189 protein-coding genes, 4 tRNA genes, 3 rRNA genes, 2 other RNA genes and 2 pseudogenes (1 of these 200 cut by a window edge) are annotated in these 230,686 nt (G+C 31.6%); 62 read left to right on the forward strand and 138 right to left on the reverse strand.

Features of this window, described 5'->3' with window-relative positions:
- Positions 1 to 112: 112 nt before the first annotated feature.
- Positions 113 to 1,039, reverse strand: coding sequence for a proline dehydrogenase family protein (locus VS182_RS01315; protein ID WP_479484741.1), 927 nt, complete (start codon positions 1,037 to 1,039; stop codon positions 113 to 115).
- Positions 1,040 to 1,335: 296 nt separating this feature from the next.
- Here VS182_RS01315 and pruA point away from each other — a divergent pair, with 296 nt between their 5' ends.
- The 3 genes from pruA to VS182_RS01330 all read left to right on the forward strand — a co-directional run bounded on the left by pruA (position 1,336) and on the right by VS182_RS01330 (position 4,059).
- Entirely contained in the window at positions 1,336 to 2,889 is a 1,554-nt protein-coding gene (gene pruA / locus VS182_RS01320) for an L-glutamate gamma-semialdehyde dehydrogenase (protein ID WP_479488772.1), read from the forward strand.
- Positions 2,890 to 3,062: 173 nt separating this feature from the next.
- Positions 3,063 to 3,740, forward strand: a complete 678-nt coding sequence (gene uptA / locus VS182_RS01325) for an undecaprenyl phosphate transporter UptA (protein WP_479484743.1) — start codon at positions 3,063 to 3,065, stop codon at positions 3,738 to 3,740.
- A gap of 67 nt (positions 3,741 to 3,807) precedes the next feature.
- Positions 3,808 to 4,059, forward strand: a complete 252-nt coding sequence (locus tag VS182_RS01330; protein WP_479484744.1) for a twin-arginine translocase TatA/TatE family subunit — start codon at positions 3,808 to 3,810, stop codon at positions 4,057 to 4,059.
- A 1,824-nt stretch (positions 4,060 to 5,883) separates the two neighbouring features.
- Here the strand turns inward: VS182_RS01330 and VS182_RS01335 are convergent.
- The 6 genes from VS182_RS01335 to VS182_RS01360 all read right to left on the reverse strand — a co-directional run bounded on the left by VS182_RS01335 (position 5,884) and on the right by VS182_RS01360 (position 8,960).
- A complete protein-coding gene (locus tag VS182_RS01335; protein ID WP_479492659.1) occupies positions 5,884 to 6,159 on the reverse strand; it encodes a transposase in 276 nt (91 codons plus the stop codon).
- A gap of 13 nt (positions 6,160 to 6,172) precedes the next feature.
- Complete coding sequence (locus VS182_RS01340) at positions 6,173 to 6,307, reverse strand: hypothetical protein (protein ID WP_479484749.1); 135 nt, start codon at positions 6,305 to 6,307, stop codon at positions 6,173 to 6,175.
- A gap of 320 nt (positions 6,308 to 6,627) precedes the next feature.
- Entirely contained in the window at positions 6,628 to 6,885 is a 258-nt protein-coding gene (locus VS182_RS01345) for a transposase family protein (protein ID WP_479492660.1), read from the reverse strand.
- A gap of 75 nt (positions 6,886 to 6,960) precedes the next feature.
- Positions 6,961 to 7,152, reverse strand: coding sequence for a hypothetical protein (locus VS182_RS01350; protein ID WP_479484748.1), 192 nt, complete (start codon positions 7,150 to 7,152; stop codon positions 6,961 to 6,963).
- 134 nt (positions 7,153 to 7,286) lie between these two features.
- Entirely contained in the window at positions 7,287 to 7,454 is a 168-nt protein-coding gene (locus VS182_RS01355) for a hypothetical protein (RefSeq protein ID WP_479484747.1), read from the reverse strand.
- Positions 7,455 to 7,928: 474 nt separating this feature from the next.
- Complete coding sequence (locus tag VS182_RS01360; RefSeq protein ID WP_479492661.1) at positions 7,929 to 8,960, reverse strand: hypothetical protein; 1,032 nt, start codon at positions 8,958 to 8,960, stop codon at positions 7,929 to 7,931.
- 407 nt (positions 8,961 to 9,367) lie between these two features.
- Here VS182_RS01360 and VS182_RS01365 point away from each other — a divergent pair, with 407 nt between their 5' ends.
- A complete protein-coding gene (locus VS182_RS01365; RefSeq protein WP_479492662.1) occupies positions 9,368 to 10,342 on the forward strand; it encodes a transposase in 975 nt (324 codons plus the stop codon).
- A 921-nt stretch (positions 10,343 to 11,263) separates the two neighbouring features.
- Here VS182_RS01365 and VS182_RS01370 read toward each other — a convergent pair.
- The 27 genes from VS182_RS01370 to gap all read right to left on the reverse strand — a co-directional run bounded on the left by VS182_RS01370 (position 11,264) and on the right by gap (position 45,163).
- Positions 11,264 to 12,136 carry a hypothetical protein gene (locus tag VS182_RS01370; protein ID WP_479492663.1) on the reverse strand — a complete coding sequence of 291 codons (873 nt, stop codon included), beginning with the start codon at positions 12,134 to 12,136 and terminating at the stop codon, positions 11,264 to 11,266.
- Positions 12,137 to 12,495: 359 nt separating this feature from the next.
- Positions 12,496 to 14,049 (reverse strand): glutamine-hydrolyzing GMP synthase, encoded by a 1,554-nt coding sequence (guaA, locus tag VS182_RS01375; RefSeq protein WP_479484752.1) that lies wholly within the window; start codon positions 14,047 to 14,049, stop codon positions 12,496 to 12,498.
- Between the two features lie 19 nt (positions 14,050 to 14,068).
- Positions 14,069 to 15,001 (reverse strand): cation diffusion facilitator family transporter, encoded by a 933-nt coding sequence (locus VS182_RS01380; RefSeq protein WP_479484753.1) that lies wholly within the window; start codon positions 14,999 to 15,001, stop codon positions 14,069 to 14,071.
- 254 nt (positions 15,002 to 15,255) lie between these two features.
- Positions 15,256 to 15,972 (reverse strand): hypothetical protein, encoded by a 717-nt coding sequence (locus tag VS182_RS01385; RefSeq protein WP_479488774.1) that lies wholly within the window; start codon positions 15,970 to 15,972, stop codon positions 15,256 to 15,258.
- Between the two features lie 1,682 nt (positions 15,973 to 17,654).
- Positions 17,655 to 18,416, reverse strand: a complete 762-nt coding sequence (locus tag VS182_RS01390; RefSeq protein WP_479492664.1) for a hypothetical protein — start codon at positions 18,414 to 18,416, stop codon at positions 17,655 to 17,657.
- A 439-nt stretch (positions 18,417 to 18,855) separates the two neighbouring features.
- Positions 18,856 to 19,728 (reverse strand): hypothetical protein, encoded by an 873-nt coding sequence (locus VS182_RS01395; RefSeq protein WP_479492665.1) that lies wholly within the window; start codon positions 19,726 to 19,728, stop codon positions 18,856 to 18,858.
- 417 nt (positions 19,729 to 20,145) lie between these two features.
- Positions 20,146 to 20,784 (reverse strand): hypothetical protein, encoded by a 639-nt coding sequence (locus VS182_RS01400; RefSeq protein ID WP_479492666.1) that lies wholly within the window; start codon positions 20,782 to 20,784, stop codon positions 20,146 to 20,148.
- Between the two features lie 312 nt (positions 20,785 to 21,096).
- On the reverse strand, positions 21,097 to 21,975 hold the full coding sequence (locus VS182_RS01405) for a hypothetical protein (RefSeq protein ID WP_479492667.1): 879 nt from the start codon (positions 21,973 to 21,975) through the stop codon (positions 21,097 to 21,099).
- Positions 21,976 to 22,745: 770 nt separating this feature from the next.
- Positions 22,746 to 24,419: a chaperonin GroEL gene (gene groL / locus VS182_RS01410; protein ID WP_479484760.1), complete on the reverse strand. Its 1,674-nt coding sequence runs from the start codon at positions 24,417 to 24,419 to the stop codon at positions 22,746 to 22,748.
- A 142-nt stretch (positions 24,420 to 24,561) separates the two neighbouring features.
- Positions 24,562 to 24,846, reverse strand: coding sequence for a co-chaperone GroES (gene groES / locus VS182_RS01415; RefSeq protein WP_479484761.1), 285 nt, complete (start codon positions 24,844 to 24,846; stop codon positions 24,562 to 24,564).
- Positions 24,847 to 25,120: 274 nt separating this feature from the next.
- Positions 25,121 to 25,825, reverse strand: coding sequence for a 7-cyano-7-deazaguanine synthase QueC (queC, locus tag VS182_RS01420; protein ID WP_479488778.1), 705 nt, complete (start codon positions 25,823 to 25,825; stop codon positions 25,121 to 25,123).
- Positions 25,826 to 26,774: 949 nt separating this feature from the next.
- Positions 26,775 to 30,305, reverse strand: coding sequence for a transcription-repair coupling factor (gene mfd, locus VS182_RS01425; RefSeq protein ID WP_479484763.1), 3,531 nt, complete (start codon positions 30,303 to 30,305; stop codon positions 26,775 to 26,777).
- A 274-nt stretch (positions 30,306 to 30,579) separates the two neighbouring features.
- Positions 30,580 to 30,810, reverse strand: a complete 231-nt coding sequence (locus VS182_RS01430) for an anti-sigma-F factor Fin (RefSeq protein WP_479484764.1) — start codon at positions 30,808 to 30,810, stop codon at positions 30,580 to 30,582.
- A gap of 96 nt (positions 30,811 to 30,906) precedes the next feature.
- Positions 30,907 to 31,557 (reverse strand): aminoacyl-tRNA hydrolase, encoded by a 651-nt coding sequence (gene pth, locus VS182_RS01435; RefSeq protein WP_479484765.1) that lies wholly within the window; start codon positions 31,555 to 31,557, stop codon positions 30,907 to 30,909.
- Positions 31,532 to 32,128 (reverse strand): 50S ribosomal protein L25, encoded by a 597-nt coding sequence (locus VS182_RS01440; RefSeq protein WP_479484766.1) that lies wholly within the window; start codon positions 32,126 to 32,128, stop codon positions 31,532 to 31,534. Before VS182_RS01440 ends, pth begins: the two co-directional genes overlap by 26 nt.
- 85 nt (positions 32,129 to 32,213) lie before the next feature.
- Positions 32,214 to 33,155, reverse strand: coding sequence for a ribose-phosphate diphosphokinase (locus VS182_RS01445; RefSeq protein ID WP_479484767.1), 942 nt, complete (start codon positions 33,153 to 33,155; stop codon positions 32,214 to 32,216).
- A gap of 17 nt (positions 33,156 to 33,172) precedes the next feature.
- Complete coding sequence (glmU, locus tag VS182_RS01450; RefSeq protein ID WP_479484768.1) at positions 33,173 to 34,564, reverse strand: bifunctional UDP-N-acetylglucosamine diphosphorylase/glucosamine-1-phosphate N-acetyltransferase GlmU; 1,392 nt, start codon at positions 34,562 to 34,564, stop codon at positions 33,173 to 33,175.
- Positions 34,565 to 34,764: 200 nt separating this feature from the next.
- Positions 34,765 to 34,840 (reverse strand) — tRNA-Thr (locus tag VS182_RS01455).
- 26 nt (positions 34,841 to 34,866) lie between these two features.
- Positions 34,867 to 35,266, reverse strand: a transfer-messenger RNA (tmRNA) gene (gene ssrA, locus VS182_RS01460).
- A gap of 227 nt (positions 35,267 to 35,493) precedes the next feature.
- Complete coding sequence (smpB, locus tag VS182_RS01465; protein WP_479484769.1) at positions 35,494 to 35,958, reverse strand: SsrA-binding protein SmpB; 465 nt, start codon at positions 35,956 to 35,958, stop codon at positions 35,494 to 35,496.
- 61 nt (positions 35,959 to 36,019) lie between these two features.
- A complete protein-coding gene (gene rnr, locus VS182_RS01470; RefSeq protein WP_479484770.1) occupies positions 36,020 to 38,368 on the reverse strand; it encodes a ribonuclease R in 2,349 nt (782 codons plus the stop codon).
- A gap of 121 nt (positions 38,369 to 38,489) precedes the next feature.
- Positions 38,490 to 38,711: a preprotein translocase subunit SecG gene (secG, locus tag VS182_RS01475; RefSeq protein WP_479484771.1), complete on the reverse strand. Its 222-nt coding sequence runs from the start codon at positions 38,709 to 38,711 to the stop codon at positions 38,490 to 38,492.
- A gap of 228 nt (positions 38,712 to 38,939) precedes the next feature.
- The gene (gene eno / locus VS182_RS01480) at positions 38,940 to 40,217 is read right to left on the reverse strand and encodes a phosphopyruvate hydratase (protein ID WP_479484772.1); all 1,278 of its coding nucleotides are present in this window, start codon (positions 40,215 to 40,217) and stop codon (positions 38,940 to 38,942) included.
- A gap of 137 nt (positions 40,218 to 40,354) precedes the next feature.
- Positions 40,355 to 41,875, reverse strand: a complete 1,521-nt coding sequence (gene gpmI / locus VS182_RS01485) for a 2,3-bisphosphoglycerate-independent phosphoglycerate mutase (RefSeq protein ID WP_479489054.1) — start codon at positions 41,873 to 41,875, stop codon at positions 40,355 to 40,357.
- A complete protein-coding gene (tpiA, locus tag VS182_RS01490; protein ID WP_479484773.1) occupies positions 41,875 to 42,639 on the reverse strand; it encodes a triose-phosphate isomerase in 765 nt (254 codons plus the stop codon). The genes gpmI and tpiA overlap by 1 nt, the downstream gene beginning before the upstream one ends.
- 20 nt (positions 42,640 to 42,659) lie before the next feature.
- The gene (locus VS182_RS01495) at positions 42,660 to 43,802 is read right to left on the reverse strand and encodes a phosphoglycerate kinase (protein WP_479492668.1); all 1,143 of its coding nucleotides are present in this window, start codon (positions 43,800 to 43,802) and stop codon (positions 42,660 to 42,662) included.
- 335 nt (positions 43,803 to 44,137) lie between these two features.
- Positions 44,138 to 45,163: a type I glyceraldehyde-3-phosphate dehydrogenase gene (gap, locus tag VS182_RS01500; RefSeq protein WP_479484775.1), complete on the reverse strand. Its 1,026-nt coding sequence runs from the start codon at positions 45,161 to 45,163 to the stop codon at positions 44,138 to 44,140.
- Positions 45,164 to 45,589: 426 nt separating this feature from the next.
- Here gap and VS182_RS01505 point away from each other — a divergent pair.
- Positions 45,590 to 45,661, forward strand: a tRNA-Arg gene (locus VS182_RS01505).
- Between the two features lie 265 nt (positions 45,662 to 45,926).
- Here VS182_RS01505 and spoVG read toward each other — a convergent pair.
- From spoVG to metK, 20 genes are all read right to left on the reverse strand, one after another.
- Complete coding sequence (gene spoVG, locus VS182_RS01510) at positions 45,927 to 46,226, reverse strand: septation regulator SpoVG (RefSeq protein ID WP_479484776.1); 300 nt, start codon at positions 46,224 to 46,226, stop codon at positions 45,927 to 45,929.
- Positions 46,227 to 46,392: 166 nt separating this feature from the next.
- Positions 46,393 to 47,286 (reverse strand): 4-(cytidine 5'-diphospho)-2-C-methyl-D-erythritol kinase, encoded by an 894-nt coding sequence (ispE, locus tag VS182_RS01515; RefSeq protein WP_479484777.1) that lies wholly within the window; start codon positions 47,284 to 47,286, stop codon positions 46,393 to 46,395.
- A 152-nt stretch (positions 47,287 to 47,438) separates the two neighbouring features.
- A complete protein-coding gene (locus VS182_RS01520; RefSeq protein WP_479488780.1) occupies positions 47,439 to 47,798 on the reverse strand; it encodes a TlpA family protein disulfide reductase in 360 nt (119 codons plus the stop codon).
- An 83-nt stretch (positions 47,799 to 47,881) separates the two neighbouring features.
- Entirely contained in the window at positions 47,882 to 48,427 is a 546-nt protein-coding gene (locus VS182_RS01525) for a peroxiredoxin (protein ID WP_479484779.1), read from the reverse strand.
- 294 nt (positions 48,428 to 48,721) lie between these two features.
- Positions 48,722 to 49,138, reverse strand: coding sequence for a hypothetical protein (locus VS182_RS01530; protein ID WP_479484780.1), 417 nt, complete (start codon positions 49,136 to 49,138; stop codon positions 48,722 to 48,724).
- A gap of 155 nt (positions 49,139 to 49,293) precedes the next feature.
- Positions 49,294 to 49,419: a hypothetical protein gene (locus VS182_RS01535; protein ID WP_479492669.1), complete on the reverse strand. Its 126-nt coding sequence runs from the start codon at positions 49,417 to 49,419 to the stop codon at positions 49,294 to 49,296.
- Between the two features lie 447 nt (positions 49,420 to 49,866).
- Complete coding sequence (locus VS182_RS01540) at positions 49,867 to 50,169, reverse strand: hypothetical protein (RefSeq protein WP_479488782.1); 303 nt, start codon at positions 50,167 to 50,169, stop codon at positions 49,867 to 49,869.
- Between the two features lie 402 nt (positions 50,170 to 50,571).
- Positions 50,572 to 51,114: a cob(I)yrinic acid a,c-diamide adenosyltransferase gene (locus VS182_RS01545; protein ID WP_479484783.1), complete on the reverse strand. Its 543-nt coding sequence runs from the start codon at positions 51,112 to 51,114 to the stop codon at positions 50,572 to 50,574.
- Between the two features lie 149 nt (positions 51,115 to 51,263).
- Entirely contained in the window at positions 51,264 to 52,037 is a 774-nt protein-coding gene (locus VS182_RS01550; protein WP_479492777.1) for an ABC transporter ATP-binding protein, read from the reverse strand.
- Positions 52,038 to 52,046: 9 nt separating this feature from the next.
- Complete coding sequence (locus tag VS182_RS01555; RefSeq protein WP_479492670.1) at positions 52,047 to 53,000, reverse strand: FecCD family ABC transporter permease; 954 nt, start codon at positions 52,998 to 53,000, stop codon at positions 52,047 to 52,049.
- A gap of 88 nt (positions 53,001 to 53,088) precedes the next feature.
- Positions 53,089 to 53,988 carry an ABC transporter substrate-binding protein gene (locus tag VS182_RS01560; RefSeq protein WP_479488783.1) on the reverse strand — a complete coding sequence of 300 codons (900 nt, stop codon included), beginning with the start codon at positions 53,986 to 53,988 and terminating at the stop codon, positions 53,089 to 53,091.
- Between the two features lie 164 nt (positions 53,989 to 54,152).
- The gene (locus tag VS182_RS01565; RefSeq protein WP_479484786.1) at positions 54,153 to 55,259 is read right to left on the reverse strand and encodes a YkvI family membrane protein; all 1,107 of its coding nucleotides are present in this window, start codon (positions 55,257 to 55,259) and stop codon (positions 54,153 to 54,155) included.
- A 178-nt stretch (positions 55,260 to 55,437) separates the two neighbouring features.
- Complete coding sequence (locus tag VS182_RS01570) at positions 55,438 to 57,612, reverse strand: transglycosylase domain-containing protein (protein WP_479492671.1); 2,175 nt, start codon at positions 57,610 to 57,612, stop codon at positions 55,438 to 55,440.
- Between the two features lie 472 nt (positions 57,613 to 58,084).
- The gene (locus VS182_RS01575; RefSeq protein ID WP_479489056.1) at positions 58,085 to 60,613 is read right to left on the reverse strand and encodes a transglycosylase domain-containing protein; all 2,529 of its coding nucleotides are present in this window, start codon (positions 60,611 to 60,613) and stop codon (positions 58,085 to 58,087) included.
- A 338-nt stretch (positions 60,614 to 60,951) separates the two neighbouring features.
- Complete coding sequence (locus VS182_RS01580) at positions 60,952 to 61,296, reverse strand: c-type cytochrome (RefSeq protein ID WP_479484788.1); 345 nt, start codon at positions 61,294 to 61,296, stop codon at positions 60,952 to 60,954.
- A gap of 20 nt (positions 61,297 to 61,316) precedes the next feature.
- Complete coding sequence (locus tag VS182_RS01585; protein ID WP_479484789.1) at positions 61,317 to 62,006, reverse strand: hypothetical protein; 690 nt, start codon at positions 62,004 to 62,006, stop codon at positions 61,317 to 61,319.
- A 149-nt stretch (positions 62,007 to 62,155) separates the two neighbouring features.
- A protein-coding gene (gene prfB / locus VS182_RS01590) for a peptide chain release factor 2 (RefSeq protein ID WP_479488785.1) occupies positions 62,156 to 63,266 on the reverse strand; the annotation gives its coding sequence in 2 pieces (ribosomal slippage) (positions 62,156 to 63,193 and positions 63,195 to 63,266; 1,110 coding nt in all).
- Between the two features lie 18 nt (positions 63,267 to 63,284).
- Positions 63,285 to 65,720, reverse strand: coding sequence for a preprotein translocase subunit SecA (secA, locus tag VS182_RS01595; protein WP_479488786.1), 2,436 nt, complete (start codon positions 65,718 to 65,720; stop codon positions 63,285 to 63,287).
- Between the two features lie 1,544 nt (positions 65,721 to 67,264).
- Entirely contained in the window at positions 67,265 to 67,711 is a 447-nt protein-coding gene (locus VS182_RS01600) for a hypothetical protein (RefSeq protein WP_479484791.1), read from the reverse strand.
- 240 nt (positions 67,712 to 67,951) lie between these two features.
- Positions 67,952 to 69,130: a methionine adenosyltransferase gene (gene metK / locus VS182_RS01605; protein WP_479489057.1), complete on the reverse strand. Its 1,179-nt coding sequence runs from the start codon at positions 69,128 to 69,130 to the stop codon at positions 67,952 to 67,954.
- A 365-nt stretch (positions 69,131 to 69,495) separates the two neighbouring features.
- Here metK and VS182_RS01610 point away from each other — a divergent pair, with 365 nt between their 5' ends.
- The 3 genes from VS182_RS01610 (at position 69,496) to VS182_RS01620 (ending at position 72,560) form a co-directional block, all read left to right on the forward strand.
- On the forward strand, positions 69,496 to 70,134 hold the full coding sequence (locus VS182_RS01610) for an IMPACT family protein (protein WP_479484792.1): 639 nt from the start codon (positions 69,496 to 69,498) through the stop codon (positions 70,132 to 70,134).
- A gap of 240 nt (positions 70,135 to 70,374) precedes the next feature.
- Positions 70,375 to 71,292: an LCP family protein gene (locus VS182_RS01615; RefSeq protein WP_479484793.1), complete on the forward strand. Its 918-nt coding sequence runs from the start codon at positions 70,375 to 70,377 to the stop codon at positions 71,290 to 71,292.
- 356 nt (positions 71,293 to 71,648) lie between these two features.
- Positions 71,649 to 72,560: an LCP family protein gene (locus VS182_RS01620; protein ID WP_479488787.1), complete on the forward strand. Its 912-nt coding sequence runs from the start codon at positions 71,649 to 71,651 to the stop codon at positions 72,558 to 72,560.
- 139 nt (positions 72,561 to 72,699) lie between these two features.
- Here the strand turns inward: VS182_RS01620 and VS182_RS01625 are convergent, their stop codons facing one another.
- From VS182_RS01625 to VS182_RS01660, 8 genes are all read right to left on the reverse strand, one after another.
- Positions 72,700 to 73,374: a DapH/DapD/GlmU-related protein gene (locus tag VS182_RS01625; protein ID WP_479484795.1), complete on the reverse strand. Its 675-nt coding sequence runs from the start codon at positions 73,372 to 73,374 to the stop codon at positions 72,700 to 72,702.
- A 149-nt stretch (positions 73,375 to 73,523) separates the two neighbouring features.
- Positions 73,524 to 73,973, reverse strand: coding sequence for a 3-hydroxyacyl-ACP dehydratase FabZ (gene fabZ, locus VS182_RS01630; protein ID WP_479492672.1), 450 nt, complete (start codon positions 73,971 to 73,973; stop codon positions 73,524 to 73,526).
- 277 nt (positions 73,974 to 74,250) lie between these two features.
- Positions 74,251 to 74,526 carry a sporulation transcriptional regulator SpoIIID gene (spoIIID, locus tag VS182_RS01635; RefSeq protein ID WP_479484797.1) on the reverse strand — a complete coding sequence of 92 codons (276 nt, stop codon included), beginning with the start codon at positions 74,524 to 74,526 and terminating at the stop codon, positions 74,251 to 74,253.
- 194 nt (positions 74,527 to 74,720) lie between these two features.
- Positions 74,721 to 75,422, reverse strand: a complete 702-nt coding sequence (locus VS182_RS01640) for a peptidoglycan DD-metalloendopeptidase family protein (RefSeq protein WP_479492673.1) — start codon at positions 75,420 to 75,422, stop codon at positions 74,721 to 74,723.
- A gap of 166 nt (positions 75,423 to 75,588) precedes the next feature.
- The gene (locus tag VS182_RS01645) at positions 75,589 to 76,674 is read right to left on the reverse strand and encodes a SpoIID/LytB domain-containing protein (protein ID WP_479488790.1); all 1,086 of its coding nucleotides are present in this window, start codon (positions 76,672 to 76,674) and stop codon (positions 75,589 to 75,591) included.
- 173 nt (positions 76,675 to 76,847) lie between these two features.
- Positions 76,848 to 78,149 carry a UDP-N-acetylglucosamine 1-carboxyvinyltransferase gene (murA, locus tag VS182_RS01650; protein ID WP_479484800.1) on the reverse strand — a complete coding sequence of 434 codons (1,302 nt, stop codon included), beginning with the start codon at positions 78,147 to 78,149 and terminating at the stop codon, positions 76,848 to 76,850.
- A gap of 492 nt (positions 78,150 to 78,641) precedes the next feature.
- Positions 78,642 to 78,878, reverse strand: a complete 237-nt coding sequence (locus VS182_RS01655) for a DUF1146 family protein (RefSeq protein WP_479488791.1) — start codon at positions 78,876 to 78,878, stop codon at positions 78,642 to 78,644.
- Between the two features lie 711 nt (positions 78,879 to 79,589).
- Positions 79,590 to 80,291: a peptidoglycan DD-metalloendopeptidase family protein gene (locus VS182_RS01660; RefSeq protein ID WP_479492673.1), complete on the reverse strand. Its 702-nt coding sequence runs from the start codon at positions 80,289 to 80,291 to the stop codon at positions 79,590 to 79,592.
- Between the two features lie 192 nt (positions 80,292 to 80,483).
- On the opposite strand from VS182_RS01660, the gene VS182_RS01665 reads away from it, so the two are divergent.
- A complete protein-coding gene (locus VS182_RS01665) occupies positions 80,484 to 80,918 on the forward strand; it encodes a YugN family protein (RefSeq protein ID WP_479484802.1) in 435 nt (144 codons plus the stop codon).
- 73 nt (positions 80,919 to 80,991) lie between these two features.
- Here the strand turns inward: VS182_RS01665 and VS182_RS01670 are convergent, their stop codons facing one another.
- From VS182_RS01670 to VS182_RS01900, 47 genes are all read right to left on the reverse strand, one after another.
- Entirely contained in the window at positions 80,992 to 82,491 is a 1,500-nt protein-coding gene (locus VS182_RS01670; protein ID WP_479488792.1) for an NADH-quinone oxidoreductase subunit N, read from the reverse strand.
- Positions 82,492 to 82,647: 156 nt separating this feature from the next.
- Positions 82,648 to 84,147: a complex I subunit 4 family protein gene (locus VS182_RS01675; RefSeq protein WP_479484804.1), complete on the reverse strand. Its 1,500-nt coding sequence runs from the start codon at positions 84,145 to 84,147 to the stop codon at positions 82,648 to 82,650.
- 8 nt (positions 84,148 to 84,155) lie between these two features.
- Positions 84,156 to 85,976, reverse strand: a complete 1,821-nt coding sequence (locus VS182_RS01680) for an NADH-quinone oxidoreductase subunit 5 family protein (protein WP_479488793.1) — start codon at positions 85,974 to 85,976, stop codon at positions 84,156 to 84,158.
- Between the two features lie 15 nt (positions 85,977 to 85,991).
- Positions 85,992 to 86,315, reverse strand: a complete 324-nt coding sequence (gene nuoK, locus VS182_RS01685) for an NADH-quinone oxidoreductase subunit NuoK (protein ID WP_479484806.1) — start codon at positions 86,313 to 86,315, stop codon at positions 85,992 to 85,994.
- Positions 86,316 to 86,322: 7 nt separating this feature from the next.
- On the reverse strand, positions 86,323 to 86,838 hold the full coding sequence (locus VS182_RS01690; protein ID WP_479484807.1) for an NADH-quinone oxidoreductase subunit J family protein: 516 nt from the start codon (positions 86,836 to 86,838) through the stop codon (positions 86,323 to 86,325).
- A 67-nt stretch (positions 86,839 to 86,905) separates the two neighbouring features.
- The gene (gene nuoI, locus VS182_RS01695; protein ID WP_479484808.1) at positions 86,906 to 87,388 is read right to left on the reverse strand and encodes an NADH-quinone oxidoreductase subunit NuoI; all 483 of its coding nucleotides are present in this window, start codon (positions 87,386 to 87,388) and stop codon (positions 86,906 to 86,908) included.
- Positions 87,389 to 87,425: 37 nt separating this feature from the next.
- Positions 87,426 to 88,409, reverse strand: a complete 984-nt coding sequence (gene nuoH, locus VS182_RS01700; protein WP_479484809.1) for an NADH-quinone oxidoreductase subunit NuoH — start codon at positions 88,407 to 88,409, stop codon at positions 87,426 to 87,428.
- Complete coding sequence (locus tag VS182_RS01705; protein WP_479485115.1) at positions 88,409 to 89,491, reverse strand: NADH-quinone oxidoreductase subunit D; 1,083 nt, start codon at positions 89,489 to 89,491, stop codon at positions 88,409 to 88,411. The genes nuoH and VS182_RS01705 overlap by 1 nt, the downstream gene beginning before the upstream one ends.
- A gap of 19 nt (positions 89,492 to 89,510) precedes the next feature.
- Entirely contained in the window at positions 89,511 to 90,119 is a 609-nt protein-coding gene (locus VS182_RS01710) for an NADH-quinone oxidoreductase subunit C (protein ID WP_479488794.1), read from the reverse strand.
- On the reverse strand, positions 90,116 to 90,634 hold the full coding sequence (locus VS182_RS01715) for a NuoB/complex I 20 kDa subunit family protein (RefSeq protein ID WP_479492674.1): 519 nt from the start codon (positions 90,632 to 90,634) through the stop codon (positions 90,116 to 90,118). The genes VS182_RS01710 and VS182_RS01715 overlap by 4 nt, the downstream gene beginning before the upstream one ends.
- Entirely contained in the window at positions 90,619 to 90,945 is a 327-nt protein-coding gene (gene ndhC / locus VS182_RS01720) for an NADH-quinone oxidoreductase subunit A (protein WP_479484812.1), read from the reverse strand. The genes VS182_RS01715 and ndhC overlap by 16 nt, the downstream gene beginning before the upstream one ends.
- Positions 90,946 to 91,397: 452 nt before the next feature.
- Positions 91,398 to 91,808, reverse strand: a complete 411-nt coding sequence (gene atpC / locus VS182_RS01725; RefSeq protein ID WP_479488795.1) for an ATP synthase F1 subunit epsilon — start codon at positions 91,806 to 91,808, stop codon at positions 91,398 to 91,400.
- A 24-nt stretch (positions 91,809 to 91,832) separates the two neighbouring features.
- Positions 91,833 to 93,233: a F0F1 ATP synthase subunit beta gene (atpD, locus tag VS182_RS01730; RefSeq protein ID WP_479484814.1), complete on the reverse strand. Its 1,401-nt coding sequence runs from the start codon at positions 93,231 to 93,233 to the stop codon at positions 91,833 to 91,835.
- A 17-nt stretch (positions 93,234 to 93,250) separates the two neighbouring features.
- Positions 93,251 to 94,123 (reverse strand): ATP synthase F1 subunit gamma, encoded by an 873-nt coding sequence (atpG, locus tag VS182_RS01735; RefSeq protein WP_479488796.1) that lies wholly within the window; start codon positions 94,121 to 94,123, stop codon positions 93,251 to 93,253.
- Between the two features lie 37 nt (positions 94,124 to 94,160).
- Positions 94,161 to 95,669, reverse strand: a complete 1,509-nt coding sequence (gene atpA / locus VS182_RS01740) for a F0F1 ATP synthase subunit alpha (protein WP_479484816.1) — start codon at positions 95,667 to 95,669, stop codon at positions 94,161 to 94,163.
- A 41-nt stretch (positions 95,670 to 95,710) separates the two neighbouring features.
- Complete coding sequence (gene atpH / locus VS182_RS01745) at positions 95,711 to 96,244, reverse strand: ATP synthase F1 subunit delta (RefSeq protein WP_479484817.1); 534 nt, start codon at positions 96,242 to 96,244, stop codon at positions 95,711 to 95,713.
- On the reverse strand, positions 96,241 to 96,660 hold the full coding sequence (gene atpF, locus VS182_RS01750; RefSeq protein WP_479492675.1) for a F0F1 ATP synthase subunit B: 420 nt from the start codon (positions 96,658 to 96,660) through the stop codon (positions 96,241 to 96,243). The genes atpH and atpF overlap by 4 nt, the downstream gene beginning before the upstream one ends.
- 203 nt (positions 96,661 to 96,863) lie before the next feature.
- Positions 96,864 to 97,088: an ATP synthase F0 subunit C gene (gene atpE, locus VS182_RS01755; protein WP_479484818.1), complete on the reverse strand. Its 225-nt coding sequence runs from the start codon at positions 97,086 to 97,088 to the stop codon at positions 96,864 to 96,866.
- A 36-nt stretch (positions 97,089 to 97,124) separates the two neighbouring features.
- Complete coding sequence (atpB, locus tag VS182_RS01760; protein WP_479484819.1) at positions 97,125 to 97,805, reverse strand: F0F1 ATP synthase subunit A; 681 nt, start codon at positions 97,803 to 97,805, stop codon at positions 97,125 to 97,127.
- 173 nt (positions 97,806 to 97,978) lie between these two features.
- A complete protein-coding gene (locus VS182_RS01765) occupies positions 97,979 to 98,188 on the reverse strand; it encodes an AtpZ/AtpI family protein (protein WP_479484820.1) in 210 nt (69 codons plus the stop codon).
- Between the two features lie 168 nt (positions 98,189 to 98,356).
- Positions 98,357 to 98,995: a uracil phosphoribosyltransferase gene (upp, locus tag VS182_RS01770; protein ID WP_479484821.1), complete on the reverse strand. Its 639-nt coding sequence runs from the start codon at positions 98,993 to 98,995 to the stop codon at positions 98,357 to 98,359.
- Positions 98,996 to 99,372: 377 nt separating this feature from the next.
- Positions 99,373 to 100,599: a serine hydroxymethyltransferase gene (locus tag VS182_RS01775; RefSeq protein WP_479492778.1), complete on the reverse strand. Its 1,227-nt coding sequence runs from the start codon at positions 100,597 to 100,599 to the stop codon at positions 99,373 to 99,375.
- A 56-nt stretch (positions 100,600 to 100,655) separates the two neighbouring features.
- Positions 100,656 to 101,210 (reverse strand): TIGR01440 family protein, encoded by a 555-nt coding sequence (locus tag VS182_RS01780; RefSeq protein WP_479484823.1) that lies wholly within the window; start codon positions 101,208 to 101,210, stop codon positions 100,656 to 100,658.
- Complete coding sequence (gene rpiB, locus VS182_RS01785; protein WP_479484824.1) at positions 101,210 to 101,665, reverse strand: ribose 5-phosphate isomerase B; 456 nt, start codon at positions 101,663 to 101,665, stop codon at positions 101,210 to 101,212. Before rpiB ends, VS182_RS01780 begins: the two co-directional genes overlap by 1 nt.
- A 41-nt stretch (positions 101,666 to 101,706) precedes the next feature.
- Complete coding sequence (locus VS182_RS01790; protein ID WP_479484825.1) at positions 101,707 to 102,156, reverse strand: low molecular weight protein arginine phosphatase; 450 nt, start codon at positions 102,154 to 102,156, stop codon at positions 101,707 to 101,709.
- A gap of 128 nt (positions 102,157 to 102,284) precedes the next feature.
- Positions 102,285 to 103,349 (reverse strand): L-threonylcarbamoyladenylate synthase, encoded by a 1,065-nt coding sequence (locus VS182_RS01795; RefSeq protein ID WP_479492676.1) that lies wholly within the window; start codon positions 103,347 to 103,349, stop codon positions 102,285 to 102,287.
- Positions 103,350 to 103,481: 132 nt separating this feature from the next.
- Positions 103,482 to 103,952 carry a hypothetical protein gene (locus VS182_RS01800; protein WP_479484827.1) on the reverse strand — a complete coding sequence of 157 codons (471 nt, stop codon included), beginning with the start codon at positions 103,950 to 103,952 and terminating at the stop codon, positions 103,482 to 103,484.
- 140 nt (positions 103,953 to 104,092) lie between these two features.
- The gene (locus VS182_RS01805; RefSeq protein WP_479492677.1) at positions 104,093 to 104,710 is read right to left on the reverse strand and encodes a stage II sporulation protein R; all 618 of its coding nucleotides are present in this window, start codon (positions 104,708 to 104,710) and stop codon (positions 104,093 to 104,095) included.
- Between the two features lie 163 nt (positions 104,711 to 104,873).
- Positions 104,874 to 105,803 (reverse strand): peptide chain release factor N(5)-glutamine methyltransferase, encoded by a 930-nt coding sequence (gene prmC, locus VS182_RS01810; protein WP_479488797.1) that lies wholly within the window; start codon positions 105,801 to 105,803, stop codon positions 104,874 to 104,876.
- 743 nt (positions 105,804 to 106,546) lie between these two features.
- Complete coding sequence (gene prfA / locus VS182_RS01815; protein ID WP_479492678.1) at positions 106,547 to 107,620, reverse strand: peptide chain release factor 1; 1,074 nt, start codon at positions 107,618 to 107,620, stop codon at positions 106,547 to 106,549.
- Between the two features lie 266 nt (positions 107,621 to 107,886).
- Positions 107,887 to 108,414 (reverse strand): hypothetical protein, encoded by a 528-nt coding sequence (locus VS182_RS01820; RefSeq protein ID WP_479484831.1) that lies wholly within the window; start codon positions 108,412 to 108,414, stop codon positions 107,887 to 107,889.
- Between the two features lie 528 nt (positions 108,415 to 108,942).
- Positions 108,943 to 109,944, reverse strand: coding sequence for an alpha-helical endospore appendage domain-containing protein (locus tag VS182_RS01825; protein WP_479488799.1), 1,002 nt, complete (start codon positions 109,942 to 109,944; stop codon positions 108,943 to 108,945).
- A 1,620-nt stretch (positions 109,945 to 111,564) separates the two neighbouring features.
- Positions 111,565 to 112,437 (reverse strand): 16S rRNA (cytidine(1402)-2'-O)-methyltransferase, encoded by an 873-nt coding sequence (gene rsmI, locus VS182_RS01830; protein ID WP_479488800.1) that lies wholly within the window; start codon positions 112,435 to 112,437, stop codon positions 111,565 to 111,567.
- A gap of 162 nt (positions 112,438 to 112,599) precedes the next feature.
- On the reverse strand, positions 112,600 to 112,932 hold the full coding sequence (locus VS182_RS01835) for an initiation control protein YabA (protein ID WP_479484834.1): 333 nt from the start codon (positions 112,930 to 112,932) through the stop codon (positions 112,600 to 112,602).
- 51 nt (positions 112,933 to 112,983) lie between these two features.
- On the reverse strand, positions 112,984 to 113,943 hold the full coding sequence (locus VS182_RS01840) for an AAA family ATPase (RefSeq protein ID WP_479492679.1): 960 nt from the start codon (positions 113,941 to 113,943) through the stop codon (positions 112,984 to 112,986).
- A 6-nt stretch (positions 113,944 to 113,949) separates the two neighbouring features.
- Positions 113,950 to 114,636 carry a dTMP kinase gene (tmk, locus tag VS182_RS01845; protein WP_479484836.1) on the reverse strand — a complete coding sequence of 229 codons (687 nt, stop codon included), beginning with the start codon at positions 114,634 to 114,636 and terminating at the stop codon, positions 113,950 to 113,952.
- Positions 114,605 to 116,026 carry an aminotransferase class I/II-fold pyridoxal phosphate-dependent enzyme gene (locus VS182_RS01850; protein ID WP_479488802.1) on the reverse strand — a complete coding sequence of 474 codons (1,422 nt, stop codon included), beginning with the start codon at positions 116,024 to 116,026 and terminating at the stop codon, positions 114,605 to 114,607. Before VS182_RS01850 ends, tmk begins: the two co-directional genes overlap by 32 nt.
- 93 nt (positions 116,027 to 116,119) lie before the next feature.
- Positions 116,120 to 116,237, reverse strand: a 5S ribosomal RNA gene (gene rrf, locus VS182_RS01855).
- Between the two features lie 74 nt (positions 116,238 to 116,311).
- Positions 116,312 to 119,251: ribosomal RNA gene (locus tag VS182_RS01860) — 23S ribosomal RNA — on the reverse strand.
- Between the two features lie 161 nt (positions 119,252 to 119,412).
- Positions 119,413 to 120,936: ribosomal RNA gene (locus tag VS182_RS01865) — 16S ribosomal RNA — on the reverse strand.
- Together the 16S, 23S and 5S rRNA genes form the textbook arrangement of a ribosomal RNA operon.
- Positions 120,937 to 121,240: 304 nt before the next feature.
- Complete coding sequence (locus tag VS182_RS01870; protein WP_479484838.1) at positions 121,241 to 121,510, reverse strand: pro-sigmaK processing inhibitor BofA family protein; 270 nt, start codon at positions 121,508 to 121,510, stop codon at positions 121,241 to 121,243.
- A 155-nt stretch (positions 121,511 to 121,665) separates the two neighbouring features.
- Positions 121,666 to 122,292 (reverse strand): recombination mediator RecR, encoded by a 627-nt coding sequence (gene recR, locus VS182_RS01875; protein ID WP_479492779.1) that lies wholly within the window; start codon positions 122,290 to 122,292, stop codon positions 121,666 to 121,668.
- Positions 122,293 to 122,418: 126 nt separating this feature from the next.
- Positions 122,419 to 122,754 carry a YbaB/EbfC family nucleoid-associated protein gene (locus VS182_RS01880; RefSeq protein ID WP_479492680.1) on the reverse strand — a complete coding sequence of 112 codons (336 nt, stop codon included), beginning with the start codon at positions 122,752 to 122,754 and terminating at the stop codon, positions 122,419 to 122,421.
- Between the two features lie 40 nt (positions 122,755 to 122,794).
- Positions 122,795 to 124,432, reverse strand: coding sequence for a DNA polymerase III subunit gamma/tau (dnaX, locus tag VS182_RS01885; RefSeq protein WP_479492681.1), 1,638 nt, complete (start codon positions 124,430 to 124,432; stop codon positions 122,795 to 122,797).
- Between the two features lie 158 nt (positions 124,433 to 124,590).
- An RNA gene (ffs, locus tag VS182_RS01890) (signal recognition particle sRNA large type) lies at positions 124,591 to 124,859 on the reverse strand.
- 85 nt (positions 124,860 to 124,944) lie between these two features.
- A tRNA-Ser gene (locus tag VS182_RS01895) sits at positions 124,945 to 125,033 on the reverse strand.
- A 351-nt stretch (positions 125,034 to 125,384) separates the two neighbouring features.
- Positions 125,385 to 126,731, reverse strand: a complete 1,347-nt coding sequence (locus tag VS182_RS01900; RefSeq protein WP_479484841.1) for a hemolysin family protein — start codon at positions 126,729 to 126,731, stop codon at positions 125,385 to 125,387.
- Positions 126,732 to 127,131: 400 nt separating this feature from the next.
- Between VS182_RS01900 and gltX the strand changes: the two genes are divergently transcribed.
- From gltX to VS182_RS01915, 3 genes are all read left to right on the forward strand, one after another.
- The gene (gltX, locus tag VS182_RS01905; protein WP_479488803.1) at positions 127,132 to 128,598 is read left to right on the forward strand and encodes a glutamate--tRNA ligase; all 1,467 of its coding nucleotides are present in this window, start codon (positions 127,132 to 127,134) and stop codon (positions 128,596 to 128,598) included.
- 135 nt (positions 128,599 to 128,733) lie between these two features.
- Positions 128,734 to 130,593 (forward strand): asparagine synthase (glutamine-hydrolyzing), encoded by a 1,860-nt coding sequence (gene asnB, locus VS182_RS01910; protein ID WP_479484843.1) that lies wholly within the window; start codon positions 128,734 to 128,736, stop codon positions 130,591 to 130,593.
- Positions 130,594 to 132,490: 1,897 nt separating this feature from the next.
- Complete coding sequence (locus tag VS182_RS01915; protein ID WP_479484844.1) at positions 132,491 to 133,090, forward strand: TetR/AcrR family transcriptional regulator; 600 nt, start codon at positions 132,491 to 132,493, stop codon at positions 133,088 to 133,090.
- Between the two features lie 250 nt (positions 133,091 to 133,340).
- On the opposite strand, the gene VS182_RS01920 is transcribed toward VS182_RS01915, so the two are convergent.
- From VS182_RS01920 to guaB, 12 genes are all read right to left on the reverse strand, one after another.
- A tRNA-Ser gene (locus tag VS182_RS01920) sits at positions 133,341 to 133,430 on the reverse strand.
- 214 nt (positions 133,431 to 133,644) lie between these two features.
- Positions 133,645 to 134,082, reverse strand: a complete 438-nt coding sequence (locus VS182_RS01925) for a nucleoside deaminase (RefSeq protein WP_479484845.1) — start codon at positions 134,080 to 134,082, stop codon at positions 133,645 to 133,647.
- Positions 134,083 to 135,163: 1,081 nt separating this feature from the next.
- Positions 135,164 to 135,574 (reverse strand): hypothetical protein, encoded by a 411-nt coding sequence (locus VS182_RS01930; protein ID WP_479488804.1) that lies wholly within the window; start codon positions 135,572 to 135,574, stop codon positions 135,164 to 135,166.
- Complete coding sequence (locus VS182_RS01935) at positions 135,571 to 135,933, reverse strand: hypothetical protein (RefSeq protein ID WP_479492682.1); 363 nt, start codon at positions 135,931 to 135,933, stop codon at positions 135,571 to 135,573. The genes VS182_RS01930 and VS182_RS01935 overlap by 4 nt, the downstream gene beginning before the upstream one ends.
- A 3,149-nt stretch (positions 135,934 to 139,082) precedes the next feature.
- Entirely contained in the window at positions 139,083 to 139,970 is an 888-nt protein-coding gene (locus VS182_RS01940; RefSeq protein WP_479484848.1) for a metal ABC transporter permease, read from the reverse strand.
- A 5-nt stretch (positions 139,971 to 139,975) separates the two neighbouring features.
- Positions 139,976 to 140,788, reverse strand: a complete 813-nt coding sequence (locus VS182_RS01945) for a metal ABC transporter ATP-binding protein (protein ID WP_479484849.1) — start codon at positions 140,786 to 140,788, stop codon at positions 139,976 to 139,978.
- Positions 140,785 to 141,786: a metal ABC transporter substrate-binding protein gene (locus VS182_RS01950; protein ID WP_479484850.1), complete on the reverse strand. Its 1,002-nt coding sequence runs from the start codon at positions 141,784 to 141,786 to the stop codon at positions 140,785 to 140,787. The genes VS182_RS01945 and VS182_RS01950 overlap by 4 nt, the downstream gene beginning before the upstream one ends.
- A gap of 61 nt (positions 141,787 to 141,847) precedes the next feature.
- Positions 141,848 to 143,119 (reverse strand): serine--tRNA ligase, encoded by a 1,272-nt coding sequence (serS, locus tag VS182_RS01955; protein WP_479488806.1) that lies wholly within the window; start codon positions 143,117 to 143,119, stop codon positions 141,848 to 141,850.
- Between the two features lie 131 nt (positions 143,120 to 143,250).
- Positions 143,251 to 143,826, reverse strand: coding sequence for a pyridoxal 5'-phosphate synthase glutaminase subunit PdxT (pdxT, locus tag VS182_RS01960; protein WP_479485118.1), 576 nt, complete (start codon positions 143,824 to 143,826; stop codon positions 143,251 to 143,253).
- Between the two features lie 46 nt (positions 143,827 to 143,872).
- The gene (pdxS, locus tag VS182_RS01965) at positions 143,873 to 144,688 is read right to left on the reverse strand and encodes a pyridoxal 5'-phosphate synthase lyase subunit PdxS (RefSeq protein WP_479485119.1); all 816 of its coding nucleotides are present in this window, start codon (positions 144,686 to 144,688) and stop codon (positions 143,873 to 143,875) included.
- Between the two features lie 410 nt (positions 144,689 to 145,098).
- Positions 145,099 to 146,310 carry a D-alanyl-D-alanine carboxypeptidase family protein gene (locus tag VS182_RS01970; RefSeq protein WP_479492683.1) on the reverse strand — a complete coding sequence of 404 codons (1,212 nt, stop codon included), beginning with the start codon at positions 146,308 to 146,310 and terminating at the stop codon, positions 145,099 to 145,101.
- Between the two features lie 216 nt (positions 146,311 to 146,526).
- Positions 146,527 to 147,984 carry an IMP dehydrogenase gene (gene guaB, locus VS182_RS01975; protein WP_479484853.1) on the reverse strand — a complete coding sequence of 486 codons (1,458 nt, stop codon included), beginning with the start codon at positions 147,982 to 147,984 and terminating at the stop codon, positions 146,527 to 146,529.
- A gap of 203 nt (positions 147,985 to 148,187) precedes the next feature.
- Here guaB and VS182_RS01980 point away from each other — a divergent pair, with 203 nt between their 5' ends.
- Positions 148,188 to 149,018, forward strand: coding sequence for an alpha/beta fold hydrolase (locus VS182_RS01980; RefSeq protein ID WP_479492684.1), 831 nt, complete (start codon positions 148,188 to 148,190; stop codon positions 149,016 to 149,018).
- A gap of 124 nt (positions 149,019 to 149,142) precedes the next feature.
- Here VS182_RS01980 and gyrA read toward each other — a convergent pair whose 3' ends face one another.
- From gyrA to dnaA, 5 genes are all read right to left on the reverse strand, one after another.
- Positions 149,143 to 151,554 carry a DNA gyrase subunit A gene (gene gyrA / locus VS182_RS01985; protein WP_479492780.1) on the reverse strand — a complete coding sequence of 804 codons (2,412 nt, stop codon included), beginning with the start codon at positions 151,552 to 151,554 and terminating at the stop codon, positions 149,143 to 149,145.
- A gap of 188 nt (positions 151,555 to 151,742) precedes the next feature.
- Positions 151,743 to 153,656, reverse strand: a complete 1,914-nt coding sequence (gene gyrB / locus VS182_RS01990; protein WP_479484856.1) for a DNA topoisomerase (ATP-hydrolyzing) subunit B — start codon at positions 153,654 to 153,656, stop codon at positions 151,743 to 151,745.
- Positions 153,657 to 153,659: 3 nt separating this feature from the next.
- Positions 153,660 to 154,826 (reverse strand): DNA replication/repair protein RecF, encoded by a 1,167-nt coding sequence (gene recF / locus VS182_RS01995; RefSeq protein WP_479484857.1) that lies wholly within the window; start codon positions 154,824 to 154,826, stop codon positions 153,660 to 153,662.
- 52 nt (positions 154,827 to 154,878) lie between these two features.
- Complete coding sequence (gene dnaN / locus VS182_RS02000; RefSeq protein ID WP_479484858.1) at positions 154,879 to 156,066, reverse strand: DNA polymerase III subunit beta; 1,188 nt, start codon at positions 156,064 to 156,066, stop codon at positions 154,879 to 154,881.
- Positions 156,067 to 159,410: 3,344 nt separating this feature from the next.
- On the reverse strand, positions 159,411 to 161,057 hold the full coding sequence (dnaA, locus tag VS182_RS02005; protein ID WP_479484859.1) for a chromosomal replication initiator protein DnaA: 1,647 nt from the start codon (positions 161,055 to 161,057) through the stop codon (positions 159,411 to 159,413).
- Between the two features lie 983 nt (positions 161,058 to 162,040).
- On the opposite strand from dnaA, the gene rpmH reads away from it, so the two are divergent.
- From rpmH to rsmG, 8 genes are all read left to right on the forward strand, one after another.
- Entirely contained in the window at positions 162,041 to 162,175 is a 135-nt protein-coding gene (rpmH, locus tag VS182_RS02010) for a 50S ribosomal protein L34 (RefSeq protein ID WP_479485120.1), read from the forward strand.
- A 37-nt stretch (positions 162,176 to 162,212) separates the two neighbouring features.
- On the forward strand, positions 162,213 to 162,572 hold the full coding sequence (gene rnpA / locus VS182_RS02015) for a ribonuclease P protein component (RefSeq protein WP_479484860.1): 360 nt from the start codon (positions 162,213 to 162,215) through the stop codon (positions 162,570 to 162,572).
- A gap of 66 nt (positions 162,573 to 162,638) precedes the next feature.
- Positions 162,639 to 162,872, forward strand: coding sequence for a membrane protein insertion efficiency factor YidD (gene yidD / locus VS182_RS02020; RefSeq protein WP_479492685.1), 234 nt, complete (start codon positions 162,639 to 162,641; stop codon positions 162,870 to 162,872).
- A gap of 101 nt (positions 162,873 to 162,973) precedes the next feature.
- Positions 162,974 to 164,029 (forward strand): YidC/Oxa1 family membrane protein insertase, encoded by a 1,056-nt coding sequence (locus VS182_RS02025; RefSeq protein ID WP_479484862.1) that lies wholly within the window; start codon positions 162,974 to 162,976, stop codon positions 164,027 to 164,029.
- Positions 164,030 to 164,178: 149 nt separating this feature from the next.
- Positions 164,179 to 164,928, forward strand: coding sequence for a YidC/Oxa1 family membrane protein insertase (locus VS182_RS02030; protein WP_479484863.1), 750 nt, complete (start codon positions 164,179 to 164,181; stop codon positions 164,926 to 164,928).
- Positions 164,925 to 166,379, forward strand: a complete 1,455-nt coding sequence (gene mnmE / locus VS182_RS02035) for a tRNA uridine-5-carboxymethylaminomethyl(34) synthesis GTPase MnmE (protein ID WP_479484864.1) — start codon at positions 164,925 to 164,927, stop codon at positions 166,377 to 166,379. The genes VS182_RS02030 and mnmE overlap by 4 nt, the downstream gene beginning before the upstream one ends.
- Positions 166,380 to 166,560: 181 nt before the next feature.
- Positions 166,561 to 168,435: a tRNA uridine-5-carboxymethylaminomethyl(34) synthesis enzyme MnmG gene (gene mnmG, locus VS182_RS02040; RefSeq protein WP_479484865.1), complete on the forward strand. Its 1,875-nt coding sequence runs from the start codon at positions 166,561 to 166,563 to the stop codon at positions 168,433 to 168,435.
- A gap of 101 nt (positions 168,436 to 168,536) precedes the next feature.
- On the forward strand, positions 168,537 to 169,268 hold the full coding sequence (rsmG, locus tag VS182_RS02045) for a 16S rRNA (guanine(527)-N(7))-methyltransferase RsmG (protein ID WP_479488090.1): 732 nt from the start codon (positions 168,537 to 168,539) through the stop codon (positions 169,266 to 169,268).
- Between the two features lie 4 nt (positions 169,269 to 169,272).
- Here the strand turns inward: rsmG and VS182_RS02050 are convergent, their stop codons facing one another.
- From VS182_RS02050 to VS182_RS02060, 3 genes are all read right to left on the reverse strand, one after another.
- The gene (locus tag VS182_RS02050; RefSeq protein ID WP_479492686.1) at positions 169,273 to 170,382 is read right to left on the reverse strand and encodes a hypothetical protein; all 1,110 of its coding nucleotides are present in this window, start codon (positions 170,380 to 170,382) and stop codon (positions 169,273 to 169,275) included.
- Positions 170,383 to 170,451: 69 nt separating this feature from the next.
- On the reverse strand, positions 170,452 to 171,642 hold the full coding sequence (locus VS182_RS02055) for a ParM/StbA family protein (protein WP_479484868.1): 1,191 nt from the start codon (positions 171,640 to 171,642) through the stop codon (positions 170,452 to 170,454).
- 1,014 nt (positions 171,643 to 172,656) lie between these two features.
- The gene (locus VS182_RS02060) at positions 172,657 to 173,493 is read right to left on the reverse strand and encodes a ParB/RepB/Spo0J family partition protein (protein ID WP_479484869.1); all 837 of its coding nucleotides are present in this window, start codon (positions 173,491 to 173,493) and stop codon (positions 172,657 to 172,659) included.
- 866 nt (positions 173,494 to 174,359) lie between these two features.
- On the opposite strand from VS182_RS02060, the gene VS182_RS02065 reads away from it, so the two are divergent.
- From VS182_RS02065 to VS182_RS02075, 3 genes are all read left to right on the forward strand, one after another.
- Positions 174,360 to 174,515 (forward strand): hypothetical protein, encoded by a 156-nt coding sequence (locus tag VS182_RS02065; RefSeq protein ID WP_479492687.1) that lies wholly within the window; start codon positions 174,360 to 174,362, stop codon positions 174,513 to 174,515.
- 515 nt (positions 174,516 to 175,030) lie between these two features.
- Entirely contained in the window at positions 175,031 to 175,801 is a 771-nt protein-coding gene (locus tag VS182_RS02070; protein ID WP_479484870.1) for a ParA family protein, read from the forward strand.
- The gene (locus tag VS182_RS02075; protein ID WP_479484871.1) at positions 175,791 to 176,666 is read left to right on the forward strand and encodes a ParB/RepB/Spo0J family partition protein; all 876 of its coding nucleotides are present in this window, start codon (positions 175,791 to 175,793) and stop codon (positions 176,664 to 176,666) included. Before VS182_RS02070 ends, VS182_RS02075 begins: the two co-directional genes overlap by 11 nt.
- A gap of 689 nt (positions 176,667 to 177,355) precedes the next feature.
- Here VS182_RS02075 and yyaC read toward each other — a convergent pair.
- Positions 177,356 to 177,991 carry a spore protease YyaC gene (gene yyaC, locus VS182_RS02080; protein WP_479484872.1) on the reverse strand — a complete coding sequence of 212 codons (636 nt, stop codon included), beginning with the start codon at positions 177,989 to 177,991 and terminating at the stop codon, positions 177,356 to 177,358.
- 336 nt (positions 177,992 to 178,327) lie between these two features.
- Here yyaC and ychF point away from each other — a divergent pair, with 336 nt between their 5' ends.
- From ychF to VS182_RS02130, 10 genes and pseudogenes are all read left to right on the forward strand, one after another.
- Positions 178,328 to 179,431: a redox-regulated ATPase YchF gene (gene ychF / locus VS182_RS02085; RefSeq protein WP_479485121.1), complete on the forward strand. Its 1,104-nt coding sequence runs from the start codon at positions 178,328 to 178,330 to the stop codon at positions 179,429 to 179,431.
- Positions 179,432 to 179,656: 225 nt separating this feature from the next.
- Positions 179,657 to 179,926, forward strand: a complete 270-nt coding sequence (rpsF, locus tag VS182_RS02090; protein ID WP_479492688.1) for a 30S ribosomal protein S6 — start codon at positions 179,657 to 179,659, stop codon at positions 179,924 to 179,926.
- Between the two features lie 51 nt (positions 179,927 to 179,977).
- Positions 179,978 to 180,175: pseudogene (locus VS182_RS02095) on the forward strand (single-stranded DNA-binding protein); the annotation flags it as partial.
- Between the two features lie 752 nt (positions 180,176 to 180,927).
- Positions 180,928 to 181,206, forward strand: a pseudogene (gene ssb, locus VS182_RS02100) (single-stranded DNA-binding protein); the annotation flags it as partial.
- A 34-nt stretch (positions 181,207 to 181,240) separates the two neighbouring features.
- A complete protein-coding gene (rpsR, locus tag VS182_RS02105) occupies positions 181,241 to 181,468 on the forward strand; it encodes a 30S ribosomal protein S18 (protein WP_479484873.1) in 228 nt (75 codons plus the stop codon).
- 168 nt (positions 181,469 to 181,636) lie between these two features.
- Positions 181,637 to 182,545 (forward strand): DUF2232 domain-containing protein, encoded by a 909-nt coding sequence (locus VS182_RS02110; protein ID WP_479492689.1) that lies wholly within the window; start codon positions 181,637 to 181,639, stop codon positions 182,543 to 182,545.
- A gap of 169 nt (positions 182,546 to 182,714) precedes the next feature.
- Positions 182,715 to 184,661 carry a DHH family phosphoesterase gene (locus VS182_RS02115; RefSeq protein ID WP_479484875.1) on the forward strand — a complete coding sequence of 649 codons (1,947 nt, stop codon included), beginning with the start codon at positions 182,715 to 182,717 and terminating at the stop codon, positions 184,659 to 184,661.
- Between the two features lie 22 nt (positions 184,662 to 184,683).
- Positions 184,684 to 185,151, forward strand: coding sequence for a 50S ribosomal protein L9 (gene rplI, locus VS182_RS02120; RefSeq protein WP_479484876.1), 468 nt, complete (start codon positions 184,684 to 184,686; stop codon positions 185,149 to 185,151).
- A 135-nt stretch (positions 185,152 to 185,286) separates the two neighbouring features.
- Positions 185,287 to 186,621 (forward strand): replicative DNA helicase, encoded by a 1,335-nt coding sequence (dnaB, locus tag VS182_RS02125; RefSeq protein WP_479484877.1) that lies wholly within the window; start codon positions 185,287 to 185,289, stop codon positions 186,619 to 186,621.
- Between the two features lie 118 nt (positions 186,622 to 186,739).
- Complete coding sequence (locus tag VS182_RS02130) at positions 186,740 to 188,029, forward strand: adenylosuccinate synthase (RefSeq protein ID WP_479484878.1); 1,290 nt, start codon at positions 186,740 to 186,742, stop codon at positions 188,027 to 188,029.
- A 118-nt stretch (positions 188,030 to 188,147) separates the two neighbouring features.
- On the opposite strand, the gene VS182_RS02135 is transcribed toward VS182_RS02130, so the two are convergent.
- Positions 188,148 to 189,110, reverse strand: a complete 963-nt coding sequence (locus VS182_RS02135; RefSeq protein WP_479484879.1) for a S1C family serine protease — start codon at positions 189,108 to 189,110, stop codon at positions 188,148 to 188,150.
- Positions 189,111 to 189,360: 250 nt separating this feature from the next.
- Between VS182_RS02135 and VS182_RS02140 the strand changes: the two genes are divergently transcribed.
- The 13 genes from VS182_RS02140 to VS182_RS02200 all read left to right on the forward strand — a co-directional run bounded on the left by VS182_RS02140 (position 189,361) and on the right by VS182_RS02200 (position 206,822).
- The gene (locus VS182_RS02140; RefSeq protein WP_479492690.1) at positions 189,361 to 190,203 is read left to right on the forward strand and encodes an MBL fold metallo-hydrolase; all 843 of its coding nucleotides are present in this window, start codon (positions 189,361 to 189,363) and stop codon (positions 190,201 to 190,203) included.
- A gap of 86 nt (positions 190,204 to 190,289) precedes the next feature.
- Positions 190,290 to 191,510 (forward strand): trypsin-like peptidase domain-containing protein, encoded by a 1,221-nt coding sequence (locus tag VS182_RS02145; protein ID WP_479484881.1) that lies wholly within the window; start codon positions 190,290 to 190,292, stop codon positions 191,508 to 191,510.
- A 319-nt stretch (positions 191,511 to 191,829) separates the two neighbouring features.
- The gene (locus VS182_RS02150) at positions 191,830 to 191,955 is read left to right on the forward strand and encodes a YheC/YheD family protein (RefSeq protein WP_479492781.1); all 126 of its coding nucleotides are present in this window, start codon (positions 191,830 to 191,832) and stop codon (positions 191,953 to 191,955) included.
- A 403-nt stretch (positions 191,956 to 192,358) separates the two neighbouring features.
- On the forward strand, positions 192,359 to 192,490 hold the full coding sequence (locus VS182_RS02155; RefSeq protein ID WP_479488813.1) for a hypothetical protein: 132 nt from the start codon (positions 192,359 to 192,361) through the stop codon (positions 192,488 to 192,490).
- A 1,183-nt stretch (positions 192,491 to 193,673) separates the two neighbouring features.
- Positions 193,674 to 194,378 carry a hypothetical protein gene (locus tag VS182_RS02160; protein WP_479484882.1) on the forward strand — a complete coding sequence of 235 codons (705 nt, stop codon included), beginning with the start codon at positions 193,674 to 193,676 and terminating at the stop codon, positions 194,376 to 194,378.
- Positions 194,379 to 194,823: 445 nt separating this feature from the next.
- Complete coding sequence (locus VS182_RS02165; protein WP_479484883.1) at positions 194,824 to 196,530, forward strand: two-component system sensor histidine kinase NtrB; 1,707 nt, start codon at positions 194,824 to 194,826, stop codon at positions 196,528 to 196,530.
- 268 nt (positions 196,531 to 196,798) lie between these two features.
- Complete coding sequence (locus tag VS182_RS02170; RefSeq protein WP_479488814.1) at positions 196,799 to 197,293, forward strand: YwhD family protein; 495 nt, start codon at positions 196,799 to 196,801, stop codon at positions 197,291 to 197,293.
- 598 nt (positions 197,294 to 197,891) lie between these two features.
- Positions 197,892 to 198,965: a hypothetical protein gene (locus VS182_RS02175; protein ID WP_479492691.1), complete on the forward strand. Its 1,074-nt coding sequence runs from the start codon at positions 197,892 to 197,894 to the stop codon at positions 198,963 to 198,965.
- Between the two features lie 1,032 nt (positions 198,966 to 199,997).
- Positions 199,998 to 200,492, forward strand: coding sequence for a YwhD family protein (locus VS182_RS02180; RefSeq protein WP_479484884.1), 495 nt, complete (start codon positions 199,998 to 200,000; stop codon positions 200,490 to 200,492).
- Positions 200,493 to 200,964: 472 nt separating this feature from the next.
- Positions 200,965 to 201,885, forward strand: a complete 921-nt coding sequence (locus VS182_RS02185) for a hypothetical protein (RefSeq protein ID WP_479492692.1) — start codon at positions 200,965 to 200,967, stop codon at positions 201,883 to 201,885.
- 451 nt (positions 201,886 to 202,336) lie between these two features.
- Complete coding sequence (locus tag VS182_RS02190) at positions 202,337 to 204,361, forward strand: (Fe-S)-binding protein (protein ID WP_479492693.1); 2,025 nt, start codon at positions 202,337 to 202,339, stop codon at positions 204,359 to 204,361.
- A 194-nt stretch (positions 204,362 to 204,555) separates the two neighbouring features.
- On the forward strand, positions 204,556 to 206,076 hold the full coding sequence (locus tag VS182_RS02195; protein WP_479488819.1) for a DNA-directed RNA polymerase subunit beta: 1,521 nt from the start codon (positions 204,556 to 204,558) through the stop codon (positions 206,074 to 206,076).
- Positions 206,077 to 206,282: 206 nt separating this feature from the next.
- Positions 206,283 to 206,822, forward strand: a complete 540-nt coding sequence (locus VS182_RS02200; RefSeq protein WP_479484889.1) for a CDP-alcohol phosphatidyltransferase family protein — start codon at positions 206,283 to 206,285, stop codon at positions 206,820 to 206,822.
- A gap of 24 nt (positions 206,823 to 206,846) precedes the next feature.
- Here the strand turns inward: VS182_RS02200 and VS182_RS02205 are convergent, their stop codons facing one another.
- Both VS182_RS02205 and VS182_RS02210 read right to left on the reverse strand, forming a co-directional pair.
- Positions 206,847 to 207,782: an ABC transporter permease subunit gene (locus tag VS182_RS02205; protein ID WP_479488820.1), complete on the reverse strand. Its 936-nt coding sequence runs from the start codon at positions 207,780 to 207,782 to the stop codon at positions 206,847 to 206,849.
- A 78-nt stretch (positions 207,783 to 207,860) separates the two neighbouring features.
- The gene (locus VS182_RS02210; protein ID WP_479484891.1) at positions 207,861 to 208,835 is read right to left on the reverse strand and encodes an ABC transporter ATP-binding protein; all 975 of its coding nucleotides are present in this window, start codon (positions 208,833 to 208,835) and stop codon (positions 207,861 to 207,863) included.
- A gap of 752 nt (positions 208,836 to 209,587) precedes the next feature.
- Here VS182_RS02210 and VS182_RS02215 point away from each other — a divergent pair.
- From VS182_RS02215 to glpX, 5 genes are all read left to right on the forward strand, one after another.
- Positions 209,588 to 209,995 carry a response regulator gene (locus VS182_RS02215; RefSeq protein WP_479484892.1) on the forward strand — a complete coding sequence of 136 codons (408 nt, stop codon included), beginning with the start codon at positions 209,588 to 209,590 and terminating at the stop codon, positions 209,993 to 209,995.
- A 211-nt stretch (positions 209,996 to 210,206) separates the two neighbouring features.
- On the forward strand, positions 210,207 to 211,052 hold the full coding sequence (gene fba, locus VS182_RS02220; RefSeq protein WP_479485123.1) for a class II fructose-1,6-bisphosphate aldolase: 846 nt from the start codon (positions 210,207 to 210,209) through the stop codon (positions 211,050 to 211,052).
- A gap of 350 nt (positions 211,053 to 211,402) precedes the next feature.
- Positions 211,403 to 212,047, forward strand: a complete 645-nt coding sequence (locus VS182_RS02225; RefSeq protein WP_479492694.1) for a transaldolase family protein — start codon at positions 211,403 to 211,405, stop codon at positions 212,045 to 212,047.
- 97 nt (positions 212,048 to 212,144) lie between these two features.
- Entirely contained in the window at positions 212,145 to 213,410 is a 1,266-nt protein-coding gene (locus VS182_RS02230) for a hypothetical protein (protein WP_479484894.1), read from the forward strand.
- A 78-nt stretch (positions 213,411 to 213,488) separates the two neighbouring features.
- Entirely contained in the window at positions 213,489 to 214,442 is a 954-nt protein-coding gene (glpX, locus tag VS182_RS02235) for a class II fructose-bisphosphatase (protein ID WP_479484895.1), read from the forward strand.
- A 574-nt stretch (positions 214,443 to 215,016) separates the two neighbouring features.
- Here glpX and VS182_RS02240 read toward each other — a convergent pair.
- Entirely contained in the window at positions 215,017 to 216,294 is a 1,278-nt protein-coding gene (locus tag VS182_RS02240; RefSeq protein ID WP_479492695.1) for a hypothetical protein, read from the reverse strand.
- Between the two features lie 280 nt (positions 216,295 to 216,574).
- Here VS182_RS02240 and VS182_RS02245 point away from each other — a divergent pair, with 280 nt between their 5' ends.
- Both VS182_RS02245 and rpmE read left to right on the forward strand, forming a co-directional pair.
- A complete protein-coding gene (locus VS182_RS02245) occupies positions 216,575 to 217,477 on the forward strand; it encodes a LysM peptidoglycan-binding domain-containing M23 family metallopeptidase (RefSeq protein ID WP_479492696.1) in 903 nt (300 codons plus the stop codon).
- A gap of 101 nt (positions 217,478 to 217,578) precedes the next feature.
- Positions 217,579 to 217,788: a 50S ribosomal protein L31 gene (gene rpmE, locus VS182_RS02250; RefSeq protein WP_479484898.1), complete on the forward strand. Its 210-nt coding sequence runs from the start codon at positions 217,579 to 217,581 to the stop codon at positions 217,786 to 217,788.
- 125 nt (positions 217,789 to 217,913) lie between these two features.
- On the opposite strand, the gene VS182_RS02255 is transcribed toward rpmE, so the two are convergent.
- Positions 217,914 to 219,533: a CTP synthase gene (locus VS182_RS02255; RefSeq protein ID WP_479484899.1), complete on the reverse strand. Its 1,620-nt coding sequence runs from the start codon at positions 219,531 to 219,533 to the stop codon at positions 217,914 to 217,916.
- Positions 219,534 to 219,873: 340 nt separating this feature from the next.
- The gene (rpoE, locus tag VS182_RS02260; RefSeq protein ID WP_479484900.1) at positions 219,874 to 220,398 is read right to left on the reverse strand and encodes a DNA-directed RNA polymerase subunit delta; all 525 of its coding nucleotides are present in this window, start codon (positions 220,396 to 220,398) and stop codon (positions 219,874 to 219,876) included.
- 423 nt (positions 220,399 to 220,821) lie between these two features.
- Here rpoE and VS182_RS02265 point away from each other — a divergent pair, with 423 nt between their 5' ends.
- The 3 genes from VS182_RS02265 (at position 220,822) to VS182_RS02275 (ending at position 223,971) form a co-directional block, all read left to right on the forward strand.
- Positions 220,822 to 221,526 (forward strand): sortase domain-containing protein, encoded by a 705-nt coding sequence (locus VS182_RS02265; protein WP_479484901.1) that lies wholly within the window; start codon positions 220,822 to 220,824, stop codon positions 221,524 to 221,526.
- 462 nt (positions 221,527 to 221,988) lie between these two features.
- A complete protein-coding gene (locus VS182_RS02270; protein ID WP_479492697.1) occupies positions 221,989 to 222,759 on the forward strand; it encodes a sortase domain-containing protein in 771 nt (256 codons plus the stop codon).
- A gap of 666 nt (positions 222,760 to 223,425) precedes the next feature.
- On the forward strand, positions 223,426 to 223,971 hold the full coding sequence (locus VS182_RS02275; RefSeq protein WP_479484903.1) for a sortase domain-containing protein: 546 nt from the start codon (positions 223,426 to 223,428) through the stop codon (positions 223,969 to 223,971).
- 292 nt (positions 223,972 to 224,263) lie between these two features.
- On the opposite strand, the gene VS182_RS02280 is transcribed toward VS182_RS02275, so the two are convergent.
- On the reverse strand, positions 224,264 to 224,638 hold the full coding sequence (locus VS182_RS02280; RefSeq protein ID WP_479492698.1) for a hypothetical protein: 375 nt from the start codon (positions 224,636 to 224,638) through the stop codon (positions 224,264 to 224,266).
- Positions 224,639 to 224,803: 165 nt separating this feature from the next.
- On the opposite strand from VS182_RS02280, the gene VS182_RS02285 reads away from it, so the two are divergent.
- Positions 224,804 to 226,075, forward strand: a complete 1,272-nt coding sequence (locus tag VS182_RS02285; protein WP_479492699.1) for a transposase — start codon at positions 224,804 to 224,806, stop codon at positions 226,073 to 226,075.
- A gap of 157 nt (positions 226,076 to 226,232) precedes the next feature.
- On the opposite strand, the gene VS182_RS02290 is transcribed toward VS182_RS02285, so the two are convergent.
- The gene (locus VS182_RS02290) at positions 226,233 to 226,538 is read right to left on the reverse strand and encodes a hypothetical protein (protein WP_479484906.1); all 306 of its coding nucleotides are present in this window, start codon (positions 226,536 to 226,538) and stop codon (positions 226,233 to 226,235) included.
- A gap of 1,416 nt (positions 226,539 to 227,954) precedes the next feature.
- Here VS182_RS02290 and VS182_RS02295 point away from each other — a divergent pair.
- The 4 genes from VS182_RS02295 to VS182_RS02310 all read left to right on the forward strand — a co-directional run.
- Positions 227,955 to 228,632: a sortase gene (locus VS182_RS02295; RefSeq protein WP_479484907.1), complete on the forward strand. Its 678-nt coding sequence runs from the start codon at positions 227,955 to 227,957 to the stop codon at positions 228,630 to 228,632.
- 300 nt (positions 228,633 to 228,932) lie between these two features.
- Positions 228,933 to 229,628, forward strand: a complete 696-nt coding sequence (locus VS182_RS02300; RefSeq protein WP_479484908.1) for a sortase — start codon at positions 228,933 to 228,935, stop codon at positions 229,626 to 229,628.
- A 469-nt stretch (positions 229,629 to 230,097) separates the two neighbouring features.
- Positions 230,098 to 230,439 carry a hypothetical protein gene (locus tag VS182_RS02305; protein ID WP_479484909.1) on the forward strand — a complete coding sequence of 114 codons (342 nt, stop codon included), beginning with the start codon at positions 230,098 to 230,100 and terminating at the stop codon, positions 230,437 to 230,439.
- Positions 230,440 to 230,684: 245 nt separating this feature from the next.
- A protein-coding gene (locus tag VS182_RS02310) for a Bax inhibitor-1 family protein (protein ID WP_479492700.1) crosses the window boundary here: on the forward strand, positions 230,685 to 230,686 show a 2-nt sliver of it. It continues 739 nt past the right edge of the window; only 2 of the gene's 741 nt are visible here; its start codon straddles the right edge of the window (only 2 of its three bases are visible, at positions 230,685 to 230,686); the stop codon falls past the right edge of the window.

The following is a 230,686-nucleotide window of genomic DNA, read 5'->3' on the forward strand; positions in this document are numbered from 1 at the left end:
ATATAAAGTTGTTTTGTTAAAGTTTTTTTGTTTAATAATTTATTAAATATATGTTTTATTTATAAAAATAATAAAAAATACCAGTTGTTGCCTTTGTTAAAATAATAAAAAGTTATTGACGGAAAATATTGCGTAAAACAAATAGAAAGTTGGCAGGTCTTTCTGCTATTCTTCTGGTGAAATATGCGTACCAATCTTTGCCATATGGTATATATACACGAACTTTATATCCTTCTTCGACCAATGTTTGTTGTAATTTAACAGAAATTCCATAAAGCATTTGAAATTCATACAAGTCTTTTGATATGTTCTCCTGTTTAATCCATTGTTTTAATATTTGAATAATGCTCTCATCGTGCGTAGCTATTGCTGTATAAACGCCTGCATTCAAATGTGTTTGTACAAGATATATATAATTGGTATCTACATCTTGCTTTTTGGGAAAAGCTACGGAAGGAGACTCTTTATATGCACCTTTAACTATTCTTAACGCAACATTTTTTTTCGCTAAATTTTGTTGATGTTGTGCTGCTGTTAAAAGATAAGATTGCATAACGGTACCTACATATTTTTCACCGTAGCGATCAATCAAAATGTTTAAAATTTCTAATGTAGGTCCTAAGGAAGCATAATCTTCCATATCTATGCAAATGAAACAATTATTATTTTTTGCATGATAAACAATTCTATCCATATGCTCTAAAGCAATTTTAGGATCAATATTTAGACCTAGTTGAGTTAATTTTAAAGATACGTAATTATTTAAATGAAGATCATCCTTGTACAGAGCATTTAACGCAGCAATCACTTCATCGGCAGATTTTTGGGCCAATTTTAATTTAGTAACGCTTTCTCCTAAATGATCAATGGTGGCTAAACGACCATCCTGATTAAGCTGTTTAACAACACTCATCGCTGTCTCCAAATCATTACCTGCCACAAAACGTGATGCCCCTAATCTCAAACCATATTTGTTGGCTAATGATGAAATAAGGGATGTTTGCGCAATACTAATAATGGAATTGCGCACTATAGACATAAAGGTGACCCCCTATCTTCGTACTAACTCCTATTAGCATGATATATTATTAAAAAATAATTCGTTCCTTTAAAATGAAATTTATGAAAATAAGTTATTTGTGTTATTTATTTTATATATGTTATTTATTTCATTTATGCAAATGAATTATTAATGAAAATAAGTTGATTAAATTAAATAAATCAATAAAAAATATTTTAAACAAAGTATTAATTAATATAAAAATCGTTCATTGATATATTAAAGTAATCTACAATAATTTCGTGTTAAAAAAATAAATCTAAGAAGGTGATGTAATGCTTAATTTTAAAAATGCACATTTTACTAATTTCAATGATAAAAATGAACAAATAGCTTTTAAAGAAGCTTTACATAAAGTTAAAAAATCTTTTGGCAAGAAGTACAAACCGATTATTAATGGTCAAGAAATAGAAACTTCTGAAATAATCAATTCAATCAATCCAGCTAACCCAAAAGAAATTGTTGGCATCGTAGGAAGTTGTGATATTAAATTAGCTGAGCAAGCATTACAAGCGTCTGTCATAGCTTTTCAGGAATGGAAAAAAATATCTATCTCTATACGAGCAAATGTCTTGTTTAAAACCGCTGCTTTATTAAGAAAAAAACGTCATGAATTTTCTGCTTGGATGGTGTATGAAGCAGGTAAAACATGGGCTGAAGCTGACGGTGATACTGCAGAAGCAATTGATTTTCTCGAATTTTATGGTAGATCAGCTTTGAAATTTGCCCAAGCAGATCCGATTACACCTTATGAAAATGAAAGAAATGAATTAACATATATCCCTTTAGGGGTAGGTGTTGTTATACCACCTTGGAATTTCCCTTTAGCTATTATGGTAGGTATGACATCAGCTGCTATTGTAAGCGGAAATACTGTCGTCCTTAAACCGGCTTCTCCTACATCTGTAATTGCGATCCATTTTATGAATTTGTTAATGGAAGCCGGTCTACCTCCTGGTGTTGTAAATTGCGTACCTGGAGATGGCAAGGAGATAGGTGAATATTTAGTTAATAGTCAAGATACGCGTTTTATCTCATTTACAGGTTCTAAAGAAGTAGGTTTACAAATAAATGAAATGGCTGCCAAACGTAATGAAAAACAAAAATGGTTAAAACGTGTTGTAGCGGAAATGGGTGGCAAAGATGCTATAATTGTAGATAAAGAAGCAGATCTTGAGTTAGCTGCTAATGCAATTGTACAATCAGCATTTGGTTTTTCTGGACAAAAGTGTTCTGCTTGTTCAAGGGCTATTATTCATCATGAAGTATATGAAGAGGTTTTGGCTAACGTTTTAGAAAAAACCAAAACCTTAAAAATAGGTCCAGCGGAAAATCCTGATACAAATATTGGTCCAATTATTACATCCAGGGCTTATGAAAAAATTATTTCTTACCTTGAGATTGGTAAAAAAGAAAGCTTACTATTAACAGGTGGAGAACCTGTGAAAATAGATGAAAATAATGGCTATTTTGTTCCCCCAACCATCTTTGGCGACGTAGATCCTCAAGCAAGAATTTCTCAAGAAGAGATTTTTGGTCCAGTCGTAGCCTTCCATAGAGCAAAATCATTTGATGATGCACTTAAAATCGCTAATAATACTATTTATGGTCTAACTGGCGCAGTAATTAGTAATAACAGGTTACATCTTGAAGAAGCAAAAGAAGTTTTTCATGTAGGCAACTTATATCTAAATCGTAAGTGTACAGGCGCACTGGTCGGTGTACATCCATTTGGTGGTTTTAATATGTCAGGTACGGATTCAAAAGCGGGAGGAAAAGAATATCTGCTACAGTTTATGCAAGGAAAACTTGTATCGGAGTCTTTTTGAATTTATCTTATAAAAAAATAAATACTTAAATATCAAAAAAAGTCATTTTGATTTGCAAATCAACCTCTGAAATTGCTATACTATTTTCAAAGATTAATATCTTTCTTTGATAATAGTATAGTTTATCAAAAAATTTATTTTGTTCATTTCATTTATTATAAAATAATAATTTTATGTCTCAGACGGAGGAAAAACCCATAGAAATATTTTCGCTGTCGTGGATAGATAATATTTGGTCTACTTTCCAGGGATTAGGCGCATACGGTATAGCCTTAGCTTTAATGGTAGAAGTTATCCCTAGTGAAATAGCTTTAGCTTATGGTGGTTTTTTAGTATGGCGTGGTGATATAAGCTTCATCAGTGCTCTTGTTGCTGGAACTATTGGAGGTGTTTTAGCACAAGTATTCCTATATGCTTTAGGTTACTGGGGAGGTCGTCCGTTCTTAGAAAAATACGGAAAATATTTGTTAATAAATAAAAAACACCTTGCATATGCCGATAAATGGTTTACAGAATATGGAACAGTAGCTATCTTCATTGCTCGCTTTATACCGATAGTTAGACATGCTATTTCTATACCAGCAGGAATTACAAAAATGTCATTAAATAGTTTTATTCTTCTAACCACAGCTGCTATTATCCCTTGGTCCCTCTTATTTATATCTGTAGGTTATACCTTGGGTGATAATTGGCGAGAATGGCGAGAAGTAATCCACCTAGAGTCCAGTTTAATTATTATACTAGTAGCCATAGGTATTTTTGGTATATGGTTCTGGGCAAAAAAACAAAAAAATAGAAAAAAGAACATAAATAGCAAAAATCAAAAAGAAAATAATAAAAACAATAAATAAGAAACAAAATAAATAAAATTAATAAACAAGGTTTTATCTATTCAAATATCTTCTGAAGGAGTATTTTATGAATATAAGCGGTATGGAATTGGTTATGATCCTTGTAGTAGCCTTGTTATTGTTCGGGCCAAAAAAATTACCTAAATTGGGTGTAGCCTTAGGAAAAACCCTGCGTAATTTTAAGGGTGCTATGCGTGGTATGATGGACGATGATCAAGATGTTAATGAAAGAAATAACTTGAAAATCCAAAATACACCAATAAAAGAGCCTATCTTAAAATCTAATAATGCTGAAACAAAAGAGAAAGAATCCCTCTAAATCAAAGGGATTCTTTTTTTATTTTATTTTTCAGTTTTATAATAACAGATTTATCTAGTAATAATGATATACAAGATTAAGATTATTAGTATTTATTGCTAATATAGCCGATTAGTAATGATGTAATTTAAACACCAAAATAGCCATTATCATAGATTTTTGTGAATTAAATTAGGTTCTTAAACTACCTTTAACATGGGTTATTGGACAAGCTCTCTAATAGATATAGTAACAATCCCAAAAAATATCTAAAAAAATTTGATATGCAATATGTTCAATTCTAACCTAGCTTTAAGGAAATTCCAAGAAGATAAAAAAGCAAGCTAAATAGTAAGATTAAAAATTCTGACAATTTATATATGTATTAGTTAGGTGCTTTTAATAGAATTTCATTGTTTATAACTACAAACATGACAAATTAAACCTATTAATAAAATCCCTAAAACAAAAATCTTCGTTTTTTTATATCTTACACTATTAATGAAATTTAAACACAAAAATAGAAATTATCGAACTTGTCCAGAAATATTAATATAGACGATTAATAATGGTGTAATTTAAACACCAAAATAGCTATTACCATAGCTTTTTTTGCATTAAATTAAGTTCTTAAAAACTATTTAACATGGGTTATCGGACAAGCTCATCATAGCTTTTAGTGACTTCGATTAGACACTTAAACTCTCTTCACATTGATTCTTGAACAAGTTAAGTATGCTTTTTGATTCGTAATGGGTAGGATAAATATATCATTGCAATTAATATTAGTTTTATTTTATTTTATTTTTTCATTTATAATCAAGTTTAAATTCTACAGTATAGCTTACCCCATCGCTATATAACATAGATTTAAAAATAGAATGCGCCTATACACTTTTTTATCTAAATCAGAATAATAGTAACTAGCTTCTTATCCAAAAACTATTGAACTAATGATAATAGCCTTGTCTTATAACATATAGTATGATTAATAATCAGAAAGCAAGGTTTATTTTTTCTCTTAGCTTGCAAAATAACTTCTTTATAAATGATTTTTTAAAATTTAAGTATTTTTTAATAATATAACTAATTATATGAAGAATCATATTATAAAATTTTTTTTATGAATATAGGAAAAATTTCCATTAAAGCTTGAGCGTACCATCCATAATATGCAAAAGAGAATTAAAAACAGGTGCAAAAAATCGAAATACGGAAACCAATTTATTAAAAAATTTGACTAAATAATATTTATTTGATCACATAAAGTTACTGTACTTGCCAAAAAAAATAGGCCATAATTTTTTATTTTCAAAAATTAACTTTAAAAGTTTATTATAATCTAAGTTTGAACATTATTTGTTTATACAAAAGAGCGTTTTTATTTTTAGATTAATTTAGCATCCTTGTGTTTAATTACTCTAAAAAGAGAATTTATATATTTGTATTTTTTTTAATAAATTTAATTATATTTATGGATGCCCAAAAAACAAAACTAGATTTTTAAGTTTTTTACCATATTTATCCTTTTTAATTATATTTGCATATTTAGGCTAAATCTTTAAATTGATCACAGTAGGACCTTAGTGCTGCTCTTAATCCTTTTTTGGCAAGTGACACAATAAGCTTCACAGATATATGTGTAGGAATACCTAAACATGATATTATCTCTTTAAAGTATTAAATGAATATATCAATCATATCTTCTATTCGATCAGCTGCTTTTTTAGCCTGATATTTACGTAATCCCTTTAGGAGATTACCATTACCTGTATGTATAAAATACATTGCTACAACCATTTGTAAAATTAAGTATCTATCTAAAGCTTTGCTGGATCTGACTTGTTATCCTTGTAAAGCAAGATAATTTTTATCTGTTCTAAAATAGATTTCGATTTCCCATCTTTTCGAATAATAATTTAGAATTTCTTCATTACTTAGCTCCATATCTGTGTAAATAAAAGCTTTTGCTTTATATATATCTTTACTTTCCTTAACGCAAATAAGGGCACCCGCATTGTCGATAAAATTAAGATTACCTTCATATCTATAAACACGATAATTTTGTTTTTTAATGGTAACAACTTTTTTATCTGTATTTTTTATAAAATTTAAAAACATTTTTATTTTATTTTTAATGCCCAAAGGAAAAATAACAATATCTATTTTTAATGCACCTATAAGATGAAGTAAATTGCGATATTAACCCCAATTTACGAAAAAATTTTACCAAATGAGATTTATTTGTTAACCTGCAATTAATAGACATTCGCTATCCTCCTGTTGTGTTTTTTTAGGACACTTATATTCTACACAGACGATAGAGGAATGTCTATTTTGGTTTGTAAAATCTTAAAATATAATATATTATAAACTTTAGAATATAATAACATTTTATTATTTTGATTAATAATTTACATTTTTTTGCTTTTTTTGCATGTACAGTAAAATATAAAAAAACGAAGATTTTTTTTTAGGTATTTTATTAATAGGTTTAATTTGTCATTTTTGTAGTTATAAACAATTAAATTCTATTAAAAGCACCTAACTAATACATATGTAAATTGTCATAATTTTTAATTTTACTATTTAGCTTGCTTTTTTATCTTCTTTAACTTCTTGGAATTTCCCTAAAGCTAGGTGAGCATTAAACATTGCGCATATTAAATCAAATTGTTCTGGAAATTTTTTAGGATTATTACGATATCTATTAGAAATAATCTTAAATCTTATTAACCAACCTATAACTCTTTCTACCAATGATCTTTTACGAGAAATTTTTTGATTATATTCCTTTTGTTTCTGAGTCCAATTATTTAACTTAATTTTTTTATATGGTAAAATCACGTATAGAAATAGCTTTTGTAAGCCCTGAAAGCCTAAATCAGCGATTAAAGGGGAATATTCAGGTAACTATGGAATTTACGAATCTTTAAAAAGCTTAAAATCATGTACACTACCAGCTGCGAAATTTGTGTAGCCAATAGAAGCTATTTCAGCACAAATTGCAAGGCAAGACTGCATTGTTGGATATTTTTTTCTTCCAGATTCATATTTTTTATTATCTTTTTTTGTTCTTTCTATGCGCACTTCAGTACAATCGAATATAAACAAACCAAATATGAGAGATGAAAAATATGGGCTCTGATTTGCAGGATATCTTTTGGATAATACTTTCTTGGCTATACCTTGTATCTTTTTTATGGTGTTATTAACCGTTTTTTTACTAATACCAAAAATTTATGCAATCATTCTATTTTTAAGACCAAGAAAAAAATTATTAAAAATAAGTATACTTGATTTTCAGGGTCGAGTATATTTTGCCTTCCATCTTTTCTTTTGGTCTTTAAATCTATTTTTCTAACTCTATTAACTATTTTTTCAAAGATGATTTTATCTACACCGATAGCAGACATGAATTTACCTTCATCAAATGCTGCTATTTTGGAATATTACATATTTAAGCATTTATATTTATACATATATGTTTAATCCTCTCTTTTGAATATAAAATTCTATAGTAATATATATCAAAAATCACAAAGTTATATTTATATTGTGATTTTTGATATATATTATATTTTTAATTTAAAAAAATTAAAAATGGATAAAATAATTTTAAATTAATTTATTTTTTAGTATAAAATTAAAACTATTAATAAAAAATATGTATTTTGATCTAGAATTATTAATATTAAAATAATTACAACATTAGTATTGATATGTCCTAAAAAATATATAAAAGGCAGCTTTGTTGTGTATTTTAAGCTTTTTTATAAAATTTACAATAATCTGTTCTAATAGGATATATTAGTATTCTTGGATAAGTCCTAAGGACAGTAATTACATAAAAGTGAATCTATATACAGAAAAATATCAAAAATTGGTTTTCATATTCTTCTCCTAGGAGGATTGGGAGTATTATCCTTTTTAATCTTGACATAGTCATTCTTATTGCTTATAGAGGTTTTTTCCGATGTATTAAATGCAAGTGTTGTATGATTAACTTCTTTTTGTTTATTACCCTGTATTTGTGATTGTACATCTAAATTGGTTTTCATATTTTTTTTCTTAGGAGGAAGAGTAGGAGGCTTATCCTGTGGTTTTGTATTGAATTCAATCTTGGCATAGTCACTCGTTTCTATAGAGGTTTTTTGCGATGGAGTAGAGTGATTTGATCCCTGTGTATTAAATTCAAGTTCTGCATGCTCAATTTTTCTATTCCTTTGTAATATATCTGTCAGTTCTGCATTTTTATTCTGTAGAGCTATGAACTTTTTTTCATTAAATTGTAGTAGTGTCTTATCCTGTATTTTTGATTGGATATCTAAATGGTATAGCTTACCTTCAATATAAATCTCTTTGATTTTACGCGCTGCTGTATCTGCTATAAACTTCTGAAGCTCTTCGGGTTTATTTCTGAGGTTTTCTACAGTTTCTTCAAACTTAATAAGATTATTCATACGTGTTGTTTCTAGATTATTCAGAGCTTCTAAATCCTTTTGGGCCATTTTTTGTACATGACCATAGCTTGCTTCTACTTTTATTTTTTTCTCAGATATCTCACGTCTAATACCCGCCATTTCCCTCCATTCTTGCTTTTTTAGCGTGACTATATCTTCATTAATAGTCTTAGGGTTAATATTTGTGAATTTATTATTAGATATGGCACTACTAACATCCTCTCCAATAATGAAAGCATTTTGGATGTTAGTCTTAAGATTCGATGGGGCCATTTTGGACGAGGAACCATTACCATGATTTCTTCTGAAAGCACCTTGTCTAGTAAGATTCGAACTAGTCGGAGATTTAGATATTATATTACTAAACAACTTCGTGAATGGATCATTAGCATTTGCATCATTTTGAGCTAACAAAAATGACGAAAACATAACACCTATAAATATATATTTTTTTTTCATAAATAAAATTCTCCTTTGTATTTAATGTTAAATATTACAAATAATATAACATATTGATTTTTAATATTCAATTGTAAATTAAAAAAACTGAAACTGCTAATAACAAAACATGAAATATTATTACTTTTATAAATTTTGCTATATCTTATATTTTAAGATTTTATAAATAAAATAGACATTCTTCGTTCCGTGTAAAATTTAAGTTTTATAACAAAATACAATAGGAGGATCTGCACATGCAAAAAAAGCAAAAACATATAAATTATTAATAAAAATAATAAAATATTATTATATTTCCAAAGTTTACAATATATTATATTTTAAGATTTTACAAACAAAAATAGACATTCCTCTATCACCTGTTTAGAATATAAGTGTCCTAACAAAATCCAACAGGAGGATAAAGAATGTCTATTAATTGTAGGTTAAAAAATAAATCTCATTTGGTCAAATTTTTTCGTAAATTGGGGTTAATATCCCAATTTACTTCATCTGTTTTTAATCATATTTTGCAGATTATTGATGGTATGTTGTCACAAAACTTTAACGGAACTTTGTCAGATATTCATAAAAAAAGCTTTTATAATAGGTTTCGACAAACGATAAGCAATATGATGACTAATTCAAAATGGGATGAAAAAATACTTAGTAAAGCCATAAAACACGTTGCTTATAAAGAAATTATCCATCAAGCTAAGATAAAAAATAAACCTTACTTTCTGATAATTGACGATACAGTATGCCATAAGACAAAGCCATCATCATCAGCTGAATACCCTATGCAAGCAACTGGTTATCATTATTCTAATCTAGATAAAAGACGTTTATATGGTCATTCTATTGTTCAAGCTATGTTCCGTACAGATGGTTTAATCTATCCTATAGAAGTTAAACGTGCTAATAAAACAGAAATTAATAAAATGGATACTGCTTGCGATATCATATCTAGTGTTCCTGAGCCAGATCGTAAAGCATATGTTTGCGTAGATTCCTGGTATATTTCAAAAAAGATAATCGAAACAAGCTTAAAAAAAGGATTTCATTTTATAGGTGCATTAAAAATAGATATTGTTATTTTTCCTTTGGGCATTAAAAATAAAATAAAAATGTTTTTAAATTTTATAAAAAATACAGATAAAAAAGTTGTTACCATTAAAAAACAAAATTATCGTGTTTATAGATATGAAGGTAATCTTAATTTTATCGACAATGCGGTTGCCCTTATTTGCGTTAAGGAAAGTCAAGATATATATAAAGCAAAAGCTTTTATTTACACAGATATGGAGCTAAGTAATGAAGAAATTCTAAATTATTATTCGAAAAGATGGGAAATCGAAATCTATTTTAGAACAGATAAAAATTATCTTGCTTTACAAGGATAACAAGTCAGATCCAGCAAAGCTTTAGATAGATACTTAATTTTACAAATGGTTGTAGCAATGTATTTTATACATACAGGTAATGGTAATCTCCTAAAGGGATTACGTAAATATCAGGCTAAAAAAGCAGCTGATCGAATAGAAGATATGATTGATATATTCATTTAATACTTTAAAGAGATAATATCATGTTTAGGTATTCCTACACATATATCTGTGAAGCTTATTGTGTCACTTGCCAAAAAAGGATTAAGAGCAGCACTAAGGTCCTACTGTGATCAATTTAAAGATTTAGCCTAAATATGCAAATATAATTAAAAAGGATAAATATGGTAAAAAACTTAAAAATCTAGTTTTGTTTTTTGGGCATCCATAAATATAATTAAATTTATTAAAAAAAATACAAATATATAAATTCTCTTTTTAGAGTAATTAAACACAAGGATGCTAAATTAATCTAAAAATAAAAACGCTCTTTTGTATAAACAAATAATGTTCAAACTTAGATTATAATAAACTTTTAAAGTTAATTTTTGAAAATAAAAAATTATGGCCTATTTTTTTTTGGCAAGTACAGTAAATAATATAAAAAATGATCAGTAAATTTTTATTAATTTAAATAAAATAAAAAATACTAAAAATGATAGATTAAAAATAATTTAATAAAAATATTCTTATATTTTAAAGTTAATTAATAATTCATCACTATATGTAAATTGACATTATTTATACAATTATTATATATAATATGCATAAAAATTAAATTAAATAGGATAATAAAACAAAAATAAATAATATTTATTATATAAAAAATATTATAATCGTCTAAATATATTGATGAATTAGATAAAAATTAATTAATAAAATATTTTTAATAAATGGAATAAGAAATACAAAAAAACAGATCGACTATCAGTGATCTGTCTAGCCAAGATATTCTATTATTTTATCATGTGCTTCTTGTGGACTATGAACAGATGATACAATTCGTCCATCAACATAAATATCTAACCAAAGGGGATCATGTCCTTCTTTACGACCACGAACTTCTAAAATAATATTCATATTATCGTAAATACCCCATTTCCAATCATGTTCAAAAAACACAAAAGGATATACTTCCCATGAACCCACAGGGCAATTATTATCCATCTTGATATAAGGTGCATCCTGCTGACTACTTGTAGCTTCAAAGTACCCGCTATTAACTTCTAACCAACCCGATTCAGTTTTAGCCCATCGTTTTTGATAATACTTACCATCAATCACTTCAAAGCCATATAAATCTTCCTCTGAGAAAAAATCAGTTGGAAAACAACGATACCTACCTGTTTGAGGATCTTTGATCAATTTAGCAAGATCACCTGATTCCAAACCTTGTTTACGAATAATTTCTAACTCCCTATCACGACAAGCTTGTTCAATCGATTGTAAAATAAATTCATTTCTTTTAATTTCTGTGTCTTGAAGTGCCTTATGAATCCTCTCCGATAATTCATTAGGCAAAGTCAGTACTAGATAATTACCGGAATTAGAACGCCATTTTTCAAACCATACCTCTTCTTCCCAACCCTCTTCTACTTCCAGTTTAGCATCATGTTGAACCTCATTCTTACCATAGTCGTTCTCCGATTCATCATCCAAGGTGCTTTTATCTCTATAACCCGGAGCTTTGTCCTGATAGCCATTGCTATGCGCTTCTAAACCACTACTAGCTCGCATTTCTTTACCTGTGGATTTGTGACCCCTTTTTATCATTTTCAACCCCAATTCTAAGTAAGTATGGACTTCGACCATTTTAAAATATCGGAAAATGCCTATTAAAGTATCACATCTGTATATTCCCCATATTTTTTTTGAATAATCATCAATATTTGCAGTTAATATGCCATTAATATATAGATATAAAACCTATTACAATCAAAATATCTTTGGTTATAATAGGTTTTTTTGTTTTATTTTTTGTTTTATTTTTCTAATTGATTAAACGCTTGAATTATAAATTATAAAAAATATCTATATTTAATAAATTTTGTTTTAAAAAATTAGAAATTAATTCTTAATATATAAATCTAATATATTAAATTTTTAATAATATTATGAAATAAAAGATAAGTTATAAATTTATTCTTAATTATAAGTTTTAAAAAATAAGGTCATTCCCATTCTATGGTTGAAGGTGGTTTAGATGTAATATCATATACCACTCTATTTATATCTTCGATTTCATTACATATACGTTTAGAAATAATTGCTAAAACATCGTATGGTAATTTAGCCCAATCAGCTGTCATGCCTTCTGATGAAGTAACAGCTCGTAAAGCAATTGTATAGCCATAGGTACGGCCATCACCTTTTACGCCTACTGTGCGTACGTTTAACAATGCTGCAAAGTATTGAAAAATGTTACTAACAAGATCATGTTTAAGTAATTCAGTGTGTAAAATAAAATCAGCTTTTCTTAGAATACTTAATTTTTTTTCTGTAACCTCACCAATAATCCGAATCGCTAATCCCGGCCCAGGAAAAGGTTGCCTGTTTGTTAGGCTTTCTGGTATACCCAAAGTTCTTCCAATAGCACGAACTTCATCTTTAAATAATAGACGTAATGGTTCAAGTAAGGTCATAGGCATTTCTGTAGGTAAACCGCCTACATTATGATGTGATTTGATTGTTTCAGCTACAAACGTGCCAGACTCAACAACATCTGTATATATGGTTCCTTGGGCAAGGAAATCATGATTACAACCATTTTTGTGTATGATCTTTTCAAAAACATTTACAAATGTTTCTCCAATGATTTTTCGTTTCGTTTCAGGATCAGTAACACCTTTTAAATTGTTCAGAAATTTTTGTCCCACATATTCAACTTTAATTTCTAAATTTAAGTTCTGTTTGAAAGTAGATACAATATCTTCTACTTCCTTATTACGCATTAACCCATTATCTACAAGCACACAAGTCAATTGGTTACCTAATGCTCTTTTAAGTAAAGCAGCTGTAACTGTGGAATCAACCCCTCCACTAAAAGCACAGAGAACAGATTTAGAGCCTACTTTTTCCCGTATCTCTGTGATAGTTTGTTCGATAAAATACTTTGATTTCCATTTACCGCTACAATTACATATATCTATTGCAAAACGTTTTAGCATATCTGACCCATACTGCGTTTGCTTAACTTCAGGATGAAATTGCAAAGTATAAAATTGGCGTTTTTTACAACTCATAGCAGCTATAGGATTTGTATCTGTTTGAGCATCTATTTGGAAACCATCAGGCACTGTTTGAACAATGTCTGTATGGCTCATCCATACCAATTGGTTCTTGGGCATATCAGATAGCCATCCATCATTAGCTATAAGCTGCAATTGAGCTGATCCATATTCTGAAAATTTATTTTGTACAATAAGTCCACCGGCATATTGTGCCAATAGTTGTTGACCATAACAAATACCTAAAACAGGGACATCTAAGTTAAACCAATCTTCATTGCAACGAGGTGAAGAAGCACAAGAAACACTATGCGGTCCACCAGACAAAATTATACCCTTGAGTCCTTTTTTAAAGTTCTCGTCTGGTTTCATTTGGTAAGAAACAAGCTTACTATAAATACCAATTTCCCTAATTCTACGGGCAATTAACTGACTATACTGCCCTCCAAAATCAAGTACAATTATATATTCATCATATGGATTTATTGGATTGTCCATTTAATAATACTCCTCTTCTTTAATTACCATTGATAGGTGAACCTCTATTATGATCAAGTTCAGCATTTTCATTTTTCACAGAAAAAGCTTCTTGAGGCTCAACGTGAACATGAACATGTTTAATATTCTCATACCCTATAAGTAATTTTTCAATCTTTTCGGTTAATAAATGACTTTCCGACACAGATAATTGAGGAGCAACGCCTATCGTCATTTCAACGTATACATCTTGGCCATGTAATCTTGCACGCAGCTCCCTTATCTGTATAATACCATCTAAATTGGATACATGGTTTCGAATTCTGATCAATTGTTTTTGATCAAAACCATCCATTAAATGATCAATTGCAGGTGATCCAACAGACCAAGCTGTTTTAGCAACAATACCAGCAACCATAAGTGCTATTAATGGATCAATCCAATGTTGTTGTGTAAAATCTGTAATAAATAAACCTAAGGCTGCCCCCATGCTAATTAAAGAATCAGAACGATTATCCTTAGCTACGACGTCTAACATATAGCTATTCGTTCGTTTGCTAAAATAATGATTTATAATCGATACCACCAAAATGATGAAAGTTGAGATCAAAGCTATAGGCAAAGCTATCTTATCGGGCATTATTGCTTCAGGAATAAAAAGAGCCCGAATCGATGACAAGATAATTTCAAATGCCGCAATTACCATGAAGGCAGCAGCAATTAATGAAGCTATGATCTCAGCACGACGGTGTCCAAAAGGGTGTCGTTCATCAGCAGGCAAAAGAGCAACACGGAAACCAATAATCATTGCTAAGGACAGGAGTAAGTCGGTCATATTATTTAAACCATCTGCCCAGATTGATTGCGCATGAGCTAGGCTACCGAAGATACACTTACCCAAAGATAGAATTAAATATACGCCCATATTAAACCATAAACAACGTCGAATAAATATCGGATCCTTAACATTCATCTCAAAAATTCCCCTTTAACCATATCGATCTCATACTCCATCCTGTACATAGTAACGACCATGTATCTAATTAGTCTAGAGAAACGTTTTTAATTGGGACAACAAAAGATACACTTAGCCAACAATCATGGCCACGTGACAATAATTTGAACACACGAAAAACTCTTAGGTAGTTTAACCTAAGAGTTAGTTTTATCTCTAAGCAAAAAATGATATATGGAAGTTTGTATATGTATAATTACCGTATTATATTTTTAGTGATTTAAACCCTCAGCATGTCCTGTTTCATGGTTAGGAACAACTTCATGCGGAACATTATTTTGCGCAAATTCTTGCGGAGCATGGACCATTTCTTGATGCGGCATCTCCTGTCGAGGAACTGCACTTCCAACTCGTTGTTTTGGTTTATTAGATTTAGGCTTTGTGAATGTATTAGGTTTGACTTCAACCGGCTCAACAACCAAAACAGCTTTATTTGAATCAGCAGCTTTTTTGATATCAGCAGCTTTTTTGGTATCAGCAGCTTTATTTGAATCAGCAGCTTTATTTGAATCAGCAGCTTTATTTGAATCAGCAGCTTTTTTGGTATCAGCAGCTTTGCCTTCCTTTTTATTAGCACGCTGCTTATCCAAAAGATCTAACCCTAAATCTTTAGGACCATTTTTGTGAGAAACATCGGGTAATAATTGGTTATTATAATTAACCACTTTAGGTGCAGAAACTGGATTTTCTTTTGAATAACCTAACCAATTTAAAATTTCTGCACGGAAAAAAGTAAATAATATACCGGAAGTAACTGATAAAAAAATAGCGATCGAAGCAATCACAATAACCCAATTACTCCTAGAAGAAGATGATTTACGGTTCCTTGTACCAAGTACACTTTTTTTAAAATCACGTCCTGGAAGTGGCTTATCGGTACGAAAAGCTTCTAAGCCAACTATTAAACGCAACTCATCCAAATTCTTCAAGATAAAATCCTCCTATAATAAAGTCTCATATTGATATTATACTAAAATGATCATAAACAAAAATATTAAAAGAAAATAAAAACAAGTATTTTTAATTAAAAAACATTTAATTCCAAGATAATAAAGTTAAAAAATAGTTAAATAAAATCCCTATAAACAACAAAAGTATAAATATCCATTTTTTCTTTTTTGGCCATACCCTATATAGCTATCATTTATTTTAATCATAAGCTTGTCCAAAAATACATGTTAAAGAGCTTTTAATAACCTAATAGAATAATAAAAAGCTATATTGATGGCTATATTTGTATTTAAATTACATAATTACTAATCTTAAATATAAGTATTTATTTATAAATCCAATGAGAAGTAATAACTAAAAATTAATTTGAATTTTGAATTCATAAAAATTTTTATGAATAATCATCCTAAATATAATTAATACTTTTATTTATACTAAATTTTACATTTTCAATTAATTTTATATAAATAAACTTTATCCATCAAAGTTATTATAATATATATTAGATATGAAAAATAAAAAAATGATATACAAAAATATTAAAAAAGAAAGCTATATCGTTTGATAAAATATAATCTATAATCATAAAAATTAATATATCTTTATCAACCAAAATTATTTTTATGATTATAAATCAAATCATATATAACGATATTTATTAGCTATTGAATTCTATATATTAAATTAGTATAGCGAAATTAAGTTGATAAAACTTTAATCCTAAGTATAATAACAAATAAAACTAACTAGTTTGAATAGTTATAAGTAATTTTTTAATTTATCCGGGATAAATCATACGGTTAGTTTTTAATCCACCGATTCCTAAAAAACCTCGTTTAGCATTTTTGGATTTATATTTTAAGTATACCAATAATCTACAAACTTTTTTGGCAATATAAAGGTAATGAATTAATTATACCACAAAATAGCCTAATATTATCTTTTATTTCCTGAACATATCTTGATATAAAAAAATAATATATCTAATAACGCATAAAAAACAGACTTTAAGCAATGTAATGCCCGTAAACTTATTTTCTATCTAGGACATATTATTATAACTAGATTTTTAGATATAATTAAAAATCTACGAAATTATTAAGTTTTAGGAAAAAGCTAAGAAGTATGAAAAGATTTTTTGTTTTATAAAAATATCATCTTTTTGTGTTTAAATCAAATTAGCTATCTTTATATTTGAGCAAAAGACATATGTATCCCGTATTTTTAAAAATGTTTTAAAAAATCAAATGCTATCTTTAATTTTGGATCAATAACTCATATTTTTAGAATGTCTATATTAGAACTATATTTCTAATGCGTGTTGATTTTTGAATCACACTTAGTATATCTTACACAAAATATACAGATAGGTCTATTTTTATATCTATTTTCCTTCTTGAAATCTAATTTACAATTTTTACTTCGTTTTTGCTCTTTTAGTTTAAATATCATAATGATAAATTTAAAAATAAATTATAGCGTCTATATATTGTGTCCTCGCATTGCTTCTGAAACTAAATATGGAGCTCAACTAGGTACTGCGATGTCAATAATTTAAAATATATGATTAAAACGGTTTAAAAAAAGCTAACCTAGTTATTACTAGATTAGCTTTTTTTAATTTATATATAAACTTAAAAACAAAAGAATACCTCATCCATCAAGAATTATTATTTGCTTTATCTAATGTCCCTAACATAAAACCTTCTAATTTTAATTCTGTGAATAGGACTTTTAATCTCGGTATCAGGAAAAATACAGTGAATATAGAGAATAAAAATGGATATGGGCTATAAATAAATAAAAAACTATTTATTTTATGATCAATATCCGATAAAAATTTTAATAAGTCTACATCCAGATATTTATACCATTCATTTATAAATGGTATAAATAAACTATTCCAAATAAATAAATAAAACAAAATACGATTATTATATCTTAATTGATCACAATCTAAAGGATAACTCCAGATGCTTTCAAGTTTTTTTTGTAACTTTATTAAACAACAACATAGTAAATTAAAAATACTTAAGAGTGTATAACCATTGTAATCAATAAAAAAATTGCTAAATAGATAAAAAATAATTAAAACGAAGACTACGATATAGCAGAAAAAAAATTGCAACTTAGATAAACGATGCTTAGAGTAAGCAATCTCGTACTTATGTTTAAAGTTTTCATATACTTTAAGCCATTTTTCTTGCGTCATAATCCCATTGCTACTAATACCTGATTTTTGAAAATATTCTTCTGTATTAGAACGATAACTCCATCTGAAGATATTAATAACCAAAATTATAATAAAACCAAAAAAGGCAATTTGAATAAGGTCTTTTGATTCATAATTAGATTTCAAATAGAAAAAATAAATCATATCATCCATTAAACCAGGTATAAGCATATTACCAACGAAAGACATTAAAAAAAAGATGTACGTCGTATACATGAAAAATTTAAAAATTCGTATGCTATGTTCAGGATTTTCTAAAAAATTAAAATTAATTCTCATTTTTATCGGTCGTTTTCATTCCAATTATATTATTTAAAAATATATATAACATAATAATATCAATCCCTTCTAAAATCTTGAAGTTTAATAAACAATATTTGTATTTAAGCATAACAATAATATAAATAAGATATAACGGTTGATTACTATAAGAAATAAAAAACCACAATTAATAAAAAATTGTTTTAAACATAATGAAAAAAAATTATGGGAGGTATATATAAATTACCTAGCATAGATATGAAAAAAATAGGTCATATACATAAAAACCTTGCACACCCAGATTGTATGATCTGGCTTTTTTAAAAAGCAGCATTTCATTGTCAAATAAACCTAAATAAAACAAAATTTAACATCTAATCCGACAAGCCTTCTCAGGTCCATAATAACATAAGGTAAATCCACCTAAAAAATAAAATACGGAACATAAAAAATTCATATGAATAAATTTTACTGGCAATCTAAGACATGAACTCAAGCATGTAGAAGCCAATTTTCTTATTTTGGACCATTTATTACCCGCAGCAGAACAAATCGCACCTAGAAAATAAGGACATGAACTACAAATAAAACGTTTGTCTCGTTTAAGAGTAATATCTTCCTCATTATTACTATAAATTCCTTGTACTTGTTGACCATCTGAAAAATAAAACTTAGAATCTTCTATTTCCAAACCATCTATTTTAGCAACAGAAACAAAAGTCCCATCGGCCATTTTACCTCTTGTATGAATAAGTTGCCCTACTTTTTCCTGCTTATCATTATTATAAATATCCCTCGTCACAAAAGTTTGCTTAAACCCCGAACCCATCTTAATCACTATCTGATTTTTAACCTCAGGTGATAAGTAATCAGCTAATTTACTGATATTTAATCTGAAAATCTCCGTAGTTTCGATTGTCCTAGGTATATAAAAACCAGCTTCATTTAACTTAATTTCCAAATTATTCAGACTTAACTGATCTTTATAAAGATCTTTTCTTACACGATATGAATTGAATTTTTTAATTGACACATTTTTAGGATTATTTAGGGCATCTGCCAATTTAGTACAATTTTCATTTTTTAAAACATCATCATCGGAACCCTTGGCTAATAAATCTCCATCGTCTGTACGATCTACACTCATTGGATCAGAAATAACACTACTAACATTATCTGGTAATGCAACTTCTCCAAAAGAAAAAGATGAAAATCCCACAGCAAAAGAAGTGGATATCATTAATATTTTTTTAAATACATACTTTCGAAACAAAACCATCATCCCCTCAAATGTTTAGTTTGGGGTATTTTGTATAAATGTATAGATTCAAAAATATATACTTGATTTATAGATGGTAAATATCTGATATAAAAATTCTCTGAAGCAAAAATAATACAAGAGTAGATTTTGGTTATCCCATGTTAAAGATAACTATTATAATCTAGAGGTGACTGCATACAAAATCCCCTTGTGTCCAATGATGACCATAATATGAACATGTTGATTGTATCACATAACCAACGATCATAATAGTAGCTAAAAAAAATATATATCCTAATGCTAACTTAATGTAATTTAAATACAAAAATAGACATTATAATATATTTTAGTAAATTCGATTAAGTTCTTAAAACGAGTTTGGGAAAAAACTCAATATTAGTCATTAGTAACATTTTTTTTATCTTCAAATTGTTCTAAATAATTTACATTGAAGATACTTTCTAGTTTTAATTCCATTATTAATACTTTTAATCTAGGAATTATGAATAAAATAACAAACATGCATCCAGCAGTTTTTGATATATAATTTAGATAATAAATTGTGTTGTCAAAAAATACATAAAAATCATCATCTATATACTCGTATAAATATTTGTACCATTCGTTGATGAAAGGTATAAACAAACTGTAAATGGCTACCAGATAAATTAGTATACGATTTTCATATCTAATATCATTGCGATCCCTTGGATAAGACCACTTATCCTCTAATTTTTTTTGTAATTTGATTAGCCCACACCATATTAAATTAAAAACACTTAAAAGTGTAAATCCATTAAAATTTATCAGATAAGTAAATGGATATATTATAATAAATATAAATGATAAAATATAACAAGCTAAAAAACTTAGCTTAGACAAACCGTGTTTACTATTAGCCAACTTATATTTATTTTTAAAGTTCTCATATGACTTAAGCCATTTTTCATTTGTCATACTACCATAACTAGTGATGTCTTCTTTTTTATACTCTTCCTCTGTCTTAACACGATGAAATATCAACCCATTTATCAAAATAGTTAACATTAAAATCAATATTAACACAGCTAAAAACTTGCCATCAAATAATGTATAATTTTGCGAATCATAGATAAGAAAATCAAAAATATAAACAATTAAACCTATGAATGAAGGTATAAAATAATTACCCCCCACAGACACTAAAAAGAAGAAATAAGTCATGTAAATAAATGATTTTAAAAAGTTAACCTTATATAAAAAATTTTTAAAAAGATTAGATCTCATTAGAACACCATAAATATTTTATTAAAAAAGAAAACAACATATTAACCCCCCTAAAAATATCTGAGCAAAATGATCAAAATATTAACAAACATCACGACAAGCATAAGAGCTCGATGCATTACATAAGGTAAATCCACCTACGAAGCAAAATCCAATACATGCCCATTTAAAGTAGGGTATAGGTATTTTAAATTGCAAACATCGACTTACACATTTCTTAGTAAAATTTCTTTTATAATTATAAATCCCCCCCGCCAAACTACAAATAGAACTTACATAAAAAGAACAATTATTACAAAACCACCTTTTAATAGAACGCTTTTCACGTTTATCAACATTATCTTGTGTATAATCATCAATATTAACTTCTTTTCCATCAGAGAAATAAATCTTTGTATATTTATCATCTATAACATCTATTTGTGCAAAAGCCATAAAAGTACCATCAAACATCTTGCCACGTGTGTGAAGTAATTGGCCTACTTTGTTATCACCACTAATGCTATATATATCCCTTAGCATAAAATTTTTATTAAAACTTGGCCCAAACCTATTCTCAACATGTTGTTTAAATTCTGAAGGCAAGTAATAAGCTAATTTACTGATATTTAATCTGAAAATCTCCGTAGTTTCGATTGTCCTAGGTATATAAAAACCAGCTTCATTTAACTTAATTTCCAAATTATTCAGACTTAAATGATCTTTATAAAGATCTTTTCTTACACGATATGAATTGAATTTTTTAATTGACACATTTTTAGGATTATTTAGGGCATCTGCCAATTTAGTACAATTTTCATTTTTTAAAACATCATCATCGAAACCCTTGGCTAATAAATCTCCATCGTCTGTACGATCTACACTCATTGGATCAGAAATAACACTACTAACATTATCTGGTAATGCAACTTCTCCAAAAGAAAAAGATGAAAATCCCACAGCAAAAGAAGTGGATATCATTAATATTTTTTTAAATACATACTTTCGAAACAAAACCATCATCCCCTCAAATGTTTAGTTTGGGGTATTTTGTATAAATGTATAGATTCAAAAATATATACTTGATTTATAGATGGTAAATATCTGATATAAAAATTCTCTGAAGCAAAAATAATACAAGAGTAGATTTTGGTTATCCCATGTTAAAGATAACTATTATAATCTAGAGATGACTGCATACAAAATCCCCTTGTGTCCAATGATGACCATAATATGAACATGTTGATTGTATCATATAACCCAAGATCATAATAGTCGCTAAAAAAAATATATATCCTAATTCTAACTTAATGTAATTTAAATACAAAAATAGACATTATAATATATTTTAGTACATTTAATCACGTTCTTAGCGCCGGTCTTTTGTTTAGATTCTTAAAATCTCTTTGAATTAGGTTCTTAAACTCTCTTTGAATTAGGTTCTTAAACTCTCTTTGAATTAAATTCTTAAACTATATTAGTATTAGTTTTATATCAAGATGATATATAAGATTAAAAACTAATTTGATAAAAATCATGGTTATTAGTAATACTAAATATAAGAACAAAAATATTATTATAATAAATATTTGTTTAAATGCAATTATTTAAATAAATTAGTAAAATTTTATACAAATAAGCAATTTATATAAAAAACGATATCTGCAAACCTTTTTAATAAAAGGATCACGATATCGTTTGTAAACAAATACTCTAAAAAACATACAGAATAATACTAAGGCAACACTAAACTACATCATGCCGCCCATTCCGCCCATTCCACCCATGCCGCCCATGCCTGGAGGCATGCCTACATCTCCGCCCATACCGCCACTTTTTTCTTCTTCAGGCTCGTCTGTAATCATAACTTCAGTTGTGATTAACATACAAGCAATTGAAGCAGCATTTTGCAAAGCTGTACGGGTAACTTTAACTGGATCAACAATACCTTCTTCGATCATATCGACCCATGAAGATGTTAAAACATCAAAACCTGTACCAGCTGGTTTGGATTCTAACTCGTTTATCATCACAGCAGGTTCTAAGCCAGCATTGGAACAAATGCAACGTAAAGGTGCTTTTAAAGCAAGCAACACTGTACGAACACCTGTCATCTCATCTGGAGAAAGTTTACTCTTGCTTAAGAATTTCTTAACAGCTGCAGATGCACAAGCTAAAGCAGTTCCACCACCAGGTATAATACCTTCTTCAACAGCAGCACGTGTTGAGTTCAATGCGTCCTCAATACGATATTTTTTCTCTTTAAGTTCTGTTTCTGTTGGAGCACCTACACGAACAACGGCTACACCACCAGAAAGTTTAGCTAAACGTTCCTGTAGTTTCTCTTTATCAAAATCAGAAGTTGTATTTTTAATTTGCTCAGAGATCTGATTAACGCGTTTCTTAATATCAGCACTATTGCCCTTACCTTCAACGATAATGCAATTGTCTTTAGAAACACGAACTTTATTAGCACGACCAAGCATTTGTAAATTGGCCGATTTCAATTCAAGACCAACTTCTTCAGAAATTAAGGATCCACCTGTTAAAATAGCAATGTCTTGTAGCATATCTTTACGACGGTCACCAAAACCAGGTGCTTTAACAGCTACAGCTGTAAATGTACCCCGAAGTTTGTTGACGACTAAAGTAGCTAAAGCTTCACCTTCAAGATCTTCAGAAACAATCAATAATTGTTTGCCTTGTTGAGCCACTTTTTCAAGTACAGGCAAAATATCTTGAACATTACCAATTTTCTTATCAGTAATCAAGATGTACGGATCTTCAAGTATTGATTCCATCTTCTCTGTATCGGTAATCATATAAGGAGAGATATACCCACGATCAAATTGCATACCTTCAACAATTTCTAAGTCAGTCTGGAATCCTTTGGATTCTTCAACAGTAATGATACCATTTTGACCGACTTTCTCCATCGCATCAGCTATCAAAGAACCTATTTCTTTGCAGTTAGCCGAAATAGTAGCAACCTGAGCGATAGAATCTCTACCTTTAATAGGCTTAGAAATTTTCTTAATATCTTCTACAACAACAGCTACAGCTTTTTCAATCCCGCGCTTTAAAGCTAAAGGATCAGCACCTGCAGCTACGTTTTTAAAACCAAATTCAACAAAAGCTTGGGCTAGAACAGTCGCTGTAGTTGTACCATCACCAGCTACATCGTTGGTTTTAATAGCAACCTCTTTAACCAACTGAGCTCCCATATTTTCAAACTTGTCGCTTAAATCGATTTCCTTAGCAATAGTTACCCCATCATTAGTAATAATAGGTGAACCAAATTTACGATCTAAAACATTGTAACGACCACTAGGTCCTAAGGTAATTTTCACAGCATCTGCTAAAACCTTTATCCCAGACAGAATTTTCCGTCTAGCATCTTCAGCAAATAAAGTGCGTTTAGACAAAATAAACATCTCCTTCCCTTGGTAAAAAAATAACTTAAGAATTAAGAAAACAATAAGTAAATTTTAATAATAATAAGCGCATAAAAATATCAGCGCAATATATTAATTTATGAATAAAACGAAAATAATATGATCTGAATTTTTAAGAAATAACAGCTAAAACATCACTTTCGCGCAGAACCAAATATTCTTTGTCCCCATGTTTAATCTCAGTACCGGAATATTTAGAATAAATAACAACATCGCCAACTTTTAAATCCATGGAAATTCTTTTTCCTTTGTCATCAACACGTCCAGGGCCAACCGCTAAAACTTTACCTTCTTGCGGTTTTTCTTTTGCAGTGTCTGGTAATACAATCCCACTAGCAGTTTTCATTTCTTTTTCAACTGCTTCTAGGACGACACGGTCTCCCAAAGGTTTGAGCATAATGAACCGCCTCCTTAAAAAGTTTTTAGCAAAATATTAATTGATAGAGTTGTGGTTAGCACTCATATACATTGAGTGCTAACACCTACATCTCATGATAGATGTTAATGGAGAAAATATCAAGACATTTTACAAAAAAAATCCTCGCATATGGTTTTAATCTTTATGATAAGATATCCGAGAATATAATATGTTTTTAATAATATTTATTCATAATTAATCATTAATTTAAAAATTAAAACTTATATAAAAAAATATGCATATATAATATATATTATATATGCAACGAAACACTTGGCGATGCTAAATAGGGGATAGGATCCTCAAAACCACATTCACGAAAACCTATGCGACGAAGACAACACCTATCACACTTACCGCAAGCTTTATCAAAACCTTGATAACAAGATATCGTTAACTCATACGGAACCTTTAATTGCAAACCCCAAGCAATCGTTTCAGCTTTACTACATCGCAACAAAGGTGTACGCATGATAGGGGCTTGTCCTTGCTGACCAGCTTTGGTAGATTCTTTAACAATATCTTGAAAAGCATTGATAAATTCCGGTCGACAATCTGGATAATGATCATAATCTAGCGAACTAACACCAACATATATCATAGGTGCTTTAATCATTTCGGCGTAAGCTACTGCACAAGAAAAAAACACGAGATTACGAGCAGGCAAATAGTCAAGTGCTTCATTGTCAACTTTATCAAAATTAAACGGTACATCCACAGGATGAGTTAGATAACCAGCATCTTTATGAAACCATAATGGTAAAGGTATAATATGATGGTATTTACTAACATTATAATATTTAGCTATAGCTTGTGCACAAGCTACTTCCTTAGCATTCCTTTGACCATAAACCATGGTCAAAGGATAAACTTGAAACCCCTCTGAAATCGCAATAGCTGTACAAGTGGCACTATCTAAGCCACCACTCAACAGAACAACAGCTCGCTTTTTCATCATTATAAAACTCCTTTTGCGAATTATTGAAATTTAAATAGCCAAAAAATAATTTTAAGACTGTAAAATCTTCAATAAAATTGGCTAAAAAACGAAAACAAAATAAAAACATCATCAGCATATTCTTCTATGCCAGGTATGAAACGACCTCCTTAAGGAAATTATAAATATTTATCTATTGGAATTATTAATAAAAATCCAACTATAAACAAAAATATAACCAAGCTATGTTAATTCAAAAAATATGAATGATAAAAAAATACATAAAGATAAAAAAACATAAGAAATATCATTAAATGTATATTTAATGATAATATTCCAAAAATTATAGATAAATCGATATGCTAAAAAATACTTTAATGTTATGTATAATTTTTTGTATTTATATGAAGCTGGATTTTTATTATATTTATATGCAAATTAAACTTAATTAGAATTCAATGATTTCTGATTATCGTTTAAATATAAAAATAGTTTAAATATAAAAATAGTTTAAATAAAAATCAATTATGCAAATAATTAAGTATTAAGTATTAAGTACATGTTACTTGTACAGAAATATTAATATAACCGATTAATAATGGTGTAATTTAAACAAAAAAATAGCCATTAATATAGCTTTTTGTGTATTAAATTAGGTTCTTAAACACTATTTAACATGGGTTATTGGGCAAGATCAGGTTAAAAAATGTCGTCTAACTAAAAATATAAATATCAACCAGCCAAGGAAAATTAAGCAAAAAATATTTTATGCATATTTATATCCTATGCTTTTAAACTATAAAAGCTGGTCAATGATTACCATAAATATAAAATAATAATATTATTAAATACATAAATTTACAGCTTACTATCATATGATTTCTATCTTATTGTTTATTGTTTATTGTTTGTTGTTTGTTGTTTGTTGTTTATTGTTTGTTGTTTGTTGTTTGTTGCAAATTAATGATATTTAAATTTCAATCTTCTTTTTGCCACTAATATCTTTATTAGACGTTTTAGGTTTGTTTTTGAAGTATGCTTCTTTTAATTTAACGACAAAAAATTCTAATTTGGTTAACCAATCTAATGGTGAAAGTTGTTTGCGGAAAATAATGCTAATTCTTCTTGTAGGTGTAATACGTATTGTACCGCTCAGTGAATTAGAAATAATTAGTAGTGAATTGCGATTATGATTGTTGTGCCAAGCTTCGGTAAGTTGTATGGTAACTTCTTTGTTCTTTTGTTCTATTGAATGTATGCCATAAAGCATAGATCCAACACGTAATTTAGCTATACGTATAAGAGAATCAACAGGTTCTGGAAACATACCGAAACGGTCTTGCCATTCTTCAGAAACATCATCAATTTCTTTGATAGAAGAAGTGGCTCTAATTCTTTGATAACATTCAATTTTCTGTCGTTCATCATTGATATAAGTTGGAGGTAAATATGCATCGATCGCCAGTTGTATTTGTGGTTCAATAATCTCTATTTTTATTTCTTCTGATTTTTGACCACGAAGTTCACTGACAGCATCTTTTAACATTTGACTATATAGTTCAAATCCTACGCTAGCTATATGTCCATGTTGTTCCGCACCTAATAAGTTACCTGCACCTCTAATCGATAAATCACGCATAGCAATCTTAAAACCCGATCCAAGTTCGGTAAATTCTTTGATAGCCTGTAATCTTTTTTCAGCAATTTCTGTTAAAATTTTATCAGGTTGATAAGTGAAGTAGGCGTATGCTATACGATTTGAACGCCCAACGCGACCTCTAAGTTGGTAAAGTTGTGATAAGCCCATGAGGTCTGCACTATGGATGATCAATGTATTAACATTGGGTATATCAACGCCTGTTTCGATAATCGATGTGCTGACCAAAATATCATATTTATTATTTAAAAAATCAATCATAGTTTGCTCTAATTCAACTTCAGCCATTCGTCCATGTGCTACTGCTACACGTGCTTCTGATACTAAATTCCTTAATTGATCAGCCATTTTATCGATTGTTTCAACTCTGTTATATAAAAAATACACTTGTCCATTACGACCTAGTTCACGTTCTATCGCTTCTCGAACTAATGTATCGGAGTACTCTAAAACATATGTTTGTACAGGAAAACGATTTTCTGGAGGTGTCTCGATAATTGAAAGATCACGGGCACCCATCATGGCCATGTGTAATGTACGAGGGATAGGTGTAGCTGATAAGGTTAAAACATCCACAGAGCATTGTAATTGTTTAATCCGTTCTTTATGCTTTACACCAAAACGTTGTTCTTCATCGATGATCAATAACGATAATTTCTTGTATACAACATCTTTAGAAAGTAAGCGGTGTGTACCGATAACAATATCTACTGTGCCATTAGCTAAGCCTAAGATAGTATCTTTTTGGCCCTTACGAGAACCAAAGCGACTTAATACAGCTAAGTTAATCGGATAACCAGAGAAACGTTCCTTAAATGTTTCATAATGCTGTTGAGCCAAGATCGTTGTTGGTACTAAAACAACAACTTGTTTACAATCCATGACCGCTTTAAAAGCCGCTCTTATAGCTACTTCTGTTTTACCATATCCTACATCTCCACATAGGAGGCGATCCATCGGTTGTACTTTTTCCATATCACGTTTAATCTCTTCAATCGAGCGTAATTGATCAGGAGTCTCCTCGTAGGGAAAAAGTGCTTCAAATTCTGATTGCATAGACGTATCTGTGGAAAAAGAATGTCCTCTAGCCTCTTGTCTCTCAGCGTATAGGCAGATTAAGTCTTTAGCAATGTCTTTAACTGACGATCGAACTTTATTTTTAACGCGACTCCATTCAGCACTCCCTAAACTATATACTTTAGGTTTCTGATCTTCGCTACCAGCATATTTTTGCACTTGGTCAATTTGTTCGACTGGTACATATAATTTGTCATTACCCGAATATTGTACATGCAAGTAATCTTTGTGCAGACCACCTACACGAAGTGTCTCTATACCCGCATAGCGACCAATACCATGGTTAATATGAACCACATAATCTCCGGGTTTTAACTCCTGATAATCTTTAATCTTCTCAGCATGATCATCGCTATGCGGACGCCTTCTTGCTTTGCGTTGTTGCTTAGTAAAAATCTCGCTTTCAGTCAAAATGACCAAGCGTAAAAAGCTGAGTTCAAAACCACTAGAGAGATTGCCTGTTTTAAAAACAACCTGTTTATTGGATCCATCTACTAAAATACCATATTCATTTAATACAGAAATAAGACGATTCATACGTTCCTGAGAACTAGCAACAATCATAATATGGTATTTAGCATTAATCCACCTTTCCCATTCAGCTTTAAAAACGTTCATTTGGCTGTGAAATTGTTGCATGCTTCTACATGTCATTTGAACGATTTGATTGGGTTGCATAAATGAGACTTTACGCATAAAAAGTGAAAAATAGATACATTGATGTTTATCTAAACCCCAAGGATTATGAACTTTACGAGAAAGCGGAATAGGTAAAGTTTTCCATTCGGTTTCTTCTAATTCCATTTGCCTGCTTATTTCGTATGTACGCGCAGGTTCATCTACGACGAATAGTGCTTGACTAGAAATATATGAAAGAATGCTGGTAACATCAGGATATATGACACTTATATATTTATATATCCCATCAGGCATAGTCCCATTTTCTAAAAGCGATATATCTTTGTATACACTTTCTTGATGAACTATACTTTGTTTTGAATCTTTTCTATTTTCCATATATTTCTCTAAAATATCTTTTATAACTTGGCTAGAGGCCTTACATTGATGACTATTTGCAAAATATTCTTTAGCAGGGCTAATCATTAATTGTGTCTGTTTACTAATAGAAAGTTGATCAACAGGGTTAAAACACCTTATAGAAGAAACGTTATTTTCATCCCATTCTAAGCGAAATGGCTTATCATTCGATGGAGGATATATATCTAAAATACCACCACGTATACCAAACTCACCCTTTTGCTCTACCCTATTAACCATCTTATATCCTACATCTAATAAATAAGCTTTTATATCTTGCAATTCCACTGTTTGATTAAGGGAAATAACTTTATAAGCAGACAGCAACGTATGTTTCGATAAAAAAAACTTACGCATAACTAAAAAAGGAAGGATAAGCACACCCTGGAAACCATTAGCTAAACGAGTCAATACATTTAATCGCTCACCTAAAGTAGTTTTTTCCTCCTGAATAAGCTCAGCTATATTCCAAGCATGCGCTGGATACAAAAGAACTTCATTAGCAGGCAAGATTTCACAAATATCCTCATAAGCTTTTTGTGCGGAATTAGCATTATGTGTGATCAATACGATAGGACGCTTAGAAAAACGATATAAAGCTGCGAGATATAATACACGAGCAGACCCTGTCAATCCTGTTATAAGTTGTTCAAGCATACCTTGATGTAAACCCTTCATCACATCCATAAAATATCGATCCTGTGCCACAAAACGAAGTAATGATTCCAAACAGGGCCCCTCCTTTAATAAATTATCAATATCAATACCAATATTAGAATATATTGATTTTGCATAATATATACAAATACAAAAAATATTTAGAAATATATCAAAAATGGATTTATAAATATAAAAGAAAAATAACTTTATATACTTAATTTAATATTTTAGCAATTAATGATAGATTTTTTTAAAAACTAGCAATATAAAATAAGCCTCGGCACAAAAAGCCAAGACTAAATCAAATAGCCAAATATTACAAAAAAATCTTTATGAAAAAATACTACTGAATCAAATAAGAAACGAGTAATAATTCAGGATTATTTTCCAATGATTCTTGACACAATTCACAAATAACATTTACTTTACTATGCCCATCAGAATCCACCGATATAATATCGGCACGTTCATCAGGTGTCAATTTATCTAAACCTAGTTGCGCCTCTGTGAGTGATGAAACATCTAACTTTCCTAATCTTTGATTGCAGTATCGGCAAAAATATTGAAATAGCAAATAAAAGCCCCCTTATATCGAAACTACTAACTAGTATCGACATAAGGGTAAAAAACATGCCTTATTTATCATCAATATCTCCGCGTATTATTTGCATCAATTTTCAGTTTGATTCACCGTCTGCATAGCTAAAGAAATATTTTTTGTTTTCACAAAGATCTCTGCAGCATTAGATGCCTTTTGGATGATTTGTTGTAAATCTTCCAATTCATCTTTATGAAAAGAACCTAACACATGGTCTGTTAAAGACCACCCATTTGGAACAGATCCAATACCAACACGTAACCGAGGAATATCAATTGAACCAATACTATCGATAATGGACTTTATGCCATTATGTCCTCCAGAGCTGCCTTTAGATCGCAAACGCAACCGACCAAACGGTAAAGAAAAATCATCATAAATAATACAGATATTATAATATGATAAATTTTCTTTTGTTAAAACATCATCACTATAAAGAATTTCCTTGTGTGAATATAACCATTCTTTAAGAGCCTTGCCGGATAAATTCATATAAGTAAGGGGTTTCATAAGAAAAATATCATCATATGTAATACCAAAATCTTCTAAGCTTATCTTGGTTATCTGCATATTTTTAGATTCCGACCATGTCGATCTATATTTATCCGCTAAATAGTCAACAACCATAAAACCTATATTATGCCTTGTATCTTGATATTCGGCCCCTTTATTTCCTAAACCAACAATCAATTTCAATTTAAGTCGAACCTTCTTCTTTCGCATCCGTACCAGCATCTTCTGATTTTGTACCGCGTTGAGGTAAAATAACAGTTATAACAGTTGTATTAAGTTCAGCACACAACTCCACGCCTTCAGACAATTTTATATGCTTAGCCATTAATGAATCACCTATGACAAGGTTAGTTACATCTATCTCTAACTCAGAAGGCATATTTTGCGGTAAACAACGAACAGTTAAGGAACGTACAAGTATCTGTAAAACTCCGCCCTCGCGAACACCTTTAGATATACCAATAGGTTTTAAAGTTACTTTAGCTTCAACAGGTCTATCTTGTGAAACGGCCAAAAAGTCCACATGGATTATTTGGTCATTTATTGGGTGTTTCTGCATAGAACGCACTAGTACAGGATAATTACGATCTTCTATTTTAAGATCAAAAAATGGTTGATCAGAATTAACAACACTCTTCAAAAATATAGCATGGTCAACATGCACAGAACCTAAAACTTCACCACCACCATAAACAATAGCAGGTAAACGACCTTGACGACGCAAACGACCATTTTCACCTTTGGACGTTTTAACACGTGATACTGCATCTAAGACTATCACAAATATTTTTCACCCCAGTTATTATAAAAAAAGATATAAAATTTAATAAAAATTTTCTTGTAAATAAAACTTGGTTTTTGCTTACTTAATGGAACAATTTGCTCACAGATTGTTCATTGTGAACACGAATGATAGCCTCGCCCATTAAAGATGCTACCGAACGAACACAAATATTAGGTAATTTTTTATTTTCCGGTAAAGGGATTGTATCTGTAACAATCATTTCTGCTATTTGAGATGCCATGATTCTTTCAATAGCAGGACCTGACAAGACGGGATGTGTACAACAAACATAAACATCACGAGCACCACGCTTTAACAAAGCTTGCGATGCCGTCATAATCGTACCCGCTGTATCAACAATATCATCTACGATAATAGCCGTTTTATCCTTAACATCGCCTACTATGTTCATCACTTCTGCAACATTTGGTTCAGGACGACGTTTATCTATAATGGCAATAGGAGCTAATAACCTTTCAGCTAAGCGACGCGCACGAATAACACCTCCGTGATCAGGAGATACCACAACAGCATTACCTAATCCCTTATCACGAAAATATTCAGCTAAAATAGGTACACCAACTAAATGATCGACGGGGATATTAAAAAATCCTTGGATCTGCGTAGCATGTAAATCCATCGAAATCAAACGATCAGCACCAGATGTTTCGATTAAATTAGCAACCAGTTTAGCCGTAATAGGATCCCTAGCACGAGTTTTGCGATCTTGACGTGCATAACCATAATAGGGCATAACCACATTTATTGTACCCGCCGAAGCACGCTTTAGGGCATCTACCATAACTAAAAGTTCCATCAAATTGTGGTTAACAGGTTTGCAAGTCGACTGAATAACGTAAACATCAGACCCACGAACACTTTCATTAAGCTTAACACAGATTTCGCCATCACTAAAACTATCGACGGAAGCATCACCCAAAGGTATCCCGATATGATCACAAATCTTTTTAGCCAAGATCACGTTTGCATTACAACTGAAAATCTGTAGGCGGAAATTTGCCATACGCCTGCTCCTTAAAGTTATTTCAGCTCATCCATCAACCATTTTTTAGCATAACCTTCTTTAATGACTTGGCGTTTACGAGCAACAGCCAATGAATAATCCGGCACGTTATTTGTGATTGTTGAACCAGCTGCTACATAAGATGCTCTTCCTATATCCACAGGAGCCACCAGATTAACATTACATCCCACAAAAGCATGATCATCAATATGCGTCTCGCACTTCTTACGACCATTATAATTAACTGTTACAGCACCACAACCAATATTAACACCTTTACCTACAAGGGAATCACCTAAATATGATAAATGAGGTACTTTAGATTTTTCGCCAATTTGAGCATTTTTCAAATCAACAAAAGATCCTACTTTTACATCGTGGGCCAATATAGTCCCTGGCCTTAGTTGCGCAAAAGGACCGATAGAAACCCCGCTAGCTATATTCACTTGATCTAAAACAGAAAAAGTGATTTTATTACCCTCGCCTAAATGACAATTGGTAATATCGACATTTGGTCCTAGAAAACAATTCTCACCAATAACTGTCTTACCTCTTAAAAAAACATCAGGTTCAATAACAGTATCTTTACCTATAATGACATCAGATTCTATATAAGTTCTACTTGGATCTAACATAGTTACACCATTAATCAGATGCCTGTTAATAATTTGACGCTGAAGTACACTATGAGCAAAAGCTAATTGCGACCTATCATTGACGCCCAAAGATTCCCATGATTCAGCTAATTGGAAAACGCTAATTTTACGCTGTTTTTTTAGCAAAAGTTGTAATATTTCAGGCAAATAATATTCGCCTTGTTGATTGTTTTTATTTAAATGAGGTAGTTCATTAAACAAATCAGAAGTTTTAAAAACATATGTACCTGTGTTAATTTCCTGAATAAGTTTATCTTCAGAACTGGCATCACTATCTTCAACAATAGAGATCACAAATCCATGCTCATCACGCAATATTCTACCATACCCAGCCGGATTTTCCAGGAAGGACGTTAATAAAGTCATAGCTGATCTTTTTCGTTTATGGACTTCTAGAAGTTTGGTTAATGTATCTTCTGTAATCAGTGGGTTATCACCATTTAAAATCAGTACATTGCCAGATGCATTCTTCAAGTAAGGTCTAACTTGAAGAACAGCATGACCCGTACCCCCTAGCTCCTCCTGTAAAACAAACTGAGGTGTCTGATGGGATCGGGCCTTAATATGTGCTTGTACCTCATCAGCGTCATGACCCACAACAACAAAAACTTTTGTAGGAGACAAAGACCAAGCTTTTTGTAAAACATGATCAATCATCGCTAACCCACATAGAGGATGAAGAACCTTGTGCAGTTTAGATTGCATCCGCTTCCCACTACCCGCAGCCAACACAATAACATACAAAGGATCCAAATTATTCGCTCCTCTTTCAAGGGAAATTATTTCAAAATATACAATGTAAAGTAAAATAAATGCCGTAAAGTTAAAAACCCCAAGGTCACTCTTCGGAGAATTAATTAAAACAAAAAACCAAAATAGACAGAAACCAAGATAAGAAAAGAACAAAAATTCTTAAAAATATATTATAAATAAAACACAAGATAATCTAACCCTGGTGCTGATGACAGGATTCGAACCTGCGACCCCTTCATTACGAGTGAAGTGCTCTACCAGCTGAGCTACATCAGCGCACATAGAGAAAAAACAAAACTTTCATATGGAGGCGAGCGGAGTCGAACCGCTGTCCGAGAATCTCGACACGTCTGGTTCTCCGAGCGCAGACATTGTTTCCTGATCTCACCCTATGTGTGCAACAATGTCAAACAACATAGCGGCCAGCTAACACTTAACTTTCGCAAATAGATGGTTAGCCTTTCTATTCGCTAGCCCATAATACTACAATTATAAGACTATGTTATGTTTTCATGGGCAAAACATAACCAGTCCGTAGCTGCAACTATTAGGCAGCTACTGCAAAACCACTATTGAAATTCGGTTGAATACTTCTATTAAATTTGCCAGTTAAATTGAGATCTGCGTATTTAACGACGCCGCAGCCCGACGGCTCGCTACAGAAACGCTCGACCAATCCCCGTCGAAACCAATTACGCCCCCTTGCACATTCACATTGTAGCAGATGAATCAATCAATCGCAAGAAGCAAATATATAGTTATATTCAATTAGTGAAAATTAAATATGCCCAAGAATATAAATATATTCCTCAAAAGTAGTTGTATGCATAATTATCCGGTAAGAAAAAGCTCAAAACCTCCATCAAAATTCGCGTAAAAAACTATGGTCCAATCAATTTATGCATCACGAACAATATCTAAAAAAATAGCTAATGTTGATTCTTTTCTTTATAGGCACGTTCCATAGAGCGCAAAGCATCCTTTTTAGCAGCCATAGCTCGCTTATCGTAGTGCTTACGCCCTTTAGCTAAACCTAATTCTATTTTAGCAAAGCCTCTTTTTAGATATACACGTAACGGAACCATAGTCAAACCTTCTCGTTGAAGTTTACCTGTCAAACGGTCAATTTCACGACGATGAAAAAGCAACTTCCTCGTACGCAAAGAATCTACATTGTAGCGATTCCCAGGAGCAAAGGGGCTAATATGCATACCTAAGATTAATACTTCGCCATTGACAATACGCGCATATGCTTCTTTAATATGAGCTTTACATTTCCGCAAAGATTTTATTTCTGTCCCCGTCAGTACTAATCCCGCTTCTATTTTTTCTAAAATCTCATAATCATGATGAGCTTTTCGATTCTGTATTAAAACTTTAATACCTTCACTCATATTAATCCCCCTTGCTGCACTGTAAATTAAACAGGTACCATTATAAAAAATGAAGGAAATTTTATTTCATTAAATTTCTATCTTTTGTAATTTTGCTTTTGCTCTTTCTTTTCCTTTTCTTTTTACGGCTTACCACAGCACTCCCTTTACGCTTTTTTTCATCTTTTTTGCCAACAGAACACGCCATAGCGTTTTTTGGCTTCTTATCATTAGTCGAACTAGCTGTTTTTGCTTTCAAAACACACCATTTTCGTTTAGATGACCTGCCTTGCGGCGGATATGCATTACCTTGATGCATTAATAAGTTAAAATCAATTCGCCTATCTTCTAAATTAACTTGAGAAACAACAACTTGAACAATATCACCTAGGCGGAAAGTTCTACCCGTACTTTCACCAATTAAAAGAATTTTTTTGTCATCAAAACAATAGTAGTCATCTTTCAAGGTACTAACATGCACCAAACCTTCGATGGTATTATCTAGAGCTACAAAAAAACCAAAAGGTAAAATACCGCTAATAATTCCTTCGTATTTTATATCAATCTTATCAAACATATATTCAGCTTTTTTAAGATCACATAATTCACGCTCAGCTTCAATAGCAACACGTTCTTTAAGAGAAGATTGATTAGCTATTTCGATAAGTTTTATATCATCTTTATCAATAATGTTATATATACCAGAAATCTGACTATCCATTTCCCATGATTGACGTAACAAACGGTGAATCATAAGATCCGGATAACGTCTAATAGGCGATGTAAAATGCGTATAACAAGTAGTAGCTAAACCAAAATGGCCCAAGTTTTCAATGTTATATTTCGCTTGCTTCATAGAGCGAAGTAACATCGTATTAATGATATATTCCGATGATTTACCTTTAGCCTGTAATAATAAGCGCTGTAATCTTTTAGGTCGTATGCGCTCAGGAGAACCATTTATTTTATAACCTATACTAGATATAAATTCATAAAAAGAACGCAACTTTTCTGTATCAGGTTTTTCATGAACCCGATTGATAATAGTTATGTTTTTGTCTAAAAAATAACTTGCTACTGTTTCGTTAGCTAAAAGCATAAATTCTTCAATTAATTTTTCAGCTATCGTACGTGACCTTTTGCTAATATTAAGCGGTTTACCAAAATCATCAAGATTAATCTTAGCCTCAGCTATATCAAAGTCTAATGCTCCACGTTGCAAACGTTTTGTACGAAGAATATCAGCGAGGTCCGCCATAAGTTCTAAATCATCAAGGAGATAGCCATATCGTTCTTTGATAGCAATATCATCTTCTGTATTAGATCCGCTTTGATTCAAAAGCGAATATACTTGATGGTAAGTCATACGTTCGCAAGTAGCTATAATACTGGGATAAAAAAAATACTTTATTACACAACCGGTATCAGTATTTATGTACATCTCACAAGTTATTGTTAACCTATCCTTACGAGGCAACAAACTACATGCTTCATCAGATAGTATAGGCGGCAACATCGGTACCACACGATCAATCAGATAAACGCTGCACCCTCTTCTTTTGGCTTCTTGATCTAAAAGCGAATCTTGGTTAACGTAATATGATACATCAGCAATATGGACACATAATTTAATACAATTATCATCCACGCGCTCGATAGATACAGCATCATCAAGATCCTTAGCGTCTTCACCATCAATAGTTAATATCCTATTTTTACGCAAATCACGCCGATTATTAAGGTCTGCTATTTGAACTTTATCTACAATTTTGCGCGTTTCTTGTAAAACATCGTTTGAAAAAGCAGCCGGTATATCATGTTTATGAATTATTGTTAAAATATCAACTCCAGGTTGATTAGCTTTACCTAAAATTTCAATAATCTCACCCAAAAACAGACCATTATCGCCATAATGGATCTTAACTACAACTTTATAACTATCCTGCGCATTTAATTGCCATTTATAAGGTATTTGCAAAAAAGGGATAAGTGTCCTTTTATCATCTGGAACAACGACACCTTGATCAATCGCCTTTTTATTATGAACAAAAGAAGTATGAAACGTACCAACAAGCTGATGACGACCTCTTGTAATAACTTTTACAATCTCACCTTCAGGTCGATTGCCACGTTTATAAACACTGCTTTTACGTATACGAACAGAAACAGTATCAAGATCTACAGCACCATTAAGATCATTATAATGAATATATATATCTTGATGAATTTCTTTTTGCTTCTTCGCTTTAACATCTAAGCTATCTACAGCGCATGGCAAAACAAAACCAAACCCACGCTCACTTCCCTGTAAATTACCAATAATCAATTCATCATTTCCTGGTAAAATATATCGAGATTCTATTTTTAATACCCTACCCTCTAATACAATTTTGTTAACAAGCTTATGGAATTTTTTATAATCGTGTTCCAAAATATAAAATAAGTTTTATGAAATAAAATGAAAAACATACAAACAAGTAAAGAAACCAAAAAAGACAAGAAAAAACACGTGACGTCTCTCGGTAATTTTACAAAGAAACATCACTTCAAATTCAACGCAAGAAATACGAGGATGTGATCGCTAAAATCATAAATAACAAAGCCAATACAATCGTAATACGTTGTAAGAAAGCATCAATACCCCTGGCTTTAGACTTGCCTGTGGTATGTTCAGACCCAGCAATGAAACCTGATAAACCACTAGAATTACCTGGTTGTAATAGAACAACAATTATTAGCAAAACAGAAACAATTGCTAAAAAAATTTCTACCACAAAAATAACCCCCTTTCGAAAAATTTAAGATGTAACGAAAATATAAATCACATTATTATATCATAGTGATCACGCTAACTTTTAACCTCAATTTGAACTTCATAAATTTATGCAATTCTGAACAAATCGTCCTAAATCAATGGATAAAAAATAACAAAAGCATAAATAAAAAAACAAAGAACAAAGAAAACAAAAATGAAAACTAATAATTGTTCAAATAGCTAATAATTATTTAGATAGCATGTGCTTAAATGCTGTTTTGCCGGCATAAATAGCATTTGTAGCTTCCATTTCAATACGCAACAATTGGTTATATTTAGCTAAGCGATCACTCCTACAAGGTGCGCCTGTTTTAATTTGCTTCGCACAAGAAGCTACGGCCAAATCGGCAATAAAGGGATCTTCAGTTTCTCCAGAACGGTGTGAAATAATCGTAGCATAGTTTGCTTGTTTGGCATCTGAAATAGCTTGCCATGTTTCTGTTAATGTACCAACTTGGTTTAATTTCACAAGCAAAGCATTTGCAATATTATTATCAATTCCTTGAGCTAAACGTTTTCTTTGTGTTACAAACAGATCATCCCCAACTAACTGAACACGATTACCCAATTTTTTTGTGAGATCACTCCATCCTGCCCAATCATCCTCAGCTAATCCATCCTCGATGGATATGATGGGGTATTTATTGATCCATTTTTCATAAAGTGAGATTAATTCATTAGAACTGATATGATTATTTTGATAATTATACGAACCTTCTTTATAAAATTCCGTAGCTGCTACATCTAAAGCAAGGAAAATTTCTTCACCCGGTTTATAACCAGCTTGGGTAATAGCTTCAACGATTAACTGTAAAGCCGCTTCATTATCAGGTAAAGATGGCGCAAATCCACCTTCATCACCAACATTTGTAGACATTCTTTGATATTTAAGTATCCCTTTCAATGAATACCAAATCTCAGTGCCAATCCGTAAAGCTTCTTTAAAAGAAGGAGCAACAACGGGAACAATCATAAATTCTTGTAAATCAACATTATTATCAGCATGTGCACCACCATTTAAAATATTCATCATAGGCACAGGGAGATATTTAGGTGCTATACCACCTAAATAACGCCATAAAGGTTGTTTAAAATAGTTAGCAGCAGCACGAGCTACAGCTAGGGAGACCGCCAATAAAGCATTTGCACCAAGCTTATTTTTATTCGGTGTACCATCAACATCGATCAAAGCCATATCTACAGCCATCTGATCATCTGCAGGTATACCTACAATAGCCGGCCCAATGAGTTCACGCACATTCTTAGCTACCTCTTCAACACCACGACCACCATATCGACCATGATCTCCATCACGTTTTTCAATAGCTTCATGGGCACCAGTTGAAGCTCCAGAGGGTACCATAGCTATACCAACAGATCCTTGTTCTAATTGCACCCTAGCTTCTATTGTAGGTTGTCCACGTGAATCCAAAACCTCATATGCTTGTACTAATTCAATACGCATGATAACAGCTCCTTAATATAGAAAATCAATTAATAATAGCTTATTAATAATATTTTATTAATAATATTTAAATAAAACAAAAAAACTAAAATAATGTATATGTAAAGAATTTTTAATCAAACTTTTTTGATGAAAATCTAAGAATTTATGAGGAGTGATTTCCCTGTCATAAGCTTGGGTATAGGTAAATTTAAAAGTTCTAAAACTGTTGGTGCAATATCGACTAATGAACCACTTTGTTTAAGAAGCCATTTTTTGGAATTATTGACCATGATCAATGGAACAGGAAATGTGGTATGAGCTGTGTGTGGTTGTCCTGTGCTGTCTATCATCATTTCGGCATTTCCATGGTCGGCTGTAATTAAAACAATGGAATCTTTGATCAAAGGATGATTACATATCTGGCCTAAACAAGTATCAACGGTCTCTACGGCAGTTATTGTGGGAGCCATTTTACCAGAATGCCCTACCATATCAGCATTAGCAAAATTTATTAAGCTAAAATTAATTTTTTGTTTACCAAAAGTTTGTAAAAAAGTTTCCGTAATTGAAAAAGCGGACATTGTAGGTTGCAAATCATATGTCGTAACTTTAGGAGATGGAATCAATGAACGACCTTCGCCTAAAAAAGGCTCTTCTCTTTTGCCGTTAAAAAACCAAGTTACATGAGGGTATTTTTCTGTTTCAGCTATGCGTAATTGTGTTAAACCAGCTGACGATATAACTTGACCAAGTGTTTGATCAAGTTTGGCTACCGGAAAAGCCACTTTACTAGAAAATCGATCATCATAAGGTGTCAAGGTAATAACATTTAGGTCTAAATTATTTTCATCAGACGCTAATAAACAGCTAGTTAATTGACGCATACGATCAGCTCGGAAATTGCTTAGAATAACAGTATCACCTTTTTGAATGCGAGGTAAGTTTATACCATTTTTATCTACCATAATCATAGGGGGCATAAACTCATCAGTTAAACCTTCATCCAAGGAATGGTTAAAAGCTATTAGAGGTTCGGAAAACTTTTTCCCTTCACCTTTAACCAATGCATCATAAGCTGCCCTCGTACGTTCAAAACGTCGATCTCTGTCCATAGCATATAGACGACCACACATCGTAGCTATATTCCCTGTTTTATATTTTGACATATGTTGTTGAAGCAATAAAATATATTTGTCAGCACTTTTAGGCGAAACATCCCGGCCATCCAGAAAAACGTGTACCCAAACTTGATGTAAGCCTTTTTCTGAAGCCATTTTTATCAATTCCATCATATGAGAAATATGACTATGAATACCGCCATCGGATAATAAACCACATATGTGAAGTTGTTTTTTATGACTGATAGTATAATTAATAGCTTTTTGGATTACTTCATTTAGCGCAAAAGAACCGTCGGCAATGGCTGTTTGTAAGCGCGTTAAATCTTGATCAATTACCCTGCCGGATCCTAAAGTAAGATGACCGACCTCGGAATTTCCCATTTGACCACTAGGCAAACCAACATCCTGACCGCTAGCAGATAATTTAGCACAGGGAAACCGCGACCATAAAATATCAAAATGGGGCGTTTTTGCCTGCAAAACAGCATTTCCGTATTTTTCATCTCTTAAAGCCCAACCATCTAAAATAATTAAAATAACAGGTGGTACTTTCATCAACATTTACCTTGACTAGCTGCTAAAATAAGCTCATAAAAAGCATCAGGTTCAAGACTCATACGCCCGACTAAAACACCTGACATTGCTTTCATATATCGATTTACATTGCCAGGTTCGACACTACCACCATATAAAACAGGAATATTGTCAACCATAGCTTCTTCACCCCAAGTTTGTAAAACTGATTTGATCAACAAAGCCATGTTGAAAGCATCTTTTTCCGAAGCAGCTTGGCCTGTTCTAATAGACCACACAGGTTCATAGGCAATAATCAAATCTGATAAGCCTGCAGCAGAGATTGTCGCTAAAGCACGCTCAACTTGAATACGAACAACGTCATTGGCTTTACCCGCTAGACGATCTTCGATGCGTTCACCAACACAAATAATAGGTATTAATCCATGTTCACGAGCAGCTGCAACTTTTCTTTGAACGAAATCATCGCCTTCTTCGTGTTGAATACGTCGCTCTGAATGACCAACAATAACGTGTGTCACACCAACTTGTCGGAGCATAGACATACTTACGTTACCTGTGTTCGCACCTTCTGCATACCAATGACCATCTTGTGCGCCTATTTGGACATTCGAAACATGTTGTGTCATATTAACCATGTTTGATATAGATAAAAATGTTGGACAAATAACTACCTTAATATTAGATGGTATTTTTTTTTCGTGAAATACACGCCAAAAAATCTCGGCTTCCTCAGGCGTTTTATACATTTTCCAGTTAGCAACGATTAAATAATCTACTGGCAATAAAAACAACTCCTTTGTTTCTAAATAACATCAAAATAAGGTAATCTTCTTTCAGATAACATTTCTAACATGGCACCTCCACCAGTGGATAAATGATCAATAGATTCTAAACAATTCGTCTTTTTTAAAGACGCTAAAGAATCACCACCACCTACCAAAGTAAAAGCAGAAGTTTCAGCCATAGCACGCGCAATAGCTTCTGTACCTTTACTAAACAAAGACCATTCAAAAACACCCATTGGTCCATTCCAGATAATTTGTTTAGCATTTTTTATATATTTAGAAAACAATTCACATGTTCTAGGACCAATATCTAAAACATAATGATGGTCACTAACTTCATCACACTTAACACGACGTAACTCGGAAGGTTGACTAGAAAAAACATCAGAAATCACAACATCAATTGGTAAAATTAACTCTACACCCAAAGAAGTAGCTTGATGAATAATATCACGGGCTAAATTGACCACACTTGGTAAAGGTGTCGATTTACCCATATTATAACCTTTAGCTGCCAAAAAAGCAGACGCCATACCTCCACCTACTAAAATAGCATCAGCTTTATTGAGCAAAGATTCGAAAACACCTATCTTATCGTCTACCTTAGCCCCGCCTAACAATACAACAAATGGCTTTTGCACATTAGATAACATCTTAGTGATCGTATCAACCTCTTTAGATAACAACTTACCTGCTACAGAAGGTAAGTAAGCAGCTAATCCAAAGTTAGAAACATGTTTACGATGGGAAACACCAAAAGCATCATTAACGTGCACATCAGCTAACTGAGACCAAAAAACAGCCAAATCCTTATCATTTTTTTCTTCTCCAGGATAAAAACGCGTATTCTCTAAAAAAATAATATCACCAGGATTTAACTTAGCGACTTCTTCTTTAACATCTGAGTATACTAATGATGAAACATATTTGATCGATATACCTAAATGATTACTTAAACATTTAGCTACAGGCTCTAAACGCAAATGATCCACCACACGACCCTTTGGTCGCCCCAAATGGGCTAAAATAATAATAATAGCCCCTTGGGATAATAAATACTTCAAGGTAGGAAGAGAACTAATAATTCGTGTTTCATCCATAATATGACGATCTTCTATAGGAACATTACAGTCAAGGCGACAAATAACCTTTTTATTCACAAATGATACATCCGACAAGTTTCTTCTCATAATATATACCAATTATCCCTTTCTTTTTTATATAAAAAGTGAAAATTTAAAAAATGAATTAAAAAGAAAATCAAAACAAGGTTAATTAAATAAGTAAAACATGGGACTTGTCCAGAAATATTAATATAGCCGATTAGTAATGGTCTAATTTAATGCACAAAAATAGCCATTATCATAGCTTTAGTGCCTTTGATTAAACCCTTAAACTCTCTTCACATTGATTCTTGGACAAGTCCATGAACCACAAATGAATTAACTAAAGCGAAGTAAATAAACAAAGTACAAATAAAAGAAAATTAACAATATTAATTCTTATTAACACGCGAATCAGCTTTATGCATAACTGTTAATAGGTCAACAACACGATTAGCATAACCATTTTCATTGTCATACCAAGCAATAATATGCACTAAATCGCCATTGATAACATTAGTGGAAGCAGCATCAATAATACCAGAATATGTATTACCATTATAATCAATTGATACTAATTTTTCTTCTGTGTAATCTAAAATACCGCGCAAGTTGCTTTCTGAGCTCTCACGCAAAACTTTATTCACTTCTTCTTTGGTCGTAGTTTTTTTAACATGTGTAACCAAATTAACCAAGGAAACATTAGGAGTCGGTACCCTTAAAGCCATACCGTCAATCTTACCTTTCAACTCAGGTAAAACTTGAGCTACAGCCTTAGCAGCTCCCGTACTCGTAGGGATAATGGAAAGAGATGCAGCACGCATACGACGGAAATCTTTATGAGGAAGATCTAATATATTTTGATCATTTGTATAAGCATGGACTGTTGTCATCGAAGCTTTTTCAATCCCGAATTGCTTGTCCAATATCTGAGCAATAGGCGCAAGACAATTGGTTGTACACGATGAATTAGAAACAATATCATGTTGTAAAGGATCATATTTTTGATCATTCACACCTACCACAATCGTTAAATCAGCACCGTCTGCCGGAGCAGAGATAACAACTTTTGAAGCACCAGCTAGTAAATGTTTTGATGCGTCTGCTTTATTGCTATATATACCCGTTGATTCAACAACATAAGAAACACCATAATCACGCCAGTTAATCTTCGCTGGATCTTTCTCTGTAATAACTTTAAAACATCTACCATCAACAACAAAAGCATCATCTATTAATTGAACATCAGCCGCTAAAGGACCATGAACAGAATCATATTTAAGTAAATGAGCCAATGTTTCATTCCCGCTGAGATCATTTATAGCTTTAACCTCAAAATAAGGGTTATTTAATAATGATATAAATACACGTCTACCGATACGTCCAAAACCATTAATACCTACACCTATCTTTTGCATAATAAATAATTTGCCTCCTTTAAATAATTGACAGCAACATTTTGTTCATAAAAACATGCTTTAGAAAAAATGTTAATGATATAATAAAAAGCATCTAAATAAAATGTAAAGCAATACAGTTCTACCCCATTCTAACACATATTTATAATCTTAAGTAATAGCCAAAACAAAATATCAAAAGATATTAAAAAACATTATCTTTATCAAAAAATCACACAATTAAACAATATATTTTGAAATAAAAAATATTTATGATCCCCAAAATACAATACGCGCATAAGAACACACAAGAAAATGAAACTAAGCAAAAATTTATAAATTAAAAATAAATCAATTAAAAATACAGCAAATATATAACTTGGTATCAAAGTTTGTTTTCTTGTAATGAAAATCATCAATATGTTAAAATAAGATTAAATCAAAAAAGCGCCTATAGCTCAGGGGATAGAGCACTGGTCTCCGGAACCAGGTGCCCAAGTTCGAATCTTGGTAGGCGCGTTTATTAAATCACCAATTAGGTTATAAATTAAAAAAATTGAAAACAAAATAGTAAATGAATTAATAAATCAAAAAAAAAATTAAAAAATCTTTAAATATAAAGAACATAAAATAAAAATGATGCAAATATTTGCATCATTTTTATTTTATGTAAATAGTAATTTCATTTTTTATATAAAAACATATATAAAAACATATATAAAAAAATATATAAAAAACAAAGAAAGCTAGGTTCTCAAACTAACCCAGCTTAAAAATAAAACTATTAAGCAGAATGCTCTGCTTTTTCAGCCTCTACTTGTTGATTTTCATCAGTATAACTATACTCACGCAAAACAGCTTCTTCAATCTTTTCCCTAGCATTCGCACAAATAGGATGTGCTATATCACGAAACTCCCCATCAGGTGTTCTTTTGCTAGGCATAGCTACAAATTTACCATTATTACCTTCAATAACACGAATACCATGTACCACAAACATACGATCAAAGGTAACAGAAGCAATTGCTAACATGCGTTGCCCCTCGCGTTTGACCCTACGTAAACGAACATCAGTAATCTCCACGGAATACGCTCACCACCTGTTGCTTAAAAATGTCTTATTCTTACATTTCGCGATGCGATCAGACTATGCCTGCTACATCTTTTATTAGAAAACACCTTTTTTAATATATAACACACGTAATATCGGATAGCCAAATTTTAACACATTTGTAAAACATATAATAACTTCATCGAGCATCAGTAATTACAGGCGCAACCCATACATCCCAACCATGCGTAGAAATATGCTGAGAAATTTTTCTAGCCAAAGCTTCTGTACGGACAAGACCATACACAGTTGGTCCACTCCCCGACATAAGGGCTACATCCGAACCATAGGATTTAAGGCAATTTTTTATAACAACAATTTCTGGTATATCCACTTGAACTATCTCTTCAAATGTATTATTCAATGAACGACATAAATTAGGGTAATCGTTATTAATCAATGCATTAGCCAAGCAAAAAAAAAGAGTTGGATCCTCATCTATGTTAGATTTCCGGAACCGCTCAAATACATCTGATGTCGACACACTGCAAGATGGCTTAACCAAAACAGCCCAAATATTTAAAGATGTTTTAAAACCAAAAACATGGTCCCCTCTGCCCTCTACTAAAGCTAATTGACCTTGAAAACAAAAAGGAACATCAGATCCAATTTCTGCTCCCATTTGTAACAAATCACGGTCATTTAAATCAAGAGCAAATAAGCTATTTAAACCACGCAAAACAGCTGCAGCATCACTAGATCCCCCTGCTAGACCAGCTCCAATAGGAATATTTTTAAATAAATTGATACAGAGACCGATATCATCCGAAAATTTAGCATAGTTTAGAAAACAATCAACCGCTTTTATCACAAGATTATCTTTTGAAATAGAAAGTCCTGTATCAGGAGGATAGATCGATAATTCAATCCCAGGTTTAGGACTTAAAAAAAAGACCAGTTTATCGTATAAACCTACGGATATATTAATCATACGCATATCATGATAACCATCATGGCGCTTTCTTAAAACATCCAACCATAGATTCAATTTAGCTGGTGCTAATTCAATATGAGAATTTTGTTTATATTTCATAATAGTAACAAAGTAGTATGTCTGGATAAAAACAAAAAATGAGCATCAAGAACACACTACCTATGTACCTCCGCAAAAAGCAATTGATAAATAAAAAAAATCATTTAAGCATTATCCAAAAAACTTTAATTAAATTTAGCTGATTTAAATACTCACTTATCAAAATCAGCTAAAAAAGAACTCAATAAAGAAAGTCCATTTTCACCAGAAGTAGCATAACGAAGAAGATGGTTGTTATCAAAAAAATAATAAGAAGGAACATACTCATTTCCAAAAACATCGTTAAAATAAAATGTATTGTCAATGCATTGCGGATAAAATCGGCTTCCCTCTAAAGCAACTTCCTTCGCCTCAGGTGAATCAATATCAGCTTGTTGCAAAGGTATATGAATACCAAAAAGTTGCAAATCAGGAAAAATACCTATCCAATCTCTTATAATCAATAAATCTGGCTTACAAACAAAACAACTAATAGACCAAAAATGCACCAAAACTTTTTTTCCATCAACCAATGGTAAGCTGTTAAACCAATATATATTTGGTTTAAACTTTGAATGGTATAATGAAGGTAAAGGTGTAAGAAGTTGCAAATTTATTAATTTTTCAAGTTAACTTGACCAGGTTTCCAATCAACAGGACAAAGCCCGCCTGATTGCAAAGCTTTTAAAACACGTAAGGTTTCATCCGTACTACGACCTACAGAGTTTTCGGTAACAACTTGATAACGAATAATACCTTTATCATCGATGATAAATAAACCTCTACGAGGATGACCGGCAGATTCATCAAAAACACCATAATCGATACTAACATTATGTAATAAATCAGCAGCCAGAGGGTATTTAATATTACCTAAACCACCATTTTTACGATCTTGCTTAATCCACGCTCTATGAGAATAAACACTATCACAACTCACACCTAAGATGTCACAACCCAAATCTTGGAATTCATCATATCTATCCGATAATGCAGTAATTTCTGTAGGACAAACAAAGGTAAAATCTAAGGGGTAAAAAAATAAAATCAGCCATCTATTTTTATAGTCAGAAAGCTGTACAGGATCTTTTAAAGTATCTAGATTTTTCGTACTATTCATACTAAAAGAAGGAGCAGCTTTACCAACAAAACAAGTACTCATACGGCACACATCCTATATTCCAGAAATTAAAAAGCTAAAAAATCGGCGGATAACAAATACACAACTAGCATATCACGGAGCCCAAATGGTAGTCAATCTAACGCTACTCATCTAATTAAAAGAGTTTTTTATTATCAAAAAAAATTTAATTCTGTTAATATAAAGAACGTCCCCCACGGGACGCTCGTTGAAATACCAAAGAATTTCTTTATTTTTCCAGGTGCTAATTTATGGTGTAAACAACTAATATAAATAACCACAAAAAACATAATTAAATTAAAATATAAAAGATATTTAAGCTCCAGGTGGTGCTTTAGGCGAGGCTCCAGGACCAGGAGGCTTCGCTCCATGTGGAGGTTTACCTCCAGGTCCTCCAGGTCCCCCAGGTCCGCCAGATCCGCCAGGTGGTCCAGGTGGTCCAGGTGGTGCGCCAGCTCCACCTGGTCCGCCAGGTCCGCCAGGTGGTGCGCCAGCTCCACCTGGTCCGCCAGCTCCACCACCAGGTGATGATGGTCCACCAGCTGCATCAGGTGGTGCCCCGCTAGATGGCGGCGGCATTGGTGGTGCTGGTTGTGATTGGTTAGATGGCGTTGATGCATCTTCTTTTTCCTTGTCTTTCTCTAAACAACCACCCATTAACAAAATTGCTGAAGAGATAAGAGTCAATCCAGAAATCAATACAATCCTGCGTTTATTAATAAGCTTTCTCAAAAAAGACACCTCCGGGCAAACTAAGGGTTTTGATCTAAAAAAAAGTTTGAAGCCACAACCCTAGAAAAAAACTTTGGTATAAAAGTTATTTTAGTCATAAATATTATTTTAAATAACAAGTAAGAAATACGAAACACTCATACTTAAGATTTCCCCTATACGTTGAAATCTAAAATACTGGCATCGCCCCCTTTTGAGGAAACAAAGGGGTACACCCCATCCCCAACCACCCTAGTACGCATAGCTTTTACTTTTCGCTCAAGTTCATCACCATCCTTCAAAAAAAAAAAAAAAAAACATCCAAAGAAAAAGAGCCTCTATAAAAATTGGAGGCTCTTTAACTGACAAAAATTAGCTTCTCGTTGTCCCAAGAGCACACCTATAACAAAATATATATTGCAATATACTGGGACAAATGCAGACAAGTATTATTTTTACCCTGAAATCTTTAAAAGTCAAATAATTAAAAAATATTTATAATAAATATTTATTTCAATTAAAAATTAAATAATAAAAATGAATCAAAATAATTATTTAATTCAAAATTAGATTGGGAAATAAAAAACAAAATTTAAAACTCAGAAAACAAATAAATAATTTTTAATCCCCATATTCTAAAAATTAAAATATGGGGATTAAAAAAACTAATCCCCATACACATTTAAGCGAAGGGGATTAGTTTATAAATAAATATTTAAATTTATAAAATTAGATAATAAAACCCAAAACTAATTAGCTGAAGGCTTAGTATCTTCTTTTTTAACATCATCTTTTTTAGATGATGAAGAATCAGTCGTTTGACCCGCTGATGGTCCCTTTGGATCTGCTGAAGTAGTCATTGGTGAAGTTGTTGCTGAAGCAGGTTGATTAGATGCAGCTGGAGCTCCAGCATCAGGCTTAGTATCTTTACTTTCTTTACTTTCTTTACTTTCTTTCGCTGGCTCTGAACCTCCGCAGCTGTCAGCTCCTACTAACCCCACTAAAACAGTTCCACAAGCTATTCCTATTAAAATCGATCTCTTTAAACTCATTATCGATCATCCCTCCGAAATAATTTTCAAATTTTAGTATTTTAATCATATAAACAAACCTCCGGGGGCATACTCAATTATAACTTTCTAAATTCAAATCATCCAGCTTTTTTGTCTTACAATAAGCTTACATTTGTGTAATTTAATCTTTTTTTTAATAAAATCAATTTTATTAATCGCCTATTCATATAGATAAATATAATTATATTTATCTTAGTTTTTGAATTTATATTAAATGGCTACATGAAGTTACACAAAAATCTATGTTTTAAAAAAAATAACTAGTTGTCGGTGCAGGTCAAGGAATATAAATCAAAAACTTCTTTAATTTATATTCCTTGACATTTATTTAAATTCATTTTTGTTAAAAAAAACATACCCGCCAATTGATGAAAACATAATTTATCTTTCCAATTTATAAATAACCTCTTCATGAGTATTAGCCGCGCGAGCCATCATAAAAAGCAAATCGGATAAGCGATTTATATATGCAAGGGAGATATCCTCATGTACATATTCATCGTTATAACGATGAAATAATGTCACCAATCTTCTTTCTGTCCTTCTAACTACAGAACGTGCTTTATGTAAACTTGCAGATAAAAAGTTGCCTCCAGGTAAAATAAAAGATTTAAGAGGAGGAAGTTGTTCAATAAATTGATCAATCCACTGCTCTAAACATTGCACTTGCTTAATTTCTAAAACATTTCGCTTAGGATTAGCTATGTGTGTTCCCAAGTCAAACAATTCATTTTGTATAATTTGTATTTTTTTTTGCATAGGTTCATCGCTATAATATACAGCCCAAGTATGCGCTTCACCCATAAAGGCATTCAATTCATCTAAATTACCACAAACTTCTACACGAAGATCATCTTTCAACATCCTTTTAGACATCGTTAATGATGTTTCGCCTCGGTCACCTTGACGCGTGTAAATACTCATGATTATTTTCGCAACTCCTCATAAATATTGTATATGATATAGTTTTATTCTTTATTTATTTTTATTTTTTTATTGCTGTTTATTATTTTATTATTTGTTATTTTTTGTCCTTATTTAATAACAATAAACAAATTTAATATGAATGTTCTTTAATTAATACCCTTTGCAAAAAAAACAGATGCTTTGTTGATTGGATTTTCAATTTCACCTATTTCTATGTCATAGATTTTTTTTAAATTATTAGTAGTTAATATGTCCCTAGGTTTGCCAATTCCTAAGATCTCTCCTTTATGGATAATCATAATTCTTTGGCATATTTGAGAAGCCAAATTACAATCATGCATTACCATAACGATAGCTATTTTCATTTCATCATGAAGTTTTTTAAGTAACTTAAGCATTTTAATAGTAGCTCCCATATCTAAATTAGCCGTCGGTTCATCCAATAGGAGTAACGATGTTTGCTGCGTCCACATTTGTGCCCAAGCTAAGCGCTGTCTTTCGCCCCCACTAAGTTCACTCGCATTTTTGTGCTGTAATGCACAAAGGAATGTCTTAAGTATAGCGATATCAATAATGTTATGATCTAATAAAGATAAATCTTGAAATCGTTTAAGATGAGGATAGCGTCCCATTTTAACTACTTTACGCACCATTATATCTTTGTCAGGTAATGGGTCCTGTGAAAAAAAAGAAATCATCTGCGCTCTTTGTTTAGACGTATAATTATATAAGCATTTGTTGTATAACTGGATATTACCTTCAAAAGAAATTAATCCAGCTAAACATTTAAGCAATGTACTTTTACCACTACCATTTGCACCAATAATACCTAAAAAATCATTTTGTTGAACATGGAAATTTATTTTTTTCAAAATTGTGTTTGATGCATATGTTTTTTGCAAATCTTCTATTACCATCATAGCCAAGAACTAACCACCCCTAGATACTTTTTTAGAAATTAAAAGCCAGAGAAACCACGGGGAAGCTATAAAAGCTGTAATAACACCTAGGGGTAACTCGCGTGGAGTAAAAATAGAACGGGAAATAGTATCTACGATGATCAGAAATATAGCTCCGAACAAAGGGATAATAAAAGGAGCATAACGATACTCTGTACCTATAAACCAATGTATAAATCGAGGTATGATAAATCCTACAAAGCCGATAATACCTACCAAGGAAACTGTAAAGGCTGTAAGTAAAGAGGAAATAATAAAAATATAACGTTTTAAGACAAGTACATTTACGCCCAAACGAAATGCATAGATCTCACCTAAAAGTAAAATATTTAGTTCACGATACCAAAGTCTTGTCCAAAGAATACTAATGATTAAAACAATAAATAAAAGGTGTGTTTTATCCCAATTGGTATTGTTCATACTACCAAGCAGCCAAGATGTAAGCGGTGATGAATTGGGATAAGAGATGTAAGAAGAAAATGTTAAAATAGCACCACCAATAATCTGGAGAGCTGTACCAAGAAGGATGACCTGCTCCGAGGAATTAATACGCGAACCTCTTGTACCCCATAGAACAAATAAAAGGGATAGTACTGCACCTAACATGGCTGCTGCAGGTATCCAGATGTATGCCATAAATGATAATGCAAAACTTTCAATAACGACGATTAATATGGCAACAGAAGCTGCAGATCCGCTAGCTATTCCTAGTGTGTAGGGATCAGCTAATGGGTTATCTAAAACAGTTTGTAAAAGAAGACCACACAATGCTAATGCAGCCCCAACTAAACCTGCAGTTATAATCCTTGGCAGCCTAATAAAAAAAATGATATCTGATACGGTATTATCAATATAAGTTATTTGTTGGGTAATATATAACCAAATAGATGTCCAGATAGAAATGCTTCCTACAAATAAACTCAATATTATTATTAATACCAATAATAATATTGAGCAATAAATAGCCAATTTATATTTTTTATCTTCTTGCATCAATTGGTAGTCCTCGCACTTATTCAACTTTATATAAGCATTTAGTTATTTTTTCCATGTTGTCTACAATCTTAAAATCAGCAAAAAAAGGTAAAGGATCGTTTATATAACAAACATTCGCTAATACTTCAAGTAGTTTATCATTGTTTTGATGTGAAATAATAATATCAGGCCCAAGTTCATTAATCTGTTTTTTAGTTAACCAAATATTACCTTTTTCTCTGATAATATTATTCAGATCTATGTATTCTAAAATATTATCAAGTAATGTACCTTTTCCTGCCACTAAAAAGTATTCTTCTTTGTTTTGTTGCATCGTTTGATGTACAAATAAAACATCTTTAATATCCTGAGGAACATTATTTTCTTTGACCCTTTGTTGTTGTTGAAATTTTATCTTATGTATTATGCGAAGTTTTTTATAATCAATCTCTTTGATCATAGCATCTGCTTGTTTTTTGCGCGAAAATAAATTAGAAAAGATATTAATTGCTTCATAAAAGTTCTTGAATGATAAAAGAGGCATAAATAAAACATTTAAGCCTGCTTGTCTTAATTGAGCTAGCATTTGCTGATCAACATCATGATCAACCAAAATAAGATCGGGATTGAGTTCTTTTAGTGTATTTATATCAGCGTAATTTTTGGTTTCGATGACAATATATTTATCATTTTCTAAATTTAATTCTTTGTGAGTCAATTTAATGAATTTCGTTTCCTCTAAAATATTAGTCAATATAGGAGAAAAAGATACGATGCGTTTTGGCATCCCATTAATATTTATCCTTTGACCAGTAATATCATTAATCGTTTTATTGCGACGTAAATTTTGATTCCAAGTATCTTGTTCTTGGATAGATTCAGGAGCTATCACCCATATAAAAAACGGTATTGTACATAAAGCACCGACTAAGAACAAAATTTTTTTATAGCTCGTAGATGGGGTAAATATGGTATCACCTTCTCCGGGAAGATAAAATAGCGCAATTAATTGGGTAACTAAAATAAATCACCCTTAAATCCGTCCCACCTAACTATAACACATGGTAGGGTTGAGATTTCAGGGTGATTTTTGTCATCATGCTAACCTTCTTTATATTCTTTAAGTTTTGGATAAGTTTCTCTAAAAAGAAGAGGGCTAGGACTTTTATTAAGTGCAGGAATTTTACGAAAAGATAAAAAAAGAATGGATAACAGGCTTAGGCCTCCTAGAAGTGGATATATATGCTCCACAATATTAGAAAAACCAAATAGTGAGAACAGGTACGCTAAGCCTAAAATAATAATATTAACTTTAAGAAAATTCTGCTGGTTATTTTTAACTTGACGTATAACTAAACCATACAGGTTGCCGACTAATGTTGTTAAAATTTCCGCAGCTATGACAATTAAAAATAAGTTGTATAATAATGGGTGCAAAAAGCTAATAATATGTGCCATGGGCATATTAGATGCATGTATATCATCATAGTATATCCATAAAGCCTGCTGACTCAGCAAAAGAAGTAATCCGAGGATACCTCCCCCTAGTAATGAACCGCGAAAAATGGACTTTTTATCTTTAGCAGAAACGCCTAAAGGAACTAAAACAGCCTGAGCCATAACTAAGTTAATTCCTACATAGCGCAGCGCATCCCATATTACTATAGCAGGAAAATCAAAATTTTGGGATTTTATATTAGAAACGATAATATCAGAGGAATATATGCTAAAACAAGATATCAATACAGTGAAAAAAATCATAAGTGGTACAACGTATAAATTGATCATCAAAATACCTTGCATTTTTTTAGAAACTATTTTATACGTTAACAACGCCACAAGGATATTTGATATAAATATTGGAATCCCAAGGTTATCAGAGAATATCGTGCCCATACCAGACAACATGGCTGTTGTTACACAAAAAAGTGTAATACTTACAAAAATAGTTAATAATTTACCAAACTTAGATCCAAATAAATATGTATTAAGTTCTTCGTATGACGATGCTTCTAATCGATTACCCATAAGCATCATTCTGTAGCCTAACCATATAAACAGAAAAATGGCTATTGATATACCTAAATTGCCCCATATATCATGTTTGGTAAAAAAAACAAAAACTTCTTTACCGGTAGCAAACCCGGCACCAACAACTGTCCCGACATAAGCGAAAGCAATTTTAACGGTACTAATAGACTTAGACAATAAAACACCTCCTAAAATACGCTTATCATATACATTATATGCTTACTGCTTGGTCATTTCTTGGATAAAAAAAATCCCCTTTTTCATACTTCATCAAAAATGTATGTAGAAGAGGACATTTTATAACTAAAAAGCAAAGTATTGCATATAAATCTCACAAGATATCGAAAACTTTATATTAACGCCTATGAACAATTTGATGTTTAATCAAGAAATTGGCAGGATTGACTTTATTAGCGTAAACGCTAACGGTATAAGTATGTTCACCATCTAAATCAACCTCATCTAAGATACTGCGTTGCGACTCAGTTAAATCAGACCATTCTCTAGAACCATTTGGTCCATCACGCTCAACTTTGTAAACTAATGTATCTTGCGTATTTTCTTTTTTAACACCTATAGGCTTCCATACAACTTTCATTATACCCTCATCCGAAATAGGCAACAGCGAAATAGATAACTTATCCACTTTGAGCGGGGCTAATGATTCATTATCTTTAATCTCATTATCGTTATTAATATCAGCAGGTCTTCTACTAGCATATACAGCATCAACGAGTTTTTCTGCTATAGGAAATGTATGCCTATCTGTAAATATTTCAACTGTATCTTTTTTGGCATTTGGCAAAGATCGCGTTAAACGAGCATCATTATAAGCTAAAAAAGATAATACATATGAACGATCTAGCATACAAATAGCTAAACCAGCATTAGCTGCATCGTTCGTTGTACCTGTTTTCATACGCAAATCACGATTGCCTTTTTTAAATTTAGCAGCTGTACCATTTGGTTCAGTTACATATTTCATCAGGTCTTTGGCTCTAGAAGAAGTATCTTCTCTAATTATACGTTCAGGTTTACATTCTGATGACGGTTTAATCAATCGTCCTTTATGATCCTCCACGCGATTAATAAATCGTCTACAGGGCATAACGCCTCCTGAACATATAGTTCCATATGTATCAGCCACTGAAAAAGCGGTAGTGCCTCTATTTTGTCCCCCTAAAGCTAAGGCTGAATAATTTTTATCTTTTTCATCGACCAACCAACCCAATTTTTTCAAGGTATTATAACTATATGTTAAACCGACTTTTTCTCTTAATAGGTGAATAAAAGGCATATTACGCGACTGAGCTACTGCATCTTTTAAAGAAATATTACCCTTAAAAGCATTGTCGAAGTTTTTAGGCGCATAAGTACCTTGTTCGTATGGTATATCTTTAACCACTTCATTTATATGATCGGGACCCAATGAATTTTTTTCCAATGCAGGAACAACAACACCGGGAATTTTGACAATCGATCCCCACTGCAAAGTTGCTTGAGCACTATTTATGAAACCACCCTTTTTATAATCACGACCGCCACTTATACCTGAAACTAAGCCAGTTTTATAATCCATAATAGTGATTGAAGCATTTACTTGATTTGCATCAGGAAAGTACCGACTATCTTTCATAATATCATCAATCGTATTCTGCACATGCAAATCCATACCTGTATATATCTTATATCCCTGACTCATTACTTGCTCTTTCTTTAAACCATATTTATCTTTGAGCTCTTTAAAAACCATCTCCATATATGGCAAAGAAAGTTTATCTTTTTTAATATTAGATAATATCTTTTCGCTATCGGGCAAATCTTTATTTATAGCTAAACCGACTTCTTCTTCATTATAAAGATTATCTTTTCTGAAGATCTTCAAAACATTGTTACGTCGTTTCAAAGCCTGATCATAACTACCTAATGCTCCGTACTTGGCCGAACCTTTAACAGTTCCTACCAAAAGAGCCACTTCGTGTGGTTCTAATACATCTTTTTCTATATCTTTGCCAAAAAACAGTTTTGCCGCAGCCTTAACACCACGTACACGCAATCTTGTACCACCAAAATCAATACAATTAAAATAAATTTCTAAAATCTTATCTTTAGCTTTTAATTTGTCTCCATCAAACATCCTAAGAAGATACTCTTCTATCTCCAGCGCACAAGCAACTTCACGCAATTTACGAAAATAATCCGCCGTGGCCATATCTTGATAAAAATTACGACACATCTGCATCGTTATCGTACTAGCACCTCTAACGATCGTAAATGACTTAATGTTTTCTTTTAAAGAACCCATAATAGACATAAAAGCTATACCGCTATGCTCGTAAAAACCCTTATCTTCAATTATCGTAAAACCATCTATTAAATTTTTATTATTTTTTTTGATTTCATCTATTCGAGAATAATCATACTGAATATTATCAATTTTGCCAACACTAACTTCATTTTTGTCCAAAACATAAGTACTAAAATCGGATTCCAGCATAACTTCATACTGAGATTTATCTATCTGTATCAAATAAACCTTTAACAATAAAAAAGAACCTACACCCATAAATAAAAAAGTTAAAAAAGTTAAAATAATCTTTCTGATCGTACAGTCAAATAAATTAAGTTTAGACTTTATCTCATATTTATCACTGTTATCAATATTAATTTTTTTTTGTTCTGAAAAAGGTGATTTCAGAGCAGATCATCCCTTTCGAAAACATCAAATAAGCTACAAATAATATAAAAGGGCACTGTATACTTATCTATACCCTACCATGCATTAAAGAATAATGGAAGGGAAATTTATAAAGCATATAACAATATATCCAATCTATTATTAAAAAACTAGCAAAAAACTTATGTAAAATGATTTATTGTAATAAACACTATTTTATTGATTCGCTGAAGAAAAGTCAACCAATAGGCCAAGCCTATTGGTATAAAAGTATGAAATAAATCTCAATCCAATCCTAAAATTTTTTTAAAGGCAAATTCTCTTTTTAATCCGTACCCGAATGATGAGTAATTGGGTCCTCACCACCTCTTATACCAGGAGGTTGTGATGGTGATGATGGTTGTGGTGGTGATGGTTGTGATGGTGATGATTGTTGTGGCGGTGATGATTGTTGTGGTGGTGATGATGGTTGCGAGATGGAGCCACCTGGAGATAGTAAGTTATTATGTGGCATTAGCGGTGACTGTAAAATAGCATTAGTTAAAATAGATACTTGTTCTCTACGCAATATAATATTCGAATCGCGAATGTATGATTCTAAGATATAATTATAATTTTTACCAGGTACTACCTGATTATCTATAAAACTTGTGTTAGAAATGTTTTTAGCAACAATTTGGGGTGCAGAATCACTACTTTGTCTAGTAATATTATAAGACAATATTACAGAACCACCCGTACCTGTTACTTGGGGCATCCAATTTAAACGCACACCGCCCATAGCACCATCGTAAATACCCTGTAATCCAAGTGAAGAAATCTGTATAGGAGGAATTGGGTCCATAACATCTTCTGGTTTTTGAAAATCTGGCACATTTTTTCTATAAGAAGCAGCGTTTAAAATATCCTGTGTCATCCATAAAGGAGGTCCACTACTCTTAATTCCGTGGTTAGATGTATCGGAGCGATTGGGATTAAATACGATTGTACAAGTAGAATGTAAAGTTGTAAAAGCGCATAAACTTCCTGCCTGGTTGTCTTGCGTCGTTCCGGTCTTCATTCTGACAGGATATTTATTACGCAAATAAAACAATCTTCCTGTACCTATACCTCCCGGTTCACTTACATAGCGTAATAAACGAATCAAATACCAAGCAGTTTTAGGCGTAAAAATCACCCTTTCACCCTCACTAGATGCATCAGTTCCGCATATAGATTTTTCGGGCGGTAATTCATGTCCATCACGACCGATAACTTTGTTTATAAAATGAGGACAAAACATTTTTCCATTATTCGCAATAGCAGTATACGCAGAAGCTAATTTAAATATTGTTTGTCCAGAGCTCAAAGCTCCTAAGGCTAAAGAAGCAATATTCATATCATTAGAGGTTAAATTTATACCCATACTAGCTAATTTTTGAAAGCTAAAATTAACTGTAGAGTGATTCATCATAACTCTAATAGTTGATAAATTTAATGATTCAGCTACAGTTTGTGATAAAGGGATCATACCTCGTGTTTTTTTATCAGCATTCTTAGGTTTCCAATTACCTATTTGAATCTCTGTATCTTCGACCATAGAATATTCATTTAATTTACCGTCTGTTCTTTCAATAGCGGGTCCATACACAGATAAAGGTTTAATTGTTGAACCATATTGTTCCATAGCGGAAAACCCTTGTATATGATCACCAGGTTTATATCTTCGCCCAGCACCAATAGCAGCAACTAAGCCGCTTTGAACTTCAATTGTAGCACTACCAGCTTCCCATTTAGATGTATCCGCTGTTTTAACTACAGGATCCCTATAGTAGCTATTGTTAGATAAGGCTTGATCTGTGGCGTCTTGTGCTAAAACATCTAAACCTGTATAAATCTTATAACTACCTACCTGCAATTCTGTAGGATCTAAATTATAATTCTGTTTTAATTCCTTTAATACAAGTTCCTTATAAGCAAAATATTTACTTGCTTTAGAATTTTTTTCAAGCCATACTTCTTCTGATTGAACAGGTTTTTGTTTAGCTACTTCTGCTTCATCAGTGGAATAAATACCAGATTTAACCAATTGATCCAGAACTAAGTTGCGTCTATTAAAAACTTTATCTTTTTTAGATGAAAAAGGACCATAAATAGCGGGAGCTTTAACACAAGCAACCAAAAGAGCTACTTGTTGTGGCTCTAAAGCTTTTTGTGTAATATCAACATTAAAAAAAGCTTTAGAGGCTAATCTAATGCCTTGTATATTTCTGCCAAACTGAATAATATTTAAATATGTGTTTAAAATTTCTTTTTTAGCAACCACCTTATCTTGATCTTCAGAAACAACCCTTTCTAAACTAATCGCACGAAAAACTTCCCCTACTTTACGCAAAAAAGTTTTTTCGCGTTTATTATCAAAGTTACGAACAACCTGCATCGTAATCGTACCAGCACCCTGTTTATGAAGACTAAAAGAACTAAGATTGACCCAAATAGAACGAAAAATCGAATGAAAATCTATTCCTATATGATTAAAAAAACGCTTGTCTTCAACAGCAACAAAAGCTTGAGCTATTTTTTCATTGTACTTCTCCAGTTCAGGCATCGTAACCAACTCACGATTAAGATCACCTATAGGAACAATAGGTACTTCTTTATTATCAAACATTTTCGAGCTTGAACCCATGTTACGCAAACGATTAAACTCTTCTTTACTAACTTGATTAATATAAACAGACGTCAAAACAAAAGCACCAATTGACAAAAAAATAACGGTCAAAGAAATCAAAGAAATCCACTTGAGCGTAAAAAAACGTCTCCAGTTTACTGATGATCGCGTCGTTGATCGCGATCTCCGCTTGATTCTTTTCACCAAATTGAAGCTCCACCTTGTACAACATATAATAAGAAACTTATTTTACAAAGCATACACAATTACAAAAATATTTTCAGGATTTAAAATTAATATATCTAAGCAACTACTTAACTGATGGTGTTATTATTAACAAAAAAATAATTTAATATGGTAAATAATATTAGGAAATCAAAAAAAATAATATGATAATAGTTTTAATTTAAAAATTCTAATTTAAATTATTTGTAACTAAATTCTAAACTATTATGAAATATTTTTCATTATATTTTTTTGAAAAAAAGAAAAAAGAAAAAAGAAAAAAGAAAAAACATATAAAAAGATAATAAAATATCTCCTTATATGTTTTTATTACATAAAAAATTATATATCTCTTTGGCATCTATACTAAAAGCTGGCATGCGGCTACCTTTACCTTTTTTTACGATTTCAACAAAAGATTGTTCATCCAATCTACAAACTTTAAGCGAGGGAGCAGTGCCTAGGCCATTAGCGTTAGCACCATGACAACGCGAACAGTTTTTTTCATATAACTGCTGCCCTTGTGATTTCTGCATTACACCAACGGTCGTTTCTTTTTCAGATGAAAATTGCGATAAAAACCAAAAGGAAAAAACGCAGAAGATAAAAATAACAAAACCAAATAAAAAATATTTAGAAGAAATTTTTCTTTCTGAACTCAAGAAAAGAACTCCTCTCAAAACTAATGTAATCGTGGATGGTCATTAGAAATTTTTTTATCTTTATTAAAATTAGGATACGATAGATCAGCTTTACGTCGCGTTTTTGCATCTAAAATACGTTTTGTCATGAAAGGTCGCAAAACACTGTTACTATATAAAGAATTAACCGTATCTTCGAGCTTATCATTTTTTTGTAAATTAATCTTACTTTGATGATCTGTTTGTTCAAGGTATTCCTTTTGCAGTGATACGCGAAATTTTAATTTGTCCAAAACACTAGGTAATGTACTATGACGAGAAGCGATAGACACAGGGTAATAATCGCTATAGATACCAGGTAGTCGATTAATATTCATCTTTTTTGATTTGGGTTCATTCTTAATATCAAGATCTGGCAACATAACTCTATATTCGTTTTCTAAAAGTCGTTTATTTTCTGGCTGCTCTTTAGATTTATATTCATAAGATAATCCATTAGATAAAGGTAGATCATCCCTCTTAGTAGAGGATCTTCGATCTTTGTTCAGCGAAGTACCAGAAATATCGATGTTAGTTAATGTGTTTTCTGAAAAAATTTGTTCTAACTCTAGAACTTCTTGCTTACGTTTATTGTTTAAAGAAACTATAAACCATACAATAAAACCGATTATCGCCAGAAAGGTAAAAAGCAAGATGGGAATTAAATACTTACCTAAAAATACCAAATTCATAAAGTATATATCCTCCTTATCAGATAAAAATGGAAAATATAAAAAAACAATCAATAGACACAATAAACAAATTAAATTCCAGATAATACACATATAAGACATTTTAACATAAAAAAGGTTAAAATTTCTAATTTATAATTTGCAACTTATCATTTATCAATAAGTTTCTGGTTCAAATAAGAAGAAATAAAAGGATCTAAACCCCCATCCATCACATTACCAAAATTTCCAGTTTCATATTTTGTACGATGATCCTTAACAAGCTGATAAGGATGTAAAATATAAGAACGTATCTGGCTACCAAAATCAATATCTCGTCTTTCGCCTTTCAAGGCTGCTTCTTCTTTTGCGCGTTGGGCTTGTTTATGTGCCAATAAACGGGCCCTCAAAACTTTTATGGCCCGCTCGCGATTTTTAATTTGAGAACGCTCTGATTGACATGTAACGACAATGCCGGTCTCTAAATGAGTAATACGTACAGCTGAATCAGTCGTGTTAATATGCTGCCCTCCTGCACCGCTAGCACGATAAGTATCGACTTTAATATCTGAAAGTTGTATATCGATCTCGTTATTTACAGGCAGATCAGGCATTACCGTTACAGAAGCAAATGAAGTATGTCTTCGACCCGAGGAATCAAATGGAGAAATCCGAACTAAACGATGTATGCCCATCTCTGATCGTAAAAGACCGTATGAATATAATCCTTTAATACGAATCGTAACATCTTTAATTCCTGCTTCATCACCAGGTAACAGTGATAAAATTTCAACTTCATAAGATCGCTTCTCAGCCCAACGCATATACATACGTAGCAACATATCCACCCAATCTTGGGACTCTAAACCACCTGCTCCAGGGTGAAGATCCAAAAATGCCGCGCAGCTATCATATTGGTCAGATAATAGGACAGTTAAACGAAATTGCTGTAGCTCTTTATCTAGTTTTTGGGAAAGTAATACTAATTCACTAAACATTTCCTGATCGTAATCTTCTAGTAATAAATTACATAAAATATTCGTTTCTTCATACTTGGTAAATAGTCTATCCCATCCACCCAATTGTTCACGCAACAATTTCACACTATCAATAACTACCTGCTGCTTTTCTTTGGTTTGTTGCCAAAAATTAGATTGGGACATCTTTTTCTCATCAATATTTAAAGCCAATCTTTTATCGTCTAAGTCAAAGGGACTCACGCAATTCTTCTAAAACACACCTTATTTGCGACAGTTGTTGCTTTATTGTATTTAATTCCAAAAAATCTTCCCCTCCAGATTACTGATCATCAGACCCTTCGTTTAATTCACCAATCATTTTCTTGAGCAGTTCTTCATTATTACCATTCTTGTCTTTTGGTTTTTCATCTCTCAAACTTATAGATTTAACTATATAACGAACAGATTCATCTTGTATTTCTTGAACCATTTGCTCAAACATAGAAAAACCTTCCATTTGATAAGCACGTAAAGGATTGTCCTGCCCATAAGCACGTAAATGAATACCTTGTCTTAGATGATCCATAGCATCGATATGATCCATCCACTTACGGTCAACAGTTCTCAGAAGGATTGATTTAATAATATCATACATTTCATCAACTGAATCAAATGATTTCTTGCATCTTCCGAAGTAATCCATTGCCTGGGTGATAAGATCTTTTGAAATGCTATCGGGATCTTTAGAACGAAAATCATCTATATTCAATTTTTCATCGGAAAGTAAATGTGTCTCTGCAAAATCCTTAATAGCCTCTAAATCCCACATCTCTTCTAATTCATCAGAAGTATGAACCTTAACCGTGCGTTCAACAACTAATTCTAACATTTTACGAAAAATACCTTCTAGGTCTTCACCGATAAGCACTTCACTGCGTTGATCATATATAATACAACGCTGTCTATTTAATACATCGTCATATTGTAAAACCCAACGACGAGAATCAAAATTATTACCTTCAACCCTTTTCTGAGCTCTTTCAACAGCACGGGTAAACATTTTACTCTCCAAAGGCTGATCTTCTTCCATACCCATACGTTGGACAATGCGTTCCATTTTCTCGGGCGCAAACCGGCGCATTAAGTCATCAGAAAAGGATAGAAAAAACTGCGAAGAACCAGGATCTCCCTGTCGACCAGAACGACCCCTAAGCTGATTATCAATACGACGACTTTCATGTCTTTCCGTACCGATGATATGCAATCCACCTAAATCAGCTACACCCTCACCCAAAACGATATCCGTTCCACGACCCGCCATATTTGTAGCAATTGTTACACCGCCCATTTGACCTGCACGCGCGATGATTTCAGCTTCACGAGCATGATTTTTAGCATTAAGAACTTCGTGTTTAATATTATGTTTTTTAATCATCGAGGATAAAAGCTCTGAATTTTCAATAGAAATGGTTCCCACAAGTACAGGTTGCCCTGTGCGATGTTTTTTTACAATTTCAGCAACAACAGATTTAAATTTAGCTTTATCATTAGCGTATAAAATATCAGGTAGATCTTTTCTACGCATCGGCCTATTAGTAGGTATCGGCAATACGCGCATGTTATAAATTTTACGAAATTCCTCTTCCTCTGTTTTAGCCGTACCGGTCATACCGCAAATCTTCTTATACAAACGAAAAAAGTTCTGCAGTGTAACGGTAGCCAAAGTCATACTCTCGTGTTGTACTTTTAAGCCTTCTTTAGCTTCAATAGCTTGATGTAATCCATCGCTATAGCGGCGCCCTTGCATCAAACGCCCCGTAAATTCATCCACAATGATAACGCCATCTTCATTAACAACATAATCAATATCACGCTTCATAAGCGCATGAGCCTTAAGGGCCTGTTGAATATGATGATTGATAGTAATGTTACTCATATCATAAAGATTATCTATACCTAAAGCTTTCTCCACACGCGAAGTCCCAGATTCCATAAGTGAAACCTGCTTTGTTTTCACATCAATACTATAATCTTTATCTAACGTTAAAGACATTACAACCCTATTAGCAGTATAATACAAATCAGTTGCCTTAGAAGATTGTCCACTGATAATTAAAGGTGTACGAGCCTCATCGATTAAAATACTATCAACCTCGTCCACGATAGCATAACTTAGTTCACGCTGTGTTAATTGATCAGGACTGCTAACCATGTTGTCTCTTAAGTAATCAAAACCATATTCATTATTTGTACCAAAGGTAATATCCGCCGAATATGCTTGACGCTTATTGTAAGCAGACATATTAGCAAGGTTCAAACCTACTTCAAGCCCCAAAAATTCATAAAGTCGTCCCATGTTTTCCCGATCACGTTGGGCTAAGTAATCGTTAACGGTAATGATATGAACACCTGTCCTCGGCAAAGAATTCAAATAAGCCGGTAACGTGGAAACCAATGTCTTACCCTCACCTGTTTTCATCTCAGCAATATCACCTTGATGAAGCACCATACCGCCAACTAACTGGACCTTAAAATGACGCAAACCTAATGTCCTCTTGGAAGCTTCACGAACCACAGCAAAAGCTTCAGGTAAAATAGTATCTAATTCTTCACCAGCTTTGTACATTTTACGAAACTCAAAAGTTTTACCGCGCAATTCATCATCGGTTAATTTTTCCAAATCACTTTCTAAAGATTCGATGTAATCAGCTATAGAAAACAGTTTCTTAAGTTGACGTTCATGTCCATCCAAAAATTTGCGCACGGTCTTTAACATAGCGCATATCCGCTCCTTACTATTCATGGCTAACAAAATTTTCCGCTCAAACTATCTTCATAAAAAGAGTGTAATAAGTGTAACAGATCTAGATCTAATTTTCACGCCAGCGAAATACTTTATCCTATTAAAAACCAAAGGACAATACATATAATATTCTTAATATAAAGAACAATCATATCGAAATCAATAAATAACAATAAAAAACTAAATATTAATAAAATGAATATACTAAGAAATTTTGGATAAAAAAGATCTTCCGGGTACACTTTAAATAATATAGTCTATATTGTATATAATATAAACTATATTATCATTATAGTCCATATTTTTATTAAAATCATAAGAATCAACCTATATAATAAAAGAGGTGGATTCTTATGATTTTATATTGCTCATATCAACTATAAACAAATCCTTAAAACACACTCATTTTATGTAGACAAAATAATTTGTTAAAAAAATAATTTAATTAGTTAAAAAAATATACATTATTATAAAAAAACAAAAAAATTCTTACAGTCATAGGAGTTATAAAACAAAAGTTAACTGTAATGACCAAAAAAGCAAGAAGATATATCTCGACCTCACTTAACACGTATAATCCAGTATAATTTTGTTTTTTGAACGTTAAAAATTGCCGCGTCTGCGTTTGTTATATACTTTGACAATATTTTGATTTTTTCTAACACCAATACGATAAATTATTTTATTATTTTTTCATAAAGCAATAAAATTAAATCATTTTTCAAACTTATTGATATTACTTATTTTTAAGCATACCAATAATCTGTTAAAATATATGCTTTTCGATCAAAATGGGTACACTAATCATGATATCGCAAGCCACATTTATTTTATTTTTCTGTTTTATTAGAATATTTAAATTCTAAATTATAGCTTAAATGCTCTGTATATAACATAGATTTAATAACAGAATGTCCCATATATAATTTTTTATCTAAATCAGAATAATGATACCAAGCTACTGGGATAGCATGTTGAGCTAATGAAGCTTACTTTACCTTTTTACGTGCAGTATAATCAAGAAAGTAAGGTTTATTTTTTCTTCGCGTGACTAATAAATTATTCATAAGATTTTTTTCGCTTCTGAATTGAGCATCTTTGAATCTCGTTTAGCATAGATAATAATATAGCTTATAGTTTGATGAACCATATATATAAAAGCTTTTTTATGAATATCGGACAAAGTTCAGTTAAAGTTTTTTTATACATAGATAACATGAACAAGATTATTTAAACCAGGTGAAAAAAATCGGGATATGAACCTCAATTTATGAAAAAATACGACCAAATAAGATTGATTTGTTAGTCTACAATTAATAGACATTTTTATCCTACTGTTATGTTTTGTGTGCCGCACTTACATTTTACACAGGGGATCGAGGAATGTCTATTTTTGTTTGCAAAATCTTAAAATATAAGATTTTGCAAACTTTAGAAATTCCATAACATTTTATTTATTAATGATTTTTACTTTTTTTACTTTTGTGCATGCACGGTACAAATAAACAAAAAAACATTTACGCTAGGTGGCGCTCTGAATCCTCAGAAACATCACCTTCACGTAAATCTAAAACAACTCTTTTTTCTATTTCGGCATTACTATTCTCTAAGAGCTCACTAATAACTTTTTCTTCGTCATCCATAGAGCTTAATCTAATAACATCCAATCCACTATAGCGTTCGCACAAACGGTCCAAAATAGCCAGAGTATCATCTGTTGAACCAAAATCTAAACAGGTAATACTGGATTTGCGCCGCCGGAAATTGTTTAACATGTTATAGGACCAAATAGACCATTCAATACGCCTCTGGCTATTATGGGTCAATAGAACTAATTTTTTCACACGCACAGGGTAATACTTACCTAAAACCATAACAAAATAGCGCACAATATACCGAAGGATAAAACAGAAAAGAACAACAATGGCAGGGATAAAGATTACAAAAAGCCATAATCTACCCATCATCATCATCCTCTCTAATTCTAATTTATTTAAGAATTGACATGATGAAATTAACCTTTAAAGAAATCTTAAAGCATAAAAACATAAATAATCAAAAATATTTATAAGCTTAAACTGAATTTAGTTACTTTTTATACATAAAAACAATCTGATTTAAAATATTGAAATCTAACTATAAAAAAACAAATTATGGATAATACAAAAAATAGTATTAAACTCATAATATCACTTAACAGACATTTAAGAAAGGGAGGATATTTGATAAACAGCGTCCTTCAAAGATACGGATAGATCTGTATATTCCCAAGGCAACTGTAAATCTTTACGACCAAAATGTCCGTATGAAGCTAAAGGCCTATATATAGGTCTTAGTAATTGAAATTTATTAATAATCCCAGAAGGACTAAGGTCCAATTTATCTTTTACAAGATTGATTAATAAATTTTCATCTACTTTGCCTGTGCCAAAAGTATCAATATAAATAGAAACTGGTTGAGCGACACCGATAGCATAAGCTAACTGAACTTCACAACGATCAGCTAAATCAGCAGCTACTATATTTTTAGCTATATAACGCGCAGCATACGCTCCTGAACGATCTACCTTTGTAGGATCTTTACCAGAAAAAGCCCCGCCCCCATGCCTTGAATAACCTCCATAGGTATCGATAATAATTTTTCTACCTGTTAAACCAGCATCACCCATAGGTCCACCAATAATAAAACGACCACTAGGATTTATTAAATAACGCGTGTTTGTATCTAACATGCTGACAGGTAAAATAGGTTTTATAACTTGCTCAATTAAATCAGTTTCTAAAGTCTTAAAAGCAACATCTTCAGAATGCTGAGAAGAACAAACAACGGTATCAACACGAACAGGCTTATCATCTAAATATTCAACTGTAACTTGCACTTTCCCATCAGGGCGTAGATAAGGAAGTATGCCCTTAACACGAACTAAATTAAGCTGCCTAGCTAAACGATGAGCTAAAGAAATAGGCATAGGCATCATTTCTGTTGTATCCTTACACGCAAAACCAAACATAATACCTTGATCTCCAGCACCCAGTAATTTATTTTTATCATCCATAGTCGAATTTTGAACTAATTCTAAGTTTTGTGCATTTTGTCTTTGCTCCCAAGACAAGTTAACACCGTCTGCAATATCAGCCGATTGTTCATCAATGGAGGTTATGATAGCACAAGTAGCAGCATCAAACCCATATTTAGCACGAACATAACCTATATCAGCTACTGTTTCACGCACAACTTTTGTAAAATCTACATAGCAATTTGTTGAAATTTCACCCGATAAAAATATAAGCCCTGTGGTAACCATGGCCTCACAAGCTACTCTGGCTTCTTTATCTTTAGCTAAAATAGCATCAAGAATCGCATCGGAAATTTGATCGCACATTTTATCAGGATGACCAGCAGTTACAGATTCTGACGTAAAAAAATGACGATTATCTAACACAATATTACCCCCTTGGCAACGCCAATGTTTTAATTTTTATGTAAATTGCTATTTTTAATGAAAAAAATCAAATAAGTATCAAAAATATGATTTTAAAAAGCATACCCTAAGTATTTATTTAAAAAAATTTTTCTTAAATAAGAATTTTAAATTAAAAATAAAGGTAGAAGAAAATAATAGTAAACCAAAATTTCAGCCTTTGCACTAAGGATACTAAAGTCTTAGTAAAATAAATCTTAATTTTATAATATTTTATAAATAATAAAATATATATTAATTTATAAAATATACATAGGAGAGAAACCATGTCAGAAATACAATCATTAACATTATCGAAGTCCTCTATGTCTACAATTGAAATAAAAAAATCAAAGTTTATAGGATATGCCTCACCAATAGAAGATGAAGCGAGTTGGAAAAAATTTAAAAGAAATATAAAAAAAATACATCCTAACGCGACACATCATACATATGCATACATTTTGGATACCGACTGGCAAAGATATTACGATGATGGTGAACCTCACGGTTCAGCTGGTAAGCCCATTTTAAATATATTAAAAACGGCTAATTTATGTTACACAGCTATCATTGTAGTGAGATACTTCGGCGGCACTAAATTAGGCTTTGGTGGACTAGTTAGAGCATACACCCAGTCAGCTAAAAAAACGATTGATGATGTTGACACTGGTATGAGAAACTTATACCGACATTGGTCACTTTCGTTACCATACGAATCATTCGATGTCATATATCACCATTTAAAGAGCCATAAAGCGCTGGAAATTAAAACAAATTTCAAACAAATGGTCCATGTTGAATTATGGATCCCTTGTAAGCATGAAAATGAATTGAAAAATAAAATCCAAAAAACAATTAAAAAAGATCTACAAATTGAAAAAGGCATGAAAATGTGGAAATGCATATCTTTGCAAAATAAATAAATGATTGTTTATTTGTTTATTTGTTTATTTGTTTATTTAAAATAAATAACATTATAATATATGATTTGTAAATTTATCAGAAGATAAAGGTTGATTATTATATATAGATTTATATGCCAAGGGTTAAAATAACGTATGTATATGAATATAATAGTCATTTTATATGCTAAGTCCTATAAAAATCCCCAAACCAATAATTGGCTATTTTTAATAATTATCTGAAAAGAAGGTATCAGACCTGTGAACAAAAGCTATCAACGTAATTTATTAATTATATTATCTATTTTATTAGCTATTGTATTGGGAATATACCTTTTATTTTTGAATTTTGTAAATAAGATATATATAGATGAACAAGGTAATTATAACAAAAAAAATCCCCATGTTAATAAAAAACCTGAATTAATATTACTTCTAGGAATTGATAAAAGACCCAAAGATCATGGCAGATCAGATGCAATTCACCTAGTAAGTTTAAATTTAGAAAAAAACGAAATTAAAACCTTATCATTCCCAAGAGATACTTATGTATCTATCCCAGACCACGGAGAAAATAAAATAAATCACAGTTATGCCTACGGAGGATCTGAATTAGCTAAGAAAACCATTGAAAAATTTATATGCACGTCTATAGATGGTTATATAGAAATAAATATGGAAGGGTTTAAATCAATCATAGATAGATTGGGTGGGATAGAAATAAATATACCATTTGATTTTTCGTTTCGCGGCGAAGATTTCAAAAAAGGGCTTAAGTATATAGATGGTCAGCAGGCGCTAAATTTTGTCCGTATGAGAAAATTAGACAAAGAAGGTGACATAGGACGCCTCAAAAGAGGTCAGATTGTATTGAAGGGAATATACGAAAAAATCTTTTCGCTGTCTAATATGCATTTATTACCTACGTTGATAAATGATATGGGAAATTATTTAAAAACAGATATACCAATAGGTCACTTTTTAGATCTCTACGATAATTACAAAGATAAATCAAAACGCATTGATGGCATCCATTATGAAGGTAAAAATGCTAAAATAAATGGAGCCGATGTTTATTTAGTAGATGAAGATGAAAGAAAAAAAATAAGCCATGAAATACGAAAACACTTAGATTTACCACAAAACAAAGAATGCGAGCAAGAAAATAAAGATAATTAATGTACATTCATTATGTATATTTATAAATAAATGCGAATATAAATAAATGATATATCTAATATATTATATACTTAAATATCTCTTAAGAGGAAAATAATATGTTTAGAAAATATTACTTAAGAGATATTGAGAACTATCTCAGAGGTATCAACATAAGTTATAATTACAAAATATTAAAGAAAATTATTATAAATTAACTAAGAAGTCAATTTTATATCAATCTATTAATATTTTTATAGATAATAATTAATTATATAAAAAATAGTTTTTGCTTTTTTTAATAAAAATTAAGAATGTTAAAATAAGAAATGCTTCAAAAAGCAAAATATTGGAAAATGAAAGGATTTTTAATTATAGTGAGAAAACGAAAAATTATACGTTACTTTTCAATCATATTATCTATATTAATCGGATCTTTAGTAGCATATATCGCTTATGTGTGGTATTCATTAAATAAAACTTATGATGGCAATACAGATAATTACATTCAAAAAACCAATGTTTCGAAAGAAGCAATTTCACTCCTTTTAATAGGCATAGATACTGAAAAATCTTTTGATAGAGGACGAGCTGATTCTATACACTTGTTAACTGTAAACCCACGGGATAATGATATGAAAATAACATCGATACCTCGAGATCTTTATGTGAAAATAGAAGGACATAATTTAGAAAAAATAAACCATAGTTATGCATATGGCGGCGCTCAATTGACAAAAAGTACCATAGAGCAGTTGTTTTGCATACCTATTACAAGCTATCTAGTAATTAATATGCAAGGTTTCAAAGAAGTTGTCGATCGTATAGGTGGCATAGATATCGAAGTTCCTTTTAATTTTAACTTTAGAGACAAAAATTTTGAAAAAGGTTCTGCGACAGTTAATGGAGAAGAAGCTCTTGCTTTTGTACGTATGCGTAAAACTGATATCGAAGGGGATATAGGAAGAATAAAAAGAATCCAAATAGTGATACGAGGTATCTATAAAAAAATAACTTCGCTATCTAATGCTCTTCTAATACCAAGTATCGCGGTTGATGCAAGTAAATATGTACGGACAAATATACCTATATCAAAATATTTGGACCTATACAAAACATATGGATCAACATTAAAAAATAGTGAAGGTTCGTACATTAAAGGAAAAAGTCAAATGATCAATAAGTCGTCTGTTTACTTAGCTAATAGTGGTGAAATAGAAAAAGCAAGTAATATCATCCAAGAACATCTAGGAATATCAGCGCTGCCTAATTGTAAAATACCAGATTAAATAATTTTACAAACCCCTCACTTGTTAGATAAAATGAGGAATTTATTTTTTTCTCAGAAATCTTTGTTACAAATATGTATTTTGCAAAAATATAATAACAGATTATAAATTAAACATCGATTCCCAATATAGCTATTTTTTAGATCTTGAATGAATCAGGTTTAACTAAAGAACAAGCAGGTAATTTGGTACTCGGTTCTATGCAACTACCAGGCAAAATAGTAGTATTGATACCTATATAGGAAGCTTGTTCCACTCTTATAGATTGACAACTAGGAAATTTTTTGTAATCACCTTGGATAAATAAGCTATTACTCGCCATTGTAACTCCTGGTGCAATAATAGCTCCCTCTCCTATATATGAATGCGCAGAAATATAACTATGTGCATATATCCTCGCTTCTTTTTCCACAGAAACATCTTCTTCAAATGACACCCTTGTATCTATAAACACAAAATCACCGATACTACACCTTTCTTTGATACAAACAAAATCCCTTATGTGCGTTTTACTACCGATTTTTGTGCCTGCATAAATAATAACACTGCTACCTATGTAGTTATCATCGTCAACACGCAAGAATACAGCTTCTTTGATGTTGTTAGACGAACTTTCAGGTGCTTGGACACCTAAAATAACATTGTCCCCTATAATGACGCGATCTCCTATACGTACTTCTTCATAAATTGTAACGTTATTACCTATGCTTACATTGTCTCCTAAAACAACATTAGCTGCTAAAGATGTAAAATTACCTATGGTACAATTTTTTCCTAAACGTACTGATGGGTGTTTTATATATTTATTCGTCAAATAAAGTCAACGCCCTCTCATTAAATACCATTTTTATAGACGCACTATAAAAATTTTCATTTTAAAAATATATTAATAAAATTAAAAAACAAAATTGTAAAAATAAGCTAAAAGCAAGTCCAAATTTAGGGTCAATATAAAAAATGAAATTAAGCTTTAAGATCATTAGGTCGAGCGATTAAAAAAAAGCTTAATATGCCCTCAGCAACAATTTTATCGCCTACCTTAGCTACAGCATCAGCTTTACCGAAATTCTTCCTAGAACCTTTTAGAACAACAGTTAATATCAATTGGTCCCCAGGATGTACTGGTAGACGAAACCGCATATCGTCTATACCTGCAAACAGTGGTAATTTGTCGCCCGATCCATTGTCTTTCCTTTCGCATAAGATAACAGCTCCTACTTGAGCTAAAGCTTCGACGATTAAAACACCAGGGAAAATCGGATATCCAGGAAAATGTCCTGTCATTATATTATCGTTTGCTGTTACATTTTTAATCCCTACTGCTTTTTGTCCTGTTTCTAAGGATATAATCTTATCCACAAGTAAAAAAGGCGGCCTATGAGGAATTATTTTCTGTATTTCACGACTATCCATCGATATCTCCTTACAAAAAGGTATTATTTATTATTAATTTAAAATAAATCACTTTATCATCATGTACTGGATACATTATACTTATTATCATTAACCATTTGCAACCTTCAACGAGATTAAGCAATTTAAAAAGATCCAAAAAAAATTTATATATAAGATAATTTGTCTGAATCCTAATTAAAAAACAGAAAGCAATATTTATCAATAACTATGCGTCTGCGCAGTCATTATGAATCTACCCACGCAGTCGCCATATCAATTTAAAATTTTTCCACAGTTATACTTTTAACGAAACATCATTAGAGACCTCTCTCTTGTACTTGATCTTAGTGGCCTCACCACCACGAATATGGCGTATAGACTTATGATATTCTAATATTTCCTTAACTTGATTAGCTAAATCAGGATTAATTTCAGGAAGTCTTTCTGTAAGATCTTTGTGTACAGTGCTCTTGGATACGCCAAATTCCTTAGCGATGGTTCGTACCGTATTGCGGGTTTCGACGAAGTAGCGGCCGATCTTGATGGATCGCTCTTTGATATAGTCATGCACGCGCCTCTCTCCTCTTATCCCACAGTTGGTACATTGTATGAGGAGGAAAGACGGTTATTCACAAAAACCAAACCTTAAAAGAGAAAATCAATCTCTACATCAAGAAAAAACCGTTCTGATAAGGAGAACGGTTATAAAATAAATTATTTTGCTTTTTATGATGCTTTTTTAAAACTTTTTATATAGATTTTTCACTAATTACCTAAATCAAGATATTTGCCAGGGTCTACGTTGCGCCTCTTTGAATCTAAAAGCTCAAAATGTAAATGTACTCCTTCGGCTTTCTCAAATCGATTTCTTCCCGCTGTTCCAATAACCTCGCCTTTAGATATGTTTTGTCCTTCTTTAACTTGTATATTTCCTAAACTTTGATAAATCGTTACCATACCATTACCATGCTTAACCTCTACTTGTTTCCCTACAATCGGATTCTCTTCTACAAACATCACTTTGCCCTCTAACACACTTAATACTTCAAACGATGTCCCTGATGGGTGTGCAAAATCAATCCCTCCATGTGGCCAATATGAATTCTCGTAGTGGACAAGCGCTGATGATGAACCGGTATCATTACTATTTCCTCTTTCATAAAAACCCATCGTATTTATGACGCCAGATGCTTTGTTTATTGGCATAATCATTTTATCCTCATCCGTTGTATCTTTCTTCAATATATCTCCTCTCATACCTAAATCTTGTGTTACGGGTGCCTCAAAATCAATCGTTTGATAAGCAAATATTAAACCAAATGCTAAAAGCGAAGTCGTTACATACGTCAATGGCAAAAACCACCGATTATCTAGTATCTTTCTTAGCTTTTGTCTGCGTTTTACCTTCTCCAGTAATGTTGGCGGCTTATTCTTGGTTTCTTCTTCTTTCATAATCTTACCAATCACCTCGGGAGATAGTTTGGTCAACCATCTCCTACTTCATACTCCGTGTAATCGGTCTTTTGTATTATTTATACTTAAATTTAAGATAATAAAAATAGCTGTCAAAATAAACACCAAAGATAACTAAAATAAATACAAATCAAAAAAATCTTTATAATCTTTATTGTATTTATCTCTTTCTCATTTTTATCGCATTTATTCGATTTATAAATTCACCCTGTGTCTCGATTTTCACATTTTTAAAATAAGTATGAATTATTCTCCGGAAATCATTATTATATTTATTAGCTAATAAATTAGCACCATATTGACTCATACCAATACCATGTCCATATCCACGTACTTCGAATTTGATTTTCTTCTTAACACTATCAAATTTACAAACAAAATCATTCGATTTCAAACCCAGAGTTTCGCGTATAAAACGACCTGTAAAAGTATATGGACCTAATTTAATATAATTTATGTAATTACTATTATAGCGTTTTATATTTTTCTCTGTTTTCCTACGATTATCTAAGCAAAGAGTCCTTATATGGCTATCTGAAATTAATTCTGTTCGTATTCTACCGCGATAAGTCTGTCCATATTTAGATACCATGTTTGAGGAATTAGGAGCATTTCGTAATCTTTGCTTAAAATCAGCAATAGAAAAAGCAGCTTCGGAAGTATGAGCAAATTCTTTATCATTAATACAAAAAGTAGATAAATATGGCACCATATCACCAGCAAAATATTCGTGCGCAGCTTGTGTGCACCCATTATTAGACGAACTAAAAAAAACACGGATAGGCTGATTATTATAGGTCAAAATCATATCTTTTGTAGCTGCAACAGCAGCTTCAATGATAGGCCATTTTTGATCATAATATCTTTTACTGCCCCATTTTTTGATTAATTGTGTTTTATCACAAAACACCTGATCCATAACGGTATCTCGTACATCATAATCCGTTGCCGGTTTAAGTGTTTTTTGATTATATTTATCCCATATACGGTTAACAGCAAATGTACGAGCTAATACAGCCTGGGCTTTTAAAGCCTCTGGGTGAAATCTAGGACCCATTTCACAAGCGACTACCCCAGCAACATATTCTTCTAAATTAAAAAGCGAAACTTTTTTTGTGATATCACGAAAAACACTGATATTGAAAACTGAACTATAGTCTTTGGCATAGATATTGTTCGTTAAAAATAAACTTATAATTAAAAATAAACAAATAAATTTGAAAAAAATCTTATTTTTATTAACCATAAAAACCTCCACTTGATTTAAATAGCAATAAAGAATTCTACCAAAAATCCTACCCGAACTAAAGGTAATCAATTATAGTTCGGGTAGTTTTATTTATTATAAATATAAAATATAAAATATAAAATATAAAATATAAAATATAAAATATAATTTTTATAAATTTATTTTAAAAATTATCCTTGCTTACGAAATATGAAATCAGACATCGGTGTTACATTATCATCCGTACGTTCTACATAAGCACCCAACGAACGCAAGCCACCTTCTAAATCTACATATCCTCTATCTAAGTGATGCAAACCCGAAACCTCCGTATATCCATCGGCTGCTAAAGCCGCCAAAATCATCGTAGCACCAGCACGTAGGTCAGTAGCTTTAACTTGAGCACCAGACAATCTGGAGCCACCTTCTATCACAGCTGTCCGCCCATCAATCCTAATACGAGCACCCATACGTTTTAATTCTTCAATGTGCATAAAACGATTTTCAAATACGGTCTCGGTTAACAAACTAGTCCCGGACACGGTAAGCAAAAGGGCCATCATCTGTGATTGTAAATCGGTTGGAAATCCTGGATATGGCATTGTCTTGATATCGACCGGTAGTAAAGGATCAGTAGCTTTGACATGTATACCATTTTCTTGTTCATTTACCTCCACACCCATTTCACGCAACTTAGCAATTAAAGAAGACAAATGACTCGGAATAGCACCTTCAATAAAAACATCACCACGTGTAATAACAGCAGCTATAGTATATGTTCCAGCTTCAATACGATCAGGGATAACGGTATAATCACATCCGGATAAAGAACTTACGCCCTCAATCCTAATCTCATCCGTACCTGCTCCTCGTACGTTGGCACCCATAGCATTTAAAAAATTAGACAAATCGATAATTTCTGGCTCACAAGCCGCATTTTTAATCACGGTACGACCTTTAGCTAGCGTTGCAGCCATCATAATATTTTGCGTAGCACCGACACTCGGAAAATCAAGATAAACGGCATCACCACGTAGTCTATCGAGCACACGCCCATGAACACAACCACCGTCAATATCAAAAGTTGCTCCCATCGATTTAAATCCCTTTAAATGTAGATCGATGGGGCGACTACCGATGGCACAACCGCCTGGTAAAGGAATTCGTGCATATCTCTGACGAGCTAGCAAAGGACCCATAACAGCTATAGAAGCGCGCATTTTACGAACTAATTCATATGGAGCCTCTGAGGAAACAACATTCTCAGCATTGATAGAGACTTGGTCTACACCAATTTCTACATGTGCCCCTAGATGACGTAAAAGCTTAACCATTAGCTTAACATCTTCCAACATAGGGACATCCTTAATTAAAATAGTCCCCCGAGAAGCTAACAAACTAGCTGCCATTAGCGGGAGAACCGCATTTTTGGCTCCGTAGATGCGAACACGACCACGTAAACGTGACCCTCCTCGCACAATGATTTTTTTCAAATCAACTTCCCCCTATGGACATCTAAGAATTATCTTAAAATAAATCCAATTTCACAACTTAGATAAAATAATCTATATTCATTAATATTTTGTTGATCTCTATACTTATTTTCTTATAATAAATAAATAAATATATATTTAACATTATGATATATGTTTAAGTAATATAAGTAAAGTTAAAATACCTACATCTAACGGTATAAAAAACAAAAACATATGGATATTATATTATCACAAAATCAAATTTCTGCCGATTAATAAAATAGGTATTTTAGATAAAAAAATAATAAAAAATCAATTATGATTCAATATACATAAACATTTTAATCGAAAATTTAATTCAATACTTATGATAAAAATATCAATAATCAATAAAAATAAATCTAAATGTAATACAAAAATATAATTTGAAAATAATCCAAAAGAGATTAAATGTCAAAATAAATATTGGGATCAATTAGAATAAAAAGATAATATTGGTAATCCCTTTTATTAAATCTGGCTATTATTTAAGGAAAAATAATGGAGAAAAAATTTAGCCAAATTATCACCTAAAAAAATTGCCAAAACAATCATAAGAATTTTAAGCCACTTAATACGACTTCTAACAACTAACTTCTCCCAATGAATTGACTGCAAAGAAAACCAACAAATAAAGATCATCACAATCGTAAAAACAAAATTAACCAATTTCTGAAAAATAAGCAGCCATTCATCTAGTGCTACCATATGAGTTTATGCACCCCCCACGAAATACGTTCGATTCATAAAATGAAAATAAAGAACCAAATTGAAAGAAATTTTAATAACCTCAAGGTTGAGTATTTATTAAAAAGAAAAATTATAAAATTACCTATAAAAACAAAATAAAAATATTTTTTGACACTAATTTTGTTTTTTTCATGTGTTCATGTACTTGATATTTTGTTCTGTTTTTATCTTCTTATCTTGTTTTCATAATTTTTATTTTGCCAGTCTTTATAATGATCAATACAAAGTTGTTACTTCTAAAATTTCATCTAAAATATTTAATTAATATAAATAGTATAATTGTTTTATTTTCTTTGTTTTTTGTTTTTTCTATTGTTAATATTTTGTTAAGTTTAAATTAGTAAATTAATATTTTAAACAATAATTGTATTTTTGAAAAATTTTATGAAAATATAAAAAAGATTATTATAAAACTATTAAAATTTGCTATAAATCTAAAAAATAGTTTGAACAATTACTCCGTTTCCTTAAGCATAAGCTATTTTCCTCTTAAATTCAAAACGAAATAAGAAAATATTCTTAAGAATGTTTCGTTAAAAATTATTTTTTTATTTATATTATTTATATTAATTTAAATATTAAAAACCGTTCTGATAAGGAGAACGGTTATAAAATAAATTATTTTGCTTTTTATGATGCTTTTTTAAAACTTTTTATATAGATTTTTCACTAATTACCTAAATCAAGATATTTGCCAGGGTCTACGTTGCGCCTCTTTGAATCTAAAAGCTCAAAATGTAAATGTACTCCTTCGGCTTTCTCAAATCGATTTCTTCCCGCTGTTCCAATAACCTCGCCTTTAGATATGTTTTGTCCTTCTTTAACTTGTATATTTCCTAAACTTTGATAAATCGTTACCATACCATTACCATGCTTAACCTCTACTTGTTTCCCTACAATCGGATTCTCTTCTACAAACATCACTTTGCCCTCTAACACACTTAATACTTCAAACGATGTCCCTGATGGGTGTGCAAAATCAATCCCTCCATGTGGCCAATATGAATTCTCGTAGTGGACAAGCGCTGATGATGAACCGGTATCATTACTATTTCCTCTTTCATAAAAACCCATCGTATTTATGACGCCAGATGCTTTGTTTATTGGCATAATCATTTTATCCTCATCCGTTGTATCTTTCTTCAATATATCTCCTCTCATACCTAAATCTTGTGTTACGGGTGCCTCAAAATCAATCGTTTGATAAGCAAATATTAAACCAAATGCTAAAAGCGAAGTCGTTACATACGTCAATGGCAAAAACCACCGATTATCTAGTATCTTTCTTAGCTTTTGTCTGCGTTTTACCTTCTCCAGTAATGTTGGCGGCTTATTCTTGGTTTCTTCTTCTTTCATAATCTTACCAATCACCTCGGGAGATAGTTTGGTCAACCATCTCCTACTTCATACATATACCAGAACGAATTTGTTTGATTGATCCATTTATAAAGCATACTTAAAGAAGACAATAAAGTTATTGGTTATCTAATATAGGAAATTCTATCTAATAAGCTTTTTTATTGGTATTTGAATTAAAATTCATATTATGAAATGAGGTAACTTATGATAATTTGCAATTCTTCCTTAGAAGGATCTCAAACAATCTTAAGAACAGCTTTAGATATTTTAAAACCCTTAGGTTTTTGTATAGGAGGAGCTAAGTCTAATGATCACGCATATTTAGACAAAGGCCTGGATGAAGGCGAAAGTAAAGCACCCAATTATTATCTACGTATCCCAATCTACAGTTCAAAAAATGATGTGAGTGATTTATCAAGCACTGTGATGCTAGGCACACCTTTTATCATAAGACATGAATATTACAAAGGAAATGATCCGCATACTACAAGTGGTTTGGTAACAGCATCAATGAATCAGTTTCAAACACCTATTAAGTCTGATAATTTACCTATAGATGATAAGTGGGTGATTAAAGCAAAGGATTTGTTAAGAAAAATAGAAGAAAAGTGGTCACAAAATAACACCAACTTAGCATAAAACAAGTTGGTGTTTCGTTAAGTATAAAAATAAAAAAGTTTATTTTTATACTTTGTATTAATTTATATTTTTTTTAAATAAGCATTGTTTGCCAAAAGTTATCAATATCAACTAATCTTGTGATCGTTCCTGGGAAAATACCCAATAAAACAGTACCCACTATAGCAAGTAGTGCTGTGATGGCTAAGTTCCATGGCACAAAAATATTTTTTTTATCTGCAAAACGGAAAAACATTTGTCTAACAATACGGAAATATGCTACATATGAAAATATAGTTACGATAACTAGCGGTAATGCTATAAAAAAGTCATCGAAAACATTAATAAATAAGTACCATTTAGCGAAAAAGCCAGCGGTTAAAGGTAATCCGGCTAAGGAAAATAAAAAGATTAACATAGCAAAAGATAAAAAAGGCGCTTGACGAAACAAACCAGCCATTGAATCAAGGCCTGATTTTTTTCTATGATTGGTGACGATTTCCACAATAGCTAAACTACCGAAAATAGCAATAGCATAAGCTATAATATAACCTAAAAAACTAATAGATCCAGGTATAATAAAGCGTGGTATCTGGTTAAACATACCTTCGGATCTAACAAAAGGTATGAGGAAATATCCGGTTTGCGCAATACTGGTGTAGGCAAGAATATTCTTAACATTTTTTTGAAATAGCGAAGCCAAGTTACCAACAATGATCGTTACAAAAGCCAAAGTATAGAAAAAAGCATTTATATTACTAGTATCCCCAATATCTAGTTCTTTAATAAAAAGAAATATATAGACACCAGAAATTAATTTCATTAAAACGACTAATAAACTTGTTTTAACTACGGTAAGCAACCACGTAATAGTCGTAGCATCTGAAGCTCTATAAACATCTTGAGCCCAAAGATGAAATGGTACTATAGCTAATTTGATTGCTAACCCAATGATAACCATAATAAAAGAAATAATTATTAAGCTGCTTTCTGCTCCAGAGGTCAAATATTGATAAAGATCTTCTTTGATCTCTAAAAAATTTGTTTTACCAAATAAACCAACTAAAAAAGAAACACCGTATAAAAAAATGGCTGTAGCTACGCCACCTGTTATTAAATATTTCCATGATGCTTCACTAGCTAGCGGCCGATTATGTTGCATGCCAACAATGATATATGTAGGTATAGCAATTAGCTCCAATGATACCATCAGCATGATAAAATCAGCAGATCCAATCGCTAAGCAACTACCTAGTACTGTACATAGTACAAAAAAAGTCCATTCACCTGCGTTGTTGATCTTGCGATGTAAAGTCATGACAATTGTAAATATCGCCATCAATAAAATACAAGCGGTAAAGATAAATGTTGATTGATCCCATCTATAAACTCTTTCCATTAAAAATTGTGGTTCTGTCATGCGCAAGGATACGGTTAGAAATAAAGATATAGTTAGTGTTAATAAACCCAAAATACGAAACCAGATATGATGCTTATTTTTGTCCTTTTGGAAAAGAAGTAATATAAGTATTAGGGTAACCCCTAGAATCAAGATCAATAGGGGAGATAGTACTTGAAGCATTGCTAAATCCACCAAACCACCCCCAACAAACGATAAAGGAAGCTTAAGTTCCCTTTTTTATTTTATGAAAATCGCACTATTTATAACAAAAAAGCAAAAAGATAGAGGGATTAAAGTGATTTATTTTTAAATAAACCTCATTTCGATCCCTCTTAATATCACAAAAAATTAAGGTTTCAGCAAATTGATGAGCACAGCTGGCCATAAGCCAAGAAATAAAATTAAGGAGCTAATCGTCGTTAGCATAATTTTATCTATACCCCCTAAGTCACGTATGGTAACATTACCAACATTTAACTGATATTTACCAAAGGTGGGTTTAATCGCTAAACGAAAAGCATACGCAGCAGCTAAAATTAGGGCTAAAAGAGAAGTTATGACAACCCATGGAAATGTATAGAAAACACCAGTTAAAACAAATACCTCGCCTATAAAACCGGCTAAGCCTGGTAACCCCAATAAATTGAGAGCCATAAATTTAAGCCAAAAGGCTAAATTAGGTGTTTTAATACCTAAAGCCTTCCAAGTGGTTATATCTGTCTGTGTAAATCTTTCTTCAATGAAGATCATAATTAAAAAAGCTAAAGCAGATACCAACCCGTGACTAATCATTTGGTACAAAGAACCTTGTATACCGATATCTTGTAAAGAACCAAATCCCATAATAATAATACCCATATGACTAATACTCGCATAAGCCAGGATTTTCTTGCCTTCAGTCACACGCCATGCAAGCAATGCTCCATATATGAGATTAATCAATCCTGCTATAATAAACAAGTAAGCATATTTCTCCATATATACAGGAAATAATTTATAAACTAATTTATACATACCATAAAGGCTTAACTTCAAGAGAATGCCTGCATGAATAATAACGATAGGCAATGGAGATTCTGTATGTGTTCTAACCATCCATGTATGTAATGGGACTAATGGTACCTTAATAGCAAGTCCGACAACTAAAAACCAGAAAACAAACAATAAAATATTAGAATCATCAACAGGAACTATTTTCATAATATTTGCTATAATCTGCTCCATATGGGCAAATTCCAGATCTTTGCAAATAGCCAACATGAAAAGTAGCGCAAACATAATCAGTAATGAACCTATACCACCAACGATAAGATACGTGTAAGCAGCTTTCTCACGTTTTAAGTATCCAAAACGTCCTATGAGGAAAAACATCGTTAACATTGTGCCTTCTAAGAAAATGAAGAAACATAAAGCATCACTCACGACTAAAGAACCTAAAGTTAAAGATTGCAAGCTTAGAAACAAGATAAAATAGCTTTTGTAATCTTCATATTTTTCCATGATACTACGTGATGCTATGGCAGCGATGAGGAAAAGGAAGCAAGAGAGTAATAACAAGGAAATGCTTAAGCCATCTATTGTCACACTATATTGTAGATTTAAATACGTATCCACAAAGTAAAGGGTATTCCATATAAATTTATTGTCAAAGGTAATTTGATGATTTGTGTATAAGAAGAACATTATAAGTGTTGTCAGAAAAGGTAAGGTCGTAATCCCGATAGTTATTGCATAAATTTTCTTCTTTTCTTTAAATAAAATTAAAAATAACAGCCCTAATAAGGGCAGTATCCATGTTAAAGTAGGCAAATCCCAATTTTTAAAATTCAACAGAAGTTCATATAACATGAATCAGATCACCTGCCCATCCATAGGAGAAAAAAAGTGGATACAGCAAACATCATAATAGACCATAGTAGATAATGCTGAATCTGACCTTTACCCAATTGCGAGATCTTGTAACCTATAAAAAGCATTGTATTTGTAATTACTAAAAGTAAACCGTTAACAAAAATTTGGTTAAAAGCTTTTAATGCTTCAGCTATAAAAGCTAATGGTGAAATAATAATGATCTTGTATATCTTGTCAAACCAAGAGATATTAATAATTTTCCAATTAAAATCTCTTCGGAAGTAAGCGGCAAATAAAATAGCTAATCCTGCTCCACCAACCCAAGCAGCAAACCCAATTAAAGTCATGTTGAAAGGAATAACCGGTTTGTTTTGGACATCCATGCTATCCCCTAGCCATTTAAACCACGGTGAGGCATCGATAAGTAAAACAATTTGTATAATTAAAGCTCCTATAGCACTCAAGGCAATACCTAACCCTTGAAAACCTTTAGGAAAAAATATTTTTACGTTACGTGGTTCTTTTGGCCAACGAACGAAGGTCCAAAGTCGAATTGCATAGCAAAAAGTGAAAGCATAGGCTGTGATGAGAAAAATAAAAGAAAAAAATTGGTCGTTGTTAAATGCCGCGGTAAAAATATTCTTTTTCAAAGATAGAACATCTATCAAACAAAATAATCCTAAAAACCAAAATATATATAATCCTTTACTAACTAAAAATGGCTTTTTAGAATCTTCTGATTGGTGTATGAAAAAACCCGCTAATAAAAAGAGAAGTGCTTTAAAGGTAGCATGAACTACTAGTAATACAAAAGCCGTTGAAGTTATGTTTAAAGCCAATGCAGAAAACATAAACCCCAAATGGCTCATAGTAGAATATGCTAAAAATCGTTTAATATCTTTTTGAAAGCAAGCTTTAACAGCGGCATATAAAGCAGTAAATGAACATACGAGCAAGATTAAATCAACATGTAATTCATCTAAAGAGAAGAGAAAATAAAAATTATCAAGCAGGTAAACACCAGCAACAACCATGGTAGCTGCGTGCAATAAAGCACTAACGGGTGTTGGTCCAACCATGGCATCCGGTAACCATGTATGAAGAGGCATTTGGCCCGCTTTGACTAGTGCTGAGATGGCAATCAAAATAGCAATTGCTTGAACTATAAACAACATCGTTGGTTCTAGTAACAGCATTTCGTCTTTAAGGATATCTATTTCCCATGTTCCAAATTGACACCAGATAATGATTAGGGAGATAAAAATACCCATATCACCTATGCGTGTCATAATAAAAGCTTTGCGAGCAGATAAGAAAGACTTATATTCTCTTTGCCAAAATCCTATGAGTAAGAATGATGTTACACCTAGAGCTTCCCAACAAATATATAGTTGCAGTAAATTTGAAGAAACCACAAAACCTTGCATGAATGATGTGAATAAACCAAGAAGGGAAAAGAAACTAGCTAAACGCCCATTTTCCATTTGGTCGATTTTGTTTTTCATATAACCCCAAGCATATATATTAACCACAGCACTAATGAACGCAACAATAAAAAGCAAACAAGCTGTCGTAGGACGAATCAAAAAACCTAATTCTACGCTTTTATCGGCAATTTCAAACCAAGGTATTTTAAAACGAAAAATTTCTTGTGTATAAAAACTAAAAAAAGCTATCATACCTGCAAAAATCAATGCCACGGTATGAGCAATCATATTCATTTTCGCTATAACATTATTAGATAATCTTAACAAATTACGGCATAAAAATAATAAAGATCCTAATAATGGGAGTGAAAGCACGGCCATCACGTTTAACAAACTCAAATAAATTACTCCCCCCTATTTCAAGTGATCATTATGTAAGCCTAATTTATCAAAAGATCTTATATCTGTATTACCTGTACGTCTATATAAAGCTAATAACACAGCTAAACCAACAGCAGCCCCGGCAGCGGCTAAAGCAATGGAAAAGAGTATAAAAATTTGTCCCTTAATAGCCATACCTATCAAACCATTCTTAGATAATGCTAAAATATTCAAATTGACAGCATTTAACATAAGTTCTAAGGAAAAAAGGACCACGACAGCATTACGTTTAATAAGAACGCCATATAAACCTATGGAAAATAAAACAGCAGCTAAAATGGATAGAGAACTAAGCAAGTTACCATCAACCTCTCTCTTCTCTATTACGTCTAGTTAGCACAACTGTACCCACAATAGAAGCAAGTAATAAAATAGATAAGATTTCTGTAGGTAAGGTATATTCTGTAAACAAAAGTACTCCAATGTCTTTAGTAGATGTTTCTTCTTTTACCAAGATTGATTCGGGTAAATTTTCATTTAACAACAATACTAAAGCGATAGAAAAAAATAACAATATCACGGCTATAAAAGGTAATGCAGGTGTTTTTATCATTGGATTTAGTGATTCTTTTTTATGATTAGTGAGCATGATACTGAATATCATTAAAATAGAAATAGCTCCTGCATAGATGAATAGTTGGACGATAGCTAGGAATGAAGCATTTAAAAATAAATAAACACCTACAATACCTAGTAAAGCAACGGAAATAGATATAACAATATGCATAACTTTCTCAAGATGGATAGCAAAGATAGCCCCTCCTACAGTAACAAAAGCTAACAATAGAAAGATGATTGATGACAAATCTAAAGTATCCAATATATGTCTACACTCCCTCCTATCTCTAAATTTTATTCCTCATGATCATTACCTTCTTCTTTTAACACTATTTTTTTTTCGCTTCCGCCGCTTTCTTTTTACGCGCCATGGCCAAAGCAGCTGGCGAAGGAGTAGGCAAATTTTGTTTACGAATACGTTCATTATTATCATGTAACCATTGCATATCCTTGAAAAGTTCATCACGACCATAAACAGCTAATTCATAGTTATTAGTCATAACAACCGCTTCGGTAGGACAAACTTCGGTACAAAAATCACAAAGAATACAAGTTTCAAATTTAATTTCATAGGTGTCAATAACTTTTCCCTTGCGCTCAGGATCTGTACTTTTATGACCTGTTAAGGTAATGCAATCTGTGGGACATATTAAAGCACATTGATTACAGACAATGCATTTTTCTGGATCAAAATGTTGGATACCGCGAAAGCGATCAGGCATTTCCAATGGTTCATCTGGATACTTAGTCGTGACTTTGGGGCTAAATAACTTACTAAGTGTAACCCCCATACCTTTAAATAGCCCTAACAATTATGATCCTCCTCCAAACATTGTCTTTCGCCTAAATTCAATCTTGATTTAAATAAAAATATTGTAAAAAGCTGATGTCTTTGGCCAAAGCAGTCCATAAAATATTTATTAAAGCAACCGGTAACAAAATTTTCCAGGCTAGAGGCAAAAGTAAATCTGGCCTTAAACGAGGAAATGTGGCTCTGATCCAAAAAAACAAAAAGATAATAAAAAACATTTTTATAAAAAACCAAAAAACAGGTGGCAAAATAGCTAAGCCAAAAGGTGCTAACCAACCTCCTAAGTAGAGAATGGTCATTAAGGCTGACATGGAAAAAACATATACATACTCTGTAAGCATAAAAAGCGCAAAACGAAAGCCCGTATATTCAACATGGTAACCTGCAACTAATTCAGATTCTGCCTCAGGAAAATCGAATGGCGTACGGTGAAGTTTGGCAAGAGTTGCTATAAAAAAAACACCGAAACCTATTATTTGAGGAAAGATGAGCCATGCATTCTGTTGGAAGTTTACAATCTGGGACAATTGCATGCTACCGACATTTAAGGCAACACCCACAATAGCTAAAACTAACGGAACCTCATAACTTATAATCTGCGAAACAGCCCTCATAGCACCTAATAAAGAATATTTACTATTTGATGACCACCCCGCTATAAGAATAGCTACCGTCGTAATGCTTGAAAGAGAAACGGAATAAAGTAATCCTACAGATAAAGAAACTTCATTCCCATTAGGTAAAATAGGAAGAACAGCCATTCCGGCAAAAGCAGGTATAAAAGCTAAAATTGGAGCTAAGCGAAATAAGCATTTATCGGCTTTATTGGGTAAAATGTCTTCTTTGGTAAAAAGTTTCAGAACATCAGCTAGAGTTTGGAATAAACCAAAAGGACCAACACGATTAGGCCCTATACGCAACTGCATCCATCCAATAACTTTTCTTTCTAAAAAAACTGTCAAGGTAATCAAAAAAAGCATTGATGTCAATAAGAGTAGGGGATATATAACCCAATCCAACATTAACCATCCACCTCTCCTAGAACAATGTCGATACTACCAAGAATAGCTACCAGATTAGATAAGTTCTCACCCTTTAAAAGGTGCGGAAGTATTTGTAGGTTATAGAAAGAAGGTCTCCTAAACTTAATACGCCAAGGCTTGTCGCGTCCTTTGCTAATAATATAACATCCTAACTCACCTCTGGGAGACTCAATACTAACATATATTTCACCTTCAGGTGCTCTTAATATACGTGGCACTTTGGCCATGAAAGGTCCATCTCCGGGAAATTTCTTTATGAGCTGTTCAAGGATACCTAAGGAAATTTCCGCCTCGTGCATCCTACATAAATATTTACCATAGATATCATTGGTTTTACCTAAAGGTACCTCAAAATCTAAATCATCATAAAGGGCATAAGGTCGATCTTTGCGAAGATCAAAATCAACACCGGTAACCCTAAGATTGGAGCCAGATAATCCATATGCGATGGCCTCTTCTTTGGTATATGATCCAAGACCCTGCGTACGTTGTTTAAAAATAATATTATTATCAATCAACTGTCTATATTCACCAAAACTTACTTTCATCTTTTCCATAAACTCACATAATTTATCAATCCAACCATCTGGTGCTTTCCATTTAACACCACCGATACGCATATAGCTATATGTAAGACGCGCACCACAAAGTTCATTAAATAAGGACAAAATATACTCTCGATCTTTAAAGGCATATAAAAAAGGGCTTAAAGCACCCAAATCTAACAGATAAGTTCCCATCCATAATAAATGGCTAGCAATCCTATTCATTTCCATAACAATAACCCGCATATACTGCGCAAGCGGTGGTATCTCGATGTTCATTAGTTCTTCTACAGCATGGACTAAAACATAATTATTAGTCATAGCAGATATATAATCCATACGATCAGTATAAGGTATGATCTGCATATAACTAAGATCTTCAGCTAATTTTTCTGTGCCTCGATGTAAATAGCCGATGACAGGATCGACGTTGATGATTTGTTCTCCTTCAATGTTCACAACTAAACGCAATATGCCGTGTGTACTGGGATGCTGCGGTCCAACATTTAACATCATTTCTTCGGTACGCACACAATCACACCCCCTGATCGAGTGGTTCGTAGTCCTTACGTAAAGGATATCCCACCCATTCATCTGACAACATAATTCTTCTTAAATCTGGATGATTTTGAAATCTAATACCCAAAAGGTCATAAATTTCCCTTTCATTCCAATTAGCCGCTGGCCAATAAGGGGCTAAACTAGGCAAAGACGGACTTTCGTGGTTTACATGTGTCAAAATACCTATATCCTTATATTTGACCTCCCTATTGCCCTGCGATAAAGAAGCTAAATGTACAATAACCTGAAAATATTCTAATTGATCCGCACCTGCATAGTTTCGCATATACTTAAAAGCCAAACGATTATCATCATGTAAAAAACGTGCTACTTCACACCATTTTTCCGAGATAATGTTTAAGATGGGCACCTGTGTAAATTTGCAAATATGACCAGATATAACCGTGTTTTTACCTATTATTCGATTAATCATATCAATTATTTTCTGCAATTCGGGTGGTATTGTGCATACTTCATCCTCAACTGGTGCTTCCGTATTAACAGGTTTAGCCTTAAGTATTTCTTTTTCATTAGATCCTAATTTTTTTGTTGTATCCTTATCCCCTTTTTTATCTAAACTCATCCTTCAATCACCCTTTTTCCTGTTTTGGCTTCTTCTCTAATTTTGAGTTGTAGTTTATTTATGCCATAAATCAGGGCAGCTGGATTAGGAGGACAACCTGGTATATAAACATCAACGGGGATAATTTGATCAACGCCTTTAACAACAGCGTAAGATTTAATGTAAGGACCACCTGCTGTAGCACAAGAACCCATAGCAATCACCCATTTAGGGGATGGCATTTGTTCATAAAGTCTAAATATAGATGGTGCCATTTTTTTTGTTACTGTTCCTGCAACAATCATTAAATCGGATTGACGTGGTGAAGCTCTAAACAAAACACCGAACCTATCTAAATCATAATTTGCAGCTCCCGTACTCATCATCTCAATAGCACAACAAGCCAATCCAAAGGTCAATGGCCATAAAGAATTACTTTGTGCCCATGCTTCAAGTTTAGCAAAATTTGTAACCAGAAAACTTCGGGATATTTCTTGTTGAACAGATGGAGTGACGGACTCTAAGTCTTGACCCATTCCAACACCTTCTTACGCCAAGCATAAATTAGACCTATACAAACAAAAAATAGAAAAATAAACATTTTAATCAAGGTTTCTAACCCATAATCGGCTCTCAATTGATCATAGGCAACAGCCCAAGGGAAAAGAAAAATAATTTCCACATCAAAAATAACAAACAATAAAGCAGCAGGCCAATAAGCAGCATGAAACTGTATCTGTCCTTCTCCTTGGGGAATCATACCACTTTCATAAGATAATGTTTTGGTATATGTAGGGTTATAAGGTCTAATGAGTTTACCCAGTAAAAATGACGCAATAGGCAACATTAACGGTATTAAAATAAAAACGATCAATGATAAGAATAAAGGAGAGATTTTGTTCTACCTCCTCCAACAAACTTTAATATGGGTTAAATTTGATTAAAGCTTTCTTTTATTTATTTCGGATTTCTTGACAAAAAATATTTGCTTTATTTTATCTTTGTTTTTTATTTGTTTTTTTAACTATTATTATAATAAATCTTAATATATAACTCGTTTATGTATTATCGAAGAAAACTGAAATTATCATACAAATACGCGCTATTATTAAATTATTGTAGCCTCATAATAAAATGATTAAACTTCTTTAATTAATAAATATATTTTTTATCGATTTTTTATTGTCTTTTTTTAATGATAGGATAAAAATAACAGCTCAATTTAGAGAACGCACCCTTATAAGGATGCGATGGCATAATAAAGCTTTAATATTTAATTTTTTGTAATTTAAATCAAAATTATTTACCACTTAACACTTTATTTTGTTTAGCCATTTGTAAACGTTTCATAGCACGAGCTAAAGATGCTTGTGCACGAGCCATATCACCATATTTTTTTTCTACATAAACCGAAGCTCTTTGTTTAGCTTTTAGAGCACGGTCAACGTCGATATCTTCTACATTTTCTGCTGCATCCGCCAATATGTTAACTAATTTAGGGATAACTTCGATAAAGCCATTATGAACAATAAAATGGCTTTCTTTACCTTTTGGATCTCTTACAAAAACATATACACTACCAGGCAATACGCTAACGAAGGGGGCATGATTAGGTAATATACCAATATCACCGTTTGCTGCTTTGGTAGAAAGATAGCCTACACTACCTTTAAAAACAGCTTTTTCAGGTGTCAGAATATGAACTTCCATCTAAAATATCCCCTTTAGCTCAATTTAAGCACAGGTTTTTGCTTTTTCTATAGCCTGGTCTATTGTACCGACCATATAAAAAGCATCTTCTGGTAAATCGTCATGCTTACCGGATAAAATTTCACCAAAACCTCTAACGGTCTCTTTTATAGGAACATAAACACCTGGTTGTCCTGTAAATTGCTCAGCTACGTGCATATTCTGTGACAAAAATTTCTCAACTTTCCGAGCACGTACAACTAATTTTTTATCTTCTTCTGTCAATTCATCAAAACCTAAAATAGCAATAATATCTTGAAGTTCATTGTAGCGTTGCAAAATTTGCTGAACACCACGAGCTACTCGGTAATGTTCTTCCCCTACAATAGAAGGTGTAAGTATACGAGATGTAGATGCTAAAGGATCAACAGCAGGATAAATACCTTTTTGGGTTAAGCGTCGCTCCAAGTTAGTTGTAGCATCTAAATGTGCAAACGCTGTAGCGGGAGCAGGATCTGTATAATCATCCGCTGGTACATAAATAGCTTGAATAGATGTAATAGAACCTTTTTTAGTTGAAGTAATACGCTCTTGAAGTTGCCCCATCTCCGTTGCTAATGTAGGCTGATAACCTACAGCAGAAGGTATACGACCTAACAAGGCTGAGACCTCGGATCCGGCTTGTGTAAAACGAAAAATATTATCGATAAAGAATAAGACATCTTGACCTTCACTATCTCTAAAATATTCAGCCATGGTCAATCCTGAAAGAGCCACACGCATTCTGGCACCGGGAGGTTCATTCATTTGACCAAAGATCATGGCCGTTTTGCTAATAACACCTGAATCTTTCATTTCATGATATAAATCATTTCCTTCACGTGTACGTTCACCTACACCTGCAAAAACCGATAAACCACCGTGTTCTTGAGCAACGTTGTTAATCAATTCTTGAATCAAAACGGTCTTCCCTACACCGGCTCCTCCAAATAACCCAATTTTACCACCTTTAGCATAAGGTGCCAAGAGATCGACAACTTTGATGCCTGTTTCTAAAATCTCTTGTTCGGTAGATTGATCGGTAAAAGAGGGTGCCAAACGATGAATAGGCATGTTTAAGTCAGTATCAACATCACCAGCCTGATCTATAGGTTCACCAAGTACATTAAATAACCTACCTAGGATACCTTTACCTACAGGAACAGAAATGGGTGAACCTGTATCTGTGACTTCAGCATTACGAACTAAACCCTCAGTAGAAGCCATAGCAACAGTTCGAACTAAACAATCCCCGAGATGCAAAGAAACCTCAATGGTCAATTTACTACCATCAGACCTATTCACTAATAAGGCATTGTTAATATTAGGTAAACTTCCTTGTGGGAATTCTACATCAACTACAGGCCCTAACACCTGAACTACTTTTCCAAGACGTCTGTTTAGCATAGCACCAGCCTTCCCTTTTATAAAGCTGCAGCTCCACCCACAATCTCTGTTATTTCTTGTGTAATGGCTGCTTGTCGGGCTCTATTACATTCTAATTTGAGTGAAGAAATCATTTCTAAAGCATTATCTGTAGCTTGAGACATCGCATTCATTCTAGCGGCAAATTCACTAGCACGCGCCTCTAAAAAAGCGCTATATATCTGTGCTTTAGCACATCGCATTACTAAGTCGTGCACAATTTCTTTTTTATTTGGCTCATAATCGTACCAGCCATATTTCATATCATAAGAATTTTCTGCTTCTTTTTGAGATTGAATCGCCTTTAAAGGTAAAAATGGTAAAATAACAGGTTGTTGAACTAACGGACTAATGAACCTATTAAATACCAAAGAAAGTCTGTCATACTTTTGTTTGATATAAAAATCGATTAAATCAGAAGTTATTCTATCTATATCAGAAAAAGCAGGCATATCTTTAAGGCTCATAAAAGTATCATGTAACTTATACCCTCTTTGTGGTAAAATTTCATTCCCTTTAGAGCCTGTAGACATAAGAAAATAGTTATCTGGATTTTTATCCTTAAGCTCTCCATCCAATGTTCGAAAAAGGCTGCTATTATATCCGCCAGCTAAGCCTCGGTCTGAAGTGATAATAAAATAACCATGACGTTGTATATCTCTATCATCAATAAGTATATGTTTAATATCTTTATCAGAAATAAGGCGATTTATAGTAGTTAAAATCATTCTACTATAAGGCAAAATAGATGCAGCTCGGTCTTGAGAACGACGAAGCTTAGAAGCAGCTACCATTTTCATAGCTTTGGTTATTTGGCTTGTATTTTCTACAGAACGAATTTTGTTACGTATCGCACGTATATTAGGTGGCATTTTCTAAAATCATACCCCCTTCCTAATCAATCATAGGCTAATTGAAAACTTTGCTTTTGAAAGTCTTAATAGCATTATCTAAATCTTTATCAATACTTTCGGTCAATTTACCACTTTTAATTATATCCTGTGGCAATTTGGGACATTCCTCAATTAAGTAAGCGTGGAATTCTTTTTCAAAATCTTTTACTCTATTAACATCTATATCATCTAAATAACCTTTGGTCACCAAGTATAAAGAAACTACTTGGATAGCAACAGATAACGGTTGATTTTCATCTTGTTTCAAAATTTCCATCACTCGCTCACCTCTGGCCAATTTAGCACGTGTAGAAGCATCCAAGTCAGATCCAAACTGTGCAAAAGCAGCCAATTCTTGATATTGAGATAAATCAAGTCTCAAAGTACCAGCTATCTTAGACATCGCCTTTATCTGGGCTGCTCCACCCACACGAGAAACTGAGAAACCAACGTTAACGGCAGGACGAATGCCGGAATGGAAAAGTGATGATTCTAAGAAAATTTGACCATCGGTGATCGAGATAACGTTTGTTGGAATATAAGCAGAGATATCACCTGCTTGTGTCTCAATCAATGGTAAAGCTGTTAAAGATCCGCCACCACATTCATCAGATAGCTGAGCAGCGCGCTCTAGTAAACGGGAATGTAGGTAAAAAACATCACCTGGATAAGCTTCTCTACCCGGAGGTCGACGCAACAGCAAAGAAAGTTCTCGATAAGATGCAGCCTGTTTGGATAAATCATCGTATACGCATAGCACATGTCCACCGTTGTACATGATATGTTCACCCATAGAACAACCAGCATAAGGTGCTAGGAATAAGAGGGGAAATGGATCAGAAGCACTGGCGACAACAACAGTCGTATAAGATAAAGCATCGTGTTTACGAAGTTTTTCAACCACATGTGCTACTGTAGATTGTTTTTGACCTATAGCAACATATATACATTTAACATTCGTGTTCTTTTGATTAATAATTGTATCAATAGCAATCGTCGTTTTACCTGTTTGACGATCTCCAATAATCAATTCACGTTGCCCGCGCCCGATAGGTACCATTGCGTCAATAGCCTTAATACCTGTTTGTAACGGCTGGTGAACAGAACGACGGTCAATTACACCAGGTGCATTAGCTTCTATAGGACGAAAATGTTCTGTTTTAATAGGACCTAACCCATCTAAAGGCTGTCCTAATGGGTTAACGATCCTGCCCAGTAATTGTTCGCCTACAGGCACTTCCATTAAACGACCTGTTCGTTTAGCGGTATCGCCTTCTTTAATAGTTTCACAAGAACCTAAAATAACTACACCAACATTTTCTAATTCCAAGTTGGCAACCATACCCATGATACCATTCGAGAATTCTACTAATTCTCCCGCCATGACCTCACCTAGACCATGCATACGGGCAATACCATCCCCAACCTGAATAACTGTGCCAATATCAGCCACTTGTATGTCGAGATTATAATTTTCAATCTGCTTTCTAATAATTGAACTAATCTCTTCCGCACGAATGCTCATCCATCCTATACCTCCTTTTTACAACGTAAATAAACGTAACATTAGGCTGTATTAGTCGTTGTCTGAGCAAAGCGAACCAATTGTGCTCTTAAGCTACCATCATAAAAACGGTCGCCTATACGCACCACAATACCACCTAATAAATTATCATCTACGACCCAGTTGATTTTAAGCTCTGAAGAAAACTTTTGTTCTAAACTTTTATGTGTTTTCTTTTTATCTTCATGCAAAAACATGACAGCGGTTGTTACAGTAATTTCTTTAATATTAAGCATATTCAAAACAAGTTGTTCAAAAGATTTCGCCATTTGTGTAATCTCAAGTTCTCTTTTCCGCTCTAACATTAAAAACAAAACATTTTTGACCAAAGGTTGCACATTACATAAAGCATTATCTAAAAGTTGTCGTTTCTTAAGCAAAGGAATTGATGGATTACGCAAAATCAACCAAAGCTTATTTATTTTCGAAATGGCAAAAATAACTTTTTGGAGATCTTCTCCTACTTCATCTAAAACGCGAGCTTTTTTAGCGGCATCAAATAAAGCCTTAGCATATCTCTTCGCTATAAGACTCATGATCTCACCTGCTTAAGATATCTTACTATCAGACGTTCATGTTGCTTACGATCTAACTCTTTCTCTAAAACACGAGACGCAAGTTGAACTGCAAGCAAACCTATCTCATCCCGCACTTGTTTTATAGCTAATTGCTTTTCTTTTTCAATTTCCGCCTTCGCAGCAGATAATAATTGATCTGATGTTTTGCGCGCTTCAAGCAAAATAGTTGCAGCTTCAGCTTCTTTTTTGATACATGCAGCAGCTATAATTTCTTTCGCTTCTTTTCGAGCAGACAACAAAACTTCTTTTTGTTGTTGTAGATATTTATCGGCTTGTTCATGCTTGTCCTTAGCTTCATGTATGTCCGTGGCAATAGTTTGTTTTCTTTTCTCCATAATTTCTAATAAAGGTTTCAGCGCAACGCGACCAATCAAGAACACCAAGATCAGGAAAGCAATAAGCTGATAAATCATTGTGCCAAGTTCAAATTCTAACAAAGATCACTCCCCCTTACCTAAAGGGCCTTACCCAGACCTTAATTAAGATCATAATCCACGAAACGTATAAATATTTTGTCAAACATGTCTAGTCGTAAATTTGTCAAATTAACTTTTTTATCATTTATCTGTGATAAAAACTAGCTACCTATACTAAACAATTTAATAATACCAAGAGCTACAGCGATAATCGGTAATGCCTCAACCAATGCAATACCTATAAACATAGAAGTAAGTAGTTGAGATGCCGCTTCAGGCTGTCTCGTAATACCAGATAAATAACGTGTAACAACCCATGCATTACCAAAACCACCTACTAACGCAGCAACTGCCAATAAAATTACTCCTGCCATCAGGTCTGTCATAATCACCATTCCTCCTAGGTATAGAATAAATCTTAATTAATGATCATTCATTTTTTGGCCAAAGTAAACCATAGCTAGCATTGTAAAAATGTAAGCCTGAACGGTGCCAACAAAAAAAGAATAACCTAACCAAACAATCAAGGGTACCCCTGTTAAAAACCAAGATCCCTTACTAACTAGCATATATATCATTATTTCACCAGCAAAAATATTAGCCCAAAGACGCATACCATGCGTAACAGGCTTGGTTAATTCACCAACCATATGCAATGGGTTCAACGTATGCTTTAAATAACCCCAGGGAGATCTCCTGAAACCGATAGCGTGTGCAACTAGTGTAATAGCTATGGCCAACGAAATGGTAACATTAATATTAGCTGTTGGCGATTTCCACCATAATTGATGATCTAGAACTAAAGTGAACATTAATCCCATTTGATTTGCAAAAAAGATGAACAAAAATAATGAAATAGCAAAAGCATAGAACCGTGAAGCGGCTTTTGAACCTACCTGTGATTTCACAATATCTTGGATAAATTGCAAAATAGCCTCTAAAATGTTTTGTCTAATATTAGGAATTAAATGCAACTTGCGCGTAAAAACGTATACAAGCCCAAACACAAGTACACAAGCAACTGTTGTCGTCAATACAGCAGCTGAATCAAATTTAACCTCTGCTCCCAAAACAGAAAGCGTAAACTTATGCGAGTGCTCCATAACGGATAGAACCCCCCTTTCACTACGCGATTATTTGGGTAATAAAACACCTCCATTGGAATTTGAAAAATAACAATACAAACATCATGAATACATATCTAAGCCTATGTAACGATCCAAGAATAATGCCCATCTCAAGATGAATTAATGACGATGGGAACAGATAAAAAGATCTAAATTTTCCTTATATTACGTATAACAAACCAAAAACTAAAGATAATACCTAATATTAAACCTATAAAAAGCGCAAAAGGAGCTGTATTAAACCATGCATCCACCTGAGTACCGATAAAAAAACCCAAGATTATAAAAAAAACAATCTCCAGCATAAAACACAAAGCATAAGCAAATGCACGCCACATTTTAATATCGTGCTTGCTCAAAAAAAAATCCTCTCTGAAAAATAATGTTCTTAACAAATTCTATTGTACCGGCCAATGCGAAAAAATTCAATCGAAAATCTACCATTAAAACCTAACCGATTAAATTATTCTAAAATACATCAAAAACATAATAAGATCAAAAAACGATTAAACTTCGTGGAATATTTTTTATTGAGTACCAAATAAACGATCTCCAGCATCACCTAATCCAGGTACAATATACCCCAAATCATTCAAACATTCATCTAAAGATGCAGTATAAATTGTAACATCTGGACATTGTTCAAAAACTTTCTTTACACCTTCAGGGGCAGCCACCAAACACATTAATTTAATATTCGGCGCTCCTTGATCAATTAAAATTTTAATAGCAGCTACAGCAGAAACACCTGTCGCTAGCATGGGATCGATAATAATAAAATCGCGTTCTTTGATATCAAGTGGTAACTTAGAGTAATAATGAACTGATTGCATCGTCTTCGGATCTCTATATAGTCCTATATGACCCACTTTAGCTACAGGCATAATCTTTAAAAAACCATCAATCATACCTAATCCTGCACGCAAAATCGGTACTAAACTGATTTTTTTACCAACTAAAACTTGACAAGAAGTTTTAGCGATAGGCGTTTGAACTTCCTTTGGTTCTAGCACCATATTCCGGGTTAATTCGTATGCCATCAGCGATGATATTTCGTGCAATAATTCTCTAAAAGATTTAGAACCTGTGCGATGATCACGAAGATGTGCTAATTTATGTTGTATAAGGGGATGGTCCAGAATTTTGAGATTTTTATGCTTATGCACAAGTAGTCACGTCCTTTGTTTAAAAACACCAAATCCCATATAAAAGATTATGGATTTTCAGTTTAATAATTTTTTAATTCTATCCTAGAGGCTTGTATATCAATTTATTGACTAATTAATTTTAATTCTTTAATTAAAATTACAAAATTTAGCTATTATAAATTAGCTATCCATCATCGTTCATAAAAAAGAACTTTATAGATTAAAAAATTCATAAATAATATTTTCCTTAATAAATAATATTTTCCTTAATAAAGGATATTTTCCTTAATTTATAATCTATAAAATGAAAGTAATTCGCAGTCAATACCTCTGTTTTAGTTGATTTGAAAATAAAAATCCCTATCTAAAGTTTTAAACTTAAGTAGTAGAAATGATCAACAAGGTAAACGTCCGCTCCATTCAGGATATAACGGATAAGAGTATGTCATATTACGTACTTCTTTTGTTATTTCGGAAATAACACTTACATCGTGAGGCTTAAGTAAGCACTTAACGATAAGTTTGCCTATAATATACATATCATTTTCTGTAAATCCTCTTGTTGTTAGAGCAGCTACACCGAATCTTATCCCACTTGTAATAAAAGGTTTTTGTGTATCGAAGGGAATTGTATTTTTATTAGCCACAATACCCACATTTTCCAAATATGCTTCAGCTTCTTTGCCCGTTATATTAAGATTGCGCAAATCAACTAACAAAAGGTGGTTATCTGTACCATCAGTAACTAATTTTAAATTTTCTTCTTTTAGTGCGTTAGCTAATGATTGAGCATTTTTTATAATTTGACCTATGTAATCAACAAAAGCGGGTTGAAGAGCTTCTTGAAAGGCAACTGCTTTGGCAGCAATCATATGCATAAGCGGTCCGCCTTGCATCCCAGGGAAAACACTTCTATCCAAAATTTTAGCATATTGTTGTTTAGAAAAAATCATCCCCCCGCGAGGGCCTCTTAAAGTTTTATGCGTTGTTGTTGTTACAAAATCAGCATATCGAAATGGACTAGGATGCGCATCCGCTGCTATAAGACCAGCGATATGCGCAATATCAGCTAACAATAACGCACCGACATCTTTTGCAATTTCGCTCATTTTAGCAAAATCAATAATACGAGGATAAGCACTAGCGCCAGCTATGATTAATTTAGGTCGATGTTTTTGCGCTATTAAACGCACAGAATCATAATTTATCAGATTTGTGTCTTTGTCTAATCCATAAGATACAAAATGGTACAATGAGCCTGAGAAATTAACTTTATGTCCATGTGTTAGATGGCCACCATGAGATAAATCCATCCCTAAAACGGTATCTCCAGGTTTCAGAACAGCAAAATAAACAGCCATATTAGCCTGAGAACCTGAGTGTGGTTGAACATTTACATGTTCTGCTTTAAACAAGTTTTTAGCACGTTGAATCGCTAGGTCCTCTATTTTATCAATATATGAACATCCACCATAATATCGATTCCCAGAATAGCCTTCTGCATATTTATTTGTCAAAACAGTTGCCATGGTTTCGATGACAGGAATACTAGCAAAGTTTTCGGAAGCAATTAAACATAATTGTTCGCGTTGCCTGCGAACTTCCTTCGCTATCAATTCCATTATTTGCGGATCAGTTCTCTGTAGATTTTCTAACAAAATGAGCACCCCCTAGTGTATCAATCTTTTAAAGTATACACAGCACGCTGTCCTCCTATTAACTTAGGCCTTGTATAAGCTAATAAAACAGAAGAATGCCCAATTTTAATTTTGGTATGCAAAGGAATAGCCACTGGTTTTAAATGCATACCTATAAGTGTACCTCCTATATCTATACCCAAATCAGCAGCAATGTTTTCTACCAAAACAGGTGATTTAAAAGAAGAAAAAGCAACAGAAGCCATTGAACCACCTGCACCCGGCGTAGGTATAGCACTAACAACATTCAGATTATTTCTCTGAGCCAAGAAATCTTCTACTACCAAAGCTCGATTAAGATGTTCACAGCATTGCACAGCTAGTTGAAATTTATATTTTGCAATGGCCTGTCCCAATCCTTTATATATTATTTTAGCTACAGCAATATTGCCAGCTTGTCCGATTGATTTTCCTAAAATAATACTAGTGCTAGCACCTAATACCAATAAACAACGTTCATTAAGTGGGTATTTTGCAATAAGCAAATCAAATATATGCTCAATATCTTTTAGGCATTTATCTTGGGATAAAATCATTATAAAACATCATCCTCTAGTATAGAAATCTTATCTAGACGAGATTGATGACGAAATGAAGTTGAAAAAGGTGTTTCTAACCAAATCTTAACAATATCTAAGGCAAGATCCGGACCTAAAACACGCGAACCTAAAGCAAGTATATTGGCATTATTATGCTCCTTACTAAGACGAGCTGTATAAGCATCACTTACTAAAGCACAACGTATGCCCTTTATTTTATTTGCTGCGATCGATATACCAACACCCGTACCGCAGATCAAAATTCCTATACCCTGGTTTTGTAAAACTTTAGAAGCGACGTCATAAGCGATATCAGGATAATCCACCTTGTCTTCTTCATTAACAGGTCCTAGTTCTATAATATTATGTTTTAAACTTAGACTTTTTAAAGATATAGATAAATAATAACGAAGCGCTGTCCCAGCATGATCGGAACCAATATAAATTTCCAATAATCGCACCTACTTTTAAAAAAATAAATTAAAATACAGGTTTAATAATCCATATCCTCTAATAAAGTTTTGATAATTAGTTCTATTTTTTGCAAACACGCTTCATAAACTTCTACACTACCCCCGAAAGGATCAGGAATACCCAAAAACATATGCTGGTCATTTTCTTTAGGCAACATTAAAAAAACCTTATCTTTAACATCCAATATATCTAAAATATGTAACCTATGCTGCTCCGTCATTACAAAAATACGGTCAGCCCATTGGAGCAAAGACAAATCAAGAACTTTAGCAGAATGATCAAATTTAATATTTCGATTTGACAAAACAGCAGCAGCGCCCTCAGAAAGAGCAGAACCTGCCATGGCATAAATACCCGCTGACTTAACTTCAAATTTAACACCGTACGATGGAGCCATTTGCTTAAAAATAGCTTCAGCCATCGGACTACGACAAGTATTACCAGTACAAACAAACAAAATTTTAAACATTCAGCTCTCCTTATTGAAATACCATAAAATCAAACAAAATGTCGATTAATTAGTTAATAATATTTCTAAGTTGGTTTTTTTATTTATATTTATATTTTATTTGTTTATATTTGTCTTTTGCTTGTCTGTTATTTGTCTTTTGTATTATTAAGCTTTTTTATTTCTGGTTTAATATTTGTGTTAATAATAAAAGTGGCGAATTTATATAAACAATCCCTTAATGGTAAAAATTCGTCTTCACAAGGAAAACCTTCTAATATAAGACGTGCAACTTTATATGTATCACAATTTCGGAGCATTTTATATAGCTGTTTGTGGATATCAAGCTTGTATTCAGGCCAAGTCTTAATAATAAGATAGGGTGAGTTTTTGTACATTTCGTATAAATATGGTTTGAATGTTATTAATAAAATTCTCTCTTTTTTATTTAATGATTCATGTATATGATCTTTCAACCAAGTATATATGTCATGTCCCTCAATAAACCATATAGGAACAGAAAATTTCATGTTAACTGAAGAATAATCGGCGTGATGTTTGACTGAAGATATTTTTGGTATATCAAGATTAGGTATAAATTTTTTAATTTCATCAAGGGCAAAAGAGCCCCGCCGACGTAAACAAGGTGGGTCTGTGCTTAAATCAATAATAGATGATTCTAATCCGAGAGATGTCATACCTCCATCTAATATACAATCAATATTCTCTTGTAAATCATCATGGACATGTTTAGCTGTCGTAGGGCTGAGCAATCCGGAAAGATTGGCACTTGTAGCGGCTAACGGCGCTGGTAACTGTTGTAAAATTGCCCTGGATATAGGATGTGATGGAACACGAACAGCAGTTGTATTTAAATCAGCTGTAACTATAGTTGATATTTTTTTGTTTTTCCAAGGCAAAATAAAAGTAATAGGTCCTGGCATAAGATAAAATATCATTTTACGTACGTTAAAAGGTATGTCAGGAAAAAAGTGTAAAATATTGATCGTATGTGCGAAATGTAGAATTAAAGGTTTATGAAAAGGACGTTTCTTAGCTATAAATAAACGCCTCACCGATTGATTGTCTGTAGACAAAGCTCCTAAGCCATAAACAGTTTCGGTAGGAAAAGCAGCAATGCCACGTTTATTTAGGCAATCAACGGTGGCCTGAATAGCCTCATCTTGTGTATAAAGGTGCCATGATTTAGGCATAGATTTACGACAAATAAAAAATGTATTGGTCAGTAATAATCAGCTCCGTATAATTAACATATTAATCGCCCCATTTTACCATATTAAATACTTAGATATTTATATCTTAACTAAAATAACATATAAAATCACTCAACAAGCATAAACCATGGGAATACCCAACATACCAGTGCGCATGAAATGATCAGAAGTACGGATTAGTTCGGGTACTTCATCAACAGTTATTGGTGTAAAACCAATATTTTTAAGTACAGATGACTCTTGTCCCGCCAAAAGATACACATGCGTTAATTTCAATTTATGAGCATGTCGCAAAAGTAACTGCAACGTTTTTTGTGTAGCAACTACACGCCATGAAGCTTTTTTCCAAACAAAAGATCGCAACAAACCATATGAAGAATGAACTTCTAAGCCCACAACACCTATAATAGGGTTCTTATGACCAAAAGATATTTTTAATAATTTAGCTTTTTTATTCCTGTGTTCAATAATCCAAAAATGAACATTGGATTGTTCAATACCTTCTATAGGCAATCCCGCTTTCTTTAACATCTCAATAATGTCATCGTTATCCGATGTTGTAGCTTTGCGCAAATAGAACATTTTTAATATATACCTCCTTCATAAATATAAATACACAAACAAATATATATTAATGATCAAAAATTAAATAAATAGCTATTTTTTAATTAATTATACTGCATCAAATTAATATAACAAAATATTGCAAATAGTCTTTATAATTAGCTAACCTTTTCATTTATCCTCTTAAGTTTTTCCCAGATCCAGGATCGTGTTTCAAACTCTCCATATTTTGCTTCTTCACCATACGTGATTTTTTTTTCCTTAATTTTTATAAAATCTTTGAAAATATTTGTATTACTATCTTGATTAATAATTTTTTTTTCTTTAGCTCTGTGAAAATCTAATCCACATACAGGAGGAAAAAGAACACACCACCAATTATGCCCTCTACCAGCACCTAAGGTAAATAACAACGTATTGTAACCATCTTTGTGATCTTCATAATCCATCTTAACTTTCACACCATAATAAAAACCTGCTTTCTTAATAAATTGCTCCACCAAGGAACGCCAATGAGGTATATTTTGTTCTATCGCCAATGGCATCTTGTTTTCTATATGCTTTAATTTATGCATCTCATCAATTAACATATCACGAATTTCTCTCTTTAATAACTGATCTTGCCAGCTATCGCTATTTGCTAAAATTCTGAACTTAAGCGGAAAACAAAAGCGATATTTCGAGATCGTCTGAGAAGATGATAACCCAAGTAAACAAAATAAAAAAATAAATGCAAGGCATGCTAAAAAAACATTATTTTTTTTATATATAGACATAATAAAGTACAAAATCCCCCTTGAAAATAACCGCTAATATAAAGTCATTATGTCCTTTTCATCTGCGGTTATATTCTCGGAGAACCAAAAGAAATAACAAAAATAACAGAAAATTTACGTCAGATAGCGCTTATCTAGATTAATCTATGTAAATAAATAAATATCATTGCCATATCGCAGCGATACGATCTCTACCAGACAAGTCCTGATAAATATTTTTGTTAGCATAAGGGAAAACCACATTAATTAATTGCAAAAGTTTTGCTCGCTGCTCAGGACTAAATTCGCATATCAAACACCATGGAGGGATTGGCTTCCTCGCCAACCATTCATTAAATAAACTTCTGTAAAGATCTAAACCATCAGATCCACCAAATAAAGCTTGATGCGGTTCATAAGCAGAAACAGCATAAGGTAAATCAGGCAACATATCGTCATTAATATATGGTAAATTAGCAACAATTAGACGCACGTTTATATGTTTAGGAATTGGTTCTAATAAATTGCCTTGCAAAAGTTTAATATTTTTTTGTGCATTTTTGCTTTTTATATTATTTTGAGCAACATCTATTGCTAGTGGAGAAATATCTATAGCCCAAACCTGCCAATTAGGACATTGCTTCGCCAAAGTGATAGCAATGATCCCACTGCCTGTACCTATATCAGCAACATGGCATCCATTATGCACATCTTGGGCAGTTAGACATAAAGCTTTAGCAATAAGTTCTTCTGTTTCAATCCTAGGAATAAGCACTCCTTGTTTAATATGCCATTTTTCGCCCAAAAACCAAGCTTTGCCTAAAATATATGGCAATGGTTCATCCTTTAATAAACGCCCTAAAATTTGTTTGAAAGCCAATGAATGACGAGATGGAAATTCTTGCCGAAAACTTTGCCAAAATTTAATCCTGTCTATACCCAACAACTCACATAAAATCCATTCTGCATCATTTGCCGCTTCCGGCAAATTCAATTTTTTTAAAAACGAAACCATAGCATGATATATTTCGCAAATTTTATTATGTTCAAGAGAAACAATAACTTCACCCTGGGATCTTAAAAAAATACTTTCCCCAATAATAACTTTGGTCATCCGTCGTCCTCTTCTCAACTTTATAACCTATATTTATATATATAAATATAAAAAACTCAACTATACTATAATAAAACATGAAAAATAGAATTATATTTAAACAATATTACCGAAAGCTAAAAAACCAAGAAACGAAAATAAAGAAACTAAAAATATTTAAATTCCATTAATAATACACCAATGAAAAGAAAAAAGATTTATGTGATATTATCTTATAAAAATTAAATACAAAGAAGTAAGACAAAATATTTTGCATTGGTAAAAAATAATTATTAATTAAAAAAATAATTATTAATTATATCTATATGGAAGTAAAAATCCGAAACAAATCAAACCCGAATAATATATTTCACAAATTCTCTAAAAGATATTATAATATTAAAATATATTTTTTTATTTTATCAGCAAATTAATAATTCTTAAATCAAATTTTATATTTAAAATTATTACAAAAGCTTAAAGGTTTAAATTTTCCTATATTTTAATGTTTATAACCTGGCCCAAGATAATATAAGGTCTTTGAATATAATAAAAAGATGTTTTTTTATAAAAACTTCTCAATATTACAAAAGACCAAAATTGCAATATCAAAAGGCGAAACGCAACAAGATTGAGCCATGCAAAGATTTTCTTTTTTATATTTCGTTTATTATATTTAAAAATATTTTATAAAATAAACAATAAAAATTCCTAAATTTGATCTTTTAACTTTTTTGCTTTTATTTCTAAATGAGTTCAAAAAACTATTTATCAAGTGTTTCTATATATGCAGATTGTTCTTTATTCATTAAAGTAGAAATGATTTCATCAATATCACCATCTAAAATTTGTTCTAAACGATGGATGGTCAAGCCTATGCGATGATCTGTAACACGTCCTTGGGGAAAGTTGTAAGTACGAATACGTTCACTACGATCACCTGTACCTATAGCGGAACGTCGTTCGTCAGCTCTTTTGGATTCTTCTTCTTGTTTCTTACGATCATATAGACGAGCACGTAATACACGTAGTGCTTTCGCTTTATTCATATTCTGTGATTTCTCATCTTGACAACTAGCAACCAAACCTGTTGGTAAATGAGTAACACGTACAGCTGATTTAGTTGTATTCACACTTTGTCCACCTGGACCACTGGAGCAAAATGTATCGATACGAAGATCTTTATCCGCTATTTCAATCTCTACTTCTTCAGCTTCAGGCAAAACCACTACCGTAGCGGTTGAAGTATGAATACGTCCTCCTGATTCCGTTGAAGGTATCCTTTGTACCCTATGAGCACCATTTTCGTATTTCAATTTTTGGTATACCCCACGACCCTGAATAGAAATAACAGCTTCTTTAAATCCACCTAATTCTGTTGAATTCATACCTATAAGTTCAACTTTCCAAGCTTTTCTTTCTGCATATCGAACATACATACGATAAAGATCATTAGCAAAAAGAGCAGCTTCATCACCACCAGCAGCACCGCGCACTTCTAAAATTACATTTTTGGTCGCATAAGGATCTTTAGGAATCAATAATTGCTGAATTGCCTTCTCCTGTAACTTCTGCTTTTTTTCTAATTCATCTAGCTCAGTCTGAATCCAAACCAGCGTCTCTTTATCCTTGTTTTCTTCTTGTAGCCAAGCAAGCATCTCCTCTTGCTGTTTCTTCAAATCTAAGTAATGCATATTAGCTTCAACAAGCGAAGATAATTCAGCTCTTTCTTTGGAATATTTTTTAACTTCGTTAGGATCAGATAAAATTTTAGGATCACATAGTTTTTGTTCTAATAATTTATAACGATCACAAATAGACTGGAGTCTCTTATCCAAGTAATACCACCCTCGATATGTTTTTTCTTATGAATTATCCTATCACGTTTTGGTGATATAGAAAAACTTATGAATGATATACGTTATGTCACCCTCAATGAGCTCTATCTATTGAAGCTTCGTTAATTATCCACTAATTTATACGCCAAGGATGCAAAAATATAAATATTTATCCTAAGGGTAATATTAGGCGTATATTTATAATAATCAAAAAACTGGCAAATAATTTATTCACCAGTTTTTTGAAAAATTTGTAATTTTAAAAATCAATCCAGCTGAATTATACGCACAGAGAATTCATCGATTAAAGTAGGTATTGTCCCTGAATCTACAACAAATTCTAGCATGGATTGAACAGACGCAGTTCTAAATATTGCACCTCCGGAGGAACTCACAAAACCATCTATTTCAATAGCTGTTTCCGGACTACGAGCACGACTACCACGAATATCAATACCATCTAAGCGCATGACAATACTCAAACCATATGTCGGAGGTGGATTAGCAACAACTGTATATTCCACAGAATAAGAATGATTCGGCGCTAAAACAATGACATTATTTGGTGGTATGTGTGAAATATTCTCTCCAGACATAGCGAAATTTTCATATAAAGGTATTGCACTACCTGCAGCGACATTGGTCAGATCCATCAAACCACAATAAGCATAGTTAGCTTTAATAGGCAAATTACTAATCGTAGTTATAGGTGATCCTGGCGGACCTGGTGGTCCTGGTGGTCCTGTTGCACCATAGCAGTAGAATTTTTTATTCTCCCGCGCAGCACCGGACAAGCAATTTTCACTGCATCCGGCGCTATATTAACAAATTTTATGATTTTAACTCTAATACACATAATAACTATCATGAAATTTGTTAATCAAAACCTTTCCCTCCACGTATTTTAACACGCTTCTTTGGTAATCACAGTTTTGCTTTTGTAAAATATATTATATAAAACATCTTTTGAGGAAAATAATATCTTTTCCAGATTTTTTATATAAATATATTAATACAATCCACGTTCCATATCATTAATTATATTCCATATTTAACTTAGATGACGTTTGAAAGCCCCCAGGAAATACGATGACATATGCCACCAACCTCTTTTCGTACGACGAAAGAAAAAATGGCTTCCTGATTCTTTTACCGGTCTAGGGCTCTTATATCGTTTCGCTCAAATGTTTTCCCAAACATTTTACTCATCTTATTAAATATTTCTATATATCCATCCGGCCTTATACAATAATCACCTAAAATAAGGGAATCGCATACGGATGTGATATCAGGCTATTGATGCCTAAATGATATAGTTCCAGCTAAGCTGCTGGATGGAATACGTGATAAAATGTTATAAAATATTTTCTATAAATTACCACTTGATCCATAACGTGTCGCCCCGTCGCTCCGGTTAATCCTTGTAAACCTGGTAAACCTGGTAAACCTTGTGGGCCAATCGGACCTGGACATCCGGGTGGTCCTTGGCATCCTGGCGGTCCTTGGCATCCCGGTAAACCAATATCTCCTTTAGGACCAGCATCTCCTTTAGGACCAGTAATTCCTATACCTACGGGACCGGTTGGACCGATTGGACCAGGTGGGCCAGTTGGACCATCAGAAGGACCGGTTGGGCCAATAGGGCCAATAGGGCCAATAGGGCCAGGTATACCCTGTTCTCCAGAAGGACCGGTTGGACCTTGTATACCCATGCCGCCCGTTGGACCGGTTGGACCGGTTGGACCATCAGAAGGACCGGTTGGACCGGTTGGACCAATCGAACCAGGTATCCCCTGTTCTCCAGAAGGACCTATAGGACCTGTAGGACCAATTGGACCTTGTATACCAATATCACCTGTCGGGCCGGTTGGGCCAGTCGGACCATCAGAAGGACCGGTTGGACCAATTGGACCTTGTATACCAATGTCACCTGTTGGACCAGGTGGACCTATGGGGCCTTGTATACCAGTGTCACCTGTTGGACCAGGTGGACCGGTTATAGTCCCCGTGATCACACATTTACCAACAAGCGAAGAAACCGTTTCTAGTTTGGATTGTAACAACATCTGTTCTGCAATAGCTTCGCGCATCGTTGATCGGACACTATCATTTAATAATAAAATGTCACTAATTGTTGGCGGAACCAACATATTACTAACACCGGGTAAAGTTCCTAAAGCAAAGCGAATTTTATCGCCTTCTGCGTCCAAAATATTACTCAGACCTATCTCTTCCAAAGCCACGGAAGATAAAAGCAAGTTAATAGCGTCACACATCGTTACTGTAATAAGCGGTGTCACATTCGGTATATTTGGATTAGACATAATAAGCCTTACGTCATAAAACGACGTATAATTAGGCTACACCCCCTTACATATAAAAACAGATAAAACTGAATGCGATCAATCGACATTGAAAATAAAATCTTTCCTGCATATGTTAGAAAATATTATGCTAAAAAATTTTGATTATGAAATAAAATCTGTATATATTATAAAAATAAATCCAATCAACTTCTTATTTTATTTTTGCTCCCTTTATTTGGCAAAAAGCTATAAATAAAATATATTTATAAATCCATATTTCATGAATCATAAATATATTTTATTTAAAAATTTATATTGTCATGATATTTCACTATACTTGCACAAAAATCAAAAAAATGTAAATTATTAATAAAAATAAGAAAATATTATGTTATTGACTAGGTTTATAAAAATAGATATCCCTAGATCATATGTGCAAAATTTAAGTTTAAATAACATAAAAACCAAAAAGGATAAATAATGCTGTACGTACCAAAAAATGTGGTAAAAAATTATAAATTAATTTTGGTCACAGTTTCCCAATACAAATCAGAGTTGTTTTTTAATTTAGCTAAGAAAAACTCCTGATTAAGTTTAAACAAAGTATGTATTTTGATGGAAATATATATTTATAAAATTTATTACAATATATATTTAACCAATTAAGTAGCTTGCCTTCTCTTCTCATAACACATTTAAAAAAACAATATCAAAGAAAAATAAAGACCCAAGGATACGATCATTTTTTATGGTTAAGATATCAATCTAACTTCTTTATATAGAAAAAAATTAAATTATGAATTCTCTAATGGATTGTTTATAAATAAAATAATCAGTTTTTAATCAAGCCATAATATTTACAAACTTTTTTAACACTTTGTTCAAGCAATGATTTTGAAGAATACCAATAATCCTTCAAAAAATATGTTTTTTGACATGATTCATCCCATTGTTAAATCATAAATTAAGATCGTTATTTTTTCTTTCTAGGAACATATTTGTCTATAGCAAATGGATATATAACATCATGAATGAACAGAAACATTAGATACAAATAATACCTATAAACTCGTTTTCTATCTAATACAGAATAATAATAACTAGCTTTTTACTGCACATGAAAAAAGCAAAAAATGTAAATTATTAATAAAAACCAGAAAATATTATGCGATTCCCAAATTTTACAATATATTATATTTTAAGATTTTACAAACAAAAATAGACATTACTTGAAATCCTTTGTAAAATATAAGTGTTTAAAAAAACACCACAGTAGGATAAAGAATGTCTATTAACTGTAGATTAAAAAATAAATCTACTTTAGTGAAATTTTTTACGCAAATGTTTTGAATCATATTTTGCATATTATAAATTATATGTTGCAGCAAAAATTTAAAGGAACTTGGTCCTAAACAGCTTTTATATATAATTTGTTATAATAATGTAAATATATAAATTCTAATTTTAGAATAATTTAACATAAATCTAATAAATAATCCAAAAAATAAAAATAATCTCTTGTATAAAAAAATAATATTCAAACTGAAATTATAATAGCCTTGTTAAGTGCATTTTTAAAAATCAAAAATTATATTTTTTTGCAAGTGCATAAATTAAAATAATTTTACATGTTCGATATTAGTCTAAATCATGATGTAGATGATAAATAAATCTACGAGATAGTTTGTAATCTTTTGCCACTTCCCTAATTGCTTCTTTGCTAGATAACCCTCGATGTATATAATTTTCTATAGATAACTTAAGTTCATCCTCCGTAACTTCTATCGCTTGTTCTTCTCGCCCACTCAAAACAATCGTAAATTCACCTTTAATCATTGAATTATTTTGTTGAAATTGGCTCAAAACTTCAGATACAGATCCTCTATACCATGTTTCATAATATTTAGTCATTTCACGCGCAACTGCAACCTGCCTATCACCCATTATATTTAAAATGTCATCCAAGGTTCGTATAACACGAAATGGCGACTCGTAAAAAAGAATCGTCTCTTTAAAAGAAGATATTTCTTGTAATTTATCTTGACGCGACTTCGATTTGCGGGGCAAAAAACCTATGAATAAAAAAGAAGCAGTGTTTAATCCTGAAGCAACTAAAGCAGTCACCGCAGCACATGAGCCTGGAATAGGCACCACATTTATCCGCGCTTTTAAAGCAGCTTTAACTAACTTATGACCTGGATCAGAAATACCAGGCGTACCAGCATCGGTAACAACAGCCATATCCATGCCTTGTTTCAGATATTGATCGACAATATCTTGTTCATCCATATAATCATCGTATCGACGCATATATGTATTAATGTTATTAAAAGTTAAAAGTTTTTTTGTTTGACGTGTATCTTCAGCTAAAATCAATTTAACATGCTTTAATGTATCTAAAGCACGTTTCGTCATATCATCCATGTTCCCTATAGGTGTAGCTACGATGTATAAAGTAGCTACTTTGTCGTTTAAATCTTTAGTATGAAAACTACGTTGATAAAAAAACACGCTGTAATTAATAACCCCTTTAAGAATATTTTTAAATAAAATTAATCAAAAATAATCACGCCTCGATGTCGCACTAGGCGCTTAGTTTAAAATATCAAATTTGTAATATAGATAATTTTCTATTAAAACCCACGGTAGAAATTAAATAAAAAAATCGATATATCATAAAACAGCTAAACAAAAAATGCAATTTTTATCTTTAACATGACGCAAACAACCATAATGTACACTACAAACGTGGAAACCTTCCTGATAAAGATCAGCTAGATAATCATCAAAAGAACTTAGAGAAAATTCTCTATTATAAGTCGTCTGGCCATCACCAAAGTTTTCCATTGATTGAATCAAACGCCTGTTCTCTATACCTAATCTGGTATTTTCCTCAATTAAAACAATCAGATGTTTCTTCAAAACATTGCAATCAATTTCTAGACGGTGCAAGCGTCTCATCAAATTATCTAATCCTTGTAAGACTTCGCTTGGGATAAAAAACACCACCCTGAAGAAATAATTTTTTTAAAATTATAAGATGGATGATGAAAATAATTAAACCGATTTCAAAGTAGTCGCCACATCCAAAACTAACCTCTCTAATAAAGATTGAGGCGATAACGATTTATTATGAAGTTTCTGCCTTGTCTTAAGTAAATATTCAATAAATAAAAATATTTTTGGTAAAGAAATGTCTGTAACAGCATATTTACGATAATCAGCTAAATCCATAAAGCATTCTAAACCTAACTTCTGTCGCAAACGCTCACGTACCCAAAGAATACATAAATCTAAATTAAACATTGCATCTTCGCGACCATCATTCCAAAGCAACTTAACAGCATGTAATGAAGCATTGCGTGAAGAAAATAGACTCTCTGACCATTGTATCACTCGTTTGAACCTAGATGCAAATTGTTCATTTGTCCAATTAAGACAAACATCTGCTGAAGAAATCGATATATGAAACAGGATGTTTGCTTGTTCTGATAAAAATCCCTTTTGCAAAAAATATTCTATTCGTTCCGCACGTGATAAAGACGAAAAATAGATTTTTTGACATCTAGATCTCAATGTAGGTATAAGTTCCACAGCATAACCACTCAATAATATGATATACCAATCCGTATTTGGTTCCTCAAGAAAACAAAGCAAAGCATTTGCCGCCTGGATTGTTAAACGTTCTGCATCATTAATAACTAAGAAATGGGGCAATTCACTAGTCATACGTCTAGATTGTTGTAAAATTGCACGTACTGTTTCGATTTTAATGGAATCGATACCTTGTAGATGTATAAAACGCGGATGAATAATTTTATCACAAAGTCGACAATCTGAACATTTACCACAAAATTTTGTTTTTTCTATCTTGCCAGAACATAAAAAAACTTTGATTAATCTAAGTGCTATAGTTAGCTTACCAACACCAGGCGAACCTAAGAAAAGATAAACATTAGATAAGCGCTTCTGATGAATAATTTTATGAAAATAACTCCAAATCTGATCTTTATCCATGGTTGATTAATCCTCCAATGACAAATATCTTTTTAGATCATTCATAATTAATCTGCATATATCATCTTCATCCCAGGTAGCATCGATCGTTAAAAAACGCTCGTGTTCTTGGTTAGCTAACTGCCGATAACCATTTATGACAGATATATGAAAATTATCATCTTGTTCCTCTATCCAATCAAAATTATGCCCTCTTTTTAATAACCGAGATCTCAAAAAAGATATCGGTAAATCTAATAAGTAGGTACGACAAGGTAATAAACTACTGGAAGCAAAATTATGTATATCCAATATTGGCTTAGTACAGCGAGAAGCAGCTAATGCTTGATATACAATATTAGAATCTAAAAAACGATCACAGATAACAACATGTCCTTTTTTTAAAGCCGGCAAAATAATTTCGTGTACAAGCTGTGCCCTTGATGTAGCGTACAAAAGGATTTCGGTTTGCCAGCTATATCTTTGATTTTTTTTATTCAAAATAATATTTTTAATAATCTTCCCTATATGGGTACCACCCGGATCCTGCGCAAGCGTAAATTTAATATTTTTTTGTTCCAATAAAGTAGCTATTTTATGAATTTGTGTCGTTTTACCTGCTCCTTCAGGACCTTCGAAAGTAAAAAAAAACGCGCTAATTTTTGTATCATAAAGTACACTCCTAGGATTGGCATATAAAAATCTCCGGTTCATTAAGGTCAAAAATAATACCTTGAACATGCCCACCGCTCTGCAACCATTTTTGTAAATGAGTCACCATATATTGTGATATAGTTTCACCAGGTAAAATGACAGGTATACCAGGCGGATACGGTATCACAAAATCAGCAGATATACGGCCCACAGCTTTGTCTAGAGAAAGCTTTTGTGCCTGTTTTCGTCGCCATACATCTAATGAAACAGGTAAAGCAAATGATTCAAAACACCATTGCATCTGTGTTAGATATTTTTTACTGGTTATACATATACCATCTATTTTTGTTAATAACACTATCAATTGATCGACATCTTTTTGTGTAAAAGACAAAGAAAGTATAAGCAAAACATAATTATGCGTCGCTTTCTCAACATAAAATCCATGGTCTTCTAAAATTTTTGCTAAAGAAAAAGAATCATATATTTTTTTTGAAAATAATAATATTTTAAATGGATCGTGTTTTGTTGACGGGATAATTTGTTGAATGTTAGAAAATTTTGCTATTTCTTGTTTTAAGATATAAATAAAATATAAAGATTTATCTATAATATCTCTGCCATTTTGGTGCATATAGTCCCTAGCGATATCTAATGAGGCCATAAGTAGATAAGAAGGACTGCTAGAAGCTAATATACGCAATGAGCGTTGAAAATCGTCTTTACGCTCTACTAAGGAATGTCCTAAGTGTAACATTGAGGACATTGTTAAAGCTGGTAACATTTTATGTGTAGATTGCACCGAAACATGAGCACCTAACTGCAAAGCCCTTGATGGCAGATCTTCATGGAAACCAAAATGTGCACCATGAGCTTCATCAACAAACAAAATTACATTATGAGCATGACAAATATGGGCTAATTCAGCAATAGGTTGCAAAATTCCTTCATAAGAAGGAGATGTGATAACCATAAGCTTAATATGTGGATTTTGTTGCAATATCCCCTCCACTTTATCAGGCTGTAAAGCTAATTCATAACCATATGTAGCATGAAAATTAACAGGTAAAAGATAAGGTGTAACTTGTGAAATTAAGCAACCATGGTAAATGGATTGATGAGAAGTCCTTTGTATCAGCACACCATCTCCGGGTTCACACAAGGTTAAAAGTGTAGCTAAATTTCCTACTGTAGATCCTCCTACTAAAAAAAAAGTATATGAAGAACCAAAGGTATGCGCTGCTAAATTTTGTGCTTTCGCTATAACACCGGTAGGTAAATGGAGATTATCTAAATCACCTATTTCTGTGAGGTCAAAAGGTAAAATAGAGGAAAATTCACTACCATATGTTTTTGACCAAAAAGCGCCTTGTTTATGTCCTGGAACATGAAAATTTCCTTTAGCGTTTGTTTTATGTTTTAATAAGGCTTGCCATAAAGGAGCTGTCAAAAAACAACCTCTTTTCTTTGTATAAAAAGATAAAATAAAAAAACGCCCTTAACTCATTTGCACGAGTCATAAGAGCGCTTTTTAACTAGATATGCCTGGCAATGTCCTACTCTCCCAAGGGCCTGCGCCCCAAGTACCATCGGCGCTGAAGGGCTTAACGACCGTGTTCGGAATGGATAACGGGTGGTTCCCCTTCGCTATAATCACCAAGCTGCAACCTTAACCAACAAAGTAATTGTAGCATATTTGCGTAAAAGATGTCAAGTAATTATTTTAGAAAAATATCAGGTCAAGCCCTCGTACAATTCGTATCTGTCAGCTTCACGTCTCACGACGCTTTCACATCAGACCGATCAACCTCGTATTCTCCAAGGTGTCTTACCCGCTTTGCTGCGGCGGGAGGCCTAATCTTAGGGCAGGCTTCGCGCTTAGATGCTTTCAGCGCTTCTCCTATCATGCTTAGCTACCCTGCTGTGCTCCTGGCGAAGCAACAGGTACACCATTGGCATGCCCATTCCGGTCCTCTCGTACTAGGAACAGACCCCTGCAAGCCTCCTACGCCCGCGGCAGATAGGGACCGAACTGTCTCACGACGTTCTGAACCCAGCTCGCGTACCGCTTTAATGGGCGAACAGCCCAACCCTTGGGACCTCCTTCAGCCCCAGGATGCGATGAGCCGACATCGAGGTGCCAAACCTCCCCGCCGATGTGAACTCTCGGGGGAGATTAGCCTGTTATCCCCGGGGTAGCTTTTATCCGTTGCGCGATGGCCCTTCCACTCGGTACCACCGGATCACTAAGTCCGACTTTCGTCCCTGCTTGACATGTACGTCTCGCAGTCAGGCTCTCTTATGCCTTTGCACTCATTAGCACGATTTCCATCCGCGCTGAGAGAACCTTTGAACGCCTCCGTTACCTTTTGGGAGGCGACCGCCCCAGTCAAACTGCCCACCTGGCACTTTCCTGTATCCCGTCTAGGAATATCAGTGAGAACCAACAACGTACAAGGGTGGTATCCCACGGTTATCTCCACACATGCTAGCGCATATGTTTCACTGATTCCCACCTATCCTGTACATGCACGCCATCAGCTCAATACCAAGCTGCAGTAAAGCTCCACGGGGTCTTTCCGTCTTGCCGCGGGTCGTCTGCATCTTCACAGACATTGCAATTTCACCGGGTCGCTTGTTGAGACACTGTCCAGATCGTTACGCCTTTCGTGCAGGTCGGAATTTACCCGACAAGGAATTTCGCTACCTTAGGACCGTTACGGTTACGGCCGCCGTTTACTGGGGCTTCGGTTCTGAGCGCCAACTCTTCCCCTTTACCTTCCAGCACCGGGCAGGCGTCAGCCCCTATACTTCGCCTTTCGGCTTTGCAGAGACCTGTGTTTTTGGTAAACAGTCGCCTGGACCTCTTCACTGCGGCTCCTCTCCTTTTATAGAAAGGAGCACCCCTTCTCCCGAAGTTACGGGGCTATGTTGCCGAGTTCCTTAACAAACGTTCTCCCGCTCACCTTTAGATACTCTCCTTGCCCACCTGTGTCGGTTTACGGTACGGGCGCTTACACACTCCTAGAGGCTTTTCTTGGCAGCACGATCTTCTGCTCTTCCGGGTTTCAACCCGTCCTCATCACGGCTCCCTCATCGCATAGGGGGATTTCCCTCCCTACACTCGCTTGCCGCTTGAACGCGCACTTCCATCCGCGCGCCACAGTCAACCACCTGCGTCTCCCCTTCGTTTTAACGCGTGTAACCGGTACAGGAATATAAACCTGTTGTCCATCGCCTACGCTCTTACGCCTCGGCTTAGGCCCCGACTAACCCTGGGTGGTTAATCCTTCCCCAGGAACCCTTAGGCTTTCGGTGGAGGGGATTCTAACCCCTCTTTTGCTACTCATACCGGCATTCTCACTTCTGTGTACTCCACCTCACTTCTCAGTTCGGCTTCTTTGCAACACAGAACGCTCCCCTACCACATTATTTACATAATATCCATAGCTTCGGTGCACAGCTTAGCCCCGTTACATTTTCGGCGCAAATCCACTCGACCAGTGAGCTGTTACGCACTCCTTCCATGATGGCTGCTTCCAAGCCAACATCCTGGCTGTCTTCGCAAATTCACTTCCTTCACCACTTAGCTGTGACTTTGGGACCTTAGCTGATGGTCTGGGCTGTTTCCCTCTTGACCATGTACCTTAGCGCACACAGTCTCACTCCACAGCTTTCTCTATAGGCATTCGTAGTTTAGTTGCACTTGGTAACCCTCGCGGGCCCCTCGCGCATCCAGAGCTCTACCTCCTATTGAGCAACACTGCAGGCTGACCCTAAAGCCATTTCGGGGAGAACCAGCTATCACCGGGTTCGATTGGCATTTCACCCCTACCCACACCTCATCCCAGGGTTTTGCAACACCCTTGGGTTCGGACCTCCATAGCGTCTTACCGCCACTTCATCCTGGACATGGGTAGCTCACCCGGCTTCGGGTCGTAAACAACATACTATGCGCCCTTAATCGACTCGCTTTCGCTTCGGCTCCGGTCCTTAGCAGACCTTAACCTTGCATGCTACTTACACTCGCCGGTTCCTTCTTCAAAAGGCACGCCGTCACTCGCTGATGGATAAATCCACCACAAGCTCCGACCGTCCGTTAAGCACACGGTTTCAGGTTCTCTTTCACTCCCCTTTTGGGGTGCTTTTCACCTTTCCCTCACGGTACTACTTCACTATCGGTAGTCAAGCGTGTTTAGCCTTGGGAGGTGGTCCTCCCTGCTTCCGTCTCGGTTTCTCGTGCCAAGACGTACTCAGGATCACATCCAGATCGTTCATGTTCCATTTCGGCTACAGGGCTTTCACCTTCTCTGGCAGGCCTTCCCAGGTCCACTTCTCCTATGGAACTACAACAACCTTATTGAATATGTCCTACAACCCCATATGCATTCACATATGGTTTGGGCCCTTTCCCTTTCGATCGCCTCTACTCAGAAAATCGCACTTGCTTTCTTCTACTCGGGGTACTGAGATGTTTCACTTCCCCCGCTTGCCTCTCATACAACCTACTCACTTCGGTATATGAGTACCTGTGCTCCTCACAGGTGGGTTTCCCCATTCGGATACCCCCGGATCACAGCCTGCTTGCGGCTCCCCGGGGCATTTCGGTGTTAGCCCCGTCCTTCATAGGCACTTGACTCCTAGGCTTCCTCCGTGTGCCCTTATTCGCTTGACCTGAAATAAGTGCTAAAAAATCCAACTTATTACGCAAATAAAACTTCAATTACTATGCAGTTAGCAAGGTGCAAAAGAGAAAAAGTCCTAAATTAAAAGGAACTCGATCCCTCACAACCGAAGAGCAGAAAAGTAAATGTAAATTATCACATATAACTCCAGAAAGGAGGTGATCCATCCCCACCTTCCGGTAGGGATACCTTGTTACGACTTCACCCCAATCGCGAGCCCTACCTTCGGCAGCTGGGTCCCGGTAAACCGGGTTCCCTCACCGACTTCGGGTATGACCCACTCTCGTGGTGTGACGGGCGGTGTGTACAAGGCCCGGGAACGTATTCACCGCGGCATGCTGATCCGCGATTACTAGCGATTCCTACTTCACGCAGGCGAGTTGCAGCCTGCGATCCGAACTGAGACCGCTTTTCTGAGATTGGCTCCACCTCGCGGTTTCGCTTCCCTCTGTAACGGCCATTGTAGCACGTGTGTAGCCCAGGACATAAGGGGCATGATGATTTGACGTCATCCCCGCCTTCCTCCGGCTTTCGCCGGCTGTTTCTCCAAAGTGCCCATCATTACATGCTGGCAACCGAAGATAAGGGTTGCGCTCGTTGCGGGACTGAACCCAACATCTCACGACACGAGCTGACGACAACCATGCACCACCTGTCACCGCTGTCCCCGAAGGGCCCAGATCTTCTCAGACCTGTTCAGCGGGATGTCAAGCCCTGGTAAGGTTCTTCGCGTTGCGTCGAATTAAACCACATGCTCCACCGCTTGTGCGGGCCCCCGTCAATTCCTTTGAGTTTCAGCCTTGCGACCGTACTCCCCAGGCGGAGTGCTTAATGGGTTTCCTTCGGCACAAAGATGCTTAGCATCCCTACACCTAGCACTCATCGTTTACCGCGTGGACTACCAGGGTATCTAATCCTGTTTGCTACCCACGCCTTCGCGCCTCAGCGTCAGTGATAGTCCAGGAAGCCGCCTTCGCCACCGGTGTTCCTTCTGATATCTACGCATTCCACCGCTACACCAGAAATTCCGCTTCCCTCTACTACACTCAAAGACCTACTGTTTCGGACGCTTACACAGGTTGAGCCTATGCCTTTCACGCCCGACTGATAAGCCCGCCTACACGCCCTTTACGCCCAATTATTCCGGACAACGCTCGCCCCCTACGTATTACCGCGGCTGCTGGCACGTAGTTAGCCGGGGCTTTCTTCATCGGTACCGTCATTTCTTCTTCCCGATGGACAGAGCTTTACAACCCAAAGGCCGTCTTCGCTCACGCGGCGTCGCTCCGTCAGGCTTTCGCCCATTGCGGAAAATTCCCTACTGCTGCCTCCCGTAGGAGTCTGGGCCGTGTCTCAGTCCCAGTGTGACCGTCCACCCTCTCAGGCCGGTTACGCATCGTAGCCTTGGTGAGCCATTACCCCACCAACTAGCTAATGCGCCGCGGGCCCTTCCAAAAACAGTGCAAAGCACCTTTCCCTCTCTAGCCATGCGACCAAAGAGGATTATCCGGTATTGACCCTCGTTTCCAAGGGTGATCCCCGTCTTTTGGGTAGGTTGCCCACGTGTTACTCACCCGTCCGCCGCTCGCCACTCATAAATGAGCGCGCGCTCGACTTGCATGTAGTAGGCACGCCGCCAGCGTTCGTCCTGAGCCAGGATCAAACTCGTCATGATAACTACAAAACTTAAAACAATCGCGCTTGATAACTTGTTACAAAACAATTTATCAACACTTTCGTGATAATTTACAAAAACACTGCTCTTCGGTTGTCAAGGAACGAGAAGACAAATCATAAAACCAAATCTCGTAAAGACCAGATAAAGGAACCAAAAGCGTTCCAAGCAATTCCTCAAAAGTTAAATCGTCTCAACAGGGTTTATCATATAAAATCCGAGGTATATTTGTCAACAGTTTTTTTGATTTTTTTTAATTAACTTTGTCTATAAAGATCCGAAAGACAGAAAAACCCTTGAAACATCAGCTAAAAATCAACCAACGAGCCAACAATAAATAACAAATACCAGGCAAGCCCATCCCCCCAACAACACTCGCTGTAAATAAGTTAACAGGTAAAGAAAAGGCGAAAAAATTACCTAAGCTGTTAATCAAAATTAAAATCAATGCTCCTAATGTCGAGTAAACAAGTCCGTACCATAACCAAATCAAAGGTTTTTTTATAGAACGAGCTAATGCAATCATCAATAAAGAACTTGCAGCCCCCAGGAATAAAAGAACAAATTCATCCACGCACCCCTTGCCCCCTATAACCGACTATCTACAGGTTATGTAATTTATATAGTATAAATAGTTTGTATCTTTCGTGTGTCAAAAGTTGTTTATGTAAATCGCTATATCAATAACATATGATAATAACGGTCATAAAGAACAAGAGGTTAAAAAAATCACATTTCTTGTCTACCACTGAATGCCTTAGCTAAAGTAAATTCATCTGCATATTCTAAATCACTCCCCACAGGAAGCCCGTGCGCAATTCTTGTGATCTTCACCCCGAAAGATTTTAAAATTTTAGAGAGATACATAGCGGTAGCTTCGCCATCAACATTAAAATTAGTAGCCAGTATGATTTCTTTGACCTTCGCTGTATATGGAACCACAGGTGTATTTTCATTCTCGGGTCCTTGTAATCTTTCTTGCAAGGAAGAAATATTTAAAGCATCAGGTCCTATGCCCATCATAGGAGAGATCGCACCTCGAAGAACATGATAAAGACCATGGTAAGACTTCGTTCTCTCCATGGCCCAAACATCCCTAACTTCTTGCACAATACAAATCATACTTTGCTCCCTATTTTTATCCTGACAAATCACACAAGGCGAGCTGTCATCAATCATGCCACAAATGGTGCATATAACAAGATTTCGCTTAGCAAAGACAATAGCTTTACCTAGATTCAATACTTCATCTTCAGGCATGTTAATAATAAAAAAAGCCAGTCTTTGTGCCGTTTTAACACCAATACCGGGCAATAACGTAAGTGCATTAATTAAAGACGAAACCGCTGAAGGTATACGAAACCCATCCAAAATCACCACACCTCTTTATGGAAATTAATCGATGAATTAATTTATATTTTTTGCATTTATTTACATAAAAATAAAATTCAAATCAAATAATTAAAATTAAAAAAAATAATTTTAAAATAAACCCTGCATAGGATTAACACCTTGTGTAACTTTTCCTAAAATTTCTTCTGTCATTTTATCAACTTCACCTACAGCATTATTAAAAGCAATAATGAACATGTCTTCTAAAACTTCCTTATTCTTAACACTACACAAATCAACGTCCACAATAGAAACACTTGTAACTTCTTTTTTACCATTCATACAAATTTTAATAGCCCCGCCACCAGCAGTCCCCTCTACCACTTTATCAGCCAATTCTTTTTGTAATTCATCCACCTGTTTCTTCATCTTGCTAATTTTACTTAACATCTGATCCGGTCGCATACAAAAATCACCTATTTTCAAATTTCATTTGTTATATTAAAATCCAAGATTAACCAAAAACTTAATCAGTCCATTGAACCAAACCATTACCGAAGATAGATAAGGCACGAAAAAAAGATATTTCCATATTATTTAGCGATTGTTTTTTTTCTTTTACTCGTTCTGAGGTATGCATATCTGATAAATACTTTTTCCAAATAGCAGCTAGTACAGGTCTGAAAAAATATTCTTTATTTAAAATACCATTTATTATTTTTTCGATCCGCTCACGATTAACATCTTTATTAACTGTCATGCAATGTATTTTACTGGTGAATGCAACTACTAAATTATTATCAGCAATTGATACTGGTTCCCCATTGACAAACCAAGCATGCAACCTCACGCTATTCGCTTTTATCAATTCTAATATAGATAACCATTTACCCTTAACTTTTTGCAAATCAGATTCTGAAGATTTATAAAACCAATCGTCAGATACAACAAAAGCGTTAGAAGAAATAGAAGTCAGTATTTCTCGATTATTATCTTGATATAAAGGTTTATTATGATCGAAAACAGTCTCTAAGTTACCAACACGATCTGCTAATTTAGTGAACTTATCCTGAAAAATTGCATCTAAATCAACAACAGAAGAACCTTGTTCAACATGCACATTATGTATATTAACACAATCCCTTAACAAAAGAACCTCTAAAAAAATCTGTGGTAAAGGTGACTTTTTTAAATCAACTAAAGATTTCAACAAAAATTCAATACGAAGAAAAAAATCTTGCGCATCTTTTGTTTGGGATTTTTCGGATAAATAATCATCACCAGAAAAATGATTATGAGCATATGTAATTAATTCTTGCAAAATAATATCAGCACTGTATCCCCCTTCCGTCATAACCTTTACGATATTGATAATATTAAAACGATCCTTGTCCACCCAAGCCTTCCATAAAGAAATCAAGTTTTCATGAATTACATTACCTGTTAATCGACAAACAACATCCTGGGATAAATATGAGTCCTCAGAAACAAAAACTTGTTCAAGTATACTAAGTGCATCCCGTAAACTACCAGAAGCAGATCTAACTAATAAATCGATAGCCAACGGATCGCTATCCATATTATGAAGACGACAAATGTCGATTAAATAAGCAGCCATAACCTTGTTTGATATAGGACGAAAAGCGAAATGCTGGCAACGCGAAATCACTGTTACAGGCAAACGATAAGGCTCTGTAGTAGCTAATATGAAACAAGCATGCGCAGGAGGTTCTTCTAATGTTTTCAACAATGCATTAAAAGCCTCTTGGGTCAACATATGAACTTCATCTATAATATAAATTTTAAAACGAGCATTAACAGGAACATAGTCAACTTTATCACGCAATTCGCGCATTTCATCGATACCTCTATGTGATGCTGCATCTATTTCTAGAACATCCATCGACTTACCAGACATTATCTCAACACATTTAGAACAGGATAGGCAAGGTTCTTTATCCTGTAGATGATCACAGTTAGCAGCCTTAGCTATAATGCGAGATATGGTGGTTTTACCAGTACCATGTGGTCCGCTAAACAAATACGCATGTGATAATTTTTTATTATAAATAGCATTCTGCAATACCTGTGTAATGTGATCTTGCCCAACCATATCACCGAAACGTTGAGGACGTAATTGACGATATAAAGAGCGATAGGCCAATTAACACCCTCCTGTAATATACACCAAAAATTATTAGACCAAAATAGCCTGAAAAATGAAAAATAGACCTTCACCTAATCATAATAACTTAAGGAAAAGACCTAGCTAAATAATTTTGTATAAATTAAAAAGATTAAAAACCGATAAAAAGACAAAAGTCGTGCACCCGACCTCGATGCAGCCACAAAGAAGGCAACTATGGGTTCAAACTCAGAAAGGATAACCCTGCAGCACACAGATGAAAATCCTTAGTGCTGCTTCCTCCCGGACCTGACACGGTTCAGAAACCACCCGTTGCACAGGATCCTATCATCAACGAATGAACCCAAAGAAACCAAATCTCCATAACAAACACCTCAGACGGGAATTCAACCTCGCTAGAGCGGATTGCGAGTACAGGGCACCGCTACCTCCCCGTCTAGCACGACAAAGCTAATTGTAACACACAAGCTTAAAAAAATTCAACACAACTTAACTTAAAATACTATAAAAAAACCGGATATTTAAACAAACGGAGGGGGTGGGATTCGAACCCACGGTAACCCGCAAAGGCTACGGCGGTTTTCAAGACCGCTGCCTTCAACCACTCGACCACCCCTCCAAGGGTAACAAACTATAACTAAAGTTAGGTTATTTAATAAATAAAAGTTTAACACATAATCAAGATTATAAGAATCCAGTATGATTATGTCAAGACCAAAAAACAAATTAAAAATTAAAAAATAAAGAACCCCCATACCGAATATATATTTATTTTGAAGGTTCTTATTATAAGAATTTAAATCATTATTTTTTTATAGAAAGAAATTCTTAGTTTTTTCTTTGTATTTTCTTTCGTTTTTTGTTTAACTTGTTCAGTTTTTTGTTTATATATGCATTTTAATCTTAATAGTCAATTCTAAAATCGCCATTGATATAAAGTTGTTTTTTTCATTAATATGATAAATTATGGTCAATCTGAATCAGAGATATCTTCTGGTTTATTTTCTAAATCAGATTTAACAATTATTCTTTTAATCTTAAGTTTATCTACTTCTTCAACTTCAAAAATCAAAGAAGCAAATTTGATGTCATCACCTTTACAAGGTACCTTTTCTAATTGAGAAAATAACCAACCACCGATAGTGTCATTATCAGTATCCTGGATATTAATTTTAAAGTAGTCGTTAACTTCCTCAATAAGCAAACGCGAAGCAATAGAGGTAGCATCCCCTACTGTCTGAAATAGCGGTTTTTCATCATCAAATTCATCTTGAATCTCTCCAAAAATTTCTTCAATAATATCTTCTGTCGTAACTAAACCTGCTGTACCACCGAATTCGTCTACGACAATCGCCATTTCCACGCGTTTCTTTTGTAAATTACGCAGAATATCTTTCAATTCCATCGTTTCTGGTACAACAACACTCGGACGAGCCAGTTTAGTTAGGACAGGGTTACCACCTTCTTCGGATATAAATTCATAAACATCTCTTATATGAATAATTCCTTTGATATCGTCCTTATCGCTTCCGCAAAGAGGAAAACGCGTATGGCGAGAATTTTTAATAACAGCAAAATTATCCGAAAAATCTTTTTCGGCAAATAAGCAAATCATATTAACTCTAGGAACCATAACTTCTCTGGCTATACGGTCTGTAAATTCAAAAATATTATCAAAAAGGGTCAGTTCAGCTTGATCAATTACACCACTTTTATGACTTTGGGCCAACAACATACGGATTTCTTCCTCAGTGTGAGCTTGTTTTTTGGGGTCCGTTAATTCAACACGCAACACAAAACGAAGAAAAAAATTAGCGGAGTTATTAAGTATGTATATAAAGGGCTTAACCAAACGATAAAAAGCATGCAAAGGCCGAGCCACAAATAACATTGTGTCTTCTGCTTTATCAATAGCTAAGGATTTAGGAGCCATCTCTCCTACCACAATATGAAAAAAAGTTACAATCAAAAATCCACTAGATAAAGATAATGAATTAAGCAACCAACTACTAGAGAAACCTATACTAGCAAAAAATTCCTTTAATAATAACTCTACCGTATTTTGCCCTACCCAGCCAAGACCCAAAGAAGCTAAGGTTATGCCAAGTTGTGTTGCCGAAAGATAAGTGTCTAAATTATTAACAATTTTTTTGGCCATTTTACCATTACGTGTATCAATATTTGCAATACGTGTAAAACGCGCTCTTACAATAGCAAATTCCGCCGCCACAAAAAAACCATTCAATAAAACAAGAAATACAGCCAAAAAAATCCTATAAAAAACATTTATCATATCCCAATGCAAGGGTTCATCCAAAGCGGTATGACCTCCCTAACATTTTATCCGCTTAACGGTTTTAAAAAATCAAAATTATATTTAAAATCATATAAAGAATAATTAAACAAAAAACAATTACAACTATTTATTCTAAATACTAAAAATAAAGATTTTTTGAAATTACCCCCACAACACATCGATAAAAATCATAATCCGATTATAACATGCTAAGATTTACTTCGTATGGTTGAAATAATAATTAACCTCAAAACAAACACAAAAAAGAAGCGAGCAAGATATAACATGTTATAATTTAGGCACATCAACTCAGAAAATCGGTAAAAATCCAATATAACAAGCTTGTGAATTTTAAAAGACAAAATATCGCTATAATCTTTTTGTCGCATAAAAAAAGTATTCAAGATATGGAGGATTGAGTATGAAAGTGCGTGTGAGATTCGCTCCTAGCCCCACGGGTTTTCTTCATCTAGGGGGCGCTAGAACAGCACTATTTAACTATTTATTCGCCAAGCAAAATAAAGGCAAATTTATTCTGCGCATAGAAGACACCGATGTCACGCGTCATCAAACCTCTGCTCAGAAAGAGTTTTTAGAAAGCTTAAATTGGCTAGGAATCCAGTGGGATGAAGGACCAGATATAGGTGGTGAATACGGACCATATATATCTTCACAGTGTAATTCAATTTACAAGGAAGAAATGTCAAAACTTTTAAAGAAAAAAAAGGCATATCCTTGTTTTTGTAGTGAAGAAAAATTAAATCAACTCCGAAAAAAAGCTGCTGAAGAAGGAAAAGCATTTATTTATCCAGGTATATGTCGCAATCTAAACCAAGATGAAATAAACGAACTCTTAACCAAAGGAGAAAACGCTGTCTATCGTTTTAGAGTACCTAAAGGAAAAACATTAAACATCGCTGATTTAGTTAGGGGAAACATTTCGTTTTCGACAGATGATTTGAATGATTTTGTGATCTGCAAAGCCAATAAACAACCTCTATATAATTTTGCATCCGTTATAGATGATGCAAGGATGAAAATCACTCATGTGATTAGAGGTGAAGAACATCTATCAAATACCCCTTTACAAATTCTATTGTACGAAACATTAGGTTATAATCAACCGGCATTTGCACACCTACCTTTAATATTCAATAAAAGCGGTCGTAAACTTTCTAAAAGAGATGAAAATGTAGATCAATTTATAAATATATATCGCGAAAAAGGATATCTACCTTCAGCAGTAATTAATTTCCTCGTGCTTCTCGGCTGGTCACCAAATAGTGAAGAAGAGTTTTTTTCTAAATCAGAGTTGATCTCATTATTCTCTTTAAATAGAATCGGGCGCGCTGGCGCAATCTTTGATAAAGAAAAATTAAAATGGATGAACGGTCAATATATAAAAAAAGCAGATGAAGATCAAATAACTAAATTAACTATACCTTATTTCCAAAAAGCAGGTTTTATAGATAAGACGACAGATATAAAGAAAATAAAATCCGTTGTTACACTATTTAAAGAATCCGTGTATACAATAAGCGAAATTTCCGATAACGCTAAATCAATTTTCCATGCAGCTACAGAACCTGAACAAGATGCCGGTGAAATTTTAAAAAATCCTGAATCTTTAAAAGTAATTTATTCTTTCTTAGAAAAAATACAAAAAACAGAAGATGATTCCATTACGTGTATGCGTAATCAATTAAAAAATGTACAAAAAGAAACAGGTTTTCGTGGTAAAAAATTATTTTTACCAATCCGAGCTGCTATAACAGGCTGTACAGAAGGTCCAGATTTACCTGCTTTATTACATTGTTTGGGACGCGAAGAAATACTAAATAGATCTCGTATGTATCTAAAAACACCTAAAAAAATATTCAATACCTAAATAAATATTCATGAATGACCCTTTTTTTGAGGGGTCATATTTTTTTATGATAAAAAGATATTTTATCCCATCATTATGTATAATAATATTATTAAAGAGATTATTTTTGACAAAAAAACAAAGGGGTGATCATATTTGTGCGGATTTGTAGGATGGGTTGATTTTACAAAATCTCTCATGAATAATGATGAAGCAAAAAAATATATCCATAAAATGAATAATACACAAAAACATCGCGGGCCAGATGATGAAAATATCTTTTACCACAAACATCTATTTCTAGGTCATAGAAGGCTATCGATTATAGATTTAGAATATGGAAAACAACCTTTTAGCTGTCGATGGCAAGGTCATAACTACACGATAACTTATAATGGCGAAATATATAACACGAATACTTTAAGTACGGAATTGAAAAAAAAGGGTTATCCTATAAAAAGTAGCAGCGATACAGAAACCTTACTTTGGTCATACATAGACGACAAAGATAATTTTCTAGAAAAATTAAATGGCATGTTCGCTTTTATGATTTGGGATGAATCTTTACAGCAAGTACTTATCGTAAGAGATCCTCTGGGTATTAAACCATTGTTTTTTGCACGCTTAGGATCGGGATGGTTTTTCTCTTCAGAGATAAAAGCTTTACTTAAACACCCCCATATCAAACCTTACATAAACAGAGAATCTTTATGTGAAATTCTAGCTATGTATCCAGGTCGCGTGCCAGGAAATACACCTTTCTATAATATAAAAGAATTAAAACCCGGATACAAATTATCGATAAACAAATCTAAAAACCATTTTACCAAATATTTTTCATTAAATAACAAACATCAAACCGAAGATTTAGAAACTGTTACTGCATATTTAAAACAAAAAATCAAACATACTGTTATTGAACAATTAAATTCTGACGTCCCTTTAGGAGCTATGCTGTCAGGCGGCATAGATTCTAGTTTGATTTGCGCAATATCAAATAGTTGGTATAAAGAACAAGGCTTTCCTAATCTTCAAACTTATGCTGTAAATTACGCTGACGATATAGAAGATTTTCATGCAACGAAAACACAACCTGATTTAGATATCAAATTTATTAGTATAATGGTCAATCATTTAAACACAAAACACCAAAATATAATAATTGATCCGAAAGAAATTATTAATGAAATTAATAATGCAGCTTATATGAGAGATTTACCAGGAATGGCTGATGTAGATGCTTCATTATTAATATTTGCACGCCGAATGAAAAAAGATATAAAAGTTGTCCTCTCCGGAGAAGGTGCGGATGAAATTTTTGGTGGCTATCCTTGGTTTCATAAAGAAATTACATCACAAGATACACTAGATACTTTTCCATGGATCAACAATATAGAAGCCAGAATTTCTTTTTTACGTACCGAATGGATAAAAAAATTATCACCTAAAGAATATGTAAACAGTTGTTATGAAAATGCATGTAAAGAAATTCCTGTTTTAGATCCAACAAATAAAACGGATACATATATGCGTAAAATAACTTATCTGACTTTAAATTACTGGCTACCCGTACTATTAGAAAGAAAAGATAGGATGACCATGGCTACAGGTTTAGAAACACGCGTACCTTTTTGTGACGCTAATTTAGTAAAGTTTCTTTGGAATGTACCTTGGGAAATGAAAAAATACAACAATACTACAAAAGGATTGTTAAAACATATATGTCAAGGCATATTGCCTGAAGAAATAATAAATAGACCTAAAAATCCTTATCCTAGAACACATAATCCTTTATATTACAACAGCATGAAAGAAATAATAATCCAAAAATTAAAAGATCCTAAAAGTCCCTTATCAGAATTCCTTGATCCAAAACAAATAAAACGTTTCCTAGAACCAAACGCTAAAACATCTTTTGCTTGGTTTGGACAAATCATGCAAGCTCCTTCTTTATTAGGCCACTGGGTACAATTAGATGCATGGTGGCAAAAATATAATATAGATATAAAAATCTAAAATAAAATCATAAAAAATAAATATAAAAAACATAAATATAAAAAATAACAACTTAAGTAATGACTTAAAACATATAAAAAAAATCTTTTTGAAAAATATTGTAATAAGATAAATAAAAAAATTATAATAATTATATAAAAAAATATTTTTCGGTTTATTTATAAAAAAATAACAAACATAATATGCTTTAATTGCCAAAAAATAAGACCATAATTTTTGATTTTTCAAAATTAACTTAAACACTTGATTCTAATTTAAGTTTTAATTTTATTCATTCAACAAATATGATTGTTATTTTAAAGGTAATTAAGCAATTATATGCTTAATTACCTTTAAAATATAAAAAGTATATATTTTATCATTATGATAAATTTAATTATATATGAAGATGGACAAAAAAATAAACCTAGGCTTTTAAGGTTTTTTCCATATTTATTCTTTTTAAGTGGATGTACAGATTTAGACTACCTGTTTAATTTGATGATAATATGACCTTAGCGCTGTGCTCTGAATACTTTTTCGAACGGAATAAAATAAGCTTCAAAAAGATATGAACATTAATATCTTGATATTATATTATTTCTTTTAAGTATTAAAAGGATATACCCCTCGCATCTTAAATTCGATTAGCCGATTGGTTATACTAATATTTTTAAAATCCAGTTATAAGATTGAAATAAACAATATATATACCATTAGCTTGTCCAAAAACGCACGTTAAGAATCTAATATAATTCAATAAAAACTATGATAATAGCTATTTTTGTGTTTAAATTACATCATTACTAATTTGATATATTAATATTTATAGACAAATAAAATGTAAACAGCCGCAAACTTAAGTATCAATCTAAAGCTTTGCTTGTTATCACTGCACAGCCAGATTACATTTAGATGTCTTAAAGCCACATCTGTACAAATAAAATATTTTAATTTCAAGATATAAATTCAAATTAATAAACATAAATAATAGTAAAAATATTATAAATAAAATCCGCATTTACTTAATAAATATATACAGCAGAATTTTGTTTTTTGAATGGTAAACACTTCTGTATATACGTTGATTATATAATTTTAAAATACTTTGATTTTCGGATAACATAAATAAGATAAATAATATTATTGATTTTTAATTAACTGATAATATTAAATCATTTCAAGTTTGTAAATACAATCCCTACTATGAAAAAGATAGCGCATAAAAGGCGAATACAATGTGGTCGTTAAACCAAATTTACGAAAAAATTTGACGAAATTAGTTTTATTTTTTAAGCCACAATTAAATAGACATTCTTTATTCTCCTGTGATATTTTTTGTGTAGCACTTACAGGATCAAGGAATGTCTATTTTTTGGTGAAATCTTAAAATATAAGGCATTTAAAAATTTATAAAAAACATCACATTTTCTGATTTTTGCTAATGACTTAAATTTTTTTGCTTTTTTTTGCATGTACATTAATATGATGTTTGTCGTTTAAAACTATCATTAATCTAGTAATATGATTATGATAACTATAAGGTAGTACTTCCCTTATTATGCTTATAATGGTATAATAAGAATTAATTAGTAAGGGACTTGTCTAAAAATCAGTATGTTAATTAAACAAAATATTCAAAATCAACTAAAATTATCGCATAATCAAACAAAAAATACGCTAATAGTATAAAATATAATTCTAGTAATCCGGGTAGTTTATAGCATATCTTAAACTGGCTTTTCACTTTTATTTATCTAAATATTATAACAATAAAAAAAGATACAAAATAAAAATAGACATTTACCGAACTATTAAAATTATGTTAAACAATCATCAAGTGAAAATAAATTTGTCGAAAAATGATTGTATTAATATTTTTGTTATAATATAGAAAGGCAGGGAAAATGCGAAATTTATGCGCAAAAAAAATCAAAAGAAAATAAATATTATTTTCCAAGCAGCTGTAAGAATTTTCTCTGTCCACGGATTTCATGAAGCAAAGATGGATGAAATAGCAAGATTGGCGGGCATAGCTAAAGGAACAATATACTATCACTTTAAAAGTAAAGAAGATCTATTTATAGGATTAGTAGATGGCGGAATAGATAAACTTCTCAGCAGCGTTCTACGCAATATTAGAAAACAAAAAACACCTAAGCAACAACTTGAAAAATTATTAGCTGTACAATTACAATTTTGTATTGAAAATCATGAATTATCTAAACTTCTATTAGCCGAATCTTTTGGATCAGAGAAAAGACAACTTTATCTTAGAAAAAAAATCAGATCATATCTAGATCTAATAGATGGTGTTTTGAGAGAAGGATCACGCCAAGGCGATTTATCAGTTGCATATCCTCGCGAAACAGCAACAGCTATTTTTGGTGCATTGAGCATTTTATCTCTTGATCGATTTTATAATCAAGAAAATGCCCATAACGATTATTTTAAAAAAAATTCTGATATATTACAAGAAACAGCCAGCAATCTTCTTTTACCAGCTTTTTCATCATAAAAATAAATCAGCGTATAAAATTAAACAAAAATATAAATAAAAAACTATAAATTACAAAAAGATTCTCCATTCAAATATTTTTTTAATTTAATTTCCTTTATAATAATTTATCGGAATATTCTCGCAATGAATCACGGGGATTCCTGTCCATAGAAAGCAGTGTTCTATCTAAAATATGCCTAACTTTTGCTTTCTTTATTTTTTAAGGTAAATTGTCTGAATATTCGGAATAATAAATTTAAAATAAAAGCGGAGAGAGTGGGATTCGAACCCACGGTACCCCGATTAGGAGCACAACGGTGTTCGAGACCGCCTCCTTAAACCACTCGGACATCTCTCCAAAAACATAACCTATTATATCCTTTTTAAAACCAAATAAGATACCAATTTAAAATATTTTATTGTATTTTAATTTTACTAATAAATTTCAAAAATAAAACGAGTTAATTATAATTAAGGCTATTCTACTTTGTTATGATTCAATAACAACACTATTGTAAGATCAAAACATCGTTGTTGTCAATAGGGATTTTAATACGATACTAACAACTAATTTATTTGCCCAGTCGAATTTTTTTAAAAAAAACTTTAAGCCGCTCTTCACAAAATTCCCTTAAAATACCCTTGGTGATTTTCGCCTTATGGTTGAAACGATCATCATCAAGTAAATTATACAAAGTCCCCGCACATCCAGCTTTAGGCGCCGTAGCACCATAAATAACATGGGGTATACGTGTATGAACAATTGCACCTGAACACATAGCGCATGGTTCTAAAGTAACATAAAGCTCTGTATCATTTAAGCGCCAATCACCTATCTTCTCAGTAGCCCTCATAATAGCTATAATCTCGGCATGCATTAAAGGTTGTTTAGTGATTTCTTTTTCATTATGCGCTTTCGATATAATAACATTATTTTTGACAATTAAAGCACCTACAGGGACTTCTCCTAAAGATGCTCCTTTATCAGCTTCTTGTAACGCAATGTTCATAAAGTAAAAATATCGCGCATTATTAACCTGATCAAACATTATGTAACATATCAATCTCCTTTTTATCATACTTATATTCATTTTTTCTGATTAAATAAGTTAATAAAGAAAAAATATTTATAAAAACAAAATCACTGTGCTTTTTAAAACTAAAAATTACAAATGATTAATAAAAATCATAAAAAATTATGATTTTTATTAAGTGTGCAATATCTTATATTTTAAGGTGTTGCGAAAAATAGACATCCCTCTATGAAAAATATAAGTTAAATAACAAAATACCACAGGCGGATTAAAATGTCTATTAATTGTAGGTTAGAAACTAAATATAATTTAATCATTTTGTCATGACTAAGATTTAATATCCTGATTTTCTGCAAATATTTTGAATCACTCTTTGAATATCAGATATATTATGTCGTCTTAATAATTTAAAAAAATTTGCCATGTATTTATAAAAAAAGCTTTTATAGCTCTTATAAGCAAACTAATGTAAAGAGATTTTAATAACCTAATATAATTCACTAAAAAATATAATAATAAATATTTTTATATTTTAATTAATTTTTTTGTCTTAATAAATAATAAATCCCAATTTCCGGATAATTAAGAAGAAAACTGATAAATTATCTTTAAAATAAAAATTATATTAAAACTTAAATCATAATGACATTTTTAAGTTCATTTTTAGAAATAAACTAACTCGGATTATATTTCATCCGAGTTAGTTTATTGAAGTAATTAAAAAGCATTAATCTACCTAATGATATATTTTTTATTAAGATAAATTATTATAAATGACATTCATTTTTAATTAAAATTTAAAATATTCTATAAAATTAAAATTAATAAATATAAGTATCTGCATCAGAATTTTTAAACTTGATGACCAATTTATGATCTAAATATATATCAACAGCAAAAAATGATATTTTATTATATATATAATAAAAAAATATATAGTTCATCTTGATAAAATCAAAAAATAGACGTAATTTAGATATAAAAAACTATTAAATGCATATTTTGTAATTTTTCATTCCATTCTGCATAAATATAGTTAGTTGATATAAATATAATGTTATTTTTTACAAAATGGTCGGCATAGCTTGTTAGGGAAATAGCGACATATAGTATATCCTATTAAAGGACATAAAGCCTGGCAAATTGCCAATGCTTGTAGATTAGAACCAAAAACTCTACAACTCCTAAAGAAACATGTACTAATATCTGTACTAGCATAAGAACAAAGAACACCTACAGCCGTCAAACATATGCTACACTTGGATCTTTTGAAACGAATCTGATCTTCCTCAATATCTTTTATTAACAATGATTCTGATTTTTTACCATCCGAAAAATATAATTTTCTTTCTATACCTTCATCAATACTGGCAATAGCTGTAAAAGTACTATCAAAAAATTTACCTCTAGAATGTATAACTTGTCCAATTTTTTGATTCGTAGACTTATCATACAAACCACGGATCATGAACCATGACTCATATCAGGTCCAAATTTTGATATTAGCTGTTTTTTGACTTCTGAAGTTACATCTTTCTTAGTTAGATTAATTCTAAAACCACTCGTATTCTCAAGATCGCGTCTTATCTCCAAACCATCCTTTTTCAAAGTATCTTCTAAAGATTTTAAACTATCAAAATCTTCATTAATATTTTTCTCGATTCTTGACTTAGAAAAATTCCTCACTTTAATACTTTTAATAAAATCCTCTATCGAACACATAGGGTAGCTAATATTTTCTGTAGTATTTACATCTTGCATATTTGTTATTGAAATATTATCTTTATCTACTGCTTGTCCTGAACTAGAAAATACCGGTGAAGTCAACAAACAAATTGCGCTGACTAGGTTAAATATTTTATAACCTATATATTTTTTAAACAATAGACACCACTCCCTGAATTATATCTTCTTGGTTTATTAAATATAGCTAATAATATGAAATTTTATTTTTATATTTAAAAAATTTTATTCCACCACTTATTATAATTGTTTATTTAAATTTATATATATTTTTAATTTAATCAATAATCTATTTTTAAAAAATATTCTTATGCAAAAAGTTGGTATTTGTTCGTAATAAGATCGTTAACTATAAAAATATTATCACAATCCAACCCCAAATTAAAATAAATGATTAATATATTTTAATTTTTATTTTATAAAAAGCAATTAATTTGATCTTTACAAAGCTAAAAAAATACTCATATATATATAAATATATTAGTTTATAATCTGATCTTTATTTTTACAAATTGTTAATTTAAAATAAAAACCTAAAAACAAACTCCCACAAAACAAAAACCCATCAAGACGACGGGTTTTTATTTATATAAAATATTTATTATATTTTTTTAAAACCAAAAACAAAAGTAGGTATTCTAGGTATCAGATAATTAAAAACAATTAAAAATATAAATATTCTAAATGATGCCTTATCAACATAAATAAATGGAATTTGATTTATCAAATCCGGTGTATTGAAAACAGAATAATAAAAACTAGTAATAATCAAATTATATATCAAAAACAAAAATAAAATAGTTTTATTTATATAATTATGATTAAAATCAACATTGCTACCACACCAATAAGTTTCATATAATTTCTGTAATTTAATTAAACAAAACCAAATTAAAACACCTATAAACATAAAAATCGATGGATGTTCTACTAAAAATAATAAAATAAAAGTAATAATTAAAAAAAATGCACTTAAAATATAAAGAAAGAAAAATCTAAATTTTGTTATTTGTTTATTTTCATAAGCGTAACAATAACATTTTCGGAAATATTCAAAAAGATGCGGCCAATATTCCTTGGATATGAAAATATCTCTTACTATAGTACTATCTTCTGCATTTTCTTTTATTGAATTCTTTTTTGATTTCTTATAATAAAAACTAAAGATAACCCCAAGTACTAGGAATATAAATAATAATCTTGAAAATATCTTTTTTTCATCATTTATATTATAAAAATCATCAGTATCCCATCTAATATCTGATACAAAACTAAGAATAAGAGGCAATAGAAATAAAAAAACACAAGTTATATAATAAAAAGCTTAAAAAATAAAAATGCTTCCTGTTTTATTTTCTAAAAATTTAAAATTAAATTTATAAATCATATAACTACCCCATTTTTTTATAATTTATTAAAATGCTAAAATATGTTCTATGTATAAATAAATAACTAGATAGAAATACAAATGCAATTATAGAAATTGATAAAAAAGAATAATGTTTAATTTTCAAATTGAATTAATCAAAAAATACTATTCATAATTATTTAACTATGTTTTGATCAAGTACAGTAGTTATAATAATTTATTTTATTTTATTAAAATTTTAATAAAATAAAATAAATTATTATAACTGATATTATAAATTTTTTAGTTTTTTTTATCTTTATAAATTAAATTTGATACTCGATCTTTATTAAATTTTTTCATCGAAATAATGTCAAACTTGTTCAAAACATACGCTATATTCCACTGGTTATTATCACATTAATTAATTAATTAATGTATCCTTCTCATTATAATCAACATGATCGGCATACGTGAATATACATGTATGATCATTGTGCATAATCAAAAAAATCATCATAATTATAAAAATCATTATCAAGAAATTCATATTTTTATATAATTTAACTTTATTTTTTTATAAAAATTACCTTGACCAGTGAAAAAGCAAACCTATATTACCTCCTGAAATTATTAATAAAAAATAATTTCTGTGGTGTACATAAAAAATATTACAAAACGGCTATTCAAAAAAATGTTATACAAAATTTACATTTACATTTTGTATATAAAAACCCAAATATAAATTATAAGTTATATTTATTTTGTGATATAAGCTATAGTTACGATGAAGTGGCAATGAAAGTATAGTAGAAACTATGCTTTATTGAATATTTAAATCTTTGGTCTTTATTATTGACATATGATCTATATAAGTTGCTTGTTCTGAACTAGAAAATACAGGTTAAATCAATAAAAAATTAAGCTACCTAGGTTTGATATTTTGTAACCTATAATTTTTTAAAAATCGACAACGCGTCCTGAATTATATTTGCTGGGTTTATTAAATAGAGATAATAATGGACTTGTGACTAAATTTTCAATTTTATTTTTATAATTAAAAGATTTTATTCCAATACTTATTATAATATAATTTATAATATAATTATTCGTGTATTTAAATTTATATATTTTGAATTAAATTAATAATCCATTTATTGTACATATGTTTATGCAAAAAAACTAATATTGGTCCATAATAAGATAGTACACTGTAAAAATCTTATCACAATACATATGAAAATAAAACTAAATAATTAATATATTTTAATTTTTATTTTATAAAAAGCAACTAATTTGATCTTCAAAAACCTAAAAAAATGCTAATGTATATCTAAATATATGAATATGTCATCTGATCTTTATTTTGATAAATTTCGCATTTAAAACAAAAAACTACACAAAAAATCACACAAAAGACTTGCTTCAAAATATTAATATAGCTGATTAGTAATGATATAATTTAAACAAAAAAATAGGCATTATTATCACTTCTAGTGCATTCGATTAGGTTATTTTAAAAACCATTTTTAAATGCGTTTGTGAAAAATCGCTAAGAACAGATCTAAGTTTCTATTCAAAAAGATAACCTAAAACTGAAAATATACTTTAAACAGATAAATATGATAAAAAACCTAAAGAAGTTAGGTTTGTTTTGCGATCAGTTATAAATATAATTAAATTCATCATAATAAAACAAATATATAAATTATCAGTTTAAGGAAATTAAGCATAAAGATGATAAATTACCTGAAAAATAAAAATCATCTTTTATATAAAAAACAATCTGCGAACTTAAATTATAATATTTTTTTTGAGTTAATTTTGAAAAATAAAAAATTATTGCTTAGTTTTTTTAAGCCAAATAATTATAAATATATAATCATCATGATTTACAAAAAAATAATTTGAAATCATTTTTGATAGCATAAAAAAATCTAACCATTATAAATAAAATAACAGCTATAACTGCTATAGATCCACTAAAAGGCCAATCCCAAATCAAAGCAGCGAAAAAACCTAGAAAAACAGCTAATTCCGATATAATTAAAGAACGTATAAGAACATGGCGGAAACTACCACCTAAAGCCAAACTAGTTGCAACTGGTATAACCATCAAAGCAGGCGCTAAGAGTATACCAGCAACCGTAGATATGGAGCAAACAACTAGGGACGTAATAATTAACATAAGTCCATGAACTAACCCTTTAGGAACACCTGTAATAACAGCATTTTCTTCATCAAATGAAAGCGCAAATAATTCTTTACCAAAGAAACAACAAAAAATAATGGTCAAAATAGTTGAAATGAAAATTAACCATAATTTACCCATACTCACAGTAACTAAGCTACCTACTAAATAACTAGCCGCATGACCTGAAATACCTCCTGTATCACTAAGTAAAATAAGACCGAGACCAAGGCCGGCTGCCAATAAAATAGGTACGGTTAATTCCGGATAATACCTATAACGTTGATTTCGTAATTTTTCTACTAAAAAAGAACCTATAACGGAAGAAAAAAAGCCCCAAGCAAAAGGCGCTATAAAAGATCTTCCACTATTTTTTTCAGCTATCAATCCCATAGCAATACCTGTTAAAGCTAAGTGAGATAAAGCTTCCGCTAACATAGATAACCGACGAACGACTAAATGTATGCCAATGAAAGGTGCTGAAATCCCAACTAATAAACTAGCTAATAAAGCCCTTTGCAACCAATCATTTTCCCAAAATAGTTGACCGAATTCGGTAAAGAAAGAAAAAAAAGATAGCAAAACCTTCAACCCCTCGTATGGTTATGATGTACAATTTTTACTGTATAACCATATGTTTTTGAGATAAGATCTTCTTTATGATCAGAAAAATCATCTCTTCTCCCATGAAAAAATAAACTTTTATTTAAACAAGCTATATTTTTTACACCTGAAGAAATAACACCTATATCATGCGTAACTATAAGTAATGTCAAATGATTAATCCGATTCAAATTAGTGAGTAGTTCATAAAATTGAGCTGTTGACTTAGAATCAATACCAACTGTAGGTTCATCCAAAATCAATAACTCGGGCTCAGCAACTAAAGAACGAGCTAATAACATTCTTTGCTGCTGTCCTCCTGAAAGATAACCTATACTAGAAGAACGAACTTCTGACAAACCAACTTGTGCTAAAATTTCATCGACTTTCTGCCAATCATGACGATATAGTGATCTAAACAAACCTAACTTACCACATAATCCAGTAGATACAACCTCTCTTACAGTAGCAGGGAAAGCAGGATTAAAACGAATAGCATGCTGACCTAAATATCCTATACGCCAATGTTGTTTTATTTTTTTCTGAGCTAATTGCCCAAAAAGCTTAATGCTACCTTTAGATGGTTGATGTAAGCCAAGAATCAACTTAACTAGTGTTGATTTACCAGAACCATTCGGACCCATTAAAGCTAAAAAATCCCCGCGCTTTAATTTTAAATTAATATTACTAAGCACATCATTTTTTTTTATGTAAGAAAAAGAAACATCACAAACATCGACAACACATTGAGAATATAAATCACTTTGATATTTTCCCTCAAGCTTTTTCTCGATCAACACGTTGCCTCCAAACGATTGCTCAATATATTTAAATTATCGTACATCAATCCTATGTAGGTAACCTTACGCCTTTGTTCTTCAATGGTTATGTTTGATATAGGATGTAAAAAAAATAAAAAACGTATTTTAGCAGCATCTTGAATCGCTTGCATCATTTCAATATTTCCCAAAGGTTCATCTGGCGCTAGCATTATACACACATTTTTACGATTTAGCCCATTTACTTTATGATGAAAAGAAAGTGGACTCATTTCTTGATGTTCATCATGATGATCTATAAATAAAGGTATGCAATGATTAAAACTATTTTGATTCAATAAATTACATAAACTACGATCAAAAGTGGTTATCGTATTATGAAATCTTAAACTAAGAATACGATTTTGATAATCGTTAAACAAAATATCGATTTTGTTTTTAAATAAAAGATATTTTTTTTCATATAAAGATTCATTAGTGCTATCAGCATTTTTTAAAATAACTTTCACTTTTTGAATCATAGACTTAACAAAAGTTGAACTAAACCAGCTATCATCATGAAATTCATGATGATGCATATTAACAAAATCATCAATCCTCTTATAAGAAAGATCATCAGATGATATATCGATAATTTTAATCTGCGGATTTTCTTTAATAATTTCGATCATACTATCAGATAATATATCTTCATTATGACTATCTAATACTAATATATCCGCTCCATGTAACTTTAATCTATCATTTATCGTTAATTCACTTTCATGCGGATTTTTATTATAAGCTAATAAATTCTCCACAATAATACGATTCCCACCTATGTTTTGAAAAAAATCTACAAGAGGAAAAGAAGTAACGACCACACGTAAAGATTTATTTTCATTCTGAGAAACATCACGATCTAAAAATAGCACAAAAATAACAAAAAACAAAAAAAAGAGAAAAAACCATGTTATAGGTCTAAAGAAAATACTATGTAATTTAGAGGTATTGGTAGAATGGGTATCATGAAGCATCCAAACTCCACCCTCTTTAACTATAAATGAATTTATACCCAATTATTCTACCTATTAATTTTTATGATAGATCTTGATCTAAACATTCCTTATCATACATATAAGGACGCAATGCCTTAGGAATATTAATCTTACCATCAGATCTTTGATGACATTCTAACAACGCTGCCATTGTACGTCCTACAGCTAAAGCAGAACCATTTAACGTATGGACAAATTTATTTTTTTTGTCTTCCAATGATTTATATCTTATGCCGGCTCTACGAGCCTGAAAAGCTTCGCAGTTACTACAAGATGATATCTCACAATAATCTCGTGCACTAGGTAACCATACTTCTAAATCATATGTCTTAGTAGCTGAAAAACCCAAATCACCTGTACATAGAGCAATAACACGATAAGGTAGTTCTAACAATTGTAAAATCTCTTCAGCATGCGCTGTAACTTCTTCTAAAGCCTCAAATGAATAATCCGGCTTAACGATTTGAATTAATTCCACTTTTGTAAATTGATGCAATCTAATCAAACCTTTAGTATCACGACCGGCTGCGCCAGCTTCAGCTCTAAAACATGGTGTATTAGCTACATACTTATAAGGTAAATTTTCTTCTTTTAAGATAGATTCACGATGAAAATTAGTCACAGGAACTTCGGCTGTGGGAATAAGAAAATAATCAGTTTGAGAAATACCAAATATTTCTTCTTTAAACTTAGGAAAATTACCCGTGCCAACTAAAGATCGCTCATGAACAATAAAGGGTGGCGAAATTTCTTTGTAATTATGCTTTTTAATATGAACATCCATCATAAACTGCACCAAAGCACGCTCTAGAGAGGCTCCTATACCAACACCAAATAAAAAACGTGATCCTGTCACTTTACCTGCACGCAATGAATCAAACCAACCATACTGCGCACCTATTTCCCAATGTGGTATTTTTTTTTCTTTGGTAGGCTCACCCCATTGACGTAAAACTTGATTTTGCTTTGCTGATGCACCTATAGGAACACTTTTATGAGGTAAATTAGGCAAAGACAGCATCATTTCTGTCCAATGACTATCTATTTCGCGCAAATCATCATTTTTAGTTTTCAGCAATACAGATAAGTCTTGTATTTCCTTTGTTAATTTATCCCTTAAGGTCTTATCTGCTGAAATTTTATTGGAAAGCTGACGCCTTTGATGCCTTAATTGTTCTACCTCCCTCTGCAAAATAAGTCGTCTATCATCAATATCTAATAATTTATTCCAAATATCAAGCGTAATTCCCCTACGTAAAAAACGTTCCTTAGCCCAAGTTTTATCTTCTCTTATCCAAGACGTATCTAACAAAAAATCACCACCCTAATAATTAATTTTCAATTATGTATTATGTTATAGATGGAAATAATACATAAAAACATTTAATCAAAGATCAAAAAATTACACTTTAAAAATTGCATATTTAAAAATCCGATTAAAAATTAGTATGATGAAGCAAAATTTATAAAATAACTGTATAAACGATCATCATCCGTTAACTCAGGATGAAAAGAAGTAGCTAAAATACCTTCTTGTCGAACAGCTACAATATGGTTATCTAACTTAGCTAAAACTTCAACATTTTTACCAACATCTTGTATAACAGGAGCTCTGATAAAAACAGCATTAAAATCACAAGCAATGTCTTTTATATTAATTTTTTGTTCAAAACTATCAATCTGACGACCAAATGCATTGCGTTTGACATTTATGTCCAAAAGTCCCAAATTATCCTCATAATTTTTGGATACAAACCTTTTAGACAAAAGAATTAGCCCAGCACAAGTAGCAAGAATCGGCTTCCCTATACCATACCATGATAAAAATGCTTTATAGAAATCACTTTTAGATGCAAGATAACTCATCGTTGTTGATTCTCCGCCAGGCATAATAAGGGCATTTATATCTCTTAAATTATCACCGTTATATACATAAGTAGCATCAAAACCCATTTTTTTAATTTTTTCCAGGTGTTCTCTAGCAGCACCTTGCAAGTTCAAAACACCAATCTTCAAAATCAATCACTCCAAGATTTTAAAAAATAACATTTTCAAATCAAATTTCCTAATGTAAAATATCACCCATACCTTCCATAGGAAGGCCTAATCCACCACTTATATTAGCTAATAATTCATAATTATCATGATGAAGTGTGGCTTGTACAATAGCGGAAGCAAAACCAGCTGGATTACTTGATTTGAAAATACCTGAACCAACAAAAATGCCATCCGCACCTAATTGTCGCAATAAAGCAGCATCAGCTGGTGTTGATATACCTCCTGCTGCAAAATTAACAACTGGCAAACGTCCTGTTTGCTTTATTTCTTGCAGCAAATCATAGGGAGCTCCCCAATCTCTAGCAGCTTTGACAATTTCTACATCATTCATTGTTTTAACTAAAGATATCTGTTCATGTATTCTTCTCATATGTCTAATAGCTTCTACAATGTTACCAGTACCAGGTTCACCTTTTGTACGAATCATAGATGCCCCCTCAGCTATACGACGAAGCGCATCACCTAAATCACGAGCACCACACACAAAAGGTATCTTATATTTACTTTTATCAATATAGTTATCTTCATCCGCTATACTTAGAACTTCACTTTCATCTATACAGTCTACACCGATAGCTTCTAACAAGCGAGCTTCTACGAAATGACCAATTCTTACCTTAGCCATAACAGGTATAGATACTGCTTCCATTATATCTTTAGCAACACACAAATCAACCATACGAGCAATACCGCCATCAGCTTTAACATCCGCAGGTATTTTCTCAAGGGCCATAACAGCTACAGCGCCAGCAGCTTCAGCAATTTTAGCTTGTTCTATATTAACAACATCCATTATCACACCTCCTTTTTGCATCTCAATCATCCCCCGCTTAACTCTAGGAGTAGCTGTACGAAAATTTTTATCCACAATCATTTCCCTTTCTCAAAACAATCTATTATGTATTTTTATGAATTAAATATGTATATTCATTTTTTTCATACACTAATATACTAGCAAATTATTTATATAGAAATACAAAAAAGAAAAAAACAACAAAAATACAAACCCTGCTAAGTTAAATTATCAAATAACAGGAGGTATGGACATTAAGAAGATAATTAGTTAAAAATAAATAAAGTTGCTATATAAATCATAATCCTAAAAAAATCATCAAAAATAGATTAATTTGATAATTTAAAACTAAAACTAAAAAATTAAATATCATATAAATATCCATATTAGTTTATATGTTCATTTTTGAAAACATACTACAAAAAACACAAAATTATATTTTAAGCAAATATCGCAGAAATACTATCAATTATTTTAGTTATAAATTTACTCATAAGATTAAATACAGATTGAAACCAAGTCTCTTCATCAAGATCTGATAAAGCAATCAACGGTTCCGTTTTAACAACTTCATTAGTATAATTATTTATTAATTGTAAATAACCAACCCTTTGATTAGATGATATAGGAGCAGTTAAATCCATAGGCAAAACATTTAAACGAAAATTAGTTAGATCATCAACTTTATTCATAGAAACAATAAAATCATTTGATATGTCCGCTGATACCTTGGGATTAATACCTTTAGCAACGGGAATTTTAAAATTAAATTCACCTCGTTGCAAAACATATCGTGTAATATAGTTATTAAAAGCATATTCCATTATTTGGGCTGTATCTTGAAATCGACTTCTAGAAGTATGGGAACCGAGAACTACTGTGATCAAACGTCTTCCATAACGTTTAGCTGTACCAACGAAACAATACCCAGCCTCATCTATATATCCCGTCTTTAATCCATCCATGCCTTCAAAAGAATATTGTTTAGATTTCAACATCTCATTTGTATTTTCACCATGGCTCTGTAATCTAGTACCAGGAAAAAAAACATACGATGTATCGGAAGAAATATCAAGTATTTCTGGATGATCTTGTATAATACCTCTTGAAATATAAAGCAATTCTCTAGAAGTAGTAACTTGATCTAAAAAAGTCCAGTTAGGACGATTTGGATAACTACGAGAACTAAGTCCGTTAGGATTAGCGAAATGTGTATGGGACAAACCTAAAGACGCCACTTTATCCATCATTAAAGCTACAAAGTTTTCTTCACTTCCAGCTACATGCTCCGCCAAAGCTGAGGCGGCATTATTGGCTGAACGCAAAAACATGGCATAAAAAATATCTTTCAAAGAATATTTTTCTCCCTCAATAAAACGTATACCCGAAATGCGCAAATGTGCTACATGGTGCGAAATAGTAACCATATCATTCCAGCTAACTCTTCCATCTCTAATAGCGTCTAATACACACCAAGCTGTCATAATTTTTGTTGTACTAGCCGGAGAACGCAACATATCCCCGTTTTTTGCGAATAAGATTTGTCCCGTATCAGCATCCATTACCGCGAAAGCAACTGCTGTTATTTTATGAAAATTGTTTAAACCATTGTTTATATTTTTTGCATCTACTCTTAAACCGAAAATAAACATAATATTTATGACTAAAAATAACTGGGAAAATACTAAAAATAATCGCTGCATATAATATAACAACTCCCGGCACACCCCAAATTTCGCAAATACATAGATGATATACCAGTAAATATAATCCCAGGCAAAAATTTAACATAACAACCATAAAAATTAAAAAGCAAAAAGCACAAACTAACGATAGATTTTCCCGGGAAAATCTATCTACATACCTTTTCAGATATAATAATTAGGCGCTTCTTTAGTTATTTGAACATCATGAGGATGGCTTTCGTAGAGAGAGGCTGATGTTATACGTATAAATTTTGTTTTAGTTTGTAAATCCTTTATATTACCTACTCCACAATATCCCATACCGGAACGTATACCACCCGTTAACTGATAAACAGTATCCGCTAAGGGACCTTTATAAGGAACACGTCCTTCGATACCCTCTGGAACAATTTTAACATCATCAGATTGAAAATAACGATCACGATTGCCAACTTGCATAGCACCATAAGAACCCATACCACGATAAACTTTAAATCGTCTGCCGCGATATATTTCAGTATTACCAGGGGATTCCTCAGTGCCAGCTAATAAACTGCCAATCATAACAGCTGTAGCACCAGCAGCAATTGCTTTGACAATATCACCAGAGTATCTAATTCCTCCATCAGCCACTATAGGTATATTAAACTTATTAGCCTCCTGAGCACAATCATAAATAGCTGTTATTTGAGGCACACCTATCCCAGCTATAACACGGGTTGTACATATAGATCCAGGACCCATACCAACCTTAACAATATCTGCACCAGCCAAAATAACATCTCGAGTTGCTTCAGCAGTAGCTACATTACCCACCATCATTGTCAAAGATGGATGTAATTTACGCAAATCTCTTACCATAGACAAAACAGTACTGGAATGACCATGAGCTGTATCGATAACCACAAAATCAACATCAACACTCAATAAATTATCTACACGTTTATAAGTTTCTTTATCTGTACCTACAGCAGCACCAACAATCAGACGTCCTTGTTGATCCTTAGCTGAAGATGGAAAATGGGTTGCTTTTTCAATATCTTTAATGGTAATAAGTCCTTTTAAAACACCATTTTGATCAACAAGAGGTAATTTTTCAATACGATGCCGCTGTAAAATAACCTCAGCTTCTTTTAAAGTAGTACCCTCTTTTGCTGTAACCAAATCTTTACTTGTCATAACTTGTGTAACAGATATACTATAATCACGTACAAAACGAAGGTCCCTATTCGTAACAATACCTATAATTTTTTTCTGTTCATTAACAATTGGAACACCAGAAATTTTATATTTTGCCATAAGAGACTCAGCGTGATGTGCTTGATGATCAGGACTTAAATAAAAGGGGTTAATAATAACACCGCTCTCAGAGCGTTTAACTTTATCAACTTCTTCAGCTTGAGCATCTATACCTAAATTGCGATGTATAACACCTACGCCACCTTGACGAGCCAAAGCAATGGCAGTCATAGCTTCCGTAACCGTATCCATACCAGAACTAAAAATAGGTATTTTTAATTTCAAATTAGATCCTAGGTCAACTGAAAGATCAACTGTTTTTGGTAAATATTCAGATTTGTTCGGAATCAACAAAACATCGTCAAAGGTTAATCCCTCTTTAGAAAATTTATCCACAGACATTGCTTTTTTATCCCCCTCCATGGTTGATATTACTAAAAAATAATACTAAATATTTTATAAATTTAAAAGTATAATTATATAAATATGTTTAATATCATCAGAAAGTGGTGTCTATAATTATGAACTTAAAATATGAACCTCTTCTCATATTCAAGATATTTTGTTTTATAGGTTCCATTATATCTATAATAACAATATCAACAATGGATACCCCTATGGGAACATTAAAAATACTTTTTAAATCAATTGCAGATAAAACTTGTATTAATAAAGATGTAGTTTTAATACATGGCTTAGCAAATCAACATCCTTTTGGTCATTTTTTTTTATATCAGTTAGAAAATGACTTGTGTCCTAATAATAAATTTATACAAATTAATTTAGATAATTCCACAGAAATTAGCAATACAATAGATTTAATCGGTAAATCAAGGAATATAACTATTGGAAATAATTCTTCTTGGGAATCAGGTACACAAATATTAGATACACAAGTATCATTACTAGATAAAAAAATAAAAAAATTAAAAGAACAAGGTTATCTAAAACCAAAATTTAATATTATTGCACACAGTTTGGGAGGAATCATATCATTAGAATACCTTAAACAACAACCCCAAGATATAGAAAAAATAATTTCAATAGGGACACCTTACAAAGATATTTCAATCATTAAACCTTACGGTTTTGTCTCAAAAATACTCAAAGCAGATAAATTGATCGATGAATTAGATAATTTATCAAGAAACAAAATAAAAATAGAAGATAGTCTAGATAATGACATCATTAAACAAAAAGTGTATACATTAGCAGGCCAAACTTTGTATGCTCCTTATGGAAGATACGGAGAATTAATCCCAGGATGGTTATATGTATCTTTCATGTCTGGTAAAACTAATGATGGTCTTCTAATACCAAATGATGCTAAACTACCTCATGCTAACCACATAGGCAACCTACCTAACACAGATCATTTTAATTTAACACAAGATCCTATCGTCGCAAAAATAATAACGTATATTCTAAGAAACTAAAAATTTATCTGTATAACTATATAATATGCATATTATAATAAGCATATTTTTTATGAGTTTATAACGAAAAAGACTGGTGAAGTCTAATTAAATCAATGACCACCAAGCCTTTTATAGAAAAAAATCAAAATTTTAATGCATCATCATCCGCAACACCACCATCATTTAACCTGATCTGAGCCAAAGTAGCTACTTCTTCACCACTCTTGATATTAATCAATTTTACCCCTTGTGCATATCGGCCTAAAATCGAAACATCAGAACAATCAAGACGAATAATAGTTCCTGATTGCGTAACAATCATAAACTGTTCGTCTTCAGAGATGACTTTATAACCAACAACCGTACCTTTTTTACTGGTTATACTAAGTGTTTTTATACCTTTGCCACCCCTAGACTGAAGACGATATTCTGTCGTAGGTGTCCTTTTACCATATCCATTCTGTGTAACAATAAGCATATATTTATTCGAAGAAACCAGATCCATCCCTACAACAGAATCGTTATCACTTAACGTAATAGCTTTGACACCTGTAGCAGAACGACCCATAGAACGAACTTCAGACTCATGGAAATGAATAGACATACCTAAACGTGTACCTAGAATAATTTCCTGTTCACCGTCTGTACGTCGTACACCTATTAATTCATCACCATCTCTAAGATTAATGGCAAACAAACCATTGCGACGAATATTTTCAAATTCAGTTAAAGGAGTCTTCTTAGCTAAACCATGAGATGTCACAAAAAATAGATATTCCTGGCTAGCATTCGGGCCTACAGGAATGACAGCATGAATACGTTCCTCTTTATCTATATTTAAAAGATTACTCATAGCTACACCGCGAGCAGTTCGACCTAAAGCAGGTGTCTCATAAGCCTTCATACGATACACTTTACCTTTGTTAGAAAAAATCAATAAATAATGGTGAGAATGGGTTACAAAAAACTCTTGTACAAAATCATCATCACGCGTACCAATTCCCATCACACCTTTACCACCTCTACGCTGAGCGCGGTAAGAAGATAAAGGGACCCTTTTTATATACCCGCAATGCGAAAGTGAAATAACAACATTTTCCTCAGGTATTAAATCTTCTTCAATAATTTCTTCTTCTTCGCCTAAAATAATGGTCTTTCTTTCATCACCATATTTTTCTTTAACGATCTGAAGCTCATCACGTACAATATCACGTATTTTAGATTCATCAGCTAAGATAGCGCGAAGTTTAGAGATAAGTTCCAATAACTCTTTATATTCATCCTCTATCTTCTCACGCTCTAAACCAGTTAAACGCTGCAATCTCAAATCAAGAATAGCTTGAGCCTGAATATCTGACAGTTTAAAACGTTCCATCAAACCATTTTTAGCATCAGCCGTTGTCCTTGAAGCACGGATAAGAGCTATAACTTCATCAATATGATCTAAAGCAATGCGAAATCCTTCTAAAATATGCGCTCTAGCTTCTGCTTTACGTAAATCATAAGATGTACGGCGCGTAATAACATCCATTTGATGCTGCAAATAATTACTTAACATTGATTTCAAATCAAGAACTTTAGGTTCATTATCAACCAAAGCTAATGTGTTAACACCAAAACTTGTTTGTAAGTATGTAAATTTATATAGCTGATTTAGGACAAGTCTTGATTGGACATCTTTGCGCAACTCAATAACAACACGCATACCATTACGATCAGATTCATCGCGAAGATCAGAAATACCTTCTATCTTCTTATCACGTACCAACTCAGCTATTTTCTCAACTAATTTAGCTTTATTAACTTGATAAGGAAGCTCATCAATAATTATCTTTTCCCTACCAGAACTAGACGTTTCAATAGTAGTTTTAGCACGTATTTTAACACTGCCGCGTCCGGTTCTAAAAGCCTTATTGATACCATCCTTACCAAGGATAATACCTCCGGTAGGAAAATCAGGTCCCTTAATAACTTTCATTAATTCATCGATCGTTGTATCAGGATTATTTAATAATAAAAAAAGACCTTGAATCACTTCTGTCAAATTATGAGGAGGAATATTCGTAGCCATACCTACAGCAATACCAGAAGAACCATTAACTAAGAGATTAGGAAACCGAGCAGGCATAACTGATGGTTCCAATTGATAACCATCATAATTAGGTATAAAATCAATCGTCTCTTTTCGGATATCCCGTAATAGCTCCATAGTTATATGGGCTAAGCGCGCTTCTGTATAACGCATAGCGGCAGGAGAATCACCGTCAACAGAACCAAAATTACCGTGACCATCCACAAGTGTATAACGGTAAGAAAAATCTTGTGCCATTCTAACCATAGCATCATAAACAGCTACTTCTCCATGCGGATGATATTGCGAAGTCACGTTACCGACCAAACGAGCGGATTTTTTATATGGCTTATCAGGTAGCATCGCTAATTCATGAAATGCATACAAAATACGCCGGTGTACAGGTTTTAACCCATCTCTAACATCAGGCAATGCACGGCTGACAATAACACTCATCGCATAATCAAGAAACGCTGTTTTCATTTCATGGCTAATATTGACATCACGTACTTGACTACTAATTTCAGCCACACCTATCACCTCTAGATAAAAACATAAGCCATTTCAAGAAATATAGAAAAGATATTATGAATATTAAAAATGATTTTCATTATGATATCTAAAAAAGTTTAAATATTAATGGAAGTTACGTTAATGTTAAATAATAAATATCAAACATCTAAATTAGCATCTTTAGCATGAGCCCGAATAAAATCACGCCTTGGTTCTACACGATCACCCATCAACATTTCAAAAATAGCATCCGCCTCAATTGCATCCTCTAACGCAACTCTAAGCAAAGATCTACTATCAGGATCCATCGTAGTTTCCCACAGCTGAATAGCATTCATCTCACCCAAACCTTTATAACGTTGGATTTCAATCTTAGCTTTATCAGGAAACTCACTAACTATTTTTTCCTTCATTCTATCATTATAAGCATAACGTATAGTAGTGCGATATGTTATTTTGTAAAGGGGAGGCTGTGCTATATAAAAATAACCTTTCTCCAATAAAGGTCGCATATACCTATAAAAAAAGGTTAACAATAAAATTCTGATATGAGATCCATCAACATCAGCATCTGTCATAATAATAATTTTATGGTAACGAACCTTGTCTATCTGAAAATCCTCAGCAATACCGGTACCTAAAGCAGTAATCAAGGTTCTTATTTCATCATTTGACAAAGCTTTATCTAAACGCGCTTTTTCAACATTTATAATCTTACCTTTTAAAGGAAGAATAGCCTGGAACATCCTATCACGACCCTGTTTAGCAGTACCTCCCGCTGAATCACCCTCTACAATAAATATTTCACTATCTGAAGCTATTTTGGAAGTACAATCAGCTAACTTTCCTGGCAATGAACTAACTTCTAGAGCGTTCTTTCTTCTAGTTAATTCTCTAACTTTACGAGCAGCTTCCCTTGCACGAGCTGCTAAGATAGCCTTTTGAACTATTTTCTTGGCGATGGAAGGTTCTTCTTCAAGTTGCCTTTGAAAAGACTCTGTAAAAATTTGTTCTACAGCAGAACGAACCTCACTATTACCTAATTTAGTTTTTGTTTGTCCTTCAAATTGAGGATCCTTAATACGCACACTTACGATAGCCACTAACCCTTCACGGGCATCATCACCTATAAGATTACTATCATTCTCTTTTAGCAAATTGTTTTTTCGTGCGTAATCATTTATAACCCTAGTAAGAGCTGATTTAAATCCGGATTCATGAGTACCACCTTCATGAGTGTGTATATTGTTAGCGTATGAATATAAATTAGCTGTATATGAGTCATTATATTGCATAGCCACTTCAATCGAAATATTATCACGATCACCAGTTATGAACAAAGGAGGTCCTATAACTTCACGATTACGATTAAGATGCTCAACAAAAGCTTTAATACCACCGTCAAAAGTATACTTTTCTTCAAAATAATTGCTTTCTTCCCGTTCATCCTTCAAAAAAATAGTAACGCCTCTATTTAAAAAAGCAAGTTCCCGTAAACGTGTTTTTAAAACGGATAAATCAAAAGAAACAGTTTCGGTAAAAATCTCATGATCAGGCTGAAAAGTAATCTTTGTACCTGTCTCCGAAGTATCACCTATAATTTCCAAATTACCTTGAGGAACTCCTCGTTCATAACGTTGCTGGTGAATATGCCCCTCTCTTTTAACTTCAACGACCAATCGCTCAGAAAGTGCATTAACAACCGAAACACCTACACCATGCAAACCACCAGAAAACACATAACCTGTATCACCGAATTTACCACCGGCATGGAGTACTGTCATAACAACTTCTACAGCTGATTTGCCCTTCTTAGGATGGATATCAACAGGTATACCACAACCATTATCTTCAATTGTCGCTGTATTATCAGCATGAACTGTTACATGTATTTTATCACAACGACCAGCTAAAGCTTCGTCAACACTATTATCGACAACCTCCCAGATCAAATGATGCAAGCCCTTACTAGAAGTTGACCCAATATACATACCTGGTCGTTTACGAACAGCTTCTAGGCCTTCCAAAACTTGAATCTGCGAAGCATCATAACCTTCTACATCTGCTGTCAAATATCATACCCCACTTTCATTAACACACAATCGAACGCTCCCCTTAACTATGTTAAACAACTGAGCATCCAATAGTTCGCGATAATCATCTCTTAAAGGGGTCGTTGTAGTAATAAAAGTTTGAACACGACCATAAACCCATTTTAATAAAAAACGCTTTCGATACTCATCTAACTCCGAAAAACAATCATCTAATAACAATATAGGAGAAATACCTAGCGACTGACTTAAACAATCAAGCTCTGCTAATTTAATGGATAAAACAACTGTTCTTTTTTGTCCTTGGGATCCAAAAACACTTGCATTTCTCCCATTAATAAAAAAAGCCACTTCATCACGATGTGGTCCCCATAATGTTACACCTAAACGTTGTTCCTTTAATCTCAAATCAGATAGTAGATTTAACCCACAATGTTGAAAATGATGCAACCAATTATCTGAACCATCCAAAATATAATCATGATCTTCGATTCCTAAACAAGGTTTGTATTTTATTTCTAAATCTTCACATCCATCCGTCAAAGCTCTATAAATATCTCGAGCTTTCTTAACTAGACGAATAATCCAATCATTACGAGCGGACCAAACTTTCAAACAAAAATCAAAAAATTGCTCATCTATCGTTTCTAACAACACATTAGAGCTATTATTCTTCAAACCAATTTTTAGATCTTTAAAACACTGATTACGATGAAGTAATAAACGCCTACAATTATTTAAAAAATAAACATAAGAAGGTAAAACTTGGCTAACTGCATGATCTAGAAAGCGACGCCTAAAAATTGGAAAACCATCAATTAAATTCAAATCATCGGGCGAAAACAAAACAACAGGAGTTTTTCCGATATGAGAACTTAAACGATTAACCAAAATACCATTACGAAAAAAACGACGCTTATATTTAGAAATATTCATTTCCAATTTTATACTATCGCCATTTTTATGACGAACAAGCATCTTTAAATTAGAAAAATCTTTATCAAAAGCTACCAAATCTTTACATGATCTTGTCCTAAAAGCTCTACCCATGGATAATATATATAAAGATTCTAATAAATTCGTTTTCCCTTGGGCATTAAGACCAAAAAAAATAACACACATACCAAAATCTGTCATCTTAAGGATTTCTAGATTCCTATAATGGATCAATTCCAAATACTCTACATTCAAAACCCTCAAATCTCCCCTCAGATGACAAAAGCTTGGTCAAAAAATAAAATCATCACCGGGAAGTATTTATAACAGGAACTACCAATTGCAAGACACGCTCAGAACCAACTATTTTCATACGACACGGACTTCTTGGTCCGGGGAATATGATCTCAAGATCATCTCCGTCATCACTCATAAGAGCAGATAAAGCATCCGAAAGATATCTAGAATTAAAAGCTAAATCCATTCCTCCACCCTCTGTACTAACATCTAAAGTATTAGAAACACTTCCTACACCTTTTACAGAAGAACCTACGGTCAATTTATTTTCACTTATGGAGAACTCGATCAACTGATCTGGTTGATCTCGAGTCATCAAAGCAGCTACCTCAACAGCATTCAAAAGTAAAATTTTAGCTACGAATAATCTAACTTGTGCTGTGTGAGGTATAACACTACTAATATCAGGATAAACACCATCCAACAAACGAGTAGCAAACCACCAATCATGTTTTAAAACATGAAAACGTCCTTCGAAGAAAAAGCACTTAACTTTACCATCACTATCCAATGTTTTAATTAACTCTAAGATACTTTTAGCAGGTACCACAGCTTCCGGAAAGGAAATACCTTCCATTTCAGGCACAAAAATCTTATAAGAAGATAACCTAAAAGTATTAGTAGCAACAGCACTTAAAAAACCCTTTTCCATGCACAATCTCACACCAGTTAGAACGCCTCTAGATTCCATACTCGAAGCAGCAAAAACAGTATTTTTAAACATGTTATGTAAAAGCTTAACATCCAGGATAAAACAATCTTCTTTAGGCACAGAAGGAACTGTAGGATACTCTATAGGATCAGAGCCTGCTAACTGAAAAGTGAGCGAAGAATCAACTTTCAGCACGACTCCCCAGTTATCATCCATACTAATCAACATATCTCCTTCGTTGATCTTACGTACAACATTTCCGAAAATTCTACCAGGTAAAATGACTTGACCTGTTTTACCAATATCAAAAGTTATTTCTGGTTTAGAAGATTTTTTTTTTCCTCCAGAAAAAAAATCCATCTCATGCATCTTCGTAAAAGTTGTTTGAACAAAAACATCTGCATTGCTCCCTGTAAAACACAACTTTTCTGCTTCTACACGCATCAAAATACCATTCGCAATCGGCAAGGGTGACCTAACAGCTATTACTCTTAAAACAGGCATTACAATGCGATGTAAAATTTTACAACTCACACGAAGCTGCACCAGCATAAACTCCTTCCTAAAACCTTTTTCAGGGCTAATTATAGTTTCTGTGAAATATCTTTGCAACAAATATTCTAAAAAAAGCGTAAAAGATAAAAAACCAAAGAACTTAATAATTCTCAAAAAAATGATTTCCCAAAACTAAACCTAGTAACCAGATTTTGGAGTTTTTAACATGTAACTCTAAATATTTCAAAAAACCAATAAATCCCTTTTTCCTCCACGTTTATTTTCTCGCAATAAACGCCTGTAATCAAAATAAAAAAAATTAAACAAAATGTCAAGTCTTTTTTAATTCGTTTTTTTTGTATTTTTCGAGATTTTTTTTTATTTATTTTTTAAATCTTTTGCTATTAAATAATTTTATATTTTTTATTATTTAAAGGCGGTGGTCTTTTTTTTTTTTTTATTTTTTTTTTTTTTTTTATTTTTTTTAATTTATTAATTTCTCTTTATAAGTTCTTAGTAGTAGTAGGGAAGGACAAACTTTTGTTGATAACTTCAAAAAAACGTTAGATACCAATATTTTAGAGTATCAAGTGACTGTTGATAACTTGTTGATAACTCGCAAAAACCTGTTGATAACTTGTTGATAACTTGTTGATAACTCAATGATTTGGATGATCAAAATCGGCCAAAAAACCCTATTGATAATATGTGAGATTGATTTTTTATATTGTTATAAGATAGGTCTTATTTGTTATTTTTAACTCAAAGCAACCTTTTTAAAAATGTTAAAGTCATTAAAAATATAAAAAAATATAAAAAAAGCATAAGACAAAAAGAAACTTTTTTGCCCGCGGGCAAACTTACATTATTGTAATTTTTATTGGCTATGTTAAAAAAGAATAATCGGTTTTTTTCCTGTTGATAAATATTATCTGACAATTTGTTGATAACTCTAAAAAAGCTTTATATAACAGTGTATTGGGAGGTGTTAAAATTGTTGATAACTTGTTGATAAGTGGCTAAAAAGGGGGTCAAAATGGCCAAAAAATTGTTAATAACTTTTTTTACAATACTAAACCATGAATAGTTTTAGATTTATTATTTAAAAGATTTTTTTATTTTTTATAAAAATTAAAAACAACTTTAAAGTTCGTCTTATCTGTTATTTCCGAATGTTTTGACATGGAATAATTTTTGTTTAATACTTACAACATTGAATTTAGAAATATTTAATTAAAAAATGGGGCATTTTTTTTCTGTTGATAAATATTATCTGATAATTTGTTGATAACTCTGAAAAAGCTTTGTATACCAGTGCATTTAGGGTTGTTAAAATTGTTGATAACTTGTTGATAAGTGGCTAAAAAGGGGGTCAAAATGGCCAAATAGTTGTTGATAACTTGTTGATAAGTCGTCCAAATAGGGTCTTAAATTTAAAAAAAGTTGTTAATAACTCTTTACAATACTAAACCATGAATAGTTTTAGATTTATTATTTAAAAGATTTTTTTATTTTTTATAAAAACTAAAAACAACTTTAAAATTTATTTTATCTGCCATTCTCAAAGGTTTTGAAATGGAATAATTTTTGTTTAATACTTACAACATTGAATCTCGAAATATTTATTTAAAAAATTGATTTTTGTATTAATGCTGATAAAACGGTTCTAAATATTTGTTGATAACTCTAAAAAAGCTTTATATACCAGTACATTGAGGCTTGTTAAAATTGTTGATAACTTGTTGATAAGTGGCTAAAAAGGGGGTCAAAATGGCCAAAAATTGTTGATAACTTGTTAAAAAATGGTTATTAAGATGTTAATAATATCCACCATTGTATATAGTATAATTTTATGTTAAATTCTTTTTTATGATCTTTTTATTTAATTATAAAATCTAATCATTGTATAATTTGGTTTTATATTAAGTTATAAAGAATAATAAATTAGTATTTATTTATCAATATATATAAATTTACTACCTTACAAATATGTCGAAAAAGAATGGGGCATTTTTTTTCTGTTGATAAATATTATCTGACAATTTGTTGATAACTCTAAAAAAGCTTTATATACCAGTACATTTAAGGTTGTTAAAATTGTTGATAACTTGTTGATAAGTGGTCAAAATAGTGTCTTAAATCCGAAAAGTGTTGTTAATAACTTTTTACAATACTAAACCATGAAGCTTTTTCTATAATTATATAATTTGATTATTTTTATATTTTTTTTTGAAATTATAAATTTTAGTAATTTATTTAAAATTATAACATGATAATGGATATTTAACAATATTTATATTTAATATAAAAATAGTATAATTTCTAATATTTGGGAATTATAAAACTTTTATTAATAGATGACTATTATTGCATATATTTGATTCTATGGAATTTTTGATTTTTGTTTTTTATTATTTATTATTGTAGTTAATTTATATTTAGGGATTTTTATATTTTGATAAAATTAGCTAATAAATAAAATTAAAAATATTTTCTATAGATTGATCTCAAGTACACATTTGATATTTATTTTAGATATATTCTTTATGTTTGGTAATTGGACTTGTACTTAAATACAGTATAGGAGATTAATACCAATAATTGTTATTTATTGGTATTTTGAAAAATTTGTTAAAAAAATAAAATTTCAATATCTGTTCTTATTTATGAACTGTATTTGTATAATCATCTGAATAAACTAACAAATATTATATATATTATTACTAGTTTTGGGATTTCATTAAGATATGTAAAAAAGATAAATTTTTGTGTTTTTATATCTTTAAATTAAAATATAACGTCTTTATATGTAGCGAAAAAACAACACTATTATTAAATTATGTTGATTAAAAAAGTTATCTTTTAAAGCTGTTTAATTTCATTTTTTATATATTACTAATATTTTTAATATGCTAATAATTTATGAAATATATATCATTTACCATGTAAATACAATATTTATCTATAGAGGGGATTTAAAATAAAAATTTGGATTATCAAAATTTTTATTTTTTTATATTATTTTTGTGATATTTATATTTATGTTTGTTTTTTAGATTTATTTGTAACTTTTAAGTCATTTTTTTGTAATTTATTAATGAGTTTGAATATATAGTTTTTTAGTTATGATCTAATTCCGGAAATCAAAATGATTTTTAAGTTTAGTTTTGTAAATTTAGGAAATAAATCCTATGCATAGATATATAATTAAGATATTTTATTTTTTTATATTTTTCAAATGCATAAAAACCACATTTATTAGTGATGAAGTTATGAAATCTAACTTATCTCTATAAAAATAATGTGGTGAAATTTAAAATAAATATTTTTTAATTTTTTTTTTGGAATATAATGATTTTTTGATATAGTTTATTTTCATATAATTGGATCTGAAATTAATTTTGATGGGATATTTTTCTCCCTAATCTTTTGACGGCGATTCGTATTTGTTCGTCTTCTTTTATCATTTTTGATATTTTTTCGTGAGCATGTACTACTGTTGCATGATTTCGTCCTCCAAAAGCTTTTCCTATTTGTCCTAGGGAGTGATTTGTCAGTTCACGAGAAAGGTACATTGCTATTTGTCTGGGTACATTTATTGGTTTAGACCTTTTTTTGCTGATTAGTTCAGTTATTGTCAAATTGTAGTATGTGCATACGGATCTTTGTATTGTTTCAATGTTTAAGGATGATTTTTTTGATTTTGGTACTACTTTATCTAAGGCTTCTTCTGCTGTTCTTAGGGATAGAACTTTATCTTGCATTTTTGCATAAGCTATAACACGTATCCAGGCGCCTTCTAATTCTCGAATGTTACTGTCTATTCTCTCCGCTATGTAATGAAGAGCTTGTGTACTTATTGGTATGCTGGTTTCTGCTTCTGATTTTCTATGAAGTATGGCTAAGCGTGTTTCATAGTCAGGTGGTTCGATATCCACTAATAAACCAGAGGCGAATCTTGATCTTAATCTTGCTTCTAGAGCTGATATGGCATGTGGTGGACGGTCAGTAGATAGTACTATTTGTTTGTTAGCGCTATGTAGTGCATTGAAGGTGTGAAAGAATTCTTCTTGTGTTTGTTCTTTGTGTGCTAAAAATTGGATATCATCTACTAATAATATGTCAACGCTTCTGTATTTAGATCTAAATTGACCAGGAGGTTCATTTCTTAACAATGTTTCAATAAAGTCGTTCATAAATTTTTCGGATGATATGTACATTACTTTGTATTTTGAACCTTGATTTTTTAGCACATATTGTGCCATAGCATGCATTAGGTGTGTTTTTCCTAAGCCAACGCCACCGCAAAGAACAAGTGGATTATAGCTTTTAGCTGGTGCCTGAGCTGCTTTAAAAGAGGCTGCATGTGCAAATCTATTTGTTTTACCCACAACGAATGTTGAGAAATTATATTGGGGATTGAATTTAAATTCACTTTTAGTGTTGTATTCATCAAAGGCATTTTCGTATTTTTTTTCTAATTCTAAGTCAGGATCATTCAGTAGATTGTTGGACAGTGTGTCTTCTATTATGGGGATCATTTTTTTGGTCTTTTTTTTCATTTTACTATTATTTGTATTTGTTGTATTTTTTTCCTTATTCCCTAAAGTTGAACTTATAATTCCTTTAATATTTTTATCGCATATTTTTTTATTTTTTTTTGCTTTTTTTTGTGCGGATGTTTTATTTTTAATTTCTTCTGGAACTTCTATGATGGTTATATGTTTATTTTGGTCTGTTTTGTTGTTTAGGTTATTTTTTTTTATTTTTTCTTGATTTTCCTCTTCAGCAGACATTGGTACGACTAATAATTTACATTCGTGATGAATAAGCATTCTTAATATATCTTGCGTTATGGTTCTATATTCTTCGATTTGAGGAGAACTACATGCAAAAAAATCAGAAGGCATCTTTAGTATTACTAGATTATCCTCGATTTGATGTACTATTTCTGATTTCAAAAATATTGCAAAGATTGTTTCTGGTATATTGTTTTTTAAATGTTTTAATGTTCTATCCCAAACTTCTTTTATGTGGAGCATTTGGGCACCTCCTTCTTTTCTATTTTTTACAATGGTTTCAAAAATTCAAATTTAAAACTATCTATGACGTTGGATTTTGGTAATAAATTTTAGTTCATAGATTAAACTATTATGATATTTTGGATATTTCATTATAGGTGTAATGGTTCTTTATTGGTTGTATATATTTAGTATCTTTTGTTGCAAAAACCATAATCAATTCTTAATGATGATTTTTATGATTATATAATACATTTTTTATATAATACATTTTTTTATCGTGATTTTTACCCACTATCTACCATTCAGATATTACGATATTGCTTTATATAATCACATTTAATAAGTTTAACCTTGTATTCTATTTACTAACATCTTAGCATGTATGAGTGTATCTAGAACAGTTATGCGGTATAAAAAAAGCTTTTTATATTTTTTATATTTTATTAACTTTAATTATGTATATGTAAAATTATATGTAAAATACATTTTAATGGAATCTGAATATTTATTTATTACATTGTTCGATTCCGTTAATATAAGTATATTTCTTAATTTTGATTTTTAGCTATATTGAGAGGCATAAAAAAATTCATCAGAAAATGTATATTGGATTATTTTACGTGAAATAGATGTTATTATTTTTTTATCAATTATAGATCTGGTATAATTTCTTTGATATTAATTTATAATTAATTATCATTGGATTGTATCTAATGTTATGCATTTACTTGACTTTAGATCATTTAATTGGTTACAATTTTAGTTGCGTTTTACTTTCAATTTTGAACTATCAATTGGTATTTTTTTGTTAATAATAACATCATTGGTGGCGACTTTCGTTTTTTTGTTGATTGTTCAAACATAAAAAAATGTTTTTATGTTGTTTACTATAATGATTTATTTCTGTATTTTTTAATTAAAATTTTGTAATTACTTAAATTTAGATTTCCTTTAGGTTTGGGTTTCTAGTATTTTTATAATTTAAAAAGGGGGTTTTGCATATTAAGCGTACATATCAGCCTTCTCGTATCAAGAGAAGCAGAAAACATGGTTTTCGTTCTCGAATGTCTACTGCTGCTGGTAGAAGGGTGTTAAGTAGTAGAAGAAATAAAGGGCGTAAAGTTTTAACTGTTTAAATTTTTGGGAAGGTGTTTTTGTTTTGAGGGATTTTTTATGAAACGTGTAAATCGTTTACGCAAGAGATCTGATTTCAAAAAGGTCTTTCGTTTAGGCAGTAATTTTCCAGGCGGGCATTTTGTGCTCGTTATGTATTTGAGGCGTGATCAAAGTATTTCTTCTCCTAGGATTGGTATTTCGATAAATAGGAAAGTTGGTAATGCGGTAGTTAGGAATCGTATTAAGCGACTTGTTAGGGAATCTGTTCGTTCTTATATAGATTTATTAGATCCTCGTTTAGATGCGGTTTTTATCGCACGACGTCGAGCGACTCTGTTAAAGGGTGAGAGCGATGTAAATTTTAGTCTAAGAAAGATTTTGAGACGCGCTAATCTTTTGAAATATAGTTGTTCTTGAGATATTTTTTAGTTTTTCTGATTATTTTTTTATTTAATTTTTATACTAGGTTTTTATCAAGTCCAAATGGATGTGGAGGATCGTTCATTTATGCGTAATTTTCTCCTGTCTATTATATGGTTTTATCAGAAATACATATCACCTTTCTCGATCCCTCGGTGTCGTTTTATTCCTACGTGTTCGGCCTATGCTAGGGATTCTATTATCAAGTATGGTGCTTTATATGGTTTCTGGTTAACTTTCAGGCGTATATTACGTTGCCAGCCTTTATGTAAGGGTGGTTTTGACGATGTTCCCTAATTTTTTATTAGGGAGTTTGTTTTTGTTTCTATTTTAATTATCAATTTTTCATGGTATGTATTATATTATTAAAGATTGTGTCCTTTTGAGGGGGCAACTCATTGTACCTATTTGGTTTTTCTAAAAAATATATGTTTCGTTTTTTTGCTATTTTATTGATTATTTTTTGGGTGTTTCTTCTAGGTGGTTGTGATTCGGGGTATGAAGATAATAAATTAACACCTGATGATATTTATAAAAATGCCGATTCTTTAGGTTTTTTGGATAAATATTTTGCTGTACCTGTTGTATATTTGATTGATTTTTTGCACGATAATTTAGGATTATATGCGTATGCTGTTTTGCTTGTACCTGTAATTGTTAGGCTTTTATTGTCGCCTTTTGTTTGGCGTCAAAATGTTATGCAGATACGTATGAAGAAAATAGCTCCTAAGATAAAGAGTCTTCGTGAAAAATACAAAAACGATGCTATTAAGTGTCAGAAGGCTATGCAAGAACTATTTATTGTTAACGATATAAATCAGTTTACACAATTTGGTTGTTGGAGCGTTTTGATTCAAACGCCTATTTTTATCGGTTTATTTCAAGCTACTATTCGCTATTCCCCTTTGCAAGGAGAGAAGTTTTTATTTCTAGATATTAGCAAACCTGATGAATATTATATTGCACCGTTACTTGCTGCTCTGTTGATGTTTTTTGTACAAGCTTTAAATTTGTTTACACATGGGGCAATGAGTAATCCGCAGGCTTCTTCTGTTAAGGGATTTAAAGCACCATCGCCTAAAATAATGTTAGTAATTGTTCCAGTTTTTATTTTCCTTATGTTCCAACGTTTGCCTGCAGCATCAAGTTTATATTTAATATCTTCCAATTTTGTTTCTGTCTTACAAGCTTTGTGTTTTTATTTTTTCTATGCTTACCCTAAACGGGTTGTTGCTAATCCAGATTTTTGGCGGAAAAATAAAGATAAAAAGAAATCTAATCAATTAACTAAATCAACTATAAAAGTTAAACCCCAAAAATTATTGTCCGAAAGTGATGATCAGGTTCTTTCTGAGGATGGAAATGTTAAGGTTGACAATGATGTCAAGGGAGATGTTCAAGCTAAGTCTAAGAATAAAAAAGCTCGTCGTAATAAAAAGAAGAAGAGACGATGAGTAGATTTATTTTCTTTTATAGTTGTCCTATATGATTGTTATATTATGAGGACTATTTTGAGGTGAAGAGTATTTTCTTTTCATTTTTCTTACATAGATATATTTTTTTATTTTTTTTGTGTTTTTTATTTCTATGTGGTTTTGATAGCTTGATTTATGACAAAAAAATTTTAACAGTAGATAAAGTATACAATCATCCTGATCAGCTCAATTTTTTAGATCGTATACTTGTAGTCCCGTTAATACGTTTTTTGGACTGGTGTTATGTTTATGTAGGTTTTTATTCTTTTTTGATAATTATTTTGCCAATTATTATATTGTTAATTTTAACACCTTTTATATGGAGAAGAAATATTTTGCAATTAAAATTGCGTTATATTTCTTCTGAGATAGAAGAAATCGCAACTATTTACAGAGATGATAATTTGCTTTTTAAGGACAGTTTGCAGCAACTATATGCTAAACATGGTATTAATAATAATAATCCTATCGGTTGTTTTCCTTTCCTTTTGCAAATCCCTATTTTTTGTAGTTTGTATCGTATAGCGGTGGACTATGAACCTTTGCATTATGAAGTTTTTTTCGGTCTATATTTAGGTGAGTCAGATCCCTATTTTATTATGCCTTTGCTAGCTTCATGTGCTGTGTTTTTTATGCAGGTTATGGGGTTAATGATTTACAGTGATTTTCATTTAGGGGCTGAATCTGTAATGTCGCATGGATGGTGGAAGTTAATACTTTTTCCGCTTCTTACTTTTGTTTGTGGGACACAATTAGTTTTATCGGTTAATTTATATTTATTTGTTATTAGCTTTTGTTATAGTTTGCAGATGTTGGTTTTTTTCCTTATATATGCTCGTGTGCATAATAAGGATAAAATGTTTATAGGAAGGATATGACTAATTTAAATATGTTTTATGACAATGATACTGTGATGGCTTTAGCTACACCGAATGGTGAAGGTAGTATAGCTGTTTTACGTTTGAGTGGTTCTTCATCCATCGATATCGTGGATAGTCTTTTTTTTAATAAATCAATTTCTTTGTCTGAAGTACCTTCACATACTGTCCATCACGGTTTTTTGCACCATCCCCAAACTGATAGGTGTTTGGATGAAGTTTTGGTTGTTGTTATGCGTGCGCCGCGTACTTTTACACGTGAAGATGTTGTAGAGATAGGTTGTCATGGTGGTATTGTTGTGGTTAAGATGATTATTGAAGCTTTATTAATGCAAGGGGCTCGTTTAGCTAAACCTGGTGAATTTACGCGACGTGCTTTTTTAAATGGCCGTGTTGACTTGGTGCAGGCGGAGGCTATTGCGGATTTAGTAAGTGCTAAGAATGAACAGATGGCCTACGCAGCTTTATCTAAGCAACATGGTTATTTTTCGCAAATGATTCATGAGTTTCGTGATGTTTTAATCCAGTTATTAGGACATGTGGCTGTTAATATTGATTATCCAGAGTATGATGTTGATCAGTTGGTAGCTAAAGATTTAGCAAGTGAAATTAGAGGTGTCATTAAATCAATAGAAGATTTATTAAAAGTTTCTGCTAGAGGTGCTAAGCTTCAAGAGGGATTCCGGGTTGTTATTGTAGGTAGGCCGAATGTAGGGAAATCTTCGCTTTTAAACGCATTAGCTGGTGAAAGTAAAGCTATTGTTACTGAGGTGGCTGGTACAACGCGTGATTTGATTGAGGTTGAAGTTGTACTAGAGGGATATCCTTTTGTGCTTACAGATACGGCTGGATTACATGATACGACCGATATTGTAGAGCGTATAGGTGTCGATCGTGCTAAGCTTGCGATTGAAAAAGCCGATTTGTTACTTGTTGTCTTTGATGGATCACAATCATTACAAAAAGCTGATATGATGGTTCTTGATAGTGTAAAATTAAATCAAAATATTATGATTGTTTTTAATAAGCTTGACTTACCTCAATTGCTTTATACTAAAGATATAGCTGACTATTTTCTTACCAGTCCGCCTTTTGTAGAAATATCGATTAACAACAGTGAAGGTATTTATGATTTAACGCGCATTTTGATAGATAGTTGTTTTTCTTTGATACTAGATAGTCAGCTAGTAGATTCACGTGATACAAAAAATCATGTTTTATCTTCAAGACACATGAATATGATCGTATGTAATTCACGACAAAAAGACACCTTGAATCATGCTAAAGAGGTTCTTTTGGCATCTGTGAAAGATTTGGATAACGGTGTCCCTATTGATTTGGCTGAAGCTGATATTAGGTTGGCTTGGGAATGCTTGGGTGAAATTTTAGGACTAACTTATAAAGATGATTTATTAGATGAAATTTTTTCGCGTTTTTGTTTAGGTAAGTAGCATATTTCCAAAGCCATTTACCATATATTTTTTCTTTACCCACAAAAAAATTGGGTTTTTTTGTGTTTTATGTTAGATTTTAATTAAACAGCTATTTTATTTATTTCTTCTTTTTTTTCTTTTTTAGAGTGTTATTTATATTTTTTTGAAAATCATATTAATTAAAGAAAGGGGTGTATATATGTATGACGTTATTGTTGTGGGTGCAGGTCATGCTGGTTGTGAAGCTGCTTTGGCTGCTGCAGGTATGGGTTGTAAAACGTTAGTTTTGACGATTAGTTTGGATCATATTGCTTATATGCCTTGTAACCCCTCTATTGGTGGTCCTGCTAAAGGTCAGGTAGTGCGTGAAATTGATGCTTTAGGGGGTGCTATGGGCAAGATTATTGATAAAACATATTTGCAGATGCGTATGTTGAATACAGGTAAAGGACCTGCTGTTGTTGCTTTGCGCGCTCAAGCTGATAAATGGCGTTATCAGAGTGCTATGAAGGAATTGTTAGAAGGTCATGAAAATATTTTTGTTAAGCAAGCTATGGTGGAACGTTTATTAATCGAAAATGGTCAATGTAATGGTGTTTTAACGGAAACTCAGGTAAGCTATTATGCTAAAGCAGTTATTTTAACTACAGGGACTTATTTACGTGGTAGGGTTATTATAGGTGATTTGTCTTTTGATAGTGGTCCTAATAATCAAAGACCGTCTTTGTCTCTAAGTAAGCATTTAAAGGAATTAGGTTTTGAAATGGATCGTTTTAAAACAGGCACGCCTCCGCGTGTTCATGCTAGGACAATCGATACTTCTTGTATGGAGTTGCAACCGGGCGATGATAAAGTACGTTTTTTTTCTTATGATTCTCATCTAAATATTTCTGGCAATGATTTACCTGAGCAAATGCCATGTTTTTTAACTTATACGAATGCTGAAACACATAGATTTATTAAAGAAAATTTACATAGAGCACCGATGTTCACAGGTGTTATTGAAGGTGTTGGCCCACGTTATTGTCCTTCGATTGAAGATAAGATTACTCGTTTTAAAGATAAGGACAGACATCAGATTTTTTTAGAACCAGAGGGCTTGTCTACACAAGAAGTTTATGTTCAAGGCTTATCAACTAGTTTACCCGAAGAAGTTCAATTGAATATGTTGCGTACGATTGATGGATTACAACAAGCAACGATTTTAAGGTCTGGATATGCTATTGAATATGATGTTTTGATACCTACACAGTTGTGGCCTAGTTTAGAGACCAAGGTTATTAATAGTTTATTTACAGCGGGACAATTGAATGGTACATCAGGATATGAAGAAGCTGCTGGTCAGGGTATCATAGCGGGTATTAATGCTGCTTGTTTGGTTCAAAAACGAGATATGTTGCTTCCTGATCGTTCTTTATCATATATAGGTGTTATGATTGATGATTTGGTTACAAGAGGCACCAAAGAGCCGTATCGTTTATTAACCTCACGAGCTGAGTATCGTTTATTACTTCGTCATGATAATGCCGATGCTCGTTTAACCGGTATAGGTTATAAATACGGTCTAATTTCTTCCGCTAGGTATACACGGTTTTTGTCAAAGCAGACAATGATTAAAGATGAAATTAAACGTTTAAACGATATTATTTTAAATCCTACGGCAGATATTCAACAAAAATTAAAGAATTTAGGCACTAGTCCTATGACAAAATCTACTTCTTTAGCTCATTTTTTACGTCGTCCAGAGTTAAGTTATCATAAAGTGATTTCTTTAAATGATGAGGTTGTAAAATTACCTAGCGAAGTGGTTGAGTCTATAGAAATAAACATTAAATATGAAGGTTATATAGAAAAATCTAAGAGGCAAGTCGATAAAATGATTAAGATGGAACGACAGAAATTACCATCAGATTTGGATTATCATACGATACAAGGATTATCTATGGAAGCTCGTGAAAAATTTATGATTATTAAGCCAAATTCATTGGGACAAGCTGCTCGTATTGCTGGGGTTACACCAGCGGATATATCTGTTTTGATGGTGAAATTAGTTTCATTACAGAAAAGTAATTAAACAGATATAAAAATTTAGAAAATAGCTAGTTTATTTATTTATTGATTATAATTAAATTATTTTTTTTAGTTATAAATATGGAAGGAGATTTTGTTTATATAATGACTTACACACAGGCTATCTTAGATGATCGGTTTGAAAAATTTTGCCAGGAACTTGGTATTATGTTTTCTCGGGATGTTCTTCATTTATTTTCACTGTATGCTAAATGGTTAATTGAGTCTAATAAAAATGTTAATTTGACAAGTATCACTGATTATAATGATATATATATAAAACATTTTTATGATTCTTTAACTATTTATAAAGTTGTTAATTTTTATAACATGCAAAATTTACTTGATATAGGTTGCGGAGCTGGTTTTCCGTCTCTTCCCATTAAGATTGTTTTTAATCATTTAGAGACCACTTTGATTGATTCTAAACAAAAGAAAATTTCTTTTCTCAGGGATTTTATTACTCAAATAGGGCTTAAAAATATTAAATGTTGTCATGGTAGAGCTGAGGATTTAGCTTATCACAAATCATTGCGTAATTCTTTTGAGTTAGTTACATCCAGAGCTGTAGCTCCTTTAAATATTCTGTTAGAATATGCTTTGCCTTTTTTAAAAGAGGGCGGATTGTTTGTAGCTATGAAGGGTCCTAATGTAGATCAAGAATTGCTAGGAGCCAAAAAAGCACTCCAAGTTTTAGGAGGGGAATTATTTTGTGAAGAGAGCTTTTTCTTACCTGAAGATAAAGGTGAGAGGAAGTTACTTGTTTTTAAACAAAAAAAGCGGATACCCGATGGTTATCCGCGTCTTTCTGGAGTACCGGTGCGTAATCCCTTGTAAAGGATTAACCCAAATTTTTGATAAGATTTTCCAGCTCTCTTTTAGCTATATAACGTTTTTGGGTATCTGAGAGCTCTTTTGGATGTGGAGCTAAATCCCCACCTTGTTTGTAGTTATAATTATCTCCGTAGGCATTAGATAAACTGATTTCATCTTTTTTTAATTGTGTTTTATCTTGTTTTGCATATTGATTTTCATAGTCAACATGATAGCTTGTTTGATTCTGAGGGTAAATATTTTGATTATAACTATCGTTTTTTAAATATGGTTGTGTGTTATTTGTTTTTCTTTGTAAACTTTGATCTAGATATTTTCTTCTTTTGATTCTAGCTTGCTTAATGCTTCGATTATATCTACGTTTATTTGTTGATGTGTTTGGATAATTATTTTCGATCATATTATTATGCATAGGTGGGAAAGGTTGAGAATTCAAAGGTATAGATACTTGATTAATTTTTCTTAGATTGCTAGGTTGATAATAGGATTGGGGTTGTTGGGGTTGTTGGGGTTGTTGGGGTTGTTGGGGTTGTTGGGGTTGTTGGGGTTGTTGGGGTTGTTGGGGTTGTTGAGGTTGTTGAGGTTGTTGAGGTTGTTTATTATATTGATGATTTGAGAAGTGGTTTGGTTTGTCAGTACGTTGTGGATATGGATCTTCATACATTTCTTCCTCTTCGACATATGATTCGTTTTCTGAATCATATCCCTCCTCTAGATCATATGATTCATTCTCTTCATAACTCGAGCCATTCCCCGGAGTGTATGAATCTTGCATATCGTATGATTCATCTTTTATATCATAACCAGCTGTTTTTTTTGTATCATATTCTTCTGTTTCTTCGATTTCTGCTACTGTTGGTTGATAGATGTGATATACAATCGAGTCATCTTCGGTTAATTTTGGATTAACCATAATATTATATCCGTTACCATTTATATAAAAGTTTTGCAGATATTGCGGAGATATTTTATTGGATTTATTTCGGATAAAAGCGACAATTTCTTCATGATTAATGTCTAGGAATAATGCATTTTTACCGCATGATTTTAACCATTCATTACATTGCATACCTAATTGTCCCGAACCTATTATTAGACAATCATATTTTATATTCATATTTCACCCTCCTTTCTAGACGCTGGTGTATTTATACTTTATCTAACACCAGCGTTTAGCTTAATTGATTTATGATTGAGGATTATCATCTTTAGCGTTATTGTAGGTAGTATCTGGTACATGAAAAGGTTGTTGGATTGCAGAGGATAGATTTTTCATCTCTTCTGTGTCTTGATTTTTGTTCTTTGTTTTAGATTGGGCAAACTTACAAAGACCAAAACTATTGGCAAATTGAGCTTCAATTCCGTAATCTTCAGCATAAATTAACTTCTCGCGGAAACGTTCGCGATAGAATCGCTTGAATGGTATAGATGCTCCACCTGTTAGAATGATGTATGTTATGTCATCGCCATAATCTAGTCTTTGCCATACTTCATCTATCAACGATCCACCGATTTCTTGGATACAATTGTTGACAATCTCGCTAACGTCATGGGTAGTACCTTTAAAGCTAATTTCGCCTGATCTGACAATCCGAGGCAAACTCCAAATAGGATATTCTTTACCATTTTTATCTACGTCTATTTTAGCTGTAAATTCTAATAATTTTTTAGACAGGCGTTGGTAAACATTTAACATTGCGCGACGTGACGTAAAGCTTTGTCGTTTAATAATTGTTTCACCATGAAGGGTTTCAATATCAGATGTTCCGAACCCTAGGTCATTTATACTTACTTTTTGTATAAAAAGATCTTCATTTAATAAATTTCCATCTCTGTCTAGCGCTATATGGAACAGTGTGGCCATAGGTTGACTGATTACATATAGATCATCTGGTTTTATTTCAAATTCAATGCGTTTAAATGGTAAATTACCTTGTTTTACTTCGAAGGAATGAGTGCCTATTAGTCTTCTTTTTAATTCTTCTTTGTAGTCGATATAGTGATCAGTTGGTAGAGCGACCGAAAGTATTGGTTTATCGCCCTCTTTTATCATTAAACCTACACTTACGCGAAACATAATTAAATATTCTTGCTCACGGAACCAAGTAGGGCTAAAAAGTCGTCTTTTGTGTGAATCAAGCAATTCGTCATCACCCGATTGTTCAACAGCTAACTTGCCGCAAAACCATTCTCGTTCACCTTCTTGATTACGATATATGATGTTATGCGGATCGTTGTTATATGTTATTTCACCAACTAAATTTGGTACAACCATATTACGGATGAATAATTTATAAAATTCACCACCTCTTTGACAAACTGTTTTTGTGCCGTAATATCCTACATCACAGCCTACGCATGGTTTATTTTGTTCCACTTTTTAATTGACCTCCTGTATATTTTTTATTTTAATATTTTAAATATAATTTATGGTTACTATAATAAAAAGATCTGAAATATATTTTCAAGATAATTAATTATAAATATAAAATTAAGAATGAGTAAATAAGACATATATCACTGATTAACTTATATCGATGATATACTTTTAAACTAAAGATTGTTGGTGCTATTTTTTCGGATTATTCTTTATTTAACATAGCATAGATTCTAGTTACTATCGGAACATATGATAATCATTAATAGATTGTTGATTAATCAATCCTACCTACCAATTCTATCAACCTCTAGTTATATTGGTCAATAGAAAGGTGTTTTTATATTTTCGTTTTATAAAAACTCTAAATTAAATTTATGTTAAGTTAAAAAAAATTTTTTTATTAATTAAATTTAATTGTAATATTTAATAATATTTATTTTATTAAAACTAAAAATAGTATTATATTTTGAACAAAATAATATTTTAATAATATTTTTTATTTTGATTATTATTTAATTATCAAATTAGATTATTATATATATTTTCTTATATTATAATCTAAAAATAAATATATATCTAGTGTTTTATTAAAATTATTTTTATGAATTAAAATATTTTAGATATTAAATTAAATATAATTCTATTTATTATTTTTTTAATTAATAAATAATAAAAAAATCATATATTTATTTATTTGGTATTTTTTTATTTTAATGTCTAGAAATAATTTATAAATTATTTTATCAACTGTATAAATAATAAATTATTTATATTTATAATATTAATTATAATGATAAATATACAAAAATTCATTATCAAATTTATGTGAAAATCATTATTTTTTAAATGAATTATTACATATAATATAAATTTATTTTTAATAATATTTCTTTATATAACCAAAACCGCTTAGGAATAATATTTTATAATCCTATAGCGGTTTTTTTATTTATATATAAAATATATTTTTTTGATATAAAATATATTTTTTGGTTTTTTTGAGGATATTTTTTAACGAGGGATTCTAATCAATATTTCATACCATGTATCCTGGGGCCTTTCTTCAACTTCTACATCAAAGCCTGTTTTCTGGACAATTTTCACAGAACGCCTAATGGTATTGCAGGCGCTGTGTAAATCTTTTTTTGAGGTACGTGATATTTTTGTTTCTTCGCTTTTTTTTATTGTTTTTTCTCTATCCATTATTTTTTTTATGTATTCCTCTGTATCTTTGACGCTAAATGAATTTTTGATAATTTTTTCCAATATTTTTTTTTCTAATTCTTTGTCTTTAAGTAACAATAAAGTTCTGCCATGTCTTTCTGTGATTCTTTTATGCAAGAGTGCTGACTGTACATGTGTCGATAGCTGGAGTAATCTTAATTTATTAGCTAGCGTTGAAGGTGATTTACCTAGCCATTTGGCTAGTGCTTCTTGTGTTCCGCCTTGTATTTTTAGCAATTTTTGATATGCTTTTGCTTCTTCGATTGCTGATAGATCTTCTCGTTCTAAATTTTCTACTAAAGCAGCTGTGGCTACTTGCAAATCATTCCAGTTGTATACAATGGCTGGTACCGTCGGTAGATTTAATTTTTTAGCTGCCCGCCAACGTCTTTCTCCGGCTATTAATTCATAAAGCTCATCTTTTTTTCTTACCATAATTGGTTGCATAATTCCGTGTATGCGGATTGTTTGGCACAGGTTTTCTAATTTATCTTCATCTAGGTTAGATCTAGGTTGGAATTGACCTGGTATAATGTATTCTGTGGCTATTGTTTCAATATTATGATTTTTCATTTCTTTACCAGACCAATTTAGCCATTTTTTGGTTATTGAATCTTTAGTCATATTTTATAATTGGCTCCTTTGGAGTTTTATTTTCTTATTTTTGAAAAAATATTTAATTAATCTTTTATTTCTTGAAATTTTTGGATTTGTAGACAAAAATTGATTTTGTTTGGTTTTTATTTGTAAATACACTTGATATTCATAATTTTTGTTGCATACTAAAAAGGAAGTTTTTTTATGATAGGGGGTAGAGACATTTAAATATGTGTTAACAGGTTTGTGTACGTTTTATACGAAACGTATGTAAATGTATATTATGCTGAATTTTTTGACCATTTAGCATAAACCTTACAGTTAAGGAGATTCAATAGCAGGTGAATAATTCTAGAATAATAGCAATTGCCAACCAAAAAGGGGGCGTGGGCGTGCGTCCGTGAGTTACTTTGACAGTATTTTATATAAGATTAGGGAGAAATCTTATCAACCAACAGCTTACTAAAAATGGAAACATTATTTTAGGACCAAAGCATGCTGAAATTTTTTAATTTTAATTGGTTGAGAATAGTAAGGTTAAGGTGGTTTCCTGAAGCTTAGCTTCTTATTTCCTCTACCCCCTGGGATATGTTTTTTAGCATATGGTTAACCATTACAAAATCTTTTGTCCACAGGTTTTGTACTCCTGATGGTTGCCGAGAGTGCATTAGTTATGTACATAGATTGTTTAAAGAAGCGATAGGCAACCTAAGCTGTTCATAAAGTCACGGTAAATAAAACGGAGATGACCTAAGGTTAATTTGTTAACTAAGGTTACGGACTCTTCATAGTAGTTTGAGCTAGGGAAAGCCTAGTACTTGGCGAAGGAAGAGAGGAAGGTTTGTATGAGGCGGTTTGTTTCTGCGTTGAGGCAGTTTTATATATAACAATTTATGCCGAGTACGATTTTCTGGAGAGCCGTATACGTTGAAAGAGTGCGACACGTTTCTGATTTGAAAACAGACAGCCTATCTATTAACGAGATTTATTTGTTATTTTTTCATGTGATTTATTTCCTTGATAGTATTTCTTTGTTTTTAGAGGGCTAGAACTAAATCAGTGATCATAATGCTTTAGTTAATATTAGCATTATGTCCTTAAGACTCCTGCAGACATTTAAATCTATAATGTTTGAAGCCAGGTGAAGACGACTTTGATAATCGATGTCGGAGGGCCGAAATATATTTAAGGTGAATTATTTTTTGCGAAGAAATTACTTTAAGTATCTGTTAGATTGGGGTCGAGTATCTTTTCTTTCGGATAAAGACGTCATCTAATGAAGATTGATGATCGACAGATACAGAGTTTCCGCCTAAAAATATAAGGGAAGGCTAGCTGGTTTGGAACGTGGAAATGAGATTTTCAATTATTTGCATGATTATTTATGAGAATATCTTATATGAGTAGGATCATATAACTTTGGAAATTAAAGAAATTTAATTTAGGTATAGGTCCTTTATTATAATCAAAAATCAATAATTTATATTTTTGATTTTTGATATTATATAACGCCGTATGAAAGGAAACTTTCATGTACGGTGTATAGCGAGAAATATTTATATTATTGCTATCGTACGTACGGTTCGGAGTGGGGATTTCTATAAATCCACCCTACAAAACAACGACTTCAGTTAATTTGTCTGCTGGATTAGCGCTTCTGGGTTATAAGGTATTACTTGTTGATATTGATCCGCAAGGTAATACAACGAGTGGCTTAGGTATTGATAAATCACTTGTTCAAAATTGCATATATGATTTATTAATTCATGAAGCTTCTTTGGAAGAGGTTTTATTAGAAACAAGTGTGAATAATTTATACTTGTTGCCTGCAACTTTACAATTAGCTGGTGCAGAGATTGAATTGGCGCAGACGATATCTAGAGAACTGAGATTGAAAAATGCTTTTCAAATGATAAATGATTCTTTTTCCTTTATTATTATTGATTGTCCCCCCTCTTTAGGTGTTATTACCTTAAACGCTTTAACAGCTGCGCAATCGGTTTTGATACCGATTCAATGTGAATTTTATGCTTTGGAAGGTTTAGGTCAATTGCTTCAAACAGTTAGAATTGTCCAGCAGCATTTAAATAAAGATTTGTTCATTGAAGGTGTTTTATTAACCATGTATGATGCTCGTACTAATCTTTCTTCTCAGGTGATGCAAGAAGTTAAAGATTATTTTAATGAAAGAGTTTATCGCACTATTATACCTAGGAATGTACGTTTGTCAGAAGCTCCCAGTCATGGACAATCTATTTTTCAATATGATGCTAGATCTCGAGGTGCCATGTTTTATCAGGACTTGGCTAAGGAGGTAGCTGAAGATGGGCAGTGAGTTGAAAAAAAAGTCTTTCAAGGGACTTGGGAGAGGTCTAGATTCTTTATTACCTTTAGAGGGAGAATCTATTATTCAAGCGTCTATTTCTGCTATGAGGCCTAATCCTTATCAACCACGTTGTCATTTTGATGAAGAAAAATTAAAAGAACTTGTTCAATCTATTATTCATCATGGTATTATTCAGCCACTTGTGGTAAGAAAACAATCTAATTTATATGAAATAATCGTTGGTGAAAGACGATTTCGTGCTGCTAAAATAGCAGGGATGACATCGATTCCTGTTGTAATAAGAATTTTGACAGAAGAACAGATGATGGAGATAGCTTTAATCGAGAATTTGCAGCGGGAAGATTTGAATCCAATTGAAGTTGCTAATGCTTATCGTGTTTTGATGGACAAATTTGGTTTAAAGCAAGAGCAATTAGCTGCCAGGACTGGAAAGAGTCGACCGCATGTTGCTAACATTTTAAGACTTCTTAAGCTTTCTCTGACTATTCAGAATTATGTTTCTTGTGGAACTCTGACAATGGGTCATGCGAGAGCTTTAATCTCATTAAAAGAAGAGGACAAGCAGAAGCAAATAGCGGATAAAGTGATTAAACATGGGATGAGTGTTAGACAGTTAGAAGATCTAGTTCAAAGACTTTTAGTTAAAGAAGATCCCGAAAAAAATGTTAGTAATAAAGCGGTGAATATTTTTCATTCATACGAAGATGTTTTATGTAATTTACTAGATACACCCGTTAAGATCCGTGCTAATAAAAATAAAGAGATGGGTAAAATTGAGATTGTATATAATTCTAAGGACGAATTAGAGCGTATTATGAAGTGTATGAAAGATACTTTGGGTGTGGAGATGTAATTTTTCAAGCTATAATTTTTGTTTTAATTTATGATTTTATGTTTATAAACCAAAAATAACTGCTATGATAAGCAGCTATTTTTGGTTTTTTATTTAATTTGTAAGTGTTTTAAGTTATGATAAAGAGTTTGTCCCAAAACACGTGTAAGAGAGTTTAATAACCTAATCTAATGAACCAAAAGCTATGATAATGGCTATTTTTGTTTTTAAATTACATCATACTAATTGGCGCTATATTAATATTTCTAGGTAAGTCCAACGTATACTTAAAACAATTATTAGTTCTCATTTTAAAATTTATTAAAAAATCATTTTGTGATTTTTTGTTTGATGAATATTTCATATTTATATTTATTATTTATGTAACATTGATAAAATATATAAATTTTCGCTTCAGAGTTGTTTTTTATCTTTTGGTTGTTTGTTTATTGATTTTGTTTATTTTTTTTCTTTATAAATTAATAGTAGTGAATATTTAATATAATTTATTTTTTGATTAAAATTTAGTTTGTTTCTAAATTAAAAATATCTAGATTAAATATCAAGGTAAATCAAACTAAACTAGATTATATTATTTGTTTTTATTTATATCTATAGGTTGATTTACAAGTTTTGAATTATATTTAGTTTTTTATATTCTATATTAAATTTTTTAGAATAAGTTTATTTTTTTATTTTAATCATATTTTTTATGCATTATTGTTTGTTCTTATTTGATTTAATGCGTTTTGTTTCAACATTTCTGATATACCTTTAGCTATAATTTCGGCCATATTGAATACAACGTTCATTCTGACGCGTTTCAATGAATTTAAAGATGATTTCTTCTTATCTCCCACAATACCTAATATATGAGCATGTCCTACAGCGGGTAATTTTTTTTGTACACCTGCACCGGGATATAGAGGTCCGCTCCCTACACGAATATAGCCTATAAGTTCTTTTTTTCCTAAACATGCATCTATAGCTATGATGTGGTTTTTTGGATGTGCCATTTTTATTTTACTAAGTACTGATATCAAATTTTGGGCATGTACAGGCTGGTCTAATGTGCCATATATAACAAGATCAGATATTTTTCGTCGCATTAATAACGATCCTACAAATGGGCCTAAGGAGTCTCCTGGTATACCATCTGATCCTATACATATACAGATTAAAGGGTTGTTTTTGTCCAAAATTTTGTTTTGAGATAACCAATTATTTTCGATCAATGATCCTAACTGGTGATTTTGGTTATTTGATTTGTATTGTTTATAATCGATATATTGGTACTTGCAATTATTGGTTTTATCTAAAGATTTTGCGGTATTTATGATATGCATCTCCTTTCTATACCTTATGTATTTCCAAGTCGATGAATCAGTTTTTTGTAATGCTTGATTTTCACAAGTATCAGTGTGGGTTATAATTTAGATCGCTATACCTCTTTTATGGTTTATTATTTTATTTTTTGAAAAAACAACTTATTTTCAGTTTTGGGATTTTTGTTTATGAGTTTGTGTTAAAGTTGTTTTTTAACTATAATCGATTTTTTTGTTGATATTTTTTAATGTTTTTTTATTCAGATGAACTAATGTTATATGCGTTTTATTTTTAAATTTGATTGTTTTTGTTGTATTTTTTATTTCATGGTTTTTAAATTTAGAGAGGATGTCGTTATTTTGTGGACAGCAGGTATTGTTGGTTTGCCCAATGTTGGTAAATCGACTCTTTTCAATATCATTACTAAATCTCAAGTGGAAGCTCATAATTATCCTTTTTGCACTATTAAACCCAATATTGGTAATGTGATGGTTCCGGATGATCGTTTGCATCAGTTAAAAGAGGCTGTTAATTCGAAGCGTGTTGTACCAACGATTGTACAGTTTGTTGATATTGCTGGTATTGTTAGGGGAGCAAGTAAAGGTGAAGGCTTGGGAAATACTTTTTTAGGTCATATACGTAATGTAGATGTTATCGTCCAGATTTTACGTTGCTTTGAAGATGAAGATATTATTCATTTTGAAGGTAGTGTGGATCCTATACGCGATTTAGAGACAGTTGAGTTAGAGCTTATGTTAGCTGATATAGAAACGATTGAGCGTCGCTTGGATAGACTAAAGTCTAAGCTTAAGTCAGGTGATAAAACATCTAAGATGGAAGTAGCTACGTTAAACAAAGCGTTAGTTTGGTTAGGTGATTTTAAGCTTTTAAAGGATTTAGAGCTTGATGATACAGAAAAATCTTTTTTACAATCTCTTAATTGTTTGTCTCATAAGAAAATGTTATATGTGGTTAATACTAATGATCCAATGACGGATGAAGATTTAGATAAAAATCCTCATTTACAATCTATTAACCAAAGAGCTAAAGAACGTGGGGCAGAAGTAATTTCTATATGTATAAAATTAGAGACCGAAATAGCTAATTTAGATGAAAGTGATAAGAAGGATTTTTTACAGGAGTTAGGTATGCAAGAACCAGCTTTGGATTTATTAATTAGGACCACTTATAATTTGCTCGGATATATTACTTTTTTTACTGCAGGGGAAAAAGAAGTTAGGGCGTGGAATGTTATCCGTGGTTCTGATGCTGTCGAAGCTGCTAGTAAGATTCATACAGATATATCTAGGGGTTTTATTGCTGCTGAGGTTATTTCTTGGCAGGATTTATGTCAATGTGGTTCTTTTAGTAAAGCTAGAGAACAAGGACTTTGTCGTCTTGAAGGCAAACAATATATCATTTGTGATGGGGATGTAATTTTATTTCGTCATAACACTTAATTTTGTTTTCTTTCAGATAAAAGAATCCTATTTTAGGATTTGGTTGCCAAAATTACCTTGCTGTATACCTTACTATTATGTTACAATGTTGCCTGCTGTACGTTTGTTTTTTCACCTTTGTTTTGGTGATTTTTATATATATATTTGAAATTAATTTCGTTTGTTTGAGGGAGGAGGATACTATTGTTGAAAGATAAAGCCTTGTCCATAAGAGAATATGAATTAATGTTTATTATTCGCCCAGATGCAAATGAGGAAATTTTAAAGGGTATACGTACTAATGTCGAGAATATTATCGCTAATTATAGTGGTAAATTAAATGATATTTCTGAAATGGGGAAGCGTCGTTTGTCTTATCCCATTAAGCGTTATCAAGAAGGTATATATATATTATGCAAGTTTTCCGGTCATGAGGAAACAGTCAAAGAATTAAATAGATCAATGTCTATAAATGAGAATGTATTTCGTTATTTAACGACATGTATACCAGCTTAGTTTTTTTTTAAAACGGATGATTTTTATTTTTCACTTCAAGGGGTTGTTTTTTTGCTAAATCGCGTAATACTTATTGGGCGACTTACGCATGATCCGGAACTCCATTCCACTGGTAGTGGAGTTAAATTAGTTCGTTTCAAAGTTGCTGTTAATAGGCGTTTTAGCAATGCACAGGGTGAAAAGGAAGCTGATTTTATTCCTGTGGTTGGATGGCGTAATTTAGCAGAAACATGTGCAAACTACGTGCGCCCATTGAGGTCATTTCTTATTTTCTCTCATATAGCGTATGCTTAGAGAGTACAACACCAACCTTACCAAATAAGCGGAAACGTTTTTTGGGAACATAGCATGGTTTATGTAGGGATATTGCTTATATACAAAGCATATCTGCCTATCTTGAGGTGTTGCTTGGTTTTAAGGCTAAAGCTGAATTGCTTGAATTCTAATCTGAGGTGGGTGTGCACACCCTATATATAAAAGGTAATTTGTATATATAAATTTAAATGTTCAACTTTAGGTAGTTTTAGTTGGATGTTTTTTAAAAATTTTACCGTCTTAAAAATTTTATTTTAAGAAAAAGATGAGTGGGAAGCCTAAGAAACCTGATTTTGGGTAAGTGATGGCAACATGGGGATTACCTAAGTTGGTGTTTGATTTTATTAAACATTTAATAATTGGGATATTTAATAAGTGAAACATTTAATAAGGTAACGGAGTTCCCATATTAGTTTGATTGCAGGAAAGCTGCGTACATGGCGAAGGGGAACAGGTTGTAGTATATGCTCTATTATCATTAAAAGATGTGAGATCTTAATTATTATGATAATACGTGCATTTATTATTAATTAAATGGCTTTATTTATATTTTTATAAAATTAAAGTCATTTTATTATTTTAACAACTGGCGAGCCGTATATATCGAAAGATATCCGTACGGTTCTGAGAAGGAAGATATTTATTCTTTATATGATGAGCATAGAATGGATAAATTTTTCTTATTCTACCTTTCAAAAGGATCATTGGTTGCTGTTGAAGGTCGGATTCAAACGGGTAAATACAACAATCAAGAAGGTGTCACGGTTTATACCACTGATATTGTAGCGGATGATGTACGCTTTTTGGATTCTCGTGGTAGTAGGAGAGAAGATATGGATAGCGGAAATATGATTCCTGACAATAAGTTTTCTAAACCTCAGGATGATAAAGCTAAGAGGCATCAAGATCCGTTTGATGATACAGGGAAAACTGTAGATATTTCTGAGGATGATTTACCTTTTTGACTTATTTTAAAGTAAGCGTAAGGAGGTGTATTCATTGGCTAGGAAACGAGGACATAAAAGGCGTAAGGTTTGTTATTTTACAGTTAATAAGGTCAAGTTTATCGATTATAAAGATACGGATTTATTGCGTAAATTTATAAGTGAAAGAGGTAAAATATTACCTAGACGTGTTACAGGAACATGCGCAAAGTATCAAAGGGGACTTACTTGTGCAGTTAAAAGGGCTAGACAGATGGCACTAATTCCCTATGTTAATGATTGATTCGTATTAATTTTTGCAAACGGGCAGGGGCTGCATTTTTTTTGCTATGGCAACCTCTGTTCTTTCATTATAGAGATAGATAAACTATTAATATATCCTATTATTATTTAAACTAAAAAGATTTAATATTAGGAAGTGATGGGTAATCATATGCTTAGTCCCCGTTTTATGAAATATCAATCCCTTTTTTGGGTATTTTTTGTTTTTGGTCTAAGTTTAGCTATGTTTATCCCTGGAATTAATTTATTTGCTTGGATATATATTTTATTACTCCCATTACCTATCATGATGATTACTATTGTGGATAAATGGTCACTACTATTAACAACGGTGTTTGGTTTATTTATATTTTGGTTCCAATTTGTTAATTTGTTACCTTTTATTACCTGGTTTATTTTGTTAGGTATTTTGATGGGTAAAGTTTATAGTTCAAATAAATATCAGGGTTTTGATGCTATTTTTTTAATTTTGTTGCTTTCTGGTATTTTTAGTATTGTTTGGTGGCTGTTTTTTTCATATGTTTCTTTTTTTGAAGAAACATTACAATTACCTCTCGAAAATATGTGGTTAAAAATAAAGAAAGATATTCTTAGTTACAATGTAGAAGTTTGGAATGAGGAATATCTGGAAAAGGTTAAAGATTTTTGGCTATCGATTATCCCTGTTATTTGGTTGGTAATTACTTCTAGCGCTATTTTTTTGAATTATCATTTGGCGACGTTTTTTTTAAAACGCTTCAATTTACGTATAAATCCTATTCCACCTTTTTATCTTTGGCGTTTTAACAAGAACTTAGTCTATGGTTTTATATTAGCTTTTTTATTATCGGTTTTTATTTCTATAATAAATGAGTCTGCTATATACAATTTAAATATTTTGTTGATTTTTCATATATTGATGGTTATACAAGGATTATCTTTCTTTGTTTTTTTAATATACAAGCGTAAATTGCGTAAGCGATGGTTCTGGTTTTTCAATTTTTTAGTTTTTCTGTATAGTCCTTTATCTGTTGTGTTATTTATTGCTGGCATATTAGATATTTTTTGGCCATTGCGAGATCGCATATCTTCTAAATAATTTATCTTTTTTATCCCCTTTTTGCTAGACGCAATTCCTTTTATATGTTTTTGTTCCTTCATTTTTTGTGCTGTTTTTTAGATTTTTTACATAGTTGAAAATTTTTATAAAAAAACAGAAACATAGGAGTTGCAAACCATATTCGAGTATTCAAGGGGATGTTTATTTCATGTTGAGATTTGAAAAGTATTTTCCCTGTTACTTTATAACGATGTTTACTGGTTTGTTTTCGGGCTTTGTTTGGTTTTTTTGGTTTGGAGAACTAAACGAAGCATTTATTATTTGGGCTTTTTTTTTGTTTAGCATATTTTTGCAATTTTTTTGGGAACGCATTTTACAAAAAGAGCGTTTTAATTATATATTGTCGATTAATAAGACAATTAAAGAAAACACCTGTCAAGCTTTAGGTCACTTGCCGGTGGGTATTATTTTTTATGATGAGAATATGAAAATTGTTTGGTACAATTCATATATTTCTAATATAAATTCATCGACGCCTAAAGATATAATTTTAGGTCTATATGTTAGAGATATTTTTACTGATTGGGATCCGTCTTTTTTACAGATGTCTGTTCGTCTAGCGGATAGAACGTATAATTTAGAAAATGATCCTGTTAAGCGTTTCTTGATTGTACAAGATTGTTCTAAGTTGGAGATGTTGCAGAAGAAATGTGAGAATGAAAAAACAACTTTTGGTTTTTTGCATATCGACAACTACGATGAAGCTAGTCGGACCTTACCTGATCAAGAAAGTGCTCTTTTATTATCTAAAGTTGTTATTTCGTTATCTGATTGGTCTTCTGATTATGATATTATTATGAAAAGCATAGATACTGATCGGATGTTCTTTGTATTGAACAATCGTTCTTTGGAACGTCTTATTGATTCGCGTTTTCAAATTCTTAAGCGTATACGTGAAGTAACTTCTTATTGTCGTATACCAATAACGATAAGTATGGGTATTGCTAATATAGGGCGTACTTATTTAGAACGTTCCCAACACGCACAGAAAGCTTTAGAATTAGTACTTTCGCGGGGAGGGGACCAAGTTGCTATTCATTCCGGTGAAAAAATTAATTTTTATGGAGGACATAGCAATGCTGTTGAAAAGAAAACACGTGTATGGGTTAGGACGATTGCTCATAGTTTAGTAAATTTAGTGCGTAAAAATGAATGTGTGTTGATTATGGGCCATGTAAATACAGATCTTGATGCATTTGGGGCGTCTCTTGGGGTGGCTAGTTTAGTTTCTTTACATGGAAAAAAAGCGCTTATTTTATTAGACGAGTCTTCATCATCGATATCTTATCTGATAAAATTAATCCAAGGACATGAAACATTATCTAACTTTTTAATAGACGAGAAGCGTGCTAAATTTTTAGCTGAAGATCCTAATACATTGGTTGTTTTAGTTGATACACATATACCGCGACTTGCTGTTTCACCTAAAGTTTTAGAATTAGCCCAAGGTCGTGTTGTTGTTTTAGATCATCATCGTCGTGGAGAAGAGTTTGTAAAAGATCCTTTGTTGGTTTATTTAGAGTCATCTGCTTCATCAACTTGTGAATTAGTGGCAGAGCTTTTACAATATCAAGGAAGTCGTTTGTTTTTAGACCCATTAGTTTCAACTGCTTTAATGGCCGGAATTATCGTTGATACCCATCATTTTTCTGTTAGGACTGGGTCGCGAACCTTTGATGCTGCTTCTTTTTTGAGGCGATGCGGGGCCGATTTATCTTTAGTGGGTCATTTGTTAGAAGAAGATTGGGATCACTATATTCTTCGGTCTAAGTTAGTCCAAAGTGCTTTCTTTTTTTCAGAAGATATCTCTATTGTGGTGGCTGATGAAGATCAATTGATTGATCAATTAATCATTGCCCAAGTTTCTGATACACTTTTGTCTATGCGTGGGGTAGAAGCTTCATTTGTTGTTGCTAAGAGAATCGATGGTTTGATTGCTATTAGCGCTCGTTCTTCTGGCCATTACAATGTGCAAGTTTTAATGGAAGAGATGGGCGGTGGCGGTCATTTGACTCACGCAGCTTGCCAGTTGAAAGATATTTCTTTGTCACAGGCTAAAGTGAAATTGTTATCAGTATTAAAAAAATATATTTAATATTAGGAAGGTGTGTTTTATAATGGGATTTATGCAAGTTATTTTGTTAGAACAGATAAATCGCTTAGGTAAAAAAGGTGATGTAGTTAATGTTACCCGCGGTTATGGTCGGAATTTTTTGTTACCGAGGAAATTGGCTGAACTAGCTAATAAAGGTAATTTGAAGACTTTGGAACAACGAAAAATTCTGGATCAAAAAGAGGAAGAGAAGCAAATTGCTATGGCTAAAAGGATATCGAGCAAGTTATCGGAATCGGATATTACTGTAGGTTTGAAAATGGGTAAAGATGGTAAATCATTTGGTTCTGTTACATCAGCGGATGTTTGTAAATCTATTGAAGAGCAGTTCGGTATTTCCTTGGACAAGAAAAAGGTTGTTAAAACAACAGAATCAATACGTAATCTAGGTACTTATCAAATGGAAATTCGTTTACATCCAAAACATGTTGCTAAAATTAACGTTAAGATTGTATCAGATGATATTAATTAATTTTTATGTTATTTAAATAATAAAATGGCGATGAATTAAATTAATAAGCTATATTATAGATATTTTTTCATATATTTTATATAAATTTCCAACACGATTTTTGGGTATTATTTATTTAAATGGGAGCTGTTTTAAATGGTTACCGCTTTAGATAATCGTGTACCCCCTCAAGATACGGAAGCGGAACAGGCTGTTTTAGGATCAATCATTCTAGATTCAAGTGTTTTTTTTCTTGTGGGAGATCGTTTGCAGGCAAATGATTTTTATGTACCTTCTCATAAAGAATTATTTTTTGCTTTGCAGCGTATGTCTTTATCAGGTAGCGCTATTGATGTTTTGACATTGACTTCTCAACTTCGTGATCATGATAAATTGACAGCTGTAGGAGGCGTGGCATATTTATCTCAGTTAGTTCGCGCTGTACCTACAGTTGCCAATGTTGAATACTATGCTAAAAGAGTTGAGGAGAAATCACTTTTAAGACGTTTGATTTCTGCGGCCACTGATGTGGTTAAATTAGGCTATGAATCTTATGATGATATATCTCAGATTTTAGATACAGCAGAGAAAAAAATTTTAGATTTATCTAAAAATCGTCTTTCGGGTGATATGTTACCTTTGCATGATGTTCTTATGTCTTCTTATGATCAATTATCTTCTATTTCTAAAAATAAAGATGATATGCTTAATTGTTTATCTACTGGTTTTGTTGATCTAGATAAAATTATTTCTGGACTACGAAGTTCTGATCTTTTTATTTTAGCTGCGCGTCCCAGTATGGGTAAAACAGCATTAGCGTTAAATTTAGCCCAAAATATAGCTATTCGTTCCAAAAAAATTGTTGCTATCTTTACTTTTGAGATGTCTGCGCCTCAGTTAGCGCTACGTATGCTTTCTTCTGAAGGGTCAATTGATGCGCAAGTTTTTCGTACGGGTGAGTTGCAGGATAGTGATTGGGAAAAGTTAGCTATGGCGATAGGTGTGTTAGCTGAAGCTCCTATTTTTATTGATGATACTCCTGGATCAACGATCTTTGATATGCGCGCTAAGTTGCGTCGTTTGAAGTCGCGTCAAGGGTTGGATTTAGTTATTATTGATTATTTGCAGTTGATTACAGGGAGAGGTAAAGATAATAGGCAGCAAGAAATTTCTGATATCTCTCGTGCATTGAAATTAATGGCCCGTGAGTTTGATGTTCCTATTTTAGCGCTTTCTCAGTTGTCTCGAGCTGTTGAGCAAAGACAAGATAAGCACCCTATGTTGTCTGATTTGCGTGAATCCGGTTCTATTGAGCAAGATGCGGATGTGGTTGCTTTTTTATATAGAGAAGATTATTATGATTTAGAAACAGAAAAAAAGAATATAGTGGAAATAGTTATTGGTAAACAACGTAATGGTCCTACAGGTAAGATAGAGTTATTATTTTTAAAAAATTACAATAAGTTTTTAAGTTTTGATAAAGGTAGTTGAGTTGTTTTTATGTATATAATTTGACTATTTTAAAGTGTTAAAATAAATAAAACCAATAATTCATCAAATTCATCTACATATTGATGATCAAACACGGTTTGGTAGGGGTGTTAAGCAAGTGACTACAGTAGCTATTGTCGGCATGCAGTGGGGTGATGAAGGTAAGGGTAAGGTCACCGATTTTTGGTCTCAGAAAGCTGATTTAGTTGTAAGATGTCAAGGTGGTAATAATGCTGGTCATACCATTCATACATCAAGCGGTCTCTATAAACTTCACCTATTACCTTCTGGTATCTTACATCCCGATACGGATTGTATCATTGGCAATGGGGTTGTAATTGATCCACTCGCATTGGCCGAGGAGATATTATCTTTAGAAAAAATTACAGGTAAAAAAATTAATAATCTTTTCATTTCCGAGCGAGCCCATCTTATTCTTCCTACACATTGTTGGTTAGATGCTTCAGAAGAGAGTTTGCGTGATTTTAATCGTATCGGTACTACAGGTAAAGGTATCGGACCTGCATATAGTGATAAAGTATCACGTAATGGATTAAGAGTTATTGATATGAAGGATCCTCATAAATTTTTAACTAAGTTACGTAAATGTTGGAATCATCATTTACGTATGAAAGTTTTGTATGATACTGCTCCACCTATATTGACGACAGAGATTGAGGCATCTTATATTAAAGCAGCTACGTTACTTTCATCCCGTATAACAGATATATCTGTCCTTTTGTCTTCAGCTATAGCTAATAATTTGAAAATCATTTTTGAAGGTGCTCAAGGAGCTATGCTGGATTTAGATCATGGTACTTATCCTTTCGTAACTTCTTCTAATCCAACTATTGGTGGCATATGTGTTGGATCAGGCGTTGGTCCAAAACATATTAAACGGGTTTTAGGAGTCTTGAAAGCATACAGTACACGTGTGGGTGATGGACCTTTGTTAACGGAATTAGATAATGATACAGGCTCTTATATACGCGAAGCTGGTAAAGAATATGGTACAACTACTGGTCGTGCGCGTCGTATTGGTTGGTTTGATGCTGTTGCTGCTAAGTACATAAGTTTTATTAATGGTGTTACAGATTTATCAATACATTCTTTAGATGTATTGACAGGATTACCTCAAGTAGCTATTTGTGTTGCTTATGAATTGAATGGCAAAAAAATCAACACTTATCCTGCTGATTGCGAAGAATTATCTATGTGTAAGCCTGTTTATGAATATTATCCAGGTTGGAAAGTAGATGTTGATCGTATAACTTCATTCGATGATTTACCTCAAGAGGCTTTGGATTATCTGAAGCGCATAGAAACTTTATTAGATACTCGTGTATCAATGGTTTCTTTTGGTTCCCATCGTGATGCTACATTTATTTTGAATTCTATTTTCAATTGATTCTTTAGAATTAATCTATTTTTTATTATAGATAAAAATAAGCAGAAAATTATGTACTTTTTATTTTATAGATACATTTAAAAATCCAATAAGTATTACATAGATGGATTTTTAAATGTTATTTTAATTGTAATACATCAAGATTGTTATTAAAATTTTGGTGATTGTTAATTATTGAATTTGCTATATATAAAATTTCATTAATAGGCAAAGCAAATCCTAAACCTTCAGCACCAATTTGTTTGATTTTTGAACTTGTTACACCTATTACTTCGCTTTTGCTGTTTAATACAGCTCCGCCGCTATTACCGCTGTTAATAGCGGCATCAGTCTGGATAACGTTTATTAAATTAGATTGAATGGGATTTGTAATCTTAGTCATTGAACTGACAATACCAAATGTTATGGAAACACCTAAATTTAAAGGGTTACCAATTACATAAATCGATTCACCTATTTTAATATTATTAGAATTGCCTATTAAAGCTGGTTCAATTTCTAAATTTGGTTTGAACTCTGTTTCAAGGATAGCTAAATCATTTTCTTTATTTTGTCCGATTATTTTAGCTAGAATAAACTGAGGGTTCATATCAGTGTTTGAAGATGTTTTTAGTTCAATAATATCCACATCTTCTACAACATGATAATTAGTTATAATATATATTTTATTATTCTTTATTTGGTATATAATTCCTGAACCTGTATTTTTGATGTTTATACTGGTATTTTTGTGATTTTTTTTGAAGCCCTGAATAGATATTATAGATTTCTTAGCCCTGGGATATGTTTTTGTTATATTTTCCTGGATTATGTTTTTTTCATTTAGATTAATATTAGCTATAGGATAGGTATTATTTTTTTTATAATCATTATTAATTTTATCTAATGAAATATTGTTATCATTGTTCATATATTTAATTAATGAATAAGTTAATAAAGTGTTTAATATTAACGATGATAATAATATTAATATTATTTTTTTTGTTAGATTTTTTTTATTATATTTTTTTTCGCATGATTTATTAACTTTATTTTTTTGGATTTTTCTATATATTTGCGATATTATTTTTTTTATTTGCATACCTCACCTACTCGATTGATTTATTAGATATTTTAATTTTTATCGATATATTTAATATTTTAAATACAGGATATCATATTATTTTATATCTTGCAATTAATGTTTTTATGATTTTTGAATACAAATATATTTTATTTTATATTTAAATTTTATATAATGACTTATAGTATTATTTTTTCTGGCCAAAATTTGTGTATTATATTAATATATGTTTGTTGGTTTTAATTTTTTTTGGTTTTGGACAAGTATTATGACTGTCAGTTGTATTACTTTGGAGGTGATTATTTCTTTGCGCTGCAGTGTGCTCGCTAGTGGTAGTTCTGGTAATTCTGTACTTGTAGGTTTAGGAGGTAAGTTGGTTCTAATTGATCTGGGTATTAGTTATTTACAGTTATGTAAACGATTAGCTACTTTGGCATTAAATGTTCAAGATATAGATGCTATTTTTATCACGCATGAACATATGGATCATGTGCGTGGTGTGCGTACTTTTCTAAATAAGCATGATGTACCTGTTTATTTAAACAAGGACACATATGCTGCTATTTCTGAAAGATTAAAACCGGTGTCCCAGGAAAATATTTTGTTTTTTCCGCCCGATACGGTGCTGGATTTAGATCAATTTAAAGTGTATGCTTTTTCGATTTCTCATGATGCTGCTCATCCTGTTGGCTATCGTTTAACATGCAACCGACAGTTTTCCATATCTGTGGTCACAGATATTGGTTATGTTAGTTCTCATGTTCATAAAGCTGTTATAGGTTCTCATATTTTAGTTTGGGAGTTTAATCATGATGTTGCAATGTTATGTAGTGGAAGATATCCTTGGAATATTAAAAAACGTATTTTGAGTTGCAAAGGTCATTTGTCAAATGAAGAATCCGCACATGCTTTGTGTAAAATATTGGATAACAGTAAAAATGATCATCATATATATTTAGCTCATTTAAGTAAAGAACATAATGTGTATGAATTGGCATATAATACAGTTAAAAATTATTTATCTATCGATGCAGATGATGAAAAAATAAAATTATTCCCCACTTATTCAGATAAAGCAACGCCTTTAAGGGCTATTTCTGGTGTGTTTTGAAAATCATATTCAATTCAGGCGGATGTCTTCCTTGATGATATAATTTATATTTATAAATTTTAATACATCTGAAGGAGGAATTTTTTTTGGATAAACGTGTTTTGCGATTAAAAAAATCACTTAAGGATAAACGGTTGATTTTTTTTGTTACATTTACTTCAATGATTACAGGTTTTATGGCAGCTATTTTTTTTTATACCCCTAAAGTTTATGAACCTAAGATGACTTCTTCTGTTTTACAAAATAAAGTTGAGAGAAATAATATTGATGAAAAAAATGTATCTGTGACATCTGCTATTCAAAAAGCTCGTCCTTCTGTTGTGGGGATTTTAGTAGGTAAGGACTTGTCTAACAATGATAATACTTTTTTTGCTGAAAAGAATTTGTTGTCTAGTGCTGCATCAGGTATAGTTTTTTCTTTGAAAGATAACGAAGCTCATATTTTGACGAATCAACATGTGGTAGCTAATTTAAAGGGCCCTATTAATATTTTGTTGGTCAATAATCAACTAAGTGATTTTAATTTACCTGCTAGGTGGTTTGTTCAGGCAGATATTATAGGTGTAGATGTTATGACTGATATCGCTGTTTTAAAGGCTAAGTTACCAGAAGAGGCCATTAAGAACGGTAGTGTTCAGGCTGCTGAAGTTGCTGATTCAGATAGCTTAGTTGAAGGTGAAACAGCTGTGGCTATAGGTTTTTTAGGAGGTTCTCGCCAGGTATATTCAAGGGGTATCGTAGGTCCTTTGTCGGTTATGGAATCAGGTTTAGATATTTATAAAGAAGATGTTGGTAGATATATTCAAACCGATGCTGTTATTAATCCAGGTAACAGTGGAGGGGCATTGATTAATAATCTTGGTAAAATTATTGGTATGAACACAGCTAAGTTAGTTGGAGATAAGATCGAAGGTGTTGGTTTTGCTATTCCGTCTAATCTTGTTTTTAAGGCATATAAAGATATATTGAAATATGGAAGTTTAAACAGAGGATATCTAGGTTTAAAAGTTTTACCGGCATATTATGCTAAACAAAACGGAATTGTTGATATTGATATCAATGAGGGCTTAGTTATTGTCGAAGTTAATGAAAAAAGTTCTGCAGAAGAAGCAGGTTTAAAACCCGGCGATGTTATTGTTGGAGCTAAATTTGGCCACAGAGAGTATCGTTTAGGTACAAATAAGATTTTGAATTCTTTGCTTAGTCAATATACTTCACCAGGTTATACAATACGTTTATTATATTATCCTAAAGGAGTAAAAGAATTGGTTGAAAAAGAGATATCTATGCGAAAAAAAGGCTATTAAATATTATTGAATACAATTAGATGATATTTATAACTTTAAAGCTATTTTTGTATATACATAGTATATAAGAAACATATTTTGTCTTTATTTATTTTTAATGAATTTTTGTTTTTTATTATGAATATATAATTATTTATAAATATATATGTTTATTAGATAATATTTTTGGTGGATATTTAGATTTTTTAACAAGTATAAAATTTTATTTTATATGATTTTATACTAAAAGGAGTTTTTTATGGATCATATTTATCCTCAATTATAAAATAAATTATTTAAACAAAAATTATTACTTCAAAATCCTCTTTTAAATCCTCATATACCTAAAACGAGACTTTTTTCTTCGAAAAATTTAAATTGGTTTTTAAATAATTATGGTTCTTTTGTATTAAAGCCTAATCATAGTACACGTGGTAGGGGTGTTTTTAAAATTAAAATTTATTAGCCTGATTATATATGTGTTATCTATGGTAATCCAGGAGCGAAAATGGAAATTATCTTTTAAGGATTTGCGTATGTGGGTAGATAAAAAATACGCATTCCGAATTTTTATTTAATTCAGCAATCTATCAAGTTAGTTACATATGTCAAATATAAATTTGATTTTAGGTTTATTTTGCAAAAAAAGCTTGGTGTATGTAAGGTGACAGCTTCTTGTGCATAATTATTAATTAGTGAAAAAATGATAACCAATTTTTTGCATAGGGTGTCCGTATAAATTATCAGATATGTTCGATAATGAAGAAGGGCGCCTTTTTGGATTGGAATATATTATTAATGTCATATTTGTAATTATTGATTATGTTTTCCATAAAGAATTTCCTTGTATCTGTGGACTTAGATTTTATATGGGTATGGACTTGAATGGTAAGATGTGGATTTTTGAAGTAAATACACGACCTAGTGTTAATGTTTTTAAGCTAACGGTTGTAAATGATGATTATTATACAAGACTTTTGGTTAACCTTAAGACGACATAATAATCATTATTTATCATTATTCATTTATCATTATTAATTTATAATATTATATGTATATAAATAATGAAAATTTAATTTTAATTTATTTAAAATATTATATTATTTGTTTTGAAAAATCCGAATATTAAATCATATCAAAAAAATTAAATTTCTTTTTCATAATCTATAAATATTTAATTTAGACTTATATATAAACTTAAATATAAAAAAAAAAATTCTTGCTATATAAATGAATTTTTTTCATAGACATTATATTGATATATTATTTTTGATTTATCTATATGGAGACAATGTAGAAGGTTTCTGATTCTCTGAGCAACTATAGTTGTTACAATGAAAAAATATTTTTTTGTTTATTTTCTTGATTTTGATATGTATATTAAATACAATTTGTGTTATAGTAATTTTGGTTCAACAAAAGATTATATGCACTTTGTTTTTTTACCTATAATTACCTCAGTACATTTTTGATAAAATATCAAATATTATGATTTTTCTTTTTATGATGAGTATATTTTAATTTTGAGCCATTATAATGTGACGCTTTTTTGGAAACATAAAAGATATTGTTTTATAAAAACTAATATTTATATTGTATGCTCTATTATTAGTTTTAAGTTTCATTACTTTCGGTTCAACCCAAATATCATTTTTCAAATTATAAATATTGTTTAAACTTGAAAAATTTTTGTGTTTTTTATATAATGTATCCTGTTGGGTTGATTTCCCTTTATTTATTCAAAATTTTGATTTCCTTATTTTTATTTGATATTAGTTGATTCCGATTAATACTATAATTTTATGTTTTTATGTTTTTATGTGCAGGTATTTTTGTATGTTTTAGCAAAGGTGTATAAAAGCTGTATATTTGATATCTTGAATAACTCTAATTTTCTAAACTTATATTTAGACTATTTTAACTAGAATATTTGTTGCTTTTTTAGAATAAGTTTTTTTGTTAAAAATTTTTCATCAGATTGTGTTATATAGATTTATATTAGGATATATATAGGTTAGCATCAAATAAATGACGAATAATATTAATGTAGTTTCTTTGTAGATAATTGCAAAGTCTCTCATTATTCGACAAACTTTTCTGTTGACTAAGATATTTTAAAACTGTTACCATTTATATAAATTCAATAAATGGAAAATTTTTTATAAATGCCGGAGGTGCTGAACTATGTCTTCAATTACTGTGGGTGTGTATTTAGGGAAGAAGGACCGTATAGTTCGTTATTGGTATGAAATTCTTCCTAAAGGTCAATTCCCGATGCTTGTAAAATACTGTTTGCAATCTTATTTATGTCGTAAGAAGTTTTTTCCTTTGCATACTATTTGTGATCCTAGATCTTTGAAAGAACAGACAGATAAAAGATCAGAGTATGTACCTACACAAAGAAATGTGACCTTTTGCAAAGAAGATGGTAGTACATATTACTGGGTTGTAAATATAGGTAGTGGCTATCGTAGTGAAGCTATTAAGTCTATCTTAAGAGAAACAGTAGTTAGTACTTTGTTGAATTGCAAGGTATCCTATCCTCAACAAAGAGGTGTAGTACCACCTGTTTTTGGTGTTGATGCTCCTGTTTTTGGTGTTGATCCACGTGGTAATCCTGGTATTCCTTATGGTCCCGGTAGCAATGGTAATTTTGTTCCTGAAGATGCTGCTGGTGCTAGCAATATAGTTGTACCTGGTATGGATGTTGTATCTAACTCTATTCATGAACATGGAGAAGATAATAATTATCGTGCATGGGGGGACAAGCTACCTGAAGGTGTTGATGCTTCTCCATCTATGCGTGAAGATGAAGACATGAAAGTTTCTGATGATGTTTCAGATATGTCCAAGTCTCGAAAGCCTGTTTATCCTATGTCTTTAGGCTAATTTTTTAGATATTTATTTGTTTTTTTTCTTCTAATTTAACGGATTGGTAGGGGATGAATGACACTGTTCATCTTAAATTTTGAGTTTGGACGGTCATTTTATTTTTACATTATCCATACAAAGAACTTTTATATTTTTTCCAGTTTTTGGTTTTTAATTAATTTTAGGTATTTTGGATAAATTTCATTCTTATCATGGTATTTATTTGAAGATACAAAAATCCAATCAGATGTATATTTTGATTGGATTTTTTGATGTGAAATTATAATTTATCTTATTTATATTTTATTTCCTAGAAGGATCTTGTAGTTGTAAGGGCGAAAAAGAGCTTTATATAGCGAAATTTGACGAATCCCGGTTTATGTTTTACGGATAGTTTAAGTAACGATATATTTTATTCATGAAAATTGCTTTATCGTATTAGAATAAAGGAGATATTGGATCTATGAATTTATTGCCAGTACGTAGTGAGATGGATTTTTTTGCTAATCCATCAGTCATATACGGTATGCTGGTTATAGGTGTGCTCTTGAGTATGGTTTGTCTTCTTAGGACCTATTCTTTAGCTGTCCTTTGGTTTTCAAAACCAGGATATACGTTGATCATTAGTATGCAGCTATTATTTTTAAATGTTCTCCCTTATCATTTGCCTATGATTTTTATTCATTGGTCAATTGCAATATATCTTTTATTAAAATTAACTTGGCAACGCCCCTTGTTTTTAATTTCTTGGATGACCTGTTTGCATATATTTTTTCAATTTTTTTGGATAACATCGCCTTTTATTTTTATGGAACTATTAGAACGAATTTGCATAGGTATTTTATTAGGTTGTATTTCTTGGATTTTAAATAATGCTTTTTGGAAATTATCTTATATGAAAAAGACTATTGTTAACTTAAAGTTTAATTTGATAAAAATAAATAGCCGGATAAATTATTTGAAAAAATATGTACATAGAAGGAATATTGTACCTGTTTATTTAAAAAATAAATTATCTTTATCGGCAATAGATGAAGCGTCTTTTTTGAAATTTATTGATCAAAAGTTTAAATCTCGATTGGTTACTTCTTATCATTTTTTATGTTTAGATCTGAGTTCATGGCAACTATTAATACAAAAACGAGATGATAATTCAGAATATACTAAAAAAAATCTTGAATGGCAGACGCTAATACCTTCAAAAACTATTGTAGCAACGGTGCAAAGAGAATTTGTTGTTTTAGCTTTTTCGTGTAATGAACTCAATTTACATAATTTTAGGAAAATAATTATTCGTTGTTTATCTCGTTATCATATTGGTTATCGTAAGAATTTTATTAATAATTGTGTTGGTATAGCTTCTTATCCTAGAGATGGCGTTAACTCAAGGGATTTAATTGATATTTCGATCCAACGTTTGCGTATTCAGAAGCAGCACTATTGGAAAAAAGAGATATATAGGCAGAGGAAGTTAGAGAAATTATCATCTATAGGTCAATTGGCTGCTGGATTGGCACATGAAATTCGTAATCCATTAACTTCTATACGTGGTTTTTTGCAAATAGCTGCTTTGGAATCTGTATCTATCAAAAAATGGGAATACATTATGCTTAGTGAGATGGATCGTATCAATGATCTTTTAAAACAGTTTCTTAAATTAAGTGAAACCAGGCCGATTTCTTTCAGTTGTTTTTTGCTCGATCAGTTGATGCAAGATGTTTTAAGTTTGCTTCGGCCTAAATCTTTTTTGATGGGCTATGAATTGATATCATATCCACCCAGCATACCTGTAGAAATCCAAGCTGATATTGAGCAAGTAAAGCAGGTTTTGATAAATTTGATTCAAAATGGTTTGGAAGCTTTACAAGGTACTAAGGGACGTAAAGTTTGTATCAAATGGTACGCAAAATATGATAAAGTCATTATAAAGATTGAAGATGATGGTAATGGTATTGATAAAGAAAATTTAAATCGTATTTTTGATCCTTTTTTTACAACCAAACGAGAAGGCACGGGTATGGGATTAGCGGTATGTCAGCGTATTATTGAAGATCACGGAGGTATTATTAAAGTTGACAGCACCCTGAATAAGGGGACTAATTTTTCTATTCATTTACCTATGAGACATAAAAGCAATACAGTTCGGGTGTCGGATTCTTTTTTGGCTTAAAAGGGTTTGTATTTATTGGTTGTGCCTGTATAATTAATAAATATAATATATAAAGCCATTTTATTGATCCTTTTTTTTTGTAAAGATTTTTTATGATTTGTATTCTCTTTTTGATTTCGGTCATATATTTTATAGGTTTGATCTAAATATTTTGATAATAATTTATATTTAATAATAAAAAAATCTTTAATTGCATATGCAATTGCACATTTAATTACATATTAAATTATGTATGTAAAAGAAAGATTTTATTAGGAGTGATAATTTGATGCGAACTAGTAAAAAAGATAATTTTCAGATTATTGGTGGCGGAGGACATGGTGGTATGTCAACGATGAATTTTTCGCATTTGTCCTCTATTTTATTAACTGAAAATAGTGCAAAAGTGGATTTAGGGTTGATACATGCTAAGGGTCGTGTGGAAAAAGCTATTCAATTCAAAAATGATCAAACTATTGTTGATCATACAGCCACGCGATATGCGATTGTGTGGTTAACGGTTCGTGAATATGAACAGGGTAAGGGTTATGAAGGATTAGCGGCCTGTATGATGTTGATTGATGAGGCTAGTCGTAAAGGTTATAAAAATTTATCGCATCACGTTAATATGATGGATGAAGCTTTAAAGGGTAAGATTAATATAGAATGTTTAACTTCTGGTGAAAAAACACAGTTATTATCTTTTTTACAGACTCATCGTATTTCTTTATGGGAAAACAGTCCTGTATCATTTAAAGATAAGGTGACAAAAGATTTGGGGTAAGGTTGTTAATGGGTTTGTTCATATTTTTTATAGTTATATAAAAAACCTTCTTGTTGATTATAGAAGGTTTTTTGCTGTTTTAAATTTTATAATGCAATTATATAGATTAATTACCTTATATTTTTCATATAAAATCATATCAGATTTATGTTATATTAATTTTCGACACCGGGTAACACTTTTTTTATACTTTGAACTTTTGCGGGAATATTAATAGAGCTGATTAGTAATTTTGTAATTTAAACACAAAAAATAGCTTTTTGTTCATTAAATTAGGGTCTTAAACAATATTGAATATGGGTTATTGGACAATTCCTTAGATAAAAAGTGTTGCTTTTAATTTGATCGATATTATGCTTTTTTTTAACTTATAAATATTTTTATATAAAAATAAATTATTTAATAATTATATTAAAAATTAAATTTAGATTAGATGTTTTTTTAAATATTATTGACAATAATTTATCATTTCTATATCGCATTATTAATGTTATTTTCTATATTAGTTTTTGAGCAATTGATTTGAGATTTTAAATTAGGTTTCAATCTTTAAATCTAATTTTAAAAAATCATATATATGAGGGAGAGTTATAAAACGATGAAAACTCAAACTAACAAATTTAAAAAAGCTATGGTGTTATCAACTGCTTTTATGATGAGTTTAACCGTTTTATCTTCTTCTGGTTTTGTTTCAAATCAAGCTCAAGCTTGTGGATTAATAAAAGCTTTAGCTTGTGGAAATAAGTCACAACCTGCACCGCAACCATGTCCACCTGCACCACAACCTTCACCACAACCTTCGCCTCGACCTTCACCACAACCATGTCCACCTGCACCTCGACCTGCACCACAACCATGTCCACCTGCACCTCGACCTGCACCACAACCATTTCCTCCTAGACCGATTAATCAAGGACAATTTGGACCAGGTCAACAACAAATGCCACCGAATGGTATGTTTAATTCACAAATGAATAATAGTATTAAAATTGTTGTCAACAGAATGTGTGATCAAGGAAATTTATCTGCTAGCGCATCTGATAATTTTATTAACAATATCCAGCCGATACTTTCTAATTTAAATAATGATCCTAATTTTAATCAAATGTTGAATAATAGAAATCCAGAAGTTTTTAACTTAAAAGTTGGTAATGGTCCTGGGGTTTCCATTAAAATAACTGGTAATGATCCAAATGATCGTTTAAATGATTTCTTGGGTAAAGCTTTGCCATCGCTCGCTAAAGATCCTAAAAACATAAATAATGATCCAACGAGTCCTATTAAAGATCCTAAGAATATGAATAATGATCCAACTATTTCTATTAAAGATCCTAAAAACATAAATAATGATCCAATGAGTTCTCTTAAAGATCCTTCCAAGCATAAAGGACCGATAAAGGGTCATGGAGGCGAGCCTGAAGTTGCAGGTGATCACGATATGAAGGATCCAGATGGAGGTCCTAAGCCTATGTCTCCTGGAGGTCCTCATATGCCTCCTGGAGGTCCTAAGCCTATGCCTCCTGGAGGTCCTCATATGCCTGATGCTCCAGGTAAGCTAGCTCATACAGCTACGAATTATACAAATATCATAGGTGTAAGCACACTAGTTATTTTAACGGGAGCTTTTGTACTATTTAATCGTAAACGTCGTCAAAAACATGTAAATAAATAATATAAAATAGTAAAAAGAATACAAAAAAAGATAACTATATCCTTTATAGGATATAGTTTTTTTATTTCATTTAAGTTCATTTAAGTTCATTTAAGTTCATTTAAGTTCATTTAAGTTCATTTAAGTTCATTTAAGTTCATTTAAGTTCATTTTTTTTATTATTTTTAATATTTTATGAATGTTATAGTTATCGATATCTTTATTTTTTTGCAGGTATATCATTTGAAAATATTAAATTAGTATGTTGACAGGGATATATATTGGCGCTTTTTCCAGTTTTATGATATGTATTATCTTTTTTATGTAGGTCATATATCTTAGTTGGACTTTTCCAAGAATGCTAATATATTCGATTAGTAAAGATTATTGGTATTTATTGCTAATTTTTAAAATTTTATAATAAAACTTAAAATTAACAATAAAGTTGCCTTGTATATATTTTTAAAGATACATAAATACTAATATTGTAATTATTCTGATATTAACAATTTAGGATAAAATCACATACATTGTATAGTTTTAAATTTATACTAAAAATAATTTAATATAAAATAATTTTATTTATTTCTATTTTTTAAATTATATTGTGGTTTTATATATAATAATATTAAAATAGAATTTTATATTCAAAAGAGGAATTTAACATATATGTATAAATCTAAAGTTAAATACTTAAATCAGGATGCTTTGGATATAATTTAATTTTTTGTTTATAAATAAATGGTAAAGCAAACCTATTGATAAAATCATTAAACTAAAAATATTTTCTTCTTTATATTTTAACATTATTTATGGAATTTAAACACAAAAATAGTTATTATGATAGTTTTGAATGCCTTAGATTAGGTTCTGAAACTTCCTTTACAAGCGTTCTTGGTCAAGTTCTTTGTTTGATCTAAATCTTTTGATGGACTTGTCCAAATAATTTATATTTAATAATAAAAAAATCTTTAATTGCATATGCAATTGCACATTTAATTACATATTAAATTATGTATGTAAAAGAAAGATTTTATTAGGAGTGATAATTTGATGCGAACTAGTAAAAAAGATAATTTTCAGATTATTGGTGGCGGAGGACATGGTGGTATGTCAACGATGAATTTTTCGCATTTGTCCTCTATTTTATTAACTGAAAATAGTGCAAAAGTGGATTTAGGGTTGATACATGCTAAGGGTCGTGTGGAAAAAGCTATTCAATTCAAAAATGATCAAACTATTGTTGATCATACAGCCACGCGATATGCGATTGTGTGGTTAACGGTTCGTGAATATGAACAGGGTAAGGGTTATGAAGGATTAGCGGCCTGTATGATGTTGATTGATGAGGCTAGTCGTAAAGGTTATAAAAATTTATCGCATCACGTTAATATGATGGATGAAGCTTTAAAGGGTAAGATTAATACAGAATGTTTAACTGCTGGTGAAAAAACACAGTTATTATCTTTTTTACAGACTCATCGTATTTCTTTATGGGAAAACAGTCCTGTATCATTTAAAGATAAGGTGACAAAAGATTTGGGGTAAGGTTGTTAATGGGTTTGTTCATATTTTTTATAGTTATATAAAAAACCTTCTTGTTGATTATAGAAGGTTTTTTGCTGTTTTAAATTTTATAATGCAATTATATAGATTAATTACCTTATATTTTTCATATAAAATCATATCAGATTTATGTTATATTAATTTTCGACACCGGGTAACACTTTTTTTATACTTAGATAAAAAGTGTTGCTTTTAATTTGATCGATATTATGCTTTTTATTAACTTATAAATATTTTTATATAAAAATAAATTATTTAATAATTATATTAAAAATTAAATTTAGATTAGATGTGTTTTTAAATATTATTGGCAATAATTTATCATTTCTATATCGCATTATTAATGTTATTGTCTATATTAGTTGTTGGGCAATTGATTTGAGATTTTAAATTAGGTTTCAATCTTTAAATCTAATTTTAAAAAATCATATATATGAGGGAGAGTTATAAAACGATGAAAACTCAAACTAACAAATTTAAAAAAGCTATGGTGTTATCAACTGCTTTTATGATGAGTTTAACCGTTTTATCTTCTTCTGTTTTTGTCTCAAATCAAGCTCAAGCTTGTGGATTAATAAAATCTTTAGCTTGTGGACATAGTTGTGGTGGAAATAACAATTCCAATGGTTTTATTCAATCTTCACCGCCACAACCACAACCACAACCACAACCACAACCACAACCACAACCATCTCCACCGCCACAACCAGGTATTAATCTATTGCCATTTGGACCAGGTCAACAACAAATGCCACCGAATGGTATGTTTAATTCACAAATGAATAATAGTATTAAAATTGTTGTCAACAGAATGTGTAATCAAGGAAATCTATCTGCTAGCTCATCTGATAATTTTATTAACAATATCCAGCCGATACTTTCTAATTTAAATAATGATCCTAATTTTAATCAAATGTTGAATAATAGAAATCCAGAAGTTTTTAACTTAAAAGTTGGTAATGGTCCTGGGGTTTCCATTAAAATAACTGGTAATGATCCAAATGATCGTTTAAATGATTTCTTGGGTCAAGCTTTGCCATCGCTCGCTAAAGATCCTAAAAACATAAATAATGATCCAATGAGTTCTCTTAAAGATCCTTCCCAGCATAAAGGACCGATAAAGGGTCATGGAGGCGAGCCTGAAGTTGCAGGTGATCACGATATGAAGGATCCAGATGGAGGTCCTAAGCCTATGCCTCCTGGTGGTCCTAAGCCTATGCCTCCTGGTGGTCCTCATATGCCTGATGCTCCAGGTAAGCTAGCTCATACAGCTACGAATTATACAAATATCATAGGTGTAAGCACACTAGTTATTTTAACGGGAGCTTTTGTACTATTTAATCGTAAACGTCGTCAAAAACATGTAAATAAATAATATAAAATAGTAAAAAGAATACAAAAAAAGATAACTATATCCTTTATAGGATATAGTTTTTTTATTTCATTTAAGTTCATTTAAGTTCATTTAAGTTCATTTAAGTTCATTTAAGTTCATTTAAGTTCATTTAAGTTCATTTAAGTTCATTTAAGTTCATTTAAGTTCATTTAAGTTCATTTAAGTTCATTTAAGTTCATTTAAGTTCATTTAAGTTCATTTAAGTTCATTTTTTTTATTATTTTTAATATTTTATGAATGTTATAGTTATCGATATCTTTATTTTTTTGCAGGTATATCAGTTGAAAATATTAAATTAGTATGTTAATAGGTGTATATATGGGCTCGTTTTTCAGTTTTATGATATTTATTTTATCTTAGAAAATATTTCATAAATATATATGATTTTTTTTTGATAAATTTAATATTAAAAACTTAAGGAGGATGATCAATGCCTATAGGACATGAATTTCATAGAATTTTATTTTGCGTGGCAATTGTTGTTGCCTTAATACTTTTTTTTAATTCTGTTATTATGCGAGTTAGAATTATTTTTTCTGGTCAGAGTAATGACTGGGATATTAATTGGATAAGTTTTTTTAAAAATGTTTTTGGTCATGTTAAGCTTTTTCAAGATTGGCGCAGTGGTTTTTTACATTTAATGTTTTTTTATGGTTTCATTATTTTACAAATAGGCGCTTTAGATATTTTTTTACTTGGTTTATTTCCTAATCTCAAGATTGATTTTTTTAACTATTGGTTATTAGAATTTTCTCAAGAATTTATCGTGCTTTTAATCACTTTAGCTGCTTTAGGTGCTTTTTATCGTAGGTATATTGAACGATTAGTTAGATTGACGCGTGATTTTAAATCTAGTTGGGCTATTATTTTATTAATACAACTTATGGTTTCTTTGTTATTTTTTGCTTGGGTTAAACGTTATATGTTAAGTGAGATTGATCGATGGTACCTTCATGCACCGATATCATCTTTTTTGGTCGATTTATTACCGGCTATTTCACCTGAATCACAAAATTTATTTTTTTGGATTGGCTGGTGGTGGCACGCATTAGTTTTATTTTGTTTTTTAGTGTATATCCCTTATAGTAAGCATTTTCATATTTTGATTGCGCCTATAAATGTTTTTTTGCACAGATCTAGACAGGGTGTTTTGCAAACTATTCCTTTTGAAGAAGGTACATCAGATTATTATGGTGTGAAAAAAATTAGTGATTTTTCGCGCAAACAAATTATAGATTTATATGCATGTGTTGAATGTGGTCGTTGTACGGATGGCTGTCCGGCTTCTTCGACGGGTAAATTTTTGTCTCCCATGGATTTGTTAGTTAAATTGCGCGATTATGCTACAAGGGAATTTTCGTCTGACAAAATGGGCCTAAACTTATCTTCGCATTTGCCAGCAAAAAACTTATCACCTATTACTGATGCTGTTATCATGGAGAATGAGCTATGGGCTTGTACAACTTGTGGTAATTGTGAACAAGCTTGCCCTGTAGCTAATGAACATGTAGATAAAATTATAGATTTAAGACGATATTTGACTATGACTGAGTCAAAGTTACCTGCGGGTATTGTTCGTGTATTGAACAATATCGACCGACAAGGTAATCTGTGGGGGTTACCTAAGGTTGTGCGTAATGAATGGTTTTCTAAATTTTCTAATGTTTTTTTATGGGATGACTTGGCTGAGCATCAGGATATTGATATACTCTTGTTTGTAGGTTCTATGGCGTCGTACGATCAGCGAAGTCGTCTTATTGTTAGTTCTTTAGCTAAGTTAATGGATTCGGCTGGGATGGTTGTAGCTGTTTTAGGCGCTAAGGAAGGAAATTCAGGGGATTTACCACGACGTTTAGGACATGAATGGCTTTTTCAACAATTAGCCAAAAAAAACATTGATCGTTTTAAATCTAAGTTTATTCGTCAAATTGTGACTGTTGACCCGCATGCGTATAATATATTTAAAAATGAATATACTGATCTGGGCTTAGATATAAATATTATGCATCCCACAGAGTTTTTAGCTCAACTTTTGCGACAAAAAAAGATATTACCAAAATATGAAGTTAATATTAGTGTTGTCTATCATGATTCTTGTTACTTAGGGCGTTATAATGGTTTATATGAGGATCCACGTTTTATCCTGAATAGTATTCCGGGATTGAAATTTTTAGAAATAGATAGGAATAAACAAAATAGTATGTGTTGCGGTGCGGGTGGTGGCATGATGTGGTTAGAAGATGATAAAGGTCCTAGGGTATCAGATGCGCGCACAGAGCAATTATTACAGAAGAGACCTGATGTTATAGGTACGGCTTGTCCGTATTGTTTAACGATGTTTGAAGATAGTGTTAAGATGAAGGAAGAAAGTGCGCAGATTTTGGACGTAGTTGAATTATTAGCTCAGTCTGTTTTGTCTAAAAATGTTTGTCAAGATTTAGGGATCAATGGTTAAACATTTCCCGGGAAATTATGTTATAGAAAAGATATATTATTTTATCGTGCAAACATTTCGTTTTTTAATATAGAGTTTATATTATCTAAATGATTTTTTAGATTATTAATATTTTTGTATTTTTAATATGATATTTTTTTAATATATTATAATTTTCTTTTTTATTTATGTTATATTAGGGAGTTGATATTAGGATGACGAAATATTCTGATAAGGATGAAAATAGTCAAAAAAAATATCGTTTAAAAAAGGACAAGCGTAACAAAGATACATTTAATACAGATGGAAAAGGATTCAAGAGAAAAAAATTGACCAAGGATTTTAATAAAAAAGAATTTTCATTTTCGAAAACAAATGAACTTAAATTTAATGACAAGCATACAGATGAAAGTGTAGAATTATCTAATAAAGAAAAATTTGCAAAAGAAAATTATTTGGGATCATCTCTAAATATTAAAAGAAAAAGTTATCTAGATCGTTCTAGCGATAGTAGTAAACAAGATAAGAGTAAAGAATCTACAGAAATTACAAAAAAGGATTGCGAAATTTCTAAGGGAAAATTGGATAAAGATAATAATAATCAAATCAATAAATCTAAAAACAATTTAAACAAAAATTTAAACAAAAACCTTGAAAATAGCAATCTGGATGAAAAGGGTGGTTTTTTTAATATAAAAGCAAATAATGATAAAAAAAACAACTATATATTAAATAAATATATAGGATTGGATAAAGATACTAAAAAAATATCTTTGAATGATAAATTAAAAAACAAGATTGCGAAATATCCTTTTTCTTTAACTAATAAACCTCAAGAAGGATCTAAGAAATTGGAAGTTGGTAAGGACGAAAAGGTAAGTGTAGAAGAAGGATCTAAGAAATTGGAAGTTGGTAAGGACGAAAAGGTAAGTGTAGAAGAAGGATCTAAGAAATTGGAAGTTGGTAAGGACGAAAAGGTAAGTGTAGAAGAAGGATCTAAGAAATTGGAAGTTGGTAAGGATGAAAAGGTAAGTGTAGAAGAAGGATCTAAGAAATTGGAAGTTGGTAAGGATGAAAAGGTAAGTGTAGAAGAAGGATCTAAGAAATTGGAAGTTGGTAAAGACGAAAAGGTAAGTGTAGAAGAAGGATCTAAGAAATTGGAAGTTGGTAAGGATGAATCAAAATATGCATCCGTAGATGCGGTTGCTAAGGATGACCAGCCAGGTAAATCTGGGATTGATCTTAATGATGTTCAAGATATTCAAAATGCTGAGGATGCTACAACTAAGTCTATTTCTAAGAAATCTTCTTCTTCTGCCGCTAAGAATAAACGGGTTCGACCTGTAGGTAAGTTAGCTTGGAGTTTGGATGATGAACCGGATTCTAATACAGAGATTAATCTAAATCTGGATTTTTTAAGTGCTACTGATAATAAATTGTCTCATCATAAACAAAAAATCACACCATCCACTACAGGTGATCTTAATAAAGAGTTTGCTTATTTAGGTGATATGGTTGTAAAATCTGCAAATGTTTCTGATGAATATAAGAAGAAAAATTTATTTTTTATTTTTAAGAAATTATCACGTTATTTATGGGCTCCTATAGTTGCTATTTTTATTTTTATGGGCGGTTTAATGTTTGGTTATAGTTATATATCTGATGATGGGGATGTTTTAGGCGTTTTTAATTGGGATACATGGGAGCATGCTTATAAATTTATTTTTGGTGGGTAACTGGTGTGTATTGTATTTTTGTTATATTTTTTTTGTTATAATTGCCTTTAAGTTTATTTTTTATCGAGGCCCGTCGGCATAAGATTTTTATCCTATACCGACGGGATTATTTTTTTATAATCAGGCAATTATACTAAAATTAATTATTAGGTATAGGGTTTTTATTTTATATTTTTGTCATAATGCATGTTAGGAGGATAGATTCGATGAATGTCCCTAATATACTAACAATTTTTCGTATAATTTTGATACCTATTTATTTACTGGTTTTTTTTCAATCTGGTCCATTCAATATTATTTTATCTGCTATAATTTTGTTATTGTCTGGAATGACGGATATTTTAGATGGTTATTTAGCCAGAAAGACCAAAAATGTTACTGAGTTAGGTCAAATTTTAGATCCTTTGGCAGATAAATTGATGATTCTGGCTGTAATTTTATCATTCTTATTTTTTAATAAGATAGATAAGACTGGAGCATTACTTATTATCTTTAGGGACATATTGATGATTTTGTTTTCTGTTTTTGTTAAGTATAAAGGTATGAAAACGGTACCATCTAATGTATTGGGTAAGTTTAGTACCGTATTCTTTTATCTTGTTTTGTTTTGTATGATGGTAGATTTTTCTTATGCTGATTTTTTACTGTGGGTATCTATTCCTATTTCATATTTCGCAATGTTTTGGTATATAAAGGAATTCTTATTATTTAATAGAAAAAATAAAGAAGATAGTATTTCTAATTAGTGAGTTAGAGATGTATCCTCTTTATTAGAGAATATCCCTTTTTTTGAAGGATATGGCTGAAATTAAGACAAATAGTGTGTAATAAGTAAATACTACACAAAGGGCCATTGATGATGGTCCATTTTCGTATATTTGGGAATCTAAGTAGTTAAAAACGATATACTTTGTTATCCAACTCCAAGAGGTTTGATTTATAAATGATAACATAGGTTTTGCTAATAACGATAATATTGTGATTAAGGTAATGGTTAATGTCGGACTTCGGAATAATGTAGCTAACATAAAGGATAGAGTTGTTATTAAGATAATACTTACCATTTCATATATTTGTGTCTTTATCAAGAAAATTATCCAATCAGTAGTATGAATTTTCATATTTATATAACTTAAATGAGTTTGTGTCGCTTGTTCAACACCTACCGCTAGAGGGGCTGAAATAATTGTGTATATGATTAATATTATCAAAAGTATAATTGCGAACAGTATTGAATTAAAGTATTTTGTAAATAAAATCATATAGCGACTAACTGGCCTGATTAAGAGTAATTTAATAGTTCCATATGTGAATTCACTTGCAATACTATCTGTGGCTGTAATGCTAGCTAATAATGTTATAAAAATTGAAAATTGGGCATTTTGTCGATAATATTTTTCACCGTTATTTTCATGAACCATTTCTTTAGCGTTATTTGGCAGATTATTTTTTAAGCGGTAGTTTAAAATGGCTAATACTTTCGTTATTTTTTTAAGTTGTTCTTTTTTAAATATATTAGTTTTATAAAGAAATGTAAATTCATTTATACGAATCATAACTTCTTTTTTCCAATTATTAGGTACAGGCTTTATGTTTATGATTAAGCTGTTTAGAACAAGGCATGATAGCATAATAGCTATCATTATCCATGTTTTGGGTCTTATGTATATCTTGATTATTTCATTGAACATAAGACGCCAAAACATAAATATCCCTTCCTTTCGAAAATCATGGTTTGATATGCAGTTTTTAGTTATTTTGTTTTATTTATTTTGCTTTATTTATTAGTAAAATGTTGTTTCTGTGTCTTCGTTTGCTTCTATAAAGCGATCTTCTAATGATTTTTTACGGGTTTTTATTTCATAAACTAATATTCCGGCTTCAACGAATTTTTTATTTATATCAGGTATAAAAATCTTTGGTATATTAAAATCAACTCTGTTATTATATAAATTAAATTCATAAGGATTTATTATTTTTTCCAGATTATCTTGGGATATAAATTGTGGGAGTTCAATTGTAAAGGAAACCAATATAGGTGCATTTTCATCTGATTTTTCATTTACTAATTGTTCGCCTATTAAGTTACCTTTTTTCATTAATAAGATACGATCACACATTAATTCAATTTCTGCTATTAAGTGGCTTGATATAAGTACAGAAATACCATCTTCAGCTACTAGAGATTGTAAATGTTTTCTTATATCTCTAATACCTTTGGGATCTAAACCGTTTGTAGGCTCGTCTAAAATCAATAGAGCGGGTTTATGGATCAAGGCTTGTGCTAAACCTAATCTTTGGCGCATACCTAGAGAATATGATTTTACCTTTTTATGGATAGCGTTATTGAGATCTACTAAATCGATTACTTCTCTTACTCTCCTTGTGTATCGCATTTCATTTAATCCAGTCATTCTGGCATAATGCATTAAATTTTGATATCCGGTAAGGAATTTATATAATTCAGGACTTTCGATAATCCCTCCAATATTTCTAATAGCTCGTGTGAATTGTGTTTTTATATTAAAACCGCATACTTTAATACTACCTCTTGTAGGGCTAGTTAAGCCTACCAACATTCGGATTGTTGTTGTTTTGCCTGCACCGTTTTCTCCTAGAAAACCTACAATTTCTCCGGGATAGATTTCAAAATTTATCTTATTAACTAAAGTTTTGTTTTTTACTTTTTTAGTTAAATTACTAACTTGGATAATCGGTCGTTGATATTTTTTATATTCTAATTCATCAGATGAATTCATCAATAATCTTATATCCTTTTGTAATTTTGAATTAAGACCGATTTTATGTTTTTACTATTATAATTAACTTTTATATAAACTTTTATTTTTTAGGTAATTACAAAGGGGTTCAATGCGACGTATAAAATTATGATCTAAATAAATATTATTTAGGATGAAATAAATATCAATTTCATTTATGTTTAAATAAATCTAAAAAACAAATTTAATAATTTAAAAATAGAAAAGATAAAATCTAAAATTATTTCAAATGATTTTATAGAAATTTTGTTTATTGTATAAATTATTTTTTAAATTTTACTTTTTTATTCTTATGAACTTGTCCAAAAAACCTGTGTAAATAGAGTTTAAGAACCTAATTACATGCATTAAAAGCTATGATAATTGTTATTTTGGGTTTTAAATTACATCATTACTTAAGTTAGTTATATAATCTGTCTTGGTAAGTCCTATGTTTATATCAATAATATGTTGAAAATTATTTTCAAGGTATTCGCTTTGGATCTTTTTGATCTTTTTTCATTTCTTAATATAGCATATCCTTATATTATATTATTAATTATTTTTTATTAGATTATTTTTATGGTTTATTATCCACAAGTATCCAGATCTTATTATTTGGGGCAGGATTTAATATAAATAACGCGAATCCAAACAAATGGTCATTTATTTTTTGTGTTTGTGCTTTATTTTTGTTGTTTTAATTTTTAGCACTGATAATTATAAATATTATTTATAGTAGGTGAATATAAATGAATGGAGCATTCAAAGCCAAAAAGACTGTTTTGGTTATTGATGATCAGTATGCAATACGTTTGCTTATGCGAGAAATACTTCATAAAGAAGAAATTAGTGTTCTACAGGCTGGGGATGGTGAACAGGCATTATTATTATTTGAAAAACATCATCCTGATTTGGTTTTGTTGGATATGAAGATGCCTGGTATGGATGGTTTAGAAATTTTGCGACGTATTAGGATGTTTAGTTTGTCGGTTAAAGTTATAATTATGACGGCTTACGGTGAGTTGGATTTGATTTCTAAGACAGGTTCTTTAGGTGTAATTATGCATTTTGCTAAACCTTTTGATATTCAGGCATTGAAATGTGCGATTCTTAGGCATTTAACAACTTGTATTTCCTCTAGGTGTATGCCTTGTTAAGATAATCAAGGGTGTTTTTTTATTTAAGGGAGATTTTTCTTTGGTTATTATTTTTAGGTCCAGTTTTTATTATAATTAGCTCATAAGTATCATTTTTAATATAATAAAGTTATACTTATGTTTGTAGGTATTTTGAGGCATATTATACACTTGGAATTTATCATTAATTTTATATAAATTATTTTAGGGGGCTAAAAATGTGTTAGTACCAATGCATATTTTATTGAATGAAGGTAAAAAGCACGGGTTTGGTGTTGGGCAATTCAATTTGAATAATTTAGAGTATGCACAGGCAATATCTGCAGCTGCTAAAGCTGAGAAATCACCTTGTATTTTAGGTGCTAGTGAAGGTGCTATTCGTTACATGGGTCTTGCTAATGTAGTAGCTTTAGCTGAGATTGCGTCGAAAGAATCAGGCATGCCTATGGCTTTGCATTTAGACCATGGTAGTAATTTTGATATGGTCATGAAGTGCATTAAAGCTGGTTTTTCATCTGTTATGTTTGACGGTTCTCACTATCCTTTGGAAGAAAATATCCAAAAAACAAAGCAAGTTGTCGAAGCGGCGCATGCTGTAGGTGTTTCTGTAGAAGGTGAAATTGGTACTATCGGCGGAGTTGAAGATGATTTATCTGTGGATGAAGATCAAGCGCATCTAGCTGATCCAGATGAAGCCATAGATTTTTGGGAAGCTACAGGTGTAGATGCATTAGCTATTGCCGTGGGTACGGCACATGGTATGTATAAAGGTAAAGTTAAGATTAGGTTTGATTTATTAGATAAAGTTTCTTCTAAGGTATCAGCACCACTTGTATTGCATGGTGGATCTGGGGTACCTGATATCGATATTCGTAAATCGATAAGTTTAGGTGTGAGTAAGATTAACGTTAACACCGAAAATCAAGTAGCGGGTACGGCTGCAGTAAGGGAAGCTTTAAAAAATGCAGATATAATTGATCCGCGAAAATATTTAACTGCTGCTCGAACAGCTATTCAAAGTGTGGTTCAAACTAAAATGAGGTTGTTTGATAGTTCGGGACGTAAGATTACTGTATAAATTAATATTATTTAACTTAGTATATGAATGGGAATGTTTATTTAAAGTCAGGTATTGTGAATCATTATTTTTATTAATTATTGGATGGTTATTAACTAATTTTAATTTTAAAACATATTAAAAGTTTTCCTAATAACATCTTGTGTTCTTTTTTGATATATAAAATATTTGTTTATAAATAGCTGATGGTTTTTCAGCATACTGATTTTTGCTAAATGTTTAACTTTGGTTTTTATTATTTTGTTTGATGATTTAATAATTAAATATCTTTAGTTAATAAAAAACAAAAAATAATTATTTTCGCAAATTTATTTTTTATTTAAAGAAGTAGGATGAGGAGTAAAATATTTATGAGAATATTTATTGATTCTGCTAATGTCACTGAGATAAGCCAGGCTTATAGTTTGGGTTTTATCGATGGAATTACTACTAATCCGACTCTTTTGCGTAAAAATAAAGGATCATCTATAGAAGAATCTATCCAAAAAATCCTCGAAGTTTCTAAAGAGGGTTCTGTGCATGTAGGTATCGTAGGTAAGACAGATGAGATGGTCAAGCAGGGAGTTCGCTTTTCTGCGTTGTCCTCGCGTATTGTAATTAAGGTTCCTGCTACGCAAGAAGGTTTTTTGGCTACACATAAATTAGTTCAATCTGGTATTAGCGTTAATCTAACTTTAATTTTTTCTGTTAATCAAGCTTTAATAGCTGCTCGTTTGGGTGCTAATTTTATTAGTCCTTTTATTGGTCGATTAGATGATATTGACTTAGATGGATTGAATTTAATTCGTGATATTTCTAAACTATATACAATTCATTCTTTACATACACGTGTATTGGCCGCTAGCATTCGAACGCCTATGCATGTAACAAAGGCTGCTTTATATGGGGCTCATATCGTTACGGTACCATATAATTTGTTGTTAAAACTTTTCAACCATCCTTTAACCGAAAGAGGATATCAAACTTTTGAAAATGATTTTTCGCTGATTAAATAATTTTTTAATTTGTTTTTTACATATTTATTGATTTTTATCAGCGCGCAGCCATCCTGCTAAAATAAGGGGGTGTATACTGGCGAGGAGGTTTAAGCTATTGGGGCGTCCTTTAGTAAATACTTGGCGTGTTCATGGTGGAATACCTTTAACGGGATCTGTTCGGGTAGGCGGATCTCGTTTAAGTTTACTGGCCATGATTCCTGGTACATTATTAGCAGAAACACCATCTGTTTTATATGGTGTTTCAAATTCAGAAGAGATTTGTTCTTTGGTATCTTGGTTAAGTGAATTAGGCGCTATTATTAAGTGGTATGGAGATCGTCTTTTTGTTGATCCTAGGCCTATTAAAGATAAAAATCTACGTTTGGTAAAATCTTTGCAATATTACACCGATTTTCGTTTAGGAGTTTTATTAGGTAAAGGACAAATATTTACTGATGTTATTAAAATAGATGTAAAAAATATGGGTTTTTTAACTTTATGTAAATATAAATATAGTTTAGCTTATAATTTGTCTCTAGATATAGATTTAGGTACAAATATGCGTATAAACTATGATGAAGATGAAAATTTATCTATCAAAATTAATTCCTACAATGTTTTTGATACTATTCAATTAATTTTAGCTTCTGTTACTATTAAAGGTAGAACAATTATTGAACGTGCTGCCAGGGATCCTGAGGTTGTGGATATAACTATTTTTCTTAATCGTATGGGTGCTTGTATTAAAGGTGCAGGGACTAATACCATCCATATTTTAGGTATGCCACACTTGTATGGTTGTCATCATACGCCGATTTCTGATCGATTTGAAGCATCTATGTATATTTTAGCTGGAGCTATTACAAATGGGTCTCTATTTATAGAACCTATTATTTTTAAACATATAGAAGCATTAGTATCTAAATTACAAGAATCGGGTGTGAACTTACGAGAGTATGGAGAGGGTATACATGTATCCTTTTCTCCTATTTATAAATCTATTGATTTGAAAGCATACCCTTATCCTGGTATCGATAGTGATATCATGCCATTTATGGCCTCTTTTCTTTCTATAGCTTATGGTACAAGCATATTGAGTAACATCGAATTAAACTTTAGCTCGCTTTTTGATTTTTTGCGTTTGGTAGGTTCGAATGTTCATGTTGAGGGTAAAACAGTTATTATTCAAGGACCAGCTGTTTTAAAAGGCGGTATTAGTTGGTCTGTTGAAGATTTTTTAACGGCTTCATCAATTTTATTAGCATCCTTAGCTATAGACGGTGATACTTTTATTATGGGCGGATGTTTTTTTACACAACGTTATCCTCGTATTATTTCCCAGCTTATCGAAGTTGGTGCTCAGTTAAGCGATTATAAATGACATTTTATAATCTTATAATCATATAACTTGTCTATTTTTTATATTTTCCAGTTTATTTTCATAAAGGAGGCAAACGTAATGGAGCGCAATTTATCTATGGAGTTGGTTAGAGTTACGGAAGCAGCTGCTGTAGCATCCTCTCGTTGGTTAGGCAAAGGTAGTTGTGATCATGCTGATTCAGCTGCTACAGAGGCTATGAGAGCGGCTTTTGATACGATTTCTTTGGATGGTACAGTAGTTATAGGTGAGGGAGAACGTGATAAAGCACCCATGCTTTATATAGGTGAAAAGATTGGTGCTGGGGTTGGGCCTTCTGTTGATATAGCTGTAGATCCTTTAGAAGGTACAAACATTGTAGCTAATGGATTAGGTAGCGCTATATCTGTAGTGGCTATTGCGGAAAAGGGTAAATTATTGCATGCTCCTGACATATATATGCAGAAATTAGCTATAGGGCCGGCAGCTAAAGGTAAAGTTCATTTAGATGATCCGATTGAAAAAACAATTAATATTGTAGCTAAGGCACAAGGTAAAGATGTTAAGAACGTAGTTGTTGTTATTCTCAACAGAGAACGTCACAGAGAGCTTATTGCTCAGGTACGCGGTACAGGAGCTCGTATTAAACTTATCCCTGATGGCGATGTGGTAGCAGCTATTCATACGGGATTTGTAGATACAGATGTAGATATACTTTTAGGCATCGGAGGTGCTCCTGAGGGTGTATTAGGAGCTGTCGCTCTTAGTTGTTTAGGAGGCGATTTACAAGGACGTTTAATCTTCGATAATTTTAGCCAAGAACAACGATGTTTATCTATGGGAATTACGGATCCTCATGCTATTTTGCGCATGGAAGATATGGTCTCTGGTGATGACGCTATATTTGCTGCTACAGGTGTAACAGACGGCGAATTATTGCGAGGTGTTCGTCATAAAGGTTGTGTGGTTGAAACATCTTCTGTTGTTATGCGTGTTAAAACTAAAACAGTGCGTTTTATAAAAGGAATACACCATTTGGATAATAAAAAACTCTAAATAAAACTGAATATTCAGGATAAATAAAATAAATGATAGTAATATCTAAAAAATAGATATTACTATTGGTGTGATATTTATATAATAGATCGATTATTTTTCAGATCCTGCCACATCTTAATTTTTATCTTTTTTTGTATCTTTTTTGGCTATGTTCTCTATATTGGCAGCTAAGTTTAAATTTGTAGTTTAATTTTAATTTATTATTGACGTTTTACTTGAAGAGTTTTTTTAAATTTGTCTCTTTAGATTTTGTATTGATGAGCATATCTGGATTTGGTATTTTATCTGATGATTTTAAATTTCTATTTTTTTCATTTTTTGTTTTTTGTTTTTTTCAAATTTTGTTTTGTGATTCATAGATTTAGATTTTCCGAGATTATTAAACAAACGCATCATATATATGATGTCTGATTTAGATTTAGGATTTATACATAAATCAATTATTAATAATTATATTTTGCGATTTTTATGATTCAAAGTGCTGCACTTAAATCTTTTATGATTTAAATATTATTAATTTTAGAATTCAATTTTTGTTTTTTATTCATTGCTGTTTTCTTCATCAGTCTGTTTATTCGGTACTATCTTGGCCTTGATCGACATTGGTTTCTTCGGCACTATCTTGGCCTTGATCGACATTGGTTTCTTCGGTACTATCATCCTTTCCTTGATCAGATTGTGAAGTTATGGTTTGTTCCTGAGCTTGGACTGGGTTGCCATTAGCCTTATCTTTGGTTTGATTATTTTGTTTATCCATTGGTTGGGTATGAGTGTTTCTATCTAGTAATGAGGTAGTCACTGCACTCACGGCTGCGGGTATTATTGCACCTTCGATAGCTTCATTCGCAATAGTAGATATTATGCTGGGTTGTTCATCTTGTTTCAGAGATGTTGTCTCAGGTGTGTTCATAGCTGTAGCGGTTTTTGTATTATCCGCTGGTGGGTTATCCGCATTTGTGGTAGGTATTGTTGTAGCAGCAGAGTTAGGATCTTTTGTATTATCTTGTTTTTGATTTCTATCTGTCCCTTTTGTTTGAGCTGTTTCTTCTTTATTAGATTTTATCTCAGTTGTTTGTGTATCCTTTATCTGATCGGTTTTAGTATCTTTTGATTTATCAGCTTTTGTTTTATCGTCAGGTTTCGGAGCTGTTGTGTTAGCGGTTTTTGTATTATCCGCTGGTGGGTTATCCGCATTTGTGGTAGGTATTGTTGTAGCAGCAGAGTTAGGATCTTTTGTATTATCTTGTTTTTGATTTCTATCTGTCCCTTTTGTTTGAGCTGTTTCTTCTTTATTAGATTTTATCTCAGTTGTTTGTGTATCCTTTATCTGATCGGTTTTAGTATCTTTTGATTTATCAGCTTTTGTTTTATCGTCAGGTTTTGGAGCTGTTGTGTTAGCGGTTTTTGTATTATCCGCTAGTGGTTTATCCGCATTTGTGGTAGGTATTGTTGTAGCAGCAGAGTTAGGATCTTTTGTATTATCTTGTTTTTGATTTCTATCTTTCTCTTCTTTATGAGTTTTTTCTGCTTGATTAGATTTTTCAGTCTTAGATTTTATCTCAGTTGTTTGTGTATCCTTTATCTTATTGGTTTTAGTATCTTTTGATTTATCATCAGAGTTTGTAGCTTTTGTTTTAGTTTTTGTTGTTTTAGCGGTTGTTTTTTTAGCCTTTGGTGGTTTAGCAGCAGGGTTCAGATTTTTATTTTTTAATCCAGTGCTTGAAGTATTACTTCTTCTCGAACCTTTACCTTGTGCTGTTGATGAATAAATTGGGAAGATACTTGCAAATGCTAAGCATGATACTAGAGCTGTTATAGTAATGTTGGATTTTTTATTTTGATTTTTCATAATACGATATCTCCTTATATGTCCATATTTTCTTAAATATAATTGTATTTATATATTTTGATTATTGTTATTAGTTTATTTTATCATTTATTTATTTATTTTTCAATAATATGTAAAATTTATTTACTATTTTTTGGTATATTATTATTTCTTTCATATTAATTTAAATTTTTTGATTATTTTGTTTTTTATATGCTTTGGTATTTTAAATATTTTATTTCAATATAAGGGGTGTTGTATTATTGTTAAGAATAAATTTTATTTTTATTTAAATTCATTTTTGGTTTTACTTGGTTTTGTGACTTCTAAAGTTGATGCTAAATCGAATCATGTCTCGTCTTTTGTATTATCTCCTATGGAGTCGATGGATTTTGTTATTACACAAGATAATTATTTGGCGAATGTAAATAATGACCAAGGATTGAAGCATTTAATAAATAAAGGTGATACTCTTTATTCTTTGGGCAAATTTTATGGTATTAATTATTTGGAACTATCTAAAATAAACAATGTTTCTTCATATAAGTTATTAAAGCCAGGGTCTTTTTTAGTTATTCCGATTAAGAAAAAATTTGTGTCTTTTCAAGCCGAAGATAGTTTGGCAAAATTAGCTTTTTATTATAAATGTTCGCAAAAATTATTATTAAATTGGAATCCTTGGTTAGCTAAACCGGATTTACATCTTGTCGGGACACCTATGGCTGTGCCTTTTTATATTAACATTTCTGAATTTTCTATTTCAGATAAATATTTCGAAGATGATGTTGATGAATTCGATAATAATTCATATACATTTCCGGATGAAGTTCAGGATTTTTTATGGCCAGTTAATGGTCTTATAACAAGCAATTTTGGTAAACGTTGGGGGAGAATGCATAAAGGGTTGGACATATGGCATCCTAATTTAGACAATACACCTATTTTTGCAGCTAAGTCGGGCAGGGTTACTTATCAGGGATATGCGGGTGATTATGGCAATCTGGTTTCTATTGAGCATAATGAGCGATTTGTTACGCAATATGCGCATTTGAGTAATATTAATGTTGTTAAAAATCAGAATGTTAATGCAGGGGAATTAATTGGATTTATGGGGCGTACAGGAGATTCTACAGGTTATCATCTGCATTTTGAAATTTTAGATCAAGGTAAAGCGGTGAATCCATATATATATCTCCCGGCGTGATTTAATGGTATACTGGAGATAAATTTGTTTATGAGATACAATATACGGCGCAAGTTGGTTATAATTTAAAGGAATCCTTTTTGATAGAGGTGTTATATATTATGAAGTCAGATTTGCATCCAAAATATTATTTGCAATCTAATGTTACTTGTAGTTCATGTGGTAATAAGTTTGTTGTTGGTTCGACGAAACCTGAGTTAAATCCAGATATCTGTTCTGCTTGTCATCCTTTTTATACAGATAAGCAACGCATTACAAGTCGTGGTGGTAGGGTAGATCGTTTTCGTAAGCGTTATAATTTAGAATCATAGTGAGTATTAAAAAAGTCCCTTGTATTTATCAAGGGACTTTTTTAATACTATTAATTTATTTATTTATGAATTTCATTTATATAAATTGTATTTTCTATAGATTATATTTTCTATAGATTATATTTTTATTTTTGTTTCTGGAAGTTTATTGCTGATTTAATGAAATTTTTAAATAATGGGTGAGGCCTGTTTAATCGCGATAAAAATTCTGGATGAAATTGACAACCGATAAACCATGGATGGTGGCTAAATTCAATAATTTCAACTAATTTTTGATCAGGTGAAGTACCAGGAAAAATATATCCGGCTTTTTCTAGAATTTTTTTATAATTGTTGTTGAATTCATAACGATGTCGATGTCTTTCTTCGATCATTTTTTTGTTGTATATTTTTTTAATTTTTGAATTTTCCTTTAAGATACAAGGATACAAACCCAGTCGCATAGTACCGCCGCGTTGAGAAATATTTTTTTGTTCTAACATTAGATCTATAATCGGATGTGGTGTATGTGGATTTACTTCTGTACTATTTGCTTCTTTCAATCCTAATAGATGTCGAGCTCCTTCGATGCATGCGACTTGCATTCCTAAGCAAATACCTAAAAAAGGTATTTTATTAACACGTGCATAATTACAAGCAGCGATTTTTCCTTCAATACCTCGATTACCAAATCCGCCTGGTATTAAAATTCCATCGACATTTTTTAGTTTTTCATTTGCATTATTAAAAGATATTTTTTCAGCATCCACTAAATGAATTTTTACTTCCATATCATTATGCAATCCAGCGTGTTGGAGGGCTTCATTTACACTTATATACGCATCTGGTAGAGCTATATATTTACCTACTAATGCTATTTGAATATTTTTGTTTTTTGTTTTCTGTTCTTTCATCTTTATAACTAAATCTTGCCATTCTTTTAAATCGGATTCTTTTACATCTAAATTTAGTAGATCGACGACAATGCGATCTAATTCTTCTTTTTGTAATAATAATGGGACATCATAGAGGGTTTCTGCATTTTGTAATTCTATAACAGCTTTTTCATTTATATCACAGAATAAAGCTACTTTTTGTTTTAATTCCAGAGGTAACTTTTGTTCTGTTCTACAAACAATTATTTGTGGTTGGATACCTAAACTTCTTAATTCTTTTACACTATGTTGTGTAGGTTTTGTTTTAAGTTCTCCGCTTGCTCCTAAAAAAGGTACTAGTGTACAGTGAATATATAGTATATTTTTGCGTCCCACATCATTTTTCAATTGTCGAATAGCTTCTAAAAAGGGTAAACTTTCAATATCTCCTACAGTCCCACCGATTTCTGTAATTACAACATCGGTATTTTTTTCTCTCCCTACGCGTAAAATATTTTCTTTAATAACATTTGTTACGTGAGGTATTACTTGAACAGTTGCTCCATTGTAGTTTCCCAATCTTTCTTGCTCAATAACATATGAGTAGATACTGCCTGTTGTTACGTTGCTTTGCCGACTTAGGTGGTTATCTATAAATCTTTCATAGTGTCCTAGATCAAGATCTGTTTCTGCACCGTCATCTGTTACAAATACTTCACCATGTTGATAGGGGCTCAATGTTCCTGGGTCTACATTTATGTAAGGATCGCATTTTTGCATGGTTACTTTTAATCCACGACTTTTTAATAGACGACCTAATGCTGAAGCAGTAATGCCTTTTCCCAAGGAAGATACAACGCCACCTGTTACAAAAATCCATTTTATACTCATTAGCTATGCTGCACATATAAATTTAAAGCAGCTTTTTTCACCCCTTTTTAACCATTATCTCATGTTGGGATTATATTTTCCTTATTAATTTAACGGCTTAATTTATTAATTTCTAAATAGTGAATTCTCTTTTATAATCAATATATATAATGATTATGTGTCGATATAGAAATGATATGTATTATATAAATGGATATATTTTTAATTATAATATTCCTAGAAATATTTTGATAGATTATTTTTATCATAATTGTTTAGAAAAATAAATTTAAATAAATATGATTTCTGCTTAGGATTATTCGTTTAAATTTTATTTATCTAATATTTTTTGTGCATATTTTTATTTATCAATATCATTTTCGCTTTCATCATCATCTATTTCTTCATCTTCCAGATCGTTATCTTTTTCATCGTCGTCATCATCGTCTTCGTCGTCGTCGTCAAAAACTACATCTTCATTTATAGCTGAAAAAGGTGTTTCTAAATTTTCTAAATTGTTGCCTTCTATAAAACTATTAGGTTCATCGAAATTACTACCCTCTAACTCATCATCTAAATAATCATCTTTAACATTTGCTGCTACTGCAGAATCACTAGCTTGTTCTGTTGGATACCAATTTCTTAATCCCCATAATCCTCTACCAACACAAACAAATCGCCCATCTATATTGATTTCTGTATATAATTGTGGTAGATATTGATGCATTGTTTTTTGTTGCATTTTTTTTTGTGAGGCTACTTCACGCATTAAATCTCGATATTGCATTGGTTCTTTTCTTTTTTCTAAAATTTCATATGACAGATCTACCATTGCAATTTCTGAAATTGATAATTTTTGTATTTTTAAGCTATTTTCTTCACTCAAAAACGATCATACCTTTCTTTTTGAGAAGTTTTTGCTAATTTATTTTTTATTTAAGATCTGTTTTAAATAAATTTGTTATTACTCTGATTTTTTAAACCTAACCTTTGTTTATTTTAGCGCACGTTAGTGGTTATAAGTCAACCGCTTATTATTAAGTTGCTGTTTTCTTTATTTTAATTCGTGTAACGAAAATGAAGATAATTAATTTTAATATAACATATATATCAAGATAACATATATATTTATATATGCAAAAATATTAATATATATCTAGGGTTTTTAAATCAAACTATTTTAGCTTGGGGATTTATTTATGGGAGGGTAGTTTTAAAATATAAGTTTTAATTTTTTAATTTTGTCAATAATAAGTTTGATTTTTATGAAAAATTTTTAATTAAGTATTATATGGAGGTACCTTAATTTATGGTCCGAGTAATAGAGTATTTTGCTTGGTTAGTTATTTTTGTTGGATTTTTGATTGCATTTTATTATGGTTATCGTTTGTATGATGAATCTGCAAAATCTGGAGAAAATATTGTTCGACCTTCCCCTTATTTATTTAGTAATTTGGAAGATAAGTCACCTAAAATGTCTTTAAGTATAAAAGATGATGTACCTGCTTTTAGTATGTTTAAAAAGCGGCTTTCGCAGTGTAAGAAGGTTCTGGAGTTAGAGGTTCGTGAATTAAAGAGGACATTTCCTATTTTTTATTCTTCTAATGAGCATTCAGAGGCTAAATGTTTAGAACGTGGAGCAGTTATTATTAACAGGGGTGGAAACACCGTGTTTCCTGGTGAGCAGGGATTAAGTGTTATTTCTGGACATCGTGATACGCATTTTTCTAGTTTTGCCAAATTAGTAAAAGAAGTTAATGGTAAATTAGAAGCAGATATTGGACAATATTTTGTACTTAATGATAGTCGGTATGATTATATATATCAGTTGCGGGAAGTGTCTTTAGTCCATAAAAGCACAGAAGTTATTCGTTCATATAAAGAAAATAAATCACTGCTTTATGTTACTACTTGCTATCCCTTTGGTATGATAGGTCGTGCTCCGAATAGACTTATTTTTAAATTAGAATTAGTTAAAAAAAGTAGTAACGAGGGTTTTATTCTTAAAAAATAAAAAAATAAAAAAGTAATTGATTATAAAATGTTTATCAGATCTATTTTTTATCATTTTATTCACTTATATATTATCTATTGCATTTTATTTATAATATTAAAAAATATTATAAATAAAATGCAAACAAACATATTTTTTTATTTATAAGTTAATAAGTGTGTTTGTTATATATAAAAATGTATATGTTTTTATATTTTTATCAGCATTCATTTTTGGATTTATAATAATAAGATATTGATATTAAATGATTTGAATGTTATAATTTTTTTCCATAAAGGCTGCTTTTATGATGTTTTTAATCTATAGTTATTTATCTTAAATTTATATTTTGATTTTTTATACATAAAGTTAGTATTAGCTTTTTTATTTTTTAATTTAAATTAATTAAACTTAATTTTATTTTTTTGGATATTAATATCTTTTGATAAATGTTTCTTATTGTGGGGAGTGATTATATTAAAATTGAAATCACAGAGATTATATCATTTTAAAAAAAAATTTTTTTCTCCTTTAGAAAAAGTAATTATTTTAGTTATGATAATCAGTTTTTTAGCTTCCGGTTACTACATATATAGGTTACTATATGAACAGAATATTGGATCGCGGGTAGAGGGTTCATTGCCGATATCTTTATCAAACAATAATCCTGTTAGAAATTATTATAACTCTAGTGATATTAAGATTTTAAATTCATCTAAAAATACTATGCAAGATCTGCTTAATTCACCTGGTAGTAATATAGAGAGTTGTTCACAAATTGCTAAAATGAATATTCCTATTTTAAATCGTGCTTATAAACTTTTATATGCAGATGATAATGATTGGGAATACAAATGTATGGATAAGGGATCTGTTTTAAGTAATAGAGGTGGCGTTACCGGTTTTCCTGGTCAAGAAGGATTTATTCATATTACAGGTCATCGTGATACGAGTTTAACTAATCTTAAAGAATTGAAAGATAAAATTGATAAAGATCGTATGGATGGTAATAAGAATAAGTGTTATACAGTTTCGATTAGATATCAAGGTAATATTTATCATTATTGTATAACTGGTTACAAGACAGAACCTAAAGTTAAATATGGTAAGCCAAATATTGTTATTCCTGATTCTGTTATGTCTAATCGGAGTTTTATATTTTTGACAACTTGTTTTCCATTTGGTTATTTTGGCGATGCGCCAAATGTTATTATCTTCACAGGACCTTTATTTGATCCAAATAGTAGTTTTTGATTTTATATTTTCATATTAAATTTTTCATTCATATTTAATTTAATTTTATGTATATTTTATTTAATAAAAAACTGCTCATTTTAGGAGTAGTTTTTTATTTTACAGTTTTAATTAATCTATTTTTTACAAAATATTATATCATTATTATTACGTAGTAATTTTCCTTAAATGTTAATAAAGCTGATGAGTAATGATGTAATTTAAACACAAAAATAGCCATTATAATAGCTTTTAGTGCATTCGCTTAGGTTCTTAAACTATCTTTAGATTAAGTTTTCGGTCAAACTAATAATTGAATATGGGAGTTGAGTACAATCGGGACTTATTTGATAAGGTTTGTATTTTTAGATATTATCTTAATTATCGGAATATTTTATTTAGATTAAATATTTAATCTAAAGTTACTGGATTATATTTGAGGATTACTTTATTTATTATAAATTTTTTATTCTAGATTTTTAGTTAAGGGGTTGTAGTTAAATTAATAAAGATAAAATTTATTGGATTGAGAAAATAATAATATTTATATTAGTTTTTTTTAGTTTTTTTTCTATTTATTATATACAAAAGCTTATTTATGAACAAAGATCAGGATCTAAAGAAGAAGTATTTTTAGTTACAAATAATAATAAGGTCGCACCTTATTATTATAAAGACAGCATAAAATTGATCACACCAGATGATAACACACTTCAAAATATTGATGAGCATAGAGCGGAACAAGATTGTCCATATATTGCTGATATGAATATTTTAATGATCAATAGGTCATATCCAATTGTTTATGCAGATGATAATGTTGAGGAATACACGTGTATGGATAGACAAGCTGTATTAAGTAACCGTGGAGGTATTACGTCTTTTCCGGGAGAGCTTGGATTTGTTCATATAACTGGTCATCGAGATACGCAGTTTAGGCGTTTAAAAGAACTTAAAACCTTGATGGATAATGATATTGAACAGGGTATTTTGGATAAATGTTACACGGTGGCTATAACTTATAATGGATATGTTTATTATTATTGTATAGATAATTTTAGAATAGAACCTAAGATTAAAGATGGTAGAGATAACATTGTTGTACCAGAGGTATTAGAAGAGGAAGGAAGTTTTATTTTTTTGACTACTTGCTATCCATTTGTTTATGTCGGAAATGCTCCATATGTAATTATTTTTACAGGTCCTATGTTTTATAAACATCCCCGGAATTAATTTTATATATAATTTTTATCTTAAATTCGATTATTAAATGAATTTAAAAAATAATATTTTAAAAAAAATAATTATTAATTTTTGAGATCATATTATTTTTTATCATGGTATTTATATTATTTTAATTTAAATAAAAACCTAGTTTTTAATTATTTAAAAACTAGGTTTTTTATATTTTTGATCTAGTATGTATATTGGACAAGTCCATGCTTTTACTTTGGATCTTTGTAATTGATACTTTAGATTTGATAATTCTTTGGAGGCAGCTTTTCTCAGAACAGCTTGGCTTATATCATCTAATTTTGTAATTTTTAATTGAGCTTTGATCTGTTTTGTCAATTCTTGTATTTCGGATTGGAGAATAGTATTTCTTTCTAATATTGATATTTTTTTCTATATCTTTTTCTATACCAACCCTCTGGTTATTCATAGCCATACTTTCCTTAATCGAATTTATGCTTTTGATCTTCTCATCTATTATGGCTCTTTGTTTGGCTATGAGTTCTTCAATTGTTGGTAATGCCTCTTCGTCGATTCGGTTTTTATAAGAATTGCTTCCGTCTAAATGAAATTTGGCATTTATTACATCATCACTAAGATATTTGGCTTTCTGCTTTTTTTTTAGTACTTCTTGATTCTTATTTTGTATATACTCCTGTACATGCAAAAAAAGCAAAAAAATGTAAATTATTAATAAAAATAATAAAATATGATTATATTTTCAAAGTTTAAAATATATTATATTTTCCGATTTTACAAACAAAAATAGACATTCCTCTATCACCTGTTTAGAATGTAAGTGTTAAAACAAAACACAACAGTGGGATAGCGAATGTCTATTAATTGTAGGTTAACAAATAAATCTCATTTGTTCAAATTTTTTCGTAAAGTGGGGTTAATATCCCAATTTACTTCATCTGTTTTTAATCATATTTTTCAGAGTATTGATGGTATGTTGTTACAAAACTTTAACGGAACTTTGTCAGATATTCATAAAAAAAGCTTTTATAACAGGTGCCGTCAAGCTATAAGCCATATGATGACTAATTCAAAATGGGATGAAAAAATACTTAGTGACTCCATAAAAAACGTTGCTTATGAAGAAGTTATCCATCAAGCTAAGATAAAAAATAAACCTTACTTTCTGATAATTGACGATACAGTATTACATAAGACAAAGCCGTCATCATCAGCTGAATACTCTATACAAGCATTGGGTTATCATTATTCTAATCTAGATAAAAGAAGTGTATATGGTCATTCTATTGGTCAAGATATGTTACATACAGATGGTTTAAGCTATCCTATAGAAGTTACACGTGCTAATAAAACAGAAATCAATAAAATGGATACTTCTTGCAATATCATATCTAGTGCGCCTGAGCCAGATCGCAAAGCATATTTTTGCGTAGATTCTTGGTATATTTCAAAAAATATAATCGAAACAAGCTTAAAAAAAGGATTTCATTTTATAGGTTCATTAAGAATCGATATTGTTATTTTTCGTTTGGGCATTAAAAATCAAATAAAAATGTTTTTAAATTTTATAAAAAATACAGATACAAAATTTGTTAAAATTAAAAAACAAAAGTATCGTGTTTATAGATATAAAGGTAATCTTAATTTTATCGACAATGCGGTTGCCCTTATTTGCGTTAAGGAAAGTCAAGATATATATAAAGCAAAAGCTTTTATTTACACAGATATGGAGCTAAGTAATGAAGAAATTCTAAATTATTATTCGAACAGATGGGAAATCGAAACCTATTTTAGAACAGATAAAAATTATCTTGCTTTAAAATTTTACCAAGTCATATCCAGCAAAGCTTTAGATCGATACTTAATTTTACAAATTTTTGTAGCAATGTATTTTATACATACAAGTAATGGTAATCTCCTAAAGGGATTACGTAAATATCAGGCTAAAAAAGAAGCTGATCGAATAGAAGATATGATTGATATATTCATTTCATACTTGAAAGAGATAATATCATATTTAGATATTCCTACGCATATATCTTTGAAGCTTATTTTATCACGTGCAAAAAAAGGATTAAGAGCAGCACTAAGGTCCTACTGTGATCAATTTAAAGATTTAGCCTAAATCTGCAAATACAATTAAAAAGGATAAATATGGTAAAAAACCTAAAAAGGCTAGGTTTGTTTTTTGACCATTAATAAATATAATTAAATTAATTATAATAATACAAATAATGTTCAAAATTAGATTATAATAAACTTTTCAAGTTAATTTTTGAAAATCAAAAATTATGTCCTATTTTTTTTGGCAAGTACAGATACTTAAGAAGCTCTTGGGGTTTACCCTCCTTTTTTAGCTTTTTTATATTATCCAGCATATTCGTATATATTTTCGATTTATTCTTCAGCATGTTGTATTTATCTTGGATAAATACAGTATCTCGGTCTATTTTTTGGTTTTCTATATTAACTATATCTTCATCAATCTTCTTTGATTTTGCCTCTAAGTCTGTAATTATATTTTCTATTCTATACTTATAACTATTTGTTTGATTCGCTATATATGTATGTGTATTAGCACCTTTCAATGGTATACCCCTGTTATTTGCCCTTTGGGTCGGGAGTAGATTTTTTAGCTTATCCAGATTTTTCATTAGGGGATTGATTTGACTTTTTAGATTATCTTTATAGGATCTCCAAGATTTTCCTGCACTATTAACCATTTGATTTATTTTAGTTGTAGGACTTGCATTGACCTCGGGTTATGAAACTAAAAAACATGTTAAAAAAATAAATAAGCATCTCTGTTTTTGTTCCATTGATTAAATTACCTTCTTTCTTTTTAAATATTTGGTTAATAAGATATATCAGTAGAATCTATCTTTTAAAATTAACATATCTTGTAATCTATTTAAATAACCTTGTTTTATTATAATATACCTTGACATATAATGTAATTTAAATCTACAAATAATAAAAGAATTGTATATTAATTTAGTTATTGGCATAAGTTAGCAATCAATAATAATATATATTATTATTGATTAAAAATATCAGAATTATTAAATAGTTAGTATTTATATGGATTAAACAATGAGCTTGTACAATAACCCATGTTAAATAGTGTTTAAGAACCTAATTTAATACACAAAAAGCTATGGTAATGGCTATTTTGGTGTTTAAATTACAACATTACTAATCGGCTATATTAATATTTCTGTACAAGTCCAATATATAACATTCATCTTTATTTTTGATTTTAAGTATTTTTATAAAATTCTAAAATAGCCATGATTGACTATTTTCTGGACTAATTGGCTATAGTAATCTTTTCGGGCACATTCTATACTATTTAATAATTTACATTTTTTTCATTCTTAGAAAAAAAGAAAAATATAAAATAAAGGTTAAAATTACAGGATAATCTAAAATTATATTTTTTAGGTCATATATTTGATCTTTAAATTTACTAAGATCTTTACTTAGAATTTTTTTTTTTTTGTTTGAACATACTTATCTTTATTAGGGTTATTTATATAGTATAGGTAATTAAGTAATTGTTAAATTAAAATGCTTTTTAAAATGATCAATATTTTTTTGATATTATTTATTAATTAAATTCTGTTTGTTTATTTATTTTATTTGCTAAGGTTTAAATTATTATTTTATATTTGATTTTTAGTCTTATCATTTTTAGTTCTTTTAGTTTTTTATACAAGATAAAAAAATTATATAAAAATTTAAATTATGAAATTGTTAATAATTATTTTTAATTTATATATTAAAATTATTTACCTATATTAAAATGGTTGCCATTAGTTTTCAATTAGTAAAACATGGCTATATCTAAAATTTCCCATTAGAATATTATTTAGAAATTATTTTAGGTTTTTATTTTTCGGATATTCGTTTTTTAAATTTTTTATCAAACTTTTACAAAAAAATTTAATGAAAAATTTAAAAAAATATTTTGCTTTTATTTTTTGTAGAGAGGATGGTTCGGTTTGATCGAGAAATTGGCTTGGATATTAGTTATTGCAGGGTTAGGCTTTGCGGCATATTCTGGTTATGAACTATATTCTGAAAATGCACAGGTAGAAGATGTACCTGATGAGGCGATACAAATAGATCCTTCGAGAAATGATATGACTATTAAACCATCTGTTAACGTAGCTGATTCTCCTAAGATGCGCGATAGGCACTTAGTAGGTAAAAAGCCCATGCCTTGTGGTTATTCGGGTTTTCTTTATATTCCCAGATTTAATAAAAAAATGCCATATGTGTTTGGTACATCAGACCAATGTTTGAAAAAAGGTTTAGGTCTTATGATTAGAGATGTTTTGGTTTATCCCGGTGAAACAGGAAGGGTTATTATGTCAGGTCATCGGGATACGCATTTTCGCATAGCTCGGGATTTTAAGATAGGTGAGCGTTTTATTGTTACTTTTGTTATGAAACCTGATCGTTTATTTATATATCAATTTAAACATCTTAAGATTATAGATAAAGATGCTGTTACAGAAGTTAAATCGGTGCCTAAGCCTGAACTTTGCTTAACCACTTGCTATCCTTTTGGTTTTACTGGTAATGCACCGCAGAGATATGTAATGTGCGGACCATTAATTGAGATAAAATCAGTTTCGCGAAGTGATTGGGAAAAATATACGATTAAAAAAGATTGAATGCTATAGATAATTTCTAAAATACGTATTTTATACGTATTTTAATTTTATATTTTTAATTTTGCATTTGTCAGTATTTATTCATAGAATTATTTTTGTTTTTCTGAGAATACTTAATACTAATTATAACATAAACAATTTATATCGTTGCTAATAGAAATTGATTTAACTTCATTAAATGATTTTTTAACATAATATTATTTAGTATTTATAGTATGTTGATTGGGATTCTTTTTTCTAACCAGTTATAAATATAAAACTTAGAATTAGTTATTTTTATAGGATGGGGAGCTGGTCTTATTGATTGAGCGGTTGGCTTGGCTGCTAATTTTTATAGGACTATGCTTTTCCTTATATTTCAGTTATAAATTTTATGATCAAAGTAGCCAGATGGAAGATATGCCTGATTTATTGAATAAAAATCTTAGTACAAAAAATCAGGGGCTTGAATATATTTTGCGAGATAATGATTACCAAAAAAATGACCAATTAGTTGATCCATCCACAGAAAAGGATTTTAATTTAATTGATTTAGATTTGAAAGAATGTGAATATGCAGGATTTATTTTTTTTCCAAAACTAGGAAAGCGTGTTCGTTATGTTTGGGGTACATCAGAACGTTGTCTTTCTAAAGGTTTGGGAATGATGGATAAAGATATTTTAGCTTATCCCGGTGAATTAGGTAGGTGTATTATTTCTGGTCATCGTGATACTAATTTTCGTATCGCCAGGTTATTGGAAATTGGAGATAAATTTTTCGTTACATTTATAAAGAAACCAAATAAGTTTTTTATATATAAATTTGAATATAGTAAAATAGTTGACAAAAATGCTACTTCAGAAGTTAGGTCTTCTCCAGATCATGAACTTTGCTTAACCACTTGTTATCCTTTTTCTTTTATTGGCAATGCTCCAAAAAGGTATTTAATGTGTGGTCCTTTGATAGAAGTTAGGGATATTCCTGATGATGAATGGGATGAATATTGGAAATTTTAGTATATAAATTTTAATTATTTTATGAGCTTGTCCAATAATCTATTTTAAATAGTGTTTAAGAATTTAATTTAATGCACAAAAATCTATTATAATGGCTATTTTTGTGTTTAAATTACACCATTACTAATCGGCTATATTAATATTTCTGGACAAGTTCTATTATCAGGATGTTTTTATCAGGATGCTGTTATAATTAATTTTGAATTAATTTTTTTATTTTATATCTTATTTTTTATTTTTTAATTTGTAAAAATATAAATAGAGTATAATAAAATGATTTTTGGCATAAATTTATCTTAGAAAAAATGTTTTGTTTTTAATGAAAAATGTAAGTTTTGTTATTTTATTTTTGGGATGTATTTTGGGATTTTTTTATTTATATTTTCATTTTAAATAAATCCCAAAAATATTAAGCTTATATTTTCATTTTATAATTTTTTTATTTATGAAAGGGGATAATTTTTTAATTATGAAAAAAAAATATAAATTAGATTTTTCTCGAGGTATGAAATCTATAAGTATTATTACTAATAATGATCAAACATCAATTGATAATCCTGATGATCAAGTCGGATTTCAAATCGAGGCTACTGAAGTTGAAATTAGTGAATTAGAAAATTTACTTCATCAAATTGATTTGGAAGATAATGATACATTCAAAATTGCTTGTGTACCTTTGATTCAAGATGATTTTTTATATGCCCAAGCCAAAAAATCTGATGATGCTTTGAATAATGTTTATAATTTATTATATAAATTGGGTACAGATCAAACAAAACATAAATTAGAAACACAGTTTTTTTATAATTAGTTATTAAAAATAGTTTTTATTTAGGTTGCTAAACGCATATCTTTTGTCTTATAATGTTGTATATAAATTACTTGTTTCTTTAGTATACAAGTATATTTTATTTTTAAGTTTGCATTTATTATTTTTGAATTTATGGTTTTTTTATCCTATTTAATAAATTTATTTATTATAAATTTTTATATATTTTGATTTATTTGTGTATAAATCAAAATATAATTTGTTATATAAATGGGTGATAGTTTTTTAT

It is taken from the genome of Pasteuria ramosa, from assembly GCF_056496785.1.

What these genes read in the sequence shown, in the direction of transcription:
- VS182_RS01775 (WP_479492778.1), bottom strand. Translation starts at nt 100,599, where the DNA reads ATGGAATTGATAGCGAAGGAAGTTCGCAGGCAACGCGAACAATTATGT.
- VS182_RS02210 (WP_479484891.1), bottom strand. Translation starts at nt 208,835, where the DNA reads ATGAATTCATCTGATGAATTAGAATATAAAAAATATCAACGACCGATT.
- VS182_RS01380 (WP_479484753.1), bottom strand. Translation starts at nt 15,001, where the DNA reads ATGAATGTTAAGGATCCGATATTTATTCGACGTTGTTTATGGTTTAAT.
- VS182_RS01980 (WP_479492684.1), top strand. Translation starts at nt 148,188, where the DNA reads ATGGATACCCCTATGGGAACATTAAAAATACTTTTTAAATCAATTGCA.
- VS182_RS02195 (WP_479488819.1), top strand. Translation starts at nt 204,556, where the DNA reads ATGACGAAATATTCTGATAAGGATGAAAATAGTCAAAAAAAATATCGT.
- VS182_RS02060 (WP_479484869.1), bottom strand. Translation starts at nt 173,493, where the DNA reads ATGACTAAAGATTCAATAACCAAAAAATGGCTAAATTGGTCTGGTAAA.
- VS182_RS02205 (WP_479488820.1), bottom strand. Translation starts at nt 207,782, where the DNA reads ATGTTTTGGCGTCTTATGTTCAATGAAATAATCAAGATATACATAAGA.
- VS182_RS01705 (WP_479485115.1), bottom strand. Translation starts at nt 89,491, where the DNA reads ATGATGTTAAATGTTGGACCGCAGCATCCCAGTACACACGGCATATTG.
- VS182_RS01330 (WP_479484744.1), top strand. Translation starts at nt 3,808, where the DNA reads ATGAATATAAGCGGTATGGAATTGGTTATGATCCTTGTAGTAGCCTTG.
- VS182_RS01710 (WP_479488794.1), bottom strand. Translation starts at nt 90,119, where the DNA reads ATGAGTTTAGATAAAAAAGGGGATAAGGATACAACAAAAAAATTAGGA.
- VS182_RS02190 (WP_479492693.1), top strand. Translation starts at nt 202,337, where the DNA reads ATGCCTATAGGACATGAATTTCATAGAATTTTATTTTGCGTGGCAATT.
- VS182_RS01925 (WP_479484845.1), bottom strand. Translation starts at nt 134,082, where the DNA reads ATGAACATTGCGTTACAAGAAGCTGATAAAGGAGCATCTTTAGGAGAA.
- gltX (WP_479488803.1), top strand. Translation starts at nt 127,132, where the DNA reads ATGAAAGTGCGTGTGAGATTCGCTCCTAGCCCCACGGGTTTTCTTCAT.
- eno (WP_479484772.1), bottom strand. Translation starts at nt 40,217, where the DNA reads ATGCGTATTGAATTAGTACAAGCATATGAGGTTTTGGATTCACGTGGA.
- rpsF (WP_479492688.1), top strand. Translation starts at nt 179,657, where the DNA reads ATGTTTATTATTCGCCCAGATGCAAATGAGGAAATTTTAAAGGGTATA.
- VS182_RS02115 (WP_479484875.1), top strand. Translation starts at nt 182,715, where the DNA reads ATGTTGAGATTTGAAAAGTATTTTCCCTGTTACTTTATAACGATGTTT.
- VS182_RS02050 (WP_479492686.1), bottom strand. Translation starts at nt 170,382, where the DNA reads ATGAATATAAAATATGATTGTCTAATAATAGGTTCGGGACAATTAGGT.
- VS182_RS02215 (WP_479484892.1), top strand. Translation starts at nt 209,588, where the DNA reads ATGAATGGAGCATTCAAAGCCAAAAAGACTGTTTTGGTTATTGATGAT.
- VS182_RS02305 (WP_479484909.1), top strand. Translation starts at nt 230,098, where the DNA reads ATGAAAAAAAAATATAAATTAGATTTTTCTCGAGGTATGAAATCTATA.
- atpB (WP_479484819.1), bottom strand. Translation starts at nt 97,805, where the DNA reads ATGGAGCACTCGCATAAGTTTACGCTTTCTGTTTTGGGAGCAGAGGTT.
- VS182_RS01600 (WP_479484791.1), bottom strand. Translation starts at nt 67,711, where the DNA reads ATGGGTAGATTATGGCTTTTTGTAATCTTTATCCCTGCCATTGTTGTT.
- VS182_RS01355 (WP_479484747.1), bottom strand. Translation starts at nt 7,454, where the DNA reads ATGTCTGCTATCGGTGTAGATAAAATCATCTTTGAAAAAATAGTTAAT.
- mnmG (WP_479484865.1), top strand. Translation starts at nt 166,561, where the DNA reads ATGTATGACGTTATTGTTGTGGGTGCAGGTCATGCTGGTTGTGAAGCT.
- VS182_RS01655 (WP_479488791.1), bottom strand. Translation starts at nt 78,878, where the DNA reads ATGGTAGCACTAGATGAATGGCTGCTTATTTTTCAGAAATTGGTTAAT.
- VS182_RS02255 (WP_479484899.1), bottom strand. Translation starts at nt 219,533, where the DNA reads ATGAGTATAAAATGGATTTTTGTAACAGGTGGCGTTGTATCTTCCTTG.
- dnaA (WP_479484859.1), bottom strand. Translation starts at nt 161,057, where the DNA reads ATGCTCCACATAAAAGAAGTTTGGGATAGAACATTAAAACATTTAAAA.
- atpA (WP_479484816.1), bottom strand. Translation starts at nt 95,669, where the DNA reads ATGAGCATTCGTGCGGAAGAGATTAGTTCAATTATTAGAAAGCAGATT.
- ndhC (WP_479484812.1), bottom strand. Translation starts at nt 90,945, where the DNA reads ATGTTGCCTATTGCGTCATTTTTACTGGGTAAACTCATTAGACCTTAT.
- VS182_RS01540 (WP_479488782.1), bottom strand. Translation starts at nt 50,169, where the DNA reads ATGAGTTTAAAGAGATCGATTTTAATAGGAATAGCTTGTGGAACTGTT.
- fabZ (WP_479492672.1), bottom strand. Translation starts at nt 73,973, where the DNA reads ATGGATAGTCGTGAAATACAGAAAATAATTCCTCATAGGCCGCCTTTT.
- VS182_RS01800 (WP_479484827.1), bottom strand. Translation starts at nt 103,952, where the DNA reads ATGTTCTATTTGCGCAAAGCTACAACATCGGATAACGATGACATTATT.
- VS182_RS01825 (WP_479488799.1), bottom strand. Translation starts at nt 109,944, where the DNA reads ATGTCTAATCCAAATATACCGAATGTGACACCGCTTATTACAGTAACG.
- metK (WP_479489057.1), bottom strand. Translation starts at nt 69,130, where the DNA reads ATGTGCGATCAAATTTCCGATGCGATTCTTGATGCTATTTTAGCTAAA.
- rsmG (WP_479488090.1), top strand. Translation starts at nt 168,537, where the DNA reads ATGACTTACACACAGGCTATCTTAGATGATCGGTTTGAAAAATTTTGC.
- VS182_RS02075 (WP_479484871.1), top strand. Translation starts at nt 175,791, where the DNA reads ATGGGCAGTGAGTTGAAAAAAAAGTCTTTCAAGGGACTTGGGAGAGGT.
- pruA (WP_479488772.1), top strand. Translation starts at nt 1,336, where the DNA reads ATGCTTAATTTTAAAAATGCACATTTTACTAATTTCAATGATAAAAAT.
- VS182_RS01950 (WP_479484850.1), bottom strand. Translation starts at nt 141,786, where the DNA reads ATGCTTCATGATACCCATTCTACCAATACCTCTAAATTACATAGTATT.
- VS182_RS01550 (WP_479492777.1), bottom strand. Translation starts at nt 52,037, where the DNA reads ATGATGGTAATAGAAGATTTGCAAAAAACATATGCATCAAACACAATT.
- VS182_RS01805 (WP_479492677.1), bottom strand. Translation starts at nt 104,710, where the DNA reads ATGTCTATATATAAAAAAAATAATGTTTTTTTAGCATGCCTTGCATTT.
- queC (WP_479488778.1), bottom strand. Translation starts at nt 25,825, where the DNA reads ATGATGAAAAAGCGAGCTGTTGTTCTGTTGAGTGGTGGCTTAGATAGT.
- VS182_RS01525 (WP_479484779.1), bottom strand. Translation starts at nt 48,427, where the DNA reads ATGAGTACTTGTTTTGTTGGTAAAGCTGCTCCTTCTTTTAGTATGAAT.
- VS182_RS02135 (WP_479484879.1), bottom strand. Translation starts at nt 189,110, where the DNA reads ATGCAAATAAAAAAAATAATATCGCAAATATATAGAAAAATCCAAAAA.
- ispE (WP_479484777.1), bottom strand. Translation starts at nt 47,286, where the DNA reads ATGAAATATAAACAAAATTCTCATATTGAATTAGCACCAGCTAAATTG.
- pth (WP_479484765.1), bottom strand. Translation starts at nt 31,557, where the DNA reads ATGCGAAAGAAGAAGGTTCGACTTAAATTGAAATTGATTGTTGGTTTA.
- atpD (WP_479484814.1), bottom strand. Translation starts at nt 93,233, where the DNA reads ATGCTAAACAGACGTCTTGGAAAAGTAGTTCAGGTGTTAGGGCCTGTA.
- VS182_RS01370 (WP_479492663.1), bottom strand. Translation starts at nt 12,136, where the DNA reads ATGGTCGAAGTCCATACTTACTTAGAATTGGGGTTGAAAATGATAAAA.
- rnpA (WP_479484860.1), top strand. Translation starts at nt 162,213, where the DNA reads ATGAAACGTGTAAATCGTTTACGCAAGAGATCTGATTTCAAAAAGGTC.
- fba (WP_479485123.1), top strand. Translation starts at nt 210,207, where the DNA reads ATGCATATTTTATTGAATGAAGGTAAAAAGCACGGGTTTGGTGTTGGG.
- VS182_RS01915 (WP_479484844.1), top strand. Translation starts at nt 132,491, where the DNA reads ATGCGCAAAAAAAATCAAAAGAAAATAAATATTATTTTCCAAGCAGCT.
- atpH (WP_479484817.1), bottom strand. Translation starts at nt 96,244, where the DNA reads ATGAGTCTTATAGCGAAGAGATATGCTAAGGCTTTATTTGATGCCGCT.
- tmk (WP_479484836.1), bottom strand. Translation starts at nt 114,636, where the DNA reads ATGAACCGGAGATTTTTATATGCCAATCCTAGGAGTGTACTTTATGAT.
- VS182_RS02140 (WP_479492690.1), top strand. Translation starts at nt 189,361, where the DNA reads ATGACTGTCAGTTGTATTACTTTGGAGGTGATTATTTCTTTGCGCTGC.
- guaB (WP_479484853.1), bottom strand. Translation starts at nt 147,984, where the DNA reads ATGTCTGTGGATAAATTTTCTAAAGAGGGATTAACCTTTGACGATGTT.
- uptA (WP_479484743.1), top strand. Translation starts at nt 3,063, where the DNA reads ATGTCTCAGACGGAGGAAAAACCCATAGAAATATTTTCGCTGTCGTGG.
- gap (WP_479484775.1), bottom strand. Translation starts at nt 45,163, where the DNA reads ATGCAAAAGATAGGTGTAGGTATTAATGGTTTTGGACGTATCGGTAGA.
- VS182_RS01790 (WP_479484825.1), bottom strand. Translation starts at nt 102,156, where the DNA reads ATGTTTAAAATTTTGTTTGTTTGTACTGGTAATACTTGTCGTAGTCCG.
- nuoH (WP_479484809.1), bottom strand. Translation starts at nt 88,409, where the DNA reads ATGTTGGATTGGGTTATATATCCCCTACTCTTATTGACATCAATGCTT.
- pdxS (WP_479485119.1), bottom strand. Translation starts at nt 144,688, where the DNA reads ATGATTGAGATGCAAAAAGGAGGTGTGATAATGGATGTTGTTAATATA.
- VS182_RS01665 (WP_479484802.1), top strand. Translation starts at nt 80,484, where the DNA reads ATGATAATTTGCAATTCTTCCTTAGAAGGATCTCAAACAATCTTAAGA.
- atpC (WP_479488795.1), bottom strand. Translation starts at nt 91,808, where the DNA reads ATGGAAGTTCATATTCTGACACCTGAAAAAGCTGTTTTTAAAGGTAGT.
- VS182_RS01315 (WP_479484741.1), bottom strand. Translation starts at nt 1,039, where the DNA reads ATGTCTATAGTGCGCAATTCCATTATTAGTATTGCGCAAACATCCCTT.
- mnmE (WP_479484864.1), top strand. Translation starts at nt 164,925, where the DNA reads ATGACTAATTTAAATATGTTTTATGACAATGATACTGTGATGGCTTTA.
- VS182_RS01545 (WP_479484783.1), bottom strand. Translation starts at nt 51,114, where the DNA reads ATGAGTATTTACACGCGTCAAGGTGACCGAGGCGAAACATCATTAACG.
- VS182_RS01930 (WP_479488804.1), bottom strand. Translation starts at nt 135,574, where the DNA reads ATGATCCGTGGTTTGTATGATAAGTCTACGAATCAAAAAATTGGACAA.
- VS182_RS02285 (WP_479492699.1), top strand. Translation starts at nt 224,804, where the DNA reads ATGTCTATTAATTGTAGGTTAACAAATAAATCTCATTTGTTCAAATTT.
- VS182_RS01585 (WP_479484789.1), bottom strand. Translation starts at nt 62,006, where the DNA reads ATGAATTTGGTATTTTTAGGTAAGTATTTAATTCCCATCTTGCTTTTT.
- VS182_RS01675 (WP_479484804.1), bottom strand. Translation starts at nt 84,147, where the DNA reads ATGTTATATGAACTTCTGTTGAATTTTAAAAATTGGGATTTGCCTACT.
- prmC (WP_479488797.1), bottom strand. Translation starts at nt 105,803, where the DNA reads ATGACCAAAGTTATTATTGGGGAAAGTATTTTTTTAAGATCCCAGGGT.
- VS182_RS01645 (WP_479488790.1), bottom strand. Translation starts at nt 76,674, where the DNA reads ATGGTTAATAAAAATAAGATTTTTTTCAAATTTATTTGTTTATTTTTA.
- VS182_RS02185 (WP_479492692.1), top strand. Translation starts at nt 200,965, where the DNA reads ATGAAAACTCAAACTAACAAATTTAAAAAAGCTATGGTGTTATCAACT.
- VS182_RS02155 (WP_479488813.1), top strand. Translation starts at nt 192,359, where the DNA reads ATGGGTATGGACTTGAATGGTAAGATGTGGATTTTTGAAGTAAATACA.
- guaA (WP_479484752.1), bottom strand. Translation starts at nt 14,049, where the DNA reads ATGGACAATCCAATAAATCCATATGATGAATATATAATTGTACTTGAT.
- VS182_RS02225 (WP_479492694.1), top strand. Translation starts at nt 211,403, where the DNA reads ATGAGAATATTTATTGATTCTGCTAATGTCACTGAGATAAGCCAGGCT.
- VS182_RS01795 (WP_479492676.1), bottom strand. Translation starts at nt 103,349, where the DNA reads ATGCCTAAATCATGGCACCTTTATACACAAGATGAGGCTATTCAGGCC.
- yidD (WP_479492685.1), top strand. Translation starts at nt 162,639, where the DNA reads ATGGATGTGGAGGATCGTTCATTTATGCGTAATTTTCTCCTGTCTATT.
- VS182_RS02160 (WP_479484882.1), top strand. Translation starts at nt 193,674, where the DNA reads ATGTCTTCAATTACTGTGGGTGTGTATTTAGGGAAGAAGGACCGTATA.
- VS182_RS02240 (WP_479492695.1), bottom strand. Translation starts at nt 216,294, where the DNA reads ATGAAAAATCAAAATAAAAAATCCAACATTACTATAACAGCTCTAGTA.
- VS182_RS02265 (WP_479484901.1), top strand. Translation starts at nt 220,822, where the DNA reads ATGGTCCGAGTAATAGAGTATTTTGCTTGGTTAGTTATTTTTGTTGGA.
- VS182_RS01445 (WP_479484767.1), bottom strand. Translation starts at nt 33,155, where the DNA reads ATGGCAAATTTCCGCCTACAGATTTTCAGTTGTAATGCAAACGTGATC.
- VS182_RS01610 (WP_479484792.1), top strand. Translation starts at nt 69,496, where the DNA reads ATGTCAGAAATACAATCATTAACATTATCGAAGTCCTCTATGTCTACA.
- smpB (WP_479484769.1), bottom strand. Translation starts at nt 35,958, where the DNA reads ATGAGTGAAGGTATTAAAGTTTTAATACAGAATCGAAAAGCTCATCAT.
- groES (WP_479484761.1), bottom strand. Translation starts at nt 24,846, where the DNA reads ATGCTCAAACCTTTGGGAGACCGTGTCGTCCTAGAAGCAGTTGAAAAA.
- VS182_RS01405 (WP_479492667.1), bottom strand. Translation starts at nt 21,975, where the DNA reads ATGATATCCACTTCTTTTGCTGTGGGATTTTCATCTTTTTCTTTTGGA.
- VS182_RS02170 (WP_479488814.1), top strand. Translation starts at nt 196,799, where the DNA reads ATGCGAACTAGTAAAAAAGATAATTTTCAGATTATTGGTGGCGGAGGA.
- rplI (WP_479484876.1), top strand. Translation starts at nt 184,684, where the DNA reads ATGGGATTTATGCAAGTTATTTTGTTAGAACAGATAAATCGCTTAGGT.
- VS182_RS01340 (WP_479484749.1), bottom strand. Translation starts at nt 6,307, where the DNA reads ATGTCTATTAATTGCAGGTTAACAAATAAATCTCATTTGGTAAAATTT.
- VS182_RS02180 (WP_479484884.1), top strand. Translation starts at nt 199,998, where the DNA reads ATGCGAACTAGTAAAAAAGATAATTTTCAGATTATTGGTGGCGGAGGA.
- glpX (WP_479484895.1), top strand. Translation starts at nt 213,489, where the DNA reads ATGGAGCGCAATTTATCTATGGAGTTGGTTAGAGTTACGGAAGCAGCT.
- dnaB (WP_479484877.1), top strand. Translation starts at nt 185,287, where the DNA reads ATGGTTACCGCTTTAGATAATCGTGTACCCCCTCAAGATACGGAAGCG.
- atpE (WP_479484818.1), bottom strand. Translation starts at nt 97,088, where the DNA reads ATGACAGACCTGATGGCAGGAGTAATTTTATTGGCAGTTGCTGCGTTA.
- VS182_RS01360 (WP_479492661.1), bottom strand. Translation starts at nt 8,960, where the DNA reads ATGAAAAAAAAATATATATTTATAGGTGTTATGTTTTCGTCATTTTTG.
- VS182_RS01395 (WP_479492665.1), bottom strand. Translation starts at nt 19,728, where the DNA reads ATGATATCCACTTCTTTTGCTGTGGGATTTTCATCTTTTTCTTTTGGA.
- VS182_RS02200 (WP_479484889.1), top strand. Translation starts at nt 206,283, where the DNA reads ATGAATGTCCCTAATATACTAACAATTTTTCGTATAATTTTGATACCT.
- VS182_RS01840 (WP_479492679.1), bottom strand. Translation starts at nt 113,943, where the DNA reads ATGGATAAAGATCAGATTTGGAGTTATTTTCATAAAATTATTCATCAG.
- VS182_RS01335 (WP_479492659.1), bottom strand. Translation starts at nt 6,159, where the DNA reads ATGTTTTTAAATTTTATAAAAAATACAGATAAAAAAGTTGTTACCATT.
- gyrA (WP_479492780.1), bottom strand. Translation starts at nt 151,554, where the DNA reads ATGAAAACAGCGTTTCTTGATTATGCGATGAGTGTTATTGTCAGCCGT.
- VS182_RS01365 (WP_479492662.1), top strand. Translation starts at nt 9,368, where the DNA reads ATGTCTATTAATTGTAGGTTAAAAAATAAATCTCATTTGGTCAAATTT.
- VS182_RS01390 (WP_479492664.1), bottom strand. Translation starts at nt 18,416, where the DNA reads ATGTCTTTCGTTGGTAATATGCTTATACCTGGTTTAATGGATGATATG.
- VS182_RS01715 (WP_479492674.1), bottom strand. Translation starts at nt 90,634, where the DNA reads ATGGGTCAAGACTTAGAGTCCGTCACTCCATCTGTTCAACAAGAAATA.
- atpG (WP_479488796.1), bottom strand. Translation starts at nt 94,123, where the DNA reads ATGCCACCTAATATACGTGCGATACGTAACAAAATTCGTTCTGTAGAA.
- gpmI (WP_479489054.1), bottom strand. Translation starts at nt 41,875, where the DNA reads ATGAAAGTACCACCTGTTATTTTAATTATTTTAGATGGTTGGGCTTTA.
- VS182_RS02175 (WP_479492691.1), top strand. Translation starts at nt 197,892, where the DNA reads ATGAAAACTCAAACTAACAAATTTAAAAAAGCTATGGTGTTATCAACT.
- rpmE (WP_479484898.1), top strand. Translation starts at nt 217,579, where the DNA reads ATGAAGTCAGATTTGCATCCAAAATATTATTTGCAATCTAATGTTACT.
- VS182_RS02165 (WP_479484883.1), top strand. Translation starts at nt 194,824, where the DNA reads ATGAATTTATTGCCAGTACGTAGTGAGATGGATTTTTTTGCTAATCCA.
- secA (WP_479488786.1), bottom strand. Translation starts at nt 65,720, where the DNA reads ATGTTAAAGACCGTGCGCAAATTTTTGGATGGACATGAACGTCAACTT.
- VS182_RS02065 (WP_479492687.1), top strand. Translation starts at nt 174,360, where the DNA reads ATGCCGAGTACGATTTTCTGGAGAGCCGTATACGTTGAAAGAGTGCGA.
- VS182_RS01970 (WP_479492683.1), bottom strand. Translation starts at nt 146,310, where the DNA reads ATGTTTATTTTCGGTTTAAGAGTAGATGCAAAAAATATAAACAATGGT.
- VS182_RS01780 (WP_479484823.1), bottom strand. Translation starts at nt 101,210, where the DNA reads ATGATTTTATCCCAAGATAAATGCCTAAAAGATATTGAGCATATATTT.
- VS182_RS02110 (WP_479492689.1), top strand. Translation starts at nt 181,637, where the DNA reads ATGAAATATCAATCCCTTTTTTGGGTATTTTTTGTTTTTGGTCTAAGT.
- yyaC (WP_479484872.1), bottom strand. Translation starts at nt 177,991, where the DNA reads ATGCATATCATAAATACCGCAAAATCTTTAGATAAAACCAATAATTGC.